Raw genomic sequence first — 173,729 nt, forward strand, 5'->3', positions numbered from 1 at the left:
GCATCACCGTCGTGGGCCGGCTCCGTCGCCTGGCCCTGGCCCCTCTCGCGGCCATCGGGCTCATCATCGGTCTCCTCGTGGCGCCCAGCGCCCAGGCAGCGGTCCTCCTCGGGCACGACATCTCGTGGCCGCAGTGCCCCTCGACGTTCCCGCCGACGTCCACGCAGTTCCTCGTCATCGGCCTGACGAACGGCCTGCCGTTCACCCAGAACCCTTGCGTCGCAACGCAAGCCACCTGGGCAAGGGACCATGTGAAGCCGACCCACACATACACCATGGCGGGCTTCCCGACGGCCGCGCAGCTGACGACCTACGGCGGCAGCGGCCCGTGGTCGTCCTCGACGCGCGCCGGGCGCCTCAGCAACGTCGGCTACGCCGAGGCGACGTATGCCGTCGCGACCGTGCACCACGTGCCCGGCTGGGCACCGCGGATGGTCTGGGTCGACGTCGAGCCGAGGGCCGCCCAGCCCTGGCCAACGTCCACGACCGTGCAGCGCCTCGAGAACCGCTACGTCGTCGAGGGCATCATGCGTGGTCTGCGGGCCGCGGGCTTCTCCTACGGCGTCTACTCCAACGCCTCGGGGTGGCAGTCGATCACGGGCTCGTGGTGGCTGCCCGGCGTCCCCGTGTGGGCGACGGCCGGCACCCTCGACCACCCGACCGAGGCGCTCGACCGGTGCACCCAGCCGAGCTTCTCGGGCGGCAAGGTCTACCTCGCCCAGTGGTGGGACGCCACGTGGGACTACGACCGCACGTGCGACCCGTATGCCTTCACACGCCTCCCGGTGGCGCCGGCGTCACTGTCGGGTGGCACCGGTGACTTCAACGGCGACTGGAACAACGACGTGCTGGCGCGCTGGACCGCGACCGCGGCTCTCAAGCTCTACGCCGGCACGGGCACGGGGAGCCTGGGCCTCGGCGCCCAGGTCGGCACCGGCTGGGGCGGCATGTCCGCGCTGGAGACCCCGGGCGACCTCAGCGGGGACGGCGCGCAGGACGTGCTCGCCCGGGAGACGTCGACCGGCGACCTCTGGACGTACAAGGGCAACGGGTCGGGCGGTTGGCGTCTCCCCCGCGTGCGCATCGGGACCGGCTGGCAGGTGATGAACGCCATCGTCGGGGTCGGTGACCTCACCGGCGACGGCCGGATGGACATCGTGGCCCGGCGGGCCACGACCGGCGAGCTCTACCTCTACCCCGGCACCGGTAGCAGCGGTTGGAAGGCTCGGTCGAGCCTCGGCACCGGCTGGAACCGCTACAACGTCCTCGTCGGTCCGGGTGACCTCACCGGCGACGGCCGACCCGACCTTCTGGCCCGGGAGCCGTCGACCGGCATCCTCTGGCTCGTACCCGGGGCCGGCGCCGGCACGCTGGGCACCCGCGTGCGGGCCGGCACGGGCTGGAACGGCATGACGGCGATCATGAGCCCCGGTGACCTGAACGGCGACCGTGTGCCCGACGTCCTGGCCCGCGACACGAGCGGGCGGCTGTGGCTCTACCCGCGGACCGCCGCGGGTGGCTGGAGCCCGCGCGTGCTCGTCAGCACCGGCTGGAACATCGTCAACGCGATCTTCTGACCCAACGGGTCAACCGACAGGACGCTGCGCTCCGGACCGGGGCTCTTGACCCCGACCGGCGCGTGCATCCTGTTGCTCGACCCATCGCGGAGACGACGGAGCGGCCCGCCACCCCTTGAGGGGTGACGGGCCGCTTCGTGACCAGGAACGGTCGACCGGTTCGGTCAGGCGTCGGCAGACTCCGTGGCCGGCGCGTCGGCCTCGGCGGCCGAGTCACCGTTGTCGCCGTCGGCGAGGACCGCAGCGAGGCTGAGCTTGCCGCGCGGGTCGATCTCCTTGAGCTCGACCTGCACCTTCTGGCCGACCTTGACGACGTCGTCGACGCTGTCGATCCGCTTGCCGCCGACGAGCTTGCGCACCTCGGAGATGTGCAGCAGGCCGTCCTTGCCGGGCAGCAGCGAGACGAACGCGCCGAACGTCGTCGTCTTGACGACGGTGCCGAGGAAGCGCTCGCCGACCTCGGGCATCTGCGGGTTCGCGATGGCGTTGATCGCCGCGCGAGCCGCCTCGGCCGAGGGGCCGTCGACCGCACCGATGAACACCGTGCCGTCGTCCTCGATCGAGATGTCGGCGCCCGTGTCGTCCTGGATCTGGTTGATCATCTTGCCCTTCGGGCCGATGACCTCACCGATCTTGTCGACGGGGACCTTCACCGTGATGATGCGCGGGGCGTACGGGCTCATCTCGTCGGGCACGTCGATGGCCTCGGCCATGACGTCGAGGATGTGCAGACGCGCGTCGCGGGCCTGGGTCAGCGCGCCGGCGAGGACCGACGCGGGGATGCCGTCGAGCTTCGTGTCGAGCTGGATGGCCGTGACGAACTCCTTGGTGCCGGCGACCTTGAAGTCCATGTCGCCGAAGGCGTCCTCGGCACCGAGGATGTCGGTGAGCGCGGCGTACTGCGTCTCACCGTCGACGGTGTCGGACACGAGGCCCATCGCGATGCCGGCGACCGGGGCGCGCAGCGGCACACCGGCGTTGAGCAGCGACAGGGTCGAGGCACAGACCGAGCCCATGGACGTCGAGCCGTTGGAGCCGAGAGCCTCGGACACCTGACGGATGGCGTACGGGAACTCCTCGCGGGTCGGCAGGACCGGCATGAGCGCACGCTCGGCCAGGGCGCCGTGACCGATCTCGCGGCGCTTCGGCGAACCGACGCGGCCGGTCTCACCGGTGCTGTAGGGCGGGAAGTTGTAGTTGTGCATGTAGCGCTTGCGCGTGACGGGGCTCAGCGTGTCGAGCTGCTGCTCCATCTTGAGCATGTTGAGCGTCGTGACACCCATGATCTGGGTCTCGCCACGCTCGAAGATCGCCGAGCCGTGCACGCGCGGCAGGACCTCGACCTCGGCGCCCAGGGCGCGGATGTCGGCGAGGCCACGGCCGTCGATGCGGACCTTGTCGCGCAGGATGCGCTGGCGGATGAGCTTCTTCTGCACGGAGCGGAAGGCAGCCGAGACCTCCTTGTCACGCCCCTCGAACTGCTCGGCGAGCTGCGCCTTGACGGCGGCCTTGATCTCGTCGAGGCGCTCCTCCCGCTCCTGCTTGCCCGCGATGGTGAGGGCAGCGGTCGTGTCGGCCTCGATGGCGGACTCGACGGCGGCGTACACGTCGTCCTCGTAGTCGAGGAAGATCGGGAAGTCCTGGACCGGCTTGGCGGCCTCGGCAGCGAGCTGGGCCTGGGCCTCGCAGAGCTGCTTGATGAACTTCTTCGAGGCCTCGAGCCCCTCGGACACGACCTCCTCGGTCGGCGCCTGCTTGCCCTCGTTCTTGACGAGGTCCCACGTCGACTCGGTGGACTCGGCCTCGACCATCATGATCGCGACGTCGTCACCGACGACACGACCGGCGACGACCATGTCGAAGACCGAGCGCTCGATGTCGGAGAAGTTCGGGAAGGCGACCCACTGGCCGTCGATGAGCGAGACGCGCACGCCACCGATCGGACCCGAGAACGGGAGGCCGGAGATCTGCGTCGAGGCGCTGGCCGCGTTGATGGCCAGCACGTCGTACTGGTGGTCGGGGTTCAGCGAGAACACCGAGATGACGACCTGGACCTCGTTGCGCAGACCCTTCTTGAAGGTCGGGCGCAGCGGGCGGTCGATGAGGCGGCAGGTGAGGATGGCCTCGGTCGACGGGCGACCCTCACGGCGGAAGAAGCTGCCCGGGATCTTGCCGATGGCGTACATGCGCTCTTCGACGTCGACGGTCAGCGGGAAGAAGTCGAACTGGTCCTTCGGCTGCTTGCCGGCCGACGTCGTCGACAGGAGCATCGTGTCGTCGTCGAGGTAGGCCGTGACGGCGCCGCCGGCCTGACGGGCCAGGCGGCCGGTCTCGAACCGGACCGTGCGAGTGCCGAAGCTGCCGTTGTCGATGACGGCCTCGGCGAAGGTGATGTCTGGACCCTCCATGTGGGCCCTCGCTTTCTTTTTCTCATGTGCCCGCGCACATCGTCGTTGTGTGCGTGGTTTCCTTCTTCGGGCCGGCTGGCCCTGGTGCGGCGGACGACGGGCGTCGCCTGCCTGCACCTACGACGAAAGGCGGTCTCCGCAGCACGCGGTGACCGCCTTTCGTCACGAACTCATCGACGCAGGCCGAGTCGCTTGATCAGCGAACGGTAGCGCTCGATGTCGGTCGCCTCGAGGTAGCGCAGCATGCGCTTGCGGCGGCCGACCAGCAGGAGGAGACCACGACGGCTGTGGTGGTCGTGCTTGTGGGCCCGAGCGTGCTCGGTCAGGTCCTTGATGCGCTGCGTCAGCATCGCGATCTGGACCTCGGGAGAGCCGGTGTCGCCCTCGACCGTGGCGTACTCGGTCATGATCTGCTTCTTCACGTCAGCGTCCAAAGGCATGGATGAACCGACTCCTTCTCATCTCGTTGCGCGGTGCTCCAGGGCATGTCCACCTGGGCGCTATCGAATCCGCGGCCGTTCGACGGCGTCTCCAAGCGTAACAGCGGGGTACCTGCCGCCCTAATCGAGCCTCGGAGGGCGGCCCGCACGACCCTCCGGAGCGCGTGACCGTTTCGTGACCGTCCCCGTGTTGGGTGGGCCCGGCCCGCGGGTACGACAGAGATTGCTCGGGGAAAACCTCTTGAAGGAGACAAGCGACACCATGATCGTTCTCGGACTCATCCTGCTGCTCATTGGCATCTTCGCCAAGATCAGCATCCTGACCACGATCGGCATCATTCTTGTCGTCGTGGGCGCGGTGCTCTTCATCCTCGGCGCGTCGGGTCGCGCCATCGGTGGCCGGAAGCACTGGTACTGATCGGTCGCACCACCAGCTGGAACCAGACGCCCCCGCGGACTTCCGCGGGGGCGTCTTGCATCCCCGGCCTGCACCGGGCGCATGCCGTGCAGCCCGGGTCGCGTGCCCGGCGGCCACGGTCGTATGCCGTCCGCCCCGGCCGCGCCCCACGACCCACCCGTCCGGCGGGCGTTCAGGACGTCCGCAGCCGCTCGAGGGTGACGCGGACCGCCCGCTCGGTGCTCGTGGCCGACCACGCACCCCCGTCGAGGGCCACCCAGACGAGCCGGTCCGGCTCCGTGACGAGCAGGGTGCGCACGGGGTCGGCGCCGACGAGACTCTCCTGGCTGGCGACGAAACCGGTGACGCCCCCGAGCGTGCCGGACCGGCCGCTGCCGCACCGGCGCATCGCGTCCTCGAGGTGCGCCCGGGTCACGGCGAGGCGTGACTCACCCTGGCGGAAGCGCAGACTGACGTAGCCGACCGAGAGCGAGCCCTTGCCTGCGTCGGAGGATGCAGCCACCCGGGCACCGGCGAAGCCCGACAGCACGCGGTCGGCACCGGTCCACCCGATCAGCTCCTCGTTCGTCGAGCTCGACCACGCGAAGACCGGCAGGCCGCAGTCGGGTTCCGGCGCGGGCACCGCGGGGCAGGGCACGCCGGGGCGAGCCCGCACCTCGGTCGCTCGCCCGCCCGTCACGGAGGCTCCCGGCCACAGGTCGGCGGCCCGTACCGGCAGGCTGGCGCCGCGGTCGGTCCCAGCAGCGCAGGCCGAGTCCTCCGGCACTGCGGTCATGTCGTCGCCGGGCGTCGGTGTTCCCACCGCAGGGTCGCCCTGCTGGACCGCAGGTGGGGTGCCGAACCACGCGCCGGTCGGGCCACGTTGCGCCTGTGTCGGATCCGTCGTGCAGGCAGTCGTCCCGAGACAGAGCGCGAGGGCACCCCCCACGAACGGGAGTGCCCTCGCGAGCCGGCCGGACGGCATACGCACGCCTGTCCGGGCGACGCTCAGAAGTTGATCATGTGGCCGGCGATGCCGTGGACGGCCTCCTTGACGGCCTCGCCGAGCGTCGGGTGCGCGAAGACCGTGCGCGACACCTCGTCGGCGGTGAGGTCCCACGTCTGCGCGAGGTTGAGGACCGGGAGCAGCTCGGTGACGTCGGGACCGATCATCGCCGCGCCGAGGATCTCGTTGTGCTCCGCGTCGGCGATGACCTTGACGAAGCCGACGGGCTCACCGAGGCCCATCGCCTTGCCGTTGGCCGAGAAGGGGAACGTCGCCGTCTTGACGTCGTGGCCGGCCTCCTTGGCCTGCGCCTCCGACAGACCCATCGAGCCGATCTGCGGCTGGCAGAAGGTCGCGCGCGGGATGAAGGCGAAGTCGATGGCCATGGTCTCGACGCCGGCGATCGTCTCGGCGGCGACGATGCCCATGGCCTCGGCGACGTGGGCGAGCATGAGCTTCGCCGTCACGTCACCGATCGCGTAGACGTTGGGGACGTTGGTGCGGCCGTACTCGTCGATGGCGATGGCGCCGCGCTCGGTGAGCTCCACGCCCGTGGCCTCGAGGCCGAAGCCCTCGGTGCGCGGCGCGAAGCCGATGGCCGACAGCAGGCGGTCGGCCTCGAGGACCTGCTGGTCGCCGCCGGCCGCCGGGCTGACCGTGACCCTGACGCCGGAGCCGGTGTCCTCGACGGACTCGACCTTGGTGCCGAGCATGACCTTCACGCCGAGCTTCTTGTAGTGCTTGAGCAGCTCCTTGGACACGTCGGCGTCCTCGGTGGGGACCATGCGGTCGAGGAACTCGACGATCGTCACGTCGACACCGAAGTTCTTCATGACGTAGGCGAACTCGACGCCGATGGCGCCGGACCCGGCGATGATGATCGAGCCGGGCAGCTCGGGGTCGAGGATCTGCTCCTCGTAGGTGACGACGTTCTTGCTGACCTCGACGCCGGGGATCATGCGGGTGACCGATCCGGTCGCGAGGACGAGGTTGTCGAACGTGATCGAGCGCTTCTCGCCGGAGTTGAGGGCGACGTCCATCGAGGACGCCGACGTCAGGGTGCCCCAGCCGTCGATCTCCTCGATCTTGTTCTTCTTCATGAGGAAGTGGACGCCCCTGACGATGCCCTCCGAGACCTTGCGGCTGCGGGCGTGCGTCGGGCCGAAGCTCATCGTGGCGTCGCCCTCGATGCCGTACTTCGCCTTGTCATGGGTCAGCGTGTGCGCGAGCTCGGCGTTCTTGAGCAGGGCCTTGCTCGGGATGCAGCCGACGTTGAGGCAGACGCCGCCCCAGTACTGCTTCTCCACGACGGCGACCTTCTTGCCGAGCTGGGACGCGCGGATCGCCGCGACGTAGCCACCAGGACCGGCACCGAGCACAACGACATCGAAATCAGCCATGGCCACAGCCTATCCGTGAGCGAGAGCGCAACGAGACGGCGTCCGCCCGCACATCACGATCTGCACAGAAGTACGCAATTGACTGTGTCGCAGAGCACATGGCGGACCGTGGCGAGAGTAAGTTTCCGCGACGCACGGCCGCACCCGTCCGGCCCGACCAACGGAGGTCACTCGCGTGAGCACCACTCCGCACCGTCACGAGGCGCCACCGGCGAACAAGGGCCTGCTGGCCCTCGCCGTGGTGCTCCTCGCCATTCCCATCGTCGCCCTGCTCCTCGTCGGCACCTACGCGAAGGACGAGCCCCGTCTCGGCGGCTTCCCCTTCTTCATCTGGTACCAGTTCCTCTGGGTGCTCCTCTGCTCGGCGCTGACCTACACCGCCTACCGGATCGTGCTCAAGGCACGTCCCCACGTGCCGATGAACCCCGAGGGTGACGCCTTCGACGACGACTCCTTCGGTGACACCCGAGAGGACGGCACCCGATGACCACCATCGCCTCCGCCATCGCCCCCGCCGCCGACACTGGCGGCGTCAACGGCGTCGCGCTCACCGTCCTCATCTTCTTCTTCGTCATCGTCGCGGGGGCCGGCTTCTGGGCCGCCCGCTGGCGTCGCCCGGAGAGCATGGAGAGCCTCGAGGAGTGGGGACTCGGCGGCCGCTCGTTCGGCACGTGGATCACGTGGTTCCTGCTCGGCGGCGACCTCTACACGGCCTACACGTTCGTCGCCGTCCCGGCCGCGATGTGGGCCTTCGGCGCCGTCAACGGGTTCTTCGCCGTGCCGTACACGATCATCCTCTACCCCATCATCTTCGTCTTCATGTCGCGCCTCTGGTCGGTGTCGCACCGTCACGGCTACGTGACGCCCGCCGACTTCGTCGAGGGCCGCTCCGGGTCCAGGGTCCTGTCCCTCGCGGTCGCCGTCACCGGCTTCCTCGCGACGATGCCCTACATCGCCCTCCAGCTCGTCGGCATCCAGGCCGTCCTCGAGGTCGCGGGCGTCGGCAGCAGCACCAACTGGGTCGCCAAGGACCTGCCGCTCTTCATCGCGTTCCTCGTCCTCGCGCTCTACACCTACACCTCGGGGCTGCGCGCACCGGCGATCATCGCGTTCGTCAAGGACATCCTCATCTACATCGTCATCATCGTCGCGGTCATCTACCTTCCCTCGAAGGTCGGCGGCTGGGGCCACGTGTTCGACTCCGCCAAGGAGAAGATGACGACGACCACCAACCCGGCGACGGGCAACCCCAACGTCTTCATCCCGGGCCCCAAGGCCTACTGGGCCTACGGCACGCTCGCCCTCGGCTCGGCACTGGCGCTGTTCATGTATCCCCACTCGATCACGGCGACGCTGTCGGCCAAGAGCCGCAACACGATCCGCAAGAACGCCTCGATCCTGCCGGCCTACTCCTTCCTGCTCGGCCTGCTGGCCCTGCTCGGCTGGGTGGCCATCGCAGCCGGCACGAAGCCCGTCGGCCTCGACGGCAAGGTCAACGGGCAGCTGGTCATCCCCCAGCTCTTCGAGGACATGTTCCCGTCGTGGTTCGCTGGCGTGGCGTTCGCGGCGATCGCCATCGGCGCGCTCGTCCCGGCGGCGATCATGTCGATCGCGGCGGCCAACACCTTCACGCGCAACATCTACAAGGCGTGGATCAAGCCCGACGCGACCGTGCAGCAGGAAGCCAAGGTCAGCAAGCTCACCTCGCTCGTCGTCAAGGCGTTCGCGCTGATCTTCGTGCTCACCCTCGACAAGAGCAACGCGATCAACTTCCAGCTCCTCGGCGGCATCTGGATCCTCCAGACGTTCCCGGCTCTCGTGTTCTACCTCTACACCCGGTGGTTCCACCGGTGGGCACTGCTCGCCGGCTGGGCGGTCGGCATGGTCTACGGCACGGTGGCCGCGTACAACGTGACGAACAAGGCCACCGGTGCACCGTTCGCGGGCTCGGTCGCGAACATGCCGCTCATCGGCCAGCTCGGCTACATCGCGGTGACCGCCTTCGCGATCAACGTCGTCGTCGCCGCGATCCTCACGCTGGTGCTCCGGGCCGCCAAGGCGCCGGAGGGCAAGGACGCGACGATCCCGGCCGACTACTTCGCCGAGGCCGGTGACCCTCGCGTCGAGAAGCTGCCCGTCGGACCCCACGAGTTGACGCCCTCAGCCTGACGCGTCAACGCACGTATGCCGCAGGGCCGGGTCCGCAAGGACCCGGCCCTGCGCGCGTCCCGACTCCCCACCGTCGAGTGGCCCCGTGACCCCACCTGCCCATGTGACGACGGGGCCACTCGACCGGGTCGGACCCTCCGGGGGTGGCACCACGGGGCCACTTGAGTGGTGGGTGTGGGTGGTCAGGGGTCTCTTGGGCGTTCGGGCGGGAGGGCGGCGATGGCCTCGTCGACGTCGAGGCCCGTAACCTGGAGCAGGTCGACGACGGTGGAGCGGACCTGGGCGAGCACCGTCTCGGTCGCAAGGCTCGGCGTGCGCGGCACCTCCCCCGTCCCTGCGGCCACGGCCAGCAGCGCCGGCCGACCGATCTCGGGAGAGGCGTTCTCGGACAGGGCCCGTCCGATGACGTCCGTCGCCGACGCGAGCTCGAGCAGCAGGGTCTCGTAGCCGGGCGGCAGCTGCTCTCCGCGCCCGACCGCGACCGTGACGCGGCGGACGAGCACACGAGTGCTCCGCACCGCACGGTCGAGTGGCTCGACGAGGTCGACCATCTTGCGCACCCCGGCCGCGTGGTGACGCTTGAAGGGCGACGAGGTGATGACCGACAGGCCCTCGTCGGCTGCCTGCCGCAGCTCGCGCAGCAGGGACTCGGTGCCTCGGGCCGAGGCCAGCACCTCGGCCGCCCCCTCGACGTCGCCGTCGTGCGCGCTGGCGGCCGCCCGGCGGAGCAGCTCACCGATCTTGCGGACGGCCTCTGCGGCGGCGACCCGGGGCCGCCGCAGTGGCGCCTGGGGCACGACCGTCGCGGCGACGAGGGCGATGCCGCCGCCGATGAGTGCGTCGGTCCACCGGCCGAAGGCCTGGCCCGGGCTCGCGACGAGAGCCGCGATGACGATGCCCTGGACGGCCGACTGGGTGACGATGACCGGGCCGCCGTCGAGCAGGGTCGCGATCGCCATCGACACGAGCACCACGGCGGCGATCTGCCACGGACCGCTGCCGGCGACGTGCACGAAGACGTCTGCCGTGAAGACCCCGACGGCGACGCCGATCGCGACCTCGAAGACCCGCCGCAGCCGCTGACCGTAGGACATGCCGAGGCAGACGACGGCGACGATGGGGGCGAAGAAGGGGGACGTGTGGCCGAAGACGTCGGTCGCGAGCCACCACGCGACACCCGCCGAGACGGCGCACTGGACGAGGAGGAAGACGCGCGAGCGCAGCCGCTCGAACCGGGTGCGGACGCTGAGCCGGCTCCGGTCCCAGGCCCGGTCGAGCGCCTCGACGACCGGGGCGTCGCTCCTCAGGTAGTCGTCCACGAACGCGCCTCTCGGTCGGTCCCTGCGGCGGGTGCCACCGGGGAGCGGAGGGGGCTAGAGCCCCAGGGCAAGGATCGCATCGAAGATCTGTCGCACGGCAGGGGCGGCCACCTTCGAACCCGAGCCACCCTGGCCGACGACGACCACGACGGCATACTTCGGCTTCGTCGTCGGTCCGTAGCCGGCGAACCAGGCGGTGGCCTGCTTGCCGAAGACCTCGCCGGTCCCCGTCTTGCCCGCGAGCGGGTAGCGGTCCTGCGGGAAGCCCTTGAAGGCCGTGCCGGCCGACCCACCGGGTCTGGTCACGTCGCCCAGGGCCGAGCGGACGTATGCCAGCACGTCGCGTCGCAGCGGCACCGTGGCCACCCGCTTCGGCGCGATCACCGTCGTCGCGCCGGCCGCCGTCCGGTAGCCGGCCGCCACCTGTGGCTGCCACAGGGTGCCCCCGTTGGCGATGGCGGCGTAGACCCCTGCCATCTGGAGGATCGTCACGGCCGTGTCACCTTGTCCGATGGAGAAGTTCACGGCGTCGCCGGCGCGGTACTGGTAGCCGGCCGAGCAGTTCTCGGTGGCGAGCCGCTTGAGGTAGTCGGCACGCGACCGGTCGGTGCGGGCGACCTCCGGGTAGCCGGTGCTCGCCCGCCGGCACGTCTCGCCCTTCGTCGCGAGCCAGTACTGCTCCTTCCAGGCGCGGTCCGGGACGCGTCCGGCCGCCTCGCCCGGCACGTCGACGCCGGTGCGCCGCCCCAGTCCGAAGGTCCTGGCCATCGAGACGAAGGGGTCGGCGGCGCTGACCGGCGCGGCGAGGCCGCCCTGCGCGAGCCACGCGGCATACGCGAGGCGGTAGAAGACGGTGTCGCACGAGACGACGAGGGCGCGGTGGAGGTCGATCGGGCCGTAGCCGCGCGACTCGAAGTTGTTGAAGAGCCGACCGCCGACGGAGACGTTGGGCGAGCAGTCGTACGTCCCGTCGAGCCGGGCCCCGGCGTTGACGGCGGCGGGCACCGAGATGACCTTGAAGGTCGAGGCCGGTGGGAACGTCTCGGCCGTCAGCCGGGAGCGCAGTGGTGTGCCGGCCCGCTCGTCGGTGAGACGGGCGAGCTCGGTCGTGCTGATGCCGCCGGAGAAGACGGCGGGGTCGTAGGACGGGTAGCTGGCTGCCGCGACGACGGCACCGTTCGTCACGTCGACGACGACCGCGGCCGCCGTGTCGGCGCGCAGCTTCTGCGCCCGGGCTGACGCGACGGCTCGCACGAGCGAGGCCTCGGTGCGGGCCTGCAGCCGGGTGTCGAGGTGGGTCACGACGTCGCGCCCCGCGACAGGGGCGGTCGAGCTGACGGTGTCGGTGACGATGCCCCGGGGGTCGATGGCGACGACGGTGCGTCCGTTCGTGCCGCGCAGCACCCCGTCGTACTGCGCCTCGAGCCCGGAGCGCCCGACGACGTCCTCCGCGTCGATGCGCCCCCCGCTCCCGGTCACGTCGTCGGCACCGGCCCGGGCGACCCAGCCGAGCAGGTGGGCGGCGAGGGCTCCGTCGGGCCGGGGGTAGGCCCGCGCGGGCTCGGTCGTGACGCCGACGCCGGGGTATTTCTCGGGCTTCTCGAGCAGCGTCAGCGCCCGGCGCGCGTCGACGCCCGTCGCGACGGGGATCGGCACGTAGGGCGACCCGTTGAAGCACGCCGGGGCCGGGGGCGCCCCAGCCGTGCCACAGAGCATCGTCTTGCCCCACAGACGCTCGAAGGGCTGGCCGACCGCGGTCGCGAGACGGGTCACGAGGTCGCGTCCGCCGTCGTCCGCCCCGAGGAGGACCGAGCGCTGCACCGTGACGACGGTGTCGAAGGTGTTGTCGACGAAGGGCGTTCCGCTGCGGTCGAGGATCCGGCCGCGCAGGGCGTGCTCGGTGACGGTGCGCGTGTTGACCGTGACCGCGGCGCGGGCGAGCTCGGGCCCGTCGACGAGCTGGAGCTGTCCGAGACGGCCGAGCAACAGCCCGAAGAGCGTGACGAGCAGGACGAGCACGACACCGGCGACGCCGACCCGACGGCGCGGGCCGCGCCTCACCCGAGTCTCCGCCGCACGAGGGCCCGGTCGAGGGCGAGGAAGGCCGGTAGCAGCAGACCGCCGACGAGCACCGTCACGAGCAGCCGCCACAGCCCGTCGGTCAGCTCCACGCTGCCCTCGGCGAGCACGGCCGAGCCGAGGCGTCCGACGAGGACGACGGCAGCGGCGGCGAGCAGCGCCGCCGGGGCGCGCAGCGGCGAGCGCGACGACGCCCGGCGGAAGAAGCCTGCGACGAGCCCCGCGAGCATCATGACGAGCGGGGCCAGCCCGAGCGGGCTGCCGACGGGTGGCACGAGCTCGACGACCCACCCGGCCAGCAGCCCCACGAGGGCACCGTGCACGGGACCGCGGAGCACGGCGGTCGCCACGACCCCGACGAGCACCAGGTCGGGCACCCACCGGGGCTCCGCACCGAGACGCGGCAGCAGCGTCGCCACGACGAGGGCCGCCACGAGGACGTATGCCGTCCGCAGCACTCCCAGCAGCGTCGGCCTCATCGTCGGGCGCCCACCGTCGGGCGCGGGGTCGTGCGCGGGCTCGGGACGAGGACGGCGACGACGTCGATCGCGTCGGGGTCGACGCTCGGCCGCACCGTGGCACCACGCGTCAGCTGGCCCCGGTCGGGGTCGACGGCGGTCACGGTGCCGACGACGATCCCGGCGGCATAAGGCGTCTCGTCGACGCTGCCGAGCGTGCGCACGACATCGCCAACGACGGGGGTGGACGGCGCGATGCCGACGAGCCGGAGCGAGCCGCGGGGGCGGGACTCCGAGTCCCCCGGTGCCGGCGGCGACACCGTGCCGAGCGTGCCGGCGGGGCCGACGCGCACCGCCACGACCGAGGCAGCGCTGCCGAGCACCTGCACGTCGCTCGTCCACGGCGACACGGACACGACGCGACCGACGAGACCGTCGGCCGCCACGACCGTCGAGTCAACCCGGACCCCGTCCCGGGAGCCGACGTCGATCGTCACGCTCCGGCCGCCGAGCGCGCTGACGTCGGTGGCGACGACGCGGGCGGGCAGGAGCGTGCGCCCCGTCGTGGCGCTCGATCCGAGCAGCTCGTCGAGCCGTCCGAGCACGTCGAGGTGGTGCTGCTGTTCGGCGGCCGTGGCACGCAGACGGACGTTCTCGCTCTCGAGGGCGGCGAGGTCGTCACGCGGCGCCCCGGCGAGGGCCCGTTGGACCGGCCCCAGCACGAGCCCGCCGGCCCGGCGCACCCCGTCGGCGACCGCGAGGTGGGCGAGGTCGGCGACGAGCAGGGCGACGGTGAGCGAGGCGAGGACGACGAGGAGACGGCGGCGGACGGTCGGCTGCATGCGACTAGAGGCGGTGGTCCCCGACGAGGACGCGCTCGAGGCTGGCGAACTCGTCGACGCACCGGCCGGCGCCGCGGGCCACGGCTCGGAGCGGGTCGTCGGCGACCTGGACCGGCACGCCGAGCTCGTGGCGCATCCGCTCGTCGAGGCCGCGCAGCAGGGCACCTCCCCCGGTCAGCGTGATGCCGCGGTCGAGGATGTCGCCGGCGAGCTCGGGTGGGCACACGTCGAGCGTCGCGCGGACGAGCTCGATGATCTGCAGGACCGGCGTCTCGATGGCTCGGCGCACCTCGACCGAGCTCACCTGGACGGTCTTGGGCAGGCCGGTCACGAGGTCACGTCCGCGCAGCCGGGTCGTCAGCTCCTCGCGCAGCGGGAAGACCGACCCGACGGCGACCTTGATGTCCTCCGCGCTGCGCTCGCCGAGCAGGAGGGAGTACTCGCTCTTGACGTAGCCGATGAGGGCCTCGTCAATCTCGTCGCCGGCGATCCGCAGCGAGTTCGACGTGACGATGCCGCCGAGGCTGATGACCGCGACGTCGGTCGTGCCGCCGCCGATGTCGACGACCATGCTCGCCGCCGTCTCGTAGACGGGCAGGCCGGCCCCGATGGCCGCTGCCATCGGCTCCTCGATCATGTAGACGCGGCGCGCACCGCACCGGGTCGCGGCGTCCTCGAGGGCCCGGCGCTCGACACCGGTCACGTCGCTCGGCACGCAGAGCACCATGCGGGGGCGGACGAGTCGCGAGGTGCGCACCTGGTCGATGAACCACCGCAGCATGCGCTCGGTCTCGTCGGCGTCGGAGACGACACCGTCACGCAGGGGCCGGACCGCCCGGATGGTGCCCGGCGCCCGGCCGAGCATCTCCTTGGCCCGGCTGCCTGCTGCGACGAGCCGGCCGGTGCCGACCTCCACGGCCACGACCGACGGCTCCTCGACGACGACCCCGCGACCCCGGACGTGGATCAGGGTGTTGGCGGTGCCGAGGTCGATCGCGAGGTCACGCCCCAGGGGGCGCAGCCACGGTCGGGAGGTCATGCCGCGATTGTGCCCCGATCAGCCCTCGAGATCGGGGAACCAGATGCCGATCTCGCGTGTGGCGGACTCGTGGGAGTCGGATCCGTGCACGATGTTCTGCTGCACCTTGGTGCCCCAGTCGCGGCCGAGGTCGCCGCGGATCGTGCCGGGTGCGGCGTCCGTCGGGTTGGTGGCGCCGGCGAGGCTGCGGAAGCCCTTGACGCAGTCCTGGCCCTCGACGACGACCGCGGTGACGGCACCGGAGCTCATGAACTCGACGAGCGGCTCGTAGAAGGGCTTGCCCTCGTGCTCGGCGTAGTGCGCGGCGAGCTGCTCACGGGTGGGCGTCAGCACGGAGAGGGCGACCAGCCGGTAGCCCTTCCCCTCGATGCGACGCAGCACCTCACCGGTGAGGCCGCGCTGGAAACCGTCGGGCTTGACGAGGACGAGGGAACGTTCGGTGGTCACCCGTCCACCCTATCGGCCGCCTCGCCGTCGGCTGCCTCGCCGTCGGCTGCCTCGCCGTCGGCCGCGGCCGCTTCACGCGTGGCCACGACGGCGTCGACCTGGCTGCCCTTGACGAGACAGGTGACCCACAGCGCGAGGAAGAAGAGACCGACGATGAGCATCATCGGCACGACGAGCGCGCTGAGCAGGGTCAGCACCTGGACGACCCAGCCGAGCGTGACGCCCCACGGGCGGCGCATGAGCCCGGCGGCCACGATGCTCAGCGCGCCGAGCCCGAGGCCGACGACGAGGTATGCCGTGCTCGGCCCGCTCCCCTCGTCGGTGGCCGCGACGGCCCGGGCCACGAGGGCACCGAGCAGGATGCAGATGGCCTGGCCGCCGAGCACCGTCGCGAGCATGCGGAAGGTGAACTTGCCGGTCTGGCCGTAGAAGATGATCGAACGCATCGGAGTGTGTCTGCCTCGGTGTGGGTCTCGTGGCCGGTGGGCTCAGTAGTTCTGGGTGGTGTCCCAGGTGCGGATGATGGCCTGGGCCTCGGCCCCACTCGCCCCCGTCGCCTCGGCGTAGAGGCTCATCGCGTCCTCGCGCCGACCGGCGAGGATGAGCTCGCTGATGCGCGATCGGGCCTCGTCGGTGAGCCGGCCGTCGGTGTAGGACGCCGCCGCGTCGCGCACGCCCGGCCCCTGGCCCGGGACGAACCATCTGTCGACGGCCCGCTTGGCGTCGGCGAGCGGCGCCCCGGTCGCCTCGCGGTAGATCTTGATGGCGTTGATCTTGTGACCGGCGCTGATCTCGCGGCTCACCCTGGCGCGCACGGTGTCGGTCAGGCCGACGAGCTCGCGGTCGGGGTCCTTGCGTCCCATGACCCGTCCCCACACGACGACGGCGACGACGACGATGACGACGATGAGGACGAGCTTCACCAGGGGGTGCATGGGGCCAGCCTAGGTCGGGGTCGAGGAAGGTCGGGGTCGAGGAGGGTCGGGGGTCAGAGGTCGGTGTGGCCGAGGAGCATCCGGACCTCGCCCGCGGTGATGACCGATCCCGTGGCCACGACGCCGCCACCCATGCCATCGGCCTCGGCGATGGTCACGGCCTGCTCGAGCGCGTCGGGCAGGTCGCGGACGACCGTCACCCGGGACTCGCCGAAGAGCTCGACGGCGAGGGCGCCGAGGGCCTCGGGCCGCATCGCGCGCGGGGACGAGCTGCGCGTGACGACGATGTGGTCGAGGGCCGGCTCGAGCACCTCGAGCATCCCGGCGGCGTCCTTGTCGGCGACGATGCCGACGAGCCCGACGAGACGGGTGAAGGAGAACGCCTCCCCGAGCGCAGCCACGAGGGACCGGGCACCGTGCGGGTTGTGGGCCGCGTCGACGAGGACGGTCGGTGACCGCCGGACGATCTCGAGGCGCCCCGGCGAAGTCATCCCCGCGACGGCCGCGGTCAGCACCTCCGGCTCGATGCGCTGCTCGCCACCGCCGAGGAAGGACTCGACCGCCGCGACGGCGGTGGCGAGGTTGCTCGCCTGGTGCGCGCCGTGGAGCGGGAGGAAGAGGTCGGCGTACTCCCCCGCGAGGCCTCGGATCGACACCTGCTGGCCACCGATGGCGACCTCGCGGGCGAGAACACCGAAGTCGTTGCCCTCGAAGACGATCCGGGCTCCTCCGACCTCCTCGACACGGTCGAGGAGGACGCGCGCGACGTCCTCGTCCTGCACGCCCGAGACGGTGACGGAGTCGGCCTTGATGATGCCGCTCTTCTCCTCGGCGATGGAGACGACGTCGTCACCGAGGAGGTGGGTGTGGTCGAGGTCGACGGGCGTCACGACGGCGACCTGGGCGTCGATGACGTTGGTGGCGTCCCACGAGCCGCCGAGACCCACCTCGATGATCGCGACGTCGACGGGAGCGTCGGCGAACGCGGCGTAGGCGAGGGCGACGAGCACCTCGAAGAAGTTCATCCGGCGACCGCCCGACTCGAGCGACCGGGCATCGACGAGCTCGATGAGGGGCGCGACCTCGTCGTAGGCCGCAATGAACTTCTCACGCGGGATCGGCTTGCCCGACAGGGTGATCCGCTCACGGATGTCGTGCAGGTGGGGCGACGTGAAGCGACCGGTGGACAGCCCGGTCTCGCGCAGGATCGAGTCGATCATGCGGCTCGTCGACGTCTTGCCGTTCGTGCCGGTGAGGTGGATCGAGGGGTAGGTGCGCTGCGGGTCGCCGGCGAGCTCCATGACCGCGCGGATGCGGTCGAGCGACGGACCGATGTCGTTCTCGGGCGCCCGGGCGAGGATCTCCTCCTCGATCTCGCGCATCCGCTTCATCTCCTCGAGGTTGCGCGCGGCCTCGACGGCAGCGGCGTCGGGACGGCCGTTCATGCGGACTCCCCCGTGCCCAGCTCGCGGACCATCCACACGCTCTCGGGCAAGCCGGATCCCGGGGCCTCGCGGTGCGTCTCGACGAAGCCGTGTCGCGCGTAGAAGCGCGCCGCCTGCTGGTTGCCCTCGAGGTAGGAGAGCGTGATGCGCGGGTGCTCGTTCTCGCGGGCCCGCTCCACGACGGCGTCCATGAGGCGCGAGCCGATCCCGTGCCCGTGGTGGCTGGGCAGCACGTAGAGCTTCCACAGCACGAACGACTCGTCCTGGGGCCCGAACGTCGCGACCCCGACGACCTCGTCGTCCTCGACGGCCACGAGGGTGCGGCCCTTGCGGATGGAGTCGGTGACGACGTCGCTCGTCCACCACTTCGCGAGGCCCATGGCGACGTACTCGGGTCCGGCGATCGGTTCGTAGGTCGCGAGCCAGGTCCGGTGCCCGACGGACAGGACGCCTGCCAGGTCGTCGCCGACGGCGCCGCGCACGACGACCCCGTCGGTCGGCCGCGTGTCGGTGCGAGCCCCGGATTCGGCCAGGTTGGAGTCGGTCGGGTCGGGGTCGGGGGTCGTGCTCACGTCGGCAGCCTCCAGCTCGTCCTCGCGGTTCGCGGCGATCATCGCTTGACCACGAGGATCGTCGCAGGGTGGTTGTCGCCGATGACGACGTCGGTCGGCGTGCCCGGCAGTCCGTCGGGCAGGGCGTGGTCGGGTCCGGCTGCGGCGAACTGCGTCGCGAGCGTCTCGCCGACGATGAGGTCGCGGTGCGTCACCGTGGCCTCGAACACCTCGGCACCGCCCTGGACGGTCAGGCTGATGCGGTCGCTGACGTGCAAGCCGGTGTCGCGCCGGGCCTGCTGCACCGCGCGGACGAGGTCGCGGGCCAGCCCCTCGGAGGCCAGCTCGGACGTCACGGTCGTGTCGAGCACGACGAAGCCTCCCGAGGGCAGCATCGCCGTGGCACCGGCCTCGGCAGCGTCGCCGGCGACGACGGTCTCGAGGGCGTACTCCCCCTCGACGAGGGCGAGACCGCCGACGGTGACGGTGCCGTCGGCGTCGACGCTCCAGTCGCCCGACTTGCTGCCCTTGATGGCGCGCTGGACGTCCTTGCCCAGCCGAGGCCCGGCCGCGCGCGCGTTGACGGTGAGGCGCTGGCTGACCCCGAAGTCGGACTCGCTCGCCGTGGCCACGTCGACGAGGGTCAAGGCCTTGACGTTGAGCTCGTCCTGGATGATCCCGCGGAACGGCTCGAGCTTCGCCGGCTCGGGAGCCACGACCGTCAGCTCGGCGAGCGGCAGGCGCGCCCGCAGGCCCCGGGCCTTGCGCAGGCTGGACGCCGTCGAGCAGATCTCGCGAGCCCGGTCCATCGCGACGACGAGCTCGTGGTCGGCCGGCAGGTCGTCGACCGTCGGATAGTCGGCGAGGTGCACCGAGCGCTCGCCCGTCAGGCCGCGCCAGATCTCTTCGGTCACGAGCGGCAGCAGCGGTGCCGTGGCGCGCGTGACCGTCTCGAGCGCGGTCCACAGGGTGTCGAAGGCCGCGAGCGACTCGTCGGTCTCGCCGCCCCAGAAGCGGTCGCGGGAGCGGCGGATGTACCAGTTGGTCAGGACGTCGAGGAAGCCGCGCATCGTGTCGCACGCCGCAGCGATCTCGTAGGCGTCGAACTGCTCGGTCATGTCGCCGACGAACTCGCGCAGCTTGGCGAGCAGGTAGCGGTCGAGGACGTCCGTCGAGCTCGTCGAGCGCTGGGCCTCATAGCCCTCCCCGCCGCGCGCCGTGTTGGCGTAGAGCGAGAAGAACGACCACGCGTTCCACAGCGGGATCATCACCTGGCGCACGCCGTCACGGATGCCCTGCTCGGTGACGACGAGGTTGCCGCCGCGCAGGATCGGGCTGCTCATGAGGAACCAGCGCATCGCGTCGGCGCCGTCGCGGTCGAAGACCTCGCGGACGTCGGGGTAGTTGCGCAGCGACTTGCTCATCTTCTGGCCGTCGGAGCCGAGCACGATCCCGTGGCTGACGCACGTCTTGAAGGCGGGCCGGTCGAAGAGGGCCGTCGCGAGGATGTGCAGGGTGTAGAACCAGCCGCGCGTCTGGCCGATGTACTCGACGATGAAGTCGCCCGGGAAGTGGTGCTCGAACCAGTCGGCGTTCTCGAACGGGTAGTGCACCTGGGCGAAGCTCATCGAGCCGGAGTCGAACCAGACGTCGAGGACGTCCTCGACGCGGCGCATCGTCGACCGGCCCGACGGGTCGTCGGGGTTCGGACGCGTCAGGCTGTCGATGAAGGGGCGGTGCAGGTCGGTGACCTCGACGCCGAAGTCACGCTCGAGCTCCTCGAAGGAGCCGTAGACATCGAGGCGCGGGAACTCCGGGTTGTCGGACTTCCACACCGGGATCGGGCTGCCCCAGAAGCGGTTTCGCGAGATGGACCAGTCGCGGGCGTTGGCGAGCCACTTGCCGAACTGGCCGTCCTTGATGTGCGAGGGCGTCCACTCGATCTCCTGGTTGAGCTCGAGCATCCGCTCCTTGATCTTCGTGACCTCGACGAACCACGACGAGACCGCCATGTAGATGAGGGGCTCGCGGCAGCGCCAGCAGTGCGGGTAGCTGTGGTCGTAGGTCTCGCGGCGCAGCAGCACCGTGCCGGCCGTGACCGAGCCGGTCTCTCCCTCGCCCCGGGTCGCCGCCTTGAGGTGGTCGATGATGTGGGCGTTGGCGTCGAAGACGTGCATGCCCTCGTAGTCGGTGACGGGCCAGAGGAAGCGGCCGTCGGCGCCCACGGGGACGACGGGCTCGATGCCGGCCGCGTCGGTGACGATCTTGTCCTCCTCACCGAAGGCGCCGGCGGTGTGGACGAGCCCGGTGCCGTCCTCGGTGGTGACGAAGTCCGCGGGGAAGACCTGGTGCGCGCGCTCGTGTCCCTGGTAGTAGGAGAAGGGCGGCGTGAAGGAACGGCCGAGCAGGTCACGGCCCGCGAGCCGCTCGACGACGCGCTCGTCGAGCGTGGACAGGTCGACGTCGGCCCCGAAGAGGTCCTTGGCGTAGGCCCCGAGCCGGGCCGCACCGATGACGTAGCGCTCGGTCTTGCCCGTGCCGTCGGACTCGACGACGACGTAGTCGATGTCGGGGCCGACCATGATGCCGAGGTTGGCCGGCAGCGTCCACGGCGTCGTCGTCCACACGAGCGCGAGCTCGCCGGTCTCGAGGCGCAGCCCGATGGTGACCGCGGGGTCCTGGCGCATCTTGTAGACGTCGTCGTCCATGCGCAGCTCGTGGTTGGACAGCGGCGTCTGGTCGTTCCAGCAGTAGGGCAGGACGCGGAAGCCCTCGTAGACGAGGCCCTTGTCGTGCAGCTGCTTGAAGGCCCAGATGACCGACTCCATGTAGGAGGGCTCGAGCGTCTTGTAGTCGTGGTCGAAGTCGACCCAGCGCGCCTGGCGCGTCACGTAGTCGCGCCACTCGCCGGTGTACTTGAGCACCGAGCTGCGGCAGGCGTCGTTGAACGTGTCGATGCCGAGCTCGACGATGTCCTGCTTCGTCTTGAGACCGAGCTGGCGCTGGGCCTCGAGCTCGGCGGGGAGGCCGTGGGTGTCCCAGCCGAAGCGGCGCTCGACGCGCTTGCCGCGCATCGTCTGGTAGCGCGGGACGATGTCCTTGACGTAGCCGGTGAGCAGGTGGCCGTAGTGCGGCAGGCCGTTGGCGAAGGGGGGTCCGTCGTAGAAGACGAACTCGTTGGAGCCGTCGGTGCCCGCGTCGCGGCCCTCGACCGAGGCGATGAACGTGCCGTCCTCGTCCCAGTACTTCAGGACCCGCTGCTCGATCTCGGGGAAGCGCGGGTTGGACGGGACCCCGCCCGTCGTGGACTGGTCGGCGTCGTTCGTGGTGACCTTGGGATAGGTCATGCTCGTGGTCTCCTGCGTTCGCGTCTGTTGGTCGCTCGTCTCTGCCACGAGGACGACGTCTCCTGCCGGAGGCTGCCGCGGTACCACCCCGCTTGCCGCACGTGCCCGCCCGCTCGGGCAGACGGCATACGGCCGCTCTTGTCGAAGGCTGTGACGGGCCCACCCGTCCGGTTCTAGTGGGGGTCACCCGCCGAGGAGGGTGACCCTGTTCTTCCGGAGGCTCGCCGCTGATACACGGCTCCGACGCCTGTGCCGTCCAGTCTAGCCTGTCAGCATGCCCAGCCTGCCCGAGCAGATCGCCCATCGTGAGGTCACCGACGCGGACGTGCGCCGGTCGTACGCGCTCGACGCCACCGTCGCCCTCGCTCCCCCACCCGACGACTTCGCCGTCATCCGGGCCCGCGACGTCAGCGACGTCGTGGCCGTGCTCGAGCACGCCCAGGCCACCGGCACCGCGGTCGTCCCGCAGGGAGCGCGCACGTCACGGTCGGGCGGCGCCGTCGCCACCGAGGACTGCATCGTGCTCAACGTCGAGGCGCTCGACACCATCCACGAGGTGAACGAGCTCGAGGGGTATGCCGTCGTCGGCCCCGGCGTCGTCAACGCGGACCTCAAGCGTGCTGCGGCGTCGGCAGGCCTCTTCTACGGGCCCGACCCCGCGTCGTGGGAGACGTGCACCATCGGCGGCAACATCGCGACGAACGCCGGCGGCCTGTGCTGCGTCAAGTACGGCGTCACGTCCGACTGGGTCAAGGCCCTGCAGGTCGTGCTCCCGGGCGGCGAGGTCATGCGCACGGGTCACCGCACCGCCAAGGGCGTCGCCGGCTACGACCTGACCGGCCTCTTCGTCGGGTCCGAGGGCACGCTCGGCGTCGTCACCGAGGCCGTCGTGCGGCTCGAGCCGGCGCCCGACCCGGCCCTGACGGCCCTGGCCGTCTTCGACTCGCTCGACGCCGCCGTCGCCGGCATCGTCGCGCTGCGCCGCGATCCGCACCGCCCGTGCCTGCTCGAGATCATCGACCGCACGAGCGTCCGGGCCATCCAGGCGTTCGGCGACTTCGGTTTCCCCGACGACTGCGCCGCCGTGCTGCTCGTCCAGTCCGACCGACCGGGTCACGTCGCCGACGACGTCGCGAGGTATGCCGCCCTGCTGGAGTCCGCGGGCGCGACCGACGTCGCGGTGGCCGACGACGCGCAGGAGTCGGAGGCGCTGCTCGCGGGGCGCCGCGTCATGAGCACCGCGTTCGAGGCGATGGGCGGCCGCCTCGCCGAGGACATGTGCGTGCCGATCGGCCGGCTCGCCGAGTTCGTGCGCGGCATCGAGGCCATCTCCGAGCGCCGGTCGGTGCTCATCCCGGTGAGCGGCCACGGCGGGGACGGCAACCTGCACCCCTCGATCGTCTTCGCCCACGACGACCCCGACAGCCTGGCGCGCGCGTGGGAGGCCTTCGACGACCTCATCCGGCTCGGGCTCTCCCTCGACGGCACCATCACCGGCGAGCACGGCATCGGGTCGGTCAAGGTGCCGTGGCTCGGCCTCGAACTCGGGGACGCCGAGCTCGATCGGCAGCGTCGCCTCAAGGCCGTCTTCGACCCGCTCGGCATCATGAACCCGGGCAAGGTCTTCGCGGTTCCCGGCGCCTGAGGCCCGCGGCGCGGGTTTCGTGAGTCCTGTCGGCACCCGGTGCCGGTGGATCTCCAGGACCGTGCGGCTCGACGGCCACCCACAGGTGACCGGGTTAGCGTGCCGGATGGCCGCCCCGACCCGTCGTCGGCGCCGGTCGCGCACCGCGCCGGCCGTCGTCGCCCTCCTCGCGACTGCGACCGCGTGCACCGGCGGAGCGCCGGGTCCCGGGTCCGTGGGCGCGTCCCCCTTGTCCGCGCCGACCTCCGCGCCGACCTCCTCGCTGCCCTCGGCGTCGACGGCGGCCGCCGCGCAGACGCCTCCGTCGACCTCCCCCTCCGACTCACCCTCGCCCTCGGCCTCGCCTGTGACCCCACCCCGCGCGGACGCCTTCGACGTCGACACGGTGCTCGGCGGCATCCGTGCCCTGGCGGCGATCGGTCCGCGTGACGCGGCGAGCCCGGCGAGCGACAGGGCTGCGGCCTACGTCGCGGGGCGGCTGCGTGCAGCCGGCTACCGCGTCACCCTCCAGCCCGTCGCCGTGCCCGCCGGTGTGTCGTGGGGCGTGCGGGTCCCCGGCGGCACGACGGTGGACGTCGTCGCCGACCCGCCCGGCTTCGACCCGACGCAGCCGCACGTCGTCGTGGGCGCGCACCTCGACACCGTGCCGCAGTCGCCCGGGGCCGAGGACAACGCGTCCGGGCTCATGGTCATGGCCGAGGTGGCCCGGATGACGCGCCAGCAGCCCGGCGCGCTCCCCGTGCGGTTCGTCGCGTTCGGTGCCGAGGAGGCGCGGGGCGGCAACGGCACGCTGTATGCGTTCGGCTCGCGGCACTTCGTCGCCGGACTGGGCGCGTCCGAGCGACGCGCGGTCCGCGGCATGGTCGCCCTCGACCGGGTGGGCGTGCGGGCCGCTGCGGTGCCGGTGTGCCACGTCGCCGGCGCCGACACCTCCCTCGCGGACGCGATCCGTCGCGCAGCGGTCCCCGTCGCCGCGACCAGGGTGTGCGTCAACAGGGCCAGCGACCACGTGTCGTTCGAGAGGGTCGGCATCCCCGCCGTCCGCCTCGGCAGCGTGCCGTATGCGGCATACCACTCGGCGACCGACGTGCCCACCGTCGTGGACCGGGGACAGCTCGCCCGCTCGGGGGCCGTCCTCTGGGCGTGGATCCGGTCGCTCCGGTGAGCCCCGACGCGCCGCGGATGGACCGCGCCCGGGCTCGGGGCACGCATTTGGCAGGATGACGTCATGACCGAAGTGGACACGACGGGTGCGTGGCTGAGCCGCGAGGACCTCGACAACGCCCGTGACCGACTGCCGATCCTCTACGTCCACGCGATCCCGGTCCGCGTCGACGACCGCGGCGTCGTCACCCACGTCGGGCTGCTGCTCCGCGCCGACAGCGACGGCGGCATCGGCCAGGAGGTCGTCGGCGGTCGCGTGCTCTACCACGAGCGCATCCGCGACGCCCTGACCCGGCACGTCGAGAGCGACCTCGGTCCGATGGCGCTCCCGCGCATCCCCCTGTCGCCGCAGCCGTTCACGGTCGCCGAGTTCTTCCCGACGCCCGGCGTCACGCCCTTCCACGACCCGCGGCAGCACGCCGTCTCGCTCGCGTTCGTCGTCGCCGTCATGGGTGACTGCCGGCCTCAGCAGGACGCCCTCGACCTCTCCTGGGTCACACCGGAGGAGGCCGCGTCTCTCGCCGTGCGCGGTGAGATGCCCGGCTCGCACGGCGTCCTCGTCCGGCAGGCCCTGGCGCACGTGGGTTTCCCGGTCTAGGACGCGACGCCGGGACGGCCATCACGGCCGACACCACGTTCGACATCGCCTCGGCGAGCGCGCCGAACCACAGGTGGCTCGTCACCTACGCCGATGACGCGAACCACTTGCCGATCAGTGGGTCGTGCGGTCCGGAGAACGACGCCGTATGCCGCGTGGGCCCGTCGCCGCGGCATACGGTCCTGGCGTCGGGGGCTCAGTGCTGGTGCTCGAGGAGGTCCTGCCGGCCGGAGCCGAGGACCGTGAGCGGCAGCAGGGTCTTGCCGGAGGGCCCGATCTCGATCTCGGTGCCCATCTGCGGGCAGACGCCACAGTCGAAGCACGGGGTCCAGCGGCAGTCGTCGACCTCGGTCTCGTCGAGCGAGTCCTGCCAGTCCTCCCACAGCCAGTCCTTGTCGAGACCGGAGTCGAGGTGGTCCCAGGGCAGCACCTCGGACTCGCCGCGCTCGCGCGTGGTGTACCAGGCCAGGTCGACCGGCACGTCGGCGAAGGCCTCGTCGGCGCAGCGCATCCAGCGCTCGTAGGAGAAGTGCTCGCTCCACCCGTCGAAGCGGCCGCCGTCGCGCCACACAGCCTCGATGACCGTGCCGACGCGGCGGTCACCGCGGGAGAGCAGCCCCTCGACGATGCCGGGCTGGCCGTCGTGGTAGCGGAACCCGATGGACGACCCGTAGCGCTTGTCGGCGCGGATCGCCTCGCGGAGCTTGGCCAGGCGCGCGTCGGTCTCCTCGACGCCGAGCTGCGAGGCCCACTGGAACGGCGTGTGCGGCTTGGGCACGAAGCCGCCGATCGAGACGGTGCAGCGGATGTCGCGGCGACCCGAGACCTGTCGGCCGGTCTCGATGACCTTCTTGGCGAGCTCGGCGATCTGGAGCACGTCCTCGTCGGTCTCGGTGGGCAGGCCGCACATGAAGTAGAGCTTGACCTGCCGCCAGCCGGCGCCGTAGGCCGCGGCGACCGTGTTGATGAGGTCCTCCTCGGACACCATCTTGTTGATCACCTTGCGGATGCGCTCGGACCCGCCCTCGGGTGCGAACGTCAGGCCCGAGCGGCGACCGTTGCGGGTCAGCTCGTTGGCGAGGTCGATGTTGAAGGCGTCGACGCGGGTCGACGGGAGCGACAGGCCGGTCTGGGTGCCCTCGTAGCGGTCGGCGAGCCCCTTGGTGAGGTCGGCGATCTCCGAGTGGTCGGCCGAGCTCAGCGAGAGCAGGCCCACCTCCTCGAATCCCGTGGCGGCCAGGCCACGCTCGACCATCTCGCCGATGCCGGTGATCGACCGCTCGCGCACCGGGCGGGTGATCATGCCGGCCTGGCAGAAGCGGCAGCCGCGCGTGCAGCCGCGGAAGATCTCGACGGACATGCGCTCGTGGACCGACTCGGCGAGCGGCACGAGAGGCTGCTTGGGGTACGGCCACGCGTCGAGGTCCATGACGGTGTGCTTGGACACGCGCCACGGCACGCCGGTCGCGTCGGCAGCCGGCGCGACCCGCTGGATCCGCCCGTCGGGCAGGTAGGAGACGTCGTAGAAGGCGGGGACGTAGACGCCACCGGTGCGGGCGAGGCGCAGCAGCACCTCGCGGCGACCGCCGGGCCGGCCCTGGGCCTTCCACTCCCCCACGATGTCGGTGACGGTGAGCACGGCCTGCTCGCCGTCGCCGACGATGGCGGCATCGATGAACGAGGCGACCGGCTCGGGGTTGAAGGCCGCGTGACCGCCTGCGATGACGATCGGGTCCTCGACGTCGCGGTCGACCGCGTGCAGCGGGATCCCGGCGAGGTCGAGCGCCGTCAGCATGTTGGTGTAGCCGAGCTCCGTCGAGAAGCTGAGGCCGAAGAGGTCGAAGTCACGCACCGAACGGTGCCCGTCGACGGTGAACTGCGGCAGGCCCGCCTCCCGCAGCTGCGCCTCCATGTCGGGCCACACGGCATACGTGCGCTCGGCGAGGGCGTCAGCGCGCTCGTTGAGGACCTCGTAGAGGATCATGACGCCCTGGTTGGGGACGCCGACCTCGTACGCGTCGGGGTACATCAGCGCCCACCGCGTGGTCAGCTCCTCGCCGTCGGGGCCGTGACCGCCGACGTGCCAGTCCTTGACCGTGGAGTTGAGCTCGCCGCCGACGTACTGGATGGGCTTGTTGACCCGCTCCAGCAGGGGCTCGAGGGCGTTGAACAGTGACTCTCCGGGCATCCCGCCATGGTACGTGGGTCTGCCGCTGCACCGAAAACACGGCGAACCGCCCACCCTCGACCAAGGCCCGGACACGCCGAGGACCCGGACCTAGTCTGGGTGGGCGGAGGTGGAGAGGTGGCGACGGTGCCGACGGCGATCCACGTGGAGGTGCTGCCCGCACGACTGGGCGACTGCCTCCTCGTCGAGTGTCCGCGCCCCGACGGCACGACGTGGCGGATGCTCGTGGACGGCGGCCCCCCGGACACGTGGCCCCTCCTCGAGGCGCGGCTGCGCCGCCTCGACCCGGGTGACCGGCACATCGACGTCGCCGTCATCACGCACATCGACAACGACCACATCGGCGGCATGCTGCCGTTCCTCGCGAGCGACCTGGCCGCCGACGTCGGGGACTTCTGGTTCAACGGGCGCCCGCACCTCCCGGTCACGGGGCCCGACCGGCCCCGCAGCGTCGACCAGGGCGAGAGCCTCGTCGCGGCGCTCCGCGGCTCCGATGGAGACCCCCTGGCCGGCGGGCCCGCCGCGCTGGCGTCGCGCGCTCACGCCCTGCCGTGGAATGCCGCGTTCGGTGGCGGGCCGGTCGACACCGGCGCGGCGGGCGGCTTCGTCGAGGTCGCGGTGCCGGGTGGGCCGACGGTGACCGTGCTCTCCCCGACGACGAAGCGGCTCACCCGGCTGGCCAACACGTGGTCGAAGAGCCTGCGCGCTGCCCTCGGCGCACCCGACCGCGACGTGGGTCTCGACGTGCTCGGGCCCCTCGACGACCTGGAGCACCTCGCCGGCACACGGACGCCCCAGGACTCCTCGGTGCCCAACGGCAGCAGCATCGCCCTGCTCGTCGAGCACCGCGGGGCGAGCGTCGTGCTCGGCGCCGACGCCTATGGCGGCGTGCTCGCGGCGGCCCTGCAGGGCGTGGCCCGGGCCCGTGGGGGCGAGACCCTCAGCGTCGACGCGTTCAAGCTGCCCCACCACGGCAGCGAGGCCAACGTCGTCGCAGCGCTGCTCCGGGCGGCACCGGCCCGGCACTATCTCGTCTCGACGAACGGCGACGTCTTCCACCACCCCGACGACGCGGCCGTGGCCCGGGTCGTGCTCGACGCCCCGGCCGGACCGACCCTGTGGTTCAACTACCGCACGCCACGCACCGAGCGCTGGGGCGACCCGCGACTCGTCGCGAGCCACGGGCACCACGTCGCGTTCCCCGACCCGGGGCGCGCCGACGCCGGGGCCGTCATCGACCTCCCGGCGCGGCCTTGAGCCTCGGCGTCAGGAGCCGTCGTACATCGCGTCGAGCTCGGCGCGGTGCTTCTCGGTGACGGCCTTGCGGCGCAGCTTCATGCTCGGGGTGAGGTCGCCCTCCTCGACGGTGAGGTCCTTGTCGAGGATGGTGAACTTCTTGATCGTCTCCCAGCGGTTGAGGCCGTCGTTGAGCTGGTCGACGTAGCGCTGGACGAGGGCGTGCGCCTGCGGCGAGGCCACCACCTCGGCGTACGTCTTGCCGTCGAGCCCGACGGTCGGGGCCCATCCGGCCACCGCGTCGGGGTCGAGCGTCACGAGCGCCGTCGCGTAGTTGTGGCCCGCACCGTGCACGAGGAACTGGCTGACGAAGGGGCACAGGCCCTTGAATCGGGCCTCGATCTCGGCCGGGGCGATGTACTTGCCGCCCGAGGTCTTGAAGACGTCCTTCTTGCGGTCGGTGACGTAGAGGAAGCCGCGCTCGTCGATGCGCCCGATGTCTCCGGTGTGGAACCAGCCGTCCTCGGTCAGCACCTCGGCGGTCGCCTCGGGGTTGTTGTGGTAGCCGCGCATGACACCGGGGCCCTTGACGAGGATCTCACCGTCCTCGTCGGCGATGCGGACCTCCGTGCCCGGCAGCGGCCAGCCCACCGAGCCGTACTGGTACGAGCCGTGCTCGGGAGCGTTGACCGTCGTGCCCGAGGACGTCTCGGTCAGGCCGTAGCCCTCTTGGACGAGCAGGCCGACCGACCCGAACCAGCGCGCGACGTCCGCGTTGAGCGGCGCGGATCCGCTGATCATGAAGCGGACCCGCCCGCCGAATCGCTCCTGCACCTTGTGCAGCACGAGCTTCGTCGCGAGCGCGTGCCGGCGCTGGAGGCCCGACGAGGGCTGCTCACCGCGGGCCTGCACGTCGCGCAGCTCGCCGCCCACCTTGAGCGCCCAGTCGATGAGCTTCTTCTTGACGCCCTTTTCGCCGGCGAACATCAGGGCGATGCGCCCGTGCGCCTTCTCGAAGATGCGCGGCGGGCCGGCCATGAAGGTCGGCTTGATGACGGCCATGTTCTCGACGATCTTGTCGACCCGGCCATCGACGGCGGTCGGGAAGCCGATCTGGAGCCCGGTCGCGACGAGCATCTTGCCGAACACGTGCGACAGCGGCAGCCAGAGGAACTGGAGGTCGTCCTTGGTGAAGGTGCCGATGGCGTCGATGACGGCGCCCTCGTAGACGACGCTGTCCTGGACGAGGCGCACGCCCTTGGGCCGCCCGGTCGTGCCGGACGTGTAGATGACGACGGCGAGGGACTCTGGGGTGAGCTGGTCGATGCGCGAGTCGATGAGGTCGGGCGTCGCGGCCAGCCACTCGCGGCCGCGCTCGGCGAGCTCGTCGGTAGTGATGACCCAGCCGTCGTCGCTGCCCGGTCCGGTGAGGGCGATGACCTGCCGGACGCCCGGGACCTCCGAGCGCACGTGCTGGAGCTTGGCGACCTGCTCGGCGTTCTCGGCGAAGACGATGCCGCTGCCGGAGTCGGTGAGGATGTAGGCGACGTCCTCGGCGATCGTCGTCGGGTAGACGGTCGTCGTCGCACCGCCGGCGCAGATGACGGCGAGGTCGGCGAGGATCCACTCCACGCGGGTCGTCGACGCGATGGCGACGCGGTCCTCCAGCGCCACCCCGAGGCTGACGAGCCCGGCGGCCCACTGCTCCACGACCTCGTGCGTCTGCCGCCACGTCAGCGTGGTGAGCTCGCTCGACCCCTCCGCGAAGTAGAGGTAGGCCGGCGCGTCGGGCGTGGCCCGGACCCGGCTGCGGAAGAGCGCGCCCACGCTGGGAGCGCGTCCGTCGAGGACGTTCTGGTCGACGTCCCGGTCGGCAAGGGCCTGGAGGGGCATGTGGACTCCTTTGTCACTGCGGTTGCGCGTCATCGGCGTCTGCGGGCGACCGCCATGCCGGGATGATGTCAACAATCGTCGTGCCAGTCACGCATCCGTCGGCGTCCACGTCGAAACGTGACCCCTCGGTAACCGGAGGTGGGGCTCAACCCCGTCGGAGGCGACCTGCGACGGGTCGTCCGCCTCGCTGCTGCGACGCCGCGGCGACGTTGCCGACGAGGCCGACGGCGATCCACGAGGCAATGAGCGAGGAGCCACCGCTCGACACGAACGGCAGCGGCAGGCCCGTGACGGGCATGAGCCCGAGGTTCATCCCGATGTTCTCGAAGGCCTGCACCCCGAGCCAGACGGCGACACCGATCGCGACGAGGCGACCGAACGCGTCGGCGCGGCGCGCCACGACGACGCACCGCACGACGATGAACCCGATGAGCCCGACGAGCCCTGCCGCCCCGAGGAAGCCGAGCTCCTCCCCCGCGACGGAGAAGACGAAGTCCGTCTCCTGGAAGGGGATGAACCCGCCCTGGGTCTGGCGACCCTCGAAGAGCCCCTGGCCGCCGAGCCCGCCCGAGCCGATGGCGATGCGCACCTGCCGGGTCTGGTAGCCGATGCCCTGCGGGTCCAGCGAGGGATCGAGGAAGGCGCGCAGCCGGTTGCGCTGGTAGGCCGACAGGACCGGCGTCAGGAAGGCAGCAGCCACGGCCGCCGCACCGACGACCAGGACGCCGAGCGTCCACAGGGCCGGGGCACCGGCCGCCGCGATGATGACGACAGCCATGGCGACGAGCACGAGGGCCGAGCCGAGGTCGGGCTGGGCGAGCACGAGGACCACGGGTATGCCGGCCACGACCCACGCGAGCGCCACGTCCCGGTGGCGTTGGGGCAGCCCGCGCTCGGCCCGCTCCGCGAGGAGCATCGCGAGACCGATCGCCAGGGCCACCTTCATCAGCTCCGACGGCTGCAGGCTCATGCCGCCCGGTAGCCGGATCCAGGAGCGCGACCCGTTGACGGTCGACCCGAGCGGCGAGACGACGGCCGCGAGCCCGAGGACGGCGAGGACGTAGACGACGGGAGCGACCGCCCGCACCACGCGCACGTCGAGCCGCGTCACCACGGCGGCGCACGCGATGCCGACGCCCAGCGCGACGAGCTGCTTGAGCGCCGCGGTCCCGCCGACCGACGCGCGGGTGGCCGACCAGACGAGGACGACGCCGACGACCGACAGGCCGAAGGCGCCGATGAGCAGTCCGAGGTCGACCCGCAGCCACGACGGCCCGGCGGGGCCCCGTGCCGCCCGACGGACGCCGCCGGCAGGCTGCGTCGACGGGAGGAGCGGCCCGGCTACGACGGGACGATCGCCGAGAGGATCTCGCGACACCGGACCACGTCCTGGGCCATCTGCTCGACGAGGGTGTCGATCGACTCGAACTTCAGGGTGGGACGCAGGTGCGAGACGAACTCCACCGCGACGCGCTCGCCGTAGAGGTCGAGGTCGGTGCGGTCGAGGACGTAGGCCTCGACCCTGCGCTGGTGACCGTCGAACGTCGGGTTGGTGCCCACGGAGACGGCCGCCGGGAGGGTGCGGTCGGGGGCACCCCCGTCGAGGCCGAGACGGACGAGCCACCCGGCATACACCCCGTCGGCCGGCACGAGGCCCTCGTGGTCCTGCGAGAGGTTGGCCGTCGGGTAGCCGAGCTCGCGGCCCCGGTGGTCGCCGTGCACGACGGTGCCGGTGACCCGGTGCGGACCGCCGATGATCTGGGCGGCGTGGTCGACGTTGCCGGCGAGCAGCTCGGCGCGCAGCTGCGTCGAGCTCCAGCGCGCGCCCTCGTCGGCCCCCTCGCCGATGTCGTCGAGGGCGATGACCTCGAAGCCGTGCGCGGCGCCGAGGTCGCGCAGCGTGCCGACGTCGCCGGAGTTGCGCACGCCGAAACGGGTGTCCTTGCCCACGACGACGGCGCAGGCACCGAGGGCGTCGACGAACGTGCCGCGGACGAACTCCTCGGGGGTCTGCTGGGCGAACTCCCGCGTGAACTCGATGACGAGCACGGCCCCCACACCCACCGAGGCGAGCGCGTCCAGTCGCTGCTCGAGCGACATGACGACGGCCGGAGCACGGTCGGGGTAGAGCACGGCGATCGGGTGCGGCTCGAAGGTGACGGCGACAGGGATCGCGTCCCGGTCGGCGGCCTCGCGCACGACGCGCGTCAGGACCTCACGGTGCCCGCGGTGCACCCCGTCGAAGTTGCCGAGGGTGACGACGGTGGGCCCGAGGTCGGCCGGGATGTCGTCGAGTCCGTACCAGCGCTGCACGGCGACCACTGTAGTGGCCCCGTCGGAGCGGACGTCCGAGGGCTCGGGCACGAGGCTCAGGCCCCCGCCCCGGACGCGGCGAAGACCACCTTGGCCCGGGCCGTCGCACGCGTCTCGTCGAGCACGGCGACGAGTCGCCCGTCGGGGTCGATCGCGGCCACCGCGTCGGCACCGTCCACCGCGCTCTGGATGCGCTGGCCGTAGCCGAGGGCGACGGCCTCCTCGGCCGTCACCTCGTGGACGGGCAGCTGCGCCCGGGCCGCGTCGGCGATCGGGAGCAGGGGTATGCCGTCCGGCCCGTCGGTCTCCGACGTGGCCGTCAGGTCGTCGAGCGAGACCGCGGCGTCGAGCCCGAAGCGGCCGACCCGCGTGCGCCGGAGCGCCGTCAGGTGGCCGCCGACGCCGAGCGCCTCGCCGAGGTCGCGGGCGAGCGCGCGGACGTAGGTGCCGGACGACACGTCGACCTCGACCTCGACGTCGACGACGTCGATCGGGGGGCCGACCTCGACCGTCGCGGTGCCGGGGCGCACCGAGAGCACGTCGAAACGGCTCACCGTGACCGGGCGGGCCGGCAGGTCGACCGAGTCGCCCTGCCGGACGCGCGTGTAGCTGCGCACACCCTTGACCTTGATGGCGCTGACCGAGCTCGGCACCTGCTGGAGGTCGCCCGTCAGGGCCGCGACGGCCGCGGGCAGGGCCGCCTCGAGCGCGGGCACGTCGTCGACCCCGAGCGCCTGGGTCGTCTCTCCCTCGGCGTCGTCGGTGAGGGTCGCCATCCCGAGACGGATCGTGGCGGCATACGACTTGTCGCAGCCGACGAGGAAGGTCAGCAGCTTCGTGCCGCGCTCGACGCCGAGCACGAGGACGCCGGTCGCCATGGGGTCGAGCGTGCCGGCGTGGCCGACCCGGCGCGTGCCACAGAGACGACGGGCGCGCGCGACGACGTCATGGCTCGTCCATCCGGCCGGCTTGTCGACGACGAGCAGACCACCCGAGCGGTCGGTCATCGGGCGTCGACGTCCGCGTCCACCTCGGCGTCCACGTCGTCGCCGTCCTCGTCGTCCGCCGAGCGGTCGACCGGCTTGCGGTAGGGGTCGGCGTCGCCGGCGGGCTTGGCGTTGGCCGCGGCGCGGGCCAGCTCCTCGTCCCGGGCCCGCGTCTGGGCCACGAGGTCCTCGAGGTGGGCGGCGCCCTCGGGCAGCGCGTCGGCGATGAACTCGATCGACGGCGTCAGACGGATGCCGATGCCCTTGCCGACGGCCGAGCGGATGCGGCCCTTGTTGGCCTCGAGCACCTCGGCCGTGGCCTGGCGGTCCTCGTTGCTGCCGAAGACGGTGTAGAAGACGGAGGCCTGCTGGAGGTCACCGGTCACGCGGGCGTCGGTGATGGTGACGAAACCGAGGCGCTCGTCCTTGAGCCGGAACTCGAGGTACTCGGCGACGATGACCTTGATCCGGTCGGCGATCTTGCGGGCGCGGGCGGGGTCAGCCATGGCTACCTCTTTCGTGTGCTGTGCGGTCGGGCCGTGACAGCCGGGCCGACGTGGTGTTCACCCTAGTAGCGGGCCGGGGGCCCCGCGCATTCCCACCCGGGCGTCCGCGGGGCGGGTGGGGACCACCGCGGACGGCGACGGCGCCGACCCCTGTGGGGGCCGGCGCCGTCGGACCGGTCGAGCTCAGGCGCGCGGCTTCTCGCGCATCTCGAACGTCTCGATGACGTCGTCGATCTCGATGTTGTTGAAGTTGCCGAGGTTGATACCGCACTCGAAGCCCTCGCGGACCTCGGTGACGTCGTCCTTGAAGCGACGCAGACCGGTGATCTCGATGCCCTCGCCGATGACGGTGCCGTCGCGGATGATCCGCGCACGGGTCCCGCGCTTGATCTCGCCGGAGCGCACGAGCGAACCCGCGACGTTGCCGAACTTGCTCGACTTGAAGACCTCGCGGACCTCGGCCGTGCCCAGCTGGACCTCTTCGTACTCCGGCTTGAGCATGCCCTTGAGCGCTGCCTCGACGTCGTCGATCGCCTGGTAGATGACCGAGTAGAAGCGCATGTCGACGCCCTCCCGGTCGGCCAGCTCGGCGACACGCTCCGCGGGGCGGACGTTGAAGCCGATGATGATCGCGTTGTCGACCGTCGCGAGGTTGACGTCGTTCTGCGTGATCGCACCGACACCGCGGTGGATGATCCGCAGGTCGACCTCGTCGCCCACGTCGATCTTGAGCAGCGCGTCCTCGAGCGCCTCGACCGAACCCGACACGTCACCCTTGAGGATGAGGTTGAGGGTGTCGACCTTGCCCGCGGCGAGGGCCTCGTTGAGGTCCTCGAGCGAGATGCGCTTGCGGCGCTTGGCGAGGCTCGCCGCACGCGACGCGGCCTCACGACGCTCGGCGATCTGGCGCGCGGTGCGGTCGTCAGGTGCCACGAGGAACGTGTCACCGGCGCCGGGCACCGACGTCAGACCGAGCACCATGACCGGACGCGAAGGACCGGCCTGCTCGACGTTGTTGCCGTGCTCGTCGAGCATGGCACGCACGCGGCCGTGACCGCTGCCGGCCACGATCGAGTCACCGACGCTGAGGGTTCCGGACTGGACGAGGACGGTCGCGACCGGGCCGCGGCCCTTGTCGAGGTGCGCCTCGATGGCGACACCACGGGCGTCCTTGTCGGGGTTGGCCCGCAGGTCGAGAGCCGCGTCGGCGGTGAGCAGGACGGCCTCGAGGAGCCCGTCGATGTTCGTGCCGTTCTTGGCCGAGACGTCGACGAACATCGTGTCGCCGCCGTACTCCTCAGCGATGAGGTTGTACTCGGTCAGCTGCTGGCGGATCTTGGCCGGGTTGGCGTCCGGCTTGTCGACCTTGTTGACGGCCACGACGATCGGCACGTTGGCCGCCTGGGCGTGGTTGAGCGCCTCGATGGTCTGCGGCATGACGCCGTCGTCGGCGGCGACGACGAGGATCGCGATGTCCGTCACCGACGCACCACGGGCACGCATGGCCGTGAAGGCCTCGTGACCGGGGGTGTCGATGAACGTGATGGCGCGCTTCTCGCCCTCGTGCGTCGTGGCGACCTGGTAGGCACCGATGTGCTGGGTGATGCCACCGGCCTCGCCCTCGGCGACCTCCTCGGAGCGGATCGCGTCGAGGAGCTTCGTCTTTCCGTGGTCGACGTGGCCCATGACGGTCACGACCGGCGGACGCGCCTCGAGGTCCTCGTCCTCCTCGGCCTCGAGCTCGGCGTCGAGGTCGATGTTGAACGAGCCGAGCAGCTCGCGCTCCTCGTCCTCGGGCGACACGACCTCGATCTCGTAGCCGAGCTCGGCGCCGAGCACCTTGAAGGTCTCCTCGTCGAGGGACTGCGTGGCCGTGGCCATCTCGCCGAGGTGGAACAGCACGGTGACGAGCGACGCCGGGTTGGCGTTGATCTTGTCGGCGAAGTCGGTCAGCGAGGCACCACGACGAACGCGGATGGTCGTCTTGCCGTCGCCACGGGGGACGCTGACGCCACCCAGGCTCGGCGCCTGCATCTGCTCGAACTCCTGGCGCTTCGCGCGCTTGGACTTGCGGCCTCGGACCGGACGACCGCCGCCGCGACCGAAGGCACCAGCCGTCGAGCCACGACCGCCACCGCCACCGCGAGGACCGCCGAAGCCACCGGGGCGACCGCCACCGGGGGCGCCGCCGGGGCCACCACCGAAGCCACCACGGCCACCGGCGCCACCCGGGCCGCCACGGCCGGGGCCGCCGGCCGGGCGCTGGCCGGGACGGCCGACGGTGCTGCGCTCGGGCATCATGCCCGGGCTGGGACGCGGACCACCGGGACGCGGGGCGCCGCCGGGAGCACCCGGACGACCGCCTGCGGCGGGAGCACCGGGACGCGGGGCGCCACCGGGAGCACCCGGACGCTGGCCACCCTGACCGCCCTGACCGCCCTGGCGCTGCTGCGGACGCGGCATGCCCTGGCTCGGGCTGAACGGGTTGTTGCCCGGACGCGGCGCGGTGTCGCCACCGGGACGCGGGGCGCGGGACTGGCCCATGCCCTGGCTCGGGGCGAACGGGTTGTTCCCCGGACGCGGCTGACCCGGACGGGGGGCCGGACGCGGGGAGGCCGGGACGCCGGAGGTCTGCTGACCACCGTCACGGCTGGACTGCACCCGAGCGGGAGCCGACGCCGCAGGAGCGGCGGGGGCCGGAGCAGCCGGGGCCGGAGCCTTCGGTGCCGGGGCGGCGGGTGCGGGAGCTGCCTTGGCGGGGGCCGGAGCGGACTCGCGGGCAGCAGGTGCTGCGGGAGCAGCCGGGGCGGGAGCCGCCGGTGCTGCGGCTGCGGGAGCGGCCGGCGCGGGGGCCGACGGCGCCGGAGCAGCCTTCTGGGGCGCGGCGGGGACCGCGCTCGTGGGGGCGGCCTTGGGGGCCGCCGGCTTCTTGTCGCCGCTGGACGAGCCTTCCCGGGGGAAGGTCTCGATGATCTTGCGGACGACGGGGGGCTCGATGGTCGACGATGCCGACCGGACGAACTCTCCCTGGCTCTTCAAGTGTGCGAGCAGTGTCTTGCTCTCGACTCCGAGCTCCTTTGCGAGCTCGTAGACCCGGACCTTAGCCACATCTCTCCTGTTCCTGGTCCGGCCTGAACAGGAAGTGGCCGAACCGTGGGTTATTGCTGGGGCTTGCTCATCGCTGAGTACTCATCGGGTGCTCATAGCGTTTTCAACCCGCCTTGGTTCGTTGACTGATCTCTGACTGATCGGTGCGACCCGTGTGGGGCACCGGAGCGTTGCTGCGTGTCCTGGACTCCGAGATGTCGTGCCACCGCGCTGACGTCGAGGGCGACCTGCAGGCGCAGGGCACGTCCGAACGCCTTGCGGCGCACTGCCAGCTCGAAACAGTCGGGCGTCGGGTGCAGCCATGCACCACGTCCCGGCATCCGGTGTCTCGGGTCGGGACGGAGCGTGACCGGGGAGGTGTCCCCGGCGTCTCTGTCCGTCGCCGCGACCACTCGCAGCAGAGCCGACCAGCTATCCATTCCTCGACATCCCACACAGGTGCGGGACGGCTCAGCACGGAGTCCAGTCCGGTCGGCCACAGGTAAGTCTACCGCGCCGCAGCGCGAGACCGCGCATCGGCATCCTCCCCCGCCTGGAAGAGGGGCCGAACACGTGCTGTCCTGTCCATCGTATGCGTGGGGTGCGGGCGCGACGCACGATCCGTGCTCGTCCGTCGTCGCGCGACTCCGCCCGGGTCGCTCTCACCCGGGGCGCGTACCGCTCCCGGGTCGCAGGGGTAGGGAGACCTCCACCAGAAGGCCGCCCAGGTCGGAGCGGGCCAGGGCGACCGAGCCCCCGGCGGCCTCCGCGACCCGACGGGTGATGTCGAGCCCGAGACCCGTCGACCCACTGCCGCTGCGGCCCCGGTCGAGGGCGGACTCGGCGGCGCCCGGCCCGCCGTCGGCCACGGTGAGGTGAGCCCGACCCCCGTCGACGCGCACGGCGACCTCGACGCCCGCCCCCTCGGGCGTGTGCGCGAAGACGTTGTCGAGCAGCACGTCCACGACGTCGCTCACGTCCTCCTCCGGGACGTCGACGGCACACGGACCGTCGGGGCCCGTCACGGCGAAGGCCCGTTCCTGGTCCTGCGCGAGGGGCTCCCAGAAGGCGGCTCGTCGGCGGACGACGACCCCGAGGTCACACCCGCTCGGCATCGCACGCCGCAACGGGCGGCGGGCCTCGTGGACGATGGCGTCGACGCTGCGCTGGAGCTCGTCGACATGGTGGCGCAGCCGCCTGGAGACCTCCGGATCCGTCACGAGGTCGCTGTCGAGCCGCAGGGCGGTGACCGGTGTGCGCAGTCGGTGACCGAGGTCGGCGACGGCCGCACGCTCGGACGTCACGAGCACGTCGATGCGGTCGGCGAGCTGGTTGAGCGCCCCCGCGAGCTCGACCGTCTCCGGTGGCCCTTCGGGGACGGCACGGGTGCCGAGCTCGCCCTCGCGGATGCGGTGGGCGACCGCCGCCAGCCGGGTCACGGGCACGCTCACGCGGCGGCCCAGACGGAGGGCGATCAGGGCCGCCACCCCGACGAGGAGCAGCCCCAGACCGATGATCGTGGCCCAGGCGGCCGCGACCCCCTGACGCAGCTCGTCGTTGCTCACGGTGGACTCGACGACCGTGACCCCGCTCTCGGTCTGCACCGGGATGATGACGTCGAGACCCGTGTCGGTGCGATGGGTGAACGCCGTCCGGGTCGACCTCGCCTGGGCGACCTCGGCGTCGTCGTCTCCCACCGAGGTGTCACGACCGATGACCCGGCCGGACGGCGTGTGCACGGCAACGACCATGCCCTGCGCCGTGAAGAGCCCGACGGCCTCGGACAGCACCTGATCGCTGTCGACGCTGGCGACGACGGTGGCGACGCTGTGCGCCTGCTGACGGGCCCGGTTCACGGCACGGTCCTCGGCGACGTTCGACACGAGCAGGCAGAGGGGGATGATGAAGGCGACGACGACCGCAGACGTCGTCGCGGCCACGAGCCACGTGATCTGACGACGCATCAGGGCACGTCCTCCGGGGCCGCCAGCCGAACCCCCACCCCTCGGACGCTGTGGAGGTACCGCGGATGAGCCGCCGACTCGCCGAGCTTGCGACGCAGCCACGACAGGTGCACGTCCACGGTGCGCTCGCCGCCTCCGTAGACCTGCTGCCACACCTCCACGATGATCTCGCGCTTGGTCACGACCTCACCGACGCGACCGGCGAGCATGAGGAGGAGGTCGAACTCACGTCGCGAGAGGTCGACGGGCACGTCGTCGAGGGTCACGCCCCTGCGGGACGGGTCGATGACGAGACCACCGACGGTGATCCGCTCGTCGGCGTGAGCCGGTTCGCTGCGCCGCAGCACCGCCCGCATCCGGGCCTCGAGCTGGTCGACGGTGAAGGGCTTCGGCACGTAGTCGTCGGCCCCCGAGTCGAGGGCGCGGACGATCGAGACGTCGTCGTCACGCGCCGTGACGACGATGACCGGGGTCGCGGTGACCGAGCGCAGCATGGTCAGCACCGTGTGGCCGTCGACGTCGGGCAGGCCCAGGTCGAGCAGGACGACGTCCGGGTGCTCGTTGAGCACCTGCTCGAGCCCGCCGAGCCCGCTGGCGGCGCTCGACACGGCGTGCCCACGGCCGGTCAGGGCCCGTACGAGCGATCCCCGGATCCCGGCGTCGTCCTCGATGACGAGCACGTGGGTCACACGCCTCACGGTACGCCCGGGCCGACCTGCGCAGACCCGGTCGTGACGCATCCGCCCAACTCGCGGGACGGGGGTCCGCGATGACGTCGGGACGCGCGGGTCCGGTGCGCCTCGCGCTCGGTTGGCTGACCGTCGTGGCGGTCACCGCCACGGTGACGACGACCGTCGTGACGCGCGTGGGTCAGGACGTCGCGGGCGAGCTCGAGCAGCCACTCCCCTCCGCGACGGCGACCCTGCCGAGCGCCACCGTCACGTCCACGGCCGGCGGCACGCTCGTGCCGGGCCCCACGACCACGGGGTCGTCGCCGGACCCCACCCTGCTCCCGCCTGCGGAGCCGGGAGCCACAGCGACCCAGGCACCCCATGAGGCGTCCACCCGCAGCGCGGCCTCCGTCGCGCCGATCGGCCCCGTCGTCGCCGGCCGGACCGACGGTCCACCCGCCGACGGTGACACCGGCGCCGGAGCGCCGGGACCCGAGGGTCCGTCGTCCACCTCGGACGCACCCGCCGGGTCTCGCACCACCGCCCAGCCTGACCTGAGGGCTTCCACGAGTCCCACCGCGAGCTTCTCGACGACGGGCGGCTCCCTGACGGCGCGTTGCCCGGACGGTCAGGTGCAGCTGCGGTCGGTCACCCCGAGCAACGGCTACCGCTACGAGGTGGAGCGCGAGGACGGCGGCGTGCGGGCGACGTTCAAGAGCGACTCTCGCGAGGTCAGCCTCCTCGTGACCTGCCGCTCCGGCCAGCCGGTCCTCGTCCTCAAGGGCTCCTGAGCCCGTCGGCGCGAGCCGACCTCAGGAGCCGTCGGTCGCCCCGCGCTCCGCTGCCGCGTCGGCGGCCTCGGTGTCGGGACGGATGTCGATGCGCCATCCGGTGAGCTTGGCGGCGAGGCGGGCGTTCTGGCCTTCCTTGCCGATCGCGAGGCTCAGCTGGTAGTCGGGCACGACGACCCGCGCGGCGCGGGCCGCGGCGTCGACGATCTCGACGGACTGCACCCGGGCGGGCGACAGGGCGGCCGCGACGAAGGTGGCGGGGTCGTCGGCATAGTCGACGATGTCGATCTTCTCGCCGCGCAGCTCGGTCATGACGGCACGGACGCGGGCGCCCATCGGGCCGATGCACGCGCCCTTGGCGTTGACGCCGGCGACCCGGCTGTGCACCGCGATCTTCGTGCGGTGACCGGCCTCGCGGGCCAGCGCGGCGATCTCTACCGTGCCGTCGGCGATCTCGGGCACCTCGAACTTGAAGAGCGTGCGCACGAGGTTGGGGTGGGTGCGGCTCAGGCCCACCTGGGGGCCCTTGGGCCCACGCTTGACGCTGACGACGAAGCAGCGCAGCCGCTCGCCGTGGACGTAGCGCTCGCCCGGCACCTGCTCGGCCAGCGGCAGGATGCCCTCGACCGTGCCGAAGTCGACGAGGACGTTCCGGGGGTCCTGGCTCTGCTGGATGATGCCGGAGATGACGTCACCCTCGCGGCCCTTGAAGTCGCCGAGGATCGCCTCGTCCTCGAGGTCGCGCAGGCGCTGGACGATGACCTGCCGCGCCGTCGACGCGGCGATGCGGCCGAAGCCGACCGGGGTGTCGTCGAACTCGGGTCCGGGCTCGGCGCGCTGCGGACGCTCGCCCTCCTCGGTGACCGGGAGCAGGTCACCCTCCTCACGGGCCCAGACGATGACGTGGCCGGTCTTGCGGTCCAGCTCGACCCGCGCGATGCGCTGGCTGCCGTCGGTGCGGTGGTAGGCGACGAGGAGCGCCTGCTCGATGGCGGGGATGAGCACGTCGAGGCTGATGTCGCGCTCCCGTTCCAGGGCGCGCAGGGCTGCGAGGTCGATGTCCATCAGTGGTCCCCTTCCAGGGCGGACGTCTCGTCCGGGTCGTGGGTGTCGTCGTGTGCGTCGTCGGAGGTGTCGTCCCCCGCGTCGTCGACGGCGGCGTCGTTCGTGGTCCCGGCCCGCGTGAACTCGACCTGCACGGTGCCGCGCTGGACGGTGTCGAGGTCGAGGGTCACGTGGTGCGCCGGAGTCTTCTTCGTGGCCTGGACCTCGAGGGTGAGCGAGTCCGTGCCGACCTCGGTGAGCCGCCCGGTGTCGGTGCCGTCCTGGTGGACGACCTCGACGAGCCGCCCCACCTGACGCCGAAGCTGGTCGCGGGAGGCGAGCGGCCGGCCGACCCCGGGTGAGGACACCTCGAGGACGTAGGGGGCCTGACCCATCACGTCGCTCGCGTCCAGCTCGTCGCTCACGGCACGAGTCGCCTCGGCGACGGCGTCGAGAGAGAGCGGCGGGACGGCACTCGTGCTGTCGGCTGCGTCGAGACCGGCGATGTCGGCGTCGACGAGCACGCGAACCAGCCGCCGCTTGCCGGCGGGAGACACGGAGACGTCCTCGACGACGAGCCCGAGGGGCGCGAGCACCGGCTCGAGCGTCGCTCTGATCTCCTGGGCCGTGGTCATCAGTCGACGCCTCCTGCTCTTCTCGAATGTCCGGCGCCGACGCCCCGCAGGACGCGACGGGCACCGCGTGCCCACCACTCTATCGGCGCCGGGGGGTCGTCGCAGACCGCCGCCCGCGTGCGAAGATCTCGGCATGGACGGCGACACCCGTGGGCTCGGGTCACGGGTGATGGACGGTCTCGGCCGTCCCCCGCGCCGCCTTCTCGTGCTCGGCGGCGGTGCCGCCGCCCTCGCGCTGCTCGTCGACCGCGGCCTGCGCCTCGACGTGCCGCCGCCTCCCCCGCCGGTGCCCACGCGCCGTCCGGCCCCGGACGAGACCCTCCTGCTCTCGGCCGTGGCCGACCTCGAACACATCGTGGCGGCCGAGACGTCGGTCCTCGCGGGCGGCGAGGGTGGCGGCCTGGTCCGTCGGCTCCGCACCGTCAACCGGGAGCAGCTGCGCGTCCTGCGCGGCCGGCTCACGAACGCCGGCGTGCCGACGGCCGTGATCGACGCCGCCGTGTCCGCCGGGCCGGCGCCGTCGTCGCGGACCGGCTCCACGGGCACCCCCACACCCTCGGCCGCCCCGCCGACGAGCCAGCGGCCGGTCCGCACCCGCCGGGAGCTCGCCGTCCTGCTCGACTCGCTCGGGCCCGAGGACTGGTCCGCGCTCACGACGGCGACCGTGGACACCCGCGAGCTGCTCGCGGCCGCCTACGGACAACGCCTCGCCGGCGCGGTGCTCCTCGGACGGGACGTCGCCACGTCGCCGCCCAGCCCCGTGCGACCCGAGATCGTGTCCCGGACCTCCCCCCTCGTGTACGCCTTCGAGGTCGTCGCGGCCCAGAGCTCTGGCGACCAGCGGTCGCGGGCCGAGGACACGCTCGCCGCCCTGGTGCGCCTCGACATCGCCGTGTCCGGCGCGAGCTCGACGACGCCTGCCGGGTGGGCGCTGCCCTACCCCGTCACGACACCCGAGGCGGCCGGACGCCTCGCGACCGAGACCCTGTCGTCCGCCGTGGACGCGGGCACCGAGGTGGCCGGCCCGGGCCCGAGCGCCGCCTCCCTCGAGGACGTCGCGCGCTGGAGCGCCGACCTCCAGGCACTCGCCGTCGACTGGGACGTGCCCCTGACCGCCTTCCCGGGAGCCACCGCGTGAGCTACGACCCGATGTACGACCTCATCCCCGCCCTCTTCGCCCACGAGGTGAGCGGCTACGAGCCCGACGGCTACGCCTCCGGCGAGGACTGGATCGACGGACTGCCGGGGCTCATCACCGACCTGCTCGCCGACTGGGAGCTCGAGCCCATCGGGCGAGCCACCAACGGCGTGTGCGCGGTGGCCATCCCGGTGCGCCTGCTGGGCTCGGGCCGCGACGTCGTCGGGGTGAGCGGCGAGGGCGTCCTCAAGATCACCTGGCCGCACCCTGAGGCCGCGACCGAGCACCTCGCGCTCCAGACGTGGAACGGGCACGGAGCGGCGCGCCTCGTGCGGGCCGACCCCGCGCGCTTCGCCCTGCTCCTCGAGCGGCTGCACACCCGCGACCTGACCCGCGTCGACATCGACGAGGCGTGCGGCGTCATCGGCGACCTGCTCCGGGTGCTGCGCCGGCCCCCGCACCCGCGCGTGCCCAGCCTCACGGCATACGCCCTCCGTCAGGCCGAGGAGCTGGCGGCCGCACCCGCGGTGCTGCCGCGGCGCTACCTCGACCAGGCCTCGACGCTGGCCCGCGAGCTCGTCGAGCGGGCCCCCGCCGAGGACCGGCTGCTGCACACCGACCTGCACTACACCAACGTGCTCGCCGCCTACCGCTCCCCGTGGCTCGCCATCGACCCCAAGCCGATGGCCGGCGACCCGGCGTTCGAGGTGGCCCCCGCCTTGTGGAACCGGGCCGACGAGCTCGGGACCGGGTCCGAGGTCCGGTGGTCGCTGCGCCGGCGGCTCGAGATCATCTGCGAGCGCGCCGGCCTCGACGAGGGGCGGGCCCGTGCGTGGACGATCGTCCGTGAGGCCGACAACGCCCTCGACGCCGCCGAGGCGCTGGCGAAGGGCCCCGCCGACGACGCCTGGGCACATGATCGGATCAGCCTCGCGGTGACGATCATCAAGGCGATGAACGACTGAGCCGGCGGGCTCTCGAGCGCCGAGAGACGCTCGCGACAGCCTCACCACCCGTCGACGACACGCGCTCGACGTCGTCGATCAAATCGTTTCGACTCCGGGGTGCTTGAAGCCTTAACGTTGTCGCGCTCCCCCACCTTCGTTGTCGAAAGGCACTCGCATGCCTCGCCTTGCCATGCCCACCTCCCGCGACCAGCGCTCGGCCACGCCGACCCCCGCTCGCGAGATCGCGCGCATCGCCGTGCCGGTGAGCACGGAGTTCGTCCTCATGCTCGTGCTCAACTTCGTCAACCAGATCGTCGTCGGGAGCCTTGGGGCCACCGCGATCGCCGCCGTGGGCTTCTCCAACAGCCTCACCTTCATCCTCGCGGTGACGCTCGGCTGTCTCGGCACGTCGGTGAGCATCCTCGTGGCGCGGGCGCACGGCGCCGGTCGCCGGGACGCCCTCGACCACACGGTCACGGCGGCGCTGCTCGTCGCCGTCGGGCTCGGCGTCGTCGTCTCGCTCGTGCCGTGGTTCTTCGCCGACCACCTCATGTCGCTCGTCGGGGCCTCCCCGTCGGTCGCGGCGGCGGGCACCGACTACTTCCGCCTCACCGTCCTCGCGACGCTGCCGGTCATGCTCAGCGCGATCCTCTCGGGTGTCCTCCGCTCGGCCGGCCGGCCGACGAGCCCGATGATCGCGACGATGGTCACCGTCGTCGCGAACTCGGCGATCGCGTACTCCCTCGTCGTCGGGCTCGGCCCGCTGCCCTCGCTCGGCGTCGCCGGCGCCGGCTGGGCCACGCTCGTGACCGCCGTCATCAAGGCGCTCATCCTGCTGTGGATGGCCTATGGCCGGCGCGCCGTCGTCGGCTGGAGCCTGCCCGACAGCGTCCGGCAGTGGCGTGCCGTCATCGTGCCCCTCTTCGTCCTTGCGCTCCCCCTCGGCGTCACCGAGCTCTTCTGGACGGTGGGGACCTTCCTCTACAACGTCGTGTTCCAGCAGCTCGGCGACGAGGCGCTGGCCGCCGCGCAGATCGTCACGACGCTGGAGGGTGTCTTCGTCGTCGGCAGCATCGGGCTGATGAGCGCCACGACCACCCTCGTGGGCCGCTCCGTCGGTCGCGGGGACGTCGACGACGCGATGGCCTGGGTGCGGCGGCTGACCCGCGCGGGCGTCGGGACCGCCGCCGTCTTCGGGGTCCTCTTCGCCGCCTCGGTGATGCTGCTCGACGTCCTCTTCGGGGAGGCCGGTCGCGACGTGCGCACCATGGCCGGCGTCGGCATCCTCATCAACGCGGCGTTCCAGGTGGTCAAGGTGCGCAACATGATCGTCGGGGCGGGCGTGCTGCCCAGCGCCAACGACGTGCGCGGGGTCATCATGGGCGACGTCGTCGGTGCCTTCCTGGTCGGGCTGCCGCTCGCCGTCCTCCTCGGCCTGCACACGCCGCTCGGCTACGTCGGCATCTTCGTGGCCCGCATCCTCGAGGAGCTGGCCAAGCTCGCCATCTTCACGTGGCGTGCGCGTCGCATCCGCTGGGAGCGCCTCGTCGCGCCGCGCGAGGCCGTCGCCGCCTGACCGCCCGGCCGGTCGCCCCGGCCTCAGCCGGTGACGACGAGCCCCTGGCGCATCCCGTCGGCGTAGTGGTTCTCGAGGTTGCAGACGAGCTCGTAGTGGCCCGGCGCCAGGGTCACCGTCACCCAGCCGACGGCGCCGGAGACGATGCCGTCACCGTGGCCCGCGGCGCAGGACGCCGAAGCCTCCCCGAGACTGCCCGACTCGTCGACCGTGCCGTCCCGGCCCGGCACGCGCTGTCCGGCGACGGCGTCGGCGACGAGCGGCAGGACGACGAGCTCGTGGGTGCGCCACCCGGAGTTCTCCACGACGACGCTCACCGGTCCGGAGTGGACGGTCGCGGGCCGCGCGACCAGCAGCATCCGGGCTCCCATCGGGGCGACGCCGCCCATCATCCGCGACAGGCCCATGTCGACGAGGCTGACGGTCACCCGCGACCCGGGAAGGTCGGTCGGGGCCGCACACGCCAGCGGCGCCGCCATCGGGACGCCGCTGCTCGACCCGGCGCGCACGCCACCCATGGCGCCACCCATCGGGGCCGTCGCCGCGGGCGCTGCCGAACAGCCCGCGAGCACCAGGGCGGCAGCTGCGAACGCAGCCCCGCCCGTGCACGAGCGACGGATGCTCCAGCCTCTGGCCATATCTCGACACTAACCCCGGGGGGTATGCGTGGACGGGGTGTGTGACGCACCAGTCCCCGGCCGGCGCCCGGCGTGCGCGAGAGTGGAGCCATGCCCAACCGCCTCGACCGAGCGACGAGCCCCTACCTGCTCCAGCACCGCGACAACCCGGTGCACTGGCAGGAGTGGGGCGAGGCCGCGTTCGCGGAGGCGCGCGAGCGCAACGTCCCGGTGCTCCTGTCGGTCGGCTACGCGGCCTGCCACTGGTGCCACGTCATGGCCCACGAGTCGTTCGAGGACGAGGCCGTCGCGGCCGCGCTCAACGCCCGCTTCGTCCCGGTCAAGGTCGACCGCGAGGAGCGACCCGACATCGACGCCGTCTACATGTCGGCGGTCACGGCGACGACCGGCCACGGCGGCTGGCCGATGACGGTCTTCCTCACCCCCGAGGGCGAGCCGTTCTTCTGCGGCACCTACTTCCCGCGCGACCACTTCCTCCGCGTCCTGGCGGCCCTCGACGAGGCCTGGCGCACCCGCGAGGACGAGGTGCGCGCGTCGGGCTCGCACATCGCCACCAGCCTCGCCGAGGCCCTCCAGCCGCCGACGCCGTATGCCGTCGAGCCGGCAGCGCTGTCGTCCGCGGTCGGGCTGCTGGCCCGCCAGTTCGACCACGTGGCAGGCGGTTTCGGCGGCGCCCCGAAGTTCCCGCCGTCGATGGTGCTCGAGTTCCTGCTGCGCCACCACGCCCGGACCGGGGACCGGGACGCCCTCGCGATGGCGTCCCGCACGCTCGAGGCGATGGCGCGCAGCGGCCTCTACGACCAGCTCGCCGGTGGCTTCGCGCGCTACGCCGTCGACGCGGGCTGGGTCGTGCCGCACTTCGAGAAGATGCTCTACGACAACGCCCTGCTGCTGCGCGCCTACACGACGTGGTGGAAGGTGACCCGCGACCCGCTGGCCGAGCGCATCGTCCGTGAGACGGCCGACTTCGTCGTGCGCGACCTCGGCACCGAGACGGGAGGTTTCGCGTCGTCGCTCGACGCCGACGCTGCCGGCGTCGAGGGGCTGACGTACGCGTGGACACCGGAGGAGCTGCGAGAGGTCCTCGGGGACGACGACGGCCCCGTCGCGGCCGACCTGCTCGGCGTGACGACCGAGGGCACGTTCGAGCACGGCGCCTCGACGTTGCAGCTGCCGTCAGAGCCGGGTGACCGCGACTGGTTCGACGACGTGCGAGCACGACTGCTCGCAGCCCGCGCCGGTCGACCTCAGCCCGGTCGTGACGACAAGGTCGTGACGTCGTGGAACGGCCTCGCGATCGCCGCGCTCGCGGGTGCCGGCGCCGCGCTCGAGCGGCCGGACTGGGTGGCCGCCGCGGCCCGGTGCGCCGCACACGTCCTCGACGTCCACGTCGTCGACGGGGAGCTGCGGCGTGCGTCACGCGTCGGCACGGTCGGGACGGCGCGTGCCGTCGCGGACGACCACGGCAACCTCGCGGACGGCCTGCTCGTGCTGCACCAGGTGTCGGGTGAGCGACGCTGGCTGGACGCCGCCCGACAGGTCCTGGACGCCGCGAGCGACTTCGCGGCCGACGACGGCGGGTTCCACGACACCGCCTCGGACGCCGAGCCGCTCTACCTGCGCCCTCGCAGCGCCGCGGACAACGCCGAGCCGGCGGGGCAGTCCGCTCTGGCGGGAGCGCTCGTCACCCTCGGCGCGGTGACCGGTGACGCGGCCGCCCTCGCGGCGGGCGCCACCTCCACCGCTGCGGGGATGGGGCTCGCCGTCCGCGAGCCGCGGTTCGGCGGGTGGTCGCTCGCGGTCGCCGAGTCCCTCGTCAGCGGACCGCTGCAGGTCGCCGTCGTCGGGTCCGGTCGCGAGGCCGACGCGCTCGAGGTGGTGGCGCGCCGGTCCCCGAGCCCTGGACTCGTCGTCGTGCGCGGCGAGCCGGACGCGCCCGGCGTCCCGCTGCTGGCCGACCGCCCGCTCGTCGGCGGACGCGCTGCGGCCTACGTCTGCCGCGGCATGGTCTGCGAGCTGCCCACGACCGACCCCGAGCAGCTGGCTGCGCAGCTGGGTGCGGTGGCTGGCGAGGGGCTCGGCGGAGTGGTCGGCTGAGGCGACGAACCGCCCGACATTCGCATCTGGCGGGCCAAACCCCCGCATTCTGCAACAATCACCGCATGATGGGCTCAGCGCGCACCGCGGTCGTCGTCGAGGACGACGACGACATCCGTGAGCTCATCACGCACAGCCTGACCATGCAGGGCTTCGAGGTGTCGGCGGCGTCCTCGGGACAGGCGGGCCTCGACCTCGTCGTCGCGACCGACCCCGACCTCGTCACCCTCGACCTGGGCCTGCCCGACCTCGACGGGATCGAGGTGTGCCGCCGGGTGCGCGACGTGAGCCAGGCCTACGTCGTCATGATCAGCGCGCGCACCGACGAGATCGACCGCCTCATGGGCCTCGAGATCGGCGCCGACGACTACCTCACCAAGCCGTTCAGCCCTCGCGAGCTGCAGGCCCGCGTCAACGCGATGTTCCGGCGGCCGCGCACCGGCGGACCCAACGGCTCCGACGACGCGACGGGTCCGGCCGGCACCGTCTCGGCCGCCTCGGCCGGCGGCCCGACCACCGACGGCGCGACACCGGACGAGCCGGCACCCGAGCTCGTGCGTCACGGCCGCATCGCCGTCGACCCGGAGGGCCGCGTCGCCACGGTCGACGACCAGGAGGTCGACCTGACCCGCACCGAGTTCGACCTGCTCTCGACCCTGATCAGCGCACCGCGCCGCGTGTGGTCGCGCGCCGTCCTCCTCGACAGCCTGTGGGGCCCCGGGTGGTCCGAGGAGCACCTCGTCGAGGTGCACGTGGGCAACCTCCGCCGCAAGCTGAGCCGTCTCGGCCCCGACGGCACGCGTGCCCCGATCCGGACCGTGCGGGGCGTCGGCTACCGCATGGAGGAGCCCGACGCGTTCTGACGCCGACGGCGCTGTGGCTGTGGCTGGGGCCGCTGGGCCGCCCGCTCGTGTCGACGCGTCGGAGGTCAGGCGCCGACGGGCGGTGCCGAGTGGTCGAGGTGCGACCGCAGCGCGACGCGAGCACCCGGGGCCAGACCGAGCATCGACGTCCCGCGTTCGCGGGCCAGCTCGGTCTCACCGCGACTGACCGCCTCGATGACGCAGAGCACGGCCGACTCGAGCCGGACGAGTCCGACGGTGGCCGACGAGACGCGCAGGCTCAGCAGGACGTCCATCGCCGCGACCTCGTCGCGGCGGTCGAGCGCGGACGCGGCGCGGGCCAGCCGGGCATCAAGCATCCGCAGGTAGGTCTGGGCGATGGAGCGAGCGAGGTCGTCGCTCTCGAGCTCCGATGCGAGACGGGTCAGGGCCCTCGGGTCGAGCTCGTCGACCGTGAGTCCGGGACAGGCCGGGCTCACACCCTGCTCAGCGGCCACGGCCGGCGCCGAAGGCGTCCGGGGCCAGAGCCGTCCCGCGGCGCCGCGGACGTCGGGCGATGTTCCGGGTCGGGACGGGCCGGCCTCCCACCAACGGGCCCGTCCCGCTCCGGTCCACTCCCCCCACCGAGAGCTCCGAGTGGGCCCGCCGACCGGGGAGGGCGCCGCGACCGCGCACCGTCACTGCAGGGTCAGTGTCGGTGCTGATGATCATGGCGCTCTCCTCCCCGGATCGGCGGGCACTCGCCCGAAGGTCTCTGAGTCAGCGAGCCGGTCCCCCGACCGTTGCTGCTGATGAGGACGACTCTTCCGCGCCGACTGCAAGGTGCGAACCCCCGGGCACGCATGGTTTCCGCAAGAAAGCCTCAAGGCCTTCCCGGTTCGGGCAGCCGTGCGCCTTTTGTCCTTGCGGAGCATCCCCCGAGCGGCCGGCGCCCGGGCGGCCGGCGCCCGGGCGGCCGAGCGGCCGAGCGGCCGGCGCCCGGACGCGCCAGGGCGGCTCAGAGGGCCGTCGAGAGGTAGTCCGTCGCGTTCGTGGCGAAGGCTTCGCTCGTCCGCTCCGAGCCGACGAAGAGTGCCGTGGCCCAGATGTCGGCCCAGAGCAGGGTCGGTCCGGTCACCGTCACCGATCCGGGACGTCCGACGAGCTCACCGGACGCCGGGTCGTAGAGGTGGGCGCCCCGGGCCGCGGTCCCCGAGGTCGCCACGGCCCCGCGCGTCAGCGTCAGGGTGTTCGCGATCCGCTGCCGGTCGAGAGGATCCTCGACGCCGATCCGCCAGGCGATGGCCTCGGGTCCGTCAGCGGGCATGTCGGCGTGGGCGCCGATCAGGATGTCGCCACCGGCGTTGATGCAGAAGGAGATCCGCTCCAGGTCGGACAGGGGCACGGACGCACGGTCGACGGCCCACCCCTTGACGAGGCCGGTCGGGTCGAACGCGAGGTCACCGTCGCCCGTGGGCAGCAGGGTCGTGAACGCCCCCCGGGTGAGCACCTCGGCCTCCTGCCCGATGCGCAGCGCCTCCTCGACGAGGGGACTGCACTGCGAGACCTGCACCTCCTCGCGGCGCAGCCGCATGAGGTCGGAGTCCTCGCGGTAGGTCGAGAAGATCGAGTCCATCTCGCGCAGGATCCGGAAGGCCGACGCCACCGCCTCGTGGGCGGCGAGACCGTCGACGTCGGCGCCCCGCAGGTGGATGGAGATCGGCATGCCCATGATCTGCTCGACCCATGCGCGCCGTGCCGGGGCCGGGGCGGGGTCGGGGACGCCGGGCTGGCGCGGTCGGGTGACGGGTCGGCTCATGGTTCGCTCCTTGGTCGCCTGTCTCAAGAGTGCCTCAGAGGTTGGCCTGGTCGATGGCGGACTGAAGGGACTGCGTGTAGCCGTCCCACGTGTACGTGGCACCGGACACGACGTCGATCTGCGCCGACTGGGCGCTGACGGCCTCCTGGTTGTAGACCGGGACGGCGGCCGAGTTGATCATCTGGTCGTGCCGGTCGTTCCAGGGGACCTGGAGCACCTCGGCGGCCGTGATCTTGCCGCTCGTGACGGTGATCTGGACCTGGACGTTGCCGTAGCGGGTCATGACCGCGTCACCGGCATACGTCTTGGCCGCGGACGAGGTGCTCGTCGAGCCGGACGAGCCCGAGGACGAGCCCGACGAGCTCGAGCCCGACGAAGTCGTGCCCGAGGTGGTCGTGTCGTCGGTGGTCGTGTCGTCGGCCGGCTCCTGACCGGAGGAGTCGGTCGAGGACGCGGACGACGACCCGGACGTGGAGCCGGTGCTGTCGGAGGTCTTGCTGCTCGCCGTCACCGGCCGGGTCTCGGCGGCCACGACGGCGGACGAGCTGCGGGACGTGCTGTAGCTGAAGAGGAGGACGAGCACGGTCAGGGTGCTCATGGCCCAGAGGACGATGCGACGCATTGGGGGGCTCGATTCGGTTCGGTTCGGTTCGCACGTCACGGAGTCGGGCGCGACGGCTGCGAGGTCTCAGTAGGCGAAGCGCTCGTGGTGGACGGCGTCCTGGGGTACGCCCGCCTCGTGGGCGGCGGTGATGACGGTGTCCATCCAGGCGGGGTTGCCGCACACGTAGACGTCGCGCTCGGCGATGTCGGGGACGATCCGGGTCAAGGCCTCGACGTCGCTGAGGTGTCGTGAGTCGACGGGGAGCCAGCTGTCGCGCTCGCGGTTGCGGTGGCCGACGACGGCGACGACGCGGCCGCCCTTGGCGCGGGCGAGGTCGAGCAGCTCGTCGCCGAGGACGATGTCGGACTGGCTTCCGACGCGATAGATGACGACGACACCGTCCGGCGACGCGGGAAGCTCCTCGAGGATGGCGCGCAGCGGCGTGATGCCGATGCCGGCTCCGATGAGCACGGCCTTCTCCCTCGTGCGGACCCCGGCGTGCAGGCGGCCGTACGGACCCTCGACGAGGACCTTGGTGCCCGGGCGGAGGGTCGCGAGGCGTGCGCTCGAGCCACCGACGGCCTCGGCCGTGATCCGGAGGGAGCGACCGTCGGGCGCGGCGGACAGCGAGTACGGGTTGCCTCGGGTCCAGCCCGCGCCGTCGAGGAAGCGCCACTGGAAGAACTGGCCGGCACGGACGGGCAGACGGTCGAGGCGGCGCCCCGTCATGACGACGGAGGTCACGGTCGGGGACTCGGCGACGACCGCGGAGACGACCAGACGGTGGCGGCGCGAGCGGATGAGCGGCAGACCCACCCGGTAGACGAGGACGGCGACCAGTGCAAAGGCGTACAGACCCCACCAGAACACCGTCGCGGTGACGTTCGCGTTGAAGTCCGCCCCCGTCCAGAGCTGGTGCGGCAGCGCGAGGCCGGCCCCGAGGTAGGCGTAGAGGTGCAGCAGGTGCCACGACTCGAAGCGCAGCCTGGCCCGAGCCTTCTTCACGGAGGTGACGACGACCATGACGAGCGCGATCGTGCCGGCGAGGGCGAGCAGCATGCCCGGGGAGTGCAGGACCTGGTCGACGAAGGTGGCGACGACGCCGAGGTCGGTGCCGGCGCTGTAGCCGACGGTGACGAGGGCGATGTGGGCGATCATGAGGTTGAACGAGGTGAAGCCGACGAGCCGGTGCACGCGGGCGAGCTCGTCCTGTCCCCAGGCCTGCTCGACGAGCGGGATGCGCGCCATGAGCAGCACCTGCAGGAGCATCAGCACCGAGGCGACGAGCCCGGCGAGGCGGCCGATGTTGGTGAGGCTCTCACCCAGCGAGCCGAAGGCGGCCAGCCCTCCCCCCGCGACCCAGAGGGCCACGACGAAGAGCGTGACCCCCCAGGCGAAGACGGCGGAGGCGTCGCGCCACCAGCGGGGCGTCGGAGCAAGGGCCTGGCGTCGTGACGCGGCCGGCACCGAGAGGTCGCGGCTCTCGGGGAGGGCGAGAGAGGTCATGTCACACACATTTGTGGCGGACCCTGTGCGTGCGCTGTGTCGACGGGGTGTCAGTCGTATGAGTCGCCGTCCCCGTGGCCCGTGCTCTCGTGGCGCCATCGGGACAGGTCTGTCGCAGCCGGCAGGACGCCGAGCTGCTCGCGCAGCCTGGTCGTGTCGAAGACGCGCGTGACCGCGAGGTGCGAGACGACGTATGCCGTGAGCAGCGGAGGCGTGGACGCCCGGGTCAGCCGGGCGGTGGCCTCGAGGGCCAGCGCCGCGGCCCAGGCGACGCCCGCTCCGGTGAGGAGCGGGCGCTCGGGCCATCCGTTGGCCTTGGCGACACCGGCCGCGACCACGGCGAGCGGCAGAGCGTGATCATCGGCGACGTTGAGCACCGCTGTGCCGCGAACGGATTCGCTGGCGGCGACGGCCGCATCTGCCACCAACCGCACGTCCGTGAGGTGGACGAGCGTGTCAGCGCTGCCGGGACACAGCAGCCGGCCACGGCGTCGGGCGCGCTCGAGCCGCGGGAGGAGGGTCGGGTCGCCGGGACCGTGGACGGCGTGGGGTCGGAGCACGACGCTGCCCGCGCGCCCGAGGACGAGCCGCTCCTGGTCGGCCTTGGCGCGCGAGTAGGAGGACAGGTGGTGCGTCGTCACCGGCACGTCCTCGGTGAAGACGTGCCCGGAGCCGGCGGGGGGCCGAAGGGGGTAGACGCTGCACGACGAGACGAGCACGACTCTGGCGCGGGGCCACGTCGCGAGGACCGCACGCGTGCCGCCCACGGTGACGGCGTCGTGGACGGCCCGGGGTGCCCACTCGTCGACGTGCGCGGCGGCATGGACGACGACGTCGACAGGCGACGGGTCGGGCAGGACACCGGTCGTGAGGTCCCACGGACGGTGCACGAGCCCGGGGCGCGCCCGAACCGGTCGCCGGGACAGTGCGAGCACCTCGTGGCCACGGTCGAGCAGCCGGTCGACGACAGCGGCGCCCACGAAGCCGCTGGCTCCGGTCACGGCGACCCTCATCGGACCGCACCCGCCCGGTCGTGGGAGACGACGGCCCGCAGCGCATCGAGGTCGACCACGCCGGAGCGGCCCCGCCGCGGCAGCGCGTCGACGAGGACGACGTCGTCGGGACGCCAGGCCTCGTCGGCGAGCGCCGCCCAGGCGCCGTGGACGAGACGGCTCACCCGTGACGCCGTCGACGGGTGGGCTCTGCCGAGGCCGCCGACCGGGACGACGGCGAGGACGACGTGCTCGTCGCCCGAGACCGCGTCGGGCAGCCCGACGAGGGCACAGTCGCGGACGACGTCGCCGAGCCGGTCGAGGAGGAGCGGCTCGACGAGCTCCGGGTAGATGTTGGCCTGTCCGCGGATGATCATGTTCTTGGCCCGACCGGCGAGCAGGAGCGTGCCGTCGGCGGCCAGCTCGCCGAGGTCGCCGGTGCGCACCTCCTGACTCGGCGGCTCCCCCGCGAGACGGTGCCGCGCCTGCGCCGCCCGCACGACGACCTCGCCCACCCCGTCAGTCCCCGGCTCGTCGATGCGCACCGCGACGCCGGGTAGTGGCCGCCCGAGGCTCGTGCGCCCGGAGGGTGACGCCAGCACGTCGGCCCCGGTGGCGACGGCGACCGGCAGCGCTTCGGTGAGTCCGTAGACGGCGCGCACGTCCACGCCCGGGGCCAGCACCTCGAGACGTCGCACCGTGGCCGGCAGCACGGGGGCCCCACCCATGGCGACGTGACGCACGGTCGGTGGCAGTCCTCGGGTGGCCGCTGCGAGCACCTTGGCCGGGACGGCGTACGCGTGGGTGGCTGACTCGCGTGCCGCCTGCCGCAGCCACGCGTCCGGTGACGCCGTGACCGGCGGCAGCGACCAGACCGCACCGGCCACGAGGGTCGGCAGGCCGATCATCAGCTGGTCGGTGTGCATGGTGTCGTCGGTGTCGAGGCCGAGTGCCGAGACGGCGGCGCCGACCCCCGCCGAGAGCGACGCGAGGGTGTGCACGACCGCACGGGGCGCGGCGGTCGAGCCCGACGTGAAGACGACGAGTGCGTCGCGCACGGGGTCCCCGACGACGGGTGCCGAATGCGCCGGCGGCAGGTGCTCCCACCGGGTGGCGGAGCGCGGCACCCCGGGGAGCCGTGGACCGGTGACGACGTGGACGAGCCCGGCCGTAGACAGGTCGGGCAGCTGCAGGCCCGACGTGGCCGGCAGGCGCGCGAGCAGTGCCGAGAGCGGCCGGTGACCGGCGGCGTGCACGAGGGTGTCCGCGACCGCCGCGTGCACGGGCACGACGCGACGCCGCACGTCGAGCAGCGCCTGCCCCGCGCCGGGGTCGGCCACGACGACGACACCCCCGGCCAGCACGACACCGAGTGCAGCCGCCACGGCGCGCGGCGAGGGCCGGACGGCGAGCAGCACCCCGTCACCCGGCCCGACCCCGTGGGCGGTGAGGTGGGCCGCCACGGCACGGACGTCGCAGCCGAGCTCGCCGTAGGTGACCGACCGGGCCCGGTGGTCCCGGATCGCCACCCGGTGCGGCTCGGTGGCCGCCCGGGCGAGGAGCGCCGTGACGAGGTCGGCCCCGTCGGTCATGCCGCCCGGCCCGCGCTCCTGGCGCCGGTCGCGCCCGCCCCCGAGCCCGCCCTCGCCCTCGCACGGTTGGCGGCCGGGCAGCGGACCGTGAGCTCGGCGTATCTCGGCACGAGAACGCGTCGGGCGGCCCGACGCGACGTCACGACGAGCCCGTGCTCTCCCGCGAGCTCCAGGAGCATGCCGGTCATGGCCTGCAGCTCGGCGAGCGCGAGGGGGGCGCCGAGGCAGAAGTGCGAGCCGGCTCCGAACCACAGGTGGCGCAGGTCGCCCGTGGCGGGTCGTCCCGGCTCGAAGCCCCCGTCGCGCCGCGTCGCCCACCACAGGAGCACGACGACGCGCTCGTCGGCGCGAAGCCGGACCCCGTCGATCTCGGTCGGGCGAACGACCCGTCGCAGGGTCGCGAGGCTCGGCGTCGTCATGCGCAGACCCTCGGCGACCACGTCGTCGAGCCGGCACGCCGTCGCCGCGCGAGGCTCGAGCAGGCCCGCATCGGCCAGCTGGCCGACGATCCGCGGCAACGCACTGCTGACCGTGCCCGTGCCGGTGAGGAAGAGCGCGGCGGCCAGCGACCGCGCGTCGTCGAGCGCGGCGCCCCGCTCTGCCAGCCGACCCATGACCGTGGCGGACGAGGCGGCGGCATGGGACGACTCGGCGGCGTTCTGCACCACGGCGAGCGCCGCGCGCGCCCGCTGTGCCGCGGCGTCGTCGAAGGTGCGGGTGCGCCACGTGACCATCGACTCGATGGCGTCGCTCGCCTCGAGGAGCACCGACGGCGGGGTCTCGGGGTCGAGCCCGACGACCGCCCCGATCACGGCGGCGGACACCTCACGGGCGAGCCGGACGACGTCGAGCTCCTCCCCCACGCGCAGCCGCGCCGCGGCCCCCGCGACGATGGGACGGGCCGCCGCGTCGCAGACCTCGCGCACGACCCGGGGCGAGAAGAGGTCGGCGAGGGTGTGCCGCAGGCCGCGGTGGTCGTCGCCCTCCATGTTGAGCAGCACCCGGTCGCCGAGCACCGGGGTCCAGAGTGCTCCGGACGACCCCGGGCCGTTCTTGGCGAAGGCGTCGGTGTCGGTGAGCACCCGCCGTGCCGACCGCGGGTCCGCCACGAGCACGCCGACGCCGGGCACGCGTACCACTCCGCGCCGCGACACGGCCACGTCGACGACGCGGGCCACGACGGGGTGTGCCGAGCGGATCAGCCGTGACTCCCAGCGGCTCCCCGGGTCGGTGCGCGCGAGCGCCCTCACGCGACGCCCCGGACGTCGACGACGTCGGGGTGGTGGCCGTGGTCGAGGTACCACCGCAGGGTGTTGCGCAGGCCGTAGGCCCGGAGGCGTCGCACCGACGCGTGCACGACGAGGCCACGGTGGTACTCGATGCGGGAGCTGACCCGGCGCACCCGGTTGACGAGCTCCCGGTCCTCGTGGACCTCCTCGATGGCGGTGCGCGGAAAGCCACCGCTCGCCTCGTAGGCCGCGGCGCTGACACCGATGTTGCAGCCGGGGCTCATCCGGTAGGGCCCGTGCAGCTCGGGAGACCGGTTGCTCGGACGGAAGCGGCCGAACGTCTGGCACAGGCCGATGACCCCGGGCAGCACGACCCGTTCCCACGGCTGCAGGCGCACCTCGTCGGTGCGCGCCCGCATCGGCCCGGTCACGAGGTCGGCGCCGCCGGCGAAGGCACGCCGACCGACGGCGGTCCACTCGCGGACCGGCACCGTGTCGGCGTCGGTGCGCAGCACGTGCGTCGCTCCGTGCGCGATGGCGTGGCGCACACCCGTGTCGGAGGCCGCGCCCGTGCCCTTGCGCGGCTCGGTGACGATCGAGACGCCGAGATCGTATGCCGCACAGACCCTTTCGACCTCGTCCGCGGTCCCGTCCGTGCTGGCGTTGTCGACGACGACGAGCGTGAAGTCGCGGTCACGCTGCGCTGCGATCGCGGCGATGGTCCGCCCGATGCCCTCCTGCTCGTTGAAGGCCGGGACGACGACCCAGAGGCGGACTCCCCCGGCACCCAGGGGCGCGGGAGCGTTCACCACCGCACCGCCATCGTGCCCACGCTGATGCCTCCGGCCAGGCCCACGAGCAGGACGGGCTCGCCCGGGCGGGCCAGGTCGAGCCGCTCGATCTGCTGCCACTGGAGGGGCAGGGTGGCGGAGGCGCAGTTGCCGTGGTCGGGCAGCGTCTCGACGACGAGGTCGCGACGCAGGCCGAGGCGTGCGGCAAAGACGTCGAGGTAGGGCATCGCGACCTGGTGGACGGCGACGGCCGCGAAGTCCTCGACCCCGAGACCGTCGGCCTTCAGGGCTCGGTGGATCTCCTCCACGTCGACGCTGTCGAACGCCTGACGCAGTCTCGCTCCGTCCATGACGAAGTAGCCCTTCTCGACGTCGCGAGGATGGCGGGTGCCCCCGGCGGGGAGCTGGCCCACGGACCAGTGCCGCGACTCCGCGGTGAACCAGCGGTGCAGGATCTGTCCGCGCGCGCCGGGAGAGGCTCGCTCGACGAGCGCTGCGGCCCCCGCGTCACTCATGGTGTAGCCGGGCACCGACTCGACGAACTGCCGGGCGTCGCGCACGCGCCATCGCGCCGCGCGCGACGGCATCTCACCGGTGACGACGAGCACTCGTTCGTACTGCCCCGTGGCGATGAGGGCCTCGGCGACCTGGACGCCGTTGAGCCAGGAGTTGCACGCGTTCTTGACGTCCATGACGGGGCACCGGGCACCGAGCAGGTCGGCCACGATGTGCGCGGTGGCGGGCTCGACGAGGTCCTGCGACGCCGAGGCGAAGACGAGGAGGTCGACGTCGGCGACGTCGAGGCCCAGCAAGGCCAGTGACGTGCGCGCCGCCTCTGCGGCCAGGTCGGACGCCTGCGTGTCGGGACCGGCGTGGTGGATGCGCCGCACTCCCGTGAGACGTCCGAGGACCCCGGTCGGAGGCACGAAGCCGTCGCTCGCGCCGACGACGCGGGCCTCGACCTCCTCGATGGTGAGGACGTGCTCGGCGACGTGCGCGCTGACCCCGACGATCCGGCTGGACGGGCGACTGGACATGCGAACGCGGCCCTCCCTGACTCGGCGTCGTGGCCCCCTCCGGAGCCGTGCGGGCAGTTTACGGTGAGCGGATACCACCCGCGCTGAGCCGACGTACTCAGGCCCGTGGCGTCCGCTCCGATCGCGAGCCGGCTCGTCGGGTGCTCATCCCCACCTACCGCCGCCTCGTCGTGGCCCGTGCCTGAGACCCGACCCGACGGGTCCGACTCAACCGGTCCGACCCGTCAGGGCCACCAGCCGAGCAGGCTCCCGCCGATCTTGACGATGAAGGCGCTGACGACGAGGACGAAGACGACGCGCACGAAGCCGCTGCCCTTCGCCACGGCCGTGCGCGCCCCGACGTAGCCGCCGAGCAGGTTGGCCCCGGCGATGACGACACCGACCTTGAAGATGACGAGACCCATCGGCAGGAAGACGGTCAGCGCACCGAGGTTCGTCGCGAAGTTCGCGATCTTGGCCTTGGCGCTCGCCTCGAGGAAGTTGTAGCCGAGCAGGCCCACGAGGGCGAAGACGAGGAAGCTGCCGGTGCCCGGGCCCAGCGCGCCGTCGTAGACCCCGATGCTGAAGCCGGTCAGCATCGCGAGCACGGTGTGCTTGGCGCCGTGGAAGCGGCGGATCGACTCCGAGCCGAGGTCCGGCTTGAAGAGCGTGTACGCACCGACGAGGACGAGGAGCACGAGGATGATCGGGTTGAAGGCCGACTTGGGGATGTGCAGCCCGATGAGCGCCCCGCCGATCGACCCGACGTAGGCGACGGCCGCCATCGGCAGCGCCGTGCGCAGGTCGGGGCGCACGCGACGGTAGAAGGTGACCGAGCTCGTCGCCGTGCCGAAGATCGAGCCGAACTTGTTCGTCGCGAGCAGCTGCGCCGGCGACGCGCCGGGGAGGCCGATGAGCAGCGCCGGCAGCTGCACGAGGCCGCCGCCACCGACGACGGCGTCGATCCAGCCCGCGACGAACGCCGCGGCCGCGAGGAACGCGAGGGTCGTGAGGGTCGGGTCGCTCACGCGTCCGCACCGTCGGCGCGGGCGTTCCAGGACTCGACGATCGTCAGCACGTCGGTGATCTCGTGCGCCACGGCGTCGGGCGTCGCGTCGTGCGAGACCTGCTGGTCGAGCGGGATGCTCGAGTGCGGCACCCAGATGGCGCGCATGCCGACCTGCTGCGGACCGTGCACGTCCTCGTAGGACCGGTCGCCGACGTAGGCGCACTCAGCGGGCTCGACACCGGCCGCACGGGCGGCGTGGGCGAAGATCTCGGGCTGCGGCTTCACCCACGGGGTCTCGCTGGAGTAGACGTCGACGTCGACGAGGTCGAGGACGCCGTCCCGCTCGAAGATCGACCGGTGGTAGTCGCGGTCCCACAGCGTGTTGGACAGCACACCGACACGAATCCCCTTCTCGCGCAGGCTTTCCCACAGCGGGCGGATCTCCGGCGCCGTGATCGTGTGCGGCTCCCACAAGGCGCGGTATGCCGTGAGCGCCTCCTCGGCGCCCGGGTGGCCGTCCGTGACGCCGACCGACTCGAGCAGCTCGTGCAGGCGTGCGCTGCCGCCGCCGCTGCGTCCGCGGCGCCACGCGGCGTCCTCGGCCGCGCAGATGGCCGCGACGAACGCGGCGTGCGTGTCGCCCGTGTGACCGAGCCCGGCGGCATACGCCCCCCACGTCGCGTGGAAGTCCACCTCGTGCCAGGGCGTGATGGTGCCGCCCCAGTCGAAGAGGACGGCCCGCACGGGCGGGACGGCCGCCGTCACGAGCGCTCGACCTCCGCGGTGACCTCGGCGGTCAGAGCGGCCACGGCGTCGTCGACGGCGACCTCCCGGCGCTCGCCCGTGCGACGGTCCTTGATCTCGACCGTCCCGTCGGCGAGGCCGCGGCCGATGACGAGGATCGTCGGGATGCCGACGAGCTCGGAGTCCTTGAACTTCACGCCGGGGCTGACGCCCTTGCGGTCGTCGACGAGGACGGTGAGGCCCTGGATCTCGAGCTCGCGGGCGATCTCCTCGGCCTTGACGAAGAGGGCCTCGTCCTTGCCGGCCACGACGACGTGGACGTCGGCGGGTGCGAGCTCGCGCGGCCAGATGATCCCCGACTCGTCGTGGTTGCCCTCGACGACGCACGCCACGGCGCGCGAGACACCGACCCCGTAGGAGCCCATGACGACCGTGACGAGCTTGCCGTTCTGGTCGAGCACCTTGAGATCGAGCGCCTCGGCGTACTTCGTGCCGAGCTGGAAGACGTGGCCCATCTCGATGCCGCGGGCCGTCGAGAGCGTGTGGTCGCAGTTCGGGCAGGCGTCACCGGCGCGGACCTCGGCGGCCTCGATGGTGCCGTCAGCCGCGAAGTCGCGACCGGCGACGAGGTCGATGACGTGCTGGCCGGCGACGTTGGCGCCGGTGACCCAGCGGCTGCCCTCTGCGATCCGGGGGTCGAGGAGGTAGCGGATGCCGGTCGTGCCCTCGAGCCCGAGCGCACCCGGGCCGATGTAGCCCTTGACGAGCGCCGGGTTGGCCGCGAAGTCTGCCTCGGTGAAGGCCTCCACCTCCGCCGGCTCGACCTGCGCGCCAAGGCGCTTCTCGTCGACCTCGCGGTCACCGGGGACGCCGATGGCGAGCGGCTCGCGGGTGCCGTCGGGCTGGACGAGCGTCACGACGACGTTCTTCAACGTGTCGCCGGCGGCCCACGGGCGGTCCTCGCGCGGGAAGCGCTCGTTGAGGTGTGCGACGAGCGTGTCGATGGTCGGGGTGTCGGGCGTGTCCTCGGCGTGCGCGGCGGGCACGCCGTCCCAGCCGACGGGGTCGGGGGTGGGCACACGCACGGCCTCGACGTTGGCGGCATACCCGCAGCTCGTGCACCGCACGTAGGTGTCCTCGCCGACCTCGGCCGTCGCGAGGAACTCCTCGCTCTTGCTGCCGCCCATGGCGCCCGCCATCGCCTCGACGATGACGTAGTGGAAGCCGAGGCGGTCGAAGATGCGGACGTAGGCCTCGCGGTGCAGCTGGTAGCTCTTCTCGAGGCCGGCGGCGTCGACGTCGAAGGAGTAGCTGTCCTTCATGACGAACTCGCGGCCGCGCAGCACGCCGGCACGAGGTCGCGCCTCGTCGCGGTACTTCGTCTGGATCTGGTAGATCGAGAGCGGCAGGTCCTTGTAGGAGCTGTAGAGGTCCTTGACCGTGAGGGTGAACATCTCCTCGTGGGTCGGGCCGAGGAGGTGGTGGGCGCCCTTGCGGTCCTGGAGGCGGAAGATGTTGTCGCCGTACTCGGTCCAGCGACCGGTGGCCTCGAAGGGCTCCTTGGGCAGCAGCGCCGGGAAGAGCAGCTCCTGGGCGCCGATGGCGTCCATCTCCTCGCGGACGATCTTCTCGACGTTGCGCAGGACGCGCAGGCCGAGGGGCAGCCACGTGTAGACACCGGGGCTGACCCGCCGCACGTAGCCGGCGCGGACGAGCAGCCGGTGGCTCGGGACCTCTGCGTCCGCCGGGTCCTCGCGAAGGGTTCGCAGGAACAGGGACGACATGTGCAGGGCCACCGGGACTCCTCGAGTGGTGCAGGGTGCACGGCGCGGCGTGACTCGTGCGCGCGGGTGCGGAACCCCGGCAGGATATCGGCCGCCCGGGATGCCCCGTTGGCCCGTGTCCTGTCCACTTCCCGTCCTGACCGGACAGGAACCGGTCACGGGCTTGACCGGCGAGTAGCCCCGCGTGTTCAGTGAGCCTGCCGGATCGGCAGGTGCGGTCGAACTCGTCCAGACATCGTGACGTCCTTGTGACAACACGACGGGGTGTTCGGCCACGCACGGGTGAACGGTGAGCAACAATCGGGGAGGGCGTTCGCGCCTCACGAAACACCACAAAGGAGTGCTGACGACCAGATGAGCGACCCCTCCATCCCGGCTCCTGGATCCTCGGGTGCGGACAGCACCGGCGCCGCGGCCCCCGCCGCGAACCCGCCCGGCAGCGTCATCCTCGAGATGCGGGACATCACCAAGGAGTTCCCCGGCGTCAAGGCGCTCTCGAACGTCTCCATGGCCGTGCGCCGCGGAGAGGTCCACGCGATCTGCGGGGAGAACGGCGCCGGCAAGTCCACCCTCATGAAGGTGCTCTCAGGGGTGCACCCCGCGGGCACCTACGACGGCGAGATCCACTTCGAGGGTCAGCTGTGCGAGTTCAACAACATCCGCGACAGCGAGCACGCCGGCATCGTCATCATCCACCAGGAGCTCGCGCTCATCCCGGAGATGTCGATCGCCGAGAACATCTTCCTCGGCAACGAGACGGCCAGGAGCGGCGTCATCAACTGGCTCTCGACCCGCGTCAAGGCGCGCGAGCTGCTCGCCCGCGTCGGCCTCGACGAGGAGCCCGACACCAAGATCCGTGACATCGGCGTCGGCAAGCAACAGCTCGTCGAGATCGCCAAGGCGCTCTCCAAGGACGTCAAGCTGCTCATCCTCGACGAGCCGACCGCCGCGCTGAACGAGGGCGACTCCCAGCACCTGCTCGACCTCATCGCGGGGCTGCGCTCCAAGGGCGTCACCTGCATCATGATCAGCCACAAGCTCAACGAGATCGAGCAGATCGCCGACTCCATCACCATCATCCGCGACGGCAAGTCGATCGAGACCCTCCGCGTGAAGGAGGACGGCGTCGACGAGAACCGCATCATCCGCGGCATGGTCGGCCGTGACCTCGAGTCGCGCTTCCCCGACCACACCCCCGACATCGGCGAGGTCTTCTTCGAGGTGCGCAACTGGACGGTGCGCCACCCCAGCGTGGCCGACCGGCTCGTGGCCAAGCACAGCGACTTCTTCGTCCGCCGCGGCGAGATCGTCGGCTTCGCCGGCCTCATGGGCGCCGGGCGCACCGAGCTCATGCGCAGCCTCTTCGGCCGCTCCTACGGCACCTACGTCGAGGGCACCATCCTCAAGGACGGCAAGGAGGTGCGACTGCGGTCCGTCTCCGACGCCATCGACGCCGGCCTCGCCTACGTCACCGAGGACCGCAAGACGTTGGGTCTCAACCTCCTCGACGACATCAAGCGCACCACGGTCTCGGCGCGGCTCTCGCGCATCACCCACGGCTTCGTCGTCGACGAGCGCGAGGAGTACAACTTCGCCGAGTCCTATCGGAAGTCCCTGCGCACCAAGGCTCCCAACGTCGACGAGGGGGTCTCGAAGCTCTCCGGCGGCAACCAGCAGAAGGTCGTCCTCGCGAAGTGGCTCTTCACCGAGCCGGACCTGCTCATCCTCGACGAGCCCACGCGCGGCATCGACGTCGGCGCCAAGTTCGAGATCTACGGGATCATCCAGAGGATGGCCTCGGAGGGCAAGGGCGTCATCCTCGTCTCGTCCGAGCTCCCCGAGCTGATCGGCCTGTCCGACCGCATCTACACGATCGCCGAGGGCGCGGTCACCGGCGTGCTGTCCCGTGAGGAGGCCGACCAGGAGTCCCTGATGCGCCTCATGACCCGGCGCACCCACGGCGGCTCCGAGGCGACCACGCGCGAGAGCGCGTGACCGGCGCCGAGACGCCGGACCCGACACCTCCCCCATCCACACCCGACACAGCCAGGACTGCACCCATGGACAAGGTCAAGAAGATCTTCGGTGGCGACACCCGTCAGCTCGGCATGATCTTCGCCCTCGTGGCGCTGATCATCTTCTTCCAGATCTGGACCGGCGGGCTGACGCTCACGCCGGACAACGTCATCAACATCTTCCAGCAGAACTCCTACATCCTCGTGCTCGCCATCGGCATGGTGCTCGTCATCATCGCCGGCCACATCGACCTGTCCGTCGGCTCCGTCGCGGCGTTCGTCGGCATCTGCGTGGCCATCGCGATGCGTGACTGGAACCTCAGCTGGTGGATGGGCATCCTCCTCGGCCTCGCGATCGGCGCCCTCGTCGGGGCGTGGCAGGGGATGTGGACCGCCTACGTCGGCATCCCGGCGTTCATCGTGACGCTCTCGGGCATGCTGCTCTTCCGCGGCGCGAACCAGTACGTCGGCAAGTCCAACTCGGTGCCGGTCTCCGAGGACTTCCAGGTCATCGGCGGCGGCTACCTCCCCGAGGTCGGGCCTGACACCGGCTACAACAACCTCACCGTCCTCATCGGGCTGCTGCTCGCCGTCGGGATCGTCGTCGGCAGCCTCCGCAGCCGTCGCGCCCTCGTCAAGCTCGGAGCCGACGTCGAGGAGGCGTGGGTCATGTGGGTGCGGCTCGGCCTGATCTGCGCCGCCATCATCGGTGCGACGCTGCTCTTCGGCTCCGGCCGCCCCGGCACGTCCTTCCCCATCTCCGGGATCATCCTGGCCGTGCTCGTCCTGCTCTACGGCTTCATCTCCAACCGCACCGTCATCGGCCGCCACATCTACGCCGTCGGCGGCAACCGCCACGCGGCCGAGCTGTCCGGTGTGAAGAGCAAGAAGGTCAACTTCCTCGTCATGATGAACATGTCGATCCTGGCGGCCCTCGCCGGCATGATCTTCGTGGCGCGCTCGACCGCCTCCGGTCCGTCCGACGGTGTCGGCTGGGAGCTCGACGCCATCGCCGCCGTCTTCATCGGTGGCGCCGCCGTCACCGGCGGTGTCGGCACCGTCGTCGGCTCCATCGTCGGAGGCCTCGTCATGGCCGTGCTCAACAACGGCCTGCAGCTCAAGGGAATCGGCGCCGACGCGACGCAGATGATCAAGGGCCTCGTGCTCCTCGTCGCCGTCGCCTTCGACGTCTACAACAAGTCGCAGGGCCGCGTGTCGCTCCTCGGCATGCTGACCCGCAACTTCCGACGCGGCGGAAGCGACGACGACTCATCCGCCCCACCGTCGCCGTCCGCGGCCACCGAGACGACTCCCGTCTCCGAGACCATCCGCCAGTCCAGCTGAGCCGCCGGCTCGGCCCGACGAAACCCCCCCAGACCCACCCAAGAACCACCAGAGACCCGGTCAGGGCGCCCGCCCGCGACCGAGAGGGATCCGCGCTCCGCCCGGACGCGATGAGAGGAAAGAGAGCACATGCGTACCTTTACCAAGGTGCTGGGCGTCACGGCTGTGGCCGCCCTTGTTCTGACCGGTTGCGGTCGGAGCAGCGACACCGGCACGACGCCGGGCGCATCGAACGGCGGATCCGCTGCGGCGGGATTCCCCGCCAACGCCGTCATCGGCGTCGCCCTGCCGCAGAAGACGTCGGAGAACTGGGTGCTCGCCGAGCAGCTGTTCAAGGACGGCCTGTCGGCAGCCGGATTCCAGGGCGACGTCCAGTTCGCCAACGGCGGCGTGTCCGAGCAGCAGAACCAGATCTCCGCCATGGTCACCAAGGGCGCCAAGGTCATCGTCGTCGGCGCCATCGACGGCTCGCAGCTGGGCACCCAGCTCAAGGCCGCCAAGGACGCCGGCGCGACAGTCATCGCCTACGACCGTCTCGTGAAGAACACCGCGGCCGTGGACTACTACGTGGCCTACGACAACTTCAAGGTCGGCGAGCTGCAGGGTCAGGCCCTGCTCGACGGCATGGCCAAGAAGAAGCCGAACGGCCCGTACAACATCGAGCTCTTCGCCGGCTCGCCCGACGACGCGAACGCCCAGGTCTTCTTCGACGGCGCCATGAAGGTGCTCCAGCCGAAGATCGACGACGGCACCCTCAAGGTCGTCTCCGGCCAGAAGGACTTCAACCAGGTCGTCACCCAGGGCTGGAAGGCCGAGAACGCCCAGAAGCGCATGGACACGCTCCTCGCGGCCAACTACACGAGCGCAGCGCTCGACGGCGTCCTGTCGCCCAACGACACCCTGGCCCGCGCGATCATCACCTCGGTCAAGGCGGCCGGCAAGCCCGTGCCGATCGTGACCGGCCAGGACTCCGAGGTCGAGTCGGTCAAGTCGATCATGGCGGGTGAGCAGTACTCCACGATCAACAAGGACACCCGCAACCTCGTCAAGGAGACCATCGCCATGGTCACCGCCCTCCAGAAGGGCCAGGCCCCGACGGTCAACGACACCAAGTCCTACAACAACGGTGTCAAGGTCGTCCCGGCCAACCTGCTCCCCCCGGTCATCGTGACCAAGGAGAACGCAGCCGAGGCCTACGCGAACGACCCGACGCTGGCCCCGCTCACCAAGTGAGCTGAGACCACCCGGTCACGGCACTCGGTGGAGGCCCGCCCCGTCCTGGGGCGGGCCTTCGTCGTGCGTGGACGGCCCCACCTCGTGCCGCGGACGAGGCGTAGCGTCGCGCCATGGCGGACGTCTACCTCCACGGTCACCACGCGAGCGTCCTCGCGTCGCACGGCGCGCGGACGGCCGCCGACTCGGCGGCCTACCTGCTCCCCCACCTGCACGACGGCCTGCGGGTCCTCGACGTCGGCTGCGGGCCCGGCACGATCACCCTCGACCTCGCCGCGGCCGTCGGCCCCTCGGGCGTCGTGGTCGGGGTCGAGAACGTCGACGGCCCCCTCGAGCAGGCCCGCAGCCACGCCGCCGCGCGAGGTGACGAGCGCACCCGCTTCGAGCGCGCCGACGTCATGGCCCTTCCGTATGCCGCCGGGTCCTTCGACGTCGTCCACGCGCACCAGGTGCTCCAGCACCTCCCCGACCCCGTGGGAGCCCTGCGCGAGATGGCGCGGGTCACGCGCCCCGGTGGCGTCGTCGCGGTGCGCGACGTCGACTACGCCTCGATGGTGTGGCACCCGGCGTCGCAGGGGATGACCCGCTGGCTCGAGCTGTACCGCCACCTCGCGCGCCTCAACCACGCCGAGCCGGACGCCGGCCGCCACCTCGTCGCCTGGGCGCACGCGGCCGGTCTCTCCCGGCTCACGCCGTCGGCCTCGCTGTGGACGTACGCGACGCCCGAGCAGTGCGCGTGGTGGGGCGGCACGTGGGCACGGCGCACGCTCGAGTCGACCTTCGCGGCGCAGGCGCTCGAGCGCGGTCTCGTCACGGCCGACGAGCTCGCGGAGATCAGCGCCGCGTGGCAGGACTGGTCGAGGCACCCCGACGCGTGGTTCGCGATGACCCACGCCGAGGTCGTCGCCCACGTCTGACACCACGCGCACGAGCGCCACGGCGCGGGTCGGTGTCCGAGGTGACCGTCGACAGGCAGAGCACGAGACCGGTGACCGTGGTCACCACGCCGGTCACCGGTAGGGTCTGCCGGTAGTCGACGAGCCACGGCACGAAGACCGCGGTGTCGGGACACCGAGCCCACAGCCACCGCGCCCACGGCCTGCGCAGGAGACCGACACGCCGATCCCGCGGTCGGGCCCGGAATCCGGTCGCGACGTCCCACGACCTTTGCGACAGTTGCCGTATGCCGCGCTCCTCCAGCACGTTCACGCTCGTCACCGACGCCGCCGAGGCACAGGCTCGGTTCGCGGGCCTCGTGGCGCGCGAGCCGGAGGCACTGAGCGTCGTCGCGAGCGTGACGGACGGTCTCGTCGTCGACCGGAGCCGCTACGTCGGGGCCCGGTGGTGGGCCGCCACCGACGCGTCGGGTGCGGTCGTCGGCGCGTTCATGCACACGCCGCCCCATCCGCTGCACATCGGGCTCGCCAGCGCCGACGAGGCCCGCGACCTCGCGGCCCTGCTCGCGGACCAGTGCGACGTGCTGCCCGGCGTCGGCGGCCAGCGCAGACCGGCCGAGGCCTTCGCCACGGAGTGGGTCGCGCGCACGGGAGCGACGTCGAGGGTCGCCATGGAGGTGGGCCGCTTCGACCTCCCGACGCCGCCGCACGTGCCCTTCGAGGTGAGCGGCTCCTTCCGGCTCGCGACGGACGCCGACACGGCGCTCGTCGACGGCTGGCACCAGCAGTTCGTCGACGCGATCGAGGGCCAGGGCCGGGTCGTCCCATCGCTCGACCGGCACGTCGCCGACGGACGGGTGGGCCTCTGGGAGGACGCCGGGGGCACCGTGTCGATGGCCTACGCCTCCCCCGCCAGCGGCGGTGTCACCCGCATCTCAGGGGTGTGGACCCCACCGGAGCTGCGCGGACACGGCTACGCGAGCGGTGTCGTCGCCGCCCTCAGCAGCGCCCGCCTCGACGCGGGCGAGGCCTGCATGCTCTACACCGACCTCGCCAACCCGACGTCGAACGCCATCTACACGGCGATGGGCTACCGCCGTGTCGGTGACAGCATCAGCATCGCGTTCGGCGAGCAGGCCTGACGCCTCAGCGCATCACTCCCCCGGCGCGCAGCGCCGTGCGGATCATCGGCCACTGGAGCGGCAACCGCGCGACGGTCGCGGCGAGGTAGCCCTGCCGCTTCGCGTCGTCCGGCTTCCGGTCGAGGCGACGCTTGGCGTGGCCCGTCATCGTGACGTTCGCCGGGAAGACCGCGACGAGAAGGGCCGCCGACGCGAGACCGGCCACGCGACGCGTGCGAGGGATGAACAGCCCTACGGCGCAGGCGATCTCGAGCGCGCCGGAGGCATACACGAGTGCGCGACGAGACGGCAGCTGCTTCGGCACCATCGCCTCGAAGGGCTCAGGCTTGACGAAGTGCATCGTGCCCGAGGTGAGGAAGAGGCCGGCCAGGGCGATGACGTCCTTGCCGAGCGGGGCGTTCGTCGCGGTCTTCATGAGCCCACCCTAGGCCGGGCTCCCGAGGACGCTAGAGCAGCACCGTCGTGAACGAGCCGACCTCGCGGAAACCGCACCGCTCGTAGGTCGCCCGGGCCGCGACGTTGAAGTCGTTGACGTAGAGCGACACCTCGTCGGCCAGGCCCGACAGGACCTGCTCGACGACGCTCGCCATGGCCGGCACCGAGAGACCCTGTCCGCGTAGCCGAGGGTGCAGCCAGACCCCCTGGACCTGGGCGCAGCCGAGGGCGAGCGAGCCGACGTCGGCCTTGAAGACGACCTCGCCGTCCTCGATCTTGACGAAGGTGTGGCCGGCGCGGATCAGCGCGGCGATGCTCGCCCGGTAGCCGCGGTCGGAGCCGAAGTAGGGCGGGTAGCCGATCTCCTCGGTGAACATGTGCGCCGCAGCCGGCAGCACGAGGTCGACCTCGTCCATCCGCGCCGGGCGCACCCCGGCGTCGAGGCTCAGGCCGAGAGCCGACGGGCGCGTGCGCGTCGTCAGCAGCGGCTGCTGGGTGCGGATCGCGCGAACAGGGCCCCACGTCGGGCCGAGCCGGTCCCACAGACCGCCGACCTGCCCGCTCGGGCCGAAGATCGAGGCGCACTGACGGCGCATCCTGCTGATCCGCGACGCGACGGCCGCGACGCCGTCGTCGTCGAGCTCCACCGGCACGACGTTGGCGCTGACCCAGGCGAGGCCGCGCAGCTCACCGTCCCCCCAGTGCCCGAGGAGCGCGCCCGGGGACGTGCGCAGCGATCCCTCGACGATGCGGGCGGCGACGAAGGCGTTGGCCACCCGGTCACGCGCGCACACCTCGAGCGCGGCGTCGTGGTCGACCACCGACAGCGGTCGCACGGGGAGGCGTTGGCGGAGCACCACCCAAGAGTGCCTGCCCGCGGGCCGGGTGTCACCCCGGCGCGCCTCACGAACCCGTCACGACCACCGTGCAGACAGGTGCTGGGCAGCTGCCGGGCAGCTGCCGGGGCTGGGTCTCAGCGTGGCGCGACGAGGACGGGCCGCTCGAGGTCGGTGTTGTCGAGCACCCACGTCGCACGGGCCCGCGGGTTGGTGGCCGCGAGGTAGAGCCGCTGGCCCTCGACGTAGCGGCGGTTCGCCTCCGCCGCCGGGTCGGGGTCGTGGCCGTCCCCGAAGCGGGCGGTGCCCCGGGGCACCGAGACGCTGAAGGGGACGTCGACCCAGACGGCGGCGTCCCAGACGTCGGTGAGCTCGGGGCGCTGGAGGAAGATCCCGTCGACGAGCAGCACCGTGTCGGGCTTGACGGCGACGGGGGCGGGCCGCACCGGCTCGTCGGCCTCGACGTCGTTGACGGCGGGGGTGACCGGCTCGCCGCGGCGGAAGGGCTCGACGACGGCGCGCCGGAAGGCGTCGTAGTCGTAGGAGTCCTCGTAGAAGGTCTCCGGCCCTCGACCCCGCGCGATGCGCTGGGCCCTGGGCCGGTGGAAGCCGTCGATGGTGACGCGCAGCACGTCACGCGCGGCGTCGAGACCGCCGATCACCTCGGCCAGCTGGTCGGCGAGGACCGTCTTGCCGGCGCCGTCGAACCCGTCGACCGCCACGGCCACGCGCTCACCCCGCCGGAGCGCGACGACACGCTCGGCGAGGTCGCGCAGGACGGCATACCGCTCGGTCGAGCGGACGGGGGCACGCACCTCAGCTGACGGAGACGCTCGGGGCCCCGGCCGACTCCTCGTCGACCGGCTCGCCCATCTCCTCGGCGAGACGCATGGCCTCCTCGATGAGCGTCTCGACGATCTGCGCCTCGGGGACGGTCTTGATGACCTCGCCCTTGACGAAGATCTGGCCCTTGCCGTTGCCGGACGCGACCCCGAGGTCGGCCTCGCGGGCCTCCCCCGGGCCGTTGACGACGCAGCCCATGACGGCGACGCGCAACGGGACCGTCATGCCCTCGAGGCCGGCGGTGACCTGGTCGGCGAGCGTGTAGACGTCGACCTGGGCGCGGCCGCACGAGGGGCACGAGACGATCTCGAGCTTGCGCGGGCGCAGGTTGAGGCTCTGGAGGATCTGGATGCCGACCTTGACCTCCTCGACCGGCGGCGCCGAGAGGGAGACGCGGATCGTGTCGCCGATGCCGCGCGAGAGGAGGGCGCCGAAGGCCGTCGCCGACTTGATGGTGCCCTGGAAGGCGGGGCCGGCCTCGGTGACACCGAGGTGGAGGGGCCAGTCGCCGCGCTCGGCGAGCAGCTCGTAGGCGCGCACCATGATGACCGGGTCGTTGTGCTTGACCGAGATCTTGAAGTCGTGGAAGTCGTGCTCCTCGAAGAGGCCCGCCTCCCAGACCGCCGACTCGACGAGCGCCTCGGGCGTCGCCTTGCCGTACTTCTCCATGATCCGCTTGTCGAGGCTGCCGGCGTTGACGCCGATGCGGATGGAGACGCCGGCGTCCTTGGCCGCCTTGGCGATCTCCTTGACCTGGTCGTCGAACTGGCGGATGTTGCCCGGGTTGACGCGCACGGCCGCGCAGCCGGCGTCGATGGCCGCGTAGACGTACTTCGGCTGGAAGTGGATGTCGGCGATGACCGGGATCTGGCTCTTGCGCGCGATCGCCGGCAGGGCGTCGGCGTCGTCCTGGCTCGGGCAGGCCACGCGCACGATGTCGCAGCCGGAGGCCGTCAGCTCGGCGATCTGCTGGAGCGTCGCGTTGATGTCGGTCGTGGGCGTCGTCGTCATCGACTGCACCGAGACCGGGAAGTCGCTCCCGACACCGACCTTGCCGACCTGGATCTGGCGGGTCTGTCGCCGCGGGGCGAGGACCGGCGGGGGCAGGGGCGGCATACCGAGGGAGACGCTCATGCCGCCATTATGTCGCGCCCCGCCGAAGCGGGAGCCGGGGAGGTGGGATGGCCGGCTCAGCCGGCTCAGCCGAAGAGCTTGATCGGCTTGACGATGTCGGCGTAGATGAGCAGCACCGACATGGTGATGAGGACGAGGCTCATGCCGTAGGCGATGGGCAGCCCCTTGGCGACGTCGACGAAGCCGGGATCGGGACGGTGCCGCAGGCGCGCCCAGCCCCGCTTGACGGCCTCCCAGAGGGCCCCCGCGACGTGACCGCCGTCGAGCGGGAGCAGCGGGATGAGGTTGAAGACGAAGAGGGCGAGGTTGAGCGAGGCGATGAGCAGGATGAGCTGGGCGAGCTTGACCCAGTTGCCACCCTCGTCGGCCGGGATGTCGAGCGCCGCGACCTCGCCGCCGATGCGACCGACGCCGACGACGGAGATGGGGCCGTTGGGGTCTCGGGCCTCGGACCCGAACGCGGCCTGGACGACGCCGGTCATCTTCTCGGGGATCTTGACGATGATCGAGGCGGTGTCGACGATCCGATCCCAGACGAAGCCGGGCGCCTGCGCGATGGGGGTGCGGACGAGCTCCTGGCCGGGCGTGATGCCCGCGAAGCCCATCGAGGCGAGGACGGGCTTGCCGTCCTTGGCGACCGGGTTGCCCTGGTCGTCGTACGTGGCGCGCTCGAGGACGGCGGGCGTGATCACGATCGTGACCTGCTGACCGCCGCGCTCGACGACCCACGCCATCGTGGCGCCCTTGCTGTCGCGGATGGCCGCGGTGACCTGGTCCCACGTGCTGACCGGCTTGCCGTCGACGGAGAGGATGCGGTCGCGCTCCTGCAGGCCCGCGGCCTTGGCCGGCGCGACGGGGTCGCCGGGCTTGCACGCGGGCTGCGGCACCTGCAGCGTCGGGGCCGTCGTCGGCACGCACGCCGAGAGGAGCCCGACCTTGGGGGCCACCTGCGGCAGGCCGTAGAGCGTGATGACGCCCGTGATGAGGACGAACGCGATGATGAGGTTCATGACCGGCCCGCCGAGCATGATGACGATCTTCTTGCCGGGGCTCAGCTTGTAGAAGACGCGGTCCTCGTCGCCGGGCCTGACCTCCTCCATCGAGTCGGCCCGGGCCTGGTCGACCATCTGGCTGAAGCGGCCGGTCGAGAGGGTGCGCAGCTCGCCGGGATTGTCACCGGGGCGGGGCGGGAGCATCCCGATCATCCGGACGTAGCCGCCGAGCGGGATCGCCTTGAGGCCGTACTCGGTCTCGCCACGCTTGCGCGACCAGACCGTCGGGCCGAAGCCGACCATGTACTGGGTCACCTTGACCCCGAACTTCTTGGCCGGCACGAGGTGGCCGATCTCGTGCAGCGCGATGCTGAGCGCCACACCGACGACGACGACCAGGACCCCTAGGAAGAACAGCACCCCTCCATTGTCACATCGACTCCCTGTGATTCCCGCGTCGACGTGGTCCACGGTCACCGGTGACCGTGGAACACCTCGAACCGTGGCCTACCCGGCGATGGTGCTCCGGGCGGCGCGGCGGGCCCAGGCGTCGGCAGCGAGGACGTCGTCGAGCGTGAGGTCGGTGACCCGGGAGGCCGGCTCGACGGCATACGCGTCGACGACGTGCGCGACGGTGTCGACGATGTCGACGAAGCCGATGCGGCCCTCGTGGAAGGCGTCGACCGCGACCTCGTTGGCGGCGTTGTAGACGGCCGGCCACGTGCCACCAGCCTCTCCCACCCGACGGGCGAGCGCGACCGCCGGGAACGCGTCGTCGTCGAGCGGCTCGAACTCCCACGACTGCGCCCGGGTCCAGTCGACGGGCACGTCGGCGTCGGCGAGGCGCTCGGGCCAGGACATCCCGAGAGCGATCGGCACGAGCATCCGCGGCGGACCGGCCTGGGCGATCGTCGAGCCGTCGACGAACTCGACCATCGAGTGGATCATCTGCTGCGGGTGCACGACGACGTCGATGCGCTCGAAGGGGATGTCGAAGAGCAGGTGCGCCTCGATGACCTCGAGGCCCTTGTTGACGAGCGTGGCGGAGTTCGTCGTGATGACGCGGCCCATCGAGAAGTTGGGGTGCGCGAGGGCCTGCTCGGGGGTGACGTCGGCGAGCTCGGCGCGCGACCGACCGCGGAACGGGCCGCCACTCGCCGTGACGACGAGCCGGCGCACCTCCTCGGCGCGGCCGCCGCGCAGGCACTGGGCGATCGCCGAGTGCTCGCTGTCGACGGGGACGATCTGGCCGGGGGCCGCGAGCGCCTTGACGAGCGGGCCGCCGATGATGAGCGACTCCTTGTTGGCGAGGGCGAGCGTCGTGCCGGCGCGCAGCGCGGCGAGGGTGGGCTCGAGGCCGATGGCCCCGGTGATGCCGTTGACGACGACGTCGGCCTCCCGCTCGGCGAGCGTCGTGCTCGCCTCGGGGCCGACGAGCAGCTCGGGGTCGTATGCCGTCACCCCGGCCGTGTCGGAAGCGCGCGCGAGCGCTGCGGCGAGGTCGTCCGACGTCCCGCTCGCCACGGCCACGACGGGGGTGCGGAGCGCGACGGCCTGCTCGGCGACGAGGTCGAGGTTGGAGCCGGCGGAGAGCCCGACGACCTCGAAGCGGTCGCGGTTGCGCTGGACGAGGTCGATGGCCTGCGTGCCGATCGAGCCGGTCGAGCCGAGCAGGACGATGCGGCGGGGGCGCGCCGAGGTGTCAGTCACCCCGGCATTCTCCCGCAGGCCTTGGCACTGCGGTCAGGCGGTCACTCCCCTCGACCGGAGCAGCTCGTCGCGTTTGAAGGCGTAGGCGACGGCCCAGGTCATGCGCAGGCGGTACATCCGGATGTCGTCGCCCCACGAGTACGGGCTGCTGCCGTAGTGGGCGGTCCAGTGCGCGTCGACCTCGTCGCGGTCGGGCCCCGGCTCGATCAGCTCGGCCCTGCCGTGGCTGAAGAGCGCGAGCTCCTCGCCGTCGACGTGCGCGACGCTCACCGCAGGCCGCGCCGCGAGGTGCTTCGCCTTGGCCGACGTGCCGGAGGTGCCGAACGTCCACGTGCCGTGGAGGAAGTGGCCGTCGAGGGCGCTGATGCGTGGCTCGCCCGCCGCGGTGACGGTGGCCACGGAGAGCACCTTCATGCCGGTGAGCAGCGCGACGAGCTGCTCGGCCGTCAGGGTGCGGTCGTCGTCGATGATGCTCCGCAGGTGGCCCGACGCCTTGGCGTGCGAGGCGTCGAGCAGGGCCTGGAGCGCGGCCGTCTCGTCAGGTGTCTCGAGCATCCTCCGACGCTAGCGCTGAGCACCGACGACGGACCTGATCGTCCGTGCTGATCTCGGCGGGCCACCTCACCACCACATGGCCTCGCTCGCGGCATAGAAGCCGTCGTCGGTCCACATCCGCCACGGCCCGACGTCGTAGCCGGCCGCAGGTGCCGCGACGTGCGGTGGCAGGAGCAGGACGCTCGACGGGACGGACGGGCGGGCGCCGACGGCGTGGGCGGCGCCCGGTGCGGACGGGTCGGAGGCCACCGGTGGCAGTGGCGCCCCGCTCGTCGGCGGGCCCGACGGGGGCGGGAGGTCCGGCACCTGGCCCGGCGGCAGGAAGCCGGTGCTCGGGTCACGCTGCGGGACGACGCCGGCCTCGGCGAGGTTCTTGACGACGGCGAGACGGGTGGCCATGAGCGCGGCGATCCCGGAGCCGTCGACGACGCGACCGGGCCCGGCGGGGAGCCAGCCGGTGAAGGTCTCGGTGAGGCGGGCGCCGACCGCGCACGGCTCGACCGTCGTGACGACGTCGGCCTCGTGGGAGGAGGTGAGGTCCCGCTCGACGGTCCGGCCGGGCTCCGACGCCGGGGCGACGAGCGAGACCGAGGCGGCTCGGCGCCCGTCGTCGTGGCGGTGCACCGCGAGCACGTGCTCGCGACCGGGCTCGTCGGCGAGCTCGAGGCGCACGAGCTGCACGAGAGACGGCTTGAGCAGCTGCTCGGACGACGGCTGCTCGAGCAGCTCGCGGAGCCGGTCGGGGGCGACGGCGACCTCGACCGAGGCCGTCTCGTGCACGGGCAGGACCCCGGGGCCGCCGGCCGTGGCGACGCCGTGTTCGACGAAGCCGCTCGCCATCGCCTCCTCGACCGGTCCGTCGGCCGTCGGGTCCGCCGTCCGGCTGCGCGGGCTCCCCTCGACGTCCGCCTTGAGCCCGAGCAGCGCCCGCGCCATCCAGGCCCGGGCGAACTCCGCCACGGGGTCTGAGGGTGCGAGGCCGTCGAGCCGCTGGGCGACGACGCAGCCGCCGTCGAGCGGCTCCACCGTCGTCGTCAGGGTGAGCGCCGTCGCACCGTCGGCCGACCGGGACACGACCTGGACCCCGTGCTCGACCGCGACGACGGTGCTGAGCCCGACCCAGAGCCGACCGTTGGACCGCCGCCAGACCCCGGCGAACTCGGGCAGTCCCGCCGGGCCCGCGGCCGGCAGGGCGAGCACCCGCACGCAGTCGACACCGAGCTCGGCCCCCGGCCCGGGGGCGACGAGGTGTGGCCAGACCTGCTCGGGTGGGCGCTCGACGAAGACCCGGTGACCGACGTCGCGCGCCACGACCGCGGGTGCCGGCTCGTCACGCCGGCCGCCCCGGTCTCCGAAGAGGCCGCGTAGAAGGCTCACGTGCCGCAGTCTCCCCCAGCGGCGCGGCGCCGTCAGAGGATTCGGACCATTGCCTCCTCGGGCATGATGACGACGTGAAGACGCTCGGCTCGCGCCAGGTCCTCCTCGGCGTGCTCGCCGTGGCCGTCGTCGTGCTGGCCTGGGTCGTCGTGCGCGCCGCGCAGGGTCCGTCGTCCCCGGCCGCGCCCTCGGCCCGCGGCACCACGGCCGGGGGTCCGGTCGTCAGCGGCACCCCTGCGACCGGCGACGCCGACCCCGTCTCGGGCCTGCCGTGGGTCGCCGAGTCGGCCCTGCCCGCGCAGGCCCGCGAGACGATGGCCCTGATCCGCGCCGGCGGCCCGTTCCCCTACCCCCGCAGCGACAACCGGACCTTCGACAACCGCGAGCGCATCCTGCCGCCGCACACGAGCGGCTACTACCGCGAGTTCACCGTCGTGACACCGGGATCCGCCGACCGCGGGGCCAGGCGCATCATCACCGGCAGCAGCGGCGAGCGATACTGGACCGACGACCACTACGCGTCGTTCAGCCGGGTCAGGGAGGGCACGTGACGACGTTCCTGGGCCCGCACAGCGAGGCCGACGACCACATCGCCCAGCTCGCCTGGCTCGGCCACGACGTGCGCCTCGTCTCGGGCGGGGACGACAAGGCAGGCGTGCTCGACGCCTTCGCGGCCGGGCTCGCGCTGCCCGACTGGTTCGGGCACAACTGGGACGCCCTGCTCGACGCGCTGCGCGACCTCGACGGCGCCCGGGGCGTGCCCCTCGAGCTCGTCTGGGACCACGCGGCCACCCTGCGCGAGCACGACCGCGGGGCCTACGACACCGTCCTCGAGATCCTCGAGCAGGTCGCCGACGAGCGCGACGACCTGTACGTCACCGTCATCACCCGCTAGCCGGCGAGACGGCCGGGCGCGCGTATGTCGTCACGCCACCCGCGCGCGACGGAGCGGGCGCGCGGACGCGACGGGACGGCATACGCCATCGGGTGGGACGGCTCAAGACACGAAGACCCGGTCGTCGATGAGCCGCTCGGTGACCTCCTGGCCCTCCGTGTGGAAGCGGCCGTGCTCGAAGTCCTTGGCGAACTCGAGCTCGACGTGGGCCTTGCCGTGGCGGTTCTTCTCGACGCTGACGACCGACCAGCCGCGGAAACGCTGGATGTTGCCGAGGTTGTAGACGAGGTGCTCTCGCGAGACGACATCGACCTTGTCGTTGACGATGAGCACGACGTCGGCCTCGAAGGCGAGCGCCGACGAGCCGCGCAGGTCGTGCGTGCGCATCCGGTGTCCCGCGGCGAGCGCCTCCTTGTCGGCGGCCGAGATGGCGACGACGGGCACGCGGGCGGAGAGGGCCAGGTCCTTGAGCCCCTCGGCGACGGCGGTGATGCGCTCGTCCTCCTCGCCCCGGTCGGCGGGCACCTTCTGGATGTAGTCGAGCAGCACGAAGGGCGCCTGGCCCGTCGCCTCCGTGACGCGGTCGACGGTCGCGCGGATCGTGTCGAGGGTCGTTGTCGCCCCGGACGACTCGTGGATCTGGAGCCGGTCGCCGTAGCTGCCGAGCGCCGCGAGGGCGCGTCGGCCGCCGGGCAGGCTGCCCAGCACGGTGTCGAGCGAGCCGCCGTGGTCGGCCGTCTCGAGCGCGCGCCGCACGTCGATGACCCCGGCCACCTCGCCGGGGTCGCCCTCGGCGGCCTCCATCGAGATGAGCCGTTCGAGCAGCGTGTGGCTCTCGTGCTCGTAGGACAGGACGAGGGCGGTGGCGCCCGCGGCGACGACGTTGCGGGCGAGCTGGAGGCCGATCGTCGTCTTGCCGTGGCCGGCCGGCCCGCCGAGCAGGACGAGCTCACCGGAGCGCAGGCCACCGGTCAGGACGGCGTCGAGCGCCGGGAAGCCGGTCGACCACACGCGCGCACCGGCCGGCGACCCGCGTCGCAGCACGTCGTCGGTCTCGCTGAGCAGGGCGCCGAGCGGGCGCAGGGACCCCGCGTCGCGGGAGCCGGCTGGTGTCACCATGGGCAGATTGCACCACAGGGCGGCAGCGTGCCGGGCCGGTTCGGTGAATGTCCCGAAAGCGCGTGGGCTGCCGGCCCAGCCGTCGTCAGAGGGCGATGCCGACGTACTTCGTCTCGAGGTACTCGTCGATGCCCTCGAAGCCGCCCTCACGCCCGACGCCGGACGCCTTGACGCCGCCGAAGGGGGCGGCCGGGTTGGACACGATGCCCTGGTTGACGCCCACCATGCCGTACTCGAGCGCCTCGCTCATCGTGATGGCCCGCGAGAGGTCCTGGGTGAAGAGGTAGGCGACGAGGCCGTACTCGGTGTCGTTGGCCAGGCGGATGGCCTCGGCGTCGGTGCGGAAGGTCGTGACGGGCGCGACCGGTCCGAAGATCTCCTCCCGGGCCATGTCGGCGTCGGTCGGCACGTCGGCGAGCACGGTCGGCTCGTAGAACCAGCCGGCACCCTTCGGGGCCGAGCCGCCGACCAGGACCTTCGCGCCCTTGGCGACGGCGTCGTCGACGAGGGCCGACACCTTGTCGCGGGCCTTCTCGTCGACGAGGGGGCCGACGTCGACGCCCTTCTTCGTGCCCTTGCCGAGCGTCAGCGCACCCATCCGGCGGGCCAGCTTGGAACTGAACTCGTCGGCGAGCGACTCGTGGACGTAGAAGCGGTTGGCCGCGGTGCACGCCTCGCCCATGTTGCGCATCTTGGCGAGCATCGCGCCGTCGACGGCCCGGTCGACGTCGGCGTCCTCGAAGACGAGGAACGGGGCGTTGCCGCCGAGCTCCATCGAGACCCGCAGGATGCCCTGCGAGGCCTGCTCCATGAGCGAGCGGCCGACGGGCGTCGAGCCGGTGAAGGTCAGCTTGCGCAGGCGCGGGTCGCGGATGAGCGGCTCCATGACGTCGCCCGTCGTCGCGTGCGTCGTCATGACGACGTTGAGCACGCCGTCGGGCAGCCCGCACTCTCGGAGCAGCTCGGCCAGCGCGAGCATCGTCAGCGGCGTCTGGCTGGCCGGCTTGACGACCATCGTGCAGCCGGCCGCGATGGCCGGGCCGATCTTGCGGGTGCCCATCGCGAGCGGGAAGTTCCACGGCGTGATCATCAGCGTCGGGCCGACGGGCTGCTTCATCGTCATGAGCCGGGTCGCCCCGTTGGGAGCCGTCGACCAGCGCCCCGAGATGCGCACGGCCTCCTCGGAGAACCAGCGGAAGAACTCGGCACCGTAGGCGACCTCACCCCGGCTCTCGGCGAGCGTCTTGCCCATCTCGAGCGTCATGAGCATCGCGAACTCCTCCGCGCGCTCGGTGATCTTCTCGTAGGCCGCCCGCAGCAGCTCGCCGCGGTCGCGCGGCGCCGTGCGGGCCCAGTCGGCCTGCGCCGCCACGGCGGCGTCGAGGGCGGCCCGGCCGTCGGCGACCGAGGCGGCCGCGACATGGGTCAGCACCCGACCGCTCGACGGGTCGTCGACCGCGATGGTCTGCCCGTCGCTGCCGTCGCGCCACTTCCCGCCGATGAGCAGGCCCTTGGGCACCGAGTCGATCACTGACTTCTGCGTCACCGCTGCCATGCCTGGAACCCTATTCCTGTCGTCGTGTCCACCGTCGGCCCCCTGTCCCTGCGAGTGCTGCTCAGCGTTCGTCGATGCCCCACGGGGAGCCATAGCCCTCGGGATTGGCTGCCGCGAGCAGGTCGAGGAACGGGACGGCGTCGAACGCCTCGGGACCGAGGACGCCGGCCCCCTTCCACGTGCCCCGGGCCAGCAGCTCGAGGGCGACGACGGGGTTGACCGCCGTCTGCCAGACGACGCACTGCGCATCGTAGGCCGCCATCGTCTCGGCGTTGTCGACGACGTGGTAGAGGTACGTGCGCCTGGGCTGACCGTCCTTGCCGGTGCCGGTCACGAAGAGGCCGGCGCACGTCTTGCCCGTCATCCGGGGCCCGATGGTCGCGGGGTCGGGCAGCGCCGCCGCGACGACGTCGCGGGGCGAGACCTGCACGCCCTTGACGGTGATCGGTTCGGTGCGGTCGAGGCCGAGGGTGTTCAGGACCTTGAGGATGCCGATGAACTCGTCGCCGAGGCCGTACTTGAAGGTCACCCGCCTGGCGTCGACCCAGCGCGGCATGAGGAGCACCTCCTCGTGCTCGACGTTGACGCACTCGACCGGCCCGATGCCCTCTGGGAAGTCGAAGACCTCGGGCTCGCTGAACGGCGCGGTCGTGAACCAGCCCCGGTCCTTCTCCCACACGACGGGCGGGTTGAGGCACTCCTCGATCGTCGTCCACATCGAGAAGCTCGGGGCGAAGACCTCATTGCCGTCGTCGTCGTGCACGACGAGGTTGGCGCCGTCGCGCGTGCCGAGCTCGTCGATCTCGCTGAAGAGGTGGTCGGCGGCGTAGCGGGCGAAGACGTCGGAGAGCCCCGGCTCGACGCCGATGCCGACGAGCGCGAGGCGACCGTCGGCCTCCCACTCCCCTGCCACGGCGAACTGCTCGTCGCCGAGCATGACGCCGACCTTCTCATAGGGCTGCTCGGGATGCCGCTGCGACAGGCTCATCGCCATGTCGAGGTAGTCGGCCCCGGCGGCCTTGGCGCCCGTGAAGATCGGCATGTTGAACTTCGGGTCGACGGCGTTGAGGACATGGGTCGCCCCGTGCTCGCGTGCGAGCGCCATCACCGCCTCGGCCGACGAGGCGTCGACCTGGGCCGCGACGAAACGAGCCTCCCCGGGATGACGACCGGCCACGGCCGCGACAGTGCGCTGGGCGCGCGTCACGTCGTAGTCGGCGACGACCCAGCGCTCGAAGAAGCCACGCTCGGCGGCGATGCGCGCGGCGGCGTCACCGACCCCGCCGGAGCCGATCATGAGGACACGCAAGACAGTTCACTCCAGAGAGTCAGGCCGCGGCTCCACGCCGCCGACTGCCGATGACCTGGGCAGCGACGACGCAGAGGACGGCGATGAGGAACATCGAGAACCCGATGACGTTGGCCTGGGCCGGGATGCCACGGGTGTAGGACACGTAGACGAACTTGGGGAAGGTCGTCTCGTTGCCGGAGACGAAGTTCGTGATGATGAAGTCGTCGAAGGACAGCGAGAAGGACAACAGCGCAGCAGCGACGATGCCGGGCAGGGCCAGCGGGAAGGTGATCCGCAGGAACGCCGTCCGGGGATTGGCGTAGAGGTCCGACGCCGCCTCCTCGAGGCGGGGGTCGAGACTCTGCAGCCGCGCCTTGACGGTGACGACGACGAAGCTGATGCAGAACATGATGTGCGCGATGACGACGGTCCAGAAGCCGAGATCCATCCGGAAGCCCTGGATGAAGATCGTGAGCAGGCTCGCCCCCAGCACGACCTCGGGCGTGGCCATAGGCAGGAACACGAGGACGTTGGTCGAGCCGCGCCCACGGAACGAGTAACGCACGAGGGCGAACGCGATGAGCGTGCCCAGGATCGTCGCCACGAGCGTCGCGATCGCCCCGATCTTGATGCTCTCCACGAGTGCCGGGCACACGCCGGGAGCGCCACAGGGATTCGCCCAGTGCTTGAGCGTCGGGCTGCCGTCGGGGTTCCATGTGAGGTTGGACCGACGGTAGTTGTTGAACGAGAACACGAACGTGTAGAGGACGGGCAAGAAGAGATAGACCAGCACACCGACCGCGATGATCATCGCCAGGTGCTCGCTGACCCACGAGCGGGCGCGTGTCACAGGACCTCCTCCGTCCCGAAGCGGCGGACGTACCCGAGGACGAGCACGAGGATGAGGAGCATCAGGCTGATCGACAGGGCGGCGGCCGTCGGGAAGCCGCCCAGGACGGTGAAGAACTGGCTGTTGATGACGTTGCCGACCATCTTGGTGCTCGTGTCGGACCCGAGCAGCTCGGCGTTGACGTAGTCGCCGGCAGCGGGGATGAAGGTCAGCAGGGTGCCGGCGAGGATGCCGGGGGCCGCGAGCGGGATCGTCACGGTGCGCAGGTTCGTGAGCCGGTCCGCGTAGAGATCGCGACCCGCCTCGAGGAGTCGTGGGTCGGCCCGCTCGAGGCTGGTGTAGATCGGGAGCACCATGAACGGCAGGAAGTTGTAGGTCAGGCCCGCGACGACCGCCACCCACGTCTCGGTGATGTGGCCACCCGGAAGCAGGTGCAGGGCGTTGAGCGTGCGTGCGAGCGGTCCCTCGTCGGCGAGGATCTGACGCCAGGCAATGGTGCGCAGGATGAACGAGGTGAAGAACGGCGCGATGACGAGGATGAGCATCACGTTGCGCCAACGCCCGGCCTTGAACGCCATCGCGTACGCCAGCGGGAAGGCGACGACGAAGCAGAGCAGCGTGGCCAGGCCCGCATAGAGCAGCGAGCGCAGGAAGTGGACGCCGTAGCTTCTGAGTGCGTCGACGTAGTTTCCGACGTTGACGTCGCGGTAGTAGTAGCCGGGCGCCCCGGGGTACTGCGACTGGAGGCTCGCCGCACCGAGCTGCACGAGGGGGACGATGAAGAAGAGCGTCAGCCAGAGCAGACCGGGCACCAGGAGGAGATAGGGCATCCACCTGCGACGCGTTCCACCTCGACGTGGCGGCGTCAGCTGCGGGTCACCTGCCTCATGAGCCGTCGCCGCGATGGCGGTGGTCATGCTCCGTCCTCGACGAGCGCGGCCTGGCGACCGTCCTCGTCGACAGGCACGCCGAAGGCGTGCGTCGGGTCCCAGGAGAGCCAGACGTCGTCGCCCGGACGAAGGCTGATCGGGTCGACGTCGAGATTCTGCTCGTAGACGGTCCAGCGCGCCCCGCTCGGGACGGTGACGAGGTACTGCGTGGCGACTCCCGTGAACGACACGTCGGTGACCGTGGCGCGCACGTCGTTGCCGCTGCCATCGGGCTGGGACTCGTGGATCCGGACCTTCTCCGGCCGCACCCCGAACATCACCTCGCCGTCCTGGATGTCGGAGCGCCGTTTGGGAATCCTGACCTTGGTGTCGCTGACCTCGGCGATGATGAAGTCACCGTCGCTGCCGTGGATGCGCCCGACCCCGAGGTTGGACTGACCCACGAAGTTGGCCACGAACGCCGTGCGCGGTAGGTCGTACAGCCGCTCGGGCGGTCCCATCTGCTCGATGCGCCCACGATTCATCACGGCGACGGTGTCAGCCATCGTCATGGCCTCCTCCTGGTCGTGCGTCACGTGGATGAACGTCAGGCCGACCTCGCTCTGGATCCGCTTGAGCTCCACCTGCATCTGGCGGCGGAGCTTGAGGTCCAGCGCGCCCAGCGGCTCGTCCAGCAGCAGCACCTCCGGCTGGTTGACGACGGCCCGGGCGAGAGCCACGCGCTGCTGCTGTCCTCCGGAGAGCTGGACCGGCTTGCGACCGGCCAGGTGGGACAGCTGGACGAGCTCGAGCGCGTTGTCCGCCAGCTGCATCGCGTCCGACGCCTTGCGGCGTTTGGGTCCGAAAGCGACGTTGTCCCGGACCGTCAGGTGCGGGAAGAGCGCGTAGCTCTGGAAGACCGTGTTGACCGGGCGCTCGTGCGGCCGGGTGCCGGTGAGGTCGGTCTTCCCGATGAGCACCCTTCCCCCCGTGGGCTGCTCGAGTCCGGCGACCATGCGCAACGTCGTCGTCTTGCCGCACCCCGACGGCCCCAGGAGGGCGAAGAACGAGCCTCGCGGCACGACGAGGGACAGGTCGTCGACCGCCGTGAAGTCGGAGAACGCCTTGGTGACGTTCTCGAGGACGAGGTCACCGTGCGCCTCGCGCGTGTTCGTGGCCATCAGTTGCCCACCGCCTGGTTCCAGATCTGCGAGAACTTCTGGTCCTCGGCCGGTGACAGGGCCCGGAAGCTTCGCGTCCGGGACCTGAGGTACTCCTCGGTGGGGAAGATCATCGGGTCGTCGACGAGCGTTGGGTCGATCTTCTTCATCTGCTCCTGGGCTCCCTGCACCGGGCAGATGTACGCGACGTAGGCGGCTACCTTCGCGGCCACGACCGGGTCGTAGTAGTAGTCCATGAGCCGCTGGGCGTTGCGGCGGTGGCGCGACGTGATGGGGACCATCATGTTGTCGCTCCAGAGCGTGCCCTTGGACTCGGGCAGCACGAACGTCCAGTTGTCGTCCTTGGTGTTGGCCTGGAGCTGTGCGATGTCGCCGCTCCAGACGATGCCGGCGATCGCGTTGCCGCTCGTGAGGTCCTGGAGGTAGGAGTTGCCCTTGATCCGGCGGATCTGCCCACTGGCCAGCTGCTTCGAGACCTCGTCGACGCCCTTCTGGAACTGGGCCTCGGTGAAGTTCTGGGAGATGTCGACGCCCTGCCAGAGCATGATGAGCCCGACGGTGTCGCGGAACTCCAGCAGGGCCGTGATCTTGCCCTTGAGGTCGGGAGCGAAGAGGTCGTCGAGGGTCTTCAGCTCACGACCGACCTTGCCCTTGTGGTAGCCGATGCCCGCGAAGCCGCTCTGCCACGTCAGGGAGTTGGTGCGACCCGGGTCGAACGAGACGTCCTGGAGGATGGGCCGCAGGTTCGAGGCGTTGTGCATCCTGATGAGCTCGAGCGGCTGGACGAACCCCTGCTGGATCATTCGGTTGGCCATCCAGTCGGTGAAGACGAAGATGTCCCGGTCGATGTCCTGTTTGGCCTGCAGTTGGGGCGCGATCTTGGTCGCGTACGTCTCGTTGTCCTCGATGTCCTCCGAGTAGGTGGCCGTGATGCCGGTCTTCTTTTGGAAGTCCTCGAGGGTCGGGTAGGTCTTCGTCTTGTCGTCGTAGTCGAGGTAGGCCGTCCAGTTCGCGAACTTCACGACCTTCTCGGTGTCGGAGACGTCCTTGGGCAGCGTCAGTGTCGGCGCACTGCCCGTCGAGGTCGGGGGTTCTGGCGGCGCGCACGCCGAGAGCCCGAACGCGGCGAGTCCCGCTGCGCCGCCCCCCAGCAGTCCGCGTCGCGACAGACCCGATGTGGCGGCCATGGAGGCCAGGGCACGGATCCCGGGATCCGAATGGGGTCGACGGCTGTTCACGCCTTCTCCTTCACGTGCTGGTGAACGCACCCGGTCCGGGTGGACCGGGCGTCCGGACGTCGGTGTCCGTCGGTGCTGCTGCCCCCGTGGATGGCCACTCGTGGCGCCCGCTCAGGACTCGATGTTGGCCATGACGTGCTTGATGCGGGTGTAGTCCTCGAGCCCGTACATGGACAGGTCCTTGCCGTAGCCGCTGTGCTTGAAACCCCCGTGCGGCATCTCGGCGACGACCGGGATGTGGGTGTTGATCCAGACGCACCCGAAGTCGAGCCGCTTGCTCATGCGCATGGCCTTGCCGAAGTCGCGCGTCCACACCGACGACGCGAGGCCGTACTGCACGCCGTTGGCCCACGCGAGCGCCTCGGCCTCGTCGCTGAACTGCTGCACCGTGATGACGGGTCCGAAGATCTCGTTCTGGATCTGCTCGTCGTCCTGGCGCAGGCCGGCGAGCACGGTGGGCTCGAAGAAGTAGCCCTCGCCGAGGCCCTCGACGCGGCGGCCGCCGGCCTCGATGCGGGCGTGGTCGGGCAGGCGGTCGATCATGCCGCCGACGTGGGCGACCTGGTTCGGGTTGTTGACGGGGCCGAAGAGGGCGTCGGGGTCGTCGGGCATGCCGACCTTGGCCGAGCCCTTGGCGTACTCGGCGAGCGCGGCGACGAAGTCGTCGTGGATGCGCGGGCCGGCGAGGACACGCGTCGCGGCGGTGCAGTCCTGCCCGGCGTTGAAGTAGCCACCGATGGCGATGCCCTCCACGGCGGCCTCGATGTCGGCGTCGTCGAAGACGATGACCGGCGCCTTGCCGCCGAGCTCGAGGTGGACGCGCTTGAGGTCGCGCGACGCGCTCTCGGCGACCTGCATGCCGGCGCGCACCGAGCCGGTGATGGCGACGAGGGCAGGCGTGCGGTGCTCGACGAGCATGCGGCCGGTCTCGCGGTCGCCGGTGATGACGTTGAAGGTGCCCTCGGGCAGGAACTCCGAGGCGAGCTCGGCGAGGAGCAGGGTCGTCTCTGGGGTCGTGTCGGAGGGCTTGAGGACGATGGTGTTGCCCGCGGCGAGCGCCGGGGCGATCTTCCACATCGCCATCATCATCGGGTAGTTCCACGGCGTCACCTGGCCGACGACGCCGATCGGCTCGCGGCGGACGAAGGACGTGTGGCCCTTCATGTACTCCCCCGCCGACTTGCCCTCGAGCACCCGCGCGGCACCGGCGAAGAAGCGCAGCTGGTCGAGCATCGGAGGGATCTCCTCGCTCTGCGTCAGCGCGTGCGGCTTGCCGGTGTTCTCACCCTCGAGGCGGATGAAGTCGTCGGCCCGGGCCTCGATGGCGTCGGCGAACTTCAGCAGGGCGGCCTGCCGCTCGCCGGGGGTCGTGTCGCCCCACGTCTCGAAGGCGGTGGCCGCCGCGGCATACGCCCGGTCGACGTCCGCCTGGGAGCTGACGGGGGCCGTGGCCACGACCTGTGCGGTGGACGGGTCGACGACGTCGGTCGTCGCGTCGCCGTCGGGGTCGACGTACTGGCCACCGATGAAGTTGCGGAGCTGGCGCGGCTGCGAAGTCATGCGGGAATGCTAGACGCAGACCTTCGCAATCGTGAAGACTTGTCGAGATAAATCTTCGGAATCAGTTGTGCGGGGACTTGCCAACAGCGTGTTCCACAGGTCAGTATCGCCCCATGACGACGATCCGAGGTGTGGCCAACACCGGGGGAAACGGGGCCAAGAAACCCTCGGTCAATCTCGACGACGTGAGCAAGACCATCATCGAGCTCCTCCAGCACGACGGACGCAAGTCCTACGCATCCATCGCCCAGGAGGTCGGGCTCTCCGAGGCCGCGGTCCGCCAGCGTGTGCAGCGACTCCTCGACGCCGACGTCATGCAGATCGTCGCCGTGACGGACCCGCTGCAGGTCGGCTTCCAGCGCCAGGCGATGGTCGGGCTGCGGGTGTCGGGAGACATGACGTCGGTCGCCGACGCGCTGACCGACATGGAAGAGGTCTCCTACGTCGTCACGACGGCGGGGAGCTTCGACGTCCTGGCCGAGGTCGTCTGCGAGAACGACACCCACCTGCTCGAGCTGCTCACGACCCGCATCCGCCCGCTCCCGGGCGTCACGGCGACCGAGACGTTCGTCTACCTGAAACTCAACAAACAGCTCTACAACTGGGGTACACGATGAGCATCAACCCGAACGAGGTCTGGGAACCCACATCGGACCACCGCACGCCGATGGGCACCCTGCACTCCGAGGCCGCCCGCGACCACCTGTGGATGCACTTCACGCGCCACTCGGTGTTCGAGGACCGGACCGAGGGCGGCCTCGGCCACACCGTGCCGATCATCACCAAGGGCCAGGGCTGGAAGATCTGGGACGACCGCGGCAACGAGTACATCGACGGACTCGCCGGCCTCTTCGTCGTCCAGGCCGGCCACGGCCGTGAGGAGCTCGCCGAGGCGGCCGCCAAGCAGGCCAAGGAGCTCGCGTTCTTCCCGCTGTGGAGCTACGCGCACCCCAAGGCGATCGAGCTCGCCGAGCGGCTCGCGAGCCACGCCCCCGGCGACCTCAACCGGGTCTTCTTCACGACGGGTGGCGGCGAGGCCGTCGAGACCGCCTGGAAGCTCGCGAAGCAGTACTTCAAGCTGACCGGCAAGCCGACGAAGCACAAGGTCATCTCCCGCGCCGTCGCCTACCACGGCACCCCCCAGGGCGCCCTGTCGATCACCGGCATCCCCGCGGCCAAGGAGATGTTCGAGCCGCTCGTGCCCGGCGCGCACAAGGTCCCGAACACCAACCTCTACCGCGCCCCCGAGCACCTGCAGGGTGACGAGAAGGCCTTCGGCCGCTGGGCCGCCGACCGCATCGCCGAGGCCATCGAGTTCGAGGGCCCCGACACCGTGGCAGCCGTCTTCCTCGAGCCGGTGCAGAACTCCGGTGGCTGCTTCCCGCCGCCCGCCGGCTACTTCGAGCGGGTCCGCGAGATCTGCGACGAGTACGACGTGCTCCTCGTCTCCGACGAGGTCATCTGCAGCTTCGGCCGCATCGGCTCGATGTTCGCGTGCGACGACTTCGGCTACGTGCCCGACATCATCACGTGCGCCAAGGGCATGACGAGCGGCTACTCCCCCATCGGCGCGATGATCGCGAGCGACCGACTCTTCGAGCCGTTCAAGTCGGGCACGACCTACTTCCCGCACGGCTACACCTTCGGTGGCCACCCGGTCTCCGCCGCGGTCGCGATGGCCAACCTCGACATCTTCGAGCGCGAGGGCCTCAACGACCGGGTCAAGCAGAACGCCCCGATCTTCAAGGCGACGCTCGACAAGCTGCTCGACCTGCCCCTCGTCGGTGACGTCCGCGGCGCCGGCTACTTCTACGGCATCGAGCTCGTCAAGGACAAGGCGACCCGGGAGACGTTCAACGACGCCGAGTCCGAGCGGCTGCTGCGCGGCTTCCTCTCCAAGGCGCTCTTCGACGCCGGCCTCTACTGCCGTGCCGACGACCGCGGCGACCCCGTCATCCAGCTCGCGCCGCCGCTCATCATGGGCCCCGAGCAGTTCGACGACATCGAGTCGCGGCTGCGCTCGGTGCTCACGGAGGCCGAGAACCACCTCTGACCCCACCCTTCCCGACTCCGTGCGTATGCCGTGGGGGTGTCGCCGGCCACGAAGCCACCCGTTCGCGGGTGGCTTCGTGCGTGTGCGGCTCGGACCGTCCGGAACGCTGGTCCGTGCCGTTCGTTGGGGTAGGTATCCGACGAGTGCGACGCCGACGCACCGCCGACGAAGGAGAAGACATGGGATTCCTCGACAAGCTCCTGGGCCGTGAGCCCCTCCAGCAGCAGCAGCGAGCCCAGCAGCCGCCCACGGGAGCGCCGTATGCCGTCCCGCCGCCGCACGGAGGCGCGTCGTCCGAGGACGAGCGGGCCATCGCCCGCTACAAGTACCTGCTGCGCACCGCGCCGCCGGAGGACATCGAGAGGGTGCACACCGAGGCCTTCGCCAAGCTCTCCCCCGAGCAGCGCCAGATGGTCCTCCAGCGCCTCAACGAGGACCTTCCCGAGGGTGAGCGCCCGCGCAGCGACCAGCCGGCTGACCTCGCCCGCAGCGCGACCCGCGCCGAGATGAGCCGTCCCGGCTACCTCCAGGGCGCCTTCGGCGGGGGTCGAGGCGGCATGGGCGGTGGCATGGGCATGGGCGGCATGATCGCCGGCTCGATGCTCGGCACCATCGCCGGGGTCGTCGTCGGATCGGCGCTCGCCGACATGATGCTCGGGGGCTACGACTCCTCGCCCGAGGCCCAGGAGGCCGGCGACGCGACCGCCGACGCGGGCGACGGCGGCGATGCAGGAGACGCGGGCGGCGACCCGGGCGATGCCGGTGGTGACGCGGGCGGCGACGGCGGCGGCTCGGACTTCGGCGACTTCGGTGGCGGGGGCGACTTCGGTGGTGGCGACTTCGGCGGCGGTGGGGACTTCGGGGGTTTCTGACCCACTCCGTAGCCAGGATCGACGCCCGGCGTTCGGTTCCCGTGGTCCCCGACGCATTCGTGGCCACGGAACCGGGTGCCGCGCGTCTGTGCGCCGACACGCCCCCGGTGTCGGGTTCGTCCAAGACGGGGACGCTCGGCACGAGCGATGCTGACCTCTCACCGTCACCGACGAAAGGGATCCCGATGGCCATCGCCGCCCTCAAGATGCTCACCCTCGACAGCTCGGACGCGCGCCGCGACGCCACGTTCTGGTCGACCGTGCTCGGCTGGGAGGTCGCGCACGCGCAGGACGAGTACGCCATGCTCACCGGCCCCGGTGGCGTCGCCCTGGGCCTCGGACTCGTCGACGACCACGAACCGCCGGCGTGGCCGAACGAACGCGGCACCAAGCAGTTCCACCTCGACCTCGCCGTGGACGACCTCGACGCGGCGGCCGCAGAGTGCGTGGCGGCCGGGGCGACGCTGCCCCACGAGCAGCCGGGAGAGACGTGGCGCGTGCTGCTCGACCCGAGCGGTCACCCCTTCTGCCTCACCCAGGCCGCCAACTGGGGCTGAGCTTCCCCCACCCGAGCGCGTGACAGGACTCGCCTGAGCGCGCAACACCACTCGAGTGGCCCCGTCGTCACACGAGCCCCACGTGACCCACTGCGCGGTACGCAGCACGGGCCAGAGGTTGGGACGACGGGGCCACTCGACAAGAGCCGGGGGCGCCCGGCTGCGGTCAGACGCCGACGAGCCAGTGGAAGAGGGCGGCGATCCCGAGGATCACCGGGACCGATGCGAAGGTGCTGACGAAGATGACGTCACGGGCGAGGTTGACCTCGCGTCGGTAGCGGACGGCATACGTGAAGATGTTCTGCGCCGTCGGGAGGGCCGCCGTCACGACGACGGCGAAGAGCGCCTCGCCCCGTAGTCCCAGCGCCAGGCCGACGCCGAGCGCGATGGCCGGCATGAGGAGGGTCTTGAGGACGACGATCGTCCACACGTGCTCGGCGGTGCGCCCGGTCGCAGGGCGGGGTCCGCGCCGCAGCGAGATGCCGAACGCGACGAGCATCGACGGCACGGCCATCGCGCCGAGCAGGTCGATGGGCGCCGCGATGACGCGTGGGAGGTGGATGTCGAAGACGGCGATGAGCAGGCCGGCCACCGCACCGAGGGTGATCGGGTTGCTGAACATCCGGCGCAGGCTGCGGCCGAGGGTCGGGCGCTCGCCACGGGCGTCGCTGTCGAACAGCGCCATGTAGACCGGTGTGATGATGAGCAGCTGCATGAGCAGCGTCGGCGCCACCCATGCGACGTCGCCGAGGACGTAGAGCGCGATCGGGATGCCGAGGTTGCCCGCGTTGACGTATGCCGCCGAGAGGCTGCCGATGAGCCGTGACCCGAGCGTCCCTCCCGCCCAACGGAACCGGGCGATGAGCAAGTAGAGCCCGACGACGATCGCAAAGCTGATGAGCGACGTGACGAGGTTGGCCGACAGGACGGCGTCGAGCGAGGTGCGCTGCATGACGGTGAGCAGCAGCGCCGGCGACGCGACGTGGAAGGCGAGGCGCGAGAGGTTGACCTGGGCGGAGTCGTCGAGCACCCGACGGTCGGCGAGGAGCCAGCCGACCGCGACGATGATCGCGATCGTCGCGAATCCCTCGAGCACGCCGACCATGCCGCCGATCCTGTCAGCCGCGGACGACGTGACGTCGCCCGGGTCCGCTCCTCGGCCACCCGGCCGGGGCAGGATGGGGCACATGGAGATCGAGACGCTCGACGAGCTGGACGACCACCTCGCCTCCGACGGACCGCTGCGCGGACTGCGGCTCCAGGACCTCGACCTCACCGGCTACGGCGACCAACTCGCGGCCCGCGGAGACCTGACCGGCCTCGTCGTGCTCGGGGGCACGGTGCCGGTCCCGGTGGCCGAGGTGCTGCTGACCCGGGGCGCGATCCTCTTCCCCGGCATCGCCGACGCCCCGGTCGACCCGTGGCGCGGCCTCTACTTCCCGACCGACCTCTACGCCGGTCTCGAGCACGGCTACGCGGCGACGCCCGACGCGAAGGCGTACGCGTGGTTCGTCGACGCGCGGCTGCGCACCGACGCGTACGCCACCCTCGTCCGCGCGATCCACGACGACTCGGTGACGGACGAGCTCGACGAGTTCGTCCAGGGGCGATCGGTCGTGGGGATCATGGGCGGCCATGCGCTGGAACGGGACTCAGCGGCATACGCCGGCGCGGCTGGGCTGGGGCACGCGCTCGCCGAGGAGGGACACCTCGTCGCGACCGGTGGCGGTCCGGGGGCGATGGAGGCCGCCAACCTCGGCGCGCTGTGCCGGAGCGCAGCCGCCGTCGAGGAGGCCGTCGGTCTCGTTGCGAGCGTCCCGGGCTTCCGGCCCGACGTGACGGCGTGGGCCACGACAGCGCTCGCCGCACGGCACGACATCGTCGGGGACGAGCTCCAGGCGCCGTCCGAGACGCTGGGCCCGTCGGCCCGGTCGCTCGGCATCCCGACGTGGTTCTACGGTCACGAGCCGCCGAACGTCTTCTGCGACGTCATCGCGAAGTACTTCTCCAACGCGATCCGCGAGGAGGGGCTGCTCGCCCGGTCGAACGGCGGCATCGTCGTGCTCGACGGTGCGGCCGGCACGGTGCAGGAGATCTTCCAGGCCGTGACGCCGCTCTACTACGCCCCCGAGGGCGCTCCCCTGCCTCCCCTCGTCCTCGTCGGGCGCGAGCACTGGACCGAGCGCGTGCCGGTCTGGCCGGCCCTGCGCGCCATCGCCGCCGGTCGCCCGATGGAGGCGGCGGTCCACCTCGTCGACTCCGTCGACGAGGTCCTCCCCCTGCTCCCTGCCCCTCCCGGCTGATCGCGACGGCCCCACCAGAGGTGCGCCACGGCGCAGTTCCGGGGGCCTTCGACACCAGGTTCCCCACCAGAAGTGCGCCACGGCGCAGTTCCGGCGGCCTTCGACACCAGGATCCCCACCAGAAGTGCGCCATGGCGCAGTTCCGGCGAGGGCGGTGGGTCGTAGGGTCAGGAACCGCGCAGGACGGGGGTCAGGGTCTCGAGGACCGAGGCGTCCTCGATCGTGGCGGGCACGGCCGGCGCCTTGCCGTCGGCCAGCTCACGCATCGTCTTGCGCAGGATCTTGCCCGACCGAGTCTTGGGCAGGCCGGCGACGATGTCGACCTGGTGCAGGGCTGCCACGGCCCCGACCTCCGACCGCACCCGGGCGACGAGCTCGCGCTTGATCCGGTCACCGTCGGCCTCGGCGTCGACGCCCGACTTCAGGACGACGAGCGCGCGCGGCACCTGTCCCTTGAGGTCGTCGTGGACGCCGATCACGGCACACTCGGCGACCGCCTCATGACCGGCAAGGGCCGCCTCGAGCGACCCGGTCGAGAGGCGGTGGCCGGCGACGTTGAGGACGTCGTCGGTGCGACCCATGACGTAGAGGTAACCGTCCTCGTCGAGGTGGCCGCCGTCCCCGGTGAGGTAGTAGCCGGGGTAGGCCGACAGGTAGGAGCTGACGTAGCGGTCGTCGTCGCCCCACAGCGTCGGCAGCGTGCCGGGCGGCATCGGCAGCTTGATGCAGATGGCACCCTCGGTGCCGGCCTCGACCTGCTCGCCCGTCGCGTCGAGCACCCGCACGTCGTAGCCCGGCACGGCGACCGTGGGCGAGCCGGCCTTGACCGGCAGCAGCCCGATCCCCACGGGGTTGCTGGCGATCGGCCACCCCGTCTCGGTCTGCCACCAGTTGTCGATGACCGGCTTGCCGAGCGCGGCGGAGGCCCACTCGTACGTGTCGGGGTCGAGCCGCTCACCGGCGAGGAAGAGGGCGCGGAAACGGGAGAGGTCGTGCGCGGCGACCTTGGACGCCGTCGAGTCGTCCTTCTTGATGGCGCGGAAGGCCGTCGGCGCGGTGAACATGCAGACGGCGCCGTACTCCGCGATGACCCGCCAGAACGCACCGGCGTCCGGGGTCCCCACGGGCTTGCCCTCGTAGAGCACCGTCGTGGCGCCCGTCAGCAGGGGCGCGTAGACGATGTAGGAGTGCCCGACGACCCAGCCGACGTCGCTCGCGGTGAACATCGTCTCGCCCGGGGCCACGTCGTAGAGGTTGGCCATCGACCACCGCAGAGCCACCGCATAGCCACCGCAGTCGCGGTAGATGCCCTTCGGCTTCCCCGTCGTCCCGGACGTGTAGAGGATGTAGAGCGGGTCGGTGGCTGCGACCGTGACGCACTCGCTGCCCTCGCTGGCCGCGTCGCCGGACTCGAAGTCGGCCCAGTCGATGTCGCGCTCGCCGAGCTCGGCGACGAGCTGCTCGCGCTGGAGCACGACGCAGCGCTCGGGCTGGTGTGCAGAGCGGCGGATGGCCTCGTCGAGGAACGGCTTGTAGGGCACGACGCGGCTCGGCTCGACGCCGCACGACGCCGACAGCACGACCTTCGGCGCGGCGTCGTCGATGCGCGCGGCGAGCTCCTGCGGGGCGAAGCCGCCGAAGACGACGGAGTGGATGGCACCGATGCGGGCGCACGCGAGCATCGCGATGACGGCCTCGGGGACCATCGGCATGTAGATGACGACCCGGTCGCCCTTGCCGACACCGAGCCCACGCAGCCCACCGGCCACCGCGCGCACCCGCTCGAGCAGGACGACATACGTCAGCGTGCTCTTCGTGCCCGTCACCGGCGAGTCGTAGTGGATCGCGGGCTGGTCGCCGCGCCCGGCGGCGACATGGCGGTCGACGGCGTTGAAGCAGACGTTGAGCTCGGCGTCGGGATACCACCGGTAGAACGGCGGTCTCGAGTCGTCGAGGATGCGCGTCGGCGGCGTCACCCAGTCGATGCCCTCCGCGGCCGCACGCCAGAACCCTTCCGGGTCGCGCAGGCTGTCGTCGTGGATGCGGTGGTATGCCGTCGAAGCGCCGTCGCTCATGGCCTCACTGTGCCGCCGGTGGCGCCGCCGCGCCAGAGTCGGTGCGCCGAGGTGACGCATCTGACAGACGAGCGGTCGTGATCGCGACGCACATCACGGCGGCAACGAGGCACAGCGCGCCGGCGACGTACCAGGCGAGGTCGTAGGTGCCGAGCTGGTCGCGGACGAGACCCGCCCCGAGGGCCGCTGCGGCGGCCCCGATCTGGTGCGAGGCGAAGACCCAGCCGAAGACGATCGGCGCGCGCTCGCCGTACGCACTGCGACACAGGGCGATCGTCGGGGGCACCGTCGCGACCCAGTCGAGGCCGTAGAAGAGGACGAACGCGAGCATGTTGACGTGCATCGAGTCGCTGAAGAGCGCCGGCAGCAGGAAGAGCGAGCCGCCGCGCAGCGTGTAGTAGGCCGCGAGCAGGATCCGTGGGTCGACCCGGTCGGTGAGCCAGCCGGAGAAGACGGTGCCGACGATGTCGAAGACGCCGACGAGGGCGAGGAGGCCGGCGGCGGTCGTCGTCGGCATGCCGTGGTCGTGGGCGGCCGGGATGAAGTGCGTGCCGACGAGGCCGTTCGTCGAGGCACCGCAGACGGCGAAGCTGCCGGCGAGCAGCCAGAACACCTTGGTGCGGGCCGCGTCACGCAGGGTCGCGAGGGCCAGGTGCGCCGGGTGGCCCGTCGGCCGGGGCGGACGACCGACCGGGGTGCCGGCCGGGGCGCCGTAGGCCGTGATGCCGAGGACGCTCGGGTGGTCGTGCAGCTTCCAGAGCACGAGCGGGACGACGGTCAGGGCGGCGGCCGAGGTGACGACCGCCGCGGTGCGCCAGCCGTGGTTCTCGGCGAGCCACGCGAGGACGGGCAGGAAGATGAGCTGACCCGTGGCACCCGCGGCCGTGAGCACGCCGGTGACGAGGCCCCGCCGCTCGACGAACCAGCGCCCCGTGACGGTCGCGACGAGGCTCATCGCCATGGCGCCGGTGCCGAGGCCGACGACGATCCCCCAGCACAGGACGAGCTGCCACGAGGCCGTCATCCAGATCGGCAGGAGGGAGCCGACGCTGACGAGCACGAGGGCGACGGCAACGACCCGCTGGATGCCGAGGCGCTCCATCAGGGCCGCCGAGAACGGTGCCGCGAGCCCGAAGAGGACGAGGTTGACCGACACGGCGCCACCGATGACGCCCATCGACCAGCCGAACTCCTCGTGGAGCGGCGTCATGAGCACGCCCGGCGTCGAACGGAAGCCGGCCGCGCCGATGATCGTCAGGAAGGTGACAGCAGCGACCCACCAGGCGGGGTGGATCCGGTGGCCGGATCGGCTCGGAGTGACGGCAGGGTCGGGTGGGGCGTCGTCGGGGACGTCGGCGCGGCGGTCGGTCAGGCTCACGGACCCACTGTGCAGGATCGGAGTCCGTCGCGACGAGTGGCCGGAAGGACATGATGTGCAAAGATCTGGCCATGACCGCCGCGCTCCCGCGACCGCACCGCGTCGCCGTCCTCGCCCTCGACGGCGTCGTGGCGTTCGAGCTCGGGCTGCCACACCGCTTCTTCAGCGCGAGCGCCCTCGACCCCGGCTGGCCCGGCCGCCTCACCGGCGCTCCCCCGCCCTACGAGGTGTCGATGTGCACGCTCGACGACGGACCCGTCATGACGTCGGCCGGCTTTGCCGCTCTGCCGACCCACCCGAACTCCGTTGTCGCGCAAGCTGACACGGTCGTCGTTCCGGGCATCACGAACACCCCCATCGTCACGCGGGGCGAGCTGCCCGCCGACCTCGTCGCGCTCGCCGGCAGGGCCCGTCCCGACGCGCGGTGGCTCTCGATCTGCACGGGCGCCTTCGTCCTCGCGGGCCTCGGCAAGCTCGACGGCCGCGAGGCGACGACCCACTGGGTCTACGAGGACCTCTTCCGCCGCCACTTCCCCACTGTCCACCTCGACCCCGACGTGCTCTACGTCGACCACGGCGACGTCCTCACCTCCGCCGGCAACGCCGCGGGCATCGACCTGCTCCTCCACGTGCTGCGGAGCGACCTCGGCACCGAGGCCGCGAACCGGGTCGCCCGTGGCGCCGTCGTCGCGCCGTGGCGGGCGGGCGGGCAGGCCCAGTTCATCGAGCGGCCGGTGCCCGACGCGTCCGACGCGGGCACCGGGTCGACACGGACGTGGGCCCTCGAGCACCTCGACGAGTCGATCGGCCTGGCCGACCTGGCCCGGCACGCCGGGACGAGCGTGCGCACGTTCACCCGCCGCTTCCGGGAGGAGACCGGCGAGACGGCGGGCACCTGGCTCGCGCGGGCTCGCGTCGACCGGGCCCGACACCTGCTCGAGACGACCGACCTGCCCGTCGACCGGGTGGCCGCCGCGGCCGGTTTCGGCACGAGCGCCTCGCTGCGCCAGCACCTCGCGGCCGCTGTGGGACTCTCGCCCCTGGCCTACCGTCGCACCTACCGGGCGGAGCCGGCCTGAACGGCCACGTCCGCGCCGGCCAGGCCCGCGCGCGCCGCAGCACCCGGCATACGACCCCTCGTCAGGTCGCGAGCGGCAGGTGCGGGTGCTTCGGCGAGCGGCCCTGGAACGACAGGATCGCCGGGTTCTGGATCTCGCCGTCCCGGATCTCGATCGCCCGCCGGACCGTCGAGTTCGCGTCCCAGGCCTCAGGCCCGCCCATGACCGTCGGCAGGAAGGGCAGCAGCGCCTCGCTGATCTCCCACGTGGCGGCGTCCCAGAGGTAGGACGGGCTGTGGTCGACGGCGTAGTAGAGCACGTGGTCGCCGACGAGGAAGGTGGGGTCGGTGAAGGTCGTCGGCTTCGCCCAGCTGAAACCCATGCCCTCGTCGCACGACACGTCGATGACGATGCTGCCCGGCGTCATCCGCTTGAGGTCGTCGTCCGTCATGAACGTGATCGGGGCGTCGGTGTCCTGGAGCACGCAGTTGACGACGATGTCGTGCTCGGCGAGGAACTCCCCGAGGGCCACCGGGCCGTCCTCGGTGACCGCGTGGCTCACGCGCGCCGTCGTGTCGTCGGTGTCGAAGTGCACGATCCTGGCCGAGTGGATCGGCGACGCGACAGCCGCCTTCTGACGGTGCGTCAGCACGTCGACGTCGCCGATCCCGAGCGCCTTGAGCGCGGTGACCGCCCCGCGGGCCGTGGCGCCGAAGCCGATGACGACCGCGCGGCGCTGGGGGCCGTAGTCACCGGTGATCCCCGCGATCTGGAGGGCATGGAGCACCGAGCAGTAGCCGGCGAGCTCGTTGTTCTTGTGGAAGACGTGGAGGCTGAACGAGCCGTCCTTGTTCCAGTGGTTCATCGCCTCGAAGGCGATGAGCGTCAGCTTCCGGTCGATGGCGACCTGCGTCAGCTCGGCGTCCTGCACGCAGTGCGGCCAGCCCCAGAGCACCTGCCCGACCCGCAGGGCCGAGATGTCACTGAGCAGGGGCTTCGGCGCGAGGATGACGTCGCACTGCGCGACGAGCTCCTCGCGACTGAGGAACCCGCCGACGTAGCGCTCGAGCTGGTCGTCGGACACGCCGTGCCGCTCGCCGTAGCCGGTCTCGAGGAAGATCCGCCCGCGCAGCTCCTCGGGGATCCGGTCGACGTGCTTGGGGTGCAGTGGCAGCCGGTGCTCGTTCTCCTTGAGCGACCGGGCCATGACGCCGAGGCTGAGCTGGACCATGCGAGGACCTCCTGGTGGGCCGCCCCGTGCTCTGCCCGGCGACTCGTCACCAGTGCCCGAGCCGGGCACGACCCCGCCAGCGTACGCGGGTGAGCCGGATGACGCGCTGAGCCGGCCGCAGGCCTCGTCGAGTCGTCGAGTCGACGGGTCAGGCGGTCGACGCGGCGAGCTGGCCGCAGGCCCCGTCGATGTCCTGGCCGCGGGTGTCGCGGATCGTCGTCGGGATGCCGTGGGCACGCAGGCGCTCGACGAAGTTCTGCTCGACGCCGGGCCGGCTCGCGGTCCACTTCGAGCCGGGCGTCGGGTTGAGCGGGATCGGGTTGACGTGCACCCACCCGCGGCCCCGCCGGTTGAGCTTCTCGCCGAGCAGGTCGGCGCGCCAGCCCTGGTCGTTGATGTCGCGGATCAGGGCGTACTCGATGGACACGCGACGGCCGGTCGCCTCGAAGTAGCGGTAGGCGGCGTCGAGCGCCTCGTCGACGGACCACCGGGTGTTGATCGGGACGAGCTCGTTGCGCAGCTCGTCGTCCGGGGCGTGCAGGGAGAGCGCGAGGGTCACCGGGATGCCCTCGGCCGTCAGCTTGTCGATGCCGGGGACGAGCCCGACCGTCGACATCGTGATGCCGCGGGCCGACATGCCGAGGCCGTCGGGCGCGGGGTCCGTGAGCCGGCGGATCGCGCCGATGGACGCCTTGTAGTTGGCGAGGGCCTCGCCCATGCCCATGAAGACGACGTTGCTGACGCGCAGCGGCGCCTCGCGGTCGTCGTCACCGCCCCCGGCGAGCTCACCCCGTCGCAGCGCCCGGGCCGCCCAGACGACCTGCTCGACGATCTCGCCGGCGGACATGTTGCGGGTCAGGCCGGCCTGGCCGGTCGCGCAGAACGGGCAGTTCATGCCGCAGCCGGCCTGGCTCGAGATGCAGATGGTGACGCGCTTGGGGTAGCGCATGAGCACGGACTCGACGATCGCGCCGTCGTGCAGCCGCCACGCGTACTTCATCGTCTGACCGTCGTCGGCGACGCGCTGGACGATCGGCGTCAGCAGCGTCGGGAGCAGGCCTGCGGCGAGCTCGGACCGCACGGCCTTCGGCAGGTCGGTCATCTGCTCGGGGTCGTCCTCGAGCCGCTCGAAATAGTGGGTCGAGAGCTGCTTGGCCCGGAAACCCTTGTGCCCCAACGACTCCACGGCCTCTTTGCGCTCGGCCGGCGTGAAGTCGGCGAGGTGCCGCGGCGGCTTGCCACGACGGGGCGCCTGGAAGGTCAGCTGCCCCGGCACGGGGCGGGCGGTCGTCGGCTCGGGCAGCACGACGGGCGCCGGCACGGACGCGGGCTCGGTGGCGGACTCGGAGGCGGACTCGGAGGCGGGGGCTGGGGTGTCGGTCATCTCCCCTCCAGTCTCTCAGGTGGAGTCAAAACGGGTCGGCCGGGCGCGGTGGCCAGCACCGAGGCCGTATGCCGCCCTCCCGCAGCCGGTGCCCACGCCCGGTGCCCACGCCCGGGGTCACGCCTGGTCACGTCGGCGGTCTCGAAGGGTCACGCCTGCGCGCGCTGCTCGCTGACCGCGTTGCCGCCGTCGACGACGAGGACCTGGCCCGTGACGTAGGACGCCTCACGGCTGGCGAGGAAGGCGATCGCCGCGGCCACCTCGTCGGCGCTGCCTGAGCGACCGAGCGGTGTGGCCCGCCCGTCGCGCGCCTCCTCGTCGGTCTGCGAGCCGGTGGCGACCCAGCCCGGGGCGACGGCGTTGACCGTCGTGCCGTGTGGGCCCTCGTCGACCGCGAGGGCCCGGGCGAGCCCGACGAGCGCGGCCTTGGCCGTGGCGTAGGCGACCTCGCCCCGCATCGCCATGACGCCGCCGGTGACACTGCTCACGAGCACGAGACGGCCTGCCCCGGACACCCGAAGGTGCGGCAGGGCGGCCCGGCTCACGAGATAGGCGGTGTCGAGGTTGCGGGCGAGTGAGCCTCGCCAGCGCGACGGGTCGGTGGACCGCAGGTCTCCGCCGAGCGGGTCGGGGTCGGCGGCGCTCGTCATGCCGGCGTTGTTGACGACGACGTCGAGGCGACCGTGCTCCGCGAGGCAGGCGGCCACGAGCGCGCCGGCCTCGGGTTCCCGGGTCAGGTCGCCGACGTGGCCACTGGCCGTCACGCCGTCGCGACGGAGCTCGGCGACGCGCTCGTGCACCCGGTCGGTCGTGGCCGCGACGACGACGGCGGCACCGAGGCGGCCAAGCATCCGTGCGGTGGCGAAGCCGATGCCGCTCGCGCTTCCGGCACCGGTCACGAGCACGACCCGGCCGGTCTGGTCGAAGGGCGTGGCCTCGGAGCCGGACGCCCGGTCCGCGGCCACTCGCTCCGCGACCACCCGGTCAGCCCGGCTTGGCGGCGAGGAGCGTCAGCACGGCCCAGACGATGGGGGCCACGACGACGAGCGAGTCGAGCCGGTCCATGACACCGCCGTGACCGGGAAGGACGTTGGACATGTCCTTGATGCCGAGGTCCCGCTTGATGAGCGACTCCATGAGGTCGCCGACCGTCGCGGCGACGGCCACCCCGACACCGAGCGCGATCCCGATGACCCACGAGTGGTCGAGCAGGAAGTGGACGGTGAGCGAGCCGGCGACGACGCACAGCAGCACCGAGCCCGCGAAGCCCTCCCACGACTTCTTGGGGCTGATGGTGGGCGCCATGGGGTGCTTGCCGAAGAGGACGCCCGCGGCATACCCGCCGACGTCGCTGCACACGGTCGTGATGAGGAAGACGAAGAGACGAGCGACGCCGTCCTCCGGGGCGAGCAGCAGGATGGCGAAGCCGACGAGGAACGTCGGGTAGGTGGCGATGAAGATGCCGCCGAGGACGTCGCGCCCGGCTCCGTCGAGGCGTCCAGTGCCGCGCCAGAGCACGACGGCCAGGCACGTCAGCGACCAGGCCACGACGAGACCGGCAGGCCCGTGGACGAAGGCCGCCCACAGCATGACGACCATGCCCACGACCGGTGGGACGAGGGGAGCCCGGACCGCGGCGTGCCGCAGGGCCGCCCGCAGCTCCCAGATGCCCACGGCCACGGCGAGCGCGACGAGGACGATGAACGACTCCTTGCGGATGAGCAGGGTCGCGACGATGAGCGCTCCGAGGCCGACACCCACCCCGATGGCCGCGGGCAGGTTGCGTCCCGCGCGGCTCTGCTTCTGCTCGATGACCTCCTCGGCGGCGAGGCCGGCGAGCTCGTCGAGCGCAGGGTCGTAGGGGACGGGCTCGAGCGGCCCGGCCCCGCCGTCGCCGGCCTGGGCCGCGGGTGCGGGGTCCACGGGGTCCGACGGGGAGTCTGTCGTCATCATCGGTCGAGCATCGAGGTCACACCTCGAGCAGCTCGGCCTCCTTGGCCTTGACGAGTCCTTCGACGAGGTCGGTGTGCTTCTTGGTCAGGCCGTCGAGCTCCTTCTCGGCACGCGACCCGTCGTCCTCGCCCACCTCGCCGTCCTTGACGAGCTTGTCGAGGTCGGTCTTGGCCTTGCGACGGATGTTGCGCACCGAGACCCGCGCCTCCTCGGCCTTGTGGTTGGCGAGCTTGATGTACTCGCGGCGGCGCTCCTCGGTCAGCTCCGGCATGACGCAGCGGATCTGGTTGCCGTCGCTGCTCGGGTTGACGCCGAGGTCGGAGTCGCGGATGGCGCGCTCGATCTCGTGCATCGCCGACTTGTCGAACGGGATCACGAGGATCGTGCGGGGCTCGGGGTTCTGGAACGAGGCGAGCTGCTGCAGCGGGGTCGGCGCGCCGTAGTACTCGACCGTGAGCTTGTTGAACAGGCCCGGGTTGGCGCGCCCGGTGCGGATGCCCGCGAAGTCCTCCTTGAGGACCTCGACGGCCTTGTCCATCTTCTCCTCGGCCTCGAACATCGTCTCTTCGATCATGGCTCTGGCTTCCTCGTCCCTCGTTCGTGGGGTGCTGCGGGGGTGGTGCAGGGGTGACAGGTGGTTCGGGTGCTTCGCGGTGGTCGTGCTCGCGCGCGGCAGGTGCCGCGGCGCTCAGGCGTTGGTGACCAGCGTGCCGATCTTCTCACCGAGCAGGGCGCGCGTGATGTTACCCGCGCCTTCCATGCCGAAGACGACCATGGGCAGCTTGTTCTCCATGCAGAGGCTGAAGGCCGCCGCGTCGACGACCTTGAGCCCCTCGACGATGGCGTCCTGGAACGTGACCGTCTCGAGCTTCTTGGCGTCGGGGTTGGTACGCGGGTCGGCGTCGTAGACACCGTCGACGCCGTTCTTGGCGATGAGCACGGCGTCGCACTTGATCTCGAGGGCGCGCTGGGCGCTGACCGTGTCGGTCGAGAAGAACGGCATGCCGGCGCCGGCGCCGAAGATGACGACGCGGTGCTTCTCGAGGTGGCGGATGGCCCGGCGCGGGATGTACGGCTCGGCCACCTGCTGCATGGCGATCGCGGACTGCACCCGCGTCTCGATGCCCTCCTTCTCGAGGAAGTCCTGCAGGGCGAGGCAGTTCATGACGGTGCCGAGCATGCCCATGTAGTCGGCACGCGTGCGGTCCATGCCGCGCTGCTGGAGCTCGGCGCCGCGGAAGAAGTTGCCGCCGCCGATGACGACGGCGACCTCGACGCCCCCGCGCACGGCGTCGGCGATCTGCTTGGCGATGCCGGAGACGACGGCCGGGTCGAGGCCGATGCTCCCGCCCCCGAACACCTCACCGGAGAGCTTGAGAAGGACCCGGTGGAAGGGGGTTGTCTGGGCGTCGGTCATGGCGCAGGGCCTCCTCGTGGGCAGCGTTCCGGCGGTCGGTCGATCTTTCCACATCCGGCGGACATCGGCCGCATCGGGTTCAGGCGGTTCGGACCTCGGACAGCAGGCCCGGCAGCACGGCCGCGAGGCGGGCGTAGTCGTCCTCGTCGTTGTACGGCGCGGCGGCCAGCCGCACGTAGCCGCGCCCCTCGAAGGCCACGGGCGGCACGACGAGCCCGACGGCATACAACCGCTGCCACAGGGCCTCGGCGTCCTCGGTCGTCGTCGCCACCCCGTCGGGCAGCGCAACGAGGCGCAGGCACGGGGCGGAGGGTATGCCGCCGTGCGGGCCGCCCGTGCCGAGCGCGTCCCGCACGAGCTCGGCCCCGCGCAGGAGCAGGTCGGCGTTGCATCGGACCTGTTCCCAGCCACCGAGGGCGGCCCAGGCGGCCAGGCCGTCGGGCACGGCCACCCACGACGAGTGGTCGACGGTGCCCTGGAGGTCGAAGCGCTCGGGGAAGGGCAGCCCGTGGCTCCACGAGGTGACGAGCGGACGCATCGTGTCGCGGTGCTCGGGAGCCACCCAGAGCGTGGCGGCGGCGCGCGGCGTGTAGGCCCACTTGTGCAGGTTGCCCGCCCAGAACGCCACCCCGAGAGCCTCGACGTCGAGGTCCGGCAGGGCTCCGGGCACGTGGGCGGCGTCGACGAGAACCGGGACGGGTGCGACGGCGGCTGCCACCTCGGCGACCGGGAGGACGAGGGCCGTCGGGGAGGTGATCTGGTCGATGACGACGAGGCGGGTGCGGTCGGTCACGGCGGCCGCGAAGGCCGCCACGACGTCGTCCGGGTCGCTGTCGACGCCGAAGCCCGCCGTCCGCAGCGTCGCACCGCGCGCCTCGGCGGACCAGCCGGCCGTGAGGTAGCCGTGATTGCCGACGACGACGTCGTCACCGGGGCCGATGCCGAGACCCTGGAGCACGACCCCGACAGCCTCGGTGACGTTGCGCACGAGGGCGGTCGACCCCGCCGGCACGCCGAGGAAGGTCGCGGCCGCCTCGCGGGCACCCGAGAGCGTCACGGGGAGCTCGTCGCGGAAGGCCCGCATCGGCGCCCCCTCGATGCGGGCCCGGGCGCGGTCCTGCGCCTCGCGGACCGATCGGGGCACCGCCCCGAACGCACCGTGGTTGAGGTGGGTCAGGGCCGGGTCGAGCTCGAACAGGTCGGCGATGTCGCGGCGCACCCGGACATCCTGCCTCAGCGGTTGAGACCGCCCGACATCAGGCCCGGGCACCGCGCCGCCTCGGCGGGGGTCATCGGCGCGACGTCCACGGAGGCCTCCCGGGAGCGGCCGAGGTTCCACGACAGGGCGTCCTCGCGGGAGGCACGTGCCGAGATCGTCGACGGGAGCACGATGCAGGCCGAGACGTCGCGCGGCAGGCCGGCGACGATCGCCGGGGTGGCGTCCGCTCCCAGCGTCCGGAGGTAGGCCGCGTCGAGCTTGCCCGTCGCCTGGTAGCGGTCGATGTTGCGCTGTGCGACCCACGCCTCGGGGTTGGCCAGGCCCCCGACGAGCACGATGGCAACAGCAGAGACGAGTGCGGCCCGCGGCAGCCACCAGCCCGAGAGACGCACCCCGGCGACGAGGACGAGCACGACGAGCAGGCCGAGCCAGAGCTCGAAACCGTCGACGAGCACCCGGAGCAGCGTGAAGCCGTAGGCCTGCTGGTAGAGGTCCATCCGGTGCAGGGCCGAGGCGACGACGACGAGCGTCAGGGCGCACAGCGCTCCGAGCGCGACCCGCAGCACGAGACGCTCGCGGGACGTCGAGCGTGGCGCCTTGCGGACCGCGAGCGCCACGGTCGCCAGGGTGAGCACCGTGGCGGCGGTGAGCTGGCCGAAGCCCTGGTGGACGTACTCGGCATACGTCAGGCCGGTCGTGCGCTGGACGTAGTCGTGACCGCCGAACAGCGCCGCGGCCTGGGCGACGACGAACGCGGCGAAGAGGGCGACGACGAGGCCGACGGGCACGACCCACTCCCAGAGCCGGGCCACAGGGCGACCCTCCGGCAGCGCGACCCGGTCGACGCGCGGCGGGTTGAGGGCGACGTAGGCGGCGGCGAGCAGGGCACCACCCATGACGAAGCCGACGAAGAAGCGGAAGGTCAGCCCGTCCCACGCGAAGTGCGGCACGATCGCCTGCGCCCACGAACCGAAGACCGCGTCGCCGGAGGCGAAGAGGCCGCCGAAGACGACGAGCGCGACGAGCGAGATGGCGGCCGTGCGCACGACCGGCCACACGACGTTGATGCGGCTCGTCGCGGCGACGGTGCGCCCGAGCAGCGGCAGTCCGCGCACGGCGGCGAGGGGCCAGGAGGCGAGGCCGGCGACGACGGAGAGGAATCCCCTGGCGTCGGTGAGGGCCGTGGTCAGCACGACGACCCCGAGCATGACGGAGATGACCGTGAGCCACTCGGCGGCTCGCAGCACCGAGAAGGAGGCGAGGCCGACGCAGAGCACGCTGCTCACCGTGGTCCAGCGGCTGGCACGGTGGCGCGTCGAGCGCCACAGCACGACGCCGCCGAGCAGGAGCACTCCGAAGAGGGCGACCCCGATGTCGCGGTAGGGCAGCAGGACGGCGGACAGCACGCCGACGCCGACGCAGAGCAGCAGCAGGCGCACCTGCGGCCCGAGGCCGGCCTCCGGCCAGAGGTCGCCGAAGAGCGAGTCGACGACGGGCCTGGGCGCCCCCACCGGAACGCCGGCGTATGCCGTCGGGCGCCCCTCGGAGCCCGGGCCGCCCGGCGCTCCGGCCGGGGTGGGTCCCGCCGCGGCGGGGAGGGGTGCGGGCACGGTGGGCTCCTGGGTGTCGGGCGCCACGGCGGGCGCGGTCGCGTCGGTGGTGACGGTGGAGATCGTGGGGATCGTGGGACCGGAGGGGACCTCCGCGAGGCCCTCGGTGGCAGACGGCGACGTGCGGGCAGGGGTGCGGGGCAGGACGGCCCGGAGCCGGGCGCCGTGCTCCCCCTCGGGGGGCGAGACCGCGGAGATCGACCCGCCGTGCAGCTCGCACACCCAGCTCGCGATGGCGAGCCCGATGCCCGTGCCTCCCCCGGCGTCGTCGCCCGACCCGAAACGGTCGAAGATCCGGTGCACGTGCTCGGGCGGGATGCCCGGTCCCTCGTCGGCGACCATGAGCCACCACCGGTCCGGGCCGTCGGGCCCCGCGCTCACGGTGACCCGGCCACCGGCCGGGCTGTGCCGGTCGGCGTTGTCGAGCAGGTTGGCGAGCAGCTGCGCGAGGCGGGCCGCGTCCCCGGTGACGCGAAGGTCCGCGGGGACGTCGACGACGTGGACGGTGCCGCGCCGGGAGACACCGGCCTCGGCCACGGCGCCCTCGACGAGCTCGCGGACGTCGACGTCCGCGAGTGCGAGCGGAGCGCGACCGCCGTCGACGCGGCTGAGGTCGAGCAGGTCGCCGACGAGCGTGCCGAGCCGCTCGGCCTGGGCCAGCGCGGTGCGCAGGACGGCGTCGTCGGGGCGCACGACACCGTCGACGAGGTTCTCGAGCAGGGCCTGCTGGGCGGCGAGCGGTGTGCGCAGCTCGTGGGACACGGTGGCGACGAGCTGGCGTCGCTGCTGGTCGGCGCCGGCGAGGTCGGCCGCCATGGTGTTGAAGGCGTCGGCGAGCACCCCCACCTCGTCGGCGGACGTCGCCGTGACGCGCTGCGAGTAGTCCCCCGTCGCCATCCGCGACGCCGCCGTCGTCATCTCGCGCAGCGGTGAGGTCATCCCGCGAGCCAGCCACTGGGTGACCCCCAGGGCGGCGGCGACCGTCACCGGGAGGGTGAGCCAGCCAGGCACACCGGCCCGGTCACCGATGACGGACACGAGCGACGCGGCCACGATGCTGGCCGCGACGAGCAGACCGAGCTTGGCCTTGATCGAGCGGATGCCGTCGAGGGGCCGGTCGGCGTTCACGGCCGCGCCTCGTCGGGCGCCTCGGGGGTGTCGTCGTGGTCGACGGCCTTGCCGGCCTCGACGGCCTCGCCGGCCTCGCCGGCCTCGAGCGCGTAGCCGACGCCGTGGACGGTGCGGACGCGGTCGGCCCCGATCTTGGCGCGGAGGGACTTGACGTGACTGTCGAGGGTGCGGGTGCCGCCGGCGTCCGCCCAGCCCCAGACCTCGCGCATCAGCCCGTCGCGCTCGCGCACCGCCCCCGGCTCGGCCGCGAGGGCCAGCAGGAGGTCGAACTCGAGCGGCGTCAGGTGCACCTCGCTCCCCCGTGCCGAGACGCGGCGCGCCCCGCGGTCGACGGTCAGGTCGCCGACGGTCAGCACCGGCGGCTGCTCGGCGGCCAGCTCGCGCGCCCGCTCGACGCGACGCAGCAGGGCGCGGATGCGGGCGACGACCTCACGCATGCGGAACGGCTTGGTGACGTAGTCGTCGGCGCCGACGCCGAGACCGACGAGCAGGTCGGTCTCGTCCGCGCGCGCCGTGAGCATGAGGACCGGCACCGGGCGCTCCCCCTGGATGCGTCGGCACACCTCGAGCCCGTCGAAGCCGGGCAGCATGAGGTCGAGGACGACGAGGTCGGGGGCGTGCTCCGCGTGGGCGGCGACGGCGCCCGGCCCGTCGAAGGCCTGGATGACCCGGAAGCCTTCTGCCACAAGTCGATCCGTGACGGCCTGGTTGATCGTCGGGTCGTCCTCGACGACGAGCAGCACGGGAGCGCTGGCGCTCGAGGACGGTGTGGCATACCCCTGGTTCATGCCCCTGAGCCTAGGAGCGGGCGCACGGGGGGCGAGGGTGCGACGTGTGGAGATCGTGTGAAGGCCGGCCGGGCCCACACCGGCCCGACCGGCCGCACCCACCCACCACGGTGGCTCAGATGAAGAGCAGCTGCGCGCCCTCCGTCAGCTCGATGAAGTCCGAGGCCGAGATGATCCCCTCGACGTCGTCCCGGAGGTCGCCCTCGGTCAGGTGCTGCATGTCCGCCGACATCCGGCAGGCCCACAGGTGCCCGCCCGAGCCGACGATCTGGTCGAGGAACTCCGGGACCTCGGGCACGTCGAGGTCGGCGATGGCCTTCTTCATCTGCGACGTGGCGAGGTGCGTCATCCCGGGGATCCCGCCGAGTCCCTGCGGCAGGTGCGTCGCGGTGTTGCCGAGCATCGTGAACTTCAGGTCACCCGAGGTCTTCTTGTTGATCATGTCGAAGCCCCAGAAGGTGAAGAAGAGGTGCGTCTCGACGCCCTCACCCAGGGCCGCGTTGGCGAGGATGAGGCCCGGGTAGGCCATGTCGAGGTTGCCCTTGCTGCAGATGATCGCCAGTTTGCGGCCCTGCGACTCGGGCGCGTCGAACCTCGGCACGAACGGGGTGGTCTGGTCGGCGTGCGTGGTCATCACACACATCCCTTCGGCTTGGGCAGCCCCGCGACGTAGGCCATCTTCTTGGCCGGCTTGCCGGGGAAGAGGTCGAAGAGGGACTTGATCGGGGTGCCGGTCTGCGTGCTGACGCGGCGGAGGGTCGCGGTCTCGCCCTGGTGGGCGAAGTCGTCGCGGAGGAAGCGGACGAGCTTCCAGTGGTCGGCCGTCAGCTCGATCCCGATGAGCCGGGCGAGCTCGGTGCCGAGGTCGTCGGACCACTGGTCGGGACGGGTGAGGAAGCCCTCGTCGTTGACCTCGACGGCTTGGCCGGCGATCGTCGTGGTGGGCATGGTGACGCTCCTTGTGTGTGTCTGGTCGAGCTCAGGCGACGGAGACCTTCCCCGCCATCGACATCTGCGCGGGCAGGCCGAGAGGTCGTCCGGGGAGCAGGAGGTTCCAGTAGATGTGGCGGAACGCGAGCTTGCCGACGTGGTTGGCCCGCGACTCCTTGAGCAGGGTCATCGGACCCAGGTGTGGCAGCGGGAACGTGCCGGTCAGCGGCTCGGTGTCGTAGTTGAAGTCGAGGAGCATCGCCTTGCCGCCACCGGACTCGACGAAGCAGTTGGCGTGCCCGTCGAAGGAGTGCTTCATGGCCTGCCCGCGAGCGTGCTCGACGAAGTTGTCGACGAACACCTCGACGGAGAAGTGCGCGACGGAGCCGGCCTTGGAGGTCGGGATGGTGCTCGCGTCGCCGAGGACCCAGATCGCCGGGTGCTCGGTCGAGCGCATCGTGTGCTTGTCGACCGGGACGTAGTTGAGCTCGTCGCCGAGTCCCGACCGGGCGACGAAGTCGGCGCCCATGTTGAGCGGGATCGTCACGAGCTGGTCGTAGGCGACCTCGCGCTCGTCGTAGGACACGATGACGCGCCGCTCCTGGTCCACGTGCTCGACCATGAAGTCGGTCTCGAGGGTGATCCCCTTGTCGGCGAGCAGGTGGCCGAGCTCGCGGCTCGCGACCGGCTTGGTGAAGGCGCCGTCGAGCGGGGTCACGTAGACGATCTCGGAGCGGTCGCGCAGACCCCGGCGGCGCAGGAAGTCGTCGGCGAGGAAGGCGAACTCGAGGGGCGCCACCGGGCACTTGATCGGCATCTCGGTGACGTGCACGACGAGCCGGCCGCCCGAGAAGCCGGCGAGCGACTCGCGGAGCGCCAGGGCGCCGTCGTAGGTGTAGAACTCGCCGACGCTGCGGTGCCACTCGGCCCCGAGCATCCCCGGCGTCTGGTCGGGACGGGGGCTCGTGCCGGAGGCGATGACGAGCTCGTCGTAGACGAGGGTGCGCCCGTCGAGGAGCGACACCTCACGGGCCTGCGGGTCGACGCGGTCGACGTCGCCGAGCACGAGCTCGACCCCCTCGGTGATGAGCCCGTGACGGGTCCTTCTGACCTGCTCCGGCTCGATGAGCCCGAAGGGCAGGAAGAGGTAGCCCGGCTGGTAGTCGTGCAGGTCGTCCTTGTCGACGACGGTGATGCGCCACTCGCTGGTGGGGAGGCGGTGCCTCAGCTTGTTCACGACCATGGTGCCGGCCGTGCCCGCTCCCAGGACCACGAGGGTTCTCATGGTGGTGGTCATGCTCCAAAAGTACCCCCGCGGGTATCAGGAGCGCTGTGAGCCACCAGACAGAAGGACTGTGAGGTGCGAGACAAAGGCTTGCCTCACAAGCGATTTCGCCGACATCGCTGTCAGCCGGACCCCAGTCGTCAGTCGGTCTTGAGCCACCGACCGAAGAGCCGGGTCACGAACGGGAGGAAGACGTAGGTCATCCACGGCGTCGCGAGCAGGGTCGTCACGAGGACGCGCAGGACGACGGGCCAGTCCCCGCTCCACGACGAGAGGAGGTACGACAGCGCCAGACTGGTCGGGAAGAAGGCGATCCAGATGACGCTCGCCTGCTTCCAGCGCGGCGGCGCAGGCGGTCCCACCGGTCCGGTCGCCCCGGCCTCGTGCACCGACGACGACGCCGGCTCGTCGAACCAGCCCTCGATGCCGGTCCGGTACTCCGTGCGGCGGTGCTCGACGAGGTCGGCCGCCGAGCGCAGCCACCGCAGCCGCTCGGGCGACCGCTCCCACGTGTCGAGGTGGGCGCGCGAGTCGAAGCGGTAGAGCATGTGCCAGTCCTCGGTGCCGGACCGCACCCATCCGGCGCCGAGGAAGCCCTCGAAGTGCTCGGCCATCGAGGTCCCGGCGTGGACCCAGGCCTGCATGAGCAGCTCGTCCTCGGGGGCCACGCGACGGGTGATCGAGACGGTCAGGGGGCCGTCGACCTCGGCAGCGGCCGGCGTGTCGGTGCTCGTGCTCATGGGACTCCTCCTGGGGTGGGTCCGGAGCGGCCGGTGACGGCCCCGGAACGCGACGATGCCGGCCGCCCCGGAGGGGGCGACCGGCATACGTCGTCGTGATGCGCGGGTTCTGCGCTACGCGTGCCGCGAGGGCACGAGTGGGGTCAGGACCTCACTGGCCGACGCGGAAGCGCGCGAAGGACGTCGCCGTGGCGCCGCCCTCCTCGAGCACCTTGCCGACGGTCTTCTTGGCGTCCTTGGCGAAGGCCTGCTCGAGCAGGACGTTCTCCTTGAAGAAGCCGTTGACGCGACCCTCGATGATGCGGGGAAGGGCAGCCTCGGGCTTGCCCTCCTCCTTGGCCGTGGCCTCGGCGACGCGACGCTCGTTCTCGACCGTCTCGGCCGGGACCTCCTCGCGCGTCAGCACCGTGGGGCTGAACGCGGCGATGTGCATCGCGACGTCGCGACCGACGGTCTCGTCGCCACCCTCGAGCGCGACGAGGACACCGATCTGCGCGGGCAGGTCGGGGCTCGTCTTGTGGAGGTAGGACACGACCTTGTCGCCCTCGAGGCGCGCCACGCGGCGGACCTCGATCTTCTCGCCGATGGTGGCGTTGGCCTCGTCGAGCAGCTCCTGGACGGTCTTGCCGTCCTCGAGCGTGCTGGCGAGGAGCGAGTCGGCGTCGGTGGCGCCGGCGGCGACGGCCTGCGTGAGGACCTGGTCGGCCAGGGCGATGAACTTCTCGCCCTTCGCGACGAAGTCGGTCTCGCAGTTGACCTCGACCAGGGTGCCGACGCCGTCGGTGGCCGAGGCCGCCACGAGACCGTTGGAGGCCGAGCGGCCCTCACGCTTCGTGACGCCCTTGAGGCCCTTGACGCGAAGGATCTCGATGGCCTTGGCGCGGTCGCCCTCGGCCTCGTCGAGGGCCTTCTTGACGTCCATCATGCCGGCGCCCGTCTGCTCGCGCAGCGCCTTGATGTCAGCGGCGGTGTAGTTCGCCATGCTCTGTATCGCTCTTTTCGTCAGTGGAGATTGACTCGTGTGGTGCGGCTGGTGCGGAAGACCGTCAGGCCTTCTCGGCACCGGCCGTCGCCTCGGCGGGGGCCTCGGTGGCCTCAGCGGCCGGAGCCTCAGCAGCCGGAGCCTCAGCGGCCGGAGCCTCCGTGGCGTCAGCGGCCGGAGCCTCGGTCGCCTCGGTCGCCTCGGTCGCCTCGGCGGCGGGCGCCTCGGTGGTCTCCGTGCCGGCGGCGGCGTCGGCGTAGAGCTCGCGCTCCCACTCGGCCAGCGGCTCCTCGGCCTGCGCGTCGCCACCGGACTTGCCGGACGAGCGCTGGACGAGACCGTCGGCGACGGCGTCGGCGATGACCCGCGTCAGCAGCGTGACGGAGCGGATCGCGTCGTCGTTGCCGGGGATCTTGTAGTCGACCTCGTCTGGGTCGCAGTTCGTGTCGAGGATCGCGATGACCGGGAGGCCGAGCTTGCGCGCCTCGTCGACGGCGAGGTGCTCCTTCTTGGTGTCGACGATCCACACGGCCGAGGGGACCTTGGCCATGGTGCGGATGCCGCCCAGGGTGCGCTCGAGCTTGATCATCTCGCGCTTGAGGATGAGCAGCTCCTTCTTCGTGTAGCCCGAGCCGGCCACGTCGTCGAAGTTCAGCTCCTCGAGCTCCTTGAGGCGCGTGAGGCGCTTGGAGATCGTCTGGAAGTTGGTGAGCATGCCACCGAGCCAGCGGTGGTTGACGTACGGCATGCCGACGCGCGTCGCCTGCTCGGCGATGGGCTCCTGGGCCTGCTTCTTCGTGCCGACGAAGAGGATGGTGCCACCGTGGGCGACCGTCTCCTTGACGAAGTCGTACGCGTTGTTGATGTACGTCAGCGACTGCTGCAGGTCGATGATGTAGATGCCGTTGCGCTCGGTCATGATGAAGCGCTTCATCTTGGGGTTCCAGCGACGGGTCTGGTGCCCGAAGTGGACGCCGCTCTCGAGGAGCTGGCGCATGGTGACGACGGCCATGCCGTGTTCTCCCTTGGTTCGATGTTGTCAGTTGTGCGTGGGCGCCGACGCCCGGCGGTCACGTCACAGACGTGGCCCGGCGGGCGGCATACGACCTCACTCCTGGCGCCTGACGCACCCCGCCCCGCCGCGAACGGTGGGGACTGCCGTGGTGTGACCCGGTCCGGCGGACCGGCAGAAGACGCGCGAATTACGGTCCGTGCGACGAGCACACGGGACCGCCGACCATCGTACGTCCTGACCCGGGTTGTGGAGAAATCGTGGCGACCCGACAGAATGGCCCGCATGGCGCACTGGGTGGAGACGATCCCGGCCTTCGTCGTCCTCTCGGTGGTGCTCTTCCTGCCCGGCTGGCTCGTCGTGCGCGCCCTGGGCGCGCGGGGTCTCGAGGCTCTGGCCGTCTCCCCGGCGGTCTCCGTCGGCATCATCGCCGTCTGCGCGACGCTCGCGCAGCGGGTCGGGGTGCGCTGGGGGCTGCTGCCGCTCGTCGTCGTCACGGCGATCGCCGTGGCCGTCGCCTGGCTCGGGATGCGGCTCTTCGGCCGCCACGACCCGGAGCTCGGCGCGGCCCGCCGTCTCCTCGGCCGGCCGCGGCCCGACGCGGTCGTCGCCATCGCCATCGGGGCCGTCCTCGCGCTCGCCACGATCCTCCCGGCGATCGGGCGACCCGACGAGCTCGTCGACTCCCCCGACGCCGTCTACCACCTCGGGCGCATCAAGACCTTCCTCGAGACCGGCAACTTCTCGATCGCCAACCCGACCTTCTACCCCAACGGCTTCCACTCCTGGATCGCGACCAGCCTCGTGCCCGGGGTCGCCGACGTGCTGCCCGGCACCAACGTCGCGACGATCGTGCTGGCGGCCCTCGTGTGGCCGGTCGGCTGCGTGGCCCTCGTGCGCCACGCGCTCGGCACCTCCCGCCTCGTGACGTATGCCGCCGGGTTCGCCTCCGCAGCCTTCATCGCCTTCCCGACGATCCTCCTCGGCTGGGGCGTCCTCTGGCCCAACCTCATGGCGACGGCGCTGACCCCCGGCGCGCTCGCCCTGATGCTCCAGGCCGCGCGGTCCGGGCGCATCGGGCAGTGGCTCGCCTTCGGCGCCGCCCTGCCGGGCCTCGCCCTGATCCAGCCCAACGCGCTCGTGGCCCTCGTGCTCTTCGCGCTCGTCTGGTTCGTCACCGCGAGGGTGCGGGCCGGACTGCTGCACCACGTCTCGTGGTGGGTCGTCGCGCGCGACCTCGCGATCGTCGCCGTCGTCGGTGTGGCCGGGCTCGTGGCGGCTCCCGTCGTGTCGGCCCAGCTGGCCTCGACCCAGTCCTACGAGTGGAAGGACCGGGTCTCGGTCTGGACCGCCCTCGTCGAGGTCGTCGGCGGCCGGCTGCAGATCCCCGACGTGCTCTGGGGTCTCGTCCTGCTCATCGCCCTCGGGATCGGCTGGATCGCGCTGCGCGCCAGGGCCGCCCTGCCGGTCGTGGCCATGTGGGGCGCCGTCGTCGTCCTCTACGTCATGGCCGCGTCGTCGACGATGTCGTGGACCTCCCTCATCACGGGCTACTGGTACAACGACAAGGTCCGGCTCGCCTCGCTCGCCGCCGTCCCCGGCGTCGTCCTCGTCGCCGCGGCCGCCCCGGCCCTGCGCGAGCTGCTGCGCAAGGTGCCCGGCCTCGGGTCGCGGCCCGTCGTCGTCGGGCTCGTCGCGGTGCTCGTCATCCCGGTCCTCACGCTCGGGCTCAACGGCGCCACCCGCGAACGGATGCTCACCGGCTTCTTCCAGCCGGACGAACCGAAGAAGGTCATCCTGTCGTTCGAGGCGCAGGACTCGCTGCGCCGGCTCAACGCCCTCATCCCTCCCGGCGAGGGCGTCGTCGGGCGCCCCGAGAACGGCTCGCCGCTCATGTGGCCGCTCTTCGGGACCAACACCCTCTACCGCTCGATCCCGATCCCCACGACCGGCGACGAGATCGTCATCGGCACCGGCTTCGACGACATGGCGAACCGGCCGGACGTCTGCGCCGCCATGGCGCGCCACGACATCCGCTGGGCCATCGACTCGACGCACGTCTACTGGCTCGACCGCCCGGAGCGCTCGTCCGGGCTCAAGGACCTCGCAAACGTGGACGGCGTCGAGCCCGTGCGGACCGACGGCGACTACACGCTCTACCGCGTCACCGGGTGCGGGCTGGGCGCCGCGGCGGCCTCCTGAGCCGGCCGGACGGCATACGCCTCGGGTCTGCCTCGCCGACTCGTGGACGGCGCGTAACACTCTCGGCCCGCCCGCGATGGTGGGGGTGGAGATCCCACACGGACCCCCTGACCGGGTGGGATCTCCACTCACGTCCGCGGCAAAGGACCCCTCCACAGCCGCCGCAGGGCGCAGAGCCCCCGCCCGGTGCCCCGGCGGGGGCTCTCCCCCGTCCTCGGGTCGGTCGTGGCTACGCTCGGAGCCATGAGCTCGCCGCTGATCTCGCGCATGCAGCCCTTCGGGACGACGATCTTCGCCGAGATGTCGGCGCTCGCGACCCGGACCGGCGCCATCAACCTCGGGCAGGGCTTCCCCGACACGGACGGGCCCCGCGAGATGCTCGAGGCGGCGAAGGCTGCGATCGACGGCGGCCGCAACCAGTACCCGCCGGGGCCGGGGGTCCCGGAGCTCCTCGAGGCCGTCGCCGCGCACCAGCAGCGCTTCTACGGGATCTCGCTCGACCCCGCGTCGCAGGTGCTCGTCACCGCCGGTGCGACCGAGGCGATCGCGTCGGTCGTCCTCGCCCTCTGCGAGCCGGGCGACGAGGTCGTCACCTTCGAGCCCTACTACGACTCGTATACCGCCACGATCGCTCTCGCGGGAGCGACCCGCCGCACGTCGGTGCTCCGCTTCCCCGACTTCGCGGTCGACGAGGTGTCGCTGCGGGCAGCCTTCTCCCCCCGGACCCGTCTCGTGCTGCTCAACACGCCGCACAACCCGACCGGCAAGGTCTTCACGCGGGCCGAGCTCGATCTCATCGCGTCGCTCGCGCGCGAGCACGACGCCTGGGTCGTCACCGACGAGGTCTACGAGCACCTCGTCTTCGACAACGCCGAGCACGTGCCGATGGCGACCCTGCCGGGCATGGCCGACCGCACCATCACGATCAGCTCGGGCGGCAAGACGTTCTCGGCCACCGGCTGGAAGGTCGGCTGGCTCTCGGGTCCCGCCGAGGCGGTCGCGGCGGCGCGCACCGTCAAGCAGTTCCTCACCTACGTCGCGTCCGGACCGTTCCAGCCGGCCGTCGCCCTCGCCCTCGGGCTCGGCGACCAGGTGTATGCCGGCCTGCGGGACTCGCTCCAGGCCAAGCGCGACCTGCTGTGCTCGGCGCTCGAGGCGTCGGGCCTGCAGGTCGCCCGCCCGTCGGGCACGTACTTCGTCATCGCCGACGCCGCTCCGCTCGGTGCCGTCGACGGGCTGGAGTTCGCCCGCCGACTGCCGGACCTCGCCGGGGTCGTCGGGGTGCCGGTGTCCGTCTTCCACGACGACCAGGAGGCGGCGCGCACGTTGGTGCGGTTCGCCTTCTGCAAGAAGGACGAGGTGCTGCTCGAGGCCAGCCGCCGCCTCGCCGCCGCCGGCACCCGAACCGCCTGACCGCCCCATCGCCCGCCCAGTCGAATGAGCGCCCCGTCCCACACGAGTGAGCGCGCAATCACACTCGAGTGGCCCCGCCGTCACACCTGACCCAGTGGAGTCAGCGGCCGGTCCTACTCCACTCGAGTGGCCCCGCCGTCACACCTGACCCTCACGTGACGGCCTTTCCACAGCCACCGGGCGAATGGGCTGGTCATCCACAGGCAGACGAGGACACGTCGCACGACTGCGGTTGCGGGACGAGCATGACGGGATGTCCATCGGGTCAGCACTGCTCAGCGCCGTCCTTGCCGTTGCGTCTGTGTCCGGGGCGAGTGCGGCGCCGTTCGCCCCCGTGGGCATGGCGGGTGCCCGGCCGGCCACTCAGGTCGCGTCGAGCCCCTCGGCTGCTCGGTGGGGGTGGCCGTTCGACCCCGAGCCCGAGGTGGTGCGGCGCTTCGACCCGCCCGACCAGCCGTGGCTGCCCGGCCACCGCGGCGTCGACCTCGCCGCCACGGTGGGTCAGCCCGTCCGGGCTCCGGCCGCGGGGCGCGTCTCCTGGAGCGGCGTCATCGCCGGACGTGCCGTCGTCGTCGTCGCGCACGGCAGCGGCCTGAGGAGCACCTTCGAGCCGGTCGCCGCGGTCGCACCCGTCGGCACCGCGGTGGGCCGCGGTGACACCGTCGGCGTCCTGACGGGAACCCCGGGTCACTGCGCCCCTGGCACCTGTCTGCACTGGGGCGTCCTCCGGGGCGAGACCTACCTCGACCCGCTGTCGTTCGTGGGCCGGGCGCCGGTCGTCCTGCTCCCGCTCACCTAGGAGCCACCGGCCCCCGGTCACGCTCGAGGATGGGCCTGCTCGTAGCTGCGGCGGAGCCGGTCGACGGAGACGTGTGTGTAGATCTGCGTCGTCGCGAGGCTCGCGTGGCCGAGGATCTCCTGGACCATCCGGAGGTCCGCGCCGCCCTCCAGCAGGTGGGTGGCGGCGCTGTGACGCAGGCCGTGCGGACCGAGGTCCGGCGCATCGGGCAGGTGCGAGAGCAGCTCGTGCACGGCGGATCGGACCTGCCGTGCGTCGACGCGCCGGCCCCGGCGTCCGAGGAAGAGCGCAGGTCCGGAGTGCTCACCGACGAGCCTGGACCTGACCGCCAGCCACGCCTCTATGGCACGCGCTGCCGGGGCACCGAACGGCACGATCCGCTCCTTGGCGCCCTTGCCCATGACCCGCACGACGCCCTGTGCCAGGTCGAGGTCGTCGATGTCGAGCGCTGCGAGCTCCCCCACGCGGATGCCGCTGGCGTACAACAGCTCGAGCACCGCGCGGTCGCGCACGTGGATCGGATCCTCGTCGTCGGCTCGGGTGGCGGCGAGGTCGAGCATCTCGCTGGCCTCGCCCTGACGAAGGACGCCGGGGAGCGTGGCGTGCCGCTTGGGTGCGACGAGGCGCAGGGACGGGTCGGTGGGGATGCGACCGGTGTGTTCGGCCCACCGGAGGAAGGTGCGCGCGGACGCAGCGCGGCGCGCGATCGTCGCTCGGGCAGCGCCGGCGTCGGCCTGGACCCCCAGCCACGCTCGCAGGTCCCCGATGCGCAGGTCACCGATCTCGTCGATCCCGCGCGTCGCCGCGAACGTCAACAGGTGCCGGACGTCGCCGAGGTAGGCACGCCGGGTGTGGACCGAGCGACCCCGCTCGGCGCCGAGGTGACGGGCGTATGCGTGGAGCAGCTCGGCGTGCTGCTCGAGCACGTCCGGCACCGCCTTGACCACATCCGTCACTCCCGCACCATCGCAAAGCGCCGGTGGTTAGGCAAGTACCGCACCGCGTCGGGAGCGAGGGCCCGGGCTCGAGTCCGAGGCGCGCCCTCCTCGAGTGAGACCGGGCGTTCACTCGAGTGGCCGCGTGACCCGACCCGTCACTGACCGCCTCGGGACCCGTGTGGCGGAGCGGCCACTCGAGTGGGACTGGGCCGCTCACTCGAGTGGGACTTGGCGCTCAGTCGGGCTTGGCTGGGCGGGGCTGGGGGCGTTTGCGCCAGGTGCCGGCCGACTCGGTCACGAGGCCCTGCCGCTCGAGGCGTCCGAGCGCCGCGCGGACCGTGAGCGGCGCGAGGGCGACCTGGCGGACGACGGCGTCGAGGGTCAGGCCGGAACGGAAGGGCACGACCTCGAGGACCGAGGCATCGAGAGGTGGCAGGTCGTCCTCCGGGCGGACCGGCCCGCGGACCGGCTCGCACGCGTCGTCGCCGAGGTCGCCCACGAGGTCGATGACCTCGTCGGCACTCGTGACGAGGACCGCCCGGCCGTCGCGGATCTCCTGGTGACAACCGGCCGACGTCATCGACGTCGTCGGACCGGGCACGGCGCCGACGTGGCGGCCGGCCTCGATCGCGTGCTTGACGGTGTTGCGCGACCCGGAGCGCAGGTCGGCCTCGACGACGATCGTGCCGCGCGTCATCCCGGCGATGAGCCGGTTGCGGGCGAGGAACCGGGACTTCATCGGCGCCGACCCGGGTGCCACCTCCGACACGACGAGTCCGTCGCGGGCGATCCGTGAGATGAGGGTGGCATGCGCCGCGGGGTAGGGCCGCTCGACCCCTCCGGCAAGGACGGCGATGGTCGCTCCGTCGACGGCCAGGGCACCGCGGTGGGCACTGCCGTCGATGCCGAACGCGGCGCCGGACACGACGCTCCATCCCCTCCGCGCGACGCCGGCCGCGAGGTCAGCAGCGACCTGCTCGCCGTAGCCGGTGGCGGTCCGGGAGCCGACGATCGCGACGGAGCGCTCCACCGTCTCGGCAAGGTCGAGTGGTCCGCGGACCCAGAGGCAGTAGGGCGGTACGGGGATCTGCGCGAGCCGCTCCGGCCACTCGTCGTCGCCGGGCACGACGACCCGCGCGCCGACCTTCGCCGCGATGTCGAGGTCGCGCTCGGTGTCGAGGGTGGCCAGCCGGGCGCGGAACCGGGTCAAGGTGCCCCGGCCGGCGCGGATGCGCTCGAACGTCCCGACGGCCCCGAGCTCTTCGACGAGACCGGGCACCTCCTTGTCGCACGGCTCCGCGAGACGCGACAGCGCCGCTCGGGCGAACCGCTCAGCGTCCACGGCGCACCCCCGCCGTCGAGACCACGCGACCGTGAGGCGCCCAACGGCGCCGGCCTTGCACGTTCATGCGGCCACCCCGGCCCGGTGGCGCAGTGACAGTGCGAGGTCGACCTCCTCGCGCCCGGGGCGTTGGAGACCCATGACGTCGGCGATGGTCCAGGCGCAGCGCAAGGTGCGGTCGTAGCCGCGGAGGCTGAGCGAGCCGCTCTCGAGGGCGCGGTCGAGGGTCGTCGTGGCCGAGGTCGGGAGCCGCCACGGCCGACCGCGCAGGACCGAGCCCGGGACGTCGGCGTTGACCCCGCGACGACGCTCGAGCACCTCGCGCCAGCGCTCACTCTGTGCCTCACGCGCCCCGGCCACCCGTGCGGCCACCGACGTCGTCGACTCACCCGCGGGTGCCCCCGCCATCGACAGGCCCGGAGGCTGGACATGGACCTGCAGGTCGACCCGGTCGAGGAGCGGCCCGCTCAGCTTGCCGAAGTAGGAGCGGCGCATGAGCGGCGTGCACGTGCAGTCGAGACCCTTGCCCCACCCGTTGCCGCACGGACACGGGTTGGCGGCGAGGACGAGCTGGAAGCGCGACGGGAACGTCACGGTCTCGTGCGCGCGGGCGATGGAGACGGACCCGCGCTCGAGCGGCGTGCGCAGCGACTGCAGGACCCCCTTGTCGAACTCGGGGGTCTCGTCGAGGAAGAGGACTCCTCGGTGGGCCTGGGTGATGGCGCCGGGCCGGATGTGTCCGCTGCCGCCACCGATGACCGCGGCCTGTGACGCGCCGTGGTGCGGCGCGACGAACGGGGGTCTCGAGATGAGTCGCACGTCCTCACCGGCGCCGAGGGCACCCAGGACGGAGTGGATCGCCGTGACCTCCATCGCCTCGGCCTCGTCGAGGGCCGGCAGCAGTCCCGGCAGCCGTTCGGCGAGCATCGTCTTGCCCGCACCGGGTGGACCGGCGAGCAGCAGGTGGTGACCGCCGGCCGCCGCGATCTCGAGCGCCAGCTTGGCGTCGGCCTGCCCGACGACGTCGCTGAGGTCGCGCACCGCCTCGGGAGGCGGCGGCACGACGAGCGGCACCGGGACCTCGTCGACGCCACGGCCCTTGCCCAGCGCGTCATAGCGCCGGACGAGCTCGGTCACGTCGGCCACGGGGTGGACGCGGACGCCCGAGACGAGACGGGCCTCGCCGGCGTTGCCGACGGGGACGACGACATGACGCACCCCGGTCATCGCGGCCGCCCGGACCAGGGGCAGCACGCCGGGGACGGGTCGCACCGTGCCGTCGAGACCCACCTCTCCGATGTGCACGAGGTCGCGCACCACCGTGGGTGGCACCAGCCGCATCGCGGCGGCGACCGCGACGAAGATGGCCAGGTCGAAGCCGGTGCCGATCTTGCGCTCCCCCGCGGGCGAGAGGTTGACGGTGACGCGACGTTGGCTGACCGGCATGTCGTCGATGCGGGCGGCGGCGGCCCTGATCCGGTCGGACGACTGCTTGACCGCCGAGTCCCCGAGCCCGCTGATCGCGAAGCCGGGCAGGCCGGGCGTCACGTGCGCCTCGACGTCGACGACGAACCCGTGCACCCCACGCAGCCCGACCGACCGCGTGCGGCCGAGGCCGGTGCCCATCAGCACACCCCGCGCAGGTGCTGGAGGCTGGCCCGTCCCGAGCGCGGCCGCAGGATCGAGATGACGTCGATGCGCAGGGCAAGTCCCCGCGCGAGCTCGTCGTGGTCGTCGCGCCAGAGCCCGGCCAGCCGCCGCAGCCGACGCTGCTTGCGCCACGTCACGGCCTCGAACGGCGCGCCGAAAGCCTCGCTCGTGCGGGTCTTGACCTCGCAGACGACGAGCTCGCGGCCGTCGACGGCGACGACGTCGATCTCGCCGCGCGCGCAGCGCCAGTTGCGGTCGATGACCGTCAGGCCCTCAGCGAGCAGGTAGCGGCACGCGAGTCGTTCGCCGTAGTCGCCGAGGGCACGGGTGGAGAGGTCCATGACGACCACCCTCCCGGCGCCCACCCGGCGAGGACACCCGTCAGCGCCAGGCTGTGGACGGCATACACGATCGGCGAGGGGGTGTGGACGAAGCCCGACGGCTCAGCTGAAGTCGCCGTTCTCCGGGAGCTTGATGTCGGGCTTGGGCAGCTCCTCGACGTTGACGTCCTTGAACGTCACGACGCGCACGTTCTTGACGAACCGCGCCGGCCGGTAGATGTCCCAGACCCACGCGTCGGCCATCGTGACGTCGAAGAAGACCTCTCCACCGTCGGAGCGCACCTTCACGTCGACCGAGTTGGCGAGGTAGAAGCGGCGCTCGGTCTCGACGACGTGGGTGAAGAGGCCGACGACGTCGCGGTACTCCTTGTAGAGCTGGAGCTCCATCTCGGTCTCGTACTTCTCGAGATCTTCCGAACTCACCTGATCGCCGTCCCTGTCTGCTCTGCCGTGATGGGCGCCGGAGCGAACGACTCCGTCCCCTCATTCAACACCTCGACCGGCCCGCCCACGTACACGCCGGGCAGGCGCCACGAGCGCCGGTGCAGCTCGCAGGGCCCCAGACGCGCCAGCGCGTCCATGTGCTCGGGCGCGGAGTAGCCCTTGTTGAGCGACCAGCCGTATGCCGGGTGGTCGGCCGAGAGGGCCACCATCATGTCGTCGCGCTCGACCTTGGCCAGCACGCTCGCGGCCGCGACCGAGGAACACTTCATGTCGGCCTTGATCATCGTCGTCACCGGCGGCGTGGTCGGTGCGGAGTCGTCGGCGAAGGCGAAGAGCCCCACCTCGGTCGGCGCCGTCAGCCAGTCGTGGTTGCCGTCGAGGATGACGAGGTCCGGCACGACGCCGAGGCCCGCCAGGGCCCGCATCCCGGCCAGGCGCAAAGCACCCATGATGCCGATCTCGTCGATCTCGTCAGGGCTCGCGTGCCCGACGGCGTGGGCCACGGCCCAGCGCTGGATGCGCGGCACGAGCACCGTTCGAGCACGCTCGGTCAGGAGCTTGGAGTCCTTGACGCCGATGGGCGCCGAGCGCACCGTCTCGTCGATGACGACGATGCCGACGCTGACCGGCCCGGCGAGCGCGCCGCGGCCCACCTCGTCCATGCCGGCGAGGAGTCGGTGACCGGATCGCTGCAGGGCGCGCTCGACGCGCAGCGACGGTTTCTTGGAGGGAGCGGGGCGTGCCATGGCGTAGCTCGAGCGGATCAGCCCGCCGCGGCCTTCGTCGTCGTGGCGCTCGGCTTGCCGCTCTGGCTGGGGTTGACCGTGGCCTTCTTCGTCGGGGTCGTCGACGGCGTCGTGGGCGTCGGGACCTGCGAGAAGGTGCGCTCGGGGACGCCGAGCCACGTCACGTGGTCGATCGGCCAGACGACGAAGAGGGCGCGACCGACGATCTTGTCCATCGGCACGGAGCCGGTGGCCCCGGTGCCGTCGTCGTGCCAGCGGCTGTCGGAGGAGTCGCTCCGGTGGTCGCCCATGACCCAGACGCGCCCGGCGGGGACCGTGATGTCGAACTTCTTGCCCTCACTCGGGTAGTCGCCGGGCTTGACGTAGGGCTCGGTGATCTCGACGCCGTTGACCTTGAGCTTGCCCGTGTCGCCGTCGGCCTGGACGTGGTCGCCCGGCAGGCCGATGACGCGCTTGATGAGGTGGTTCTCGGAGTCCTCGGGCAGCAGGCCGACGAAGACGAGGGCGTCGTGGAAGGGGCCACCGACGGTGCTGTGCTGCTCACCGAGGTCGCCGAGCCACGGGGTGGGCACGCCTGGGTCCTCGAAGACGACGACGTCGCCGCGCTTGAGGTCGAGCGGTCCGGGTGTCAGCTTGCTGACGATGACGCGGTCGTCCTTGACGAGGGTGTTCTCCATCGACCCGGACGGGATGTAGAAGGCCTGGAAGAGCCACGTCTTGACGACGAAGGAGAGCGCCATCGCGAGGACGACGACGATGACGAGCTCCTTGACGCCGGCGAAAAGGGTCGCGCCGAAACCGCGGGGCTCGTCGTCGTAGTCGTCGTCGAGGTCGTCGTCGTCGAGGTCACCGTCGATGTCGTCAGCACTGCGCCCGCGCGTCGGGTCTTCGGGGCGTCCGGTGTACTGCGACATCACTCACCATTTCGTGGGACGGAGGCAATTTGTCCTTGGTCGACCGATCCGAGCCGACCGAGCGGCCAGTATCGCACCCAAACCTTGCCGATGATGTCGTCCCCCGGCACCATGCCGCCCCCCGGATCTCCGAGGTGCGCACGGGAGTCCGCGGACGAGCCGCGGTTGTCGCCCATGACCCAGAACCGGTCGGCGGGCACCGTCACGTCGAAGGTCAGGGCGCTCGGTTTCTGGCCCGGAGCGACGTAGGGCTCGCTGACGGCGACGCCGTTGACCTCGAGCCGTCCGTCGGCCGAACAGCACCTGACGCGGTCGCCCGGCAGACCGATGATCCGTTTGACGTAGTCGGTGGGCTGGCCCTTGCCGGCCAGGCTCTCGACGGCCTCGACGAGGGTCTGCACGATACCGCGCTCGGGCACCCGCAGGTTGAACGCCTGGGAGGCGTCGAAGACGATGATGTCGCCGCGCTGGAGGTCGGCCGGCGCGGTGGTGCGGCTGACGAGGATCCGGTCGCCGATGAGGAGCGTGTCCTGCATCGACTCGCTCGGGATGCCGAAGGGCGTCACGAGGAGGGCCCGGACGACGACGATCGCGAGGAGGAGCAGAGCGGGTCCGAGCAGCCACCGGTGACGTCGCGCGGCGGCATACGCCGCGTGGGTGGCCCGGCCACCGCCGCGCCCTGACGTCGACGTCGCGACGTCCCCCGGACGCGACGAAGGCGCGGCGGACCCCGCCTGCTGGGACGTACCGGATCGTTCCGGAACGGCCCGCTCGGGGTCCACCGCGCCTCGCGTTACTGGACGGACGTCTGCGTCAGCAGGTCGTCAGCTCTTGGCGCCGGCCTTGGCCGGGATGCTGTCGCGCTTCTCGCGGATCTTGGCAGCCTTGCCGCGCAGACCGCGCAGGTAGTACAGCTTCGCGCGACGGACGTCACCGCGGGTCATGACCTCGATCTTGTCGATGACCGGGGTGTGCACCGGGAAGGTGCGCTCGACGCCGACACCGAAGGAGATCTTGCGGACCGTGAAGGTCTCGCCGATGCCGCCGCCGTGGCGACGGATGACGATGCCCTGGAACACCTGGACACGCGAGCGCGTGCCCTCGATGACCTTGACGTGGACCTTGAGGGTGTCGCCGGCGCGGAAGTCGGGAACGTCCGAGCGCAGCGATGCCGCGTTGATGTCGTCAAACGTGTGCATGATGCTTCGCTTTCCTGGGTGCCACAGGCCACCTCGTCACAAAGGTGTGGGTCGCGTCCGTCGGGCCGCGTCGAGTCACCGGTGGATCTGGTCGAGCTGGTGGTGACCCGACTCCCCCTGTGGCAGGGGCCGTCGTGTGCCGGACACAAGGAGCAAGTCTGCCAGAGCACACGGCATACCAGAAATCGGCGGCGGTGGACGCCGGCCCTCGGTGCCCTAGCGTGGGCCCGTGGACGTCTCCCCCGGCTGGCCCGTGTACCTCTGTCTCGCCGTCCTGCTCGTCGTGACGCTGCTCGCCAACCGGCTGAGCGGCGTGGGTCTGGGACGCCAGTCGGCGATCGCCGGAGCCCGGGCTGTCGTCCAGCTCTCCCTCGTGGCGCTCGTCATCACGGCGGTGGTCGGGTCGCTGGGGCTGTCGTTCCTCGCCGTGGGCGCCATGTTCGCGACGGCGGTGGCGACGACGTCCAAACGGGTCGGTGCGCCACGCACGTGGCCGTGGGCCGCGGCCGCGATGGCCTGTGGCGTCGTCCCCGTCGTCGCCATCGTGCTCGCCACCGGCGCGGTCCCGCTGACGGGGATCGCCGTGATCCCGGTCGCCGGCATCGTCATCGGCAACACGATGACGGTGCACACGCTCGTCGGGAGGCGCACCTTCGCGGCGCTGCGCGAGGAGCACGGGCAGTACGAGGCGTCGTTGTCCCTGGGACTCACGTCGAGCCAGGCCATCGACGAGATCATCGCCCGACGGGTGCCCGAGGGCATCCTGCCGAGCCTGGACCAGGTGCGCACCTCCGGCATCGTCACGCTGCCCGGCGCCTTCATCGGCGTCATGCTCGGTGGCGGCAGCGCCGTGCAGGCGGCCACGGCACAGGTGCTCGTCCTCTTCGCCATCATGGCAACGCAGTCGATCACGGCCGGCGTGCAGGCGGCGCTGATCCGCCGGCGCCTCCTGCTGCCCGCCGACCTCGGCATGGCCCTCGTCTCCTGAGGCAGGCCCCCCGTCCTGAGGCAGGCCCAGTCCTGAGGCACGCCCCCACCGTCAGCGACGGCGGCGCTTGACGAGGGTGACCGCGCCCGGGATCGGCGCGACCGCGTCGACGAGGCGGTAGCCGGCCTTCTTGTACATCCGCAGGTTGTCGGTGCTCCGCGCGCCCGTGTGCAGCGTCAACGTGCGTATGCCGTCCGGCGCCGTCGACTCGGCGTGCTCGAGGAGGCGTCGGCCGAGCCCACGACCCTGGAGGTCCGGGGCGACGCAGAGGCGCCCGACGAACCAGTCGTCGTCGGACGCGCCCGCGCTCGTGCGGACGGCTCCGACGAGGCGGCCGCCGCTGCGTGCCACCCACGTCTGCGTCGTGTCGAGGCTCGCCCGGACGTCGTCGAGGCTCTCGTGCAGGGCCGGGATGTCGAGCGTGTCGTTGGCGACGGCCTCCTGGACCCAGCACGCGCGCATGAGCACGGCGAGCTCGGGCACGTCGCCCGGCGCCGCAGCACTGATGACGACGTCACCGCCGTCGGGGGCGGCGTGCGAGGCGTGGAGCAGGTCGGGCCGCCGCTCCGCGGTGCGTGCGAGCCGCTGCTCGTGCCGCCAGGCCGCGATGGCGCCGTGGTTGCCCGAGAGGAGGACCGGCGGGACGTCGCGGCCGCTCCACGAGGCGGGCTTGGTGTAGATGGGGTACTCGAGCAGGCCGTCCTCGTGCGACTCCTCGACGAGCGACTCGGCGTTGCCGATGACGCCGGGCACGAGCCGGCCGACGGCCTCGACCATGGCGAGGACGGCCACCTCGCCGCCGTTGAGGACGTAGTCCCCCAGGCTCACGACCGACACCTCGAGCCCGAGGTCCTCGCGGGCGTGGTCGTAGACGCGCTCGTCGATACCCTCGTAGCGTCCGCACGCGAACGCGAGCCACGGCTCGTCGGCGAGCTCGCGCGCGAGCGCCTGCGTGAACGGCTGGCCGCCGGGCCCGGGGACGATCAGCCGGGGCTTCGCCTGCGACGGGTTGTCCTGTGCGAGAACGTGGTCGAGCGCCTCGGACCACGGCTGGGCCTTCATGACCATGCCGGCTCCCCCGCCGTACGGGGTGTCGTCGACGGTGCGGTGCCGGTCGTGCGTGAAGTCGCGCAGGTCGTGGACGCGGACGTCGAGGAGGCCGTCCTCGCGCGCCTTGCCGATGAGCGACAGGTCGAGCGGGGCGAGGTAGTCGGGGAAGATCGAGACGACGTCGACGCGCATGGCCGGACGCCTGGGCGGACGCGGGTCGAGCACGGTCACTCGGTGCCCTCGCGATAGAGGTCGAAGAGGCCGGGCGGCGGGTCGACGACGACGTGGTCCTCGGCGACGACGGGCACGATGCGCTTGACGAACGGGACGTAGGCCGTGACGCCGTCGGTCAGGGTGAGGACGAGCCGATCCTGGGCGGGACCGATCTCGAGGCCGCTCACGGTGCCGACCTTCTCGCCGCTCGGGTCGCGGGCCTCGAGCCCGACGAGGTCCTCCTCGTAGAAGGCGTCGTCCTCGACCTGAGGGTTGGACTCCGGCAGGACGAGGCGGGTCCCGCGCAGGCTCTCGGCGCCGACACGGTCGGGGATCTCCTCGAAGGTGATGAGCCAGATGCCGCGGTGCACGCGCGTCGACGCGATGGTCAGCGTGGTGGGCACTCCGGACCCCGGTTCGGCCTCGGTCTCGATGACGGTGCCGACCGCGAAGCGGGTCTCGGGGTCGTCCGTGTGCAGCTGGACGGTCACCTCTCCACGCAGACCGTGGGGCTTGCCGATGCGGGCGAGGACGACGTTCATGGGCCGAATCCTCTCAGGTTTGGGGGCGGTCGGAGACCGGTGCGCGAAGGTCGGGCGCGGGGACGCGAGAGGGGCGCCCCGGTGGTCCGGGACGCCCCTCTCGGTGACTCTGTCGGAGTCGGCGCTCAGCGCACGCGGTCGGTGTCGACGATGTCGACGCGCACGTTGTTGTTGCCCGCGAGGGCGCCGACGACGGTGCGCAGCGCGCTCGCCGTGCGGCCGGAGCGGCCGATGACGCGGCCGAGGTCGTCGGGGTGGACCCGGACCTCGAGCAGCTCACCGCGGCGCAGCTCCTTGCGGACCACGACGACGTCCTCGTCGTGGTCGACGATGCCCTTGACGAGGTGCTCGAGCGCCTCCTCGAGCATGCTCAGGCCTCGGCCTTCGCGGCGTCGTCGCCGGCAGCCTCGGCCGGAGCCTCGGTCGCCTCGTCGGCCTTGGGCTCGTCGGCCTTGGCCTCGTCGGCCTTGGCCTCAGCCTTGGGCTCGGCCTTCTTGGCGGCCTTCTTGCGCGGCGTCGGGCCGTCGGTGCCGGCGTCGGTCTTGCCGCCGGCAGCGGCGATCGCAGCCTCGTAGAGGTCCTTCTTCGGGGTCTTCGGCTCCTTGGTCTGGAGCTTGCCCTCGTCGACGATCTTGATGAGCGCCGCGACGGCCTCGGTCGGCTGCGCGCCCTGGCCGAGCCAGTAGTGCGCGCGCTCGATGTCGATGTCGATGAGCGACGGCTGCTCGGTGGGGTGGTACTTGCCGATCTCCTCGATGGCACGGCCGTCGCGCTTGGTGCGCGAGTCCATGACGACGACGCGGTAGAACGGTGCACGGATCTTGCCCATGCGCTTCAGACGGATCTTGACTGCCATGGTGGCGGTCTCCTCAACCAGTAGTGAGCGCGGCGAGACCGGCTGGGTTCAGCCGGGGTGCCGACGCTCGGTGTGTAGGCGTCCGGTCCAGCCGGAAGGGGCCGGACGGGTACAGCCCTCCATTCTGCCAGACCCGAAGGGGTGCTCCGGACACGCACCCCGCAGAGAGCAGCGCGCGACCCGTCCACCCCGATGGCGTATGCCGTCCGCGCCCTCAGGCGTGGGCGGCGCGGACCGCGAGGGCGTGGCGCACGACCTCACGCCGGGACACGTCGGTGGCGCCCTCGAGGACAGGCACCCCGGAGGGCTCGAAGCCCGCGCGGGCCAGGCCCATCCGCAGCTCCGGCCCGTCGAGCCGGCACTCGACGACACCGCCGACGGGTGAGACGCGGAGCAGCTCGAAGAGCGTGGCCGGGCTCTCGACGATGGACGCGGTGTAGAGCGGGATGCCGAGCTCGGCTGCCAGGGCCGAGGCCAGGCTCGTGCCGCCGTAGGCGCCGAAGCCCGTGGACCCCGAACCGTTCACGACGCAGGCGATGCGGCGGTGGCCGTGCGACCGGTAGGGCACGGCCGGCCAGTCGGTGGACAGGAGGGTGAAACGGTCGTGGTCGCGCCAGTCCCGGCGGCCGTCGATGCCGGGCAGGTGCAGGAAGTCGCGCGAGAAGCCCTCGTGGACGAAGCCGAGCGAGCGCACGAGCCCGGCGGAGCGGTGGTTGGCCGGCTGGATGTTCGCCTCGACGCGGTGCAGGCCCATCCCGTGCGGCTGGTCGGCGAAGACGAGGTCGAGCGTGAGGCGCAGCCCTTCGACGAAGAGTCCGCGGCCGGCATACGGGTCGTAGGAGTCGTAGCCGACGGTCGCGCTGCGGAAGGCTCCCTCGACGACGTTCGCGACGTTGATGCGCCCGACGAGGCCGTGCGAGCCCTCCGGGTCGAGCGCGTGCACCATGAAGGTGCGGTAGGTCGGCGACTGGTTGTCGAGGACGACCGGCAGGTTGTGCGGGTTGGGCATGGCGAAGTCCGCGAGGCGCCGCTCCGAGAGGGTCACGGCTGCGGCATACGACTCGATGTCGGCCGTCGACGGGGGACGCACCTCGACCCGCTCGCCCACGGCGGTGAGCGGCGCCTCGTCGGCGGCGGGCCCGGGCAGGTGCTCAGGCGACAACGCGACCTCGCAGCACGACACCTCGCGGGTCGCCGACGACGGTGACGTCGGCGATCGGGTCGGCGGCGTAGACGACGAGGTCGGCGTCCTCTCCCTCGACGATGCCGGGGCGTCCGAGCCACTCGCGCGCGCCCCACGTCGCGGCCGCGACGACCTCGGCGTTCGTCAGGCCGGCCTTGGTCAGCTCGACCATCTCCTGCGCGACGAGACCGTGCGGGAGGCTGCCGCCGGCGTCGGTGCCGACGTAGATCGGCACGCCGGCCTCGTGCGCCGCGCCGACCGTGGCGTAGCGCCGCTCGTGCAGGTCGAGCATGTGGCGGTGGTAGTCGGGGAACTTCTCCTTCGCCGGCTCGGCGAGGTCGGGGAACTGCGCGATGTTGACGAGGGTCGGCACGATGGCGATGCCCTGGGCGGCGAAGGTGTCGATGGAGTCCTCGCGCAGGCCGGTCGCGTGCTCGATGCAGTCGATGCCGGCGGCGGCGAGGTCGCGCAGGGACTCCTCGCCGAAGCAGTGCGCCGTGACCCGGACCCCCTCCTCGTGCGCAGCCGCGATGGCGTCGGCGACGGCCTGCCGCGACCAGCTCGGCGCGAGGTCGCCGACGTCGCGGTCGATCCAGTCGCCGACGAGCTTGACCCACCCGTCGCCACGGTGCGCCTCGAGCCGGACGTGCCGGACGAGCTCGTCCTCCTCGACCTCGTGGGCGTAGTTGCGGATGTAGCGCCGGGTCCGGGCGATGTGGCGGCCGGCGCGGATGATCTTGGGCAGGTCGTCGCGCTCGTCGACCCAGTGCGTGTCGCCGGGCTGCCCCGCGTCGCGGATGAGCAGCGTGCCGCGGTCACGGTCGGTGATCGCCTGCTGCTCGGCCTCCTCGCGCGGCACGCCACCGTGCGGTCCCAGACCGACGTGGCAGTGGGCGTCGACGAGACCCGGCAGCACCCAGCCCTCGAGCGTCTGCACGTCGCTTCCGTCGCTCGGCGGCGTGAACGAGACACGCCCTCCGATGACCCACAGCTCGTCGACGACGTCGTCGGGACCGACGAGCACCCGACCGCGGACGTGGAGCACCGGTGCACTCATGGCACCGACCCTAACCTCCGTCGCGCGCCAGATCCGTGAGGACGTCCGCCCAGTGCGCCAGGAGCGTCGCGAGGTGTCCGGCGCCCTCCCGGACGACGAGCCGCGACGTCGGCAGGTGGGCGTGCAGCCACTGCCCGTGCTCGAGCCCGACCGTCCGGTCACGGTCGCCGTACCAGAGGTGGACCGGGGCGCGGACGTCTCCGAGGTCGACGTCCCAGCCGGCCGTGAAGGCGAGCGCGTCCCGCGACACCCCGCGGTAGGACGGCACGCCGGGGCGACCGCTGCCGGTCCACGGCTCGAGGATCTCGGGCGAGACGAAGCCGCCCACCCGGACCTTCGCCCGAGCACCCGGTCCGCTCCCCCGCCCGCCGTCGGTCATCGCGCCGTCCTGGAGCGCCACCGCCTCGTCGAGATGCCCGGCGAGCGCCGCGCGGACCGCGGGGTCGGCCGCCGCGGACGGGTCGAGCTCGAGCAGCGGCCCGACCCCGGCGACGATGCCGACCACGCGAACGCGCTCGGGCAGGACGGCTGCGGCCGCGACGGCATACGGCCCTCCCCCGGAGACGCCGAGCACGGCGAAGGCGTCGATCCCGAGCGCGTCCGCGACCGAGCCGGCGTCCGTCCCGACGGAGGTCAGTGACGTGGGTCCATCCGTGGAACCGCCGTAGCCCGGACGGGAGAACGCCACCAGCCGGACGCCGGCGCGGGAGGCCGCGCCGTCGCCGAGCGCGGCCTGCAGCCGGCCGCCCGGGGTACCGTGGAAGAAGACGAGCGGGGTGCCCTGCGGGTCACCTCCGAGCCACACGTCGAGACGCCGCCCGTCGGGCAGCCGCACCCGCGAGCGTCCGTCGGTGGTGACCACGCATCGAGCGTATGCCGCCCGGCTGGCACCGTCACGGGCGTCGGGTCGCGCTCCGGCCGGGGACCGCTCAGGCGATCGAGGCGACGACGACGAGCGACACGGCGAGCTGCACGGCCGCGGCCACCATCGAGGCCGGGTGGAAGTCACGCTGCGTCACGAGCTCGGCCATGGGGTCGTCGTGACGACTCGTCAGGACGCGCCTCCGACGCCGCGCGGGCACCGTCGGCCTCGGCCAGTCCAGAATCTTGCGGGGTCGGCCAGCCGGCCGACGCCCGCGGTCACCCGCGGCCTCGTCGGGCCGTTCGTGACCGGTCAGCGACCGCCGAGGAACTTCTCGAAGCCCTTGGGCAGGTTCGACGGGTCGAAGCCGGCCAGCGGGTCCTCGTCGGCGCCGTCCGCACCGTTGGCGGCGGGGGCTCCGAAGGCGCCGGCCGCCGACGCGGCGCGCCCGGAGGCGGCCTTCTCCGCGGCGGCCCGCTCCTCGGCGGCGCGCTTGGCGGGGTTGCCGCTCTTGCTCTTCTTGCGCTGCGGCTGCTGCTGCTTGCCGCGCTTGCCCGTGCCGGGGATGCCGGGCATGCCCGGCAGGCCGCCCCCGCCGCCGCGGGCCATCGACTTCATCATCTTCTGAGCCTGGCCGAAGCGCTCGAGGAGCTGGTTGACCTCGGTGACGGTGACGCCGGAGCCCTTGGCGATGCGGGCGCGGCGCGACCCGTTGATCTGCTTGGGGTGGGTGCGCTCGAAGGGCGTCATCGAGCGGACCATCGCCTCGACGCGGTCGAACTCGCGGTCGTCGAAGGCGTCGAGCTGGTCACGCATCCCCTGCATGCCCGGCATCATCTTGAGCATCGACTTGAGCGAGCCCATCTTCTTGATGGCGTTCATCTGCGAGAGGAAGTCCTCGAAGGTGAAGTCCTCCTCGGCGAGGAACTTGCGGGCCATCTCGTCGGCCTCGCGCTTGTCGAACGCGCGCTCGGCCTGCTCGATGAGCGTCAGCACGTCACCCATGTCGAGGATGCGGCTCGCCATGCGGTCGGGGTGGAAGACCTCGACGTCGGTGACCTTCTCACCGGTCGAGGCGAACATGATCGGCTCGCCGGTGATCTCGGCGACCGACAGGGCGGCGCCACCACGGGCGTCGCCGTCGAGCTTGGACAGGACGACACCGGTGAAGGCGACGCCCTCGTGGAAGGCCTGGGCCGTCTCGACGGCGGCCTGGCCGATCATCGCGTCGATGACGAAGAGGACCTCGTCGGGCGAGATCGCCGCGCGGATGTCGGACGCCTGCTGCATGAGGTTGGCGTCGACCGCGAGACGGCCGGCGGTGTCGACGATGACGACGTCGTACTGCTTGGCGCGGGCCTGCTCGATGCCCATCCGCGACACGGTGACCGGGTCGCCGAACGACTGGGTGCCCTCGCCGGAGTCGAGGACGGCGTCGTGTCCGCCCATGTTGCCGCGCTCGGGCGCGAAGACGGGGACACCGGCGCGCTCGCCGACGACCTCGAGCTGGGTCACGGCGTTGGGGCGCTGGAGGTCGGCGGCGACGAGGAGGGGCGTGTGGCCCTGGTCCTTGAGCCACTTGCCAAGCTTGCCGGCGAAGGTCGTCTTGCCCGAGCCCTGGAGGCCGGCGAGCATGATGACCGTCGGCGGCTGCTTGGCGAAGCGGATCGTGCGCGTCTGCCCACCGAGGATGGCGACGAGCTCCTCCTGCACGATCTTGACGACCTGCTGGGCCGGGTTGAGCGCCTGGCTGACCTCGGCACCGAGGGCGCGCTCGCGCACCGACCCGGTGAACCGCTTGACGACGGGCAGGGCGACGTCGGCGTCGAGCAGGGCGAGGCGGATGTCGCGGATCGTCGCGTTGACGTCGGACTCCGTGAGTCGGCCCTTGCCGCGGAGGTTCTTGAACGTCGCGGTCAGGCGGTCAGACAGGGATGCAAACACCCGGCAAGGTTATCCGCTCCGCCGACCACTTCCGACTCGGTGGCCTCCCTGGGGGCGACGGCGTAGGCCGCCGCGTAGGGTCGCGCAGGTGAGTGACCCCAGTGCCCTGCCGTCCACGACCCCGCCGTTCATCGACAAGATCGCATGGATCCACCTCGAGGAGCGCCGGCTCCTCACGGCCCGCAACGCCGGCCGGGACCGCTTCTACTTGCCGGGTGGCAAGCGAGAACCGGGCGAGAGCGACCTCGAGACGCTGGTCCGCGAGCTCGACGAGGAGCTCGCGGTGTCCGTCGACCCGGCGACCGCGGCCCACGTCGGCACGTTCGAGGCGCTCGCCGACGCCCGCACGGACGGGCTCGTCGTGCGCCTCACCTGCTACACGGCGACGCACACCGGCGCGCTCGTGCCGTCTCGGGAGATCGACGAGATCGCCTGGCTGACGGCCGGCGACGGCGACCGGGTGTCGGCTGTCGACCGGCTCGTCCTCGTCCACCTCCACGACGCCGGCCTGCTCGACTGACGGGTCAACCAACAGGACGCTCGCCCGCGGCCACGCTCGGTCGGCCGCCGGAGACGCCGTCGTTCCGGTTGGTTGACCCGAGGGGTCAGTCGGCGTCGCAGGTGTCGATGATCATCGCGACGGCCTGGGCGGCCCGGGCGGGCGCGAGCTGGCCCCCGCCGAACTCGGTCACGTAGAACGTGTCGAGCGTCTGGCCGGCATACGTCGCGATGTGTGCGGAGCGCACCGACAGCGACGCCCGGGCAAGCGTGATCCCGATGTCCTGGAGCAGTCCGGGACGGTCGGTCGCGCGGACCTCGACCACGGTCGCGCTGTCGGACGCGCTGCTGATGACCATGGCGCGCGTCGAGTCGACGGAGCCCGAGCCGGGGCTGCGCACCCCGCTCGACTTGCGCCGCTGGAGCTTGCCGAGCGGTGATCGGTCCCCCTTCGCGACGCGGACGAGGTCGCGCGAGATGACCTCGGGCAGCGGGGTCTCGCTGCCCGGTGAGTCGACCCACCACTCGTTGACGGCGAGGCCGTCGATGGTGCGGACGATGGCCGAGCGCACGACGAAGCCGTGCGCGGCGAGCAGCCCGGCCGTGTCGGCGAAGAGGCCGGCACGGTCGCGGTCGATGATGTCGATGCGGTGGGCGCCACCGAGGGATGACACGGTGACGTAGGGCTCTCCGGACGCGATGCGGTCGAGCGCGTCGCCCCCGAGCGGCAGGGTCTCGATCGGTTCCACGACGAGAGGCCCCTCTCCTTGGGTCTGGGTGGTCAGGGCGGTGCGGCAGGCCTGGTAGAGGCGCTGGACGAGACCGGCGCGCCAGTCGCTCCAGGCCTTGGGGCCGGCGGCCGACGCGTCCGCCTCGGTGAGGGCGCGCAGGAGGTCGAGGGTCATGGCCGACCCGTCGACGGCCTCCGAGAGGGCGGCGATGGTGGCCGGGTCCTCGGGGTCGCGGCGGGTGGCGAGGTCGACGAGGGTGAGGTGCTCGCGCACGAGCCGCACGATGGTCCGGCGATCGGCGTCGGTGACGCCCATCCGCTGCAGCACCGTGTCGGCGAGCTCGGCGCCGGTGACGCTGTGGTCCTGCGACCCCGGCACCTTGCCGATGTCGTGGAGCACCGCGGCGAGCATGAGCAGGTCGGGCCGGGCGACGTCGCGGACCATGCCGCTCGCCGCCACGACGGTCTCGATGAGGTGGCGGTCGACCGTGTGCCGGTGCACGGCGTTGCGCTGCGGGCGGCTGCGCACGGCCTTCCACTCCGGGATCCACCGCTCGACGACGCCCGCGAGGTCGAGGCCCTCCCACACGGTGACGAGCCCGGGGCCCGCCGCGAGCAGGTCGGCGAAGAGGTTGCGGGCGACCTCGGGCCAGGGCTCCGGCAGGACCGGAGCGGTGGCGGCGAGGTTCTTCAGCGTCGTCGGCGAGAGGGGTATGCCGCCGCGTGCAGCCACGACGGCGGCGCGCAGCGGGGTGATCGGGTCGGACGACAGGTCGGCGGACGGCCCGAGGACGGCCTCGCCGTCGTGCCGGTAGAGGCCGTAGCCGAGGGGTGCCAGCTGCGGACGGCGGGGGCCGACCCGCAGGGTGCGGGCGCGCTGGGACTGCATGGCGCGGCGCAGGGTGCCGTCGACGGCATACGCGATGGTGCGTGCCGACGTCGAGAGGTCGGTGAGGAGGTCGTCGGCGTCGGTGTAGCCGAGCAGCGCGGCGCACGCGTCCTGGTCGTCGCGGGTCAGCCGGTCCCTCCCGCGCCCCGTGACGACGTGGATGGCGTCACGCACGTCGAGGATGCGCTCGTAGGCCTCGTCGACCTCGCCGTGCGGCCGATCGGTAAGCCAGGCGGCCGTGAGGGCCCGCAGCACCGACATGTCGCGGAGGCCGCCGTGGGCCTCCTTGAGGTCCGGCTCGATGAGGTGGGCGAGGTCGCCCTGGCGGGCGTGGCGCTGGATCACCGACTCCTGCATCTCACCGAGCCGGGTGCGGGCGTTGGCCCGCCAGTCGTGCGCCACCGTGGACCGGGCCGCGTTGACGACGTCGGCGTCCCCGGCCACGTGGGTGAGGTCGAGCAGCCCGACCGCCGCGGAGAGGTCGTCGGACGCGACGGCCCGGCAGTCGGCCACGGTGCGGACACTGTGGTCGAGCCGCACCCCGGCGTCCCAGATCGGGTACCAGAGCTTGTCGGCGAAGGCGCCGACCTCCTTGCCCGACAAGCCTCGTGGGTGGTGGACGAGGACCAGGTCGTAGTCGCTGAGCGGTCCGCCGTCGCCGCGGGCGAGCGAGCCGACCGCTGCGAGGGCGACACCTTCGTGCCGACGCCCCGCGCACGCCTCGCGCCAGAGCTCCTGGAGCCACCCGAACCCGAACTCCGCGAGCGCCCGGCGGCGGGTCTGGCCCGCGCCGGGCGTCGCGAAGGTTCGGGTGCCGGCGAGGTCCAGACGTCGTGAGGTCACATCCGTCATGTCAGGTCTCGCCGTCCCCTTGAGTCGCGTGTGGTGTTTCTTCGGTGCTGCGGGTGGACCGTCGACGCTCAGAGAGCGTCGACGCCCCGCTCGCCGGTGCGGACCCGCACGACCTCCTCGACCGGGACGGACCAGATCTTGCCGTCACCGATGCGACCGGTCTGGGCCGCCTTGAGGATGACCTCGAGGACGTCCGCGGAGTCGACGTCGTCGACGAGGACCTCGAGGCGCACCTTCGGCACGAAGTCGACGGTGTACTCGGCGCCGCGGTAGACCTCGCTGTGGCCGCGCTGGCGGCCGTAGCCGCTGGCCTCGCTGATGGTCATGCCGGCCACCCCGAAGGCCTCCAGGGCCTCCTTCACCTCGTCGAGCTGGTGGGGCTTGATGATGGCGGTGATGAGCTTCATGCGGAGGCCTCTTCCTTGGGCGCCTTCTCGGCGGACGGGGCGGGTGCGGTGGCGGTGTGGCCGGCGACGACACCGGTCCGGGATCCACCGAAGGAACCGAAGTCGTACCCGGTCTCGGCGTGCTGGGCGAGGTCGATACCGCTGGTCTCCTCCTCCGGCGTCACCCGGAAGCCGATCGTCTTGTGGAGGGCGAGACCGATGAGGTAGGTGACCACGAAGGAGAACACCAGGACGGCCAGCGCACCCTCGAGCTGGGCGACGAGCTGCGAGCCGCCACCGCCGTAGAAGAGTCCCTCGTTGACGTCGAGCCCGGCAGCACCGGTGGGGCTGCCCTTGGTGGCGAGGAAGCCGATGAGCAGGGTGCCGATGAGACCACCGACGAGGTGGACGCCGACGACGTCGAGGCTGTCGTCGAAGCCGAGCTTGAACTTCAGGCCGACCGCGAGCGCACAGCCGACACCGGCGACGAGACCCACGATGAGGGCACCGATGGGCGAGACCGTGGCGCAGGCCGGGGTGATGGCGACGAGGCCGGCGACGACACCGGAGGCCGCGCCGAGCGAGGTCGCGTGACCGTCGCGGAGCTTCTCCGTGAGGAGCCAACCGAGCATGGCGGTCGCGGTCGCGGCGAGGGTGTTGACCCAGACGCCGGCAGCCTGGACACCGGCGCCGAGCGCCGAGCCGGCGTTGAAGCCGAACCAGCCGAACCAGAGGATGCCCGCGCCGATCATGACGAGCGTCAGGTTGTGGGGACGCATCGGGTCACGCTTGAAACCGATGCGCTTGCCGAGGACGAGCGCGAGGGCGAGGCCCGCCGCACCGGCGTTGATGTGGATGGCCGTGCCGCCGGCGAAGTCGTAGGCACCGGCGCCGCCGAGGAAGAGGCCGTCGGCCTTGTTGGCGATCCAGCCGCCCGTCTCGGCCGCGTAGCCGCTGAAGGCGAACACCCAGTGGGCCGCGGGGAAGTAGACGAGGGTGGCCCAGACGACCGTGAAGATCGTCCACGTGCTGAACTTCGCACGGTCGGCGATGGCACCCGAGACGAGGGCCACGGCGATGATCGCGAAGACGACCTGGAAGGCGACGAAGGCGGTCGCGGGGATGCCGCCGGCCGCTGCCGTGCCCGCCGCGGCGTCAGCCGGGACGTAGCCGTAGATCTGGTCGATGACGCCACTCAGGCCGAAGTGCGTGAAGGGGTTGCCCATGAGGCCACCCCCGATGTCGGGGCCGAACGTCTGGCTGTAGCCCCAGAGGATCCACACCGTGCCGACCGTGCCCATCGTGATGAACGACATCATCATCATGTTGAGGACGCTCTTGGTGCGAACCATGCCGCCGTAGAAGAGGGCGAGACCGGGGGTCATGAACAGGACCAGTGCGGCCGCTGCCAGGACCCACGCGGTGTTCCCGCTGTCGGTGAACGGCGCGTCTGCCGTCACGAAGGTAAGTGCGCTCATGGCGAGAACGATGGACGGGCCGAATTTCGGGTGACCGCGTCGTTTGTTACAGCCGTGTCAACAACCGGTGGGGGTTGTTAGCGGATGGTTTCCCGCACCGTGGGCGTCCAGATCGTGGACTCCCCCGTTCGTCCACCGGACGCCGAGCACGTATGCCGTCCGGCACACGTGCTCGGCGTCGTGGGCCGGGAGCGCGCGTCGTCACATGACGATGGCGTCGACGAAGGCCTCGGGGTCGAAGGGGGCGAGGTCGTCGGGGCCCTCGCCGAGGCCGACGAGCTTGACCGGCACACCGAGCTGGCGCTGGACCGCGACGACGATGCCGCCCTTGGCGGTGCCGTCGAGCTTGGTCAGGACGATGCCCGTGACGTCGACCGCCTCGGAGAAGACCTTGGCCTGCTGGAGACCGTTCTGCCCGGTCGTCGCGTCGAGGACGAGGAGCACCTCGTCGATGGGGCTCTGCTTCTCGATGACGCGCTTGACCTTGCCGAGCTCGTCCATGAGGCCGACCTTGTTGTGGAGGCGGCCGGCGGTGTCGATGATGACGACGTCGACCTCCTCCTCGATACCGGCTTTGACGGCGTCGAAGGCGACGGCCGCAGGGTCGGCGCCGTCCTTGTCGGACCGCACGGTGGCGACCCCGACGCGGGCCCCCCACGTCTCGAGCTGGTCGGCGGCTGCGGCACGGAAGGTGTCGGCCGCACCGAGCAGGACCTCACGGTCCTCGGCGACGAGGACGCGCGCCAGCTTGCCGACCGTCGTCGTCTTGCCGGTGCCGTTGACGCCCACGACGAGGATGACGGCGGGGCGCTCGCCGATGCGGCTGCTCGCGATGCGGCGGTCCATGTCGGGCTGGACGAGGGCGAGCAGGTCGTCGCGGAGCCAGCCCCGCACCGTGGCCTCGTCGGTGGTGCCGTCGATCTTGACGCGGGTGCGCAGCGAGTCGACGAGCTCGGTCGTGGCCTCGACGCCGAGGTCGGAGGAGATGAGGGTGTCCTCGACCTCTTCCCAGGCCTCCTCGTCGAGCTTGCCACGGGAGAGCAGCGCGAGCAGTCCCTGGCCGATGGAGGAGTTGGACCTGGCCAGACGGGCCCGCAGGCGCTGCAGGCGACCCCGTGCGGACTCCGGTCGCTCGAGGGTCGGCTCGGGGGCCGGCGTCGGCGCCGTGGGAGCCTCCGGCTCGAGCGTCGTGGTCGCGGGCGGGCCTGCGGGCGGAGCGACGGTGTCGGTCGAGTCGGCGGGCGGCCGGCGGTCGAGGTCCTCGCCGGGCAGCACCGGACGGGTCGGCGGGGCCTCGCGCTCGACGGTGCGGCCGCGGCCGCGCACGAGGCTGACGCCGTAGGCGACCGCGCCGACGAGGATGGCGACGCCGATGATGACGTATGTCCAGACAGTGTCCACGTCAGCCATCCAACCACGCTGGCGTGGAGGTCCCGGACGCCGCGATCACGACCTCGATCACGGCCCCGGGCACCCCGGGACGCGGCTCGGCCACCGGCAGTGGCCGGTGGCCGAGGAGGGTGGGCAGGCGGTCGGGCGCGACTAGTGCGTGCGGGCGCGCGGACGACCGAGGGTGCCTGCACGGCGACGTGCCGAGCGTGCGACCCCTTCCCCCTTGGCGGTGAGCAGGTCCCGGCCGCCGCGGTGCGCAGGCACCGCGACGACGCCGACGACCGCCACAGCAAGCACGGTGACGACGAGCATCGAGATGACCAGGTAAACCATGTGACAAGAGTGACGCATGTGACCCCTGTGACGCAAATAGCACAGAGTGACGATTCCGCAACACGACAGCCCTGCCTCTTCCGAGGTTTCGCGCGCTCGTGCGTGGAGCGCGCGATCCGGCCCACAGGCGCGGGAAGGATCACCCGCCTGGGGCGCGTTTCGCGCGCTCAGGTCACGAGCGCGCGAAACATGGAGGCACGCGGACATGGAAGGGCGGGAGCGCTGCGCCCTTGCCGGCGGGCTGGGGGGCGTATGCCGTCGGGTCAGGCGGTTCGGTCGGCGACGTCGCGCAGTCGCTGCGACACGACGGTCGTCACGCCGTCGCCGCGCATGCTGACGCCGTAGAGGGCGTCGGCGATCTCCATCGTCTTCTTCTGGTGGGTGATGACGATGAGCTGCGAGCTGTCGCGCAGCTCCTCGAAAAGGGTGATGAGGCGGCCGAGGTTGGCGTCGTCGAGGGCGGCCTCGACCTCGTCCATGATGTAGAAGGGCGAGGGCCGGGCCTTGAAGATGGCGACGAGCAGCGCCACGGCCACGAGCGAGCGCTCACCACCGGAGAGCAGCGAGAGCCGCTTGATCTTCTTACCGGGCGGGCGAGCCTCGACCTCGAGACCCGTCGTCAGCATGTTGGACGGGTCGGTGAGGACGAGACGCCCTTCGCCACCCGGGAAGAGTCGCTGGAAGACGCGCTCGAACTGGACCGCGGTGTCCTCGAAGGCCTCGGCGAAGACGCGCTCGACGCGCTCGTCGACCTCCTTGACGATGTCGAGCAGGTCACGCTTGGAGTTCTTGAGGTCCTCGAGCTGCTCGGTGAGGAACTTGTGCCGCTCCTCGAGCGCCGTGAACTCCTCGAGCGCGAGCGGGTTGATGCGACCCAGGGCGTTCAGCTTGCGCTCGGCCTGGCGCAGCCGCTTCTCCTGCGCCTCGCGGACGAACGGGACCGGATCGGGCTGGGGCGCGTCCGGATCGGCGTCGGGGTCGGGCACGGCCGGGACGAGCTGGTGCGGGCCGTACTCCTCCACGAGGTCGGACGGCGAGATGCCGAGCTCCTCGACGGCCTTCGTCTCGAGCTGCTCGATGCGCAGCCGCTGCTGGGTGCGGGCGACCTCGTCGCGGTGGACCGTGTCGGTGAGCTCGCGCAGCTCGGCCTGCAGGGTCGCGATGTCACGGCGCACGACGGCGAGCTCGGCGTCCCGCTCGGTGCGCTCGGCCTCCCCAGCGGCGCGGGCGCGACCCGCCTGCTCGGCCGACTCGGCGAGCAGCTCGTGCGCCCAGGCCGCGGCCGTGCGGACGGCCCCGGCCACGGCGGCCTCGCGCTGGCGTCGGGCCCGCTTCTCGGCGAGGCGCTGACGGGCTTCCTCCTCGTGGCGGGCGCCGCGCTCGAGCGCGTCGGCGCGGTCCTTGAGGGCGCGCGCACGCTCCTCGCGGGTGCGCAGCGCCAGACGCAGCTCGGTCTCGGCGGCACGGGCCTCGCGGGCCACTGCCTCGAGGCGGTCGCGCTCCTCGGTCGACGGCTCGTCGGCGAAGTCACCCTCACCGCTCGCCGCCTCGAGCCGCTCGAGGAGGGCGGCGTGCTCGGTCTGGTCGGCCTCGAGGGCCGCGGTCGCGTCCGCGATCGCCTTCTCGGTGCGCTCCACCTCGGAGCGCGCGGCCCGCAGGGTCTGACCGAGCGAGCCGAGCTTCTCGGCGATCGCCGCCATCCTGGCGTCGCTCTCGTTGAGGCGCTCGAGCGCGGCCTCGACGGCGTCGGCGAGCTCGGCGCGCGTCGCGTCGGCGCCCGAGACGCGGAAGCGGGCCTCCTCGCCCTCGCGGGTGGCCCGCGCCATCGCGTCCTGGGCGTCGTCGAACGCGGCCTGCAGCTCGAGCAGGCTGGGCGCCGTCGTGCTGCCACCGCGGACCGCACCGGGGGCGTAGACGTCGCCGCCGCGGGTCACGGCCGTGACTCCGGGGTGGCTGCGAACGAGCGTGCGGGCGGCCGCGCCGTCGGGCACGAGGGCGACGCGCTCGAGCACCTGCTCCACGGCCGGGCGCACGGAGTCGGGGCACTCGACGACGTCGCGGACCCAGCGGGCGTCGCCTGTCAGAGCCGGCCATGACGAGGGGTCGACGCGGGTCGCGGACTCCGCGACGAGAAGGCTGGCGCGGCCGTTGTCGCCGTCACGCAGCGCGTCCAGGGCCGCCGCAGCGGCATCGAGCGAACCGACGGCCAAGGCCTCGGCAGCCGTCCCGAGGGCGGCGGCCACGGCGTTCTCGAGCCCGGGCTCGACGGTGACGAGCGACGCGACGGAGCCGAGGATGCGGTGGCCCTCGTCGGCGGCGGCGAGCAGGGCAGCCGCGCCGTCCTTGCGGCTCAGGCTGAGACCGAGGGCCTCGACCCGGGCGGCGGCCGTGGTGCGGGCGCTCTCGGCGGTCGCCTCGGCCTCCTTCCAGCGGGCGAGCTCGGCCTCGGCGGCGTCGAGGCGCGCGGCAGCCTCCTCGTAGGCCGTGTCGAGCCCCTCCTCGCCCTCCTCGTCCTGGGCGACGCTGGACTCGAGACGGGAGAACTCGTGCTCGGCCTCGGCGGCGCGGGCCTGGGCGGCCTCGATGGTGCCGCGCAGGCGTCCGACCTCGGCCTCGCGGGCCTCGATGCGCGAGGCCTTGGCGCCGACCTGGCCGCCGAGCTTGGCCAGGCCCTCGCGACGGTCCGCCGCGGCCCGGGCCTCGCGCTGCAGGCGGGTGGTCTCCTCGGCATGACCGCGCTCGGCCTCGGTGCGGGTCAGGACGGCGTTCTCGAGGGCGGCCTTGGCCTCGGCGATCTCCTCGAGGAGGAACGCCTCCTGCTCGCGGACGTCGGCGGCCTGGGCGCGCAGCTGCTCGGGGTCGCGGCTCTGGCCGGGGGCCTCGGGCTCGTCGTCCTCGCTCAGCAGCCGCACGCGCTCGGCGGCGAGGGACCGGGTCGAGGCCATCCGCTCGACGAGCCGGCCGAGCGAGACGTACTCGTCCTGGGCCCGGGTCAGGGCCGGACGAGCGGCCTCGGCGGCCTCCTCGAGGGTGGAGAGGCGGTGGCCGAGGTCGCCGATGGACGCCTCGACCTCGGAGCGGCGCTCGATCAGGGCGGACTCGTCGGCGACCTCCTGCTCGAGGGTCGACGTCAGCTGGACGAGGTCGTCGGCGACGAGGCGCAGGCGCGCGTCGCGGGCGTCGGTCTGGATGACGGCCGCCCTGCGGGCGGTCTCGGCCTGGCGCCCGAGCGGACCGAGCTGTCGACGGATCTCACCGGTGAGGTCCTGGACCCGGGTGAGGTTGGCCTCCATCGTGTCGAGCTTGCGGAGCGCGCGCTCCTTGCGCTTGCGGTGCTTGAGGACGCCCGCGGCCTCCTCGATGAACCCGCGGCGCTCCTCGGGGGTCGCGCGCAGCACGGTGTCCAGCTGGCCCTGGCCGACGATGACGTGCATCTCGCGGCCGATGCCGCTGTCGGAGAGCAGCTCCTGCACGTCGAGCAGGCGGCACGGGGTGCCGTTGATGGCGTACTCCGAGCCACCGTTGCGGAACATCGTGCGGGCGATCGTCACCTCGGTGTAGTCGATCGGGAGCGCGCCGTCGGTGTTGTCGATGGTCAGGGCCACCTCGGCGCGACCGAGCGGCGCCCGCCCCGACGTGCCGGCGAAGATGACGTCCTCCATCTTGCCGCCGCGCAGCGACTTGGCGCCCTGCTCTCCCATGACCCAGGCGAGCGCGTCGACGACGTTGCTCTTGCCGGAGCCGTTGGGGCCGACGATGCAGGTGATGCCGGGCTCGAGACGCAGGTGGGTCGCCGAGGCGAAGGACTTGAAGCCCTTCAGGGTGAGGCTCTTGACGTACACGACCCGAGAAATCCTTTGTCCAGCCAGCCAGCGATCCCGGTCAGCGTACTAGTCGTGGGGCCGTGCTCCGGGGAGGTGAGCGCCTGCGCGTGCTGGGACGGACGGCATACCGTGGTCGGGTGGAGGTAGAGGAGCGCGCAACGCACGACGAACACACGGTCACGACCCTCGAGCGGCTGCTCGAGGTCTACCCCACGGCGCCGGCGGCCAACAGCCTCGCCAAGGAGTCGGCGACCATCACGCCGAGCCAGGCGCGGATCATCGAGGCGGCGCCCTTCGTCGTCGTCGCCACCGTCGGTGACGGCGGCCTCGACCAGTCGCCGCGTGGCGACCGTCCCGGCTTCGTCGTCGTGCGCGACGAGCGCACGCTCGTCATCCCCGACCGCCGCGGCAACAACCGCCTCGACACCCTGCGCAACGTCGTCGCCGACCCGCGGGTGGGCCTGATCTTCCTCGTGCCGGGCCTCGGCGAGGAGCTCCGTGTGCGCGGCACCGCGGTCGTCTCGACGGACCCGGACGAGCTGGCCTGCCACGAGGTCAAGGGCGTGCTGCCGGCCTCGGTGCTCGTCGTGACCGTCGAGCGCGTCTACTTCCAGTGCGCGCGGGCGATCAAGCGAAGCCGCCTGTGGGACAGCGCGTCACAGGTGGACCCGAAGACCCTGCCGACGGCGGGGGCGATGACGCGTGAGGCCGGCGGGTTCGCCTCCGACGACGAGGCCGCGGCCTATGACGCGGCCCTCGACGCGCGCCAGGACGCGACCCTCTACTGAGGGCACCGGGGCTGCGCGGCGCCTTCCGGTACGACGCCTACGAGTCGCCGTTCGCGATGCGCTCGTGGTGGTGGATGACCTCGGCGATGATGAAGCCCAGGAACGCCTCGGCGAACACCGGGTCGAGGCCCGCGCTGTCGGCGAGCGCCCGCAGCCGCGCGATCTGGCGCTCCTCGCGCTGCGGGTCTGCCGCGGGTAGGTGCTCCTCGGCCTTGAGCCGGCCGACCTGCTGGGTGCACTTGAAGCGCTCCGCGAGCAGGTGGACGAGCGCGGCGTCGATGTTGTCGATGCTGCTGCGCAGCCGAGCGAGCTCGGCGGGGACCTCGGGCACGTCGCTCACCCGGCCAGCCTAGGCGGGTCAGCGTTCGACGAACCCGGAGATTCCGTCCCTCGGAACGCCCTGCTGCACGACCACGCTCTCGACGTGTCCCGGTCGTCTGGTCGTCGAGGGAGACTCGCGCAGCAGCGCCTCGAGCGCGTCGACGTCCTCACGGCGGCCTTGGGCGACGACCTCGACGCGGCCGTCGGCGGTGTTGCGGGCGTGACCGTCCAGACCGAGCTCGAGCGCCCGGGCTCGGGTCCACCAGCGGAACCCCACGCCCTGCACCTGCCCGCGCACGAACATCGTCACGCGCACGGGCGCGCCGGCCCCCTCGGCATCCTGCTCGTCAGCCACCCCGACACGGTATGCCGCGTGGCGCCGCAACGGGAGCCCCACGCGTACCTATGCTCACAACAGGCACGGCGGTGACTCCACTCACCGCGGCCCACGGAAGGAGCGACGTTGACGACGTCGGCGATTTCACGGGCGGCTGGCACGGGTCAGACCGCCGACACGGCCACGGGGGCCACCCCCCGATCGGGGCGTGCTCCGTCGGGACGCCCCGCTCGGATCGAGGGCCTGGACGGGCTGCGGGCCCTCGCCATCGTCGGGGTCCTCGTCTACCACCTCAACGCCTCGTGGCTGCCGGGCGGCTTCCTCGGCGTCGACGTCTTCTTCGTCGTCTCGGGCTTCCTCATCACGACGCTGCTCGTCCGCGAGCACCACCGCACCGGCCGGATCGCGCTCTCGCAGTTCTGGGTGCGACGCGCGCGCCGGCTCGTGCCCGCCCTGGTCCTCTGCGTCGTGACGAGCGTGCTCATCGCACGGGCCGTCAGCCAGGACCTCCTCGTCGACATCGGCCGGCAGATCGTCGGGGCCCTGACCTTCTCGACGAACTGGGCGGAGATCACGGCTGGCACGAGCTACTTCGGCCAGACCGCGCCGCAGCTGTTCATGAACTTCTGGTCGCTGGCCGTCGAGGAGCAGTTCTACCTGCTCTGGCCGCTCGTGACCCTCGCCCTGCTCGCGGTGTCGAGCCGGGTTCGCGTCGGGGTGGCGGTGGCCGTCGGGGTGGGCTCGTCACTGCTCATGGCCCTGCTCTTCACGCCGGGCACCGACGCCACGCGCGTCTACTACGGCACCGACACCCACGTCGTGGGGCTCATGGCGGGAGCCGCTCTCGCCTTCGCCTGGGCCAGCCCGCAGCTCGCGCTGTGGGTGGCGCCCTCGCGGTGGGGTCGCTTCGGGTCGTATGCCGTCCCGCTGGCCCTCGTGGTCCTGCTCGCCGAGATGGTCCTCCTCGACGAGCAGTCCACCGTGACCTTCCGCGGCGGGATCGTGCTCGCGTCGCTCGCGACGGCGGTCCTCGTCATGGGTGTCATCGAGCGACGCCCCGACCGGGTCACCGGCGTGCAGCGGGTCATGCGGCACCCCGTCGCGGGCTGGGTGGGCGCCCGGTCCTACTCCATCTACCTCTGGCACTGGCCCGTCATCCTGCTCGTGGCGCTCGACAACCCGTCGGCGCCCGGCACCACGTCGCACCTGTTGACGCGGCTGTGGTGCGTGCTCGTGACGTTCGCGCTCGCCGACCTCACGTTCCGCTTCGTCGAGACGCCGTTCCGCACCCTCGGCTTCCGGGGCGTGGCGACGCGGCTGCGCGGGCAGGTCTCGAGCCTGACCCGACGCACCAAGCAGGTCGTCGGCGCGGGCGTCGCCGCCCTGGCCGTCGTGACGGCGGTCATCGTGCTCACCGCCCCCGACCAGAGCGAGACCGCGCGCATGCTCGCCGCCAACGAGGCGGCCGCCGACGCCATGGCGAGCCACTCCCCCGCGACCGCGGCGCCCGGTTCGGCGGCGTCGCATCCCGTCGCGACGACCGGTGCGAGCCCGTCCTCGTCGGGAGCGGCGTCCGCCGCCCAGGCCTCGTTCACGATGCCCTCCGGGCCCGAGATCGACGCGTACGGCGACTCGATCATGGTCGGCAGCCTCCAGGCGCTGCGCTACTACTTCCCGGGCATCCGCATCGACGCGAAGTCCAACCGTCGCTGGTCCGACGGTCTCGCCGAGGTCTCCGCGCGCGGTGACGGCAACCGGCGCGCGATCATCCTCGCCTTCGGCACCAACGCCGGCGTCGACGAGGACCGCGTCAAGCAGGTGCTCGACGTGCTCGGCTCCGGCCGCATGGTCGTGCTGGTCAACATCATGGGACCGTTCGCCCGCGTCGACACCGACAACGCGACGCTCGACCTCATCGCCCGCGGGCGGCCCAACGTCATCGTGGCCGACTGGGCCGACGCCATCCGGGCCCACCCCGAGCAGGTCCAGTCCGACCGCATCCACCCGACGATCAAGGGTGCGCACCTCTTCTCCAAGACGGTGCGACAGGCCATGGCCGACCTGTCGCAGCGCAGCACCGGCAAGGCGGTCGTGCTCAAGGACCTCCCGATCCCGTGAGCGTCGGGCCGGCGCGCGGACCCTCCACGACGGGGGAGCTCCTACCGGGAGCCCGCACCGTGCGGACCATCGCCATCGTCTCGCCGGGGGCCATGGGGGCGGCCCTGGGGCGTGCCTGGGCGGCCGGGGGCACCAGGGTCGTCGCGACCGTGCGAGGACGCAGCGACCGCACGGCCGCCCTGGCCACCGGCCTGGAGCTGCTGCCCGACCTCGAGGAGGTCGTCGCGGCCGTCGACCTCGTCGTCAGCATCTGCCCTCCCGCAGCTGCCGACGCAGTGCTCCGATCCGTCATCGACGCGGCCAGGGTGACCGGTTCGACACCGCTGCTCCTCGACGCCAACGCCGTGTCGCCCGACCGGGTCTCCGGCCTCGCGGACCGGGCGGCCGCCGAGGGCCTCGACCTCGTCGACGGGTCCGTCAGCGGCGGTCCGCCGGAGCCGGACGGCGACACGATGCTCTACCTCGCCGGCGCCCGCGCGGCCGAGGTGGCTCGGGTCCCGGCCGTCGGGCTGCGACGGAGCATCGTCGGCGACCGCGTCGGCCAGGCCTCGGCCGTGAAGATGTGCACGGCGTCCGTCTACAAGGGCACGACGGCCGTCTGGGCGCAGGCCCTCCAGACGGCCGAGGCGCTCGGGGTGCTCGCGCCGGTCCTCGACGACCTCGCCGAGGAGCTCCCCGCCCAGGTCGAGGGCGCCGCCCGACGGGTCGCCGTGGCTGCGGCCAAGAGCGGGCGCTTCGTCGACGAGATGGAGAGCATCGCGGCCACCCAGCGCTCGGCCGGCGTCTCGCCCGAGCTCTTCGAGGGGATGGCCGCGGTCTATCGCCGGCTGTCAGCCACGCCGCTGGCGGCCCTCAGCCCCGAGGAGGCACGCGGCCTCACCGACCTGCGCGAGGTCCTGTCCCGACTCACCTGACGCCTCGCGCCCCGGCTGGTCGTGCGTGAGATCGCGCAGCTCGGGTGGCTGATGCACCACCACCGCGCGATCTCGCGCCCGATCTCGCGCCCGATCTCGCGCCCGATCTCGCGCCACGCCGCTCGGCTCGGCTCGGCCCAGCTCGGTCAGGCCGGCTCGACGGGGTCGCCGACCCGTAGCAGGGCATCGTCGGCAAGGGGCAGCTCCGGCGTGAGTCGGATGCCGAACCACGTGGCACCGTCCCACTTCCGGTGTCGGGCGAGGGTGCGGATCGGCTCCTTCCCGGTGCGCAGGTCTCCGCGGTCGACCGTCGTCATGACGCAGCGGTCGCACACCATCGTCGCGCGGAACGGCACGTCCCCGACGCGGACCGTCGTCCAGGCGTCCTCGGCGAACGGGTTGCTCCCGGAGACGACGACGTTGGGCCGGAAACGGTCGTGCCCCAAGGGATCTCGCGGCCCCTCGCCACGCTCGGCCGCCGTCTCGAGCAGCCAGTCGTTGAGCCGCGCGAGGGACGACTCCGACGTGACGTGGAGGGGTGCGGCGTCGGAGAGCGAGTTCCGGTCGCCGTCCGTGCCACCCATGTCCGGACGGATGGGCCGGTGCGTCTCGTCGTCCTGCCACACGAGCCGGAGCGGGCGTCCGACCCGGGCGGTCAGCCACGCATCGGCGTCGGCGCCGGCGGGGAGCGCGTGGTCCTGCCCGGAGAACGCGACGGGAACCGGCGCGGCTCCCCGGGGCGGGCCGAGCTCGAGCGCGTCCGCGCCGGGTGCGACGAGGCGCACTCCCCCGCCGTCGAGCGGCTCGGCCCTCAGGCCGAGGAGCGCGTGCTCCTCGCGCGCCGTGACCTTGGTGCCCTCCGGATCGACGACCGCCCAGCGCCGGTCGCCGTGCAGCCCGCGGGTCTCGACGACCGCCTCGTCGACCGGGACCCCGGCGAGCGACTTGACGGGGTAGACCGTCAGCGCCGTGACGTGCAGGCCGTCAGGCCCCGCCGCGGTCACTCCGCGAGCCACGCGGCATACGCGTCGAACGTGTAGGGACGGCCGAGGAAGTCCTCGACGAGGTCGGCCGCGTCGCGTCGCCCGCCCTGCGCGAGAACCTTGTCCCGGTAGGCGCCGGCGACCTCGGGGTCGAACAGGTCGCCCTTGTCGAAGGCCGAGAACATGTCCTTGGCGATGACGAGCGACCACATGTACGTGTAGTACGCCGAGCTGTAGCCGTCGAGGTGACCGAAGTGGCACTGCATGTGCGTGCCGTCGAGGTACGGGAACACCGAGTAGCGCTCCATGAGCTCGCGCAGGCGGGCCGTGAGGTCGTCGGTCTCGTTGACGTGGAAGTCATAGGAGAGCGCGGCGTAGAACATCTGCGTCCGGGCGTCGTAGCCCTTGCCGAAGTCGTCGGCCCGGCGCATCGCCTCGACGAGGTCGGCGGGGATGGTCTCGCCGTCGGCGTTTCGGGCGAAGGTGGCCAGCACGTCGGCGTCCCAAGCCCATTCCTCGAGCATCTGGCTCGGGGCCTCGACGAAGTCCCACTCGGTCGCGACGCCCGAGAAGCGCACCCACTCGGTGCGGCCGGCGAGCACGTGGTGCACGAGGTGGCCGAACTCGTGGAAGAGGGTGACGACCTCGTCGTGCTCCATGAGGCCGCGGTTGAAGTTGCAGACGAGCACGCCCTCGGCGAGCTGTGTGCCGTCGACACCGCGCGCGAGGTCGAACTGGGCCGCGTGCTTGTACTTCCCGTCGCGCGGGTGCAGGTCGAGGTGGATGCGGCCGATGCGCGCGCCGTGGAAGGAGACGTCGTAGGTCGCGACCTCCTCGTGCCACGTGCGGGCATCCTCGCGCGGCACCGGCGACCACTCGAGCCCGAAGAGCCGGCCCGTCACGTCGAGCAGCCCCTGGCGCACCGACTCGAACGGGAAGTACGTGCGCACGCGCTGCGCGTCGACGGCGAGGTCCTCCTTGCGGACGAGCTCGGCGTAGTAGGAGACGTCGGCCCCGTCGATGTCGGTGGCGTCGGGACGGTCCTGGCGCAGCCGCTCGAGCAGCACCGCCTTGTCGCGCTCGGCGCTCGTGGCCGACAGCTCGGTGATGCGGTCGACGAACTCGCCGATGGCGTCGCCACTGCCGATCATCTTGACCTCAGCGTCGTAGTCGGCCCAGGAGGCGTAGCCGAGGAGAGAGGCGTGCTCCCGGCGGACCGAGAAGATCTCCTGCAGGACGCGGTCGTTGGCCGGCCACGCGATGGTGAGGAACTCGGTGACGAGGTCCCGGCGGGCCTGCGCGTCGTGCGCGAAGGTCCGGAAGGGCACGACATCGGGGTAGTCGGTCGTCACGGTGACGAGGCCGTCGTCGCCGACCGGGTGCGCCTCGACCCAGTCCTGCGGCAGCCCCGCGAGCCGGTCGGGCGTCACCCGGATGCTGCGGACGTCCTCGCGGATGTTCTTGCTGAACTCCTGGCTGAGCAGGATTGCCCGCTCGCTCAGCGCACGAAGGCGGTCGCGGGTCTCCTCGTCGCGGTCGACACCCGAGCGACGGAAGTCACGCAGCGTCCGCTCGAGCACCCGCGTCGCGTCGGCGTCGAGGCCGCTCGCGTCGAGCCCCGCGAGGACGGCATACAGCTCGGTGTCGAGACCGAGGTCCGTGTCGAGCTTCTGCACCTGCTGGGCCACGGACTCGGCGCGCTCGCGCACGGTCGCATCCGGGTGCACCTCGGAGAAGAGCGACCCGACGGACGCGGCGTTCGACAGCGCCGTCTGTGCGTCGTTCCAGACCCGGAGCACCTCGAGCGGCTGCTTCGGCGGGTCGCTGCGCAGTCCCTCGACGAGGGACCGCGCCAGCGCGAGCTGCTGCTCGCCGCGGGCGCCGACCCAGTCGAGCCAGTCGCTGTCGAGGGGCAGGGGCAGGTGCGTGGGCTCCGTGGTCACAGACGGCACTGTATGCCGCCACCTGCCCCTCGCGTCGACCACTATTCCCAGAGCTGCATCGAGCGGGTCATGATGCCGGCCAGGTCGTCGGGTCCGACCTCGCGGGGGCTCGTCGCGAGCAGCCGCTGCTGCTTGAGCGAACCCTCCACCAAGGCGTCGACGTCCCGCTCGTCGTAGCCGACGGCCCGGAGGCCGTTCGGCATGTCGATGTCGCGCATGAGGTCGACGAGGACGCCGGGAAGCACGTCACGGGGCTCGGACTCCCAGCGGCTGCCGTGCGCCGGGTCGAGGAGCCGGGCCGCGGCGAGGTGCCGTTCGGGGTCGGACCCGAAGGTCCACCGGAACGCCTCGGGCGCCGTCAGCGCGACCGCCATGCCGTGCGGCACCATCGGCTCGTCGCTCGGGTAGCCGTCCGGGTGGAAGTCGCGCACCCGGCCGGCCACGGGGTACGCGTTGGCGTGCGGCACGTGGACGCCCGCGTTGCCGAACCCTAGGCCGGCGAACGTCGCCGCGAGCGCCATCTCGCCGCGGGCGGCCTCGTCGGAGCCGTCGCGAACCGCCGTCCGGAACGCCTTGGCCAGCAAGGACATCGACCGCTCCGACCACATGTCGGCGATCGGGTTGCTGCCGCAGTAGGGCACGCGCTCGCCGGGCTGCTTGCGCTCGTAGCTCGTGAACGGCCGGGCCGTCCAGCTCTCGAGGGCGTGGCAGAGGATGTCCATGCCGGCGCTTGCCGTCACCCCCGCGGGCTGGGTGGCCGTGAGTCGAGGATCGACGACGGCGAGGCTCGGCCGGAGCCGCACGTGGGAGATGCCCGTCTTGACCTTGAGCGAGAGCACGTCGAGGACGCAGATCGTCGTGCTCTCGGCTCCGGTCCCGGTCGTGGTGGGCACCGCGACGAGGGGCGCGAGCGGGCGGGTCGGTGCGCGACCGGCACCGACCGGCGCGTTGACGTAGTCCATGAGCTCCCCACCGTCGCTGAGGAGCAGGTCCACCGCCTTCGCGGTGTCGATGGCCGAGCCACCGCCGACGGCGACGTAGCCGTCGAACGGTCCGTCCGCTCGGGCCCGCTCGACTGCGACGAGGAGGCTCGCGTCGGTCGGCTCGACATGCGCCGAGTCGTGGACGACGACCTCGACCCCGAACCCGCGGATGCCGTCGGCGACGCGGTCGGGCCAGCCGGTCGCGAGCACGCCGGCATCGGTGACGACGAGCACCCGCGACACACCGAGCACCAGGAGGTCGTGCCCGATCTCGTCGGCCGCGCCGGCGCCGAACTTCAGCTGCGGGGCGCCGTAGGTGAAGACGGACTCGGGGTTCGCGGGAGACCACGTCATGGGCCCACCCTAGGGTGGACGCATGGCCACCGCCGCGACCGTCAGCACCCTCGTCGTAGGCGCCGGGCAGGCCGGCATCTCGCTCGTCACGGCCCTGCGCGAGCTCGGTGACACAGGGCCCGTCGTGCTCGTCGGCGCCGAGCCCGAGCCGCCCTACGAGCGCCCACCCCTGTCGAAGAGCTACCTGCGCGGCGAGCACGACCGCGGCTCCCTCGTCTTCCACGACGCCGCCTGGTTCGCCGACCTCGGGGTCGAGCTCGTCACCGGTGACCCCGTCGTGACGATCGGCCGGGACGCCTCCGGAGGGAGCGCCACGACGGCCTCGGGCCGGACCCTCACCTTCGAACGCCTCGCCCTGACGACGGGCGCGGTCAACCGCGGTCTGGGGGTCGAGGGCGCCGACCTCGACGGGGTCCACTCGGTGCGCACCCTCGCTGACGCCGACCGGCTGGCGCCTCGGCTCCGCGCCGCACGAGAGGTCGTCGTCGTCGGCGGTGGTTTCATCGGGCTCGAGATCGCCGCCGGCGCTCGGGCGCTCGGCAGCGACGTGAGCGTCGTCGAGGCGACCGACCGGCTCCTCGGGCGGGCCGTCACGCCGGTGCTGTCCGACGCCGTGCTCCAGGCCCACGAGCGCCGCGGCACCCGGATCCTGCTGCGATCCCATGCCGTCCGCCTGACCGGCGAGCACGGTCGCGTCACGAGCGTCCAGCTCGATGACGGCACCGAGCTGCCCGCCGACCTCGTGGTCGTCGGGATCGGAGCCGCACCCAGCACCGCCCTCGCCGCGCAGCTCGGCCTGCTCGTGGAACCTCGGGGCATCGTCGTCGACGAGTACGCACTCACCTCGGACGGGGTCACCGTCGCGGCCGGCGACTGCGCCGTCGGACCCAACCCGTTCGACCGCGGCGAGCCGGGCACGATGCGGCTGGAGAGCGTGCCGCACGCGACCGACCAGGCGCGGGCGGCAGCGGCGACCCTCGTCGGGCACCCGACGGCATACGACCGCGTGCCGTGGTTCTGGAGCGACCAGGGCGACCTGCGGCTCCAGATGGCGGGACTCCCGCACGGCGCGGACCGGACGGTCGTGCGGGGCGACGTCGCAGCCGAACGTTTCTCGCTGCTCAGCTACCGCGACGGGCTGCTCATCGCCGTCGAGTCGGTCGGCGTCCCGACCGACTACCTCGCCGTGAAACGAGCGCTCGAGAAGGGTATGACGATCGAAGCCGACAGCGCGGCGGACACCTCCGTCCCGCTCAAACGGCTCATCACGAGGGCACGCGGCACTCGCACATCCTGACTCGCCCGTCTTCAGTGGCTGCGCTAGCGTCGGTCGTCGCTCAACGAAGGGACTGAACGCATGCACGCACTGGCGGGTCTGCCCACGGCGGACGCCCTCATCAGCGCCAAACCGGTCGACTACGTCATCATCGCCCTCTACTTCGTCTTCGTCCTCGGCATCGGGGTCATGGCGAGGCGCGCGGTGTCCGACTCCATCGACTTCTTCCTCTCCGGCCGGTCGCTGCCGGCCTGGGTCACCGGCCTCGCCTTCATCTCGGCGAACCTCGGTGCCGTCGAGATCATGGGCATGTCGGCCAACGGTGCCGAGCTCGGCATCTCGACCGTGCACTACTTCTGGGTCGGCGCCATCCCCGCCATGCTCTTCCTCGGCGTCGTGATGATGCCCTTCTACTACGGCTCCAAGGTGCGCTCGGTCCCCGAGTTCATGTTCCGCCGCTTCGGCACCGGTGCCCACCTCGTCAACTCGATCAGCTTCGCCGTCGCGCAGCTGCTCATCGCCGGCGTCAACCTCTACCTGCTCGGCTCGATCGTGCACGCGCTGCTCGGCTGGCCGCTCTGGGTGGCGCTGCTCGTCGCCGCCGCGATCGTCCTGTCGTACATCACGCTCGGTGGCCTGTCGGCCGCGATCTACAACGAGGTGCTCCAGTTCTTCGTCATCGTGGCCGCCCTGCTGCCGCTGACCCTGATCGGCCTGCACCGCGTCGGCGGCTACCAGGGCCTCAAGGACAAGGTCACCCAGTTCGCCACGTCGGCTCCGGCGTCGGCGAGCGTCCCGTCGGCCGAGCAGCAGCTCCACTCGTGGCCGGGCCAGGCGCTCTCGGGCTTCGACTCGCCGTTCTGGTCGGTCGTCGGCATCGTCTTCGGCCTGGGCTTCGTCCTGTCCTTCGGCTACTGGACGACGAACTTCGTCGAGGTGCAGCGGGCCATGGCCTCCAACTCGATGTCAGCGGCTCGCAAGACACCCATCATCGGGTCGTTCGCCAAGATGTTCGTGCCCTTCATCGTCATCATCCCCGGCATGGTCGCCGCCGTGCTCGTCAAGGAGATCGGTGAGCTCAAGGCGGGCGGCACCCCACCGGGCGGGGCATCGGGCGAGGGCGTGAAGTACAACGACTCACTGCTCCTGCTCATGCGCGACATCCTGCCCAACGGGCTGCTCGGCGTCGCGATAGCGGGACTGCTCGCCGCGTTCATGGCCGGCATGGCCGCCAACATCTCGGCGTTCAACACCGTCTTCAGCTACGACCTGTGGCAGCGCTACATCCGCAAGGACCACAGCGACGACTACTATCTGCGCATCGGCCGTCTGGCCACGGTGGGAGCGACGGTCATCGCGATCTTCACGGCCACCATCGCCAGCTCCTTCAGCAACGTCATGGACTATCTCCAGTCGCTGTTCGGGTTCTTCAACGCACCACTGTTCGCGACCTTCATCCTCGGCATGTTCTGGAAGCGCATGACGGCAACCGCCGGGTGGGTCGGCCTGACGGCCGGCACGCTCTCGGCCGTGCTCGTCGCGTTCCTCAGCGAGGACGGCTTCGGGTCGGCGAGCCTCGGGGTCATCCCACTCAGCGGCCAGGGCGCCGCGTTCGTCGCGGCGTCCGCGGCGTTCGTCGTCGACATCGTGCTCAGCGTCGGCGTGTCGCTCGTGACCGAGCCCAAGCCGTCGTCCGAGCTGCGCGGTCTCGTCTACTCCGAGACGCCGAGAGAGGAGCTCGTCGACCCCCAGGAGCGCACGATGCCGTGGTTCCGCCGCACCCTTCCTCTGGCCGGCATCTCCCTCGGCCTCGTCATCATCCTCAACTTCTTGTTCTGACAGGAGCCTCGACATGAGTGACCAACACCGGCTCGACGCACCTGACCCGGACGGGACGCGGGGCGAGAAGCACACCGCGGGCGCCTTCGACATCCGCAACTTCATCGGCGCCCTGCTGGGGCTCTACGGCCTGATCCTCCTCGTCATGGGGATCTTCGGTGACCAGGCGCTGCAGAAGACCGGTGGCGTCAACGCCAACCTGTGGGCCGGCATCGTCCTGCTCCTCATGAGCGCGTTCTTCTTCGTCTGGGCGCGGATCAAGCCGATCGTCGTGCCCGAGCACGTCGAGCCCGTCGACGACGACCCGGTGCGTCCCGCGCCGAAGCGTCGCCCGACGGGGAGCTGACCGAACGGCACGGTCCGCCGACGGACCGACCTGACGAGAACGTCGCGGCCCGTCCCACCGTCCCCGACGGTCAGGACGGGCTTCGGCGTCTCGGGCGAGGCTGGCAGACGGGGCACGAGAAGGACGAGCGGTTCATGAACTGCTCGCGCCGCATGATCGTGCCGCAGCGGTCGCAGGGCGTGCCAGCGCGGCCGTACGCATGGAGCGACCGGTCGAAGTAGCCGCTCGCCCCGTTGACGTTGACGTAGAGCGAGTCGAAGCTCGTGCCGCCCTGGCCGAGCGCCTCCGCCATGACCTCGCGCGCCCGGTCGAGGACGGCGGAGAGCGTCGGCTTCGTCAGCGACGAGCACAGCCGCTCGCCGTGCACCTTGGCGCGCCAGAGCGCCTCGTCGGCGTAGATGTTGCCGATGCCGGACACGAGCGACTGGTCGAGCAGGGCCCGCTTGACCGCACTGTCGCGCTGCTTCATCCGCCGCACGACGGCCGCCTGGTCGTAGACCGGCTCGAAGGGGTCGGGAGCGATGTGGGCGACGGACTCGGGGATGCCGTCGGGACGCAGCGGCGACAGGGCGAGGCCGCCGAAGGTGCGTTGGTCGACGAAGCGCAGCTGCGGCCCGCCGTCGGCGAAGTCGAAGCGGGCGTGGCAGTGCTTCTCGAGCGGAGCGTCAGCGGGCTCGACGAGCATCTGCCCGCTCATCCCGAGGTGCACGATGAGCGCGTCCTCGCCGTCGAGGGCGAGCCAGAGGTACTTGCCGCGACGCGAGGCCGCGGTGACGGTCACGTCGTGCAGTCGCGCCGCGAGGTCCTCCGGCCCGGCGTCGTGACGACGCGCGACGCGGACGCCCGTGATCCGGGCACGCGTGACGTGGCGACCGACGACGTGGTCGGCGAGGCCGCGGCGGACGACCTCGACCTCGGGCAGCTCCGGCACGCGCGGCTCAGGCCTGTGTCTGGCCCGCGGCCGCCGATGCCACGGAGGCGCTGCGACGACCGTCGAGCGCGTGCCAGGCCTCCTTGGCGGCCTTCTGCTCGGCCTCCTTCTTCGAGCGGCCGCGACCCTCGCCGAGGACCTCCTCGCCGACGACGACGCGGGCGTGGAACTCCTTCTCGTGGTCGGGCCCCTGCTCGCTGACGCGGTACTCGGGCGAGCCGAGGGCCGAGCCGGCCGCCATCTCCTGCAGGCTCGTCTTCCAGTCGAGACCGGCGCCGAGCGTGGCGGCCTCCTCGATCAGGGGATCGAAGTGGTGGTGCACGAAGCGCGCGGCGAAGTCGATGTCGGTCGACAGGAACACGGTGCCGATGAGGGCCTCGAGCGTGTCGGCCAGGATCGAGGCCTTGTCGCGGCCACCGGTGGCCTCCTCACCCTTGCCGAGCATGACGTACTGCCCGAGGTCGAAGACCCGGGCGACGTCGGCAAGCGCCCGCATGTTGACGACGGCGGCGCGCAGCTTGGCGAGCTGCCCCTCCGCGAGGTCGGGGTGCTCACGATAGAGCGACTCGGTGACGACGAGGCCCAGGACGGAGTCTCCGAGGAACTCGAGGCGCTCGTTGTTGGGCAGGCCACCGTTCTCGTAGGCGTACGACCGGTGCGTCAGGGCACGCAGCAGCAGCGGCTCGTCGATGTCCTGGCCGACCACCTCACGGAGGTGGGCGATCAGAGCATCGACGGGCCGCTGCGGCACCGCCGGAACACCCCCAGCACCAAGGCTGCTCACGGGGCTGCTCACGGGGTGATCAGGCCTGGTGCTCGGTGCGCTCGGCAGCGGCGTAGTGACGGCCCTTGTACGTGCCACACGAGGGGCACGCGATGTGCGGCTGGGTCGCCGCACCGCACTGGGGGCACGTGGTGAGCGTCGTCGGCGTTGCCTTCCAGTTCGCGCGACGCGAACGGGTGTTGGAGCGCGACATCTTCCGCTTCGGGACAGCCACGTCAGTTCCTCTTCTCTTGCGGGTCGTTCCCCAGCAGTCCGCTGAGGGACGACCACCTCGGGTCGATCACTTCATGATGATGGTCCGGGTCCTCCGCGAGGTGCATCCCACACTCGGAACACAACCCCGGGCAGTCAGGCCGACACACCGGTTGGAACGGCAGCGTCGGCACGACAGCGTCCCGGAGCACGGGCTCGAGGTCGATGAGGTCACCGACCAGCTCGTGCACCTCGTCCTCGTCCGAGTCGGCTCCCACCTCGTGGTGGTGCGCCGCCCGGTCGGCGTAGGCGAACAGCTCCTGGAAGGTCCCCTCGACATCGAGCTCGAGAGGATCCAGGCACCGCACGCAGGCGCCGGTCGCCGTGCCACTGGCCGAACCCGTGACGAGGACACCTTCGACGACGGACTCGAGGCGCACCTCGACCTGGACCGGCTGACCGGTCTGGATCGAGATGACGTCGGTTCCGAGGTCGTCGGGCAACGTCACCGTGCGCGAGATCTCGTGCATCGTTCCCGGTCGCCGAACAAGCTCTCTGGTGTCGAGCACCAGAGGAGAACGGGGATCGGGACGGTCCATGACTCCTGCGCACAGTTGAGGATTCGGCCCGCGCCAAGACGGACGTGGACCGACCTCCAAGGCTACTAGAGGCGCGCCGTGCGCCCAAATCAGCCCGAACGCTCCCCCAGCCGCTCGGTCAGCGCCGCCAGGACCGGGTCCGGCACGAGGCCGCTGACGTCGCCGCCGTAGCGCGCGACCTCCTTGATGAGCGAGCTCGAGACGTGCTGGAGCGTGGGGTCGGCAGCGATGAAGAGCGTCTCGACGCCGGTGAGGTGGTGGTTCATGTGCGCCATCGGCAGCTCGTAGGCGAAGTCGGTGCCGCCCCGTAGCCCCTTGACCATCGTCGCCGCTCCGACCTCGCGACACACGTCGACGACCAGGGTGCCGGCCCAGGCGCCGATCCGGACGTTGGGCAGGTGGCCGACGGACTGCTCGATGAGGGCGGTGCGCTCTTCGATGTCGAACGTGCCGTGCTTGCTCGGGTTGTGCAGGATCGCGACGACGACCTCGTCGAACAACCTGCTGGCCCGGGTCACCACGTCGACGTGACCGTTGGTGATCGGGTCGTAGGAGCCGGGGCAGACACAGCGGCGCGCTTCGCTCGTCACGCGGCCCAACCTACCGTCCGGGTCCCGGGCGGCGCGTGAGCCTCGCGCCACGGGTCACGCGACGACGTCGCTCGGCGGCGGCTCGGCGAACCACATCGCGGTCTCGCCGTAGCGCTTCTCGCCGGAGAGCTCGAGCCCCTCGGGCCACGTCGGTTGCGGTGAGCGGCTCGAGCGCTCGACGACGACGAACGCGTCACGCGCGAGCCACTGGTGCCCGACGAGCGCGGCGAGCACGGCCGCCAGGGCGTCCTCGGACACGTCGTAGGGCGGGTCGACGAGCACGAGGTCCATCTGCACGCCGGCGGGTGGGCCGGCGGCCAGGGCTCGCTCGACGGTGTCGGCGACGACGCGGACGGCCGGGTGCCCGATGACGTCGGCGTTGGCGCGGATGACCTTCGCGGCAGCCTGGCGCGACTCGACGAGCAGGACCTGCGCGGCGCCGCGGCTCGCGGCCTCGAGGCCGAGCGCACCGGACCCGGCGTAGAGGTCGAGCACGCACGCGCCCTCGAGCAGCCCGCGGTGCTCCAGCCGGCTGAAGAGCGCCTCGCGGACCCGGTCGGACGTGGGTCGGGTCGAGGACCCGGGCGGCGTCCGGAGGCGACGACCGCCTGCCGTGCCGCTGATGATCCGTGTCATGTCAGCCCCGCTCGAGCCATACGGCCTGCTCCTCGTCGAGCCGCATCGCGACCGCGGCGGCGAGCGCCGGGTGCTCGCGCAGGCCGGGGTCGGCGTCGACGAGCGCGAAGGCGTCCTCGCGGGCGTCGGCGATGATCTGTTCGTCCTCGAGCCTGCCGAGTCGCAGGTGACGCACGGAGTTGCCCCGGCCGCTCTGGCGCGCCCCGAGCACGTCGCCCTCCCGGCGCAGGAGCAGGTCGGCGCGGGCCAGCTCGAAGCCGTCGGTCGTCGCGGCGACCTGGTCGAGGCGCTCGGCGGCCCGCTCCCCCGCGCCCTGGGTCATGAGCAGGCAGAGCCCGGGCACCGCACCACGGCCGACACGACCCCGCAGCTGGTGCAGCTGGGAGATGCCGAACCGGTCGGCGTCGACGACGACCATCACCGAGGCGTTCGGCACGTCGACGCCGACCTCGATGACCGTCGTGGCGACGAGGACGTCGATCTCGCCGTCCCCGAAGGCACGCATCGTGGCATCCTTGGCGTCGGGGTCGAGCCGGCCGTGGAGCACCCCGATGCGCGTGCCGTCGAGCGCCGGGTTGGCGCGCAGCGTGCTGAGCATCGCGTAGACGCCGGTCAGCTCCCGCTCGGGGGCGTCGCCCTCGACCTCGCCCTCGTCGCCCTCCCAGTGGGTCTCCCAGCCGGCGTCCTCGTCGGAGGTGTCGCGGGAGGTGGCGCCGCTGCCCGGGGCGAGAGCGGCCTCGTCGTCGACGTCACCGATGCGCGGGCAGACGACGTAGGCCTGGTGCCCCTTGGCGACCTCCTCGGCGACGCGCAGCCACGTGCGGTCGACCCAGCCGGGCCGGTCTGCGTCGACGACGTGCGTCGTGATGGGTGAGCGACCGCGCGGCAGCTCACGCAGCGTCGAGGTCTCCATGTCGCCGAAGACCGTCATCGCGACGGTGCGCGGGATCGGGGTGGCCGTCATGACGAGCACGTGAGGTGGCCGGATGCCCTTCTCGCGCAAGGCGTCCCGCTGCTCGACGCCGAAGCGGTGCTGCTCGTCGACGACGACGAGGGCGAGGTCCGCGAACTGGACGTGCTTCTGGATGAGCGCGTGGGTGCCGACGACGATGCCGGCCTCGCCGGAGGCCGCGTCGAGCAGGGAGCGACGGCGGGTCGCGGCGTTCTGGCTCCCGGTGAGCAGCGCCACGGTGGTCCCGAACTCCGAGCCGCCGAGCATGCCGCCCTGCGCGAGGTCGCCGAGCATCGCGATGATCGAGCGGTGGTGCTGAGCCGCCAGGACCTCGGTGGGGGCGAGCAGGGCCGCCTGGCCGCCCGCGTCGATGGCGGCGAGCATGGCACGCAGCGCGACCACCGTCTTGCCCGAGCCGACCTCGCCCTGGAGGAGCCGGTGCATCGGCCGGTCGGACGCGAGCTCGGTCGTGAGCACCTCGCCGATCTCGCGCTGCCCCGCCGTGAGCTCGAAGGGCAGCCGGGCGTCGAAGGCGGCCAGCAGGCCGCCGGGACGCGGAGGCCGCGGCGTCGCGAGCTCGGACTCGGCAGCCTTGCGGCGCTGGGCGAGGATCGTCTGGAGGACGAACGCCTCGTCGTACTTGAGCCGGTCGAGCCCGCGGGACGGCTGGTCGTCGAGCGTGGGTCGGTGGACGAGCTCCAGCGCGACGGCGCGGTCGACGAGATCCCGCGTGGCGCGTACGCCGTCGGGAACCGGCTCGCGGACGCGGTCGACGGAGTCGAGCGCGTGGTGGACGAGCCGGCGCAGCTTGAGGGAGTTGAGCTTGCCCGTCGTCGAGTAGACCGGCACGCGGTGGGTGCGGTACCACTCGACGGTCGCCTCACCCTGTTCGTCGTCGTCGAAGAGCTCGTACTCCGGGTGGGTGAGCTGGAGCCGCCGGCCGTAGGCGCCGATCTGCCCGACGAAGAGCCCGCGCACGCCGGGCAGCAGCTTCTTCTCGTGGCCAAAGGCGCTGAAGAAGGTCACGTCGAGCTCGTTGCCGTGGTCGTCGCCGATGACGACGGTGAGCATCTTGCCTCGACGGTTGCGCATGGCCCGCGAGGTCGCCGTGCGGACCTCGGCCACGACGAGGACCTCCTCGCCGACGTGGAGCGAGGACAGGTCGGTGAGCTGGCCGGGGCGCACGTAGCGCCGGGGCACGAACTCGAACAGGTCGCCGACACTCTGCAGGCCCTTGGTGCGGGCCAGCTGGGCGGCGTCAGGCTTGGTGAGCAGCTTGGTGAGCGGCGAGTCCTCGGTGAGCACCGGCACCTCACTCCACCCCCAGCAGCACGGGGTAGACCGCCTGCCCGCCGTCGAGGAGCGAGACCTCGATGCCGTGGTGGGCGACGCGGGCCTCGGCGGTCACGGCGTCGAGCAGGCCGTCGGGCGCGTCGACACCCGCCACGACCGTCAGGAGCTCACCGCCACTCGCGAGCAGCCGCTGCACGACCTGCCGGGAGACGTCGAGCTGGTCGGAGCCGACGATGACGACGTCACCGTCGACGACGCCGAGCACGTCACCCGCCTCGCACGGACCGCCGCTCGTGAGCGCCGCCCGGTTGGCCACGGTGACCGCGCCGTGTCGGGTCGCCGACGCCGCCGCCTGCATGGCGAGCACGTTGGCCGACGCCGCGGCGGTCGGCTCGAAGACGGCGAGGGCGGCGATGCCCTGCACGGCCGTGCGGACGTGGACGAGGTGCGCCTCGATGCCGTCGTCGGCCACCGCACGCACGGCGGCGGCAGCGGCCAGGAGCGTGTCGCCGTCGTTGGGCAGGACGACGACGCCCGAGGCCCCGCGTGCGTGCTGCTGGCGGATGGCGTCGATGAGACCCCCGGTCGAGGCGCGCCGACCGGGTCCGGAGCGGACCACGACCGCGCCGGCGTCCTCGAAGAGCCCCTCGAGACCGACGCCGGCGGCGCACGCGACGATCGCGGCACCACGGACCGCCGAGGTGCCGGCACCGTCGACCCGCGCACCTCGAGTGCCGTGGCCGTGCTCGTCGGTGAGGCGCGTGATGCGCACCCGGTGCGGGCGGCCGGCCTCGATGCCGGCCTCGACGGCGGCGCCTGCGTCGTCGACGTGGGCGTGGACGTTCCACTCCCCGTCGCCGCCGACGACGAGCACCGAGTCGCCGAGCTCGACGAGGCGGGCGCGCAGGGCGTCCACCGCGGTGTCGTCGGAGTCGCGCAGGAGGTACATCACCTCGAACTCCGGGATGCCGGGGGTCTCGGCGCCGTCGGCCGGTCGAGCCGCGCTGAGCGCCGCGCTCCGGGGGTCGGGCCGGCGCCGGGAACGTCGGTCGGAGGCGTCGGACCCGGAGCGAGCGCGCTGGCCGGCGCAGACCCGCTCGAGGCACTCGAGGAGCACGACGAGCCCGGCTCCCCCGGCGTCGACGACGCCGGCGCGGGCCAGCACCTCGAGCTGCTCGGGGGTGTGCTCGAGGGCCTCCCGGGAGGCGTCGAGAGCCGCGAGCGCGACGGCGTGGACGCCGACGGGTCCATCGCCTGCTGCTGGGACACCCGGGTCGGCGTCGTCGGCGCCGTCGGCGACGGTATACGACCCCGGTGCGGTGGACCCGGCGGCCCGGGCGGCGGCCTCGGCCATGGCGCGGGCCACTGTGAGGATGGTCCCCTCCTTGGGGTCCGTCACGGCCTGGCGGGCGCGCTGCTCTGCGTGCTGCAGCCCCTCGGCGAGGACGCGGCCGTCGATCTCGGCTGCCCCGGCGCAGCCCTCGGCGAGTCCGCGGGCCAGCTGGCTGAGGATGACGCCGGAGTTGCCCCGGGCGGTCCAGAGCAGGTGGCGGGCGAAGACGGCGAGCAGGGCGTCGGCCGTCGTGACGTCCGCGGTGGCCAGGGTGCGCTCGACCGCGCCGTCGAAGGTGAGGTAGAGGTTCGTGCCCGTGTCGCCGTCGGGGACGGGGAAGACGTTGAGGGCATCGATCTCGGCGCGGCGGGCCGCGAAGAGCGACCGGGTCAGCACGGCCCACCGGCGGACCGCGACGAGGTCGAGCAGGCTGAGCGGCCCGTCGGGCGGCGGCGCTGCGCCGGGCATCGGACCTCCTGCTCGTCGTGCGTGTCCATCGGCCTGGGGATCGGCTCGCCGATGCTCGGCAGGCTAGCGCCTCGTCCGGACGGTCGCATGCACCAGTCCCGTGCCGCACCGGCGTCGGGGGGGGGCGGCCCCGCAGCCCCCGCCGGCTTCTTCGAGGTCGAGGCGGCCGGCCTGCGCTGGCTCGGGGAGGCGCAGGGGCGCGGCGGCGCCCGCGTCGTCGAGGTCCGCGGCGTCGGTGCCGGGCACATCGACCTCGTCCGGCTGCACCCCGCTCGTCCGACGGAGGAGGCAGCCGAGACCCTCGGGCGGGGCCTCGCCGTGACCCATGCTGCGGGTGCGCCGGCCTTCGGGTCTCCCCCGGCGGGCTGGACCGGTGACGCCTGGATCGGGCGCCAGACGCAGACAAACGACCCGACGCCGACGTGGGGCCTGTTCTACGCCGAGCAGCGGGTGCGCCCTTTCGTGCGCCGGGCCCTCGACCGCGGTCACCTCGACGCGGCCGGGGCCCGCACCATCGACCGCGTCTGCGACCGGCTGGCGTCCGGCGACCTCGACGACGACCGACCCCCCGCTCGCATCCACGGCGACCTGTGGGCAGGCAACGTCGTGTTCACGGCCGACGGCGCCGTCCTCATCGACCCGGCCGCGCACGGCGGGCACGGGCTCACCGACCTCGCGATGCTGGCCCTCTTCGGCTGCCCCGGCCTGGGCCGCGTCCTCGCCGCGTACGAGGAGGCCACCGGACTCCGCCCGGGGTGGCGCGAGCTCGTGGGCCTGCACCAGCTGCACCCGCTCGCCGTGCACGCGGCGTCGCACGGACCTGCGTATGCCGCCCAGCTCGTCGAGACGGCCCGGACCTTCGCATGAGGCGGGGTCAGTGGGGTGCTCACGCCGTTTTGTCGTCCGAGCATCTCGTCGGCTACGCTTTACCGGTTCCCCCCGTGACTGCGGGGTGACGCGCGCCCTCGTGCGTCTGCCCCGATCCAGTGGTGGAGCTCAGCACTTCGTCAACATCGAATTTCAGGAGATACCCGTGGCTGCCAACTGCGACGTCTGCGGCAAGGGACCGAGCTTCGGTCACAACATCTCGCACTCGCACCGCCGCACCAAGCGCCGCTGGAACCCCAACATCCAGCGCGTTCGGACGCTGGTGGACGGTGTGACGCCGAAGCGACTCAACGTCTGCACCTCCTGCCTCAAGGCGGGCAAGGTCGTTCGCTGAACGTCCCTCACCAACGCTGAAGGCCGGCACCCCGAGGGGGCCGGCCTTCGTCGTGCCCGCCGGGTGCGGGTCGAGGTGACCGCCGCGTCCGGGCGCGACGGCATACCTCGTCGTGCGGGTGATCGCGCACCGGCTGTCGCCCGGGCGCACGGGCTGCGCGATCTCGCGCCCGACCTCGAGCCGCGAGCCCGCCGCTCCGGTCAGGCACCGCGGAAGTGGTCCCAGCCGGTGTGCGTGACGACGCGGCCGCCGACGAGGATGCCCCCGCCCTCATCGGCCCCGGGAGCCCGGACGGACCCGATGGCCCGCCAGCCGACGGGCAGAGACCCACGCGGGAAGGTCGCGAGCAGCGAGTGCTCCTCGCCGCCGGCCAGCACGCAGTCGAGCGCGGCCTCGGCTCCGAGGGCCTCGGTCAGCGCGTCGACGTCCGCGGCGAGCGCCCGCGGGTCGAGGTCGATGACGACGCGGCTGGCCCGGGCGATCCGCCCCCCGTCGCGCAGCAGGCCGTCGCTGAGGTCGAGCATCGCCGTGGCCCCGGCGGCCGCCGCCTCGGGCCCCGCCGCGAGCGGGGGCTCGGGACGTCGCTGACGGGCGACCGCGACCGGGTGCCGCTCGACGGCGTCGGCCCGGAGCAGGCGCAGGCCCGCGTCGGCGAGGCCGAGCGACCCGTGGACGGCGAGGACGTCCCCGGGCCTCGCCCCCGAGCGGAGCACCGGCTCGCCGTCGAGGCGGCCGAGCGCCGTGACCGACACCATGACGACCCCGGGCGGCGCCGACGAGAGGTCCCCGCCGAGCACGGCCACGCCCGCGGCGGCACACGCCTGAGCCAGGCCGCCCACGTGGTCGAGCACCCACTCCAGCGACAGGTCGGGGTCGGCGACGAGCGTGACGAGGATCCCCGTGGGCCGGCCGCCCATCGCCGCGACGTCGGCGAGGTTCTGGGCCACGACCTTGTGCCCGATGTCCGCGCCGGAGGACCACGCGTCGAGCCAGTCACGGCCGAGGACGACGGTGTCGGTCGTGGCGATCGTGCGCTCGGACGTGCGCAGCACCGCGGCGTCGTCACCCGGGGCCACGAGCAGCTCGTCGGTGCCCGGGAAGGCCGGGAGGATGCGCCCGAGCAGCTCGTCCTCGTCGAGGTCTCGCAAGGGCGTCCCGCCCGTCATCATCGGCCCACGCTGGAGCCGCTGCCCGTTCGGCACGGATCACACACCCTTTCGGTGGACGGCCGTCTCAGGCCCCCGGTTTCCATGGGACGTGAGGCCCCATGGCAAGGTAGCGTCAGGGCACGGTCGCAGTCACACTGGGACCTGCCGTTCCGAGCGGTCGGGCCAGCGCGTCGCGCCCGTGCACGACCGTCCAACGATCGACACACAGTGAGGTGACACGTGGTCCAGGCCTACATCCTGATCCAGACCGAAGTCGGCAAGGCCGCGAGCGTGGCGGAGGCGATCGCGGGCATCTCGGGCGTGACTCTCGCCGAGGACGTCACGGGTCCTTACGACGTCATCGCCCGCGTCGAGGCCTCCAACGTCGACGACCTCGGTCGTCTCGTCATCGCCAAGCTCCAGGACGTCCCCGGCATCACCCGGACCCTGACCTGCACGGTCGTCCACGTCTGAGGCCAGCCCCCTGACCGGACGCCCGTACCTCACGACGGCGGCGCTCATCGGCGCCGCCGTCGTGCTGTCCGCGTGCAGCCGCGCCCCCGAGGTGGCGCTCGCGCCCCAGGCGTCGACGCCGGTCTGCGCCTCGGCCCGGTGGCCCGGTGACGTCAGCGGCCACGCGAGGGTGGCGACGCAGCCCGACGACGGGTCGGTGGCGGCGTGGGGCGACCCGGCGCTCATCGCCCGCTGCGGGCTCGACCCCCTCGGCCCGACGACCGACGACTGCGTGACCGTCGACGGCGTCGACTGGGTGGTGCGCCCCCTCAGCGACGGGTCGGTGGCGACGACCTACGGCCGCGACCCGGCCATCGAGGTGCTGGCCCCCGGGGCCTACGGCGCGGTGCCGCTGCTGCTGCCGGCCTTCACCGACGTCGCGAAGTCCCTCCCGGTCACCGGTCGCCACTGCTCCTGAGGGCGTATGCCGTGTGGCCGGCCCGGCTGTCGCCGGAACGTGCCCGGTCGGCCCGGTTCAGCGCAGGCCGGTGCGCCGCTCGAGGGCGAGCGAGATCAGCTCGTCGATGAGGTCGGGGTAGTCGACGCCCGAGGCCGCCCACATCCGCGGGTACATCGAGTGCGGCGTGAAGCCCGGCATCGTGTTGATCTCGTTGATGAGCACCCGGCCGTCGTCGGTGTAGAAGCAGTCGACGCGCGCGAGCCCCTCGCAGCCGAGCGACTCGAACGCCTCGGCGGCGAGCCGTCGGACCTCCTTGGAGATCTCCTCGGGCACGTCGGCGGGACAGGTGAGGTCGACGTCGGCCTCGGCGAGGTACTTCGCCTCGAAGTCGTAGAAGCCGTGGTTGTCGTGGACCGCGACCTCGCCCACCTCGGACGTGCGCGGCCCGGACGTGCCGTGGCCCTCGAGCACGGCGCACTCGATCTCACGGCCCGCGATCCCGGCCTCGACGAGGACCTTGGGGTCGTGCTCGCGGGCCACCTCGATGGCGGCCTGGAGCTCGGCGGGGTCGTCGACCCGGGTGATCCCCATCGACGAGCCGGCCCGGGCGGGCTTGACGAAGAGCGGGTAGGCGAGACCGGCGCAGGCGTCCATGGCGGCGGCCGGGTCGGTGCGCCACGCGCGGTCGGTGATGACGGCATACGGCCCGACGGGCAGCCCGTGGCCGGCGAAGACGACCTTCATGTAGTGCTTGTCCATGCCCGCGGCGGACGCGAAGACGCCGGAGCCGACGTAGCGCACGTCGGAGAGCTCGAGGAAGCCCTGGAGCGTGCCGTCCTCGCCGAACGGCCCGTGCAGCAGGGGGAAGACGACGTCGACCTGACCGAGCTCCTGCGGCGGCCGGCCGGCCTCGAGCGAGGTGAGCGAGCTCTCGCGCGTCGAGAGCGGCAGGACGACGTGGGCGGCGCTCGGCTCGACCTCGGGGGTGCGCCCGGCCGTCAGCTCGAAGCGGCTCGGCTCGTCGGCCGCGAGGACCCACTGCCCGTCGCGGGAGATGCCGATCGGGATGATGTCGTACTTGCTGCGGTCGATGGCGCGCAGCACCCCGGCAGCGGTGGCGCAGGAGACTGCGTGCTCCGAGGAGCGCCCTCCGAAGACGATGGCGACGCGGGGGCGGCTCGGCAGGTCGGGCTGGGGCTGGTCCGTGGTCATCAGACGAGACTCTATCGAAGACCGTGGGGGCCCCTCGTACCCTGAGGGCGTGGGCACCGAAGCGGATTCGCAGCACCTGCACGTCGACACCTTCCTCGTGGCGTCGGGACGCCCCGAGCGCTCCCCCGGCTCGCCCGCGAACGTCGCCGTCGAGCTGACGTCGACGTATGCCGCGGACGGGCCCGTCAACTACGGCCGCTCGGGCAACCCGACGTGGAACGCGTTCGAGGAGGCGCTCGGCGGCCTCGAGGGCGGTCACGCGCTCGTGCACGCGTCGGGCATGGGAGCCATCTCGGCGGCACTCGGGCTCGTCCCGGCCGGCGGCACGGTCGTCGCCCCCGACACGACGTACAACGGCACCGGCGACCTGCTCGTGGCCCACGAGAAGGCCGGCGGCACGGTCGTCCGCGTGCACGCCACCGACACGGCCGGCTTCGTCGCCGCCCTCGAGTCGGCCGACCTGCTCTGGCTCGAGTCGCCGACGAACCCGCTCATGGACGTCACCGAGCTCGACGTCGTCCTCGCCCGGTCACGTGAGCTCGGCGTGACGAGCGTCGTCGACAACACCCTCTCGACTCCGCTGCTGTGCCGGCCCCTCTCGCTCGGCGCCGACGTCGTCGTGCACTCCGTCACCAAGTACCTCTCGGGTCACAGCGACGTCGTGCTCGGCGCGACCGTCGTCGCCGACACCGAGCGCGGGCGCGCGATCGGCGATCGGCTGCGTCGCCACCGCACCCTGCACGGGGCGATCGCCGGACCGATGGAGGTCTTCCTCGCGCTGCGCGGGCTGCGAACGCTGTCGGTGCGGTTCGAGCGGGCCAGCGCCAGCGCGGCCGAGCTGGCCCGCCGCCTCGAGGGCCATCCGGCCGTGGAGCGCGTGCGCTACCCCGGCTCGGGCGCCATGGTCTCGATCGACGTGGCCGGTGACGCGGACGCCGCCGAGCGGGTCTGCGCCTCGACGCGTCTCTGGCTGCACGCGACGAGCCTCGGCGGCGTCGAGTCACAGCTCGAGCGCCGCCGGCGTCACCCCTCGGAGTCCGAGCAGGTGCCGGTCAACCTCGTCCGGCTGTCAGTCGGCATCGAGCACGTCGACGACCTGTGGGCCGACCTCAGACAGGCGCTCGACCACGCCTGACGCGAGCCGGCGGGCGGCACACGCCCTCAGTGCTTCTCAGCCTTGAGGTCACGTGACATGAGGCGCGGGCCGACCTCGCTCGCCGAGTGACCGTCACGGATGACGGCGACGACCTGCTCGCAGATCGGCATGTCGACGTCGTGCTGCCCGGCGAGCGTGAGGATCGACTCGCACGACTTCACGCCCTCAGTCGTCGTGCGCAGCTCGGCGGTCGCCTCCTCGACCGTGCGGCCGCGCCCGAGCCGCACGCCGAAGCTGTGGTTGCGCGAGAGCGGCGACATGCACGTCGCGATGAGGTCTCCGACGCCGGCGAGGCCCATGAAGGTCTGCGGGTGCGCGCCGAGAGCCAGGCCCAGGCGCGTCGTCTCCGCCAGACCACGGGTGATGATCGTGGCCTTCGTGTTGTCGCCGAACCCCATCCCCTCGGCCATGCCGGACGCGAGCGCGACGACGTTCTTCGTGGCCCCGCACACCTCGGCGCCGATGACGTCGGTGTCGGTGTAGGGCCGGAACCACGGGGTCGCGCAGGCGCTGGCGACGCGCTCGGCAGTCGCCATGTCACGGCACGCGACGACGCCCGCGGCCGGCTGGCGACGGGCGATCTCGGGCGCGAGGTTGGGGCCGGACACGACGACGATGCGGTCGGTCGCGATGTCAGCGGCCTCGGCGATGACCTCGCTCATCCGCATCGTCGTGCCGAGCTCGACGCCCTTCATGAGCGACACGACCGGGGCGCCGGTGGGGATCGAGGCGCCCCAGCGGGTCAGGTTGTCGCGCAACGTCTGCGACGGCACGGCGAGCACGACGACGTCGGCCCGGTGGAGGGCCTCGGCCGGGTCGACGGTGGCGCGGACGGCGGACGGCAGCTCGAGCTCGGGCAGGTAGGCGTCGTTGCGCCCGGCGTTGATCGCGTCGGCGACCTCCGGTCGACGCGCCCACATCGTCACGTCGCACCCGGCATCGGCCAGGATCATCCCGAAGGCCGTGCCCCAGTTGCCACTGCCCATGACGGCGACGCGAGCCGTCACGACGGGCTCCCGTCCCGGCCGCGGTGACGCTTGGCGCGCCCGATCTCGTGGTGCCCCAGGGGGTCACCGATCTCGGGGACGCCGTGGCTGCGCGGGTCGAAGCGCTCGGTCGGACGCTTCTCGTCCCGGAGCACCTCGAGCAGCCCGGTGATGCGGTCCATGAGCCGGTCGGTGGCCTCGCGCAGCACCTTGGTGTCGATCGGGCGGTCGTAGAGGTCGGAGAGGTCGACGGGCGGACCGGCGTACATCATCATCGTCTTGCGCGGGAAGAGCGAGGGCTTGTGGCCGTAGGGAGACAGGATCTCCTGAGCACCCCACTGCGCCACCGGGATCAGGGGGCAGCGCGTCTCGAGGGCGACCCTGGCGGCGCCCGTCTTGCCCCGCATCGGCCACAGGTCGGGGTCGCGCGTGATGGTGCCCTCGGGGAAGATCCCGAGCGCCTTGCCGGCGCGCACGCCCTCGACCGCGGCCCGGTAGGAGTCGGTCGCTGCGGCGGAGTTGCGGTAGACGGGGATCTGTCCGCACTTCTTGAGAAGCCAGCCGACGAACGGGATCGCGAAGAGGCTGTCCTTGCCGAGGAAGTAGGCCTCGCGCCCGCTGTCGAACATGAAGTGCGCGAAGACGAGCGGGTCGGCGTAGGAGATGTGGTTCGTCGAGACGACGAAGCCGCCCTCGGCCGGGATGTTCTCGAGCCCGCGCCAGTCGCGCTTGGTGACCCGCATCAGCAGCGGCCGCAGCAGGAGGGCCACGAGCCGGTAGGCCCACGGCAACCGCCTCTTGGGTGCGCCGGCAGTCACGGTGTCACGTCCTCCTCGTCGTGCGCACGCCGGTCGACGTGGCTGGGCTTCATCTTGTCCACCTCACGGCGCGGTGTCGAGCAGCAGGGCGGCGAGTGGGACGATATCGCCAGCATGACGACCTCCTCGCACGCGCACCCCCCGGCAGAGCCGTCCGCCGGCTGGCACGTCGTCGTCCCCGTCAAGGACACGAGCCACGGCAAGTCGCGCCTCGCCCGCGCCGTCGGATCGGACCGCGCCGAGCTCAGTGCCGCGATCGCGACCGACACGCTCGCCGCGGCCGCCGCGGCCGTCGGGGCAGACCACCTCGTGCTCGTGACGAGCGACGCGGGCCTGGCGGCCAGGTGGCGTACGCGTGGGGTGCACGTCGTGGCCGACCCGGGCACCGGGCTCAACGAGGCCGTCTGCGCCGGTATGCGGCACGCCGGGCCGGGCGCCCGCGTGGCCGCCCTGCTCGGTGACGTTCCCTCGCTCGACGCCGCCTCGCTGCGGTCGGCGCTCGAGGCCGCTGCGTCCGTCGAGGAGTCGTTCGTGCCCGACGCGGACGGCACGGGCACTGTCCTGCGCTGCGGCCGCGGCTTCACGCCACGGTTCGGCACCGACAGCGCCGCGCGTCACGAGGCCGACGGGGCGGTGCGCCTGGAGCTGCCGCTCCCCCGACTGCGCACCGACGTCGACGACGCACGGAGCCTCGCGCGGGCGCGCCGGCTCGGGCTCGGCCCGGCGACACGCACCGTCCTCGAGCACCGGGGATCTGGTTGGATCAGGAGCATGCAGGCCACCGTCCACCGCTTCGACCCCGAGACCCACACCGGGAGCGTGCTGCGCGACGACGGCGTCGAGCTGCGCTTCGAGGCACCGGCGTTCGAGGCGAGCGGGCTGCGCCTGCTGCGCCTCGGCCAGCGCCTCACGGTCGAGGTCGTCGACGACCTCGTCATCGCGCTGCACATCGTGGGCGTCGGGCCGGGCCAGCCCATCCGCTGACGCACGCGTGGGCCCGACCGTCGCCGGTCGGGCCCACGTCACGTCCGGCGACGCCCGTGCCGGGCGCCGCGTGGCCTCACCTCGAGGCGGTCTTCCTGGCCGTCGTCTTGCGGGCCGTCGTCGCCTTCTTGGCCGCCGTGGTCTTCGTGGCAGCGGCCTTCGTCGTCGTCGTCTTCGCCGCCGCCTTGGCCGGGGCGGCCTTCGTCGCCGTGGCGCGCTTGGCCGGAGCAGCCTTCGTCGCAGCGGCCTTCGTCGTCGTCCTCTTCGCCGCCGCCTTGGCCGGGGCGGCCTTCGTCGCCGTGGCGCGCTTGGCC

At 72.0% G+C, this 173,729-nt stretch carries 159 protein-coding genes (1 of these 159 running past the window's edge); 44 read left to right on the forward strand and 115 right to left on the reverse strand.

The features are described from left to right. Positions 1-1,577: the 3' portion of an FG-GAP-like repeat-containing protein gene (locus AB4Z14_RS08020; protein WP_442274747.1), read on the forward strand. It extends 19 nt beyond the left edge of the window; 1,577 of the gene's 1,596 nt are visible here — the last part of the coding sequence; its start codon lies off the left edge, out of view; the stop codon is at positions 1,575-1,577. A 164-nt stretch (positions 1,578-1,741) separates the two neighbouring features. Here the strand turns inward: AB4Z14_RS08020 and AB4Z14_RS08025 are convergent, their stop codons facing one another. Then, on the reverse strand, positions 1,742-3,985 hold the full coding sequence (locus AB4Z14_RS08025; RefSeq protein ID WP_442274748.1) for a polyribonucleotide nucleotidyltransferase: 2,244 nt from the start codon (positions 3,983-3,985) through the stop codon (positions 1,742-1,744). Between the two features lie 170 nt (positions 3,986-4,155). Continuing rightward, positions 4,156-4,425 (reverse strand): 30S ribosomal protein S15, encoded by a 270-nt coding sequence (rpsO, locus tag AB4Z14_RS08030; protein ID WP_020142650.1) that lies wholly within the window; start codon positions 4,423-4,425, stop codon positions 4,156-4,158. Between the two features lie 262 nt (positions 4,426-4,687). Here rpsO and AB4Z14_RS08035 point away from each other — a divergent pair, with 262 nt between their 5' ends. Next, a complete protein-coding gene (locus AB4Z14_RS08035) occupies positions 4,688-4,843 on the forward strand; it encodes a DUF6131 family protein (RefSeq protein ID WP_196805932.1) in 156 nt (51 codons plus the stop codon). A gap of 172 nt (positions 4,844-5,015) precedes the next feature. Here the strand turns inward: AB4Z14_RS08035 and AB4Z14_RS08040 are convergent, their stop codons facing one another. Both AB4Z14_RS08040 and lpdA read right to left on the reverse strand, forming a co-directional pair. After that, positions 5,016-5,618, reverse strand: a complete 603-nt coding sequence (locus AB4Z14_RS08040) for a hypothetical protein (protein ID WP_442274749.1) — start codon at positions 5,616-5,618, stop codon at positions 5,016-5,018. A 212-nt stretch (positions 5,619-5,830) separates the two neighbouring features. Next, positions 5,831-7,228: a dihydrolipoyl dehydrogenase gene (lpdA, locus tag AB4Z14_RS08045; RefSeq protein WP_056780291.1), complete on the reverse strand. Its 1,398-nt coding sequence runs from the start codon at positions 7,226-7,228 to the stop codon at positions 5,831-5,833. A gap of 175 nt (positions 7,229-7,403) precedes the next feature. Here lpdA and AB4Z14_RS08050 point away from each other — a divergent pair, with 175 nt between their 5' ends. Together AB4Z14_RS08050 and mctP are read left to right on the forward strand one after the other, a co-directional pair. Then, the gene (locus tag AB4Z14_RS08050; protein WP_442274750.1) at positions 7,404-7,715 is read left to right on the forward strand and encodes a DUF3311 domain-containing protein; all 312 of its coding nucleotides are present in this window, start codon (positions 7,404-7,406) and stop codon (positions 7,713-7,715) included. Next, positions 7,712-9,397 (forward strand): monocarboxylate uptake permease MctP, encoded by a 1,686-nt coding sequence (mctP, locus tag AB4Z14_RS08055; RefSeq protein WP_442274751.1) that lies wholly within the window; start codon positions 7,712-7,714, stop codon positions 9,395-9,397. The genes AB4Z14_RS08050 and mctP overlap by 4 nt, the downstream gene beginning before the upstream one ends. A 182-nt stretch (positions 9,398-9,579) precedes the next feature. Here the strand turns inward: mctP and AB4Z14_RS08060 are convergent, their stop codons facing one another. The 11 genes from AB4Z14_RS08060 to ileS are packed head-to-tail and all read right to left on the reverse strand — an operon-like array spanning position 9,580 to position 21,859. After that, complete coding sequence (locus AB4Z14_RS08060) at positions 9,580-10,716, reverse strand: FUSC family protein (RefSeq protein ID WP_442274752.1); 1,137 nt, start codon at positions 10,714-10,716, stop codon at positions 9,580-9,582. 54 nt (positions 10,717-10,770) lie between these two features. Then, on the reverse strand, positions 10,771-12,777 hold the full coding sequence (locus tag AB4Z14_RS08065; protein WP_442274753.1) for a peptidoglycan D,D-transpeptidase FtsI family protein: 2,007 nt from the start codon (positions 12,775-12,777) through the stop codon (positions 10,771-10,773). Beyond that, complete coding sequence (locus tag AB4Z14_RS08070) at positions 12,774-13,274, reverse strand: rod shape-determining protein MreD (protein ID WP_442274754.1); 501 nt, start codon at positions 13,272-13,274, stop codon at positions 12,774-12,776. The genes AB4Z14_RS08065 and AB4Z14_RS08070 overlap by 4 nt, the downstream gene beginning before the upstream one ends. Then, positions 13,271-14,095: a rod shape-determining protein MreC gene (gene mreC, locus AB4Z14_RS08075; RefSeq protein WP_442274755.1), complete on the reverse strand. Its 825-nt coding sequence runs from the start codon at positions 14,093-14,095 to the stop codon at positions 13,271-13,273. The genes AB4Z14_RS08070 and mreC overlap by 4 nt, the downstream gene beginning before the upstream one ends. Before the next feature lie 4 nt (positions 14,096-14,099). Next, positions 14,100-15,134 carry a rod shape-determining protein gene (locus AB4Z14_RS08080; protein ID WP_442274756.1) on the reverse strand — a complete coding sequence of 345 codons (1,035 nt, stop codon included), beginning with the start codon at positions 15,132-15,134 and terminating at the stop codon, positions 14,100-14,102. Positions 15,135-15,152: 18 nt separating this feature from the next. Continuing rightward, complete coding sequence (ndk, locus tag AB4Z14_RS08085) at positions 15,153-15,581, reverse strand: nucleoside-diphosphate kinase (protein ID WP_056769807.1); 429 nt, start codon at positions 15,579-15,581, stop codon at positions 15,153-15,155. Further along, the gene (locus tag AB4Z14_RS08090; protein ID WP_442274757.1) at positions 15,578-16,027 is read right to left on the reverse strand and encodes a DUF4233 domain-containing protein; all 450 of its coding nucleotides are present in this window, start codon (positions 16,025-16,027) and stop codon (positions 15,578-15,580) included. Before AB4Z14_RS08090 ends, ndk begins: the two co-directional genes overlap by 4 nt. Positions 16,028-16,069: 42 nt before the next feature. Further along, positions 16,070-16,516 carry a hypothetical protein gene (locus AB4Z14_RS08095; protein WP_442274758.1) on the reverse strand — a complete coding sequence of 149 codons (447 nt, stop codon included), beginning with the start codon at positions 16,514-16,516 and terminating at the stop codon, positions 16,070-16,072. Positions 16,517-16,569: 53 nt separating this feature from the next. Next, a complete protein-coding gene (locus AB4Z14_RS08100; RefSeq protein WP_056769813.1) occupies positions 16,570-17,961 on the reverse strand; it encodes a bifunctional folylpolyglutamate synthase/dihydrofolate synthase in 1,392 nt (463 codons plus the stop codon). Next, on the reverse strand, positions 17,958-18,533 hold the full coding sequence (locus tag AB4Z14_RS08105; RefSeq protein WP_442274759.1) for a GNAT family N-acetyltransferase: 576 nt from the start codon (positions 18,531-18,533) through the stop codon (positions 17,958-17,960). The genes AB4Z14_RS08100 and AB4Z14_RS08105 overlap by 4 nt, the downstream gene beginning before the upstream one ends. Positions 18,534-18,571: 38 nt before the next feature. Continuing rightward, positions 18,572-21,859: an isoleucine--tRNA ligase gene (ileS, locus tag AB4Z14_RS08110; RefSeq protein WP_442274760.1), complete on the reverse strand. Its 3,288-nt coding sequence runs from the start codon at positions 21,857-21,859 to the stop codon at positions 18,572-18,574. 274 nt (positions 21,860-22,133) lie between these two features. On the opposite strand from ileS, the gene AB4Z14_RS08115 reads away from it, so the two are divergent. The 3 genes from AB4Z14_RS08115 (at position 22,134) to AB4Z14_RS08125 (ending at position 25,266) form a co-directional block, all read left to right on the forward strand. Next, on the forward strand, positions 22,134-23,504 hold the full coding sequence (locus tag AB4Z14_RS08115) for an FAD-binding oxidoreductase (RefSeq protein WP_442274761.1): 1,371 nt from the start codon (positions 22,134-22,136) through the stop codon (positions 23,502-23,504). A gap of 106 nt (positions 23,505-23,610) precedes the next feature. Further along, on the forward strand, positions 23,611-24,669 hold the full coding sequence (locus tag AB4Z14_RS08120) for a M28 family metallopeptidase (protein ID WP_442274762.1): 1,059 nt from the start codon (positions 23,611-23,613) through the stop codon (positions 24,667-24,669). Positions 24,670-24,732: 63 nt separating this feature from the next. Then, entirely contained in the window at positions 24,733-25,266 is a 534-nt protein-coding gene (locus tag AB4Z14_RS08125) for an NUDIX hydrolase family protein (RefSeq protein WP_028785370.1), read from the forward strand. A 196-nt stretch (positions 25,267-25,462) separates the two neighbouring features. On the opposite strand, the gene AB4Z14_RS08130 is transcribed toward AB4Z14_RS08125, so the two are convergent. Continuing rightward, positions 25,463-27,454 carry a TIGR03960 family B12-binding radical SAM protein gene (locus AB4Z14_RS08130; protein ID WP_442274763.1) on the reverse strand — a complete coding sequence of 664 codons (1,992 nt, stop codon included), beginning with the start codon at positions 27,452-27,454 and terminating at the stop codon, positions 25,463-25,465. Positions 27,455-27,571: 117 nt separating this feature from the next. Here AB4Z14_RS08130 and AB4Z14_RS08135 point away from each other — a divergent pair, with 117 nt between their 5' ends. Continuing rightward, positions 27,572-28,711, forward strand: a complete 1,140-nt coding sequence (locus tag AB4Z14_RS08135) for an MBL fold metallo-hydrolase (protein ID WP_442274764.1) — start codon at positions 27,572-27,574, stop codon at positions 28,709-28,711. A gap of 9 nt (positions 28,712-28,720) precedes the next feature. Here AB4Z14_RS08135 and AB4Z14_RS08140 read toward each other — a convergent pair whose 3' ends face one another. The 9 genes from AB4Z14_RS08140 to AB4Z14_RS08180 form a co-directional block, all read right to left on the reverse strand. Beyond that, a complete protein-coding gene (locus AB4Z14_RS08140; protein WP_442274765.1) occupies positions 28,721-30,583 on the reverse strand; it encodes an AMP-dependent synthetase/ligase in 1,863 nt (620 codons plus the stop codon). A 145-nt stretch (positions 30,584-30,728) separates the two neighbouring features. Next, a complete protein-coding gene (gene rodA, locus AB4Z14_RS08145) occupies positions 30,729-31,961 on the reverse strand; it encodes a rod shape-determining protein RodA (protein ID WP_442274766.1) in 1,233 nt (410 codons plus the stop codon). Further along, positions 31,925-32,896 (reverse strand): bifunctional riboflavin kinase/FAD synthetase, encoded by a 972-nt coding sequence (locus tag AB4Z14_RS08150; protein WP_442274767.1) that lies wholly within the window; start codon positions 32,894-32,896, stop codon positions 31,925-31,927. Before AB4Z14_RS08150 ends, rodA begins: the two co-directional genes overlap by 37 nt. Positions 32,897-32,952: 56 nt before the next feature. Continuing rightward, a complete protein-coding gene (truB, locus tag AB4Z14_RS08155; protein ID WP_442274768.1) occupies positions 32,953-33,903 on the reverse strand; it encodes a tRNA pseudouridine(55) synthase TruB in 951 nt (316 codons plus the stop codon). Next, positions 33,900-34,388 carry a 30S ribosome-binding factor RbfA gene (rbfA, locus tag AB4Z14_RS08160; protein ID WP_442274769.1) on the reverse strand — a complete coding sequence of 163 codons (489 nt, stop codon included), beginning with the start codon at positions 34,386-34,388 and terminating at the stop codon, positions 33,900-33,902. Before rbfA ends, truB begins: the two co-directional genes overlap by 4 nt. A gap of 183 nt (positions 34,389-34,571) precedes the next feature. Continuing rightward, entirely contained in the window at positions 34,572-37,496 is a 2,925-nt protein-coding gene (gene infB / locus AB4Z14_RS08165; protein WP_442274770.1) for a translation initiation factor IF-2, read from the reverse strand. A 92-nt stretch (positions 37,497-37,588) separates the two neighbouring features. Continuing rightward, complete coding sequence (locus AB4Z14_RS08170) at positions 37,589-37,975, reverse strand: YlxR family protein (RefSeq protein ID WP_442274771.1); 387 nt, start codon at positions 37,973-37,975, stop codon at positions 37,589-37,591. Between the two features lie 162 nt (positions 37,976-38,137). After that, a complete protein-coding gene (locus tag AB4Z14_RS08175; RefSeq protein ID WP_442274772.1) occupies positions 38,138-39,439 on the reverse strand; it encodes an ATP-binding protein in 1,302 nt (433 codons plus the stop codon). Then, positions 39,439-40,128 (reverse strand): response regulator transcription factor, encoded by a 690-nt coding sequence (locus AB4Z14_RS08180; protein ID WP_442274773.1) that lies wholly within the window; start codon positions 40,126-40,128, stop codon positions 39,439-39,441. Before AB4Z14_RS08180 ends, AB4Z14_RS08175 begins: the two co-directional genes overlap by 1 nt. An 80-nt stretch (positions 40,129-40,208) precedes the next feature. Here AB4Z14_RS08180 and AB4Z14_RS08185 point away from each other — a divergent pair, with 80 nt between their 5' ends. Next, the gene (locus tag AB4Z14_RS08185; RefSeq protein ID WP_442274774.1) at positions 40,209-40,901 is read left to right on the forward strand and encodes a hypothetical protein; all 693 of its coding nucleotides are present in this window, start codon (positions 40,209-40,211) and stop codon (positions 40,899-40,901) included. A 21-nt stretch (positions 40,902-40,922) separates the two neighbouring features. On the opposite strand, the gene nusA is transcribed toward AB4Z14_RS08185, so the two are convergent. Together nusA and rimP are read right to left on the reverse strand one after the other, a co-directional pair. Beyond that, positions 40,923-41,966, reverse strand: a complete 1,044-nt coding sequence (gene nusA / locus AB4Z14_RS08190) for a transcription termination factor NusA (RefSeq protein ID WP_442274775.1) — start codon at positions 41,964-41,966, stop codon at positions 40,923-40,925. Further along, a complete protein-coding gene (rimP, locus tag AB4Z14_RS08195) occupies positions 41,966-42,580 on the reverse strand; it encodes a ribosome maturation factor RimP (RefSeq protein ID WP_442274776.1) in 615 nt (204 codons plus the stop codon). The genes nusA and rimP overlap by 1 nt, the downstream gene beginning before the upstream one ends. 133 nt (positions 42,581-42,713) lie before the next feature. Between rimP and AB4Z14_RS08200 the strand changes: the two genes are divergently transcribed. From AB4Z14_RS08200 to AB4Z14_RS08210, 3 genes are all read left to right on the forward strand, one after another. Then, positions 42,714-43,718 (forward strand): hypothetical protein, encoded by a 1,005-nt coding sequence (locus AB4Z14_RS08200; protein WP_442274777.1) that lies wholly within the window; start codon positions 42,714-42,716, stop codon positions 43,716-43,718. After that, the gene (locus tag AB4Z14_RS08205; protein WP_442274778.1) at positions 43,715-44,683 is read left to right on the forward strand and encodes an aminoglycoside phosphotransferase family protein; all 969 of its coding nucleotides are present in this window, start codon (positions 43,715-43,717) and stop codon (positions 44,681-44,683) included. Before AB4Z14_RS08200 ends, AB4Z14_RS08205 begins: the two co-directional genes overlap by 4 nt. 157 nt (positions 44,684-44,840) lie before the next feature. After that, positions 44,841-46,241 carry an MATE family efflux transporter gene (locus AB4Z14_RS08210; protein WP_442274779.1) on the forward strand — a complete coding sequence of 467 codons (1,401 nt, stop codon included), beginning with the start codon at positions 44,841-44,843 and terminating at the stop codon, positions 46,239-46,241. 23 nt (positions 46,242-46,264) lie between these two features. Here the strand turns inward: AB4Z14_RS08210 and AB4Z14_RS08215 are convergent, their stop codons facing one another. Next, the gene (locus AB4Z14_RS08215; RefSeq protein ID WP_442274780.1) at positions 46,265-46,879 is read right to left on the reverse strand and encodes a sulfocyanin-like copper-binding protein; all 615 of its coding nucleotides are present in this window, start codon (positions 46,877-46,879) and stop codon (positions 46,265-46,267) included. A 90-nt stretch (positions 46,880-46,969) separates the two neighbouring features. Here AB4Z14_RS08215 and AB4Z14_RS08220 point away from each other — a divergent pair, with 90 nt between their 5' ends. Further along, positions 46,970-48,976, forward strand: coding sequence for a thioredoxin domain-containing protein (locus tag AB4Z14_RS08220; protein WP_442274781.1), 2,007 nt, complete (start codon positions 46,970-46,972; stop codon positions 48,974-48,976). 65 nt (positions 48,977-49,041) lie between these two features. Further along, complete coding sequence (locus AB4Z14_RS08225; RefSeq protein ID WP_442274782.1) at positions 49,042-49,839, forward strand: response regulator transcription factor; 798 nt, start codon at positions 49,042-49,044, stop codon at positions 49,837-49,839. Between the two features lie 65 nt (positions 49,840-49,904). Here the strand turns inward: AB4Z14_RS08225 and AB4Z14_RS08230 are convergent, their stop codons facing one another. From AB4Z14_RS08230 to AB4Z14_RS08285, 12 genes are all read right to left on the reverse strand, one after another. Continuing rightward, positions 49,905-50,315, reverse strand: coding sequence for a hypothetical protein (locus tag AB4Z14_RS08230; RefSeq protein WP_442274783.1), 411 nt, complete (start codon positions 50,313-50,315; stop codon positions 49,905-49,907). Between the two features lie 500 nt (positions 50,316-50,815). Then, positions 50,816-51,616, reverse strand: a complete 801-nt coding sequence (locus AB4Z14_RS08235) for an FAD:protein FMN transferase (RefSeq protein ID WP_442274784.1) — start codon at positions 51,614-51,616, stop codon at positions 50,816-50,818. A 34-nt stretch (positions 51,617-51,650) separates the two neighbouring features. Then, complete coding sequence (locus tag AB4Z14_RS08240) at positions 51,651-52,238, reverse strand: FMN-binding protein (RefSeq protein WP_442274785.1); 588 nt, start codon at positions 52,236-52,238, stop codon at positions 51,651-51,653. Positions 52,239-52,304: 66 nt separating this feature from the next. Continuing rightward, positions 52,305-53,726, reverse strand: a complete 1,422-nt coding sequence (locus AB4Z14_RS08245) for a ferredoxin reductase family protein (protein WP_442274786.1) — start codon at positions 53,724-53,726, stop codon at positions 52,305-52,307. Positions 53,727-53,776: 50 nt separating this feature from the next. Continuing rightward, positions 53,777-54,727 (reverse strand): NAD-dependent epimerase/dehydratase family protein, encoded by a 951-nt coding sequence (locus AB4Z14_RS08250; protein WP_442274787.1) that lies wholly within the window; start codon positions 54,725-54,727, stop codon positions 53,777-53,779. Positions 54,728-54,735: 8 nt separating this feature from the next. Continuing rightward, complete coding sequence (locus AB4Z14_RS08255) at positions 54,736-56,310, reverse strand: class I adenylate-forming enzyme family protein (protein WP_442274788.1); 1,575 nt, start codon at positions 56,308-56,310, stop codon at positions 54,736-54,738. Beyond that, positions 56,307-57,560 carry a cytochrome P450 gene (locus tag AB4Z14_RS08260; protein WP_442274789.1) on the reverse strand — a complete coding sequence of 418 codons (1,254 nt, stop codon included), beginning with the start codon at positions 57,558-57,560 and terminating at the stop codon, positions 56,307-56,309. Before AB4Z14_RS08260 ends, AB4Z14_RS08255 begins: the two co-directional genes overlap by 4 nt. Continuing rightward, on the reverse strand, positions 57,557-58,351 hold the full coding sequence (locus AB4Z14_RS08265) for a glycosyltransferase family 2 protein (protein ID WP_442274790.1): 795 nt from the start codon (positions 58,349-58,351) through the stop codon (positions 57,557-57,559). Before AB4Z14_RS08265 ends, AB4Z14_RS08260 begins: the two co-directional genes overlap by 4 nt. Beyond that, positions 58,345-59,367 carry a 3-oxoacyl-ACP synthase III family protein gene (locus tag AB4Z14_RS08270; protein WP_442274791.1) on the reverse strand — a complete coding sequence of 341 codons (1,023 nt, stop codon included), beginning with the start codon at positions 59,365-59,367 and terminating at the stop codon, positions 58,345-58,347. The genes AB4Z14_RS08265 and AB4Z14_RS08270 overlap by 7 nt, the downstream gene beginning before the upstream one ends. A gap of 224 nt (positions 59,368-59,591) precedes the next feature. Further along, positions 59,592-60,374 carry a TSUP family transporter gene (locus AB4Z14_RS08275; protein ID WP_442274792.1) on the reverse strand — a complete coding sequence of 261 codons (783 nt, stop codon included), beginning with the start codon at positions 60,372-60,374 and terminating at the stop codon, positions 59,592-59,594. Beyond that, complete coding sequence (locus AB4Z14_RS08280) at positions 60,371-61,120, reverse strand: HAD family hydrolase (protein WP_442274793.1); 750 nt, start codon at positions 61,118-61,120, stop codon at positions 60,371-60,373. Before AB4Z14_RS08280 ends, AB4Z14_RS08275 begins: the two co-directional genes overlap by 4 nt. After that, complete coding sequence (locus AB4Z14_RS08285; RefSeq protein ID WP_442274794.1) at positions 61,117-62,895, reverse strand: proline--tRNA ligase; 1,779 nt, start codon at positions 62,893-62,895, stop codon at positions 61,117-61,119. Before AB4Z14_RS08285 ends, AB4Z14_RS08280 begins: the two co-directional genes overlap by 4 nt. 441 nt (positions 62,896-63,336) lie before the next feature. Here AB4Z14_RS08285 and mmsA point away from each other — a divergent pair, with 441 nt between their 5' ends. The 5 genes from mmsA to AB4Z14_RS08310 all read left to right on the forward strand — a co-directional run bounded on the left by mmsA (position 63,337) and on the right by AB4Z14_RS08310 (position 69,513). Next, positions 63,337-64,878: a multiple monosaccharide ABC transporter ATP-binding protein gene (gene mmsA, locus AB4Z14_RS08290; RefSeq protein ID WP_442274880.1), complete on the forward strand. Its 1,542-nt coding sequence runs from the start codon at positions 63,337-63,339 to the stop codon at positions 64,876-64,878. A gap of 65 nt (positions 64,879-64,943) precedes the next feature. Continuing rightward, on the forward strand, positions 64,944-66,242 hold the full coding sequence (gene mmsB, locus AB4Z14_RS08295) for a multiple monosaccharide ABC transporter permease (RefSeq protein WP_056769927.1): 1,299 nt from the start codon (positions 64,944-64,946) through the stop codon (positions 66,240-66,242). Between the two features lie 129 nt (positions 66,243-66,371). Further along, the gene (locus tag AB4Z14_RS08300) at positions 66,372-67,475 is read left to right on the forward strand and encodes a substrate-binding domain-containing protein (RefSeq protein WP_442274795.1); all 1,104 of its coding nucleotides are present in this window, start codon (positions 66,372-66,374) and stop codon (positions 67,473-67,475) included. Between the two features lie 113 nt (positions 67,476-67,588). Then, positions 67,589-68,392, forward strand: a complete 804-nt coding sequence (locus AB4Z14_RS08305) for a methyltransferase domain-containing protein (RefSeq protein ID WP_442274796.1) — start codon at positions 67,589-67,591, stop codon at positions 68,390-68,392. A gap of 266 nt (positions 68,393-68,658) precedes the next feature. After that, positions 68,659-69,513 carry a GNAT family N-acetyltransferase gene (locus AB4Z14_RS08310; RefSeq protein ID WP_442274797.1) on the forward strand — a complete coding sequence of 285 codons (855 nt, stop codon included), beginning with the start codon at positions 68,659-68,661 and terminating at the stop codon, positions 69,511-69,513. Between the two features lie 4 nt (positions 69,514-69,517). Here AB4Z14_RS08310 and AB4Z14_RS08315 read toward each other — a convergent pair whose 3' ends face one another. The 8 genes from AB4Z14_RS08315 to AB4Z14_RS08350 all read right to left on the reverse strand — a co-directional run bounded on the left by AB4Z14_RS08315 (position 69,518) and on the right by AB4Z14_RS08350 (position 77,395). Beyond that, a complete protein-coding gene (locus tag AB4Z14_RS08315; protein ID WP_442274798.1) occupies positions 69,518-69,928 on the reverse strand; it encodes a DoxX family protein in 411 nt (136 codons plus the stop codon). Between the two features lie 31 nt (positions 69,929-69,959). Continuing rightward, positions 69,960-70,805, reverse strand: coding sequence for a GNAT family N-acetyltransferase (locus AB4Z14_RS08320; RefSeq protein ID WP_235508605.1), 846 nt, complete (start codon positions 70,803-70,805; stop codon positions 69,960-69,962). Positions 70,806-70,921: 116 nt separating this feature from the next. Then, on the reverse strand, positions 70,922-71,599 hold the full coding sequence (locus tag AB4Z14_RS08325) for a uridine kinase (protein ID WP_442274799.1): 678 nt from the start codon (positions 71,597-71,599) through the stop codon (positions 70,922-70,924). A 1-nt stretch (position 71,600) separates the two neighbouring features. Continuing rightward, the gene (ispG, locus tag AB4Z14_RS08330) at positions 71,601-72,761 is read right to left on the reverse strand and encodes a flavodoxin-dependent (E)-4-hydroxy-3-methylbut-2-enyl-diphosphate synthase (RefSeq protein ID WP_056769951.1); all 1,161 of its coding nucleotides are present in this window, start codon (positions 72,759-72,761) and stop codon (positions 71,601-71,603) included. Positions 72,762-72,826: 65 nt separating this feature from the next. Continuing rightward, positions 72,827-74,173, reverse strand: coding sequence for a M50 family metallopeptidase (locus AB4Z14_RS08335; RefSeq protein WP_442274800.1), 1,347 nt, complete (start codon positions 74,171-74,173; stop codon positions 72,827-72,829). An 87-nt stretch (positions 74,174-74,260) separates the two neighbouring features. Further along, positions 74,261-75,463 (reverse strand): 1-deoxy-D-xylulose-5-phosphate reductoisomerase, encoded by a 1,203-nt coding sequence (gene dxr / locus AB4Z14_RS08340; RefSeq protein ID WP_442274801.1) that lies wholly within the window; start codon positions 75,461-75,463, stop codon positions 74,261-74,263. 33 nt (positions 75,464-75,496) lie between these two features. Continuing rightward, positions 75,497-76,018 carry a pyridoxamine 5'-phosphate oxidase family protein gene (locus AB4Z14_RS08345; RefSeq protein WP_442274802.1) on the reverse strand — a complete coding sequence of 174 codons (522 nt, stop codon included), beginning with the start codon at positions 76,016-76,018 and terminating at the stop codon, positions 75,497-75,499. Positions 76,019-76,084: 66 nt separating this feature from the next. After that, on the reverse strand, positions 76,085-77,395 hold the full coding sequence (locus tag AB4Z14_RS08350) for a hypothetical protein (protein WP_442274803.1): 1,311 nt from the start codon (positions 77,393-77,395) through the stop codon (positions 76,085-76,087). Positions 77,396-77,469: 74 nt separating this feature from the next. On the opposite strand from AB4Z14_RS08350, the gene AB4Z14_RS08355 reads away from it, so the two are divergent. Further along, positions 77,470-77,946 (forward strand): ribonuclease domain-containing protein, encoded by a 477-nt coding sequence (locus AB4Z14_RS08355; protein WP_442274804.1) that lies wholly within the window; start codon positions 77,470-77,472, stop codon positions 77,944-77,946. Then, entirely contained in the window at positions 77,943-78,290 is a 348-nt protein-coding gene (locus AB4Z14_RS08360; RefSeq protein ID WP_442274805.1) for a barstar family protein, read from the forward strand. The genes AB4Z14_RS08355 and AB4Z14_RS08360 overlap by 4 nt, the downstream gene beginning before the upstream one ends. A 102-nt stretch (positions 78,291-78,392) precedes the next feature. Here AB4Z14_RS08360 and AB4Z14_RS08365 read toward each other — a convergent pair whose 3' ends face one another. The 8 genes from AB4Z14_RS08365 to AB4Z14_RS08400 all read right to left on the reverse strand — a co-directional run bounded on the left by AB4Z14_RS08365 (position 78,393) and on the right by AB4Z14_RS08400 (position 87,953). Beyond that, the gene (locus AB4Z14_RS08365; protein ID WP_442274806.1) at positions 78,393-79,409 is read right to left on the reverse strand and encodes a DnaB-like helicase C-terminal domain-containing protein; all 1,017 of its coding nucleotides are present in this window, start codon (positions 79,407-79,409) and stop codon (positions 78,393-78,395) included. An 85-nt stretch (positions 79,410-79,494) separates the two neighbouring features. Beyond that, positions 79,495-80,964 (reverse strand): NAD-dependent succinate-semialdehyde dehydrogenase, encoded by a 1,470-nt coding sequence (locus AB4Z14_RS08370; RefSeq protein WP_442274807.1) that lies wholly within the window; start codon positions 80,962-80,964, stop codon positions 79,495-79,497. A gap of 61 nt (positions 80,965-81,025) precedes the next feature. Next, positions 81,026-82,273 (reverse strand): saccharopine dehydrogenase family protein, encoded by a 1,248-nt coding sequence (locus AB4Z14_RS08375; RefSeq protein ID WP_442274808.1) that lies wholly within the window; start codon positions 82,271-82,273, stop codon positions 81,026-81,028. 19 nt (positions 82,274-82,292) lie between these two features. Then, complete coding sequence (locus AB4Z14_RS08380; protein WP_442274881.1) at positions 82,293-83,066, reverse strand: ABC transporter permease; 774 nt, start codon at positions 83,064-83,066, stop codon at positions 82,293-82,295. A 35-nt stretch (positions 83,067-83,101) separates the two neighbouring features. Beyond that, on the reverse strand, positions 83,102-83,935 hold the full coding sequence (locus AB4Z14_RS08385; RefSeq protein ID WP_442274809.1) for an ABC transporter permease: 834 nt from the start codon (positions 83,933-83,935) through the stop codon (positions 83,102-83,104). Between the two features lie 83 nt (positions 83,936-84,018). Continuing rightward, positions 84,019-85,155: an ABC transporter ATP-binding protein gene (locus tag AB4Z14_RS08390; protein WP_442274810.1), complete on the reverse strand. Its 1,137-nt coding sequence runs from the start codon at positions 85,153-85,155 to the stop codon at positions 84,019-84,021. Continuing rightward, the gene (locus AB4Z14_RS08395; RefSeq protein WP_442274811.1) at positions 85,155-86,342 is read right to left on the reverse strand and encodes a polyamine ABC transporter substrate-binding protein; all 1,188 of its coding nucleotides are present in this window, start codon (positions 86,340-86,342) and stop codon (positions 85,155-85,157) included. The genes AB4Z14_RS08390 and AB4Z14_RS08395 overlap by 1 nt, the downstream gene beginning before the upstream one ends. Positions 86,343-86,504: 162 nt before the next feature. Next, entirely contained in the window at positions 86,505-87,953 is a 1,449-nt protein-coding gene (locus tag AB4Z14_RS08400) for a gamma-aminobutyraldehyde dehydrogenase (RefSeq protein WP_442274812.1), read from the reverse strand. Positions 87,954-88,066: 113 nt separating this feature from the next. Here AB4Z14_RS08400 and AB4Z14_RS08405 point away from each other — a divergent pair, with 113 nt between their 5' ends. The 4 genes from AB4Z14_RS08405 (at position 88,067) to AB4Z14_RS08420 (ending at position 91,435) form a co-directional block, all read left to right on the forward strand. Further along, positions 88,067-88,570 carry an Lrp/AsnC family transcriptional regulator gene (locus tag AB4Z14_RS08405; RefSeq protein WP_020142725.1) on the forward strand — a complete coding sequence of 168 codons (504 nt, stop codon included), beginning with the start codon at positions 88,067-88,069 and terminating at the stop codon, positions 88,568-88,570. Continuing rightward, a complete protein-coding gene (locus AB4Z14_RS08410) occupies positions 88,567-90,006 on the forward strand; it encodes an aspartate aminotransferase family protein (RefSeq protein WP_442274813.1) in 1,440 nt (479 codons plus the stop codon). Before AB4Z14_RS08405 ends, AB4Z14_RS08410 begins: the two co-directional genes overlap by 4 nt. 179 nt (positions 90,007-90,185) lie before the next feature. Continuing rightward, complete coding sequence (locus AB4Z14_RS08415; RefSeq protein ID WP_442274814.1) at positions 90,186-90,878, forward strand: hypothetical protein; 693 nt, start codon at positions 90,186-90,188, stop codon at positions 90,876-90,878. A gap of 185 nt (positions 90,879-91,063) precedes the next feature. Next, a complete protein-coding gene (locus AB4Z14_RS08420; RefSeq protein ID WP_056769984.1) occupies positions 91,064-91,435 on the forward strand; it encodes a VOC family protein in 372 nt (123 codons plus the stop codon). 166 nt (positions 91,436-91,601) lie between these two features. On the opposite strand, the gene AB4Z14_RS08425 is transcribed toward AB4Z14_RS08420, so the two are convergent. Further along, positions 91,602-92,540, reverse strand: a complete 939-nt coding sequence (locus tag AB4Z14_RS08425; RefSeq protein ID WP_056825663.1) for an AEC family transporter — start codon at positions 92,538-92,540, stop codon at positions 91,602-91,604. Between the two features lie 82 nt (positions 92,541-92,622). Between AB4Z14_RS08425 and AB4Z14_RS08430 the strand changes: the two genes are divergently transcribed. Further along, positions 92,623-93,738, forward strand: a complete 1,116-nt coding sequence (locus AB4Z14_RS08430; protein ID WP_442274815.1) for an LOG family protein — start codon at positions 92,623-92,625, stop codon at positions 93,736-93,738. Between the two features lie 167 nt (positions 93,739-93,905). On the opposite strand, the gene AB4Z14_RS08435 is transcribed toward AB4Z14_RS08430, so the two are convergent. Both AB4Z14_RS08435 and AB4Z14_RS08440 read right to left on the reverse strand, forming a co-directional pair. Beyond that, on the reverse strand, positions 93,906-95,813 hold the full coding sequence (locus AB4Z14_RS08435; protein WP_442274816.1) for a propionyl-CoA synthetase: 1,908 nt from the start codon (positions 95,811-95,813) through the stop codon (positions 93,906-93,908). Positions 95,814-95,817: 4 nt separating this feature from the next. Then, entirely contained in the window at positions 95,818-97,191 is a 1,374-nt protein-coding gene (locus tag AB4Z14_RS08440; protein WP_442274817.1) for an MFS transporter, read from the reverse strand. Between the two features lie 71 nt (positions 97,192-97,262). On the opposite strand from AB4Z14_RS08440, the gene AB4Z14_RS08445 reads away from it, so the two are divergent. Beyond that, positions 97,263-98,270, forward strand: a complete 1,008-nt coding sequence (locus AB4Z14_RS08445; protein WP_442274818.1) for a GlxA family transcriptional regulator — start codon at positions 97,263-97,265, stop codon at positions 98,268-98,270. A gap of 61 nt (positions 98,271-98,331) precedes the next feature. Here the strand turns inward: AB4Z14_RS08445 and AB4Z14_RS08450 are convergent, their stop codons facing one another. From AB4Z14_RS08450 to rpsB, 15 genes are all read right to left on the reverse strand, one after another. After that, complete coding sequence (locus tag AB4Z14_RS08450) at positions 98,332-99,480, reverse strand: N(5)-(carboxyethyl)ornithine synthase (protein WP_442274819.1); 1,149 nt, start codon at positions 99,478-99,480, stop codon at positions 98,332-98,334. A gap of 148 nt (positions 99,481-99,628) precedes the next feature. After that, positions 99,629-100,864: a 23S rRNA (adenine(2503)-C(2))-methyltransferase RlmN gene (gene rlmN / locus AB4Z14_RS08455; protein ID WP_442274820.1), complete on the reverse strand. Its 1,236-nt coding sequence runs from the start codon at positions 100,862-100,864 to the stop codon at positions 99,629-99,631. A gap of 149 nt (positions 100,865-101,013) precedes the next feature. Continuing rightward, entirely contained in the window at positions 101,014-101,844 is an 831-nt protein-coding gene (locus AB4Z14_RS08460; protein ID WP_442274821.1) for an SDR family NAD(P)-dependent oxidoreductase, read from the reverse strand. 4 nt (positions 101,845-101,848) lie between these two features. Next, positions 101,849-102,817 carry a phosphatidate cytidylyltransferase gene (locus AB4Z14_RS08465; protein ID WP_442274822.1) on the reverse strand — a complete coding sequence of 323 codons (969 nt, stop codon included), beginning with the start codon at positions 102,815-102,817 and terminating at the stop codon, positions 101,849-101,851. Between the two features lie 16 nt (positions 102,818-102,833). Then, a complete protein-coding gene (frr, locus tag AB4Z14_RS08470) occupies positions 102,834-103,391 on the reverse strand; it encodes a ribosome recycling factor (RefSeq protein ID WP_056753911.1) in 558 nt (185 codons plus the stop codon). A 114-nt stretch (positions 103,392-103,505) separates the two neighbouring features. Beyond that, positions 103,506-104,234 (reverse strand): UMP kinase, encoded by a 729-nt coding sequence (gene pyrH, locus AB4Z14_RS08475; protein WP_056770006.1) that lies wholly within the window; start codon positions 104,232-104,234, stop codon positions 103,506-103,508. Between the two features lie 79 nt (positions 104,235-104,313). Beyond that, on the reverse strand, positions 104,314-105,453 hold the full coding sequence (locus tag AB4Z14_RS08480; protein WP_442274823.1) for an aminotransferase class V-fold PLP-dependent enzyme: 1,140 nt from the start codon (positions 105,451-105,453) through the stop codon (positions 104,314-104,316). A gap of 14 nt (positions 105,454-105,467) precedes the next feature. Further along, entirely contained in the window at positions 105,468-108,191 is a 2,724-nt protein-coding gene (locus AB4Z14_RS08485) for a DUF4153 domain-containing protein (RefSeq protein ID WP_442274824.1), read from the reverse strand. Further along, entirely contained in the window at positions 108,188-108,982 is a 795-nt protein-coding gene (locus AB4Z14_RS08490; protein ID WP_442274825.1) for a response regulator, read from the reverse strand. Before AB4Z14_RS08490 ends, AB4Z14_RS08485 begins: the two co-directional genes overlap by 4 nt. Positions 108,983-109,097: 115 nt before the next feature. Further along, a complete protein-coding gene (locus AB4Z14_RS08495) occupies positions 109,098-109,616 on the reverse strand; it encodes a DsrE/DsrF/DrsH-like family protein (protein WP_056770018.1) in 519 nt (172 codons plus the stop codon). Continuing rightward, positions 109,616-109,930 (reverse strand): TusE/DsrC/DsvC family sulfur relay protein, encoded by a 315-nt coding sequence (locus tag AB4Z14_RS08500; RefSeq protein ID WP_442274826.1) that lies wholly within the window; start codon positions 109,928-109,930, stop codon positions 109,616-109,618. The genes AB4Z14_RS08495 and AB4Z14_RS08500 overlap by 1 nt, the downstream gene beginning before the upstream one ends. Positions 109,931-109,961: 31 nt before the next feature. After that, positions 109,962-111,209 carry a type III sulfide quinone reductase, selenoprotein subtype gene (sqr, locus tag AB4Z14_RS08505; RefSeq protein ID WP_442274827.1) on the reverse strand — a complete coding sequence of 416 codons (1,248 nt, stop codon included), beginning with the start codon at positions 111,207-111,209 and terminating at the stop codon, positions 109,962-109,964. 128 nt (positions 111,210-111,337) lie between these two features. Further along, positions 111,338-111,937 (reverse strand): antibiotic biosynthesis monooxygenase, encoded by a 600-nt coding sequence (locus AB4Z14_RS08510; protein ID WP_442274828.1) that lies wholly within the window; start codon positions 111,935-111,937, stop codon positions 111,338-111,340. A 151-nt stretch (positions 111,938-112,088) separates the two neighbouring features. Further along, positions 112,089-112,919 (reverse strand): translation elongation factor Ts, encoded by an 831-nt coding sequence (gene tsf / locus AB4Z14_RS08515; RefSeq protein ID WP_442274829.1) that lies wholly within the window; start codon positions 112,917-112,919, stop codon positions 112,089-112,091. 64 nt (positions 112,920-112,983) lie between these two features. Continuing rightward, positions 112,984-113,931 (reverse strand): 30S ribosomal protein S2, encoded by a 948-nt coding sequence (gene rpsB, locus AB4Z14_RS08520; protein WP_442274830.1) that lies wholly within the window; start codon positions 113,929-113,931, stop codon positions 112,984-112,986. 285 nt (positions 113,932-114,216) lie between these two features. Between rpsB and AB4Z14_RS08525 the strand changes: the two genes are divergently transcribed. From AB4Z14_RS08525 to AB4Z14_RS08535, 3 genes are all read left to right on the forward strand, one after another. After that, on the forward strand, positions 114,217-116,133 hold the full coding sequence (locus tag AB4Z14_RS08525) for a DUF6541 family protein (RefSeq protein WP_442274831.1): 1,917 nt from the start codon (positions 114,217-114,219) through the stop codon (positions 116,131-116,133). Between the two features lie 243 nt (positions 116,134-116,376). Continuing rightward, complete coding sequence (locus AB4Z14_RS08530) at positions 116,377-117,546, forward strand: pyridoxal phosphate-dependent aminotransferase (RefSeq protein WP_442274832.1); 1,170 nt, start codon at positions 116,377-116,379, stop codon at positions 117,544-117,546. 253 nt (positions 117,547-117,799) lie between these two features. Beyond that, positions 117,800-118,345: a murein hydrolase activator EnvC family protein gene (locus AB4Z14_RS08535; protein ID WP_442274833.1), complete on the forward strand. Its 546-nt coding sequence runs from the start codon at positions 117,800-117,802 to the stop codon at positions 118,343-118,345. Positions 118,346-118,362: 17 nt separating this feature from the next. Here the strand turns inward: AB4Z14_RS08535 and AB4Z14_RS08540 are convergent, their stop codons facing one another. The 9 genes from AB4Z14_RS08540 to rplS form a co-directional block, all read right to left on the reverse strand. Further along, positions 118,363-119,292 (reverse strand): tyrosine recombinase XerC, encoded by a 930-nt coding sequence (locus tag AB4Z14_RS08540; RefSeq protein WP_442274882.1) that lies wholly within the window; start codon positions 119,290-119,292, stop codon positions 118,363-118,365. 226 nt (positions 119,293-119,518) lie between these two features. Further along, positions 119,519-120,625, reverse strand: coding sequence for a DNA-processing protein DprA (dprA, locus tag AB4Z14_RS08545; protein WP_442274834.1), 1,107 nt, complete (start codon positions 120,623-120,625; stop codon positions 119,519-119,521). 63 nt (positions 120,626-120,688) lie between these two features. Continuing rightward, positions 120,689-122,251 (reverse strand): YifB family Mg chelatase-like AAA ATPase, encoded by a 1,563-nt coding sequence (locus tag AB4Z14_RS08550; protein ID WP_442274835.1) that lies wholly within the window; start codon positions 122,249-122,251, stop codon positions 120,689-120,691. Next, positions 122,251-122,616 carry a YraN family protein gene (locus AB4Z14_RS08555; RefSeq protein ID WP_442274836.1) on the reverse strand — a complete coding sequence of 122 codons (366 nt, stop codon included), beginning with the start codon at positions 122,614-122,616 and terminating at the stop codon, positions 122,251-122,253. Before AB4Z14_RS08555 ends, AB4Z14_RS08550 begins: the two co-directional genes overlap by 1 nt. Positions 122,617-122,718: 102 nt before the next feature. Then, a complete protein-coding gene (locus AB4Z14_RS08560) occupies positions 122,719-123,039 on the reverse strand; it encodes a DUF2469 domain-containing protein (protein WP_028785386.1) in 321 nt (106 codons plus the stop codon). Further along, positions 123,036-123,806, reverse strand: coding sequence for a ribonuclease HII (locus AB4Z14_RS08565; protein WP_442274837.1), 771 nt, complete (start codon positions 123,804-123,806; stop codon positions 123,036-123,038). The genes AB4Z14_RS08560 and AB4Z14_RS08565 overlap by 4 nt, the downstream gene beginning before the upstream one ends. A 17-nt stretch (positions 123,807-123,823) precedes the next feature. Next, on the reverse strand, positions 123,824-124,720 hold the full coding sequence (gene lepB, locus AB4Z14_RS08570) for a signal peptidase I (protein WP_442274838.1): 897 nt from the start codon (positions 124,718-124,720) through the stop codon (positions 123,824-123,826). Further along, positions 124,720-125,502: a signal peptidase I gene (lepB, locus tag AB4Z14_RS08575; protein ID WP_442274839.1), complete on the reverse strand. Its 783-nt coding sequence runs from the start codon at positions 125,500-125,502 to the stop codon at positions 124,720-124,722. Before lepB (AB4Z14_RS08575) ends, lepB (AB4Z14_RS08570) begins: the two co-directional genes overlap by 1 nt. 42 nt (positions 125,503-125,544) lie before the next feature. After that, positions 125,545-125,919, reverse strand: coding sequence for a 50S ribosomal protein L19 (gene rplS / locus AB4Z14_RS08580; RefSeq protein WP_442274840.1), 375 nt, complete (start codon positions 125,917-125,919; stop codon positions 125,545-125,547). Between the two features lie 229 nt (positions 125,920-126,148). Here rplS and AB4Z14_RS08585 point away from each other — a divergent pair, with 229 nt between their 5' ends. Next, the gene (locus AB4Z14_RS08585; protein ID WP_442274841.1) at positions 126,149-126,907 is read left to right on the forward strand and encodes an ABC transporter permease; all 759 of its coding nucleotides are present in this window, start codon (positions 126,149-126,151) and stop codon (positions 126,905-126,907) included. A gap of 51 nt (positions 126,908-126,958) precedes the next feature. On the opposite strand, the gene trmD is transcribed toward AB4Z14_RS08585, so the two are convergent. The 8 genes from trmD to ffh form a co-directional block, all read right to left on the reverse strand. After that, positions 126,959-128,149 carry a tRNA (guanosine(37)-N1)-methyltransferase TrmD gene (trmD, locus tag AB4Z14_RS08590; protein WP_442274842.1) on the reverse strand — a complete coding sequence of 397 codons (1,191 nt, stop codon included), beginning with the start codon at positions 128,147-128,149 and terminating at the stop codon, positions 126,959-126,961. A gap of 35 nt (positions 128,150-128,184) precedes the next feature. After that, positions 128,185-128,712: a ribosome maturation factor RimM gene (gene rimM / locus AB4Z14_RS08595; RefSeq protein ID WP_056770063.1), complete on the reverse strand. Its 528-nt coding sequence runs from the start codon at positions 128,710-128,712 to the stop codon at positions 128,185-128,187. Positions 128,713-128,837: 125 nt separating this feature from the next. After that, positions 128,838-129,080 carry an RNA-binding protein gene (locus AB4Z14_RS08600; protein ID WP_020142764.1) on the reverse strand — a complete coding sequence of 81 codons (243 nt, stop codon included), beginning with the start codon at positions 129,078-129,080 and terminating at the stop codon, positions 128,838-128,840. Between the two features lie 2 nt (positions 129,081-129,082). Beyond that, entirely contained in the window at positions 129,083-129,568 is a 486-nt protein-coding gene (rpsP, locus tag AB4Z14_RS08605) for a 30S ribosomal protein S16 (protein ID WP_442274843.1), read from the reverse strand. A gap of 214 nt (positions 129,569-129,782) precedes the next feature. After that, entirely contained in the window at positions 129,783-130,730 is a 948-nt protein-coding gene (locus AB4Z14_RS08610) for a GNAT family N-acetyltransferase (protein ID WP_442274844.1), read from the reverse strand. Next, the gene (locus tag AB4Z14_RS08615; RefSeq protein ID WP_442274845.1) at positions 130,720-131,808 is read right to left on the reverse strand and encodes an amidohydrolase family protein; all 1,089 of its coding nucleotides are present in this window, start codon (positions 131,806-131,808) and stop codon (positions 130,720-130,722) included. Before AB4Z14_RS08615 ends, AB4Z14_RS08610 begins: the two co-directional genes overlap by 11 nt. 10 nt (positions 131,809-131,818) lie before the next feature. Beyond that, positions 131,819-132,670 (reverse strand): alpha/beta fold hydrolase, encoded by an 852-nt coding sequence (locus tag AB4Z14_RS08620; RefSeq protein ID WP_442274846.1) that lies wholly within the window; start codon positions 132,668-132,670, stop codon positions 131,819-131,821. 312 nt (positions 132,671-132,982) lie between these two features. Next, entirely contained in the window at positions 132,983-134,614 is a 1,632-nt protein-coding gene (gene ffh, locus AB4Z14_RS08625; protein ID WP_442274847.1) for a signal recognition particle protein, read from the reverse strand. Between the two features lie 88 nt (positions 134,615-134,702). Here ffh and AB4Z14_RS08630 point away from each other — a divergent pair, with 88 nt between their 5' ends. Continuing rightward, complete coding sequence (locus tag AB4Z14_RS08630) at positions 134,703-135,134, forward strand: NUDIX hydrolase (protein ID WP_442274848.1); 432 nt, start codon at positions 134,703-134,705, stop codon at positions 135,132-135,134. Positions 135,135-135,219: 85 nt separating this feature from the next. On the opposite strand, the gene AB4Z14_RS08635 is transcribed toward AB4Z14_RS08630, so the two are convergent. The 6 genes from AB4Z14_RS08635 to smc form a co-directional block, all read right to left on the reverse strand. After that, complete coding sequence (locus AB4Z14_RS08635) at positions 135,220-137,583, reverse strand: [protein-PII] uridylyltransferase (protein WP_442274849.1); 2,364 nt, start codon at positions 137,581-137,583, stop codon at positions 135,220-135,222. Positions 137,584-137,651: 68 nt separating this feature from the next. Continuing rightward, the gene (locus AB4Z14_RS08640) at positions 137,652-137,990 is read right to left on the reverse strand and encodes a P-II family nitrogen regulator (RefSeq protein ID WP_020142775.1); all 339 of its coding nucleotides are present in this window, start codon (positions 137,988-137,990) and stop codon (positions 137,652-137,654) included. Further along, positions 137,987-139,447, reverse strand: a complete 1,461-nt coding sequence (locus AB4Z14_RS08645; protein ID WP_056824579.1) for an ammonium transporter — start codon at positions 139,445-139,447, stop codon at positions 137,987-137,989. Before AB4Z14_RS08645 ends, AB4Z14_RS08640 begins: the two co-directional genes overlap by 4 nt. Positions 139,448-139,648: 201 nt before the next feature. Further along, positions 139,649-140,857 (reverse strand): signal recognition particle-docking protein FtsY, encoded by a 1,209-nt coding sequence (gene ftsY, locus AB4Z14_RS08650; RefSeq protein ID WP_442274850.1) that lies wholly within the window; start codon positions 140,855-140,857, stop codon positions 139,649-139,651. A gap of 132 nt (positions 140,858-140,989) precedes the next feature. Then, complete coding sequence (locus AB4Z14_RS08655; protein WP_020142778.1) at positions 140,990-141,172, reverse strand: hypothetical protein; 183 nt, start codon at positions 141,170-141,172, stop codon at positions 140,990-140,992. A gap of 263 nt (positions 141,173-141,435) precedes the next feature. Continuing rightward, the gene (gene smc / locus AB4Z14_RS08660) at positions 141,436-145,014 is read right to left on the reverse strand and encodes a chromosome segregation protein SMC (RefSeq protein ID WP_442274851.1); all 3,579 of its coding nucleotides are present in this window, start codon (positions 145,012-145,014) and stop codon (positions 141,436-141,438) included. 119 nt (positions 145,015-145,133) lie between these two features. Here smc and AB4Z14_RS08665 point away from each other — a divergent pair, with 119 nt between their 5' ends. Continuing rightward, positions 145,134-145,784, forward strand: coding sequence for an MSMEG_1061 family FMN-dependent PPOX-type flavoprotein (locus AB4Z14_RS08665; RefSeq protein ID WP_442274852.1), 651 nt, complete (start codon positions 145,134-145,136; stop codon positions 145,782-145,784). A gap of 37 nt (positions 145,785-145,821) precedes the next feature. Here the strand turns inward: AB4Z14_RS08665 and AB4Z14_RS08670 are convergent, their stop codons facing one another. Together AB4Z14_RS08670 and AB4Z14_RS08675 are read right to left on the reverse strand one after the other, a co-directional pair. Then, positions 145,822-146,124 carry a chorismate mutase gene (locus AB4Z14_RS08670; RefSeq protein WP_056770093.1) on the reverse strand — a complete coding sequence of 101 codons (303 nt, stop codon included), beginning with the start codon at positions 146,122-146,124 and terminating at the stop codon, positions 145,822-145,824. An 18-nt stretch (positions 146,125-146,142) separates the two neighbouring features. Continuing rightward, a complete protein-coding gene (locus tag AB4Z14_RS08675; RefSeq protein ID WP_256792479.1) occupies positions 146,143-146,460 on the reverse strand; it encodes an acylphosphatase in 318 nt (105 codons plus the stop codon). Between the two features lie 108 nt (positions 146,461-146,568). Here AB4Z14_RS08675 and AB4Z14_RS08680 point away from each other — a divergent pair, with 108 nt between their 5' ends. Continuing rightward, a complete protein-coding gene (locus AB4Z14_RS08680) occupies positions 146,569-148,560 on the forward strand; it encodes an acyltransferase family protein (RefSeq protein WP_442274853.1) in 1,992 nt (663 codons plus the stop codon). After that, the gene (locus AB4Z14_RS08685; protein ID WP_442274854.1) at positions 148,557-149,474 is read left to right on the forward strand and encodes a DUF1932 domain-containing protein; all 918 of its coding nucleotides are present in this window, start codon (positions 148,557-148,559) and stop codon (positions 149,472-149,474) included. Before AB4Z14_RS08680 ends, AB4Z14_RS08685 begins: the two co-directional genes overlap by 4 nt. Before the next feature lie 146 nt (positions 149,475-149,620). Here the strand turns inward: AB4Z14_RS08685 and AB4Z14_RS08690 are convergent, their stop codons facing one another. From AB4Z14_RS08690 to AB4Z14_RS08700, 3 genes are read right to left on the reverse strand one after another with little or no spacing between them, the layout of a single operon-like run. Continuing rightward, entirely contained in the window at positions 149,621-150,490 is an 870-nt protein-coding gene (locus AB4Z14_RS08690) for an MOSC domain-containing protein (RefSeq protein ID WP_442274855.1), read from the reverse strand. Beyond that, positions 150,475-152,400, reverse strand: a complete 1,926-nt coding sequence (locus AB4Z14_RS08695) for a M3 family metallopeptidase (protein ID WP_442274856.1) — start codon at positions 152,398-152,400, stop codon at positions 150,475-150,477. Before AB4Z14_RS08695 ends, AB4Z14_RS08690 begins: the two co-directional genes overlap by 16 nt. Positions 152,401-152,441: 41 nt before the next feature. Beyond that, on the reverse strand, positions 152,442-153,737 hold the full coding sequence (locus tag AB4Z14_RS08700; protein WP_442274857.1) for a hydroxyacid-oxoacid transhydrogenase: 1,296 nt from the start codon (positions 153,735-153,737) through the stop codon (positions 152,442-152,444). A 22-nt stretch (positions 153,738-153,759) separates the two neighbouring features. Between AB4Z14_RS08700 and AB4Z14_RS08705 the strand changes: the two genes are divergently transcribed. From AB4Z14_RS08705 to AB4Z14_RS08715, 3 genes are read left to right on the forward strand one after another with little or no spacing between them, the layout of a single operon-like run. Further along, positions 153,760-155,034 carry an NAD(P)/FAD-dependent oxidoreductase gene (locus AB4Z14_RS08705; protein WP_442274858.1) on the forward strand — a complete coding sequence of 425 codons (1,275 nt, stop codon included), beginning with the start codon at positions 153,760-153,762 and terminating at the stop codon, positions 155,032-155,034. A 60-nt stretch (positions 155,035-155,094) separates the two neighbouring features. After that, positions 155,095-156,852 (forward strand): sodium:solute symporter family protein, encoded by a 1,758-nt coding sequence (locus AB4Z14_RS08710; RefSeq protein ID WP_442274859.1) that lies wholly within the window; start codon positions 155,095-155,097, stop codon positions 156,850-156,852. A 13-nt stretch (positions 156,853-156,865) separates the two neighbouring features. After that, complete coding sequence (locus AB4Z14_RS08715) at positions 156,866-157,198, forward strand: hypothetical protein (RefSeq protein ID WP_020142790.1); 333 nt, start codon at positions 156,866-156,868, stop codon at positions 157,196-157,198. Positions 157,199-157,268: 70 nt separating this feature from the next. Here AB4Z14_RS08715 and mutM read toward each other — a convergent pair whose 3' ends face one another. From mutM to AB4Z14_RS08755, 8 genes are all read right to left on the reverse strand, one after another. Beyond that, a complete protein-coding gene (gene mutM, locus AB4Z14_RS08720) occupies positions 157,269-158,129 on the reverse strand; it encodes a bifunctional DNA-formamidopyrimidine glycosylase/DNA-(apurinic or apyrimidinic site) lyase (RefSeq protein ID WP_442274860.1) in 861 nt (286 codons plus the stop codon). 7 nt (positions 158,130-158,136) lie between these two features. Continuing rightward, positions 158,137-158,880, reverse strand: coding sequence for a ribonuclease III (gene rnc, locus AB4Z14_RS08725; protein ID WP_442274861.1), 744 nt, complete (start codon positions 158,878-158,880; stop codon positions 158,137-158,139). Between the two features lie 52 nt (positions 158,881-158,932). Further along, on the reverse strand, positions 158,933-159,127 hold the full coding sequence (gene rpmF / locus AB4Z14_RS08730) for a 50S ribosomal protein L32 (RefSeq protein WP_020142793.1): 195 nt from the start codon (positions 159,125-159,127) through the stop codon (positions 158,933-158,935). A 1-nt stretch (position 159,128) separates the two neighbouring features. Continuing rightward, positions 159,129-159,704 (reverse strand): YceD family protein, encoded by a 576-nt coding sequence (locus AB4Z14_RS08735; protein WP_056770124.1) that lies wholly within the window; start codon positions 159,702-159,704, stop codon positions 159,129-159,131. A gap of 89 nt (positions 159,705-159,793) precedes the next feature. Continuing rightward, positions 159,794-160,294, reverse strand: a complete 501-nt coding sequence (coaD, locus tag AB4Z14_RS08740) for a pantetheine-phosphate adenylyltransferase (RefSeq protein WP_442274862.1) — start codon at positions 160,292-160,294, stop codon at positions 159,794-159,796. A gap of 54 nt (positions 160,295-160,348) precedes the next feature. Continuing rightward, a complete protein-coding gene (gene rsmD, locus AB4Z14_RS08745) occupies positions 160,349-160,930 on the reverse strand; it encodes a 16S rRNA (guanine(966)-N(2))-methyltransferase RsmD (protein WP_442274863.1) in 582 nt (193 codons plus the stop codon). Between the two features lies 1 nt (position 160,931). Further along, entirely contained in the window at positions 160,932-163,193 is a 2,262-nt protein-coding gene (locus AB4Z14_RS08750) for an ATP-dependent DNA helicase RecG (RefSeq protein WP_442274864.1), read from the reverse strand. Position 163,194: 1 nt separating this feature from the next. After that, the gene (locus AB4Z14_RS08755) at positions 163,195-164,976 is read right to left on the reverse strand and encodes a DAK2 domain-containing protein (protein WP_442274865.1); all 1,782 of its coding nucleotides are present in this window, start codon (positions 164,974-164,976) and stop codon (positions 163,195-163,197) included. Between the two features lie 87 nt (positions 164,977-165,063). Here AB4Z14_RS08755 and AB4Z14_RS08760 point away from each other — a divergent pair, with 87 nt between their 5' ends. Continuing rightward, positions 165,064-165,843 carry a fructosamine kinase family protein gene (locus AB4Z14_RS08760; RefSeq protein WP_442274866.1) on the forward strand — a complete coding sequence of 260 codons (780 nt, stop codon included), beginning with the start codon at positions 165,064-165,066 and terminating at the stop codon, positions 165,841-165,843. Between the two features lie 166 nt (positions 165,844-166,009). After that, positions 166,010-166,198 carry a 50S ribosomal protein L28 gene (gene rpmB / locus AB4Z14_RS08765; protein WP_020142801.1) on the forward strand — a complete coding sequence of 63 codons (189 nt, stop codon included), beginning with the start codon at positions 166,010-166,012 and terminating at the stop codon, positions 166,196-166,198. Between the two features lie 200 nt (positions 166,199-166,398). On the opposite strand, the gene thiL is transcribed toward rpmB, so the two are convergent. Beyond that, a complete protein-coding gene (gene thiL, locus AB4Z14_RS08770; RefSeq protein WP_442274883.1) occupies positions 166,399-167,367 on the reverse strand; it encodes a thiamine-phosphate kinase in 969 nt (322 codons plus the stop codon). Between the two features lie 219 nt (positions 167,368-167,586). Here thiL and AB4Z14_RS08775 point away from each other — a divergent pair, with 219 nt between their 5' ends. Together AB4Z14_RS08775 and AB4Z14_RS08780 are read left to right on the forward strand one after the other, a co-directional pair. Next, on the forward strand, positions 167,587-167,820 hold the full coding sequence (locus tag AB4Z14_RS08775; RefSeq protein ID WP_020142803.1) for an Lrp/AsnC family transcriptional regulator: 234 nt from the start codon (positions 167,587-167,589) through the stop codon (positions 167,818-167,820). Positions 167,821-167,881: 61 nt separating this feature from the next. Continuing rightward, entirely contained in the window at positions 167,882-168,277 is a 396-nt protein-coding gene (locus AB4Z14_RS08780; RefSeq protein ID WP_442274867.1) for a hypothetical protein, read from the forward strand. A 57-nt stretch (positions 168,278-168,334) separates the two neighbouring features. On the opposite strand, the gene AB4Z14_RS08785 is transcribed toward AB4Z14_RS08780, so the two are convergent. Then, the gene (locus AB4Z14_RS08785) at positions 168,335-169,471 is read right to left on the reverse strand and encodes a D-alanine--D-alanine ligase family protein (RefSeq protein WP_442274868.1); all 1,137 of its coding nucleotides are present in this window, start codon (positions 169,469-169,471) and stop codon (positions 168,335-168,337) included. Positions 169,472-169,520: 49 nt separating this feature from the next. Between AB4Z14_RS08785 and AB4Z14_RS08790 the strand changes: the two genes are divergently transcribed. Further along, positions 169,521-170,606 (forward strand): trans-sulfuration enzyme family protein, encoded by a 1,086-nt coding sequence (locus AB4Z14_RS08790; RefSeq protein ID WP_442274869.1) that lies wholly within the window; start codon positions 169,521-169,523, stop codon positions 170,604-170,606. A gap of 26 nt (positions 170,607-170,632) precedes the next feature. Here AB4Z14_RS08790 and AB4Z14_RS08795 read toward each other — a convergent pair whose 3' ends face one another. Continuing rightward, positions 170,633-171,634: an NAD(P)H-dependent glycerol-3-phosphate dehydrogenase gene (locus AB4Z14_RS08795; protein ID WP_442274870.1), complete on the reverse strand. Its 1,002-nt coding sequence runs from the start codon at positions 171,632-171,634 to the stop codon at positions 170,633-170,635. Continuing rightward, a complete protein-coding gene (locus AB4Z14_RS08800) occupies positions 171,631-172,431 on the reverse strand; it encodes a lysophospholipid acyltransferase family protein (protein WP_442274871.1) in 801 nt (266 codons plus the stop codon). Before AB4Z14_RS08800 ends, AB4Z14_RS08795 begins: the two co-directional genes overlap by 4 nt. A gap of 114 nt (positions 172,432-172,545) precedes the next feature. Here AB4Z14_RS08800 and cofC point away from each other — a divergent pair, with 114 nt between their 5' ends. Next, on the forward strand, positions 172,546-173,415 hold the full coding sequence (gene cofC / locus AB4Z14_RS08805) for a 2-phospho-L-lactate guanylyltransferase (RefSeq protein ID WP_442274872.1): 870 nt from the start codon (positions 172,546-172,548) through the stop codon (positions 173,413-173,415). Positions 173,416-173,491: 76 nt separating this feature from the next. Here the strand turns inward: cofC and AB4Z14_RS08810 are convergent. Then, the coding region (locus AB4Z14_RS08810; protein WP_442274873.1) for a hypothetical protein at positions 173,492-173,729 on the reverse strand (238 nt) is incomplete at its 5' end.

Origin of the sequence: Terrabacter sp. 2TAF16, from assembly GCF_052115065.1 — a bacterium.
GTDB lineage: Bacteria > Actinomycetota > Actinomycetes > Actinomycetales > Dermatophilaceae > Terrabacter.

Coding starts and splice junctions, on each gene's coding strand:
- AB4Z14_RS08025 (WP_442274748.1), bottom strand. CDS start 3,985: ATGGAGGGTCCAGACATCACCTTCGCCGAGGCCGTCATCGACAACGGC.
- rpsO (WP_020142650.1), bottom strand. CDS start 4,425: ATGCCTTTGGACGCTGACGTGAAGAAGCAGATCATGACCGAGTACGCC.
- AB4Z14_RS08035 (WP_196805932.1), top strand. CDS start 4,688: ATGATCGTTCTCGGACTCATCCTGCTGCTCATTGGCATCTTCGCCAAG.
- AB4Z14_RS08040 (WP_442274749.1), bottom strand. CDS start 5,618: ATGACCGCAGTGCCGGAGGACTCGGCCTGCGCTGCTGGGACCGACCGC.
- lpdA (WP_056780291.1), bottom strand. CDS start 7,228: ATGGCTGATTTCGATGTCGTTGTGCTCGGTGCCGGTCCTGGTGGCTAC.
- mctP (WP_442274751.1), top strand. CDS start 7,712: ATGACCACCATCGCCTCCGCCATCGCCCCCGCCGCCGACACTGGCGGC.
- AB4Z14_RS08070 (WP_442274754.1), bottom strand. CDS start 13,274: ATGAGGCCGACGCTGCTGGGAGTGCTGCGGACGGCATACGTCCTCGTG.
- mreC (WP_442274755.1), bottom strand. CDS start 14,095: ATGCAGCCGACCGTCCGCCGCCGTCTCCTCGTCGTCCTCGCCTCGCTC.
- AB4Z14_RS08080 (WP_442274756.1), bottom strand. CDS start 15,134: ATGACCTCCCGACCGTGGCTGCGCCCCCTGGGGCGTGACCTCGCGATC.
- AB4Z14_RS08090 (WP_442274757.1), bottom strand. CDS start 16,027: ATGCGTTCGATCATCTTCTACGGCCAGACCGGCAAGTTCACCTTCCGC.
- AB4Z14_RS08095 (WP_442274758.1), bottom strand. CDS start 16,516: ATGCACCCCCTGGTGAAGCTCGTCCTCATCGTCGTCATCGTCGTCGTC.
- AB4Z14_RS08100 (WP_056769813.1), bottom strand. CDS start 17,961: ATGAACGGCCGTCCCGACGCCGCTGCCGTCGAGGCCGCGCGCAACCTC.
- ileS (WP_442274760.1), bottom strand. CDS start 21,859: ATGACCTATCCCAAGGTCACCACGAACGACGCCGACCAGTCCACGACG.
- AB4Z14_RS08115 (WP_442274761.1), top strand. CDS start 22,134: ATGCCCAGCCTGCCCGAGCAGATCGCCCATCGTGAGGTCACCGACGCG.
- AB4Z14_RS08120 (WP_442274762.1), top strand. CDS start 23,611: ATGGCCGCCCCGACCCGTCGTCGGCGCCGGTCGCGCACCGCGCCGGCC.
- AB4Z14_RS08125 (WP_028785370.1), top strand. CDS start 24,733: ATGACCGAAGTGGACACGACGGGTGCGTGGCTGAGCCGCGAGGACCTC.
- AB4Z14_RS08130 (WP_442274763.1), bottom strand. CDS start 27,454: ATGCCCGGAGAGTCACTGTTCAACGCCCTCGAGCCCCTGCTGGAGCGG.
- AB4Z14_RS08140 (WP_442274765.1), bottom strand. CDS start 30,583: ATGCCCCTCCAGGCCCTTGCCGACCGGGACGTCGACCAGAACGTCCTC.
- truB (WP_442274768.1), bottom strand. CDS start 33,903: ATGACCGACCGCTCGGGTGGTCTGCTCGTCGTCGACAAGCCGGCCGGA.
- rbfA (WP_442274769.1), bottom strand. CDS start 34,388: ATGGCTGACCCCGCCCGCGCCCGCAAGATCGCCGACCGGATCAAGGTC.
- AB4Z14_RS08175 (WP_442274772.1), bottom strand. CDS start 39,439: ATGCGTCGTCAGATCACGTGGCTCGTGGCCGCGACGACGTCTGCGGTC.
- AB4Z14_RS08185 (WP_442274774.1), top strand. CDS start 40,209: ATGACGTCGGGACGCGCGGGTCCGGTGCGCCTCGCGCTCGGTTGGCTG.
- nusA (WP_442274775.1), bottom strand. CDS start 41,966: ATGGACATCGACCTCGCAGCCCTGCGCGCCCTGGAACGGGAGCGCGAC.
- rimP (WP_442274776.1), bottom strand. CDS start 42,580: ATGACCACGGCCCAGGAGATCAGAGCGACGCTCGAGCCGGTGCTCGCG.
- AB4Z14_RS08200 (WP_442274777.1), top strand. CDS start 42,714: ATGGACGGCGACACCCGTGGGCTCGGGTCACGGGTGATGGACGGTCTC.
- AB4Z14_RS08210 (WP_442274779.1), top strand. CDS start 44,841: ATGCCTCGCCTTGCCATGCCCACCTCCCGCGACCAGCGCTCGGCCACG.
- AB4Z14_RS08215 (WP_442274780.1), bottom strand. CDS start 46,879: ATGGCCAGAGGCTGGAGCATCCGTCGCTCGTGCACGGGCGGGGCTGCG.
- AB4Z14_RS08220 (WP_442274781.1), top strand. CDS start 46,970: ATGCCCAACCGCCTCGACCGAGCGACGAGCCCCTACCTGCTCCAGCAC.
- AB4Z14_RS08225 (WP_442274782.1), top strand. CDS start 49,042: ATGATGGGCTCAGCGCGCACCGCGGTCGTCGTCGAGGACGACGACGAC.
- AB4Z14_RS08235 (WP_442274784.1), bottom strand. CDS start 51,616: ATGAGCCGACCCGTCACCCGACCGCGCCAGCCCGGCGTCCCCGACCCC.
- AB4Z14_RS08240 (WP_442274785.1), bottom strand. CDS start 52,238: ATGCGTCGCATCGTCCTCTGGGCCATGAGCACCCTGACCGTGCTCGTC.
- AB4Z14_RS08245 (WP_442274786.1), bottom strand. CDS start 53,726: ATGACCTCTCTCGCCCTCCCCGAGAGCCGCGACCTCTCGGTGCCGGCC.
- AB4Z14_RS08255 (WP_442274788.1), bottom strand. CDS start 56,310: ATGACCGACGGGGCCGACCTCGTCACGGCGCTCCTCGCCCGGGCGGCC.
- AB4Z14_RS08270 (WP_442274791.1), bottom strand. CDS start 59,367: ATGTCCAGTCGCCCGTCCAGCCGGATCGTCGGGGTCAGCGCGCACGTC.
- mmsA (WP_442274880.1), top strand. CDS start 63,337: ATGCGGGACATCACCAAGGAGTTCCCCGGCGTCAAGGCGCTCTCGAAC.
- mmsB (WP_056769927.1), top strand. CDS start 64,944: ATGGACAAGGTCAAGAAGATCTTCGGTGGCGACACCCGTCAGCTCGGC.
- AB4Z14_RS08300 (WP_442274795.1), top strand. CDS start 66,372: ATGCGTACCTTTACCAAGGTGCTGGGCGTCACGGCTGTGGCCGCCCTT.
- AB4Z14_RS08305 (WP_442274796.1), top strand. CDS start 67,589: ATGGCGGACGTCTACCTCCACGGTCACCACGCGAGCGTCCTCGCGTCG.
- AB4Z14_RS08310 (WP_442274797.1), top strand. CDS start 68,659: ATGCCGCGCTCCTCCAGCACGTTCACGCTCGTCACCGACGCCGCCGAG.
- AB4Z14_RS08315 (WP_442274798.1), bottom strand. CDS start 69,928: ATGAAGACCGCGACGAACGCCCCGCTCGGCAAGGACGTCATCGCCCTG.
- ispG (WP_056769951.1), bottom strand. CDS start 72,761: ATGAGCGTCTCCCTCGGTATGCCGCCCCTGCCCCCGCCGGTCCTCGCC.
- AB4Z14_RS08345 (WP_442274802.1), bottom strand. CDS start 76,018: ATGCTCGAGACACCTGACGAGACGGCCGCGCTCCAGGCCCTGCTCGAC.
- AB4Z14_RS08365 (WP_442274806.1), bottom strand. CDS start 79,409: ATGGTGACACCAGCCGGCTCCCGCGACGCGGGGTCCCTGCGCCCGCTC.
- AB4Z14_RS08370 (WP_442274807.1), bottom strand. CDS start 80,964: ATGGCAGCGGTGACGCAGAAGTCAGTGATCGACTCGGTGCCCAAGGGC.
- AB4Z14_RS08380 (WP_442274881.1), bottom strand. CDS start 83,066: ATGATCATCGCGGTCGGTGTGCTGGTCTATCTCTTCTTGCCCGTCCTC.
- AB4Z14_RS08385 (WP_442274809.1), bottom strand. CDS start 83,935: ATGCCCTATCTCCTCCTGGTGCCCGGTCTGCTCTGGCTGACGCTCTTC.
- AB4Z14_RS08390 (WP_442274810.1), bottom strand. CDS start 85,155: ATGGCCACGAACACGCGCGAGGCGCACGGTGACCTCGTCCTCGAGAAC.
- AB4Z14_RS08395 (WP_442274811.1), bottom strand. CDS start 86,342: ATGGCCGCCACATCGGGTCTGTCGCGACGCGGACTGCTGGGGGGCGGC.
- AB4Z14_RS08400 (WP_442274812.1), bottom strand. CDS start 87,953: ATGACTTCGCAGCCGCGCCAGCTCCGCAACTTCATCGGTGGCCAGTAC.
- AB4Z14_RS08405 (WP_020142725.1), top strand. CDS start 88,067: ATGACGACGATCCGAGGTGTGGCCAACACCGGGGGAAACGGGGCCAAG.
- AB4Z14_RS08410 (WP_442274813.1), top strand. CDS start 88,567: ATGAGCATCAACCCGAACGAGGTCTGGGAACCCACATCGGACCACCGC.
- AB4Z14_RS08415 (WP_442274814.1), top strand. CDS start 90,186: ATGGGATTCCTCGACAAGCTCCTGGGCCGTGAGCCCCTCCAGCAGCAG.
- AB4Z14_RS08420 (WP_056769984.1), top strand. CDS start 91,064: ATGGCCATCGCCGCCCTCAAGATGCTCACCCTCGACAGCTCGGACGCG.
- AB4Z14_RS08425 (WP_056825663.1), bottom strand. CDS start 92,540: ATGGTCGGCGTGCTCGAGGGATTCGCGACGATCGCGATCATCGTCGCG.
- AB4Z14_RS08430 (WP_442274815.1), top strand. CDS start 92,623: ATGGAGATCGAGACGCTCGACGAGCTGGACGACCACCTCGCCTCCGAC.
- AB4Z14_RS08435 (WP_442274816.1), bottom strand. CDS start 95,813: ATGAGCGACGGCGCTTCGACGGCATACCACCGCATCCACGACGACAGC.
- AB4Z14_RS08445 (WP_442274818.1), top strand. CDS start 97,263: ATGACCGCCGCGCTCCCGCGACCGCACCGCGTCGCCGTCCTCGCCCTC.
- AB4Z14_RS08450 (WP_442274819.1), bottom strand. CDS start 99,480: ATGGTCCAGCTCAGCCTCGGCGTCATGGCCCGGTCGCTCAAGGAGAAC.
- rlmN (WP_442274820.1), bottom strand. CDS start 100,864: ATGACCGACACCCCAGCCCCCGCCTCCGAGTCCGCCTCCGAGTCCGCC.
- AB4Z14_RS08465 (WP_442274822.1), bottom strand. CDS start 102,817: ATGATGACGACAGACTCCCCGTCGGACCCCGTGGACCCCGCACCCGCG.
- frr (WP_056753911.1), bottom strand. CDS start 103,391: ATGATCGAAGAGACGATGTTCGAGGCCGAGGAGAAGATGGACAAGGCC.
- pyrH (WP_056770006.1), bottom strand. CDS start 104,234: ATGACCGACGCCCAGACAACCCCCTTCCACCGGGTCCTTCTCAAGCTC.
- AB4Z14_RS08490 (WP_442274825.1), bottom strand. CDS start 108,982: ATGAACCAGGGGTATGCCACACCGTCCTCGAGCGCCAGCGCTCCCGTG.
- AB4Z14_RS08495 (WP_056770018.1), bottom strand. CDS start 109,616: ATGACCACGCACGCCGACCAGACCACCCCGTTCGTGCCGAGGTTCGAC.
- AB4Z14_RS08500 (WP_442274826.1), bottom strand. CDS start 109,930: ATGCCCACCACGACGATCGCCGGCCAAGCCGTCGAGGTCAACGACGAG.
- sqr (WP_442274827.1), bottom strand. CDS start 111,209: ATGACCACCACCATGAGAACCCTCGTGGTCCTGGGAGCGGGCACGGCC.
- AB4Z14_RS08510 (WP_442274828.1), bottom strand. CDS start 111,937: ATGAGCACGAGCACCGACACGCCGGCCGCTGCCGAGGTCGACGGCCCC.
- tsf (WP_442274829.1), bottom strand. CDS start 112,919: ATGGCGAACTACACCGCCGCTGACATCAAGGCGCTGCGCGAGCAGACG.
- rpsB (WP_442274830.1), bottom strand. CDS start 113,931: ATGGCCGTCGTCACCATGCGCCAGCTCCTCGAGAGCGGCGTCCACTTC.
- AB4Z14_RS08525 (WP_442274831.1), top strand. CDS start 114,217: ATGGCGCACTGGGTGGAGACGATCCCGGCCTTCGTCGTCCTCTCGGTG.
- AB4Z14_RS08530 (WP_442274832.1), top strand. CDS start 116,377: ATGAGCTCGCCGCTGATCTCGCGCATGCAGCCCTTCGGGACGACGATC.
- AB4Z14_RS08535 (WP_442274833.1), top strand. CDS start 117,800: ATGTCCATCGGGTCAGCACTGCTCAGCGCCGTCCTTGCCGTTGCGTCT.
- AB4Z14_RS08550 (WP_442274835.1), bottom strand. CDS start 122,251: ATGGGCACCGGCCTCGGCCGCACGCGGTCGGTCGGGCTGCGTGGGGTG.
- AB4Z14_RS08555 (WP_442274836.1), bottom strand. CDS start 122,616: ATGGACCTCTCCACCCGTGCCCTCGGCGACTACGGCGAACGACTCGCG.
- AB4Z14_RS08565 (WP_442274837.1), bottom strand. CDS start 123,806: ATGGCACGCCCCGCTCCCTCCAAGAAACCGTCGCTGCGCGTCGAGCGC.
- lepB (WP_442274838.1), bottom strand. CDS start 124,720: ATGTCGCAGTACACCGGACGCCCCGAAGACCCGACGCGCGGGCGCAGT.
- rplS (WP_442274840.1), bottom strand. CDS start 125,919: ATGCACACGTTTGACGACATCAACGCGGCATCGCTGCGCTCGGACGTT.
- trmD (WP_442274842.1), bottom strand. CDS start 128,149: ATGCGCGTCGACGTCGTCTCGATCTTCCCCGACTACCTCGCCCCGCTC.
- rimM (WP_056770063.1), bottom strand. CDS start 128,712: ATGAACGTCGTCCTCGCCCGCATCGGCAAGCCCCACGGTCTGCGTGGA.
- AB4Z14_RS08600 (WP_020142764.1), bottom strand. CDS start 129,080: ATGCTCGAGGAGGCGCTCGAGCACCTCGTCAAGGGCATCGTCGACCAC.
- rpsP (WP_442274843.1), bottom strand. CDS start 129,568: ATGGCAGTCAAGATCCGTCTGAAGCGCATGGGCAAGATCCGTGCACCG.
- AB4Z14_RS08615 (WP_442274845.1), bottom strand. CDS start 131,808: ATGAGTGCACCGGTGCTCCACGTCCGCGGTCGGGTGCTCGTCGGTCCC.
- AB4Z14_RS08635 (WP_442274849.1), bottom strand. CDS start 137,583: ATGACGGATGTGACCTCACGACGTCTGGACCTCGCCGGCACCCGAACC.
- AB4Z14_RS08640 (WP_020142775.1), bottom strand. CDS start 137,990: ATGAAGCTCATCACCGCCATCATCAAGCCCCACCAGCTCGACGAGGTG.
- AB4Z14_RS08645 (WP_056824579.1), bottom strand. CDS start 139,447: ATGAGCGCACTTACCTTCGTGACGGCAGACGCGCCGTTCACCGACAGC.
- ftsY (WP_442274850.1), bottom strand. CDS start 140,857: ATGGCTGACGTGGACACTGTCTGGACATACGTCATCATCGGCGTCGCC.
- AB4Z14_RS08655 (WP_020142778.1), bottom strand. CDS start 141,172: ATGGTTTACCTGGTCATCTCGATGCTCGTCGTCACCGTGCTTGCTGTG.
- AB4Z14_RS08700 (WP_442274857.1), bottom strand. CDS start 153,737: ATGACGTGGTCTCCCGCGAACCCCGAGTCCGTCTTCACCTACGGCGCC.
- AB4Z14_RS08705 (WP_442274858.1), top strand. CDS start 153,760: ATGGCCACCGCCGCGACCGTCAGCACCCTCGTCGTAGGCGCCGGGCAG.
- AB4Z14_RS08710 (WP_442274859.1), top strand. CDS start 155,095: ATGCACGCACTGGCGGGTCTGCCCACGGCGGACGCCCTCATCAGCGCC.
- AB4Z14_RS08715 (WP_020142790.1), top strand. CDS start 156,866: ATGAGTGACCAACACCGGCTCGACGCACCTGACCCGGACGGGACGCGG.
- AB4Z14_RS08735 (WP_056770124.1), bottom strand. CDS start 159,704: ATGGACCGTCCCGATCCCCGTTCTCCTCTGGTGCTCGACACCAGAGAG.
- rsmD (WP_442274863.1), bottom strand. CDS start 160,930: ATGACACGGATCATCAGCGGCACGGCAGGCGGTCGTCGCCTCCGGACG.
- AB4Z14_RS08755 (WP_442274865.1), bottom strand. CDS start 164,976: ATGCCCGGCGCAGCGCCGCCGCCCGACGGGCCGCTCAGCCTGCTCGAC.
- AB4Z14_RS08760 (WP_442274866.1), top strand. CDS start 165,064: ATGCACCAGTCCCGTGCCGCACCGGCGTCGGGGGGGGGCGGCCCCGCA.
- thiL (WP_442274883.1), bottom strand. CDS start 167,367: ATGATGACGGGCGGGACGCCCTTGCGAGACCTCGACGAGGACGAGCTG.
- AB4Z14_RS08785 (WP_442274868.1), bottom strand. CDS start 169,471: ATGACCACGGACCAGCCCCAGCCCGACCTGCCGAGCCGCCCCCGCGTC.
- cofC (WP_442274872.1), top strand. CDS start 172,546: ATGACGACCTCCTCGCACGCGCACCCCCCGGCAGAGCCGTCCGCCGGC.